Annotated in this window: 184 protein-coding genes, 3 pseudogenes, 1 riboswitch and 1 other annotated feature (1 of these 189 only partly in view); of the genes and pseudogenes, 149 read left to right on the plus strand and 38 right to left on the minus strand. The window is 48.2% G+C overall.

Annotated features, from left to right (window positions below; translation table 11 throughout):
* From CI595_RS15300 to CI595_RS15315, 4 genes are all read left to right on the plus strand, one after another.
* Positions 1-778, plus strand: the 3' portion of a protein-coding gene (locus CI595_RS15300) for a hypothetical protein (RefSeq protein WP_095174502.1). The gene continues 101 nt to the left of window position 1, outside the view; 778 of the gene's 879 nt are visible here — the last part of the coding sequence; its start codon lies beyond the left edge, outside the window; the stop codon is at positions 776-778.
* A gap of 461 nt (positions 779-1239) precedes the next feature.
* Positions 1240-2157 carry an ABC transporter permease subunit gene (locus CI595_RS15305; RefSeq protein ID WP_095174503.1) on the plus strand — a complete coding sequence of 306 codons (918 nt, stop codon included), beginning with the start codon at positions 1240-1242 and terminating at the stop codon, positions 2155-2157.
* Positions 2158-2166: 9 nt separating this feature from the next.
* Entirely contained in the window at positions 2167-3039 is an 873-nt protein-coding gene (locus tag CI595_RS15310) for a carbohydrate ABC transporter permease (protein ID WP_095174504.1), read from the plus strand.
* A gap of 37 nt (positions 3040-3076) precedes the next feature.
* The gene (locus CI595_RS15315; RefSeq protein WP_095174505.1) at positions 3077-4837 is read left to right on the plus strand and encodes a type 2 periplasmic-binding domain-containing protein; all 1761 of its coding nucleotides are present in this window, start codon (positions 3077-3079) and stop codon (positions 4835-4837) included.
* A 129-nt stretch (positions 4838-4966) separates the two neighbouring features.
* Here CI595_RS15315 and CI595_RS15320 read toward each other — a convergent pair whose 3' ends face one another.
* Complete coding sequence (locus CI595_RS15320) at positions 4967-6814, minus strand: cache domain-containing sensor histidine kinase (protein ID WP_095174506.1); 1848 nt, start codon at positions 6812-6814, stop codon at positions 4967-4969.
* 14 nt (positions 6815-6828) lie between these two features.
* Positions 6829-8418, minus strand: a complete 1590-nt coding sequence (locus tag CI595_RS15325) for a response regulator transcription factor (RefSeq protein WP_095174507.1) — start codon at positions 8416-8418, stop codon at positions 6829-6831.
* 179 nt (positions 8419-8597) lie between these two features.
* Here CI595_RS15325 and CI595_RS15330 point away from each other — a divergent pair, with 179 nt between their 5' ends.
* From CI595_RS15330 to CI595_RS27175, 11 genes and pseudogenes are all read left to right on the plus strand, one after another.
* A complete protein-coding gene (locus CI595_RS15330; RefSeq protein WP_095174508.1) occupies positions 8598-9617 on the plus strand; it encodes a Gfo/Idh/MocA family oxidoreductase in 1020 nt (339 codons plus the stop codon).
* Positions 9618-9633: 16 nt separating this feature from the next.
* Positions 9634-10503: a D-psicose 3-epimerase gene (locus tag CI595_RS15335; protein ID WP_095174509.1), complete on the plus strand. Its 870-nt coding sequence runs from the start codon at positions 9634-9636 to the stop codon at positions 10501-10503.
* A 12-nt stretch (positions 10504-10515) separates the two neighbouring features.
* Positions 10516-11943: an L-fucose/L-arabinose isomerase family protein gene (locus CI595_RS15340; protein ID WP_095174510.1), complete on the plus strand. Its 1428-nt coding sequence runs from the start codon at positions 10516-10518 to the stop codon at positions 11941-11943.
* Between the two features lie 2 nt (positions 11944-11945).
* Positions 11946-15113: a hypothetical protein gene (locus CI595_RS15345; protein WP_095174511.1), complete on the plus strand. Its 3168-nt coding sequence runs from the start codon at positions 11946-11948 to the stop codon at positions 15111-15113.
* A gap of 3 nt (positions 15114-15116) precedes the next feature.
* Positions 15117-16622, plus strand: a complete 1506-nt coding sequence (locus CI595_RS15350) for a xylulokinase (RefSeq protein WP_095174512.1) — start codon at positions 15117-15119, stop codon at positions 16620-16622.
* 1 nt (position 16623) lies between these two features.
* On the plus strand, positions 16624-17319 hold the full coding sequence (deoC, locus tag CI595_RS15355) for a deoxyribose-phosphate aldolase (RefSeq protein WP_095174513.1): 696 nt from the start codon (positions 16624-16626) through the stop codon (positions 17317-17319).
* Positions 17320-17333: 14 nt separating this feature from the next.
* Positions 17334-19880: a glycoside hydrolase family 2 protein gene (locus tag CI595_RS15360; RefSeq protein WP_095174514.1), complete on the plus strand. Its 2547-nt coding sequence runs from the start codon at positions 17334-17336 to the stop codon at positions 19878-19880.
* A 17-nt stretch (positions 19881-19897) separates the two neighbouring features.
* A complete protein-coding gene (locus CI595_RS15365) occupies positions 19898-20947 on the plus strand; it encodes an alcohol dehydrogenase catalytic domain-containing protein (RefSeq protein ID WP_095174515.1) in 1050 nt (349 codons plus the stop codon).
* 19 nt (positions 20948-20966) lie between these two features.
* The gene (locus tag CI595_RS15370; RefSeq protein ID WP_095174516.1) at positions 20967-21929 is read left to right on the plus strand and encodes an acetylxylan esterase; all 963 of its coding nucleotides are present in this window, start codon (positions 20967-20969) and stop codon (positions 21927-21929) included.
* Positions 21930-22230: 301 nt separating this feature from the next.
* Entirely contained in the window at positions 22231-24684 is a 2454-nt protein-coding gene (locus tag CI595_RS15375; protein WP_095174737.1) for a beta-mannosidase, read from the plus strand.
* A 108-nt stretch (positions 24685-24792) separates the two neighbouring features.
* Positions 24793-24867: pseudogene (locus CI595_RS27175) on the plus strand (DUF6783 domain-containing protein); the annotation flags it as partial.
* On the opposite strand, the pseudogene CI595_RS27180 reads toward CI595_RS27175, so the two are convergent.
* Positions 24832-24954 (minus strand): annotated as a pseudogene (locus CI595_RS27180) (DUF6783 domain-containing protein); the annotation flags it as partial. The pseudogenes CI595_RS27175 and CI595_RS27180 overlap by 36 nt on opposite strands.
* Positions 24955-25590: 636 nt before the next feature.
* Between CI595_RS27180 and CI595_RS15385 the strand changes: the two are divergent.
* The gene (locus CI595_RS15385; protein WP_162291889.1) at positions 25591-26913 is read left to right on the plus strand and encodes a glycoside hydrolase family 140 protein; all 1323 of its coding nucleotides are present in this window, start codon (positions 25591-25593) and stop codon (positions 26911-26913) included.
* A gap of 69 nt (positions 26914-26982) precedes the next feature.
* Here the strand turns inward: CI595_RS15385 and CI595_RS15390 are convergent, their stop codons facing one another.
* Positions 26983-28896, minus strand: coding sequence for a DUF2961 domain-containing protein (locus CI595_RS15390; protein WP_095174519.1), 1914 nt, complete (start codon positions 28894-28896; stop codon positions 26983-26985).
* 434 nt (positions 28897-29330) lie between these two features.
* Here CI595_RS15390 and CI595_RS15395 point away from each other — a divergent pair, with 434 nt between their 5' ends.
* From CI595_RS15395 to CI595_RS15445, 10 genes are all read left to right on the plus strand, one after another.
* Positions 29331-31688, plus strand: coding sequence for a glycoside hydrolase family 3 protein (locus tag CI595_RS15395; RefSeq protein WP_095174520.1), 2358 nt, complete (start codon positions 29331-29333; stop codon positions 31686-31688).
* A 96-nt stretch (positions 31689-31784) separates the two neighbouring features.
* Positions 31785-32050: a binding site (T-box leader), on the plus strand.
* A gap of 252 nt (positions 32051-32302) precedes the next feature.
* Positions 32303-32656 carry a Cys-every-fifth RiPP peptide CefA gene (locus CI595_RS27365; protein ID WP_408608202.1) on the plus strand — a complete coding sequence of 118 codons (354 nt, stop codon included), beginning with the start codon at positions 32303-32305 and terminating at the stop codon, positions 32654-32656.
* A gap of 222 nt (positions 32657-32878) precedes the next feature.
* Positions 32879-34594, plus strand: coding sequence for a proline--tRNA ligase (locus CI595_RS15405; RefSeq protein ID WP_095174522.1), 1716 nt, complete (start codon positions 32879-32881; stop codon positions 34592-34594).
* A gap of 17 nt (positions 34595-34611) precedes the next feature.
* Entirely contained in the window at positions 34612-36330 is a 1719-nt protein-coding gene (locus tag CI595_RS15410; RefSeq protein WP_243135180.1) for an aminotransferase class I/II-fold pyridoxal phosphate-dependent enzyme, read from the plus strand.
* 12 nt (positions 36331-36342) lie between these two features.
* Positions 36343-36933 (plus strand): nucleoside/nucleotide kinase family protein, encoded by a 591-nt coding sequence (locus CI595_RS15420; RefSeq protein ID WP_095174523.1) that lies wholly within the window; start codon positions 36343-36345, stop codon positions 36931-36933.
* Between the two features lie 511 nt (positions 36934-37444).
* Entirely contained in the window at positions 37445-38434 is a 990-nt protein-coding gene (gene holB, locus CI595_RS15425) for a DNA polymerase III subunit delta' (protein WP_018595388.1), read from the plus strand.
* 1 nt (position 38435) lies between these two features.
* Positions 38436-39314 carry a PSP1 domain-containing protein gene (locus tag CI595_RS15430; RefSeq protein ID WP_095174524.1) on the plus strand — a complete coding sequence of 293 codons (879 nt, stop codon included), beginning with the start codon at positions 38436-38438 and terminating at the stop codon, positions 39312-39314.
* Positions 39315-39348: 34 nt separating this feature from the next.
* The gene (locus tag CI595_RS15435) at positions 39349-40104 is read left to right on the plus strand and encodes a tRNA1(Val) (adenine(37)-N6)-methyltransferase (RefSeq protein ID WP_095174738.1); all 756 of its coding nucleotides are present in this window, start codon (positions 39349-39351) and stop codon (positions 40102-40104) included.
* The gene (rsmI, locus tag CI595_RS15440) at positions 40101-40946 is read left to right on the plus strand and encodes a 16S rRNA (cytidine(1402)-2'-O)-methyltransferase (RefSeq protein ID WP_095174525.1); all 846 of its coding nucleotides are present in this window, start codon (positions 40101-40103) and stop codon (positions 40944-40946) included. Before CI595_RS15435 ends, rsmI begins: the two co-directional genes overlap by 4 nt.
* A 55-nt stretch (positions 40947-41001) precedes the next feature.
* Positions 41002-42219, plus strand: coding sequence for a CapA family protein (locus CI595_RS15445; protein WP_095174526.1), 1218 nt, complete (start codon positions 41002-41004; stop codon positions 42217-42219).
* Positions 42220-42335: 116 nt separating this feature from the next.
* Here the strand turns inward: CI595_RS15445 and CI595_RS15450 are convergent, their stop codons facing one another.
* Positions 42336-43136, minus strand: a complete 801-nt coding sequence (locus CI595_RS15450) for a carbon-nitrogen hydrolase family protein (protein WP_095174527.1) — start codon at positions 43134-43136, stop codon at positions 42336-42338.
* Between the two features lie 352 nt (positions 43137-43488).
* Here CI595_RS15450 and CI595_RS15455 point away from each other — a divergent pair, with 352 nt between their 5' ends.
* Positions 43489-44127 carry a nucleoside recognition protein gene (locus CI595_RS15455; RefSeq protein WP_095174528.1) on the plus strand — a complete coding sequence of 213 codons (639 nt, stop codon included), beginning with the start codon at positions 43489-43491 and terminating at the stop codon, positions 44125-44127.
* Between the two features lie 17 nt (positions 44128-44144).
* Here the strand turns inward: CI595_RS15455 and CI595_RS15460 are convergent, their stop codons facing one another.
* On the minus strand, positions 44145-45176 hold the full coding sequence (locus CI595_RS15460; protein WP_095174529.1) for a LacI family DNA-binding transcriptional regulator: 1032 nt from the start codon (positions 45174-45176) through the stop codon (positions 44145-44147).
* Between the two features lie 504 nt (positions 45177-45680).
* Between CI595_RS15460 and CI595_RS15465 the strand changes: the two genes are divergently transcribed.
* A complete protein-coding gene (locus CI595_RS15465; protein WP_095174530.1) occupies positions 45681-47123 on the plus strand; it encodes a lactate racemase domain-containing protein in 1443 nt (480 codons plus the stop codon).
* Between the two features lie 75 nt (positions 47124-47198).
* Here the strand turns inward: CI595_RS15465 and CI595_RS15470 are convergent, their stop codons facing one another.
* Positions 47199-48224: a substrate-binding domain-containing protein gene (locus CI595_RS15470; RefSeq protein WP_095174531.1), complete on the minus strand. Its 1026-nt coding sequence runs from the start codon at positions 48222-48224 to the stop codon at positions 47199-47201.
* 280 nt (positions 48225-48504) lie between these two features.
* Between CI595_RS15470 and CI595_RS15475 the strand changes: the two genes are divergently transcribed.
* The 17 genes from CI595_RS15475 (at position 48505) to CI595_RS15555 (ending at position 65548) form a co-directional block, all read left to right on the plus strand.
* Positions 48505-49860, plus strand: a complete 1356-nt coding sequence (locus tag CI595_RS15475) for a GH1 family beta-glucosidase (RefSeq protein WP_095174532.1) — start codon at positions 48505-48507, stop codon at positions 49858-49860.
* 51 nt (positions 49861-49911) lie between these two features.
* Complete coding sequence (locus CI595_RS15480; RefSeq protein WP_095174533.1) at positions 49912-51297, plus strand: ABC transporter substrate-binding protein; 1386 nt, start codon at positions 49912-49914, stop codon at positions 51295-51297.
* 75 nt (positions 51298-51372) lie between these two features.
* On the plus strand, positions 51373-52287 hold the full coding sequence (locus tag CI595_RS15485; RefSeq protein ID WP_095174534.1) for a carbohydrate ABC transporter permease: 915 nt from the start codon (positions 51373-51375) through the stop codon (positions 52285-52287).
* Positions 52274-53104, plus strand: coding sequence for a carbohydrate ABC transporter permease (locus tag CI595_RS15490; protein WP_095174535.1), 831 nt, complete (start codon positions 52274-52276; stop codon positions 53102-53104). The genes CI595_RS15485 and CI595_RS15490 overlap by 14 nt, the downstream gene beginning before the upstream one ends.
* Before the next feature lie 43 nt (positions 53105-53147).
* A complete protein-coding gene (locus tag CI595_RS15495; protein WP_095174536.1) occupies positions 53148-53630 on the plus strand; it encodes a VOC family protein in 483 nt (160 codons plus the stop codon).
* Between the two features lie 23 nt (positions 53631-53653).
* Positions 53654-54118, plus strand: coding sequence for a VOC family protein (locus CI595_RS15500; protein WP_095174537.1), 465 nt, complete (start codon positions 53654-53656; stop codon positions 54116-54118).
* A gap of 13 nt (positions 54119-54131) precedes the next feature.
* Positions 54132-54812, plus strand: coding sequence for an SDR family NAD(P)-dependent oxidoreductase (locus tag CI595_RS15505; protein WP_162291890.1), 681 nt, complete (start codon positions 54132-54134; stop codon positions 54810-54812).
* Between the two features lie 42 nt (positions 54813-54854).
* A complete protein-coding gene (locus tag CI595_RS15510; protein ID WP_095174539.1) occupies positions 54855-55793 on the plus strand; it encodes a shikimate dehydrogenase family protein in 939 nt (312 codons plus the stop codon).
* A gap of 25 nt (positions 55794-55818) precedes the next feature.
* Positions 55819-56394, plus strand: coding sequence for a glucose-6-phosphate isomerase family protein (locus CI595_RS15515; RefSeq protein WP_095174540.1), 576 nt, complete (start codon positions 55819-55821; stop codon positions 56392-56394).
* Between the two features lie 9 nt (positions 56395-56403).
* On the plus strand, positions 56404-57354 hold the full coding sequence (locus CI595_RS15520) for a phosphotriesterase family protein (protein ID WP_095174541.1): 951 nt from the start codon (positions 56404-56406) through the stop codon (positions 57352-57354).
* 40 nt (positions 57355-57394) lie between these two features.
* Positions 57395-58384, plus strand: coding sequence for a phosphoglycerate dehydrogenase (locus CI595_RS15525; protein ID WP_243135181.1), 990 nt, complete (start codon positions 57395-57397; stop codon positions 58382-58384).
* 20 nt (positions 58385-58404) lie between these two features.
* Positions 58405-59733 carry a hypothetical protein gene (locus tag CI595_RS15530; protein WP_095174542.1) on the plus strand — a complete coding sequence of 443 codons (1329 nt, stop codon included), beginning with the start codon at positions 58405-58407 and terminating at the stop codon, positions 59731-59733.
* Positions 59734-59748: 15 nt separating this feature from the next.
* Positions 59749-60882 (plus strand): Gfo/Idh/MocA family protein, encoded by a 1134-nt coding sequence (locus CI595_RS15535; protein ID WP_095174543.1) that lies wholly within the window; start codon positions 59749-59751, stop codon positions 60880-60882.
* Between the two features lie 119 nt (positions 60883-61001).
* A complete protein-coding gene (locus tag CI595_RS15540; RefSeq protein WP_095174544.1) occupies positions 61002-61784 on the plus strand; it encodes a DeoR/GlpR family DNA-binding transcription regulator in 783 nt (260 codons plus the stop codon).
* A gap of 141 nt (positions 61785-61925) precedes the next feature.
* Entirely contained in the window at positions 61926-62948 is a 1023-nt protein-coding gene (locus tag CI595_RS15545) for a Gfo/Idh/MocA family oxidoreductase (protein WP_095174740.1), read from the plus strand.
* Positions 62945-63982 (plus strand): alcohol dehydrogenase catalytic domain-containing protein, encoded by a 1038-nt coding sequence (locus tag CI595_RS15550; protein WP_095174545.1) that lies wholly within the window; start codon positions 62945-62947, stop codon positions 63980-63982. Before CI595_RS15545 ends, CI595_RS15550 begins: the two co-directional genes overlap by 4 nt.
* 24 nt (positions 63983-64006) lie before the next feature.
* Positions 64007-65548, plus strand: a complete 1542-nt coding sequence (locus CI595_RS15555) for a xylulokinase (RefSeq protein WP_095174546.1) — start codon at positions 64007-64009, stop codon at positions 65546-65548.
* 66 nt (positions 65549-65614) lie between these two features.
* On the opposite strand, the gene CI595_RS15560 is transcribed toward CI595_RS15555, so the two are convergent.
* Positions 65615-66331, minus strand: a complete 717-nt coding sequence (locus CI595_RS15560; RefSeq protein ID WP_162291891.1) for an SDR family NAD(P)-dependent oxidoreductase — start codon at positions 66329-66331, stop codon at positions 65615-65617.
* A gap of 184 nt (positions 66332-66515) precedes the next feature.
* On the opposite strand from CI595_RS15560, the gene CI595_RS15565 reads away from it, so the two are divergent.
* The 3 genes from CI595_RS15565 to CI595_RS15575 all read left to right on the plus strand — a co-directional run bounded on the left by CI595_RS15565 (position 66516) and on the right by CI595_RS15575 (position 69690).
* Positions 66516-68159 carry a TIM barrel protein gene (locus CI595_RS15565; RefSeq protein WP_095174548.1) on the plus strand — a complete coding sequence of 548 codons (1644 nt, stop codon included), beginning with the start codon at positions 66516-66518 and terminating at the stop codon, positions 68157-68159.
* A gap of 192 nt (positions 68160-68351) precedes the next feature.
* A complete protein-coding gene (locus CI595_RS15570) occupies positions 68352-69335 on the plus strand; it encodes a hypothetical protein (protein ID WP_095174549.1) in 984 nt (327 codons plus the stop codon).
* A gap of 28 nt (positions 69336-69363) precedes the next feature.
* Positions 69364-69690: a hypothetical protein gene (locus CI595_RS15575; RefSeq protein ID WP_095174550.1), complete on the plus strand. Its 327-nt coding sequence runs from the start codon at positions 69364-69366 to the stop codon at positions 69688-69690.
* Here CI595_RS15575 and CI595_RS15580 read toward each other — a convergent pair.
* The 3 genes from CI595_RS15580 to CI595_RS15590 are packed head-to-tail and all read right to left on the minus strand — an operon-like array spanning position 69687 to position 74809.
* The gene (locus CI595_RS15580) at positions 69687-71396 is read right to left on the minus strand and encodes a putative glycosyl hydrolase (RefSeq protein WP_095174551.1); all 1710 of its coding nucleotides are present in this window, start codon (positions 71394-71396) and stop codon (positions 69687-69689) included. The two genes, CI595_RS15575 and CI595_RS15580, sit on opposite strands and share 4 nt — an antisense overlap.
* A 53-nt stretch (positions 71397-71449) precedes the next feature.
* The gene (locus CI595_RS15585; protein ID WP_095174552.1) at positions 71450-72970 is read right to left on the minus strand and encodes a response regulator transcription factor; all 1521 of its coding nucleotides are present in this window, start codon (positions 72968-72970) and stop codon (positions 71450-71452) included.
* A gap of 15 nt (positions 72971-72985) precedes the next feature.
* On the minus strand, positions 72986-74809 hold the full coding sequence (locus tag CI595_RS15590; RefSeq protein WP_095174553.1) for a sensor histidine kinase: 1824 nt from the start codon (positions 74807-74809) through the stop codon (positions 72986-72988).
* 260 nt (positions 74810-75069) lie between these two features.
* Between CI595_RS15590 and CI595_RS15595 the strand changes: the two genes are divergently transcribed.
* The 26 genes from CI595_RS15595 (at position 75070) to CI595_RS15720 (ending at position 105179) form a co-directional block, all read left to right on the plus strand.
* Complete coding sequence (locus CI595_RS15595; protein WP_095174554.1) at positions 75070-76347, plus strand: ABC transporter substrate-binding protein; 1278 nt, start codon at positions 75070-75072, stop codon at positions 76345-76347.
* A 43-nt stretch (positions 76348-76390) separates the two neighbouring features.
* Positions 76391-77566 (plus strand): serine hydrolase domain-containing protein, encoded by a 1176-nt coding sequence (locus CI595_RS15600; RefSeq protein WP_095174555.1) that lies wholly within the window; start codon positions 76391-76393, stop codon positions 77564-77566.
* A 16-nt stretch (positions 77567-77582) separates the two neighbouring features.
* Positions 77583-78242, plus strand: coding sequence for an aspartate/glutamate racemase family protein (locus CI595_RS15605; RefSeq protein ID WP_095174556.1), 660 nt, complete (start codon positions 77583-77585; stop codon positions 78240-78242).
* Positions 78239-79177: a carbohydrate kinase family protein gene (locus CI595_RS15610; RefSeq protein WP_095174557.1), complete on the plus strand. Its 939-nt coding sequence runs from the start codon at positions 78239-78241 to the stop codon at positions 79175-79177. The genes CI595_RS15605 and CI595_RS15610 overlap by 4 nt, the downstream gene beginning before the upstream one ends.
* A gap of 55 nt (positions 79178-79232) precedes the next feature.
* Positions 79233-80081, plus strand: coding sequence for a sugar phosphate isomerase/epimerase family protein (locus CI595_RS15615; RefSeq protein WP_095174558.1), 849 nt, complete (start codon positions 79233-79235; stop codon positions 80079-80081).
* 28 nt (positions 80082-80109) lie between these two features.
* On the plus strand, positions 80110-80964 hold the full coding sequence (locus CI595_RS15620) for a sugar phosphate isomerase/epimerase family protein (RefSeq protein ID WP_095174559.1): 855 nt from the start codon (positions 80110-80112) through the stop codon (positions 80962-80964).
* Positions 80961-81878, plus strand: a complete 918-nt coding sequence (locus CI595_RS15625; RefSeq protein ID WP_243135182.1) for a class II fructose-bisphosphate aldolase — start codon at positions 80961-80963, stop codon at positions 81876-81878. Before CI595_RS15620 ends, CI595_RS15625 begins: the two co-directional genes overlap by 4 nt.
* Before the next feature lie 5 nt (positions 81879-81883).
* On the plus strand, positions 81884-83332 hold the full coding sequence (locus CI595_RS15630) for an L-fucose/L-arabinose isomerase family protein (protein ID WP_095174560.1): 1449 nt from the start codon (positions 81884-81886) through the stop codon (positions 83330-83332).
* Between the two features lie 15 nt (positions 83333-83347).
* Positions 83348-84292, plus strand: coding sequence for an ABC transporter permease (locus CI595_RS15635; protein ID WP_330397304.1), 945 nt, complete (start codon positions 83348-83350; stop codon positions 84290-84292).
* Between the two features lie 15 nt (positions 84293-84307).
* Entirely contained in the window at positions 84308-85210 is a 903-nt protein-coding gene (locus tag CI595_RS15640) for a carbohydrate ABC transporter permease (protein ID WP_095174561.1), read from the plus strand.
* 133 nt (positions 85211-85343) lie between these two features.
* Entirely contained in the window at positions 85344-87080 is a 1737-nt protein-coding gene (locus CI595_RS15645) for an extracellular solute-binding protein (protein ID WP_095174562.1), read from the plus strand.
* 98 nt (positions 87081-87178) lie between these two features.
* Entirely contained in the window at positions 87179-87970 is a 792-nt protein-coding gene (locus tag CI595_RS15650) for a sugar phosphate isomerase/epimerase family protein (RefSeq protein ID WP_095174563.1), read from the plus strand.
* A 19-nt stretch (positions 87971-87989) separates the two neighbouring features.
* Entirely contained in the window at positions 87990-89141 is a 1152-nt protein-coding gene (locus CI595_RS15655) for a Gfo/Idh/MocA family protein (RefSeq protein ID WP_095174564.1), read from the plus strand.
* Between the two features lie 77 nt (positions 89142-89218).
* A complete protein-coding gene (locus CI595_RS15660) occupies positions 89219-90067 on the plus strand; it encodes a sugar phosphate isomerase/epimerase family protein (protein WP_162291892.1) in 849 nt (282 codons plus the stop codon).
* 40 nt (positions 90068-90107) lie between these two features.
* Positions 90108-91301: a Gfo/Idh/MocA family protein gene (locus CI595_RS15665; RefSeq protein WP_095174566.1), complete on the plus strand. Its 1194-nt coding sequence runs from the start codon at positions 90108-90110 to the stop codon at positions 91299-91301.
* A 99-nt stretch (positions 91302-91400) separates the two neighbouring features.
* A complete protein-coding gene (locus CI595_RS15670) occupies positions 91401-92321 on the plus strand; it encodes an aldo/keto reductase (RefSeq protein WP_095174567.1) in 921 nt (306 codons plus the stop codon).
* Between the two features lie 403 nt (positions 92322-92724).
* Positions 92725-93129 (plus strand): DUF4430 domain-containing protein, encoded by a 405-nt coding sequence (locus CI595_RS15675; RefSeq protein ID WP_095174568.1) that lies wholly within the window; start codon positions 92725-92727, stop codon positions 93127-93129.
* Positions 93130-93150: 21 nt separating this feature from the next.
* Complete coding sequence (locus tag CI595_RS15680) at positions 93151-93666, plus strand: hypothetical protein (RefSeq protein ID WP_095174569.1); 516 nt, start codon at positions 93151-93153, stop codon at positions 93664-93666.
* A 139-nt stretch (positions 93667-93805) separates the two neighbouring features.
* A complete protein-coding gene (locus CI595_RS15685) occupies positions 93806-95035 on the plus strand; it encodes an amidohydrolase (RefSeq protein ID WP_095174570.1) in 1230 nt (409 codons plus the stop codon).
* A gap of 91 nt (positions 95036-95126) precedes the next feature.
* Positions 95127-96518 (plus strand): glutamate synthase-related protein, encoded by a 1392-nt coding sequence (locus CI595_RS15690; RefSeq protein ID WP_095174571.1) that lies wholly within the window; start codon positions 95127-95129, stop codon positions 96516-96518.
* A gap of 355 nt (positions 96519-96873) precedes the next feature.
* A complete protein-coding gene (locus CI595_RS15695; protein WP_095174572.1) occupies positions 96874-98616 on the plus strand; it encodes a cache domain-containing sensor histidine kinase in 1743 nt (580 codons plus the stop codon).
* Positions 98609-100054 (plus strand): helix-turn-helix domain-containing protein, encoded by a 1446-nt coding sequence (locus CI595_RS15700; protein ID WP_162291893.1) that lies wholly within the window; start codon positions 98609-98611, stop codon positions 100052-100054. Before CI595_RS15695 ends, CI595_RS15700 begins: the two co-directional genes overlap by 8 nt.
* A 162-nt stretch (positions 100055-100216) precedes the next feature.
* Positions 100217-101620 carry an ABC transporter substrate-binding protein gene (locus CI595_RS15705; RefSeq protein ID WP_095174574.1) on the plus strand — a complete coding sequence of 468 codons (1404 nt, stop codon included), beginning with the start codon at positions 100217-100219 and terminating at the stop codon, positions 101618-101620.
* 78 nt (positions 101621-101698) lie between these two features.
* On the plus strand, positions 101699-102610 hold the full coding sequence (locus tag CI595_RS15710) for a carbohydrate ABC transporter permease (protein WP_167388466.1): 912 nt from the start codon (positions 101699-101701) through the stop codon (positions 102608-102610).
* A gap of 3 nt (positions 102611-102613) precedes the next feature.
* Positions 102614-103447, plus strand: coding sequence for a carbohydrate ABC transporter permease (locus CI595_RS15715; RefSeq protein WP_243135183.1), 834 nt, complete (start codon positions 102614-102616; stop codon positions 103445-103447).
* 19 nt (positions 103448-103466) lie between these two features.
* The gene (locus tag CI595_RS15720; protein WP_095174575.1) at positions 103467-105179 is read left to right on the plus strand and encodes an amylo-alpha-1,6-glucosidase; all 1713 of its coding nucleotides are present in this window, start codon (positions 103467-103469) and stop codon (positions 105177-105179) included.
* Positions 105180-105280: 101 nt separating this feature from the next.
* Here the strand turns inward: CI595_RS15720 and CI595_RS15725 are convergent, their stop codons facing one another.
* On the minus strand, positions 105281-106651 hold the full coding sequence (locus CI595_RS15725; protein ID WP_095174576.1) for an MATE family efflux transporter: 1371 nt from the start codon (positions 106649-106651) through the stop codon (positions 105281-105283).
* A gap of 450 nt (positions 106652-107101) precedes the next feature.
* Here CI595_RS15725 and CI595_RS15730 point away from each other — a divergent pair, with 450 nt between their 5' ends.
* From CI595_RS15730 to CI595_RS15765, 8 genes are all read left to right on the plus strand, one after another.
* A complete protein-coding gene (locus CI595_RS15730) occupies positions 107102-107920 on the plus strand; it encodes a histidine racemase CntK family protein (RefSeq protein ID WP_095174577.1) in 819 nt (272 codons plus the stop codon).
* 51 nt (positions 107921-107971) lie between these two features.
* Complete coding sequence (locus CI595_RS15735; protein WP_095174578.1) at positions 107972-108658, plus strand: hypothetical protein; 687 nt, start codon at positions 107972-107974, stop codon at positions 108656-108658.
* Between the two features lie 205 nt (positions 108659-108863).
* Complete coding sequence (locus CI595_RS15740) at positions 108864-110174, plus strand: ABC transporter substrate-binding protein (protein WP_162291894.1); 1311 nt, start codon at positions 108864-108866, stop codon at positions 110172-110174.
* Between the two features lie 735 nt (positions 110175-110909).
* Entirely contained in the window at positions 110910-111791 is an 882-nt protein-coding gene (locus CI595_RS15745; RefSeq protein WP_095174580.1) for a carbohydrate ABC transporter permease, read from the plus strand.
* A 15-nt stretch (positions 111792-111806) separates the two neighbouring features.
* A complete protein-coding gene (locus CI595_RS15750; protein ID WP_095174581.1) occupies positions 111807-112643 on the plus strand; it encodes a carbohydrate ABC transporter permease in 837 nt (278 codons plus the stop codon).
* 10 nt (positions 112644-112653) lie between these two features.
* Positions 112654-113487 (plus strand): response regulator transcription factor, encoded by an 834-nt coding sequence (locus CI595_RS15755; protein WP_095174582.1) that lies wholly within the window; start codon positions 112654-112656, stop codon positions 113485-113487.
* A 59-nt stretch (positions 113488-113546) separates the two neighbouring features.
* Complete coding sequence (locus CI595_RS15760; RefSeq protein ID WP_162291895.1) at positions 113547-115331, plus strand: cache domain-containing sensor histidine kinase; 1785 nt, start codon at positions 113547-113549, stop codon at positions 115329-115331.
* Positions 115332-115451: 120 nt separating this feature from the next.
* Complete coding sequence (locus tag CI595_RS15765; protein WP_095174584.1) at positions 115452-117509, plus strand: beta-galactosidase; 2058 nt, start codon at positions 115452-115454, stop codon at positions 117507-117509.
* 61 nt (positions 117510-117570) lie between these two features.
* Here the strand turns inward: CI595_RS15765 and CI595_RS15770 are convergent, their stop codons facing one another.
* From CI595_RS15770 to CI595_RS15780, 3 genes are read right to left on the minus strand one after another with little or no spacing between them, the layout of a single operon-like run.
* On the minus strand, positions 117571-119484 hold the full coding sequence (locus CI595_RS15770) for an ATP-binding protein (RefSeq protein ID WP_095174585.1): 1914 nt from the start codon (positions 119482-119484) through the stop codon (positions 117571-117573).
* On the minus strand, positions 119471-121744 hold the full coding sequence (locus CI595_RS15775) for a hypothetical protein (RefSeq protein ID WP_095174586.1): 2274 nt from the start codon (positions 121742-121744) through the stop codon (positions 119471-119473). The genes CI595_RS15770 and CI595_RS15775 overlap by 14 nt, the downstream gene beginning before the upstream one ends.
* Positions 121741-122472, minus strand: coding sequence for a LytR/AlgR family response regulator transcription factor (locus CI595_RS15780; RefSeq protein ID WP_095174587.1), 732 nt, complete (start codon positions 122470-122472; stop codon positions 121741-121743). The genes CI595_RS15775 and CI595_RS15780 overlap by 4 nt, the downstream gene beginning before the upstream one ends.
* Before the next feature lie 381 nt (positions 122473-122853).
* On the opposite strand from CI595_RS15780, the gene CI595_RS15785 reads away from it, so the two are divergent.
* From CI595_RS15785 to CI595_RS15840, 12 genes are all read left to right on the plus strand, one after another.
* The gene (locus CI595_RS15785) at positions 122854-123039 is read left to right on the plus strand and encodes a hypothetical protein (RefSeq protein WP_095174588.1); all 186 of its coding nucleotides are present in this window, start codon (positions 122854-122856) and stop codon (positions 123037-123039) included.
* Between the two features lie 188 nt (positions 123040-123227).
* Positions 123228-124679: a sensor domain-containing diguanylate cyclase gene (locus CI595_RS15790; RefSeq protein ID WP_162291896.1), complete on the plus strand. Its 1452-nt coding sequence runs from the start codon at positions 123228-123230 to the stop codon at positions 124677-124679.
* A 176-nt stretch (positions 124680-124855) separates the two neighbouring features.
* Positions 124856-126196 carry an ABC transporter substrate-binding protein gene (locus CI595_RS15795; RefSeq protein ID WP_095174590.1) on the plus strand — a complete coding sequence of 447 codons (1341 nt, stop codon included), beginning with the start codon at positions 124856-124858 and terminating at the stop codon, positions 126194-126196.
* The gene (locus tag CI595_RS15800; RefSeq protein ID WP_095174591.1) at positions 126162-128045 is read left to right on the plus strand and encodes a cache domain-containing sensor histidine kinase; all 1884 of its coding nucleotides are present in this window, start codon (positions 126162-126164) and stop codon (positions 128043-128045) included. Before CI595_RS15795 ends, CI595_RS15800 begins: the two co-directional genes overlap by 35 nt.
* Positions 128038-129609: a response regulator transcription factor gene (locus CI595_RS15805; RefSeq protein ID WP_095174592.1), complete on the plus strand. Its 1572-nt coding sequence runs from the start codon at positions 128038-128040 to the stop codon at positions 129607-129609. The genes CI595_RS15800 and CI595_RS15805 overlap by 8 nt, the downstream gene beginning before the upstream one ends.
* 174 nt (positions 129610-129783) lie before the next feature.
* Positions 129784-131085, plus strand: coding sequence for an ABC transporter substrate-binding protein (locus CI595_RS15810; protein ID WP_095174593.1), 1302 nt, complete (start codon positions 129784-129786; stop codon positions 131083-131085).
* A 163-nt stretch (positions 131086-131248) separates the two neighbouring features.
* Complete coding sequence (locus CI595_RS15815) at positions 131249-132157, plus strand: carbohydrate ABC transporter permease (RefSeq protein ID WP_095174594.1); 909 nt, start codon at positions 131249-131251, stop codon at positions 132155-132157.
* 17 nt (positions 132158-132174) lie between these two features.
* Positions 132175-133017 carry a carbohydrate ABC transporter permease gene (locus CI595_RS15820; protein ID WP_095174595.1) on the plus strand — a complete coding sequence of 281 codons (843 nt, stop codon included), beginning with the start codon at positions 132175-132177 and terminating at the stop codon, positions 133015-133017.
* A gap of 13 nt (positions 133018-133030) precedes the next feature.
* Complete coding sequence (locus CI595_RS15825; RefSeq protein ID WP_095174596.1) at positions 133031-135139, plus strand: glycoside hydrolase family 36 protein; 2109 nt, start codon at positions 133031-133033, stop codon at positions 135137-135139.
* A 481-nt stretch (positions 135140-135620) separates the two neighbouring features.
* Positions 135621-136508, plus strand: coding sequence for an Rpn family recombination-promoting nuclease/putative transposase (locus CI595_RS15830; protein WP_095174597.1), 888 nt, complete (start codon positions 135621-135623; stop codon positions 136506-136508).
* A gap of 312 nt (positions 136509-136820) precedes the next feature.
* Complete coding sequence (locus CI595_RS15835; RefSeq protein WP_095174598.1) at positions 136821-137720, plus strand: Rpn family recombination-promoting nuclease/putative transposase; 900 nt, start codon at positions 136821-136823, stop codon at positions 137718-137720.
* Positions 137721-138134: 414 nt separating this feature from the next.
* Positions 138135-138362: an HPr family phosphocarrier protein gene (locus CI595_RS15840; RefSeq protein WP_095174599.1), complete on the plus strand. Its 228-nt coding sequence runs from the start codon at positions 138135-138137 to the stop codon at positions 138360-138362.
* Here the strand turns inward: CI595_RS15840 and CI595_RS27370 are convergent.
* Positions 138305-138481 (minus strand): annotated as a pseudogene (locus tag CI595_RS27370) (hypothetical protein); the annotation flags it as partial. The gene CI595_RS15840 and the pseudogene CI595_RS27370 sit on opposite strands and share 58 nt — an antisense overlap.
* Before the next feature lie 14 nt (positions 138482-138495).
* On the minus strand, positions 138496-139353 hold the full coding sequence (locus tag CI595_RS15845) for a helix-turn-helix domain-containing protein (protein ID WP_158661500.1): 858 nt from the start codon (positions 139351-139353) through the stop codon (positions 138496-138498).
* A 285-nt stretch (positions 139354-139638) separates the two neighbouring features.
* Between CI595_RS15845 and CI595_RS15850 the strand changes: the two genes are divergently transcribed.
* The 6 genes from CI595_RS15850 to metG all read left to right on the plus strand — a co-directional run bounded on the left by CI595_RS15850 (position 139639) and on the right by metG (position 147294).
* Positions 139639-140817, plus strand: a complete 1179-nt coding sequence (locus tag CI595_RS15850; protein ID WP_095174601.1) for a Gfo/Idh/MocA family protein — start codon at positions 139639-139641, stop codon at positions 140815-140817.
* Positions 140818-140840: 23 nt separating this feature from the next.
* The gene (locus CI595_RS15855) at positions 140841-141779 is read left to right on the plus strand and encodes a sugar phosphate isomerase/epimerase family protein (RefSeq protein ID WP_095174602.1); all 939 of its coding nucleotides are present in this window, start codon (positions 140841-140843) and stop codon (positions 141777-141779) included.
* Positions 141780-141795: 16 nt separating this feature from the next.
* The gene (locus CI595_RS15860) at positions 141796-142710 is read left to right on the plus strand and encodes a sugar phosphate isomerase/epimerase family protein (protein WP_095174603.1); all 915 of its coding nucleotides are present in this window, start codon (positions 141796-141798) and stop codon (positions 142708-142710) included.
* Positions 142711-142735: 25 nt separating this feature from the next.
* Positions 142736-144133: an MFS transporter gene (locus CI595_RS15865; RefSeq protein WP_095174604.1), complete on the plus strand. Its 1398-nt coding sequence runs from the start codon at positions 142736-142738 to the stop codon at positions 144131-144133.
* Positions 144134-144519: 386 nt separating this feature from the next.
* Positions 144520-144909, plus strand: coding sequence for an HsmA family protein (locus CI595_RS15870; RefSeq protein WP_095174605.1), 390 nt, complete (start codon positions 144520-144522; stop codon positions 144907-144909).
* Positions 144910-145293: 384 nt separating this feature from the next.
* Positions 145294-147294 carry a methionine--tRNA ligase gene (metG, locus tag CI595_RS15875; protein WP_095174606.1) on the plus strand — a complete coding sequence of 667 codons (2001 nt, stop codon included), beginning with the start codon at positions 145294-145296 and terminating at the stop codon, positions 147292-147294.
* A gap of 67 nt (positions 147295-147361) precedes the next feature.
* On the opposite strand, the gene CI595_RS15880 is transcribed toward metG, so the two are convergent.
* A complete protein-coding gene (locus tag CI595_RS15880) occupies positions 147362-147862 on the minus strand; it encodes a DUF2284 domain-containing protein (RefSeq protein WP_243135185.1) in 501 nt (166 codons plus the stop codon).
* A gap of 293 nt (positions 147863-148155) precedes the next feature.
* Here CI595_RS15880 and CI595_RS15885 point away from each other — a divergent pair, with 293 nt between their 5' ends.
* The 7 genes from CI595_RS15885 (at position 148156) to CI595_RS15915 (ending at position 155617) form a co-directional block, all read left to right on the plus strand.
* Positions 148156-149166 (plus strand): LacI family DNA-binding transcriptional regulator, encoded by a 1011-nt coding sequence (locus CI595_RS15885; RefSeq protein WP_162291897.1) that lies wholly within the window; start codon positions 148156-148158, stop codon positions 149164-149166.
* Positions 149167-149312: 146 nt separating this feature from the next.
* Positions 149313-150578, plus strand: coding sequence for a 6-phospho-beta-glucosidase (locus tag CI595_RS15890; RefSeq protein ID WP_095174608.1), 1266 nt, complete (start codon positions 149313-149315; stop codon positions 150576-150578).
* A 15-nt stretch (positions 150579-150593) separates the two neighbouring features.
* Entirely contained in the window at positions 150594-151586 is a 993-nt protein-coding gene (locus CI595_RS15895) for an N-acetylglucosamine kinase (RefSeq protein ID WP_095174609.1), read from the plus strand.
* 19 nt (positions 151587-151605) lie between these two features.
* A complete protein-coding gene (locus CI595_RS15900) occupies positions 151606-152946 on the plus strand; it encodes an extracellular solute-binding protein (protein ID WP_095174610.1) in 1341 nt (446 codons plus the stop codon).
* Positions 152947-152974: 28 nt separating this feature from the next.
* Positions 152975-153853: a carbohydrate ABC transporter permease gene (locus tag CI595_RS15905; protein WP_095174611.1), complete on the plus strand. Its 879-nt coding sequence runs from the start codon at positions 152975-152977 to the stop codon at positions 153851-153853.
* Between the two features lie 11 nt (positions 153854-153864).
* A complete protein-coding gene (locus CI595_RS15910; RefSeq protein ID WP_095174612.1) occupies positions 153865-154701 on the plus strand; it encodes a carbohydrate ABC transporter permease in 837 nt (278 codons plus the stop codon).
* A gap of 25 nt (positions 154702-154726) precedes the next feature.
* Complete coding sequence (locus tag CI595_RS15915) at positions 154727-155617, plus strand: glucosamine-6-phosphate deaminase (RefSeq protein ID WP_095174613.1); 891 nt, start codon at positions 154727-154729, stop codon at positions 155615-155617.
* Between the two features lie 21 nt (positions 155618-155638).
* Here the strand turns inward: CI595_RS15915 and CI595_RS15920 are convergent, their stop codons facing one another.
* Entirely contained in the window at positions 155639-156478 is an 840-nt protein-coding gene (locus tag CI595_RS15920; RefSeq protein WP_095174614.1) for an AraC family transcriptional regulator, read from the minus strand.
* Positions 156479-156691: 213 nt separating this feature from the next.
* On the opposite strand from CI595_RS15920, the gene CI595_RS15925 reads away from it, so the two are divergent.
* The gene (locus CI595_RS15925; protein ID WP_095174615.1) at positions 156692-159778 is read left to right on the plus strand and encodes a glycoside hydrolase family 2 TIM barrel-domain containing protein; all 3087 of its coding nucleotides are present in this window, start codon (positions 156692-156694) and stop codon (positions 159776-159778) included.
* A gap of 189 nt (positions 159779-159967) precedes the next feature.
* The gene (locus CI595_RS15930) at positions 159968-160777 is read left to right on the plus strand and encodes a tyrosine-protein phosphatase (RefSeq protein ID WP_162291898.1); all 810 of its coding nucleotides are present in this window, start codon (positions 159968-159970) and stop codon (positions 160775-160777) included.
* A 140-nt stretch (positions 160778-160917) separates the two neighbouring features.
* Here CI595_RS15930 and CI595_RS15935 read toward each other — a convergent pair whose 3' ends face one another.
* Positions 160918-161754: an alpha/beta fold hydrolase gene (locus CI595_RS15935; protein ID WP_095174617.1), complete on the minus strand. Its 837-nt coding sequence runs from the start codon at positions 161752-161754 to the stop codon at positions 160918-160920.
* An 809-nt stretch (positions 161755-162563) separates the two neighbouring features.
* Between CI595_RS15935 and CI595_RS15940 the strand changes: the two genes are divergently transcribed.
* From CI595_RS15940 to CI595_RS15985, 10 genes are all read left to right on the plus strand, one after another.
* A complete protein-coding gene (locus tag CI595_RS15940) occupies positions 162564-165170 on the plus strand; it encodes a cation-translocating P-type ATPase (protein ID WP_095174618.1) in 2607 nt (868 codons plus the stop codon).
* Positions 165171-165221: 51 nt separating this feature from the next.
* Complete coding sequence (locus CI595_RS15945) at positions 165222-166367, plus strand: AI-2E family transporter (RefSeq protein ID WP_095174619.1); 1146 nt, start codon at positions 165222-165224, stop codon at positions 166365-166367.
* On the plus strand, positions 166357-167121 hold the full coding sequence (locus tag CI595_RS15950; protein ID WP_095174620.1) for a TatD family hydrolase: 765 nt from the start codon (positions 166357-166359) through the stop codon (positions 167119-167121). Before CI595_RS15945 ends, CI595_RS15950 begins: the two co-directional genes overlap by 11 nt.
* A gap of 237 nt (positions 167122-167358) precedes the next feature.
* Positions 167359-168837 (plus strand): UbiD family decarboxylase, encoded by a 1479-nt coding sequence (locus CI595_RS15955; RefSeq protein WP_095174621.1) that lies wholly within the window; start codon positions 167359-167361, stop codon positions 168835-168837.
* Positions 168838-168873: 36 nt separating this feature from the next.
* On the plus strand, positions 168874-169458 hold the full coding sequence (locus CI595_RS15960) for a UbiX family flavin prenyltransferase (protein WP_095174622.1): 585 nt from the start codon (positions 168874-168876) through the stop codon (positions 169456-169458).
* A 6-nt stretch (positions 169459-169464) separates the two neighbouring features.
* Positions 169465-169836, plus strand: coding sequence for a prenylated flavin chaperone LpdD (lpdD, locus tag CI595_RS15965; protein ID WP_095174623.1), 372 nt, complete (start codon positions 169465-169467; stop codon positions 169834-169836).
* Positions 169837-169990: 154 nt separating this feature from the next.
* On the plus strand, positions 169991-170572 hold the full coding sequence (locus tag CI595_RS15970) for a TetR/AcrR family transcriptional regulator (RefSeq protein ID WP_095174746.1): 582 nt from the start codon (positions 169991-169993) through the stop codon (positions 170570-170572).
* Between the two features lie 73 nt (positions 170573-170645).
* Positions 170646-172013, plus strand: a complete 1368-nt coding sequence (locus CI595_RS15975) for an alpha-amylase family glycosyl hydrolase (RefSeq protein WP_095174624.1) — start codon at positions 170646-170648, stop codon at positions 172011-172013.
* Positions 172014-172194: 181 nt separating this feature from the next.
* Positions 172195-174105 (plus strand): 1,4-alpha-glucan branching protein GlgB, encoded by a 1911-nt coding sequence (gene glgB, locus CI595_RS15980; protein WP_095174625.1) that lies wholly within the window; start codon positions 172195-172197, stop codon positions 174103-174105.
* Positions 174106-174294: 189 nt separating this feature from the next.
* Complete coding sequence (locus CI595_RS15985; protein WP_095174626.1) at positions 174295-175293, plus strand: dipeptidase; 999 nt, start codon at positions 174295-174297, stop codon at positions 175291-175293.
* Positions 175294-175311: 18 nt separating this feature from the next.
* On the opposite strand, the gene CI595_RS15990 is transcribed toward CI595_RS15985, so the two are convergent.
* The 9 genes from CI595_RS15990 to CI595_RS16030 form a co-directional block, all read right to left on the minus strand.
* Entirely contained in the window at positions 175312-175953 is a 642-nt protein-coding gene (locus tag CI595_RS15990) for a thiamine phosphate synthase (protein WP_330397305.1), read from the minus strand.
* Positions 175954-176293: 340 nt separating this feature from the next.
* On the minus strand, positions 176294-177454 hold the full coding sequence (gene thiH / locus CI595_RS15995; RefSeq protein ID WP_095174627.1) for a 2-iminoacetate synthase ThiH: 1161 nt from the start codon (positions 177452-177454) through the stop codon (positions 176294-176296).
* A gap of 12 nt (positions 177455-177466) precedes the next feature.
* Positions 177467-178234, minus strand: coding sequence for a thiazole synthase (locus CI595_RS16000; RefSeq protein ID WP_095174628.1), 768 nt, complete (start codon positions 178232-178234; stop codon positions 177467-177469).
* Between the two features lie 19 nt (positions 178235-178253).
* Entirely contained in the window at positions 178254-178904 is a 651-nt protein-coding gene (thiF, locus tag CI595_RS16005) for a sulfur carrier protein ThiS adenylyltransferase ThiF (protein ID WP_095174629.1), read from the minus strand.
* A gap of 1 nt (position 178905) precedes the next feature.
* Positions 178906-179103 (minus strand): sulfur carrier protein ThiS, encoded by a 198-nt coding sequence (thiS, locus tag CI595_RS16010; RefSeq protein ID WP_095174630.1) that lies wholly within the window; start codon positions 179101-179103, stop codon positions 178906-178908.
* Positions 179104-179196: 93 nt separating this feature from the next.
* Positions 179197-180504 carry a phosphomethylpyrimidine synthase ThiC gene (thiC, locus tag CI595_RS16015; protein WP_095174631.1) on the minus strand — a complete coding sequence of 436 codons (1308 nt, stop codon included), beginning with the start codon at positions 180502-180504 and terminating at the stop codon, positions 179197-179199.
* Positions 180505-180622: 118 nt separating this feature from the next.
* A riboswitch (TPP riboswitch) is annotated at positions 180623-180730 on the minus strand.
* Positions 180731-180799: 69 nt separating this feature from the next.
* Positions 180800-182797: a glycoside hydrolase family 31 protein gene (locus CI595_RS16020; RefSeq protein WP_095174632.1), complete on the minus strand. Its 1998-nt coding sequence runs from the start codon at positions 182795-182797 to the stop codon at positions 180800-180802.
* A 128-nt stretch (positions 182798-182925) separates the two neighbouring features.
* Complete coding sequence (locus CI595_RS16025) at positions 182926-183813, minus strand: AraC family transcriptional regulator (protein ID WP_158661495.1); 888 nt, start codon at positions 183811-183813, stop codon at positions 182926-182928.
* Between the two features lie 91 nt (positions 183814-183904).
* Positions 183905-184945, minus strand: coding sequence for a threonine aldolase family protein (locus tag CI595_RS16030; RefSeq protein WP_095174634.1), 1041 nt, complete (start codon positions 184943-184945; stop codon positions 183905-183907).
* 347 nt (positions 184946-185292) lie between these two features.
* Between CI595_RS16030 and CI595_RS16035 the strand changes: the two genes are divergently transcribed.
* Positions 185293-186450, plus strand: a complete 1158-nt coding sequence (locus CI595_RS16035; protein WP_279233388.1) for a MerR family transcriptional regulator — start codon at positions 185293-185295, stop codon at positions 186448-186450.
* Positions 186451-186555: 105 nt separating this feature from the next.
* Here CI595_RS16035 and hisD read toward each other — a convergent pair whose 3' ends face one another.
* From hisD to nhaC, 3 genes are all read right to left on the minus strand, one after another.
* Positions 186556-187821: a histidinol dehydrogenase gene (gene hisD, locus CI595_RS16040; RefSeq protein ID WP_095174636.1), complete on the minus strand. Its 1266-nt coding sequence runs from the start codon at positions 187819-187821 to the stop codon at positions 186556-186558.
* Positions 187822-187924: 103 nt separating this feature from the next.
* Entirely contained in the window at positions 187925-188824 is a 900-nt protein-coding gene (locus tag CI595_RS16045) for an acetamidase/formamidase family protein (RefSeq protein ID WP_095174637.1), read from the minus strand.
* A gap of 27 nt (positions 188825-188851) precedes the next feature.
* The gene (gene nhaC, locus CI595_RS16050) at positions 188852-190297 is read right to left on the minus strand and encodes a Na+/H+ antiporter NhaC (protein ID WP_095174748.1); all 1446 of its coding nucleotides are present in this window, start codon (positions 190295-190297) and stop codon (positions 188852-188854) included.
* A 571-nt stretch (positions 190298-190868) separates the two neighbouring features.
* On the opposite strand from nhaC, the gene CI595_RS16055 reads away from it, so the two are divergent.
* The 7 genes from CI595_RS16055 (at position 190869) to CI595_RS16085 (ending at position 203550) form a co-directional block, all read left to right on the plus strand.
* Positions 190869-192188 (plus strand): ABC transporter substrate-binding protein, encoded by a 1320-nt coding sequence (locus tag CI595_RS16055; protein WP_095174638.1) that lies wholly within the window; start codon positions 190869-190871, stop codon positions 192186-192188.
* An 11-nt stretch (positions 192189-192199) separates the two neighbouring features.
* Entirely contained in the window at positions 192200-195097 is a 2898-nt protein-coding gene (locus tag CI595_RS16060) for a response regulator (RefSeq protein ID WP_095174639.1), read from the plus strand.
* Between the two features lie 264 nt (positions 195098-195361).
* Positions 195362-196732: a GTP-binding protein gene (locus CI595_RS16065; protein WP_095174640.1), complete on the plus strand. Its 1371-nt coding sequence runs from the start codon at positions 195362-195364 to the stop codon at positions 196730-196732.
* A 23-nt stretch (positions 196733-196755) separates the two neighbouring features.
* Positions 196756-197706, plus strand: a complete 951-nt coding sequence (locus tag CI595_RS16070) for a TIGR03943 family putative permease subunit (RefSeq protein WP_095174641.1) — start codon at positions 196756-196758, stop codon at positions 197704-197706.
* A 222-nt stretch (positions 197707-197928) separates the two neighbouring features.
* On the plus strand, positions 197929-198504 hold the full coding sequence (pth, locus tag CI595_RS16075; RefSeq protein ID WP_095174642.1) for an aminoacyl-tRNA hydrolase: 576 nt from the start codon (positions 197929-197931) through the stop codon (positions 198502-198504).
* Between the two features lie 89 nt (positions 198505-198593).
* Positions 198594-202163 carry a transcription-repair coupling factor gene (gene mfd / locus CI595_RS16080; protein WP_095174643.1) on the plus strand — a complete coding sequence of 1190 codons (3570 nt, stop codon included), beginning with the start codon at positions 198594-198596 and terminating at the stop codon, positions 202161-202163.
* Between the two features lie 97 nt (positions 202164-202260).
* Entirely contained in the window at positions 202261-203550 is a 1290-nt protein-coding gene (locus CI595_RS16085; protein WP_243135187.1) for a peptidylprolyl isomerase, read from the plus strand.
* 331 nt (positions 203551-203881) lie between these two features.
* Here CI595_RS16085 and CI595_RS16090 read toward each other — a convergent pair whose 3' ends face one another.
* Positions 203882-204772 carry a LysR family transcriptional regulator gene (locus CI595_RS16090; protein ID WP_095174644.1) on the minus strand — a complete coding sequence of 297 codons (891 nt, stop codon included), beginning with the start codon at positions 204770-204772 and terminating at the stop codon, positions 203882-203884.
* Positions 204773-204880: 108 nt separating this feature from the next.
* Here CI595_RS16090 and CI595_RS16095 point away from each other — a divergent pair, with 108 nt between their 5' ends.
* Positions 204881-205462: a chromate transporter gene (locus CI595_RS16095; RefSeq protein ID WP_334293493.1), complete on the plus strand. Its 582-nt coding sequence runs from the start codon at positions 204881-204883 to the stop codon at positions 205460-205462.
* Positions 205459-206019, plus strand: a complete 561-nt coding sequence (locus CI595_RS16100; protein ID WP_095174646.1) for a chromate transporter — start codon at positions 205459-205461, stop codon at positions 206017-206019. Before CI595_RS16095 ends, CI595_RS16100 begins: the two co-directional genes overlap by 4 nt.
* On the opposite strand, the gene CI595_RS16105 is transcribed toward CI595_RS16100, so the two are convergent.
* The 3 genes from CI595_RS16105 to CI595_RS16115 form a co-directional block, all read right to left on the minus strand.
* Complete coding sequence (locus CI595_RS16105) at positions 206012-206845, minus strand: PocR ligand-binding domain-containing protein (protein ID WP_095174647.1); 834 nt, start codon at positions 206843-206845, stop codon at positions 206012-206014. The two genes, CI595_RS16100 and CI595_RS16105, sit on opposite strands and share 8 nt — an antisense overlap.
* Before the next feature lie 234 nt (positions 206846-207079).
* The gene (locus tag CI595_RS16110) at positions 207080-208183 is read right to left on the minus strand and encodes a phosphotransferase enzyme family protein (RefSeq protein WP_187144032.1); all 1104 of its coding nucleotides are present in this window, start codon (positions 208181-208183) and stop codon (positions 207080-207082) included.
* Positions 208184-208185: 2 nt separating this feature from the next.
* The gene (locus CI595_RS16115; RefSeq protein ID WP_095174649.1) at positions 208186-209106 is read right to left on the minus strand and encodes a nucleotidyltransferase family protein; all 921 of its coding nucleotides are present in this window, start codon (positions 209104-209106) and stop codon (positions 208186-208188) included.
* A gap of 328 nt (positions 209107-209434) precedes the next feature.
* Between CI595_RS16115 and CI595_RS16120 the strand changes: the two genes are divergently transcribed.
* Together CI595_RS16120 and CI595_RS16125 are read left to right on the plus strand one after the other, a co-directional pair.
* Positions 209435-210793, plus strand: a complete 1359-nt coding sequence (locus CI595_RS16120; RefSeq protein WP_095174650.1) for an MATE family efflux transporter — start codon at positions 209435-209437, stop codon at positions 210791-210793.
* A 69-nt stretch (positions 210794-210862) separates the two neighbouring features.
* Entirely contained in the window at positions 210863-211393 is a 531-nt protein-coding gene (locus tag CI595_RS16125) for a spore maturation protein (protein WP_095174651.1), read from the plus strand.
* 37 nt (positions 211394-211430) lie between these two features.
* Here CI595_RS16125 and CI595_RS16130 read toward each other — a convergent pair whose 3' ends face one another.
* Positions 211431-213608, minus strand: coding sequence for a hybrid sensor histidine kinase/response regulator (locus tag CI595_RS16130; RefSeq protein WP_095174652.1), 2178 nt, complete (start codon positions 213606-213608; stop codon positions 211431-211433).
* A gap of 306 nt (positions 213609-213914) precedes the next feature.
* Between CI595_RS16130 and hisZ the strand changes: the two genes are divergently transcribed.
* From hisZ to hisE, 9 genes are all read left to right on the plus strand, one after another.
* Positions 213915-215120 carry an ATP phosphoribosyltransferase regulatory subunit gene (gene hisZ, locus CI595_RS16135; protein WP_242986988.1) on the plus strand — a complete coding sequence of 402 codons (1206 nt, stop codon included), beginning with the start codon at positions 213915-213917 and terminating at the stop codon, positions 215118-215120.
* 121 nt (positions 215121-215241) lie between these two features.
* Positions 215242-215892 carry an ATP phosphoribosyltransferase gene (gene hisG / locus CI595_RS16140; RefSeq protein WP_187144033.1) on the plus strand — a complete coding sequence of 217 codons (651 nt, stop codon included), beginning with the start codon at positions 215242-215244 and terminating at the stop codon, positions 215890-215892.
* 3 nt (positions 215893-215895) lie between these two features.
* A complete protein-coding gene (gene hisC / locus CI595_RS16145) occupies positions 215896-216948 on the plus strand; it encodes a histidinol-phosphate transaminase (protein WP_095174654.1) in 1053 nt (350 codons plus the stop codon).
* 97 nt (positions 216949-217045) lie between these two features.
* Entirely contained in the window at positions 217046-217627 is a 582-nt protein-coding gene (hisB, locus tag CI595_RS16150; RefSeq protein WP_095174655.1) for an imidazoleglycerol-phosphate dehydratase HisB, read from the plus strand.
* The gene (gene hisH, locus CI595_RS16155) at positions 217624-218229 is read left to right on the plus strand and encodes an imidazole glycerol phosphate synthase subunit HisH (RefSeq protein ID WP_095174656.1); all 606 of its coding nucleotides are present in this window, start codon (positions 217624-217626) and stop codon (positions 218227-218229) included. Before hisB ends, hisH begins: the two co-directional genes overlap by 4 nt.
* Complete coding sequence (gene hisA, locus CI595_RS16160; protein WP_095174657.1) at positions 218226-218951, plus strand: 1-(5-phosphoribosyl)-5-[(5-phosphoribosylamino)methylideneamino]imidazole-4-carboxamide isomerase; 726 nt, start codon at positions 218226-218228, stop codon at positions 218949-218951. Before hisH ends, hisA begins: the two co-directional genes overlap by 4 nt.
* Positions 218945-219703, plus strand: a complete 759-nt coding sequence (gene hisF / locus CI595_RS16165) for an imidazole glycerol phosphate synthase subunit HisF (RefSeq protein WP_095174658.1) — start codon at positions 218945-218947, stop codon at positions 219701-219703. Before hisA ends, hisF begins: the two co-directional genes overlap by 7 nt.
* Before the next feature lie 3 nt (positions 219704-219706).
* Positions 219707-220048: a phosphoribosyl-AMP cyclohydrolase gene (gene hisI, locus CI595_RS16170; RefSeq protein ID WP_095174659.1), complete on the plus strand. Its 342-nt coding sequence runs from the start codon at positions 219707-219709 to the stop codon at positions 220046-220048.
* Positions 220045-220371, plus strand: a complete 327-nt coding sequence (hisE, locus tag CI595_RS16175) for a phosphoribosyl-ATP diphosphatase (RefSeq protein ID WP_095174660.1) — start codon at positions 220045-220047, stop codon at positions 220369-220371. The genes hisI and hisE overlap by 4 nt, the downstream gene beginning before the upstream one ends.
* A 276-nt stretch (positions 220372-220647) precedes the next feature.
* On the opposite strand, the gene CI595_RS16180 is transcribed toward hisE, so the two are convergent.
* Entirely contained in the window at positions 220648-221511 is an 864-nt protein-coding gene (locus tag CI595_RS16180) for a helix-turn-helix transcriptional regulator (RefSeq protein ID WP_162291899.1), read from the minus strand.
* A gap of 213 nt (positions 221512-221724) precedes the next feature.
* Here CI595_RS16180 and CI595_RS16185 point away from each other — a divergent pair, with 213 nt between their 5' ends.
* From CI595_RS16185 to CI595_RS16225, 9 genes are all read left to right on the plus strand, one after another.
* Entirely contained in the window at positions 221725-223014 is a 1290-nt protein-coding gene (locus CI595_RS16185) for an ABC transporter substrate-binding protein (RefSeq protein WP_162291900.1), read from the plus strand.
* 27 nt (positions 223015-223041) lie between these two features.
* Complete coding sequence (locus tag CI595_RS16190) at positions 223042-223923, plus strand: carbohydrate ABC transporter permease (protein ID WP_162291901.1); 882 nt, start codon at positions 223042-223044, stop codon at positions 223921-223923.
* Positions 223924-224074: 151 nt separating this feature from the next.
* A complete protein-coding gene (locus CI595_RS16195; protein ID WP_095174664.1) occupies positions 224075-224911 on the plus strand; it encodes a carbohydrate ABC transporter permease in 837 nt (278 codons plus the stop codon).
* Positions 224912-225010: 99 nt separating this feature from the next.
* Entirely contained in the window at positions 225011-226333 is a 1323-nt protein-coding gene (gene melA / locus CI595_RS16200) for an alpha-glucosidase/alpha-galactosidase (RefSeq protein ID WP_095174665.1), read from the plus strand.
* 221 nt (positions 226334-226554) lie between these two features.
* Positions 226555-227556, plus strand: coding sequence for a Gfo/Idh/MocA family protein (locus tag CI595_RS16205; protein WP_095174666.1), 1002 nt, complete (start codon positions 226555-226557; stop codon positions 227554-227556).
* A 221-nt stretch (positions 227557-227777) separates the two neighbouring features.
* On the plus strand, positions 227778-228818 hold the full coding sequence (locus tag CI595_RS16210) for a zinc-dependent alcohol dehydrogenase (RefSeq protein WP_095174667.1): 1041 nt from the start codon (positions 227778-227780) through the stop codon (positions 228816-228818).
* Between the two features lie 114 nt (positions 228819-228932).
* A complete protein-coding gene (locus CI595_RS16215; RefSeq protein WP_095174668.1) occupies positions 228933-229226 on the plus strand; it encodes a hypothetical protein in 294 nt (97 codons plus the stop codon).
* 3 nt (positions 229227-229229) lie between these two features.
* Positions 229230-229850, plus strand: a complete 621-nt coding sequence (locus tag CI595_RS16220) for a hypothetical protein (protein ID WP_095174669.1) — start codon at positions 229230-229232, stop codon at positions 229848-229850.
* 239 nt (positions 229851-230089) lie between these two features.
* On the plus strand, positions 230090-230659 hold the full coding sequence (locus CI595_RS16225) for a phosphate propanoyltransferase (protein WP_095174670.1): 570 nt from the start codon (positions 230090-230092) through the stop codon (positions 230657-230659).
* The last annotated feature ends 27 nt before the right edge of the window (positions 230660-230686 follow it).

Genomic DNA, 230686 nt, shown 5'->3' on the forward strand with positions numbered 1-230686 from the left:
ACTGCATGAGGAAGTCCTGCCGGTGGGAACCAGAGTACAAAAAATCAGGGTAGAAGATGTACTCTATATGAATTTCTACAACGACATATCCTTTGGTATTGAGGACAAAGTTATTGTTTTCGCAGAGCATCAGTCCACTATAAATGAAAATATGCCGCTGAGAGACCTGTTGTATATAGGACGGGCGTTAGAACAGATCGTTCCGGTGCGTGACCGTTACAGGAAAAGGGCGGTGAGGATTCCGAGTCCTGAGTTTTATACGTTTTATAATGGGAAAGAACACTGGGCGAAGGAGAAGATACTGCGTCTCTCCGATGCGTATGCGCAGAAGGATGGAAATCCCATGCTGGAACTCTGTGTAAAAGTCATCAATATTAACCCGGAGAAAGGTCATGAAATTCTGGATAAGTGTGACATACTGAGGGAGTACAGTGAATTTGTAGAGGTTTTGAGAAAACATCAGCTGACGGGCAGTCCTGATGCGTACAAGAGAGCCATAGAGGAATGTATAGAGGCAGGCATATTGGCAGATTATCTGAGGAAGAAAGGCAGTGAGGTGGTGAATATGCTGATAGCAGAATATGATTATGATCTGGACCTGGAAGTACAGCGTGAGGAGGCATATGCGGCTGGGGAACAGGAAGGCCAGCGGAAAAAGCTGCTGGACTTGGTGCAGAAGAAACTGAAAAAGGGAAAATCCATAGAGGCAATCGCTGAAGAGTTAGAGGAAAGCCAGGAGGAGATTGCGAAAATCATAGAGGTATTGAAGAATTCCTGAAACATTATTGATACAGACACATGCTTTCCAGTGAATCCTATTTATTTTTTCTGCGTGTGCGCACATAAATAAGAATAAGCGGCAGAGGGTTTGCCGAAAAATAAGATTTTATGGTGCGGTTTCCCGCCTTTTGACATTTATGTGTGCACGTAGAAAAGGCTGCCCGGCGGATTCAGTTCCCCTTACAGTCAGCACAGGAAATGGCAGACTTACTGTGTCGTTTCGTTTTAACATCAAATCTAAGTATAACAATTCAATAAATTTCCTAAAAATCATAAAATCCCCCTATTTTTTTATTATATCAATAAATCAATTTCTGTTTCCCTAAAATCATCTATTCTAACAGTCGAACATTCTCCCGAAAATCATAATTCTCTCCATTGAGACACCCCCTCCCGGACAATATAATAGAACCATCAACAAGAGATACGAATCCGGAGCGTATAAAAAAGAGAGGAGGAATGAAATTGGGAAAATTTAGGGCTGGAAAGATAAAACCAAAGTACAGGCTTTTTTTCATGGCCCTGCCCTTCATAATCTTTGTATTTGCATTTGCTTATGTACCTATATTTGGCTGGATGTATGGCTTTTTTGACTATAAGCCGGGATTGGCGCTGAGTGATATGGAGTTTGTGGGACTTAAAAATTTTATGAAAATCTTCAGTGATTGGAGAGATTTGTCAAGAGTCCTGCGCAATACGCTGGTTATGAGCGGTCTGGGACTGCTTGCGGCACCGATACCTATGTTTTTTGCTATATTTTTAAATGAGATACGGAGGCCGTTTTTTAAGAAATTCGTACAGACCACAACCACGCTGCCATATTTTATAAGCTGGATCATTGTATTTGCACTGAGTTTTGCGGTGTTTTCCAATGAAGGACTGATCTCCAATGTCCTGAAAATGCTGGGTTCAACAAAGGCTTTTACAAATATCCTGGGAGAGAATGATGCGGTATGGTGGATGCAGTGGATTCTGGGTATCTGGAAATCAGTGGGGTGGAATGGGATCATCTACATAGCGGCGATTGCCGGTATTGACGCCGAACTCTACGAGGCGGCCAGGGTGGATGGGGCTAACAGGTTCCAACTGATCAAAAATATCACGATTCCAAGCCTGTATCCTACCTTCTTTGTACTTTTACTGCTGAGTATCAGTAATCTTCTGAACAACGGGTTTGACCAGTATTTTGTATTCTTCAACCCATTGGTTGCGGACAGGATCGAGGTCCTTGATTATTATGTCTATAAAGTAGGTATCCTGATCAATGACTACTCCTATTCAACGGTGCTGGGTATGCTGAAGACACTCTTCAGTGTGACCATGCTGTTTGGGGCAAACCAGCTTTCTAAAAAAGTCAGAGGCGAGTCAATCGTATAGGAGGAAAAAATGAAACAGAAATTCACAGTATTTGACGCAATCATTTACCTGCTGTTTATCCTGATCATGATTGCCTGTATCTATCCGTTTTACTACGTGGTCATTTATTCCATCAGTAATCCGGAGCTGGCATCCAAGGTGGTTCTGCTGCCAAAGGGCTTTTCCCTCCAGACCTATAAGACGCTTTTTTCTCTGAACAATATCGTGGGAGCCTTTGGGATCTCTGTGGCGAGAACTGTTTTAGGAACTGGGCTGACAGTGGTATGTACGTCCTTTCTGGCGTATCTGGTGACAAAGCAGGAGATGTTTGCAAGAAAATTTGTTTACCGCTTTTTTGTTATCACAATGTATATTAATGCCGGGCTGATACCCTGGTATCTGACCATGCGGGCATATGGGCTGAAGGATAATTTCTTACTGTATATCCTTCCCACAGCAGTTTCCGCATATTATATGATTCTGATCAAGACGTATATGGAGTCTCTGCCCATTTCCATGGAGGAGTCAGCGAGAATTGACGGGGCCGGTTATTTTAGGATATTTTGCTCCATTATCTTCCCGCTGTGTAAGCCCATTGTGGCTACGATTGCCATCTATGCAGCTGTGGCGCAGTGGAACAACTGGACAGATAATTACTTCTTAGTAAATGACGAAAATTTACAGACAATGCAGATGATACTTTACAATTATATCAATCAGGCCCAAAATGTGGCCAACGTATCATCACAGACCATGGCTGACACAGCAAATGCTGTAAAAATCACGCCAATGGCAATTAAAATGTGCATTACGGTGATCGCAACCGTACCGATCATGTGTGTATATCCATTTCTGCAGAAACATTTTGTAAAGGGCATCATGATGGGGGCAGTCAAGGGATGAGTGCAGCGAAAAAAATACAGGATCAAGGAGAATGAGTATGAAAAAAAGAATGAAGAGACTTTCTGCCATATTTTTAAGTACAGCTATGGCAGTGTCCATGCTTGCAGGATGCGGGGGAAAAGACGAGAGTAAAAAAGACACCGGAAAAAATACGGAAAAACAGGAAGAGGGAAAAGAGAGCAGTGCAGACGGTGAAGTGGAAATCACCTTCTGGGATAAAGATGCATTGGAGACAGGGCCTCAGAATACCACCATCGCGGATGCCATTGCGGAAAAGACAGGGGTGCGTCTGAATGTCATTAACGGTGATGCACAGAAGTTTAAGGTGCTGCTGGCAGGCGGTGATCTTCCGGGTATTGTAAACAGTAATTACGGGGATTTGGGCGTGGATGCCCAGGCGCTTTTGCAGAGTGGACAGCTCATTGCACTGGATGACCTGATCGAGGAACATGCGCCGAATATCAAGGAAAAATTTGCAGATGCCATTGAATATTCCAAAGAGTTCCTGAGCAATGACGGGAAACTGTATTATCTTCCCGTTCAGATCAATAAGGCAACAGATACGAAGGTAGTGGACCGTTCCGGTGCCAATCTGGCACTGTATACCAGATATGACTTGTATAAGGAAATCGGTTCGCCGGAGATCAAGAGTACAGACGATTATCTGGAAGCGTTAAAGGCCATGCAGGACGCAGAGCCGGAGACAGAGAACGGAAATAAGACTTATGCTATTTCAGGATGGAGTGACTGGGGACTCTGGATGTGGACCATTCCTTATCAGGCTATGTCAGGGGTTACAAACTGGTCCTACGGCATGTGCTATGACATGGTAAATAAAGAACCATTGGCAACCTACTATTCCGAGCCGTTCTGGAATTGTATGGAATTTTATAATAAGGCATACAACATGGGAATTCTGGATCCTGAAATCTTCACGCAGAAATATGACAACTATATGGATAAACTGAAGAACGGACAGACCTTTGTGACCTATGCCAACTGGCTTTATAACACGGCAAATGACGCTTATGCCGCAGCCGGAACACCGGAAAAAGGATTTGAGATCGTTCCTACGGGCCTGGACTATATGTACGGCGCTTATGACGGCGACAAACCCTTCGGATGGGCACAGGATTATCCTCTGGCTCTGACAAAGAACTGCGAGGACCCGGTAAAGGCTATTGAGATGATTGATTATCTGTTCAGCGAGGAAGGTGCAAGGCTTCTGAACAGCGGTGTTGAGGGCGTGCACTGGGAAGAAGTGGACGGTGTTCCGCAGATGACAAAAGAGTACCGTGACGGTGTGGCTGCCAATGCAACCTATGCGCAGAGCGAAGGCTTTGCCTATACCAAGCTTTCAGGCCTCAGTTCCAGCCAGATCTTATCTGACGGTTATCCGGCCAGCCTGTTAAAGGCAGCAGAGGAAGTTAAGAAGTCAACAACCAAGATTGATGAGATATTCATTGCGGACAGCGGTGTTGCGGATGCGCAGTATCCGGGACAGGTCATTGAATCCAAGATCGCATCCGGTGAATATAAGCTGAGTACAGAAGTGGATCTGACACCCAATCTTATCAAGGAACCCTCTGACGAGACAAAGAATTTGTCCGCCCAGGTAGATGAGTATGTAAAAGTGGGCGTTGCGGATGTGATCATGTCAGACCCTAAAGATTTTGAAGCAAAGAAAGCATCCTTTATACAGTCAGTGGAGGAAAAAGGATATGCAGATGTAGTGGAAGAGATGGAAGGCATCTGGTCCGAAGCACAGAAGACAGCAAAGGAATTTGCGGATAAATAGAAGGCCCTTTGTAACTGTGAGGGTACTGTACGGTTACGGCCCTTTTAAGGCGCTGCCCTGGGGCGTGTCCAGACACGCTTTGGTAGGGCAGTGCCTTTTTACTAGCAGCGGCACGGCCGGGAATTATTTTTACATTCCCTCGGTCACGTTGACAAGCGTCAGTGTGAGGGAAGTGCCGGAACCTTCTTTTGAAGTGACGGTAAGCCCACAGGCATTGCCGTACTGGAGCTTGATGCGGCGGTTGGTGTTCAGGATGCCGATGCCGATCCCCTGGGGCAGGGATGCCCGGTCAAGAGGTTTGGTGCAGTCCTCATTGGAGGCCAAAAGTTCCTGTAGGATCCGCAGTCTGTCAGGGGCAATCCCCAGTCCGTTATCCTTCAGGACCAGGACAATGATATTGTCCTTCCGATACCCGGTAAGGGTAATGGCGTTTTTTACCTCCGGGGAAGGGTTCTGATGGGAAATGGCATTCTCCAGTAAAGGCTGCAGGATAAATTTTGGCATAAGGCAGGGCAGGATGGACGGGTCGATCTCAGATGAAAAATCAATGGGGGTCCCTGTCCGGTAATTCATAATACACAGATAGTTTTTCAGGTAATTCAGTTCGTCCTGTAGAGGCCAGGTAGTCTTGGTATTCCTGAAAAGGGGCTGCAGAAGATTGCCCAGGGCTGTTACACAGTCGGCCACATTTGTAGCTTTGCTCACAATGGCCATCCATTTGATAGTGTTCAGCGTATTGTAAAGAAAATGGGGGCTGAGCTGATTCTGCAGATTCTGCACGGCAAGCTCATGGCGCTCCTCCTGTATGGTCTCATTTTCATCTATCAGATGCCGGATGTTCTGTGACATTTGATTGAACTGGTCTGTAAGAAATTTAAAGTCCGATGCCTCGGGAGCCTCCATTTTAATGCCGATCTGCCCGCTTCCCATGGTCTTCATGGCAGCGATCAGGCTGTTGAGCGGTTTGGTGATGGCATAGATCCAAAACAGGCTGATGATCAGGGCCAGGACAAGAAAGACAGCCAGCAGTGTGATGAGCAGGACCTTTAACTGATGTATATTTTCAAAAAGGATGTCATAGGGCATTTCATAGATAATGGACAATCCGTAATGTTCATAGGGATAATAGATGATCTGGTTGTTTTTATTCAGAAGATCATTGTCCCCCAGAGACAGGGTAAGGTGTACGGTGTTGTCCGTATCCAGCGGACTTGTCAGTGCTTTTGTACCGATAAGCTTCTTGTTTTCGGAGGAGATGACAAGGCTGTGGGCATCCAGCAGCAGGCTTTCCCCTGAGACATTTTTCTTGTCATCATGATATAGGGAGCGGAGGTAAGATTCCCGGATGTTGATGACTACATAGCCCGAGGTCTGTCCGATGGTCTGAAGCCTTCTGCCCAGAGTGATGTAGCGGGTATCCATTTTGCCGGAATAGGTTCCGCCGAAGAAATCACTGTATCTCAGATTGCCGCATACCACGGGGCCTCCATCCTCTTCCAGGTCCTTTTTCAGTGGGGTCCGGTAGAAAAAGTTAGACAGGTTCCTGTCAAAGTTAAAATAATTCTTATTGTCACTGGAACCGATGATCACACCGTCGTCTCCGTAATAGAGAATGGAATGTATGTAGTCATAGCTTGTCATCATTTCGGAAAAATAGTCGTATACGTCGTTGACAAACTGCACATCGTCCGGGGAGTTGATTTGATCCAGCTTCATTTCTTCGGAGAAGTAGGAGGATACCAGGATGTTCCTGCTCACGGTGTTTACTGTGTTCAATACAGTGGTGAGATTGACCTCAAGCTGTGACAGGGAGCTGAGCGTGGCTTTTTCTGACTGCTGCAGGAGCGTGGTGGAGGTATAACGGTAAAAGAACAGGGCAAACAGCAGAAGGATAAACACGCTTGTGAGCATAAACGACAGGATCAGTTTGGATTTCAGTTTCAGGCTGATGGCTTTGTCTTTCAGCAGTCGGAACATGGACAGGTACTCCTTTACTCAGTGGATGTAGTGAAAACACAGGATTTTTTATATTCATTGGGTGTCTTGCCTGTAAACTTCTTAAAGGTCTTTCCGTAATAGCCCTCATCAGAGAATCCGCATGCATAGGCTATTTCGTAGGATTTCATGGAAGTATTCTGCAGAAGTTTCATGGACTTTTCAATACGGTAACGGTTCAGATACTCCAAAAAGGATGTCCCCAGCTCTTTTTTAAAGATACTGCTGAAGTAGTTAGGGCTCAGTCCGACCAGATTGGATACCTCATTCAGAGTGATCTGGCGGTTGTAATTATTTTGAAGGAACTGCAGGGCCTGGAGGATCTCGCGGCTGCAGGACATGCGCTCCCGGGATAATCTTTCCAGCTTCTGTGCATGTGCCACAAACTGTTCCAGCATCTCATAATAGTTTTTACAGGCAGAGAGTGCCTGCAGAAAATCCCGCACCCATATATAAGAGTCGTCATCACTGGGGCATTGGTTGTGCAGGTAGACAATATAACTGTCATAAAAAATATTCAGCACCGCTTTTGGTGAGAGTTCTTCCTTAAGCTGCTTTTCCAGTGGCTGCAGGAGGAAACCGGATGTGAAGCCAGGGTCCATGAAAGTGTTCAGGGTATGTCTGGTACGTGTGAGCAATGCCTGACACAGAGAGGTTTTCCAAGAACTGTCATAATGGTTCACGGAACCCGGGAAAAGGAAGAATTCCTGCTCTTCCAGCAGGTGGCACTGCTGATACAGGATCCGCAGGCGGGAAAGGTCCTGGGTCATTTCACTGATACAGAAATGCGGGGTGACATTGAAATAGTTCTTCAGCACAGTCTGGATCTCATCCAGCACGCCTGTGATCAGATGAAAGGAACGGGTCTCCTTCTCATTGTAAAAGAGAAGAAGATAGCGGGAACCTGACTCATGTACCACAAGTCCTGATCCGGTCTTTGTCAGGATCTCATTCATGATATTCAGAAGAGAGAACTGAATAAGCTGCCCATGGCTGTCCTGGTATAAGTCTTGAAGCTGTTCGTACTGGTCAACCACCATCAGTGCGGTTACCAGATCGTGGGGATGGATGGTGACGGAGTATTCCTGCAGGGTGGACAGGCATTCGGGCAGGGATGGGATATTGTATGTAAGATGGCTCAGCAGGCTGTGTTCCAGAACATCATAGATGTTCACAGGAGCCACGGAACTGCTTTTGGGTTTTGTGACTTTATCCAAGGACCGGCAGGCATTTTTCAGGACCTCTTCCATCTCCTGTGTGGTCATAGTAAGTTTCAGGATATAGCCGCTTACACCCAGCCGGATGGCTTCTCTTGCAAGGGAAAAGTCATCCAGACAGGACAGGATGATGATTTCTGTGTGGCTGCCGGTATCACGGATCTTACGGATAAGTTCGATGCCATCCATAAAAGGCATTTTGATGTCAGTGAGTACCAGATCGGGCTGATGCTGCTCATAAAGCTCCCAGGCAGTCTGCCCGTCGGCTGCCTCATCCACTACATACATATTGAATTTTTCCCAGTCGATGGATGCGCGGATCCCGGTGCGGACCAGCATTTCATCCTCGGCGATCAGTACCTTATACATGTGTAAATCCCCCGTACTTTTCTCAGAAATAATAGGGCAGTTAAGCACAGGCCGGACAGAAAAATGCTTTGGCGGGTCCGGCGCTGTGAACGGTAACTGCGTGATAGATTTAGTATATCAAGAATAGGGAAAATAACAAGCGGTAAAACCAAGGAAATAAAAAGACAGGAGTAAATAAGATGAAGAACAAAAAAGTCAGTTTAGGATTGATAGGAGCGGGCAGGGCAGGAATGATCCATGCCAGGAATTTCCGGGCCGCAGTGCCCCACGCAGTGCTGGCCGCAGTGGCAGACCCCTGCAGGGAGAATGTGCAGGCAGCACTGGAGGAACTGGAGATTGAGAAAGGATATGAGGACTACAGAGAGCTTCTGAAGGATGAGGAGATTGACGCGGTCATCATTGTCACGCCCACCAAGTATCACTGTGAGATCGCAGTGGCGGCCGCCAAGGCGGGGAAGCATATCCTGTGCGAAAAACCCATGGCCATGACAGTGGAAGAGTGTGAGATCATGGAGGCCGCGGCAAAAGAATACCATGTGAAGCTCCAGGTCGCTTTTATGAGGAGGTTTGACCGTGCCTTTACGGAGGCGAAAAATGTTGTGGACGCAGGGGAGATAGGGGATGTGGTCATGGTCAGGTCCAACACCAGAGGACCCAGCATACCAAAGCCATGGATGTATGACATCAGAAAGAGCAACGGCCCACTGGCTGAGGTAAACAGTCATGATATAGACACGCTGCGCTGGTTTACCGGGAGTGAGTTTAAGACTGTATATGCCATGGGAGGCAATTACCGGTGTCCGGATGCAAAGCATGATTTCCCGGATTTCTACGATAATGTCATCCTGGCAGCAGGCTTTGCCAATGGTATGCAGGGGATGATAGACGGAGCCCAGGGTGTTCTGTACGGCTATGATGCCAGAGTGGAGATCCTGGGAACCAAAGGCTGCATTTTCCTTGGGAAGACCCAGGAAAGGCCGATCACCGTGTGCCGCAGTGATATGCGCAGCTATGAAGCCTTCACCAACAGCTGGAAATTCCTGTTTAAGGATGCCTATCTGGAGGAGGATATGGATTTTGTGGACTGTATCCTGACAGATAGGGAACCGAAAGTGACGGGACATGATGGGAAAATGGCAGTGAAGGTGGTAAACGCCGGGAACCTGTCTGTGTCCACCGGACAGATCATTACATTATGACAGGGAGGATGGATGAATGAACAGGATTGGGATTTATTTTGCCTTTTGGGAAAAAGAATGGGAGGCAGATTACTGCAGGTATATTGAAAAAGCAAAACATTTAGGCTTTGACGTGCTGGAATTGGCAGCCGGATGCCTGCCGGATATGTCGTCCGCACAGAGGGAAAAAATCGCGGACAGGGCAAGGGACGTGGGAATTGACCTGACTTATTGTATCGGTCTTCCGCCCCGGTATGATCTGGCAAGTGAAGATGCCGCTGTCAGAAAATCCGGAATCCGTTATGTGGGACAATTACTGAGCTGTATTAAGCAGATGGGAGGGGACACCCTGGGTGGGATCCTATACTCCTGCTGGCCCGGGGGAACGGTCACATATGATTATAAGATGAAGGCAAGAGAGAGAAGTCTTGATTCCCTGAGAGAGCTGTCCCGTATGGCAGAGGAATACGATATCAACTACTGCCTGGAGATTGTGAACCGTTATGAACAATATCTTTTGAACACAGCTAAAGAGGGCGTGGATTTTGCCCGTGAGCTGGACAGTCCGAAAATTAAGCTGCTCCTTGACAGTTTCCATATGAATATAGAGGAGGATTCCTTCCATGAAGCAATAGAGACAGCAGGGGAGCTTTTGGGGCATTTCCATATAGGGGAGTGTAACCGGAAGGTTCCCGGCAGAGGACATATGGACTGGGATGAGATTGTCCGCGGATTAAAGGATATCAATTATCAGGGCAGGATCGTGATGGAACCTTTCGTACGTCCCGGGGGACAGGTAGGAAAGGATATTAAGATATATAGGGACCAGAGTGGAAATGCTTCGGACATGCGGATGGATAGCATGGCAGAAGAGGCACTGAAGTTTATCAGAGAAAAACTGAAGTAGGAGGATATCAGAATGGAAAAAATTAAAGTAGGTCTTTTGACCATGTCAGACGGCAGAGAGTATCTGCATCAGGATTACATACAGTTAAATATGGATTATCAGCAGGAAATCAAGGAGGCGCTGGAGTCTACAGGTCTTTTCCAGGTGACAGCGGGGGATATGCCCCTGCACAGTAATGAGGAGGCAAAAAGGGAAGCCATGAAGCTGCAGAAAGCAGGTGTGGAGGCCACGATCCTCAATTACACAATATGGTGTTATCCCCAGTTTACCGCAGTGGCACAGAATTTTGCTCCCGGCCCGTATCTGCTGTTCTGCAACCTCCATCCCTCCGAATGCGGTATGGTGGGCATGATGGCGGCAGCAGGAACCCTGGAGCAGTTAAATGTAAAATTCCAGAAACTGTGGGGTTCGGTCAAAGAGCCGGAGGTCCTTAATAAGATGGTGGATTTCCTGAGGGCTGCGGCTGCGGTGAAGAGGTTGAAGGGAATGACTTTTGGAAACTTCGGAGGCCGTCCCCTGGGTATGTATACCGCTGTGGCCAACCTGGAACAGTGGCAGAAAGAGTTTGGGATTGACGTGGAAAATGTGGAGCAGGATGACATCATCCGCGCAGGGGAGACCGTGGCGGAGGAAAAGGTGGAGCATGCATTTACATGGTTGGAAGCAAATGTGGGCAGCATCCAGTATGACGGCATTGGCCTGACTCCGGAAAAGCTGAAACTCCAGATCCGTTCCTATTACGGCCTGCGAAAGATCATTGCGGATAAAAGTCTGGACTTTGTGGGGATCAAAGCACACGGGGACCTGACAGACCGCTATGTTACCATGGATATCGCGGAGGCATTTCTCAATGATCCCTATGATTTTGACGGACCCAAGGAGCCGATCGTAGCTGCAACAGAATCCGATATGGACGGTGCCCTGACCATGCAGTTGTTCAAGCTGCTCACCGGAAAACCGGTCCTCTTCGCGGATGTGCGCCACTATGACAAGGAAAATGATGTCTGGTTTTTCTCCAACTCCGGCACCCATGCCACATACTTTGCAGGGGCCTCCATGGACCCCGCAGAAAACCTGAAGCATGTGACCTTCTGCCCGGAGACCCATTACTATCCGGCCGGCGGTGCCAGCGTACATCATTTTGCCCGCGGGGGCAGGGTGACACTTGCCAGACTTGCCAGAAAGAACGGAAAGTATGTGATGACCATCGTTCCGGCAGAGATTGTGGAATTTGAGAAGGAAAAAATGACTGCCATGGGTAATACGACAACACCTGCCTGGCCGGTGGCATTTACAAGGCTACAGGTGAGTGCGGATCAGTTCCTGGAAAAGTTCCCGTGTAATCACATCCATGGTGTATATGGTGACTGTGTGGAGGCCCTGAAACTGACAGCCAATCTTCTGAATATGGATGTGCAGATTCTGCAGCAGGAGGTGTAAACGTGTACTTAGACCACAGACCGGAGAAGATGAGGGAGGAAGATTTCAAAGATCCGCCAGCCCGGTTCAGGGGAACGCCTTTCTGGGCATGGAATTGTACCCTGAAAAAGGAAGATTTGAGGAAACAGATCGGGTATTTCAAGGAAATGGGGATGGGCGGATTTCACATGCACTGCCGTACCGGTATGAATACGGAATACTTAAGTGATGAGTTCATGGAGATGGTGGCAGACTGCAATGAGACGGCAAAGCAGAAGGATATGCTCTGCTGGCTCTATGATGAGGACAGGTACGCGTCAGGATTCGGAGGCGGGTATGTGACCAAGGATATACAGTACAGGGAGAGGTATCTTCTGTTCACCCCTGTCAGACAGAATGGATATGAGGAGGACTGTAAAACTTTTCTGGAGAAATGCGGGCAGGGGGAGGAGCCAAAGGGATATTTTCTCATGGCATACAAGGTGCATCTGGTCCGGGGATATCTGGAAGAGTATGAGATCATAGAACACAGTGACAGCAGCGTTCCATGCGGGGACGGGGAAAAGATCTGGTACGCTTATCTGTCCGTGGATGAGAAAACATCCTGGTGGAACAACCAAACGTATGTGAATACCCTGGATAAAAACGCTCTGGACCGGTTCATTGCGATCACCCATGAGCGGTATTTTGAGAAAGTCGGGGATGATTTCGGTAAGAGTATCCCTGCCATATTTACAGACGAACCGCAGTTCGCGGAGATGGAGAACCTGAATTTTGCGGAGGAAGAGAAATCCGTCCGTCTGCCTTTTACGGATGATCTGGATGAGAGCTTCCGAAGGATATATAAAGATTCCCTTCTTGAACACCTGCCCGAGGTAATCTGGGAAAGAGGAAAAAATGCTGCGGCTACAGTCAGATACCGGTATATCAATCATCTGACAGACCGCTTTGTGGAGGCGTACGCGGCAAATATCGGGAATTGGTGTGAACACCGCGGCCTTGCGCTGACAGGACATATGAAGGGGGAGGAGACGCTCCGCTCCCAGACTGTATTCACAGGGGAGACCATGAGGTCCCTGCGGCATTTCCATCTGCCGGGGCATGATGTGCTGTCGGATCAGAGGGACTATCCCACTGCAAAAATGGCACAGAGCACGGCAAGGCAGTTCGGGCGTTTTGGCGCGCTAAGTGAGACATACGGCGTGACGAACTGGGATTTTGATTTCAGAGGACATAAGATGTCAGGGGATTGGCAGGCTGCCCTGGGTATTGCGGTAAGAGTCCATCATGTGAGCTGGCTCTCCATGGAGGGGGAAGCGAAAAGGGATTACCCCGCTTCTATCAACTATCAGTCACCATGGTATAAAGAATATCCCCTCATTGAAAATTATTTTGGCCGGGTCAATGCTGCTTTGACAAGTGGGAGACCTCAGGTAAAGATCGGTGTCATACATCCCGTGGAATCTTTCTGGATGGCGTTCGGACCGTATGATCAGACATATGAGAGACAGGAGGCTTTGGAAAACCAGTATAGAGATCTGTGTGATTGGCTTACCTTCGGGCAGATGGACTTTGACTATATCAGCGAATCCCTGCTTGCTGAGGAGACAAAGCCTGCCTTTGATGAGCAGGGATTCTGCATGGGTGAGATGCGTTATCCCGTAGTTCTTGTTCCGGGATGCATCACCCTTAGGGAAACTACCGTGGACCGTCTTCTGGATTTTGCCGGAAACAAAGGAAAAGTGGTGATCCTGGGACAGCTTCCTGTCTGCATAGATGGGGTATTCTCGGAAAAAATTAGGGAACTTGCCCAAAAGTGTGAGATCCTCACTTTCGAGAAGGGGGCACTCCTGAAATGCCTGGAACCTTGGCGTGACGTAGATGTACTTCTGGACAGCGGCGGAAGGGCTGACAACCTGGTCTATCAGATGAGACAGGATGAGGACGGGAAATGGTTGTTTCTGGCACACGGATATGAGAAGGTGCGGGACACGTTCTGGAGTATGGTGGACTGTGAGGACTACCCTTATGTGGAGAATATACATCTGCGGATACAGGGAGAATATGACCTGACGGTTTACGATGCCCTGACAGGAGATACCAAAAAGCCGGAATATACACACAGGGATGGCCAGACCAGGGTTGTGTGGGGGCTGAGAGTCCATGACAGCCTGCTTATGAGGCTGATCCCGGCTGTACAGTCCCGGTACGGCAGGGAAACGATAGCAGATAAAAAAGAACCAGCCTGCAGGATCCGGCTTTCGCAGCCTTTGGAGGTCATCCGCGAGGAACCCAATGTGTTGCTTCTTGACAAAGCAGCATACAGGATTGACCGGGAACCATGGCAGCCGGAGGAGGATATCCTGAAGCTGGACAATATCTGCCGCAGACGTTTTGGTTATCCGCCCAAAGAGGAGGCAGGAGCACAGCCCTGGACCATAAAAGAGGAAAAGGGATTTCCGAATGTACTCTCTCTTCGGTTTGACATTGTTTCCGGCATTGACACATCTGCCAGCCTGGCACTGGAAAGCCGGGATGTGACCGAAATATATGTGAATGGCAGTCTGGTGGAAGAAAAAGCCTCCGGCTGGTTTGTGGATGAAGCCATTGAGGTGGTCAGGATTCCTCCGCTTCACAGGGGAAACAACACCATAGAGCTTAAAATTCCATACGGTGAAAAAGCAAATGTGGAAAACTGTTATCTTCTGGGAGATTTCGGGGTGGAGGTGTATGGTAAAGAAAAACGGATAACTGCCGCTTGGGAAAAAATTGTCTTTGGGGATCTGACGCGGCAGGGAATGCCTTTTTACGGGGGCAATCTCACTTACCGATGCAGATTTTGGGCACCGGGCGGCCATATACGGCTGAGAGCCCAGTATTTCAGCGGTCCTCTTCTTGGTGTTGCAATGGATCATGAACGTGTGGGCAGTATTGCGTTTGCCCCCTATGAGGTGGATTTGGGCCATCCGGAGAAAGGGGAGCATCTGCTGGAGATCACAGCATTTGGCAACCGTTACCACACCTTTGGACAGCTTCACAACTGTGACAAGGATTATTCTTGGTTTGCCTCCTGTTCCTGGAGGACAAAAAACGACCGCTGGAGTGATGAGTATATGCTGAAGGAACTGGGAGTCACGGTGACTCCGGAGCTGTTGTGTGAGGAAACATTTCCGGATGCAGAAAGAGGATGACATATGAAATTACAGTATGCAGCCGGAATAGATATCGGAACCCAGGGAACTAAGGCCGCTCTTTTTTCTCTGGATGGAAGGAAAGTGTCCGAGACATTTGAAAGATCTCGTCTCATTTACGGGGGACCGGGAGAGGTGTGCCAGAATGCCGGCGACATTTACGGTTCTGTTTTAAGGACTGTGAGCGGACTGATGAAAAAAGCCAACGTTCCGCCGGAACAGGTGGCAGCCATTGGGATTGATGGGCAGATGGCCGGCATCATGGCTGTGGATTCGTATTTTGAGGCAGTGGGTCCCTATGATTCCTGGCTGGATACCCGGTGTGAACCCCATATCAATAAAATGAAAGATAAGGCGGGAGATGAGGTAGTCCGCCGCACAGGAGGCCAGATCACCTATGCACATGGTCCAAAAATCCTCTGGAGGAAGGCGGAGAGACAGGCGGAATATGAGAAAATTGCCAAATTCGTTCTGCCAGGGGTGTATGTGGCAGGTAAATTATGCGGCCTGAAGGCCGAGGACGCCTGGATCGACTATACCCACCTGCATTTTTCCGGATTTGCGGACAACCGGAGGAAACAATGGGACCAGGGGCTGCTCTCTGAATTCGGCATCGGGAAAGAGAGGATGCCTGAAATCGTAAGCCCGTGGAAGATCGTGGGCAGGCTGACAGAGCAGGCGGCAAAGGCCTGCGGTCTGACCCCGGAGACCAAAGTGGCTGCCGGGTGCGGAGATTCGGCTGCCTCCGCATTGGGAGCGGGAATTGTTGAGAAAGATATGATCTATGATGTGGCAGGGACAGCTTCTATTTTCTCCTGCAGTACAGACCGTTTTACACCGGATCTGGAGTCTGAGACCCTATTGTTTTCCCGTTCTGTGATCGACGGGCTTTACGCACCCCTGGCCTATATCGGGGGCGGCGGGCTGTGTCTGAAATGGTTTCTGGAACAGAACGGAAAGGACTATGCGTATTGGAATGAACAGGCAGAAAAACTGGAGGCAGGCTGCGGGGGATTGTACTTTGTACCACATTTTTCAGGCCGCACCTGTCCCAATGATCCCCGTGTGAGAGGGGCTTACTGGGGGCTTTCCTTTCAGCATACCGCAGCCCATATGTACCGCAGCATTATGGAGAGTATTGCTTGTGAATATGCATACTATTTTTCCATATTGAAGAGGCAGAATCCCGGGATATCCCCCAAATATATTTACGGTGCGGGGGGAGGCGCCAGGAGCAGGATCTTCTGTCAGATAAAAGCAGATGCCCTCGGAGTTCCTTACCGGCCTCTGAGAGAGGCAGATACGGCGGTATATGCCAGCGCCATGCTGGCAGCTTACGGCGTGGGAATCATTGATGACCTGAAAGCTGCCATGAAACCGTCCCTGGGAGAGGAAACGGTTCTTCCGGACAAAGACAGATATGAGATTTACCGGAAAAAGAAAAAAAATTATGTAAATTTATTGGAAACCCTGGGTACTTTCGGGGGAGAGATAAGAAGAGGAGAATAACATGAACAGTAATCTTACACCACAGAAAATTGCGAAAATGATCGACCAGACACTGCTGAAAGCCTATGTGAGCGATGAGGATTTCCGGGCGTTTTGTGAGGAGAGCGCAGCCTATGATTTTAAGATGGTAGCCATCAATTCAGCGCCGGTAAAAAAATGCAGGGAATTCCTGGGCGGCAGTGATGTGCATGTGGGGGCAGCCATAAGCTTTCCTTTGGGGCAGACCACCATCGAGACAAAGGTATTTGAGACAGAGACAGCGATCCGTGAAGGCGCGGACGAGATTGACTATGTGGTAAATATCGTGGAGCTGAAAAACAGAAATCTGGATCATATCCGCAGAGAAATGAAAAGTATTGTGGAGATCTGCCGGAAAGCGGGAGTGATTTCCAAAGTTATCTTTGAGAACTGTTACCTGACCCGGGAGGAGAAAGAGATCCTGTGCGGGATCGCCCTGGAGGTAAAACCGGATTTTATCAAGACTTCTACCGGATTCGGAACAGGTGGGGCTACAGCGGAGGATGTGCGTTTAATGAAATCCCTGGTTGGAGATGAAATCAAGGTAAAAGCAGCAGGGGGAATCCGGGACCTGGACACTGCCCTTGCTATGATCGAAGCGGGAGCAGAGCGGATCGGCACCAGCGCCGGTGTGAAAATTGTGGAGGAGCTCAGAGAACGGCTGGCAGCAGAGAGCTGAGAGGAGGAAATTTTATGACACAGAGGCTGGGAATCAGAAAATCCCTGGACGAGCTGGAGAGAGAAGCATGGGCACCGAAACCTTCCATGCTGGAAACGCCTGCTGTTATGGTAAAACTGGATACAGACGGGAAAATGATCATAAGTGACAGCAGAAGCCGTGTTTCTCTAAACGGCATCTGGCAGATGGTCTGGGATGGGACGGAAGCCGAAAGACTGGATCTGTCTGTGCCTTGGGAAGACAGTATACCGGCAAATGTTCCCTGCAGTGTACATACCGCCCTTTATGAGGCCGGCATCATTCCGGACCCAACGGTTGGCTTGAACGATAAGACCGCCAGGGAGTACAGCTACAAGACATGGTGGCTGAAAAAGGAATTTTTGTGGGAGGACGGCTGCAAGGCAGACCGGTTGTTTTTTGAGGGCATCTGCCATTATGGAAAGGTGTGGTTGAACGGTCATTATCTGGGGGAACACAAGGGGATGTTTGGCCGTCCGGTGTTTGACGCTGCTCCGTATTTGCAGAGGAAAAACACATTGATCGTGAAGATAGAAAATTCTCCGGCCCGTCCCCAGCCCATGTCCGAATATATGGACAATGACGAGGGATGGCATGACGGTGTTGTCATCAACTGCGTGTATGGGTGGCACTATGCCTGCCTTCCAAGCAGGGGCATCTGGGCACCGGCAGGACTGGAGGAAAAGGAACCTGCCTGTTACAGTGAAAAACCTCTGGTGTCCTGTGGGGATACCCATGAGGGGATTGTGGATATCTGCTTGAAAATCCATGGAAAATGTGGAAAAACTATGATATCCGGTGTGGTGGAGGGCAAAAACCATGACGGAAAAGGCGGGAGCTTTTCTTATGAGGCAGAACTTACGCGGGAGGAACAGGTTGTCCATCTGCGGACCCGGATAGAGGAGCCAAAGCTCTGGTGGCCGGTCAATATGGGGGAACAGAATCTCTACACACTTCGTCTGTCTGTGAAAACAGAACAAGGGGATGCGCAGTATTTTGACACCACATTTGGTATGCGGACCATAGAGATGGGGCCGCTTCCGGGAGGCCCTTATGAGGATAAGCATAACTGGACATTTATCGTTAACGGCCGTCCCACATTTATAAAGGGAACCAACTGGTGCACCCTGGATGTGCTTCTGCGGTTTGACAGGAATCTGTATCACAGATTTTTAAGCCTTGCCAAGGACCAGAATATACAGCTTCTCAGGGCATGGGGCGGCGGTATGCCGGAGTCTGATATATTCTATGATTTATGTGATGAGCTGGGGATCATGGTAATGCAGGAATGGCCCACCTGCTGGGACAGCCAGAAAGACCAGCCCTTTGGGGAGCTGGAGGAGACGGTATTGGTACATATGCCCCGCCTGCGCAACCATCCGTCCCTGATCATGTGGTGCGGCGGAAATGAATCGGCCAGGGCTGACGGGGAGGCTATGGATATGATGGCGCGCTATGCGTTTGAACTTGACGGAAGCAGAGGATTTCACAGGACCTCACCCTGGGGCGGCGCACTGCACAACTACTCCACGTACTGGGATATGCAGGATATTGATGTGAGTCTTAATCTGAGATCACATTTTATGGGGGAATTTGGCATGGCCTCTGCACCCAATCACAGGAGCGTGCTGAGATACGTTCCGGCAGAGGAGGCAGAACAGTGGCCGCCCAGCCGTTTTGGCTCCTTCGGGCATCACACACCCCGGTTCAATCAGCTTGAACCTGACGATATGGCACATCTTGGAAAACGTGTCCCTGAGTTCTGTGCAGGGGATACGATGGAGAGTTTTATCTGGGGGACACAGATGGCTCAGGCCACGGCTGTCCGCCACACACTGGAAGCTTACCGATGCAGGTGGCCCGAATCCACGGGTATCTGCTATTACAAACTGACAGATGTGTACCCGGCCTGCTCCTGGTCCACCATCGACTATTACGGTGTGCCTAAGTTATCTTATTATGCCATTAAGGACAGCTATCAGCCGCTTCACGCCTGCATTTTGTTTTCCTCCATGCGGGTGGAGGAAGATGTAAGGCTCCCGGTTTACCTGCTGGACGATGCAGGGAGTCTGGAAGGAAAAACATGGAGTGTAAAAGTGAGAGCCTATAATGAAAACCTGAAGGTTTTCAGGGAGGCCGTATACAGCGGCAGGGACAGCGCCAATGTGACCTGGCTTGGACATTTGCCTGTAAATGCATCAGAGGCCGGGGACGGTCCGGTTTTACTGACTACAGAGGTATATGCGGAGGGGGAAAAGGTGGATGACACCTTCTACTGGCTTAATTATCAGAAGAAACAGGGGTGTCTTCTGACACTCCCAAGGACGGTCATTACCTGCCATACAGAGCCGGGATATGCTGTGATCTCCAACACCGGAAATATGCCGGCAGTGGGAGTTACGGTGGAATGTCCCAAGAAAGATATGGAGTTTGTGACCGGGAGCAGCATGTTCTGGCTGAATCCGGGGGAAGTGAAAAGAGTTGCAGTTTCCCATACGGAAAATCTGGAGATCCGGGCCTGGAATGCGCTTGAAACTATTTAGAAATGAGAGGGATTAAGATGAAAGCAATACAGTTTTACGGAAAAAACGACTATGCGCTGACCGATGTGGCCAGACCGGAAATAAAGGACGGGGAAATCCTGCTGAAAGTGAAGGCAGCGGCTGTCTGCGGAAGTGATCTGCGGATGATACAGAACGGATACCAGGGGGTAACCAGGGAAACACCCCGTATCTATGGGCATGAGATATCCGGGATCATCGAACAGACAGGAAGATCCGTGACAGGTTATAAACCGGGAATGACTGTGGCCATTGCGCCGAATATGGGATGCGGCACCTGTGATGCCTGTGTATCGGGAAATACCCATCTGTGTCGGGAGTACCGTGCCTTCGGCATTAATATGGACGGGGGATTTGCGGAATATGTGGTCATCCCGGAGGCGGCAGTGCGCCAGGGTAATGTGGTGAAAATAGATATTGACGAGGACATGACCTTTGAGAAGGCAGCAGTGCTGGAGCCTTTATCCTGTGTGTACAATGGTTTTGAGCAGGTGGGGATCAAACCCTGTGATACGGTGCTTATCATTGGAGCGGGTCCAATCGGTATTATGCATGGGATGCTGGCGAAAATGGCAGGTGCGGCAAAAGTTATCATCACAGACCTGAACGAGAACCGTGTGTCTATCTGCAAAGAATTTGATCCGTTTTTCATTACCTATGCGGGCGGGGAACTGAAAGGATTTGTCATGGAGCAGACACAGGGACAAGGTGTTTCCGTCTGCATCACCGCGTGTCCATCCCCGCAGGCACAGGCCCAGGCTCTGGAACTGCTGGCAGTGAACGGCAGGGTGAATTTCTTCGGCGGTCTCCCGGCTGACAGAAGCCAGGTTACCATAAACACAAACCAGGTGCACTACAAGCAGCTTGTCCTCACGGGAAGCTGCCGTGCCAGTCTGACCCAGTACAGAAAATGTATGAAGCTGGTGCAGGCGGGCGTCCTGAATATTGATAAGATTGTTTCAGCCACCTATTCCATAGAGGAGTATGAGGAAGCATTTACCGCAGCTAAAGAGGGAAGGAATCTGAAAAATATCTTTGTATTTTCATAAGGGATACAGGAGGACAGGGATGGGATATAGGGAAGACAGGAAAAGAGAACTGGAAAGCTATCTGCCTTTGCTGACCCGGAAACAGGATTTTGATCTGTTCTGGGAAAGGGAATTGGAAGAAAGCCGGAATCTTCCCCTTGGTCTGAGGGCAGAAAGGGTGGAGGATTATCCGTCCAAGTATGTCAAAGTGTATGAGATCAGCTATCAGGGAATGGAAAATACCAGGATCCACGGCTGGTATCTGGCTCCGCAGACAGCCGGAAGGGACAGGGTGCCCTGTGTGGTGCAGTACCACGGATTTTCCGGGAGCAGAGGTCTGCCCTCGGACCATCTTTACTGGACCGCGCTGGGGATGGCAGTCCTGGCTGTGGACTGCCGCGGACAGGGAGGTATAACAGCAGATCATGCCGGGTACCGGGAAGCGTACTTTGACGGGCTTGCGTGCAGGGGGATATTAAATCCCCATGAGTATTATTACCGGCATGTTTATCTGGACAGTATCAGGGCGATTGACGCAGCCTGTGCTATGGAGGAGACGGACCGGGAGAAAATCATACTCCACGGAATCAGCCAGGGCGGGGCACTGGTCATGGCTGCCGCCGCACTGGACGGACGTCCCGCTGCTGCCCTGGCGGATGTGCCGGGAAACAGTGACCTGAGGACAAGGGTGGAGGGGGAATACGGCAGCTTTGGCGCCGTTGCTGCATATCTTCGCAGATTTCCCCAACATACAGACACGGCTTTTGATACGCTGAGTTATTTTGATACCATGAATCTGGCGGACCGTATTACCTGTCCTGTCTTGTGCTCTGTGTCTTTGAAAGATAATACCTGTCCTGCAAAATGCTTTTTTGCCACCTATAACAGGATCCGGGCGGAAAAGCAGATTGAAATTTATCCGTTTTGCGGACATGAGAATGCTTACAGCATACAGATGGAGAAAAAGCTGGTTTTCCTGCAGCGGTGTAATATAATAGAGTAATAGCAGATATAACAGATATAGCAGGTATGCAGAGTATAGCGGGTATGCAGAGTGTAGCAGGTATGTAGAGTATAGCAGATATGCAGAGTATAATATAGCAGATATGCAGAGTATAGCAGGTATGCAGAGTATAGCGAGTATGCAGTGTATTGCCGGTATTGGCTGTGTAACCCGCAGAGTATGTCTGAAAATTACTTTTGGCAAGCTGTGTGCCATACACCGGGCATTTTGGACAGGGTGTAGTGCAGGGGAAAAAGCGAGAGAAAGGCCGGAAAACAAAAAACAAGACTGGAGGAAAAATATGTTAAGGCAGTATATCACACAGGGATGGATGCTTCAGATCCGGGGGGAGGAGGAGCGGATCCCGGCACAGGTTCCGGGATCGGTTTATCATGATCTTCTCTGCAGCAAACGGATGGAAGACCCGTTCTGGCGGGATAATGAGGACAAAGCGCTGAAGCTGATGGAGAATGACTTTATATACGAGACGCATTTTGTACCGGATAAAGGACTTTTTGATACGGACGAGATAAGGCTCTGTTTTGCCGGGCTGGATACGATTGCAGATATTTATCTGAACGGGATCCTGCTTGGCAGGGCAGATAATATGCACCGGGTATGGGAATTTTCCGTCACGGAGGTGCTGCGGCAGGAAGAGAATGTATTAAAAATTTACTTCCACAGCCCGACCGGATATATAAAGGAGCGGTATGCCCAGTGTGTGACAATGGGCTCTGAGCACTGTATGGACGGATTTCCCCAGATCAGGAAAGCGCATTGTATGTTTGGCTGGGACTGGGGGCCAAGGCTTCCTGATGCAGGTATCTGGAAGGATGTTTTCCTGGAGGGCGTGGAGACAGGAAGACTGGAATCCGTGTATGTGACACAGGAGCATGAGACTCATAAGGTCACGCTGCACATCAGTGCCAAGATTGCCCGGGCCGGGAAAGAAAAGGATTCCGCTAAAGATGCGGAAGTGCTTTCCTACAGGGTTACGGTGACGGACCCAAAAGGGAATGTAAGGACAGCGGAGAACTCACCGGAGAGTCTGGTCATTCCACAGCCTCTTCTGTGGTGGCCAAATGGATATGGAGAGCAGAATCTGTACGGAATCTGTGTACAGCTCATGAAGGGCGGCAGGGAGATTGACCGCTGGGAGAAGCGGATTGGGCTTAGGACTATGACCATGCACAGGGAAAAGGATGCATATGGTGAGAGCTTTGCCCATGAGGTAAACGGAGTACAGATATTTGCCATGGGTGCAGACTATATTCCCGAGGATAATATTTTCAGCCGCATCACAGGGGAAAGGACAAGAAGCCTGCTGGAGCAGTGCCGGGCAGCTAATTTTAACTGTATCCGTGTATGGGGAGGCGGATTCTATCCCCATGATGACTTTTATGACATCTGTGATGAACTGGGACTGGTGGTATGGCAGGATTTGATGTTTGCCTGTGCCGTTTATGAACTGACAGAGGAATTTGATAAAAATATCAGAGCGGAGATCAGGGACAATGTGCGCCGTCTCCGTCATCATGCCAGCCTGGGACTCTGGTGTGGAAACAATGAGATGGAGATGTTCGTGGATGAGGGACAGTGGGTAAACACACCGAAACAGAAGGCGGACTACATAAAGATGTATGAGTATATCATTCCCCAGGTGCTTAGGGAGGAGGACCCGCAGACATTTTACTGGCCTGCAAGTCCGTCTTCGGGCGGGAGCTTTGACGCACCCAATGATCCGGACCGGGGAGATGTCCACTACTGGGAGGTGTGGCATGGAGATAAGCCGTTTTCCGAGTACCGCAAATATTATTTCCGGTATGCAAGTGAGTTTGGATTCCAGTCTTTTCCCTGTCTGAAGACAGTGGAGGCATTTACGCTGCCGGAGGATAGAAATATTTTTTCCTATGTTATGGATAAGCATCAGAGGAATGACGCGGCAAATGGAAAGATCATGAAGTATCTGTATCAGACGTTTCTCTATCCTTCGGAATTTGATACGCTGTTGTATGCATCGCAGCTTCTGCAGGGGGAGGCGATCAAGTACGGGGTGGAGCATTTCCGCAGAAACAGGGGAAGATGTATGGGAGCTGTGTACTGGCAGCTTAATGACTGCTGGCCTGTGGCGTCCTGGTCATCCATTGACTACTATGGCAGATGGAAGGCTCTGCATTATTTTGCAAAACGTTTTTTTGCCCCGGTGCTGTTGTCCTGTCAGGAGGAAGGGATGATGACACAGAATACAAATGTAAATGCACAGCCGTTTCAGATGGAGAAAAGTGTCACGTTTAATGTTTCTAATGAGACCATGACAGAGAAGGCGGTCCGGGTAGTATGGGCTGTGCGCGATCGTTTTGGAGAGGTCCTGCGGGAGGTGGAGCAGGAGCTTTTGGTTCCGGCGCTTTCCAGTGTGTGGATGGATAAGGTGGAGATCCCGGAAATGAAGATTGAGGAGGAGTATATCAGTTATGAGCTTTTTGAGGGGGAGAAGTGGGTGTCAGGGTCTACAGTGCTGCTGACGCTGCCTAAGTTTTTCCGGTATGAGGATCCGCGACTTACGGTGGAGGCTTGCGGGGATGAGATTGTTGTCCGGGCGGAGGCGTATGCTGGAAGTGTGGAGATCAGGAATGAGAATGAGGATCTGGTGTTAGAGGATAATTATTTTGATATGAATGGCGGTGAGAAGAGGATTAAGGTGATAAAAGGGGAGGTGGAGAAGATTCGAGTCCGGAGTGTGTATGATATTCGGTAGATGAGAGATGGGGCGGACGGGATAAGCGGAGGTGCTGTGAGGGGCCGTGGGGTGTATATCTGTGGCCGCTCGACGTTACGGGACCTGTGAACTAGAGCGTGGCTGAAAATTGCTTTCGGCAAGCTGTGCGTCACAGTTTGTGGGAGATTTGGGGCCGATGAGGGAGGCGCAGCGGGCTGCGTTGACCGAATTGGAGCCAAATCTCCCGCAAAGTGGGGCGTGCAGATTGTCGGAATGAATTTTTAGACATGCTCTAACCTCTAACTGCAACTAAGACGCTCACCAGTGGGTTCGCGCCTAAGTTTCCGTAAGAGGTGGATTTCACAGAACCCTCCACTTAACCTCGCTGCCACAGATATACACCCCACGGCCCCTCACAGCACCTCCGCTTATCCCTGGTTTTCTCTGCCGGAAATGTGTGTTATTGTTGTGGCTCGTGTTGGATTATGACGACAGTGAGTTGACGGGGGCGTTGGAATATGAAGACGTAGAGTTGAGAAAGCTGGGGAATTATGACCATGGAAAGTTTGTGGGACGTGTTGCTGTACAGGGGAATATATTTTTGAGATGTTGTGGACAGTGACCGGAAGGAAGGCGGCTGAGAGGTGGTACTTAAGGCCTATAGTCTCCTGTGCCGGGAAGTATTTTCCACAAGAGGATGCTCCATGATGTTTAGTAAAATCCAGTGTTGAACAATGGTGAAATGCCAGTCATTGTATCTTGCACGCTGAAGGGAGGAAGTACACTCAAAGGAAGAAGTATACTGAAGGGAAGAAGTACACTGAAAAGCGGAACTATCCTAAAGGGTAGATCTGGGCATCGTGAAGTGAGTTGCTGTACAATAGTATTAGATTAAGTATGCTTGAACAGCAGCGGGTAATGAGTCGGAGGGGGAATGGATTGGGAATGTTGAATGGATTAGAATGGAGGGATAAGATGAAAGGGCTGAAGGTGCATCAGGAGAAACATTATCTTATGTGGGAGGATGGGACTCCGTTTTTTTATTTGGGGGATACGGCTTGGGAATTGTTTCATAGGCTGGATAGGGAGGAGGCGGCTGAGTATCTTGAGAGAAGGGCTGCGCAGGGATTTCATGTGGTTCAGGCTGCGGCGTTGGCGGAGCTGGATGGGATCTATATGGGGAATGCTTATGGGCACAGACCGTTAGTGATGGAAGAGGGGAAGGTTTGTCTGCCGGGAAAGCAGGGGGAATCGTTTTCCGGGGCGGAGGAGTGTGCGGCGTATTGGGAGCATGTGGACTGGGTTGTTCACAGGGCTGCGGAATTGGGACTTTTTATGGGGATTCTGCCCTGCTGGGGGGATAAATGGAATAAAAAGTGGGGATGCGGGCCTGAGATTTTTCTGGATTCGGACAGTGCTTATGAATATGGTGCCTGGATTGGGGAACGGTATCGGGAGGATTGGAATGTTATTTGGATCCTGGGCGGTGACAGGCCGGTGGAAAATGAAGGTCAGGAGAGTGTGCTGGATGCAATGGCAGCGGGGATCAGGAGCAGGGATACGAGGCATTTGATGACGTTTCACCCCAGCGGCGCATCTTGTTCCACGGATTTTTTGAAGTGCAAGCCGTATATTGATTTTAACTGCTGTCAGTCGGGTCATGGGCTGGAGGGATATGAGAGCTGGAAGTTTATCGTGAAGATGCAGGAGGAGGAAGAGAAGCCCTGTCTTGATATGGAACCCAGGTATGAGGGACACCCGGCGTGTTTTCAGCCGGAGTATGGTGTGTTTTGGGGAGAACGTGAGGTAAGGCAGAATGGGTATTGGAATCTTCTTCAGGGGGCCTGTGGCTGTGTTTACGGCCACCATGGGGTATGGTGTTTCTGCAGGGAGAAGGACAGCGGGCATTTGAAGACCTGGTGGGAAGGGCTTGAGGAGAAGGGGGCCGGACAGATGCGGTATATGGAACAACTGCGGCTGTGCAGGCCGTTTTTTGAACTGCGCCCGGCACCGGAGCTTGTGGAACAGGAGGAGTGGTGCGGACAGTATATTGCCGCAGCCAGAGGAGATAAATATGCGTTTCTGTACACACCATATGGGCAGGAGATGAAAGTCCATCTGGAGAAGATAGGGGATGGACCGGTACAGTGCAGCTGGTTTGATCCTGCAGATGGTGTATTTAAGAAAAAAGAAATCTGGCCGCCCTGCCCGGTTGTTCTGAGACCGCCGGATGCAGGGCATGACTGGGTTGCTGTGTTGGATTTTTAAGGGCTGATTGGGACCGATGTATGAAACCTGTTTACAGATAGACCGCTATCATGATCCGGAAGGACAAAATCAGGTGCGGACGTAAATCTGATAACCAAACTCGTTCCAGGTTACGGTATCGGGGGATTCGGGGCCGCCGCATGGCTGAGGTTCGATGGTTACGGTGATGCTTGTCTTGCCCGTTAGATATTTGAGTGGAATGACAAATTCATCCTCCAGCCATCTTTTATATGGATTGTGGTCCGAGAAATACCAGGGATATTCTTCCACTAACGTTTGATCTACATATACGGAAGCTTTTTGACGGCCGTATTTTTGGTCACTGACTCTTCGGAGGAGGACGGCCGTTGTGTTTGGCGGGATCCGGAAAGTAAAGGAACGTGGCTTTCTGCTGTAGTGTCCGTAAAGGGTAACAGGTATATGGTCATCATCCCCCTCAAAATAGGAGGTGAGAGGTACGAGAACAAGATCATCTTCACATGTATAGTGGAATTGTTCCAGCGTGTGGGGATCTTGAAATTGTATTTCTCCTGTTTTTTTCAGTTTCATGTCATCTCTTCCGTAGTAAAAGACCATACCGGAGTGTTCCATGTACAAATCATTGCATCCGCCCGATTCGATTCCGAAGCGGAAACCGGAGTAGAAGGGATACCAGTCCCCTAAAAGGGAGCGGTGCATGGACCAGTCTTTGTGCTCATGCCCGTCATAACCGCTTGCGGGATTGCATTCCTGGGGTGTTTCAAATCCCCAGCCATAGCAGGAATAGCTTTCAGAACCGTCACTCTCGATCTGCGGTGTACGCAGTCCGTCAAAATGGATGCGCACATCACCTTCGCAGTCAGCTCTGGATTCAGGGGAGGCTCCGAATGCAGTGATGGTGGAGGAAACGATATGACCGTATCCGGATACCTGCGCAAGCAGACTGTCAGCGCCCTCGGTATGTTTTCTTTTGAAGTAAGGAGCACCTCTGAAATATAGAAATCCGTTTTCCTGGTAGTATTGGTTCCATTCGCTGGTCCAGAGAATCTCGGCAAAGGGGATCTCAATAACAGAATCTCCATTGTTTTTTAGGACCAGGCTGGCACTTTCAGAGAAGGGCATGGGATAAAAATTATAATAGTACCCGTCTGTATTCATACCGGACAACAGATATCGTACACTGTGATATCCCAGCTCATTGGAGAAGAGGCATCCAAAAGGTGCATCAAGATCAGGAGTGCTGTGTCCGTCCCAACACGCACGGAGGGATAGGGCGTGAAGATGCATAGGTAAATACTGTCCGGTCAGAAAGCGGATGCCGGCTATACAGGCATTTTCATTGCAGGTGAAAAGAGGAAATTCTTCTCCTGGTCTTATAGTGAGATTTGTAAGCCGGTGGCGCTTTGGCGACTGCAGGGGGTGTATGCAGCTTCCGGTTTGTTTCCATAGGGCCGTCAGCTTCTGCAGTGCAGGATTTTCTGCGGGGGAGAAGGTTTCTATGCCGTCCCGGTTTTCAAAGGAATGATAGATGACATGGCCCCAGCCGCCCTCATTTTTTTCCCTGTCACAGCCTTCCAGACGGATGCTGCTGGTGATCTTACAGCTTTTCTTGTATGGCATGGGTACAAAACTGCGTACCACTCGGATAGGACCTCTGCCGTTATCGTAAGGTCCTATATAGCGGGAGGCCAGCGGCTCTGTGAAAGGGTATTTTTCGCCGAATTGGGAGTGGCGGATGGTAAAGCGCGGCGTTTCCTCCCCGTCAAAGTAAAAACGAAAAACAGGCTCCTCGCAGCTTGGATAGCGGTGCTGGACAAAATTATAGATACATCCCGGGCCCAGGTGTTCAAAAAGGACCCATTCTTTGTTGGCATCCCGGTAGAGGACCCAGTCCCAGTCGGCATTTCCGCCTGCTTTGTCGATGCTTCCCTCATAGTGCGCCCTGCAGTCTGCCTTGGGGACAGGGAGAGATTTGGGATCTGTCATGGTTTCGTAAATATTCATATAGGAATCTCCTGTCTTTTTGTGTTTGAGGTTATTATAAAAAACAGAGGGATTATCTCAATGGATGATATTATGATTTTTTGGAAAAAAGAAGGAAATAGGTAACAGTTCAGACAGGTCTGCACATTTACTGCGCCGACTGTATGAAGAAGTAGTGCCAGCAGGCATCCAGCACATCGCGAAGTGATTTTTAATGGCTGGATGCGTAACGGTTCAGCTTGTCTGAACTGTTACGAAAATGGGGATCATGAGGCAGAAGAATATGGGCGAGATCCCGAGGTGGATCGTAAGGGGAAGAGAATGTCAATATCAGGAACATATAAGTCAATATAAGCTCTTGCTGTATGGGGGAAGGCGGGATAAGATGAAAAAAAGTAACGTGGATGTCCTGTCCGGATGGGCGGGGCAGGAAGCAAAATAGGAGGATATTTATTATGAAGAGATGGGCGCGGGCGCTGTATCAGCCATGCCTGCCTTTAGGCAGAAACGGACAAAGGGTTACAGGATGTGAGGAGCATATAGATTTGTCCAGGAGGGCAGCCGCAGAAGGAATGGTGCTGCTGAAAAATGAAAGGGGCATACTGCCGCTGGAGAGAGGCACCAGGTTGGCTCTGTTCGGTAAGGGGTGTGTGGATTATGTGAAAGGCGGCGGAGGCAGCGGAGATGTGACCACAGCCTATGTGCGCAGCCTGCAGGATGGTTTGGAAATGAAGGAAAAAGAGGGGAAGGTACAGGTCTTTGCACCTCTGGGTGAATTTTACAGGGAAAATGTAAAAAATCAGTATGACCGGGGCGTACTGCCGGGCATGACTGCGGAACCGGAGATTCCGGATGAACTCCTGGAAAAGGCAAAGGCATGGGCAGATGCAGCTGTGATATCTATCTGCAGATTTTCCGGCGAAGGCTGGGACAGAAAAGGGGTTTTGGGGGACGGAGATTTTTATCTCACAAAGGAAGAGCAGAAGATGGTGGAGACTGTGACAGCCAGCTTTGACAAAGTTGTGGTCGTGCTGAATGTGGGCGGTATGGTAGATACCTCCTGGTTCTGCAGTTCAGAAGAGATTCCGGGTGTTCTGTTGGCCTGGCAGGGTGGTATGGAAGGCGGTCTGGCGGCTGCAGACCTTTTGTGCGGAGATGAGAATCCGTCCGGAAAATTGACAGATACCTTTGCCCGGACCTTTGATGACTACCCATCATCTGCCGGTTTTAACGAGTCTGAGGAGTATGTGGATTATACAGAAGATATTTATGTGGGATATCGGTATTTTGAAACCATTCCGGATGCTGCGGGTAAGGTGAATTATCCTTTCGGGTTCGGGCTTTCTTACACGGAATTCGAGATTGAGCCTATTAGGGCAGGGGAAGTAAGCGGCATCATACGTGTGGATGTAAGAGTCACAAATATGGGAAACAGGGCCGGGAAAGAGGTGGTGCAGCTTTATTACCGTGCTCCCCAGGGTCTTTTGGGAAAACCGCTGGAAGTGTTGGGCGCTTTTGGCAAGACGGACCTTCTGGCTGCCGGACAGTCCCAGGTCCTTAGACTGGAGCTGCCCATTACGGATATGGCTTCCTATGATGATTTGGGCAAGATACAGGCATCCGCTTATGTACTGGAGGCGGGAACCTACTGTTTCAGGGTCGGTAATTCTGTGAGAAATACAGTAAAATTGGATTACGAATACCGGGCAGAAGAGAACGCAGTGATAGAGCAGCTTACCGGGAAATGTGCCCCCACAGCACTGAGGACGCGTCTTCTGGCAGATGGAACCTATGAGGAACTGACTCAGTACGAGAACGGATATGAAAAGAACCAGCTTGTTCCCCAGGATATCGAAACCCTGGAGGGTGTGGAGCCTGATGTGCAGGGAATTGCCTTTGGGGAGAAAAAAGAGTGGGCAGATGCAGACAGGATCACTTTGGAGGACGCAGCGGAAGGAAAGGCAGGCTTGGACCAGCTCCTGGCACAGCTCAGTGACAGGGAAGTGGCCGGACTGCTGGGCGGACAGGCTAATGCAGGTGTTGCAAATACATTTGGAATGGGGAATCTGCCCGCATTTGGAATTCCCAATATTATGACTGCAGATGGGCCTGCGGGCCTGAGGATCAGGGAGGAATGCGGCGTTTACACCACGGCATGGCCTTGTGCCACATTGCTGGCCTGCACCTGGAATCCGGGACTCGTATTTGAAGTGGGAGCGGCAGGTGCGGCAGAAGTAAAGGAGAATAACATAGGGATCTGGCTTACGCCTGCTATGAATATCCACAGGAGTCCTCTGTGCGGAAGGAACTTTGAATATTATTCTGAGGATCCCCTGGTATCGGGAAGGATGGGGGCAGCTATGATCAGGGGAATCCAGTCCCAGCATGTGGGAGCGTCCATGAAGCATTTTTGTTGTAATAATAAGGAAACCAATAGAAAGGACAGCGATTCCAGGGTATCGGAGAGAGCACTGAGAGAGATTTATCTGAAAGGCTTTGAGATCGCCGTAAAGGAAGCCCAGCCATGGACAGTGATGACATCATACAATCTTATGAATGGATATCCCACATCCTGTAACCCGGAACTGCTTCAGGGGATCCTCAGGGATGAATGGGGATTTGAGGGGATGGTGACCACGGACTGGTGGAATCACGCGGAGCATTATTTAGAGGTGAAGGCAGGCGGAGATATCAAGATGGGATGCGGTTATCCTGATAGAATTATGGAGGCGAAGGAGAAGGGATTGGTGAGCCGGGAAGAGATGGAGAGATGTGCAAAAAGGATATTGCAGATGATACTGAAATTGGATTAGAGTGTTTGAAAGTTGCTTTTCATAAGCGCTGTGTCACACTTTAGTCTCGGATACCGTTGACATGGCTAAAATTTTGTGATAAGATTCGGAATCATGAGAAAGGCGTTGAGAAGAGATAGTAAGCGTGTCCGAATGTTCCAGAGAGAAGCCGGGTGGTGTGAGGCTTTATTTAGGGGCGCTGAACCGGTCTTTGAGCTGCGGGCTGAAAGGTGACGAGTAGGTTTTGACGGGTATCCTCCGTTATGGGGATGGAGTATCGGATGGCTATGATCTATGAGGATTGGTGTCCCGTACTTGTGGAGTGCAGAATGAGGATTCTGAAATCAGGTGGTAACACGGATATTTGTTTATTCGCCCTGAACTGGCTAGAGTGTGTTGGAATGAATTATCAAACACACTCTAATCTGGTTCAGGGTTTTTGTTTTTTCTGCCGCTCGCTGTCCCATCCGTCCGGGCAACGTGGTGTGTTGCGTTTGTATGCAGCCGAATTCTACACCGAGGGTATTTCGTCCGCCTGAGACGAACAAGGGGTTGTACGGCTCAGACGGACGAAATACCCTCGGTGTAGCTTCGGAATGCATACGGCACTGCAACACACCACGTTGCCCGGACGGATGGGACAGCGGCGGCAGAAAAAAGCACTTCGTGCGTGTGAGGGCGGAAGGTTATTGGAGACGGTGGGGGTATACTTGCAGAGTAGAGAGGGGCCGCGCGAAGTGGAACTGTGCAAAGTGGAGACGTGCTTGGTAGAGCTGTGCAGAGTGGAACTGTGCAAAGTGGAGACGTGCTTGGTAGAGCTGTGCAGAGTGGAACTGTGCAAAGTGGAGACGTGCTTGGTAGAGCTGTGCAGAGTGGAACTGTGTAAAGAGGAGCCACGCAAAGTAGAATTATGCAAAGTAAAACTGTGTAAAAAGGAGCCGCATAAAGTAGAACTATGCCAAGTAGAACTATGCCAAGTAGAACTATGAAAAATAGAACTATGAAAAATGGAGCCGTGCAAGGTAGAGCCGTGTAGAGTAGAGCCGGATAGAGTAGTGTATGACAGAAATTTGATGTTGTTATCATGATAGGCTGGGAATGTATGGGTTGTGTATGGATGAGTGGGAATTGTGAAGAGCTGCATGGGATATCTTGGGATGTAAATAGAGAAAAAGGTTTTAATATAAAAATGAAAATGGAGGAAATGTGTAATGAAGATGGAAAAAGTTGTAGGAGAGAGGTTTCGGGAAAGGCCGGCGGATTGTGTGATTGATAGTCATGCTTTGATGGTGAGAGGCGGGTATATGAAGTATGTGGGGAATGGGATTTATTCGCAGTTTGGGCCGCTTAGGAGGATTTGCAGGAAGATTGAGGGGATCATCAGGGAAGAGATGGATCGAATCGAGGGACAGGAAGTGCAGTTTCCGGTGGCTATGCCGGCTTCGCTTTGGGAAGAGTCGGGGCGGTATGAGAGTGTGGGGAGTGAATTGCTTCGGTTTACAGATAGGAATGGGAGTAAGATGGTGCTGGGGATGACACATGAGGAGGCTTCGGTGCAGCTTGTGCGGGAGTATGGAAAGAGTTATGCGAAGTATCCGTTTATGATCTATCAGATCCAGACTAAGTTTCGGGATGAGGCAAGACCAAGGGCAGGGCTTATCCGAGTGCGGGAATTTACTATGAAGGATGCTTACTCGTTCCATACTTCCCAGGAGGACCTGGAGGAATATTATCAGAAGTGTTATCATGCTTATGAGAGGATTTTTGCAAGGGCTGGGATTCCGGAGACCATTGCTGTGGCTTCGGATTCCGGGATGATGGGCGGCAGTCTGTCTCATGAATTTATGCTACTGACTCCTGTTGGGGAGGATTCTATTGCGGTATGCCCGGAATGTGGGTTTAGGGCAAATGTGGAGATGGCTGAGAGTATCACCCAAAATGTACAGGATGATGTGCAGAAGGAGCTGGAACTTGTGTATACACCGGATATGCATACGATTGAGGATGTCTGCGGATATTTGGATATGCCCAAGGAAAGGTCCTGTAAGGCGGTGGTTTATCAGAAGAATTCGGATGATGGGTTTGTGGTGTTGTTTATCCGCGGGGATTTGGATGTGAATGAGACGAAGGTCACTAATTTTCTGAAAAGTGAAATACGTCCCGCTGAGATCACACAGGAATCCGGCCTGCATCCGGGATTTATTGGGCCTTTTGGTCTGAAGGGGGATTTCACAGTCCTTTATGATAACTCTTTGAAGGGTGGAATGAATCTTTCCTGCGGCGGGAATGTTGAGGAACATCATTATACGGGGCTTTGTATGGAGAGGGACTGCCCGGAGGCAGAGTATCATGATTTTGCCAAGATCACAGAGGGCGGCGTGTGCCCGGAATGCGGCAGGCATACCATCCGGGTATCCAGAGGCATTGAAGTGGGTAATATTTTTCAGCTTGGTACAAAGTATACGGAGAGTATGGGGATGCAGTACCTGGATAAGGATGGGAAGGAGAAGTATCCTCTCATGGGTTGTTATGGGATCGGTATTGGAAGACTGGCAGCGTCTGTCTGTGAGGCGCATCATGATGAGTATGGACCCATCTGGCCTATGGCTATTGCTCCCTGGCAGGTGCATTTGTGCTGTGTAAGACCGGATAATAAGGAAGTAAAGGAGTTTGCAGATAAGCTTTATGAGGAACTCCAGGAACGCGGCGTGGAGGTGCTTTATGATGACAGAAAGGTGAGTGCCGGGGTTATGTTCTCAGATGCGGACCTGATGGGAGTGCCCATACGTGTGATTGCAAGTCCGAGAAATATGAAGGAAGGATGCTGTGAGATTGTGACCAGGGATAAGCAGGTTCAGAAAAAGACGGTACTCACGGATGTTGTAAGTGAGATTATGAAGATGATCTTATGCGCAGATAAGGAATGACAGGGATAGGAGGAAGGATGGGAGAAGAGATGTGGCTGGATGAAGCGTTATATGAATATAGCGAAAAGGATTATTATCCGTTCCATATGCCCGGACATAAGCGGGAGTTTTGCCCGGAGGCGCTTAAAAATCCTTATAAAGTTGACATAACTGAGATTGATGGGTTTGATAATCTGCATCATGCGGAGGGGATTTTGCTGGAAGCGCAGAGGAGGGCCGCGTCTCTTTATGGAGCCTCGGAATCCTGGTATCTGGTAAATGGCAGCACGGCGGGGATTTTGTCTGCAGTCTCTGCGTGTACTTCCAGAGGCGGAGAAATCCTGATGGCCAGAAACTGCCATAAGGCGGCCTATCACGCCGCTTATCTGAGGGGACTGAAAACGCATTATCTTTTTCCGCAGGCGGACAGGATTGTGGGTTTGAATGGGGGAATCTCCCCGGAGGACGTGACAGACATGCTGGAAATGAACTCCGGAATCCAGGCTGTTCTTATTACGTCACCCACTTATGACGGTGTGGTTTCAGATGTGAAAAAGATTGCTGAGGCGGCTCATGCATACCATGTTCCTTTGATCGTGGACGAGGCTCATGGGGCTCATTTTCCGTTTTCAGAGGCATTTCCTGTGTCAGCGATTGCCTGCGGGGCAGATGTGGTGATCCATAGTTTACATAAAACGCTGCCGTCCCTGACACAGACAGCCCTTCTGCACAGGAACAGTGAGCGGGTGAGTGCAGATAAGCTCAGGCGTTTTTTAGGGATTTATCAGAGCAGCAGTCCTTCCTATCTGTTTATGGCGGGGATGGATGCTTGTTTGAGGCTGATGCAGGGGGAGGGAAGAGAGCTTTTTGATGAATATACAGTACGGCTGGGGTGCTGCAGGGAGAGACTGGCAGGTCTTAAAAATCTGCATTTGCTTGAAAAAGGTGAGATAACAGGGCTGGGCTTTGTGTATGACCTGGATGAGTCAAAAATGGTGGTATCTACGGCCAATACTTCCATAGACGGGGCAAAGCTTCATGAGATCCTGTTGGAGCGGTATCATTTGCAGATGGAAATGGCGGCAAGCCAGTACGTGATCGCACTTACCAGTGTCATGGATACAGAGGAAGGCTTTGCCAGGCTGGAGAAGGCGCTTCTGGAAATTGACAAAGAGCTGGAAGGAGCGAGAGGCCCAGAGGCCCGGCAATGCCTGAAGGGCAGTAAGGAAAGCGTATCAGGTGAGGCAGAACAATGTCTGAAGGGCAGTAAGGAAAGTGCATCAGGTGAGGCCAGGCAATGTCTGAAGAGCAGTAAGGAAAGCACGTCAGGTGAGGCCTTGCAATGTCTGAAGAGCAGTAAGGAAAACGTATCAGGTGAGGCCAGGCAATGTCTGAAGAGCAGTAGGGAAAGTGCGTCAGGTAATGCCTGGCAATCCCTGCAAATCGGTAGGGAGAGTACGCCTGGGAAGGCCGACCTGTACTTTGAGAATATGAGGGATTATATCTCCGGGGAGGCCTGCACTGCCATAGCGGAAGCTGTGGAGGGCGTGCAGGAGGAGATTGATCTGGAGGGCAGTGAAGGCAGGATTTCCTCCGAATACGCATATTTGTATCCCCCGGGAATCCCGTTTCTGGTGCCCGGAGAGAGGATCAGCAGCCACATTTTGGATCAGCTTCGCGTCTGGAAACAACAGGGGCTGGACATTCAGGGGCTAAGTGACTATACTCTAAAGAAGATTCACGTACTCAAGAGATAGGGGAACAGAAAGATGGGCAGGATTTTTTATATTATGGGCAAGAGCTCTTCCGGTAAAGATACGATCTACAGCAGGCTCCTCCATGACGGGGAGCTGGAGCTTTTTCATATTTTGTTATATACTACGCGTCCTATCCGCCAGGGTGAGGCGGATGGGCGGGAGTATCATTTTGTGGACCAAAACCGCTTCGGGCAGTTTAAAAATGAGGGAAAAGTGATTGAATACAGGACTTATGAGACTGTGCACGGACCATGGACTTATTTTACAGCGGATGACGGGCAGGTGGATTTGAGAACCCATAATTATCTGGCGATCGGAACACTGGAGTCCTATGAAAATATGAAGAGATACTATGGGGAGGAAAATGTGTGCCCCATTTATGTGGAAGTTGAGGATGGGGAGCGTTTAAAACGTGCCCTTGCAAGGGAAGAATTACAGGAGAAGCCCCGCTATGCGGAAATGTGCAGGCGTTTTCTGGCCGACACAGAGGATTTCTCTGAGGAGAATCTGGAGAGGGCAGGAATTGGAAGGCGTTTTCATAACGTGGAGCTGGAAAGCTGTATGAAGGAGATCCGGGATTATATCCGCAGCCGGAACGCTTAACATATTATCCGATTATTTAACAGAGTTACTGTTACTCCGTGTCCAGTAACACGCTTCGCGATGCACAGATATGGAGCAGTCTGCCCCATATCGCGCTGGCTGCCTCGGGATTTTCATGCTTCCGGCATGAAAACGCCTCCCGGTACAGTGGCCTGTGAACAGTAATTTAACAGAACCTTAATAGAAAAGTAAGCGTACCAAACGTTGCAGGACTCGGAAAACCTGTGCTATAATGATAGAAACGAGCCGGTGCAGACCAGCTCTGAACATAAATGTTACTGTTCGCAGTATATTTAAAGCGCAGTTTTTTGAACAGTAACACGCTTCGCGATGCACAGTTCTGCCCTTTAGGGCACAAAATGCAGTTAACTGCATTTTGGCGCTGGCCAACTCGGGATTTTGCTCTGCATAGCGCAGCATCCCCTTGGAGAAAACGCCTCCCGGAACAGTGGCTGCGAATAGTATTATATAAATGCCCTTATTGCAGGGCGGAAGGATAGAGGTGATTGCAATGCAGGAAGTTGAAAAGGTATTAGGACATGAGGAGGTTATCCGTCATTTACAAAATGCGGTTGCCATGGATCAGGTTTCCCATTCCTACATTTTTGCAGGAGAGAAAGGGAGCGGAAAAAAACTTCTGGCAAAGCTGTTTGCCATGACATTGCAATGCGAGAAGCACGGAAAAGAGCCGTGTCTGCAGTGCGGCTCATGTAAAAAGGCCATGAACAGGAATCATCCGGACATTATCTATGTCAGTCATCTGAAGCCAAATTCCATTGGTATTGAGGATATCAGGGAACAGCTCATTGCAGATGTGGAGATCAAACCCTATACAGGGCCTTATAAAATATATATTGTGGACGAGGCGGAGAAGATGACCGTCCAGGCGCAGAATGCTCTTCTGAAAACCATTGAGGAGCCGCCCGCTTATGCGGTGATCCTGCTACTGGCTAACAACAACACGAGTCTGCTTCCTACCATCACATCCAGATGTGTGACCCTGAACTTCAAACCGGTCAGGGATGATCTGATCAAGAGTTATCTTATGGAGGAACTGCATGTGCCCGATTACCAGGCAGAGGTCAGCGTGGCATTTGCCCAGGGAAATGTAGGGAAGGCAAAGCAGATCGCGACCGCAGAGGATTTTGCCGATATGATGGATGCTGCCCTTAAGATCCTGAAAAAGGGAGACGGCATGGAAGTTTATGAGATGGTGGATGCCATCAAAACACTTTCAGAGGAAAAGCATACCGTGTATGAATATCTGGACCTGTTTTTAGTGTGGTTCCGGGATGTGCTGATGTTCAAAGCTACAAAAGAGGTGGACGGGCTGGTGTTCCGTCAGGAATATAATGCGATCAAGGATCGTGCAGACAAGAGTTCCTACGAGGGGCTGGAGAAGATCATCCAGGCCATTGAGACTGCTAAGACACGTCTGCAGGCAAACGTTAATTTTGACTTAACAATGGAACTTCTGTTCCTTACTATCAGGGAGAACTAAAATGACAAGAGTGATTGGAGTCAGATTCCGGAATGTGGGAAAGATCTATTATTTTTCCCCTAAGGATCTGGAAATAAAATCCGGTGACCATGTGATCGTGGAAACCGCCAGGGGCGTAGAGTACGGCAGTGTGGTTCTGCCCCCCAGGGATGTGGAGGATGAGAAGGTGGTCCAGCCTCTGAAAGAGGTTATCCGTATCGCAGGCCCACAGGACGACAAAAAAGAGGAGAGCAACAGAAAAAAGGAAAAAGAAGCTTATCAGATCTGTCTGAAGAAGATCAAAGAGCACGGGCTGGAAATGAAGCTCATAGACGTGGAATATACATTTGACAACAATAAGGTCCTTTTTTACTTTACTGCTGACGGAAGGATTGATTTCCGTGAACTGGTGAAGGATTTGGCGGCTATCTTCAAGACACGAATCGAGCTGCGCCAGATTGGTGTCAGGGACGAGACAAAGATTTTGGGAGGCATTGGAATCTGCGGGCGGGCATTGTGCTGTCATACTTACCTGTCAGAATTCGCTCCTGTCTCCATAAAAATGGCGAAAGAACAGAATCTCTCTCTGAATCCAACCAAGATATCAGGGGTGTGCGGAAGACTTATGTGCTGTCTGAAGAACGAGGAGGAGACCTATGAGGAGCTGAACCGGAAACTGCCTGTGGTCGGAGACAGAGTGAACACACCGGAGGGACTCAGAGGCGAGGTGCAGAGTGTAAATGTGCTGCGTCAGCTTGTGAAGGTCATCGTGGATGTGGATGACGAGAAAGAGATCAGAGAATATGCTGTGGAGGATCTGAAATTCAAACCGCGGCAGAAAAAAGAAAAAATAAAATTGTCTGACGAGGAATTGAAGGCATTAAAGGAACTGGAGAAATAGGAAGGACGGTCAAGTGGCAGAGAAATCTCTAATTATGGAAAATGAACGTCTGGATGATCTGCAGAACGGCTATATGCTGATTCAGAACCCCAAACAGTTTTGTTTTGGAATAGATGCAGTGCTTCTTGCCTGGTTTGCCAGAGTAAAACCAGGTGAGAAGGTGCTGGATATGGGGACGGGGACGGGTATCGTCCCTATTTTGCTGAAAGCCAGGTATCCCGGAGGCCGTTTTACCGGCCTGGAGATCCAGGAAGAGAGCGCTGCGCTGGCCAGACGAAGCGTAGCTTACAATAGCCTGGAGGACGATATTGTAATTCAGACAGGGGACATCAAGAGGGCTTCTGAGATTTTCAGCCCGTCTTCTTTTGATGCGGTTACTACCAACCCTCCTTATATGATCGGGAGTCATGGTTTGGTGGGGGAAAACACGGCGAAGACCATTGCCCGCCATGAAACCCTATGCACCCTGGATGACGTTATATCTCAGGCAGCTTCCGTTTTGGTCCCAAAAGGGAGATTTTATATGGTGCACAGGCCATTTCGGCTGGCGGAAATTATGTCAACCATGGTGAAGTATAAGCTGGAGCCTAAAAGGATGCGTCTGGTCTATCCTTATGTGGATAAGGAGCCAAATCTTGTGCTTATTGAGGGGATGAGAGGCGGAAATTCCCGGATAACCGTGGAGAAGCCGCTGATCGTCTACGAGAAACCGGGAGTGTATACAGACGAGATCTTGGAGATTTATGGTCGAGAACGGCAGGAAAGAGCTGCAGGAGAAGAGGAAACATGAGCGGAACATTATATTTGTGCGCCACACCCATCGGCAATCTTGAGGACATGACTTACCGGGTGGTGCGTATTTTAAAAGAGGCGGATCTGATCGCGGCGGAGGACACCCGAAACAGTATTAAGCTGCTGAATCATTTTGATATTAAGACGCCCATGACCAGTTATCATGAATATAATAAGATGGATAAGGGAAGATATCTGGTGGAACAGATGCAGGCAGGGAAAAATATTGCACTGGTCACAGATGCAGGGACACCCGGAATTTCCGATCCCGGTGAGGAACTGGTGGCTATGTGCTGGGATGCGGGAGTTACGGTGACAGCTCTTCCCGGTGCAGCGGCGTGTATCACGGCCTTGACTTTATCAGGACTATCCACAAGACGTTTTGCATTTGAAGCTTTTCTGCCCTCAGATAAAAAAGAGAAAAGAAAAGTGCTTGAGGAGCTGAAAAACGAGACCAGGACCATTGTGCTGTATGAGGCACCCCATCGGCTTGTCAGGACACTCCAGGAACTGTTGGAGACATTGGGCGAACGCAGGATCTCTGTGTGCAGAGAACTTACCAAGAGACATGAGACCATATTCAGGACTACGCTTACCGAGGCTGTTTCCTATTATGGGTCGAATGATCCTAAGGGTGAATGTGTATTAGTCCTGGAGGGACGGAGCCGCAGTGAAATGGAGGCTGAGGAACAGCAGCGCTGGAGTGAGATGCCTTTAAAGGAACATATGGATTATTATGTAAACCAGGGGATGGATAGAAAAGAAGCCATGAAAGCAGTGGCAAAGGACAGAGGGGTCAGTAAAAGAGATATCTATCAGGCCCTCCTGGAAGAGGAATAGAGGGATACAAAGGTACTGGGCAGTCTTCTGCTGTCCGAAAGAGAAGGGGATATAAATGGCGTACCATTACAGGAAAAAAGAACAGGAAAGAAGAAAGAGAGAAAGAGAGCGGAAAGTCAGAAGGATTAAGATTATTTTCGGAGTGGATGCAGCTCTGGTGCTGATTCTTCTCCTTATTTTCGTTGTGGGAAAAGGCATGTCTGCCGGATCTTCGGAAAAGGAGACCAGCGCGGAGGCCAAGACAGCCAAAACAGAGACTGCTCAGGATAAATCGGAGAAAAAGGACAGCGCCGGAAAAGCTGAGGATAGTCCGGATACGGACAAGGCGTCAGATGCGGCAGAGAAGAAGAAAGATGAACCTGTGACGATCACCGTCAGCGCAGCAGGTGACTGTACGCTGGGAACCGATGAGTTTTTTGACTGGAGTGACAGCCTCCCTGCAAAATATGAGGAGGTGGGCGACCCGGCCTATTTTTTCCGGAATGTTCAGCCTATTTTTTCGCAGGATGATCTGACGATCGTGAATTTTGAGGGAACCCTTACCAACAGTGAGGCGCGTGAGGACAAGCAGTTTGCATTCAAGGCAGACCCGGCTTACGCCAAAATACTTACCGCCGGCAGCGTGGAGGCTGCAAACATGGCCAACAACCACAGCAAGGATTATGGTGAGCAGAGCTACACAGACACCATTAAGGCACTGGAGGATGAGGGGATCACCACATTTGGTTATGACCGGATCGCTGTGATGGATGTGAAGGGAGTCAAGGTGGGACTGCTGGGTACTTATGTGCTGAGAGAGGGACTTGGAATAAAAGATTCTATGATCGCCAATCTGCAGTCTTTGAAAGAGCAGGGGGCGCAGATCATTATTGCCAGCTTCCATTGGGGTTCAGAGAAGGCATATGAACCGGACTCCACACAGATAGAACTCGCCCATGCGGCTGTAGATAACGGGGCAGACTTAGTCCTTGGGCACCATCCGCATGTGCTGGAAGGGATTGAGGAGTACCAGGGGAAGAATATTGTGTACAGCCTGGGTAATTTCTGCTTTGGCGGCAACGCGTATCCGTCTGATATGAATACCATGATATTTCAGCAGACATTTACCATAAAGGACGGGGAACTGCAGGAGGATAATGTAAAGAATATAATTCCGTGCAGGATTTCCTCTGAGGATGGATATAATAATTATCAGCCTACGCCTGCGGAGGGTGAGCAGAAGGATGATATATTGCAGAAAATTGAAGAGTATAGTTCCTGGGTGCAGGGATGAGCGTGTGGAGGGATACCCCGGAGGCTGTGGCTTCCGGGGTATTTTCGTTATAAAGGTACATTATGCGCAGGAGGAAAATGGATGCAGGCGGTGCTTAGGGGTGTGAACCCTGCATTCTAATACAGATCATTCCGCATATTTTTTAGAGAGGGAACTAAGTGCCGGGCCCTGAGGCTGTCTTTCGGGGTGACAGGGACGAGAATCAGCTGGGAAGATTCATCTGCGTCTGCCAGTACCCTGCCGAAGGGGTCACAGGCGAAACTCTGCCCAATAAAGGTGTCTTTTATGTACTGGCTGCATCCAAGGACAGTCATGCCGTTCTCAATAGCTCTTGCCGCCAGGAGGGTTTTCCATTGAACTGCTTTCATATCCCCTTGTACCCAGGCGGAGGGATAAATGAAAATTTCAGCACCCTGTAATGCGGCACTGCGTGCCAGCTCCGGAAAGCGCAGGTCATAGCAGGTGCCTAACCCCAGCTTGCCAAAGGGTGTTTCCAACGGGGAAAAAAGAACGTCCCCGGCAGCAGTGTGGTCTGACTCATGCCAGTCAAAGGCATCAAACAGATGTGTCTTTCTGTAAGTTCCCTGCAGGATACCGCTGTCATCCAGAAGAATCAGGGTGTTGAAGCACTTATCTTGGCGGAGCTTCGGGGCAGCTTCATTCATGCCGAAAAGAATCCAGATACCGAACTTTTCTGCAAGCCCACTCATGCAGGAGACAAAAGGGCCTTCTATGCTCTGGGAGTGGTTTACATAAAGAGTTGGATCGCCAATACAGGGATACATGAAATATTCCGGGAACACGATAAGGGCTGCCCCGGCATTGGCAGCCTGGTGAATAAAATATTCTGCTGTTTTCAGATTTTTTGTTGTGTCCGGAAGGGAACCGCACTGGGCAAGCGCAATGGTATGGGGCATAATAATTACCTCCTGAAGAAGTTTTTTGCTATTGTAGCAGATGTACAGAGAAAGTCAAGAGCCGGGGAGAAACAGAAGGAGAAAATTGTTACTATTCAGCCTTCCGGCTTCATAGCAACAAAAGCATGCACAGTTCTGCCCTTCAGGGTACAGACTGCATAAACCACAGTCTGGCGCGTGGCTGTCTCTGGATTGCCTTGCAATTGCAAGGCAACACCTCGCGGGATAAAGGAAGGCTGAACTGTTACAGAAAATCCCATCGCAGAAGCTGATATGATAACAGAAGCGGCTCATTAGAATAAAATATCCTGCACAAACATATAGTAGAGAAAAAGCTTCCGGAGGCGTGAACATGCTGAATATTCTCTGGGGAGCAATGATGCTCATAGGAATTACATACGGCGCCATGACAGGGCGTATGGGGGAGATCACGGATGCGGCGCTCTCGTCTGCAAAGGAGGCAGTTGTGCTCTGCATTACCATGGCGGGTATTGTTGCCATGTGGATGGGTGTCATGGAGATAGCCAGGTCTTCCGGCATGATAGAGAAGATGACGGAGAAAATGCAGCCTCTGCTGCGTTTTTTATTTCCTAATCTGCCGAAGGATCATCCTGCAATGGAGTATATTTCTGCCAATATTATAGCGAATTTCCTGGGACTGGGCTGGGGGGCGACTCCGTTTGGGCTGAAGGCCATGGAAAAGCTGGCGGAGCTGGAGGATGAAAGGCGGCTGGGACAGGTGGCAGATAGAAATTCCGGGAAAAAACTGCATATATTGCCACGGGGGACAGCCAGCAATGAGATGTGTACTTTTTTGATTCTGAATATTTCTTCCCTGCAGTTGATTCCGGTAAATATCATAGCTTACAGAAGCCAGTACGGCAGTACGAATCCTGCCGGCATTGTAGGTCCGGGAATTGTGGCTACCTTGATCAGTACAGTGGTGGCAATTGCTTTCTGTAAGCTGAAAGACAGAAAGCGGAGGGGATAAGCGAAGGCTGTGGAGAACTACCTGCTTAATCTGGCACAACTGTTCCTTTTGGCAATGTAATGGGGCAGTTCCACTTTTAATTCCAGTTTATGTCCGCCCTGAATCCGGTCCAGCAGGACCTTCAGGGCGATATTTGCCAGTTCTTCTATCGGGACATGAATGGTAGTCAGCATAGGGGCAGTGCGCTGGGCATGGGGGATATCACCGATTCCGATAACAGATATATCCTTTGGGATCTTTTGTTTATATTCCCGGTAACACTGCATTGCGCCTATAGCAGTCAGATCGTCAGCACAGAGAATGGCTGTAATGTCAACCCCGCGCTCCATAAGAAGCCTTGTGCCATGATATCCTCCCTCGATGGTCTGCTTAACATTTACAGTGTTGGTTATATGAAAGGGCAGATTCAGTTCCTTCAATGCCTGCTTATATCCCTGAAAGCAGGAATTTTCTTTTTGTTCCCCAAGATATCCGATTTTTTTATGCTTCAGCCGATACAGATATTTTACCGCAGTCACAGATGCGTGATAGCCATTACAGATAACCTGGTCGCATTTGAGGTCCAGAGGGTTGATCCCAATGTATACAAGGTGCCTGTAGGTGGCTTCAAGAAGCTCAAGCTGCCGCTGTGTCAGGCATCGTTTTCCGAACAGAACAGCGCCGTCAGCGTTGTTTTTTTGCGTTTTAGGGGGAGTTGGCGGAAAGGAAAATTCTTCCAGAAAAAAAGAGCGGCGTACAGTACATTTTTGGCGAAGAGCGATTTGTTCAATAGCCCGTTCTAATTCCTGGTAAAGTGGGCTGACATCTGTTCTGGAATGATCACCGTAAATACAGTCAATAGAATAAGACGGGGCGGATTGATCCGGAACAGGGCTGCCATTCTTTAAAATCCGGGCGGCAGCGTTTGGGATGTATCCGTTTTTTCGGACAATAGACCAGATTTTGTCCTGCGTATGTTTACTGGCTGCATTGCTGCCTTTATTATTTATAACTCTTGAGACTGTGGAGATGGAAACCCCAGCCTCCTTTGCAATATCCTTCAGTGTCATTTAAGTTCCTCCTGTGATGTTTATTATAAGCCAATACAGAGAATCCATACTATCATAGAAATCCCCAAAGAGTACAGGGTATATATAAAAATGTCAGGTGAGGGGGATATGTATTGGCTGGGAGTTTCTATTCGTACGGGTTATATTTCATAATCTATTCCTTTTTAAGAACGTGTTCTATGTCGCTATAAATGTGATTTTGGTTACACTATGCAGCCATATTTTCATTATATTGAAAATATAAAATATTAAAACGCTAAAAAGTACAAACGTTTGCGTATAAATTTGTTTATAAAAGTAAAGAAAAAAGAGAAGACAATAATAATTAAATTAACGGTAAAAATACAGGTGCAAGGAAAAACGTTTGTGTAAAATGTGGTTGAAAAGGAAGAAAAAACCATATAAATTGTAAGTAATGACAAAAATATGTGATAAATGATATTGGGAGGTGGAAAAAGTACATGGAATAAAACAGAGATAAAGAATTTGGGGAGGGTAAGCAGTATGAAACTGAACTTTGAATATGGTACAGGCATGATGTCGGCCGAGCTGCCGGATCATCTGACCGATGTTTTTATCCCGGGAATAACAACTTCTGACCCTGTGTGTATTTCACGGAACCGGCTGGTAAAAAGAACAAGAGAATCTATTTTACATCCTGTGGGAATGCCGCCGCTCTCTGAACTGGCCGACAGGGAAAGTACCGTGACAATCATAATATCTGATATCATAACGGGAGGATGCCATCCCACCTCACACAGGAAGCTGGCGGTTAAGCTGATACTTGAAGAATTATATAAGGCTGGTGTTGAGAAGAAGAATATTCTTCTGATATTCTCAAACGGCCTGCATCCCAGAACCAGTAAAAAAGAAATGCAGCAAATCCTTGGTGATGAAATCTTTCATGCATTTTATAGCACTCATCAGATTATCAGCCATGACAGCGAGGATCATGAGCATATGGTGGATTTAGGCTGTACGGAGCGTGGTGACAGAGTTCTGATGAATAAGTATGTCTATGATTCAGATATAGCTGTTATGATCGGACATACACAGGGGATTCCCTATGGAGGGTATACCGGCGGGTATAAGCACTGCGCAGCAGGAATCACACACTGGAGAAGCCTTGCGGCCCATTGCATTCCCAAATCGGTGCTTGAGGGGGTTCATGCGCCTGCCATGGATCGGTCTCCGCTTATATCTAAGTTTGATGAGATTGGAATGCACATGGAGAAATGTATGGGAAAAAAGTTTTTCTGCTGTGATGCTGTTTTGGATTCCATTTGCCGGCAGATAGAGATCAACAGCGGTTATGCAAAGGAAATGCAGCCGGTCTCATGGTGCACAGCAGACAAGAGGACATATGTACACTGGGCGGAGAAGAAATATGATGTTATGGTGTTTGGTATGCCTCAGAATTTTTACTATGGGGATGGCATGGGGACCAATCCAATCCAGATGATGCAGGCACTATCTGCACAGATCGTTCTTCATAAGAGGGTAATGAGCGACATTTGTGTGATCTTATGCTCCTCCATATGCAATGGGTATTTCCATGACCAGCGCTGGCCATATCTGCGGGAAATTTATGAATTGTACCAGCACGACCACATGAATATACTCCCTGATATGGAGAAGTATGAAGAGTATTTTGCAACAAATGAGGAGTATGTGAGAAAATACCGGTTTGCCGGTGCGTTTCACCCTTATCATGGTTTTTCCATGATGCAATGCGGCCATATTGCAGAAATGAATACATCAGCCATATACATAGTCGGCGCACAGGAGCCGGGGATAGCCAGGGGGATGGGATTAAAGACCAGAGCCACGTTCGAGGAGGCGTTAGAGGATGCTATGAAGAAATATGTGGGAAGAGAGCCGAATATCCTGGCGCTGCCGCTGGCTTTTAAGAGGGAACCGGTGCGTCTTTGTATGAAAGAGGCGTAGGGAGATTGACTGAAAACCATTTTCGGAGGTATACAGATGCTCTGTATACCTCCGAGAGCAGTTAGAACCCCATAATTATAGATCAGTGGAATCCCTCAGTACAATATCTGACTGGCAGAGCAGAAATTCATATGGATTTTCCGGGTGGTTGATGCGTTCTATTAATTTTTGTGCACTTATTCTGCCGAGATAGTCAGAATGTGCATCAACAGTAGTGATCGTGGGAAGCTGGCGCATTGTCTCAGAAGTATTATCAAATCCGACTACAGAGACGTCGGCGGGAATCCGGAATCCTAATTCCTGTAAAGCTCTGGATACCTGAATGGCATAAATATCGCTGGAACAGAAGAAAACTTCCGGGGGTTTGTGCATTTTTGCAATGGTGTCCTTAAAGTAGGCATAGAGATCAAAATTCTCGTTCATCTGATTAAACAGGATACAGTTATCGTCTTTAAGTACCAGCTTATATTCTTCCAAAACATTTTTCAGTGTACTCCATCTCTGGTAAGTGGAATAACAAAATTCCCTGTCACCCACATATCCAAAGGAAGTTTTCCCTCTTTCTATAAAACGCGCTGCAAGTCTATAGATCGGACCTGAACTCTCTGCAGTGATGATATCAGTTCTTCCGGCAAAATAATACGGATTACAAAAAGTATCAATAAAAACTGCAGGGATCTTCAGGGATATGATTTCTTCCCAATAACGCTTATCGAAAACATTAAAGGAAATGATCCCGCATACCGAACCTTCATATATGCTGATGGGAATTGGTATATCGCTGTGATAATCGTTTCGTATAATGTTCAGGAAAAGTGTATAGCCATTTGATTTCAGCACTTTTTCAATATTAGCGACAATGTTATTAAGATATTCTGTATTTTCAAGGTGATATGACAAAACAATACTTCCTTTGACCGATTCCTTGATCGGAGCGGTGGATTCGGTTTCCTTAGTCACTTCATTGGCGGAAAGATAATCCATGACCATATTGTAAGTTTTGGCAGAAACACCAGGCTTGTTACGCAATACTTTAGAGACTGTATTCCTGGACAGGTTTAGTGCAAGCGAAATCTCCTTGATTGTATATCCGTTTTTCATAAATCAGCACCTCTGGTACATTTGTAAGATGGGATTATTATAACAGGTGTTAGAAGAAAAAACAACAGAAATGCAAAAAAATGTGCATTGTAAAACTGCATAAAATAAAAAGCGTAAAAATGTGCACAAAAGCCGAGCGCAATATTTGTGAAATACAGAAAAATGCACAAAAATAGTTGCGCAAGCCATGAAAGCATGTTAATATTTGTGCATAGACGAAAGTAAGCGATAAAAATGTGCAAAAACTAATGCATAAAAATGTGCAAAGAAAGGAGAAAGAATGAAAACAATAAAATTTCCGAATAGTTTTGAATTTGGAACTGCCACGGCATCCTATCAGATTGAAGGTGCTGCCCGGGAAGACGGGAAGGGGGAGGATATCTGGCAGAGATTCAGCCATATCCCAGGCAACATTACAGACGGGACTAATGGGGATACAGCATGTGATTTTTATCACAATTACAAAGAGGATATCCGGCTTGCAAAAGAACTGGGACTGGAGGTTTTTCGCTTTTCCGTTAACTGGGCCCGTATATATCCCGATGGGGTGGGAAGGATCAATGAAGCGGGAATCGAATTTTACAGAAGTGTTCTCAGAGAACTGAAAGAAAACGGGATAAAAGCCTGCCTGACTATTTACCACTGGGATTTACCCCAGAAGCTGCAGGATAAAGGCGGATGGGCGAACCGGGAGATTGTCGGCTGGTTTACTGAGTATGCAAAAACTCTTTTTAGTGAATACGGCGACCTGGTTGACTATTGGATAACTTTGAATGAACCATGGTGTGTATCCATGCTGGGTTATTGGACCGGTGAACACGCTCCGGGTTATCATGATTATTCCATGGCCCTTGAGGCAGTACATAACCTGCTGCTTTCCCACGGAAGTGCTGTTAAAGAATTCAGAAAACTAGGAATCAAATCGGAGATAGGTATTACCCTCAATATGAATCTTGCCTATCCATCAGATAAGGATGATCCGAAGGATGTAGAAGCTGCAAAAAGAATACAACTTCAGCAGAATAATCTGTTCGGTGACCCCGTATGGAAGGGATGTTATCCGGAAGAACTGTTTGCTTATCTGAGAGAACAGGATGTTATGCTTCCAAAAATCCTGGACGGCGATATGGAACTGATCAGTCAGCCTTTGGACTTTTTCGGGCTGAATACATACTACGCGGAATTTGTAAAGGCAGATGAAGAACAGTGGCCTCTCCATGGAAAAGCTGTAAAAAGCGGTAAACCGCGCACAGATGCCGACTGGGAGGTCTGTCCTGATGAGGCTTATGAACTCTTATGCTGGATCCGCGATACCTATAAACCGGAGAAACTGATCATCACGGAAAACGGAGCCGCATTTAATGACTGGGTGGATTCAGAAGGAAAGGTACAGGATACAGACCGTATTGAATATTTGAAACAATATCTTGAAGCCATAAGCCGTGCCATAGAAGATGGGGTTCCCGTGATGGGGTATTATGTGTGGTGCTTTACAGATAACTTTGAGTGGGCATGGGGGCTCTCAAGAAGATTCGGGATTATTTATGTGGATTACGATTCCCAGAAAAGGATCACAAAGGAAAGTGCAAAGTGGCTTTCAAAAGTGATTGAAGAGAAAGGTTACAATATGGCCTGAAAGTTAAAAAAGGTAACTATTGTAAAATAAAATATAAAAAGGAGGAGCAACATGAAAGCAAAGAACGTGAAAAAGGTATTGGCAATTACAGCGGCTGCTGCTATGGCGGGGAGCATGCTGGGAGGGTGCGGCAGTTCAGGCAGCGATGACGCATCAGGAACCGAGAAAGCTGAGACAGGCGCTTCAGAAGATCCCGGAACATCTGATACTGAGAAAAATGATCCGGAAGAGGATACAGCTTCAAAAGACAGCGCAGAGAGCAGTGATAAAGAAGTAGTGACGGCTTGGATGGGAAGCTGGTGGGAGGACGAGATTCCCAGAATTGAAAAAGGATTTGAGGAAGAATATCCACAGTATGACCTTCAGGTAGAATGTCTGCCGATCAACAACTACATAGAAACTGCAGTCAGCGCTATCCTGGGAGGTAATGCGCCGGACGCACTGGCTCTTGATACGCTGATGCTTGGAACACCCATCGGGCAGGGACTTCTGCAGCCTATGGATGATTTCATGAAGGAATATGAGTGGAGTGCGGATGATTTCTCGGAAGGTGTTATGAATGCAGGCGTACAGGATGGAGTGACTTATGCAGTTCCATACCGTACAGGCCCCACTGCCCTGTTTTATAATAAGACATTATTTGACGCGGCAGGGATAGATTATCCCACGGATAACATGCCATACGATCAGTTCTTTGAAGTCTGTAAAAAACTCACGGATAAGGACAAAGGCGTCTATGGGTTCGGTATTGCCGCTACAAAGAATGATCCGGCAAACTGCATGAGTTCGTTTGGAATGTTCTTTGGATCAACAGGCGGCGCAATATTAAATGAGGACAACAGTGAGGTGACTATTGATTCTCCGGAATCTATCAAAGGCATACAGCAATGGGTAGATTTGTATACCGAAGGAGTTGTTCCAGAGGGATGTATTAACTATGCATGGTCTGCAGATTTATATCCCATGGCACAAAACGGCCAGTTGGCAATGATCCCCATGGATCCTGTTACCGCAAGCAGTATTGATGAATATGCACAGGCAAATGGATTTGAATATGGATTCTGTGTAAACCCGGGAAGTACAGACCGTGTCGGCGGATGGCACTGGACAATTCCTACCGGGATCAAGAATCCGGAAGGTGCAAAGGCATTTATTGATTATTTCCTGACACCGGAGGTTTTGAGTGCACAGGATATAGTCCAGCCGGCAGTTATCGAATCCCAGAGCATGGGTGCATGGGGGGAAGAAAGGTATGAAGTATACTGGAAAGCTGACGCCAATGCAACTTATGTGCTGCCGGTGGTTCCGGAGTATACAGAGATACAGAACATAATCATTACAGAGCTCCAGAATATTTTACAGGGAAAGGAAGATGTGGAAACCGGCTGCAGTGTGATGGCTGATAATATCAAGGCATTGCGGTCAGAGTGGCAGTAAGATGGCGATATTGATACCGAGGGCTGTTCGTTTTGGACAGCCTGCGGTGGTAAAAAGGATAAGGAGCGTGTGATCATGAAAAATAGAAAATGGGTTGGGCTGTTGTTCGTTGCTCCTGCAGCAGTGTCAATTATTTTAATGATGGTATATCCAATCTTACAGGTGACTCAATTCAGTTTCTCAAAATTAACACTGCCGTACTTTGATACAGAGTTTATAGGGCTTGGCAATTTTAAGAATATATTTTCAAAGCCGGAACTGGTGGAGATCGCCAGGAATACACTGGTGTGGACCATCGCCAGTCTGGCACTGAGAATGCTTCTGGGATTTGGCGCCGCACTTATCATGGAAAGTAAACTGCGCGGCATGAAGGCGCTTCGTACCTTTGCGCTTATTCCATGGGTCATCCCTTCTATTGTTGCGGCAAATACATGGCGTTGGATCTATGTGGCTGATAATGGGCTGCTCAATGCTGTACTGAAAACATTTTCCCCATCCCTGGCAGCTAACTGGCTGGGAAATGCCGGGACTGCACTGACCTCCGTCATTGTAGCGTATTCCTGGGCAGGATTTCCCTTCAATATGCTGATGCTTGTGGCTGCGCTGCAGGGTATTCCCGAAGACTATAAAGAGGCAGCCAGGATTGATGGCGCCAGTACCTTGCAGGTATTCCGCTACATAACCATACCATCCCTGAAAAATATCCTGACGATACTTATTGTTCTGGAATTTATCAATGGAATCAATTCCTTCGATATGCTCTATACCATGACCGGAGGCGGTCCGGGCATATCATCAGAGGTTATAGGATTGACTATATGGCGGTATGCGTTCAGGAATCTGGACTTCTCATCAGCATCAACATTGAGCTTTATTGTGATATTGCTGATGATCGTATGCTTCCTGTTCTATGTTCCTGTCAGTGCAAAGGGCAGGGATGTGAGTGCAAGGAGAAAAAGAAGAAGGAGGGAGTCAATTGAAGAAGATTAAACCGGTCAATGTGATCATTTATATTTTAGCGTTTCTGGTGGTGGCGTTTTCGGTGCTCCCTTTCCTGTGGACGGTCTCTACATCTTTGAAAACAGGTGTAGAAGTATATTCCGCACACCCCACCTTTTTGCCGCACCCTGTGACGCTGGAAAACTATATAGCTGTATTTAATGATGCGAATATGATGAAAAGCTTTGCCAATACAGTCAAGATCGCCGCAATTTCCACTATTATATCAACAGTCGTCTCGGTGCTGTCCGCATACGGATTTTCCAGATACCGGTTCCCCGGGAATAAGACGTTGTTGACATCGATCTTGTTTACAAGGCTGCTGCCCCGTGTTACCTTGCTGGTTCCGTTTTATGTAACACTTTCTAGGCTGAAACTGGTCAATACCTATACCGGGCTGACCCTGCTGTACCTTGTAGTTGGAATACCAACCACGATCTGGCTTATGAAAGGTTTTATAGATGGACTTCCTTATGAAGTGGAGGAAGCTGCTGTTGTAGACGGCTGCAATCCGCTGCAGGTGCTGACAAAAGTAGTTGTGCCTATGGTGAAGCCGGCGATCGCTACGGTAGCTATGTTTTCCTTTATTCTTTCCTGGAATGAATTTCTTTTCCCGCTTTTGATGGCAAAGGACAGGTCCATCAGGCCAATTGCAGTATCACTGGCGTTTTATATTGATGAATCCGGAATTCGGTGGGGGCCTCTTATGGCTGCATCCGTAATCATGAGTGTTCCTGCTATTATATTCTTTTCCGTTGCCCAAAAGCATCTGGTTGCAGGTTTGAGTGAAGGGGCAGTAAAAGGTTAGGCAGTCATTTAATAGATATAATGAAAAATCAGGAGGAAAAATAATGTCTATCGGAACAAACAGAGTATGCCACATGGCATTTGTCACAAAAGATATCCACAAGGTCACGGAAAATTGGGCTCGTTTTCTCGGAATAGAGAAACCGGCTGTTTGGGCAATTCCCCCCAAAGAGGAGGCACCTGCCCTTACCTTCGGTAAACTGGAAGATTATAAAGGATGTCTGATATCAGTTATCGAGTTCGATAATGTGAAAATGGAAATCGTACAGCCGGGAGAAGAACCGAATCCATGGAAACTTTGCATGGAGAAAAACGGAGAAGGTTTCCAGCATATCAGCTTTATTGTACCAGAAAAAGAAAAAGCAGAAGAGACATTAAAAGAGATGGGAGCGGCCCCTTATTATCATATTGGCTACTATCCGGATGGCACCTACTCTTTCTATGATACAAAAGAGTTACTGGGTCTGGAAGTTAACATAAAGTATGATGCGGATAACAGGGAGATCATTCAGAACTTATTAAAATGATCATTGCATAAAGGAGAAGAAAAATGAGTGTATTAGATTTAAATAAACTTGCCCAGGTGGGTTTTATTGTAAAGGACGTGGAACAGACCAAGCAGAAATTTGCCGAATTATTTGGAATGCCGGTACCGCCTACGGTTGACTGCGGCAAATATGAGGTGACACAGACGGAATACAAAGGCAAAGCGGCGCCAAAGGCGGAGTGCCTGATGGCTTTCTTCAATCTTGATAATGGCTTTCAGATTGAATTGATCCAGCCAAATGAAGCACCGTCCACATGGCGGGAATTTCTGGAGGAGCACGGGGAGGGAATCCATCACATTGCATTTCATGTGAAAGGGATGGCCGAGACGATTGCCGGTTGTGAGAGCCTGGGCATGCAGCTTCAGCAAAAAGGCGAGTATGGAAGTGCTGACGGAAGATACGCTTACCTGGCTGCTTATGAGGACTTCAAATGCTTAGTTGAACTGCTGGAAAGTGATAATGACTGAATGGGAGGAAAATATGAATGTATTGGTGATCGGTGCAGATCGGGGACTGGGAAAGGTATTGTGTGAGGATCTGGCAAAGTGCGGCCATCAGGTCAATGCCGGTGTCCTGAAGGAATCCAATCTGGGAAACTGTCTGTTTCAGGATAAAAATATATCTGCATACCTTATGGATGTCTCGGATGAAAGTTCTGTTAAAAGGGCAGCGGACGAGATTGGGTTAAAAGGGGAGAGATTGGATGCTGTAGTCCATGTGGCAGGTGTACTGATGCCAAGCGACAGGGAAAACTCACTTCTGACGGCAGATATAGAAGATTTGATGACTGCTTTTAGGATCAATGCGGCAGGCATTATTATGGGATTCAGACAGTTCTATCCTCTGATGGTAAAAGGCGGACGGTATATTGCAGTCACCTCAGAGGGAGGCAGTTTTTCCTGCGAAGGGGATATGTTCCCGGGTTATGGGATCACGAAGACAGCAGCCAATAAAGTGATCCAGACTTTAAGGTGTACGGTAGACGATGTGGAGATTCTGGCTATGCATCCGGGAAGAATGAATACTGTTATGGGACGGACCACTGCACAGATTGAGCCGGAGGAGTCAGCGGATGGTATCTGCAGGATTCTTGAAAAGGAAACGGTAATCAGTGATGGTGAATGGTTTATCGATTATAAAGGTATGCCAATGCCCCTTTAAATGCGGATGATCGGACAGGGGAATAAGAAGGAGTATGTAACAATGAATGATTACAAAGCCGCAACGCAGCCCACCATCTATTTTATTGGGGTCACTACCGGGAACTCCTCTATCATGAAGGTTTTTCCAAAGTGGGCAAAGGAGTTAGGGCTGAAAGATACGGTTATAAAAGGAATGGATTTTCCTCTGCATGCGCCTGCCGGGTGCTATAGGGAAGCAGTTGAATTTATCAGGAGAGATCCTCTTTCCCTGGGAGCACTGGTAACAACACATAAGATAGATTTGTATCATGCATGCCGGGATTTGTTTGATCACGCCGATGCTTATGCGGAAAAACTGGGTGAGGTATCATCCATATCAAAAAGAGACGGCATGCTCTGCGCTCATGCAAAGGATCCGATTTCCAGCGGCCTGACACTTGCGTCATTTGTGCCTCGGGGATATTGGGAACGTTATGATGGGGATGTACTGATACTGGGAGCAGGGGGAAGCTGCCTGGCTATGAGCTTATATCTCACACAGCAGGAATTTGGGGCAGATGTTCCTAAAAAGATAATAATTGCGAACCGCAGCATACCGAGGCTTGCGTCAGCAAAGAAGATTTTAGACGGAATCAATGACAGAACAAGGTTTGAGTTTATGCATAATCCCACGCCTGCGGATAATGATATTGCCCTGGCAGCTTTAAAACCCCACTCTTTAGTTGTAAATGCCACTGGTCTGGGAAAGGATGCACCGGGATCTCCCCTTACAGATCATTGCCTGTTTCCGTGTGACAGTCTGGTTTGGGAATTGAATTACCGGGGAAATCTGATTTTTCAGGAACAGGCAATGAGGCAGGCTGAGGAAAGGAACCTGAAAGTGTATGGGGGATGGACTTATTTTATACACGGATGGACACAGGTGATGGCAGAAGTATTCCATATAGAAATAAAGGGAAGCCAGCTGGAAAGATTAAGTGATATTGCCAGAGAAACATGAGCATAAATGACAGGGAGAGCAGGAGATGAACAAATTTGATTGGGATAGAAGTTTTCTTGTAGACTTTGATCTGAAAACCGGATTCTCTAAGACTGCAGAAACAACAAAACGCAGCCTTTCACAGATGAAGGATATGTTTCAGGATTCTGACGCGGCAAAAAAAATCCTGACAGAAAAAGATCCGCTTATCTATGAATTCTATGAACTGGGATGTCCGGAGAGGGCAGGTGATCTGGCCTTCGGCACAACGGTTGTATATCCGGGAAAAATAGGCAGCGAGTATTATATGACAAAGGGGCATTTTCACACGGTTTTGGAGACGGCAGAGGTCTATTATACTCTGAGTGGTGAGGGATATATGGTAATGGAAAACCCGGAGGGAGATGCGATAGAACAGCGTCTGTGTACAGGTCAGGCAGTATATGTGCCGAGGAGATATGCACATAGAACAGTCAATACCGGGAATGTTCCGCTGGTTTTATTTTATACTTTTGCAGCAGATGCCGGACATGATTACGGAACCATTGAAAGCAGAGGATATCACAAAGTGGTCTTGGAGAGAGAGGGAAAAGCTGTGATTGAAGATAATCCTAACTGGTAGGTGGGTGCCGTGGGAAAAGTCATGACAGTAAAGGGATGGATAAAGACGGAAGAATTGGGGTTTTGTCAGTGCCATGAGCATCTTATGATAAGAAAAGGCGCTTCCTGCAGAAGTAACGGAGCTTTGTGTATAGATGATTTTTCCAAAAGTAAGAGAGAAGTTCTGAGATATAAAGAAAAGGGCGGGCAGTCAATCATTGATGCGCAGCCGTGCGGATGTAACCGGATGGCTGCTGGGCTGTATGGCATTTCGGAGCAGACAGGTGTCAACATCATTGCGTCTACAGGATTTCATAAGCTGGTCTTTTACAGTGATAACCACTGGATCCATTTCCTAGGGGAGGACAAGCTGACAGATATTTTTATAAGCGAATTAGTCTGCGGTATGTTTGAAAACCTGGATGATGGCATGAACTCCAGACAGATACCGGCCCGGGCTGGGATTATAAAGGCTGCCTTGGACAGGGAGAATCTCAGCATGCGCTATGAAAGGTTATTCTATTCTGTCTGCTGCGCCGCCAAGGAAACTAACGTGCCGCTTATGATACATATAGAACCCGGTTCCGATCCGCTCGGTCTCCTTGCCTATATCCTGTGCCAGGGCATAGAGCCCGGTAAGATTATCTTTTGTCACATGGACCGTGCGGAACCTGACCTGGTGATCCATGAGAAACTGCTGGAACAGGGTATTTTTCTTGAATATGACACCATTGGACGTTTTAAATATCACAGTGACCTGGAAGAAGTAAAAATAATCAGAAAAATGCTGGATGCCGGATTTGAAGATCAGCTTTTGTTTTCTCTGGATACCACACGGGAAAGATTAAAAACCTATACTGCAGATGCAGTAGGTCTTGACTATATTTTAAGCTCATTTATTCCTGTTATGAAGGAAAATGGGATTTCTCCCAGGCAGATTGAAAAGATATCATACAGCAATCCAGTACGTCTCCTTGAATAGTTGTATATCCGTCTGCAGTTCTGGGCAAGTGGAAGGACAGATGCAGCAGTATTTGAAAGAAAGGGCTATCTACATGAAGATATTAGTTACGCCGACCTCTTTGCAGCCAGGAAGCGATCAGAAAGCATTGAACATATTGAAGGAGTTTTCAGAAGATCTAGTATTTAACCCGCTGGGCAGGCCGCTGCGGGAGGAAGAACTGATTCCGCTGCTCTCTGACTGTGACGGGTATATAGCCGGACTTGATTATATAACGGAAAACGTGCTGGATTCCTGCGGGAAGCTTAAGGTGATCTCCAGGTACGGTGCTGGCTGTGACAGGGTAGATATAGAGGCGGCAAAAAAGCATCATATCGTTGTGACAAATACGCCGGGGGCAAATGCCCAGGCTGTGGGGGAACTGGCTTTTGGACTTATACTCTGCACAGCACGTAAGATTGCGTATCTTGACAGCCAGCTTCGCATAGGCAGATGGGTCCGCGCCACAGGGGTAGAGCTGGCCGGAAAAACACTGGGTATTATAGGGCTTGGGGCAATTGGCAGAGTGGTAGCTAAATGTGCAGGGGGATTTGATATGAGAGTGCTGGCATATGATCCCTATATCGATCATCCATACTGTCAGACGAACGGAATTGCCCCGGTCTCTTTTGAGGAGCTAATAAGAAAGGCAGATATTGTAAGCCTGCATCTGCCGCTGAACAGTAAGACAAGGTGTATGATCAATGCGTCTGTGATGGAAGAGATGAAGCAAGGCGTGATCATAGTCAATGCTTCCCGGGGGGGAATCATAGATGAGGAATCAGCTTATGAATATTTGAAAAAAGGGAAACTTGGGGGCCTTGGATTAGATGCCTTTGAGGTAGAACCGCCAAAGGTGTCCCCTTTGTTTGAGCTCCCAAACGTCATAGTGACTCCCCATACCGGTGCACATACGGGGGAGGCTGCGGAAAATATGGCGAATATGGCTGTTAAAAACCTGATTGACGTGTTATCAGGGAAGGATTGTGCCTATATAGTGGCCCGGAAGTGAATGGAAGAAAGAGGATGCCAATGAAAGCAAGATTAGTACCTTTGATTTTTGAAGAGGCAAATGAACGGGAACGAAGAGAATATACTGAACAGATGGTCCGTTTGCAGGAATATTACGGGGATGTAGCTGATTTTACAGAGGTTGTCACTGTGGGAAGGCCTCTGCCGGAGGCGGATGCAATTGTTTTTCCTCAGCTTCTGGGAGCAGCATTCCGGCATCGGAAAGAGCTGTATGCTTATGATGTTCCGATGATCGTGCTTACATCACGTTTTGGAACCGTGGAGATGTGGGACTGGGAAATTGTTACCTTTCTGCGCGGAGAGGGAATGAATGTCTTTTCTCCCTATAACGTCCAATTGGCTAAGACTGTGATCCGGGCGCTGGCGGTAAAACAGAGACTGAAAAACGGCGCAAGATTTTTGATGTTCCAGGATACGCCCGGGGAGGGGATGCAGGCAAATATTTTTAAGCGTTTTTATTGGTGGGAACAGGAATGTACTGAAAAAATGCAGGATATTTTTGGGATCACCATGATATACCGCAGCTGGAAAGCTGTGGGGGACAGAGCAAAGGAATTCAAGGATGAAGATGCGAAGGCCCTGTATGAAAGCTGGAATATCAACGAGGAAGGTGTATGTCAGAAAGCGAGGCTGTCTGCTGCAAAGCTATATATGGCAGTAAAAGAAGTGATCGGGGAAATTGGAGGGGTTGACGGAGTAGGCAGCAACTGTCTGAATGAGTCATTTCATTGTGACAGCACCCCTTGCCTTGCCTGGAATATGCTGTTTGAACAGGATGATATCATATGGGCATGTGAGGGAGATACACTGACTATGCTCAGTACCTTTATCTTATACAGGAGCCTTGAAGCCCCCATGATGATGACGAACTTATATCCGTTTCTTGTGGGTATGGCGGCCCTTGCCCATGAAAAAATTGACAGGTTTCCGGATATCGATGATTCGGACAACCATGCCCTTGGAGTGCACTGTGGATATTTTGGTTTTATTCCGCGCCGGTTTTGCAGCAACTGGGTATTAAGACCAAAAGTCCTGGAGATAGTGGATGACAATGCAATTGTTGTAGACGCGGAGCTTCCGGCAGGTCCTGTGACAATCGCAAAAATTTATCCTGACTTCGGAAGGCTGAGTTTGATTGAAGCAGAGATTGAACGCTATGTGCAGTATCCTGGCAGCGACTGCAGAAACGGCGCACTGATAAGATACAGGGATGGTGAACGGGTAATGGAAGAGTTGTGTTCACACCACGCTTTGATAATTGCAGGTAAACAGAAAGCCAGGCTGCGGCAGATCGCCAAGGTATTCAGTTGGGAGATGACGCTAATCTGAAAGAGGGGATAAAACATGAAAGCATTGAAGACAGCAGTGATTGGGTGTGGAGGCATCAGTGATATCTATCTGAAAAATATGACACAGCGGTTTTCTGTACTGGATGTGATGTGCTGCTGTTCAAAAGGCGGCAGATCTGCTGAGATAAAGTCGGAGAAATACGGAATAAGGGCAGCCGGGTTTCAGGAAATTTTGGAAGACGAGGAAATTGATCTGATCGTGAATCTGACGCCGCCTGCGGCGCATTATGACATTATAAAAAAATCTTTGCTGGCGGGGAAGCATGTCTATACGGAAAAGGTAATTGTCAATGAATATGCAAAAGCAAAAGAACTGCAGATGCTGGCAGAGGAGAGAGGACTTAGGATAGGAGCTGCGCCGGATACCTTTTTAGGGGCAGGGATCCAGACTGTCCGGGCTGCAGTTGACAAGGGCCTGATCGGGCAGATCACATCCTGTCATGCGTCGATCAACAGAGATATGGGTATGATTTACCGTCCCGGTTCTTTTGTAGTGGAACCGGGAGGGGGAATGGGATTTGATCTGGGCATTTATTACCTGACAGCGCTTTTATCTATATTGGGGCCGGTAAAGCAAGCAGCAGGAATCGTGCAGACGAACAGGCCCGGAAGGACAGTGGCGGATGCAGCCTCGCAATATTTCGGAGAATCTTATACTATTGAGAATGAAAATATTATGGCAGGCCTATTAGTTTTTGAGAATGGTACGGTGGGTACTTTAAATTTTAACGGGGATTCCATTTTCCCTGAAGTTCCTTATGTTGCGCTGTATGGAACGGAAGGCATACTGACGATACCGAACGCAAATGAATTTGGGGGTGCCGTTACCCTGCAGAAAAAAGGCTGGACCGAACCCATCATACTGCCAGCAGCCCATGGATTTTCCCAGAACTCCAGAGGGATTGGCGCAGCGGAGCTGGCTTGGTCTGTGCTTAAAAAACGTCCGCACCGGGCGAGCGGGGACATGGCCTGTCATGCAGTGGAGATTTTAGAGGGCATGGAGAAAAGCTGGAGGGACGGCTGTTTTAAGAATATAACCTCAAGGTTTCAGCGGCCGCGGGCGCTTCCGGAAAGCTATCCCTCATCCTATTCGGATATGCGGAGTGAGGAGAGTGTTCTGGCTATATAGCCTGGCCAGGTGAGCAGGTATATAAACCGAATAGACGTTCATGATTTAGTTGTGATATAATGGCTGAAAAGAGTTCATAAATAAAAATAAACTAAATCAGTAAAGAGGGAAGGGTCTATATGCCAAATCGGGATAACAGTATGTTTGCAGAGGAAAGGAAAAAATCAATAGTAGATTACGTAAACAGGAATATCAAGGCTACAGTGGAGGAGCTCTGCGATCTATTTTCCGTATCTCCGGCTACGATCAGGAATGACCTGAGAGAATTGGAAGAAAAGAAATATGTAAAAAGGACCCACGGAGGAGTAATATCCGTTAAAAGCGGAAATTACGAGCTTAATTCCAACGAGAAAGCGGTTGAATGTATTGCAGAAAAAGAGAGGATTGCCCAGGCTGCGGTTTCACATGTTTCCGAAGGTGATATTATAGCGATTGATTCGGGAACAACAACTTATGAGTTCGCAAAACGACTGGTAACATTCCGGAATCTGACGGTTGTGACAAATGACCTCCATATATCTGAATACCTGGAGAGGAACAGCAAAGCAGAAATCATCCTGGCAGGCGGTAAAGTGCGGAGGGGTTATAACTGTACCACTGGGCAGAAGGCGGCGGTGACTTTGGCCGGATTGAATGTGGATAAGGCTTTTATAGGCGGAAACGGAATCAGTATGCAGAAAGGTCTGACAACACCTAATATGGATATGGCCGTTGTAAAGGAAACTTTGATCCATATTGCCGATGAGATATATTTTCTGGCGGATAGTACGAAAATAGAGCATACGGCATTTATCAGTTTTGCGGGCATATCCCAGGTGGATTGTTTTATCACGGATAAGGGTGCTGATAGGAAGTTTCTGAAGGAGCTTGAAGCAGTTGAAGTAAAGGTGGAACTGGTATAAGGTTCATCCTGCTGTATTTGTGATAGAGAGACTGTTTGTACAAGAAATTTGTTGGAAGGTAAGGAGAATGCGATGGGATTCCTGACGCAGGCTCCTTTTTTTATTAAGAGCCGGCTTGTTTATCATAAGAGAGGAGAGAATATGAATAATGTAGGTGTATGTTTGATCGGCGCGGGAAGAGCAGGCATGATTCATGCCAGGAATTATGTCAATAAGGTTCCGGGAGCGCATATGGAAGCTGTTGCAGATGCTGTGGAGGAAACTGCAAAGGCAGCAGCAGCGGAACTGGGGATAAAGAAATATTATACGGATTACAGAGATGCGGTAATGGATGATGCAGTGGATGCTGTAGTGGTAGTTTCACCCACAAATCTGCATAAGGATATTGTTGTATACTGTGCCAATGCGGGGAAACACATTTTCTGTGAAAAGCCGATGGCAATGAATACGGAAGAATGCAGAACTATGGTTGAGGCCTGTGAGAGGAATAAAGTGAAACTGCAGATCGGTTTTATGAGGCGCTTTGATACAAATTACAGGAGGGCAAAGGAAAGGCTGGACGCTGGGGAGATAGGCGAGCTTGTCATGATACGTTCCTGTACTAGAGGGCCTTCCAGGCCGCGGGAGTGGATGTATGATATCAGGAAGTCGAACGGTATCCTGGCGGAAGTCAACAGCCACGATATAGATACTGTCCGGTGGATGGCCGGCAGCAATATAAAGACAATGCATGTAGAGGCGGGGAATTACCGTAATAAGCAGGCAGAAGAGGGGTTCCCGGATTATTATGATAACGTTATTATGATGGGACAGTTGGAGAATGGGGTGCAGTATATAATTGACGGAGCTGTTTACGTCAAATACGGTTATGACGCGCAGGTGGAGCTGCTGGGTACAAGAGGATGTATCCGCATTGGCAGAGCGGAAGCGAACAGTGTTGTAACGGTCAGCGATACTGCCGGTATGTCACGCCCCTTCGTCAGCAGTTGGACGGAGTTGTTTAAAGATGCATATCTGGAAGAGGATAAAAGTTTTATAAAAGCAATAATAGAAGACAGTGAGACACTTGTTACGGGATTTGACGGGATGATGGCCGTTTGTGCCGTGGAAGAGGGCAATTCCATTATCACAAAAAATATGAACCACAGGAGGAATGCAGAGTGAAAGCACTGAGACTTTATGGGAAAAATGATATCAGACTGGTTGATATACCTGTGCCGGAAATTACAGAGGAAGAGATTTTGCTAAAGACGGATGCAGCGGCTATTTGTGGGACAGATATCCGTATGTGGAGAAATGGAGTACGGGGTGTAGATGAGGAACATCCTCTGACCTTAGGGCATGAACTGTCCGGTACCGTTGTAAGAGCAGGGAAAAAGGTTCCTTTTTATAAGGAGGGCATGCAGCTTGCAATGCAGCCGAATATTGGATGCGGATTATGTGATATGTGTGTAAACGGAAAACCACATTTATGCGCGGAATATAAAGCATTTGGCATTAATATGGACGGAGCATTTGCCGAATACATAAGAATTCCTTCAAAGGCAATACGTCAGGGCAATCTGATGGTTCTGCCAAAAGGAGTATCACCGGAAGAAGCTGCTGTGACGGAACCATTATCCTGTGCATACAACGGATTTACCAAATGCAGTGTCAGGCCAGGAGATTTTGCGCTGGTGGTTGGGGCAGGGCCCATTGGTGTTATGCATGCAAAATTACTTCATATGGCAGGTGCGGTTGTCTTTATGAATGACCTGTCAGAAGACAGACTGGCTGCGTGTAAAAAGCTGATGCCTTATATTACGGTATATCATGGCAATGCGCTTCAGGATTTTGTCAGAGAACATACTTACGGAAGAGGCCTGGATGTGGCGGTCACTGCCTGCCCCGTTCCTCAGGTGCAGGCGTCTGTACTGCCGCTTATGGCTTATGGCGGAAGGGTTTTGTTCTTTGGAGGGACTCCGGAGGATAAGCAGCCGGTGGCAGTGAACACCAATCTGATCCATTATAAGGAGTTATATATTACCGGGTCCACACGCTCAAGCATCGGACAGTTCAGAAAGGTTCTGGAGTTTGTATCCCAGGGGGTCATTGAAATTAAAAGTATTATAACGCATACATATTCCCTGGATCAGGTACTGGAGGGGTTTGAAAATGCCGGAAGTGCAAAGGGAATGAAACATGTAGTTCTGTTTTAGTGACTAAGGTAAAGGGGGAGGGTTATGAATGATATTCTTTTTATGGCAGTGGATCTGGGGACCAGTTTTATAAAGGCCGGTATCTATAATGACGCCGGCGTATGCCTTGCGGGCAGCAGCGAGCCTGTCAGGGACAGCAGGCCGGTGCCGGGGGTTTTTCTGCAAAATGGTATTGATATATATAATGCTGTTCTCAGATGTATAAAAGAATCCGTTGACAGAGCCGGAAAAGATTCAGAGAGAGTATCAGCACTTGTATTTACAGGACAGATGGCGGGCTTTATGGGAGTCGACAGAGATTGGAAGGATATTACCACGTGGTCCTGTTCTCTGGATACCCGGTATACAAAGTATGTACAGCGCCAGATGAAAGACTATGGAGATAAATTTTTGAATATCAGTGGGACAAATGCCCCCTTAATGTGTGCAAAGTACGAATGGTTCAAAAAGGAATATCCGGAAAAGGCCAAGTGTATCCGGAAATATCTGCTGATCAGCGGATATATTATAGGAAAGCTGGGGGAACTGCCGGTTGAGGATGCTGTAACAGATGCTTCTTTTATTGCATGGACAGGGCTTGCAGATATCAGGAACAGGGAATGGTCAGAGGAATTATGCAGTCTGATAGGAATAGACAGGGAGCTTCTGCCTCATATCGTACAGGCGGATACGGTCTGCGGCTCACTTTCAAAGAAGAATGCCTGTTTACTGGGATTGAAATCGGGTATCCCTTTGATCGCGGGGGCAGGGGATAAAGCAGCAGGATGTGTAGGAAGCGGTATCAACAGAAATGGGGATATGATTTTTGAAGCTGCTTCCTACGGCGGGTTTAGCTGTAAGGTGGAAGAAGTACGGGCAGATGAGGAAAAGCATTGTTTTGATATTATACCAGGGGCTGATAAAGATACGTTCTTTGCTCACAAATATATTCCGGGGTCAGGTATCACGCTGGAATGGTTTACAGAGCAGTTTATGGAAAAAGACAGTGCTGACAGAAAAGCCTGGAGAAAAGTCCTGGAAGAAAAGGCTGCAAAAATCATGCCGGGAAGTGAGGGAGTATTCGCTGTAGGCCTTCTTGGAGGAAGTGCAATGCCATTTAACGACAGTCTCCGCGGACTGTTTATGGGGTATACATGGTCTCACAGAATGGAGCATTTTTATCGCTCTTTACTGGAATGTTATGCATATGATCTGGCTGTAACGGTAAGCCAGGTGGAAAAACGATTCCCGGAATATTGTATGAACAGCGTGAAACTTATCGGGGGCGGTGCAGACTCTGCAGTCTGGCCTCAGATTCTTGCAGATGTGACGGGAAAAAAATTTGAGATTCTGGACCGCGCGGATACTGCACTCTGGGGGGCGTGTTTATTGGCCGGTAAGGGAATTGGATATTTTAAGGATATTGGGGAAAAGGCAGCGCAGACTGTTTCTGTCCGGTCAGTCGCTGAACCGGATCAGGATAACCATGTAAAGTATAAAGGATTTATAGAATTCTATGAGAGACTGACAGCAGAGACGGGTGTATATTTCAGACAACTGCAGTGTATTATGAAGCAGGAAAAATAAGATGACAGCCCCGGTAAATTATTATATTGATCAACCGGGGCTGTCTGGTTTGGCAGATATGTATGTTTACCATTTAAGAGGTGTCTGTTTGTAATCCATATACATGATTTCTTTCGGGAATGTATTGATATTTTCAGCGATTTCTTTGATACATCCGGCACTGTCTTCGGGAGCGACACTTTGTTCTGTATTTAGGAAGGCATCTTTACCGCCCATTTTTGTTCTGAGCCAGCCTGGGTGCAGACACATGATCCGTGATCCGTTTCCGAGTTCATCAAAATGATGCTGTGCGATAGCGGCGGCCATATTCTCAGCACATTTTGACATACAGTATCCATATTCCCAGCTCCTGAAGTTGTTTCCGATACTTCCGGCTTCGGAGGTAATACAGATGATAGCTGTTTGGTGGAATTTGGTCCACAGAGCCTTGAGCACTCTCAGGAATCCCACGGCATTAATGTTGAACATAGAACCTATGGAGTCCAAATCGGTTTCCGGGAGATATACTTTATCCTGAAAACGGTAGATTCCTACGGTGTGATACAGGATATCAATTCGCTCTGCAGATGAAAAACTGTCAGCAATTGCATTCATGACATCTGGCGTTGAGGAGATATCACATGGAAGAAAGGAAAGGTTCCGGTATTGTTCCATCAATGAAGTTATTTCAGGAGTTATTTTTAAATCAATCGCAGTAACATGATCCCCCTGGGTAAGGTGTGCTCGAACCAGTTCATTACCTAACCCTCCGCAGCCGCCGGTAACTATAATTTGCTTGCTCATTTTAATTCCTCCTTTTAAGTATTTGATGAGTTGAGTATAATACAAAATAGCATAAAAATCAATATATGACAATAATAAATAATAAAAAACAATAATAAAAAATATGCATATTAAAACGGAATGCGGTGGTATATGTAAAAAAATATGCATTATAATAAAAAAATCAAAGAATAGGAGATAACGTATGAGATTTGGAATTCAATTATATGGAGTGGACAAGAAGAGTAAAGAATATCCGGAAGATTTTTTCGGATTTTTATCGGAATCAGGCTACAGAACAGTAGAGCCGTGTATTTTGTTGAGAGACCATGGTGCATTCAGCGGCAAGGGCTGGACAGAGGAGGATATGTCCCGATATATGCCGATCTTAAAAAATGCGGGTTTAGAGGTACTGTCATGTCATGTGCTGACAAAAGAGCCGGAAGCAGTGACAGAAGAAATGGCTGTCCTGGCAGTTAGATACGGCATCCGCCAGTTTGTATGGAATTGTCCGGATACCGTTGAGGAGCAGGCTTTTAAAAAGTTTGCGGGGATATGCATGGCTGCAGCAGACCGGCTGAAAGAATGCAAAGCACAACTGCTTCTGCATAATGGAGCGAAAGAAATAGCTGAGAATATAAATGGAAAACCTGCATATGAATGGCTTCTCGAAGAATGTGGGGGAAAAGTCGGCGCACAGCCTGATGTGGGATGGATATTTGCCGGGGGAACAGAGCCGGAGGCATTTTTGTGGAGGAATGCAGAGTATATAAAATCGATTCATTATAAAGATTTTAAGAAAGATGTAAACACCGGGATGTTTTATGAGACAGCCATAGGCAGAGGGGAGGTTGATATAAAATCCTGTTTTCAATTTGCAAGGGCTATGGAGATTCCTCAGTTTGCAGACCAGGATTCCAGCAGAGAAGATATAACAAAGGATATTAAGGAGACTGCAGTTTTTTTATCCGGGTTAACGCAGTACCGCGAGAACAGCAGAAGCATATTATGCATTTTGGACACGCTGACAGGGGAGGTTCAAAAAGTACATGAATATGATAAGGTTATAGAAGCTCCTAACTGGCTGTCGGACGGTGATACGATCCTGTATAATTCAGAGGGCAGGATATGGCGTTATAGTATATCCGGGGATACAGAGACAATGATAGATACCGGTATCTGCAACAACTGCAATAATGACCATGTACTCTCTCCGGATGAAAAGTATATTGCAGTGAGCCACAGCACGGAGGAGTCAGGATTATCCAGAATATACAGAGTGCCTTTAGATGGAGGGGAAGCTGCTTTGATCACACCGGAGGCACCGAGTTATCTGCATGGCTGGTCACCGGACGGAGAGGAGCTTGCATACTGCGCGTTCCGAAAGATCAAAGGGAAAAATGAGGTGGATATTTATGTGATACCCGCAGGGGGAGGGGAAGAGATACGCCTGACAAGCAATGCCGGATTTAATGACGGACCGGAATACTCACCTGACGGAAGGTATATCTGGTTTAACAGTACCCGTACCGGCCTGATGCAGATATGGAGAATGAGACGTGACGGAAGTGAACAGACCCAGATGACTTTTGAAGAGCAGAATAACTGGTTTGGCCATATATCACCTGATGGCAGGAAGGTTATCAATCTGTCCTATGGAAAGGATGCCTTGGATGCAAATGAACATCTGCCCAATATGAACGTGGAACTCTGGATCATGGATGAGGAGGGGAAAAACAGGAAAAAGATCATGACTTTCTTTGGGGGACAGGGATCCATAAATGTAAATTCCTGGTCAAAAGACAGTAGACATGCGGCGTTTGTTATGTACGAACTAATACATAAATAAATCCTGTATTATAAACTATTAGAGTAACGAAAGATAAAATCGTGTAAGGAAATTTTTAATGATTTTTGCAATCTGGTTATTATTTGTATTGTCTTGTGTTATACTTTTATTTAAAACATGGGTACTTGTTCAAGTATGAAATTTGTTTATGATACTCAAAAAAGTATATGACACTAAAAGGTGAAAACAACTATGAAAGTACAGGAATTGCGGATATTATTGAGCTCCTCCGACAGGGGGAATCTGGAGAAAGCGTTTGCTGAATGTTACAAGCAGCTCTGTAAGGGACAGAAGGAAGAAATGGACCCTGTTTTAGTTGATATTCTGGAAGGAAAGGATATTGATAAGAAGAAAAGGGAAAGTACAGTAAATTTCGAGGAACTGGAACAACAGATTGCGGAATTTATTGAGAATGCTTATGCACAGAATTACTTTGTGCCTAATCGTTCTGTCCCCAAAAGCCAGCGCCCTAAATGGCGTTTTATGGTTAAAAACTTTATTAAAAGTCTGGAAAAGGTTCCTTTAGAGAGTGAGTATTATTCCAGGGCGGTCAAGCTTTTGGCGGATTTGTACCATTTGATGTGTGCGGCATGCAACTGCTATTTGTTTTCTACGGATGATCCTTTTCGCTCTATCGGATGGGCGCAATCAGGTTTATTTGAATTACTGGTTAAAATGACCTTTGCGTCCGGGTATACCCGGGAAAATATTGAGCAATTGCTGATAACCGCATGCAGCGGAGGCCTGAGCGTAGAATCTCTACATATTGGGCAGGAACTGGTGCTCCTTGGCGGATTAAGGACAACCGATGTAAAACTTATGGCCATGGAAGAGGCGAAAAAGCTGGTAGAAGGCAGAATGAGTAAGCTGGGGAATTTGGGCAGAAATTCAAATGGTGCATATGACTTAATGGACTCGGTAAACGAACTTTGCGGTATGATCCTGCTTATATCAATTGAACTGGCGGAAGCCGATGCTGGAATAGAATATTACTTCACACATGCCAGGAACCACGACAAAGAGGTTACTCTTTATTGTATCCTTGATTTGATACACATCATGGAAGATGATGATTTATGGATAAGGGTATATGAATATGGGATTAGAAAAAAAATTAAACCGCGGGATTATTTGAAGGATAAATATGAAAAACTAAAAAGAGAGAGGAAGGGATAGATATTTAATACGGAAGACGGATTTGACGATGCAGATGAAGACGAGGGAAAAGGATGGTGAAAGTTATAATCCATACAATCCTAAATTGATACGTGTGGATACAAAGCCCTTTTCAATTCGACAGATGAATGAGATGATTGAAATTGGAGATGTCGACCTTTCGCCTGATTTTCAGAGAGGATTTGTTGGGAACGATATTACCAGAAAGTCCAGATTGATTGAGTCATTACTATTAAGAATCCCTATTCCGGTTTTTTATTTTTGTAAATATACAAGAGAACTTTTACTTATTAAGGAGTTCCCCCGCTTATGCCTCTGTGGCATTGAAGCGGGGGACTTTTTTGATGAAGGTTAGATTAACCGGAAGAACCGATAAGTTCCATTACACATTGGCACATAAACCATACGGTCTGACTTGTGGTTAGCTACCGGTTTGAATATTTCCCCGGATTCAAGATCCTGTATCCCTGTATACTCCTGCCGGTTGAGTATTACCTGGGCAGGTGTGGGATATTCATGATAGGAGAAGATACCGAAGGTATCATTGTCATACAGCAGAAGGCTGCATTTGGGCCGTGCCGCAAGGCAGACAGGCAGGTGGGGGGAGAACAGTTTGTGGATGATGGTATTCACCTCTTTGGGCAGGCGGTACAGGTCTGCAAAGTCATCCGGAATGTTCAGGATATACAGATGTCCCTTTCCGTAGAAATCATGTGTGAGCAGAGGAAAGTTACTGTCAGATGATATAAAAGCCAGTTCGCACCAGGTGGCGTTGGTCTTATACTGCAGCACATCGGCAAAGATAGGGGAATTTCCCTCCAGACATACAGGAGGACCGCTTTGAAATACATCGGCCCAGTATTTGCTGCCTGTGGCCTTGCGCCCCGTGTGCTTCACGGATGTCATTTCCCCAATACCCTGTTCCTCTGCAGCCTTCAAAAATCCGCTGGTCACAGCGGCACTTTTCCCGGATCGCACAAAGGCCTTTAACTTCTCCACTACGCCAGTATCCCAGGCGGCGCTTGCCGTGAAAAGCTGGAAGGGCGCGTCTTGGTCGAAATAGGGTGATGGCTCCAGAGGCAGGCCTATCATACCCAGATAATTCATAAGCTGGTCTTCCCCGTCCGCGTCAAAAGGTTCATAGACGGGGATTCCAACCGGCTCTCCAATCTGATTGAGAATACTGTCTATCCGCGATAACTGCTGCTCCAAGGGGGGCAGAGAAGGAGTGTTTATCAACTCGGAGAAACTAAACAGCGTCAGCTCCCTGGCACCTGCAAATAAAGTAAGGCAGGCCTGTTCCAGCCAGATGTTCAGGTTGGCTTCAGAGTCTCCCTGGTCGATCCAGCCCCCGCCGTTTTTGCCCGGCGCCGTATTTTCCATCAGGCGGATCATACTATAACTTAAATACCTCTGCAGATGCTGCTGGCTGTAAGTGGGATGGCGGGACTCTGTTCCTGTATATATACCGTCGAAGATATCTTTTTGAACGCCCGGGTTATAACCTGTCTCCTGGTAGGATTCGTACCAGTTGGGATATTTGATGACAAATTTACAGTTGGGGTTTACGGATTTTGCCAGGGCTGTGATCTCGCGGGAAACCTCCTCCATCTGTTTCAGACGGAACCCGGACCAGTCCCCGGTTCCCTTGGCTTCAATACAACTGTCACACCGGCAGGAAGTATAGAAAAAGTCATCCAGTATGATCTCATCAAACAGGGAGGCAGTGTATTTTACAATGTCATAATATTTCTCACGGTATACCGGGTCCGTGAAACAAAAGGCATCAAAAATACGGAACTTATCATCCCCATCAAACCGAATGGTGGATGTGATGGCACCTGCCGTCCGGATACCCGCGGACTCAAACAACTCTTTTACCTTCTTCATTTTTTCCACAGGCACATCAAAGGTTTCCCTGTGAGTGTCCAGATAAACCTTATCCAGAGGGAGATACCTGGAAAAATACCGGATACCTTCCTCGATTTCAGAAATTTCTGCCTGTGCCAGAAATTCCCCGCGCACGTAAGATGCAATTTGAAAATTCTTGTAATGCTGCATAATGACCTCCTTAAACTTGTGTATGGTATCCTAGGGAAAATCCTATGGAGGGATTATCCCTGTACTGCTTTCTTAATATAATCAGTGGGTGTCATACCGGTATACTTTCTGAACAACTGGCTGAAATACTGAGGATTGTTGCCGCATCCCACAGCTTCAGCCACCATATATATCTTTTCTGAGTTTTTGCCGGCATCGTAGTGAAGGAGCAGTTCCTGGGCTTTTTGGATCCTCAAACGGTTCAGATATGCCGAAAACTTTTCTCCGGTCTGCTTATAAAACTGTTTGCTCACGTAATCCACATTCATGTACAGATAGTTTTCAGAGAGCCATTTCAGTGACAGATAGGAATCTGACAGGTGCTCCCTTGTATAGGCGAGGAGCTTTTCTATGAATGGTTTATAGCTGGGGGAACTGGCAGTGGGAAAAAGCCTGGAAAAATGTGACCGGAAGGTGGCGAGGAGTTCACCAAAACCCTCCGACTCGTTCATCAGGCGGAAAAGCTCCGTTCCGGCCGCATTTACACCCCCGTCTCCGGAGGAATGGCGGGACTCCTGAAGTACCATGTTGGTGATCAGAAGATTAAGAAAATCCCTGTCCTCCACGGTATCCAGAAGGGCGAAAACCTCATCGTGAAACTGTTCATAAGACAGGTTTCCTGCATTGTAGTCTTCCACAAGGGATTTGGCTCTCAATAGACAGCCGTTGTAATTGTATATGGGTATCCTGCTGCTTTCATCCAGGTAATAAATTCTGTCATAACGTGCCAGCTTTTCCATGATCCGTGCAGACAGCAGATATAAATTTTCAAGGTGTTCCTTTTCGTGTTTCAGGGAAACCGTCTCTTTCGGAAAGTGCAGTCTCTCCAGAAAAGCACTGCAGTCAGGGGCTTCTCCGTGAAAGTCCCTGAGGATAAAGAGCAGGGTATTCTTCACGTACAGAAGATGAAATAAAAATCCGGGATAGTTTTCCTGCATATGACGGCTGATCTCCAGGGCACATTCCTGTACATGGGATTCTTCCAGGAAAAACAGATAGTGCATGTCATAGGCAGTCCCGGTAAAATCAAGGTAACACTGGTAAGATTCCGCGATCCTTAAAGAATCCACGCCTCCGGCAATCCCGTCTGTCACCAGGTTGCGGAACAGGGCTTTCTCGAATTGTACCGTTTGTTCCTCCACCACAGCGGACTCCTGACGCATCATACAGTCTTTCTTTACATCCTCTATGGCGTCAATGATCTGCTGTTCATTACACGGCTTTAACAGATAATGCCGTATCCCAAACCGCATAGCCTGTTTTGCGTACTCAAACTCCCCGTAACCGGACAGGATAATAAACTGTATATGTTCCCTCGTTCCGCTGAGTTTTTCAATCAATTCAAGGCCGGATAGTCCCGGCATCTTAATATCAGTAAGCACAATGTCCGGATATTCGTCCAGAATGGCATCATAGGCTTCCAGCCCGTTTTTACAAACATCCACAACCTCGATCCCCAGGCTCTCCCAGTCAATAAGACGGCGTATGGATTCCCGTATGATCTTCTCATCATCCACAATAATCAAACGTAACATCTGATTTCCTCCTCTCTACTGTGTGCTCTCGTCCAAAACGGCGCTTTGCTTCAGCTCATTTTCCGTCTGTCTGACATACGGAAGACGTATCTGTGCCACGGCGAAGTCATTTTGGTTGAATAGAAAAAGGCCGTAATTTTTTCCATAGGTGAGCTGGATCCTCTGATGGATATTAGTGAGTCCGATGCCAAAACCATGGGGCTGGATACTGCCCCTTTCCAGTTTTTCCAGCAGGTTATCCGGGAAGGCAGAACCGCTGTTTTCCACCTGAATGTATATCCGCGTGCTGTCGTGGTATACCCGGATATGGATACTGCAGGTTTCCACCATCTCCTCCAGCGCATGGCGTATGGCATTCTCCACAAGGGGCTGGATCAGCAGTTTAGGTACAGGAACATCGTATAAATCTTTATCTGCTTCAAGGGTGCAGATAAGCTGGTCATCATACCGTGTCTGCTGGATGGTCAGATAACAGCGGACAAAGTCAAGCTCCTGCTGGAGAGAAACCGTCTTGGAAGAATGGGACAGAGCCGCTCGGAGAAGGTATCCCAAAGCCTCAACCATCCTCGATATCTCTACTTCCCCGGAGGCTTTGGCGCGCCAGTTTATGGATTCCAGAGTGTTATAGAGAAAATGAGGGTTGATCTGTGTCTCCAGAGCCTTTAACTGGGCATCTTTTACCAGCAGTTCATTTTTATAGTTTACATTGATCAGATCCTGGATCTGCAGGGCCATCTGGTCAAACTGCTGATGAAGGATTCCCAGCTCATCTTTTCTGTCCCGGTAATCAAAGTGAAACGCTGAGGGGGAGAACGTTCCGTCATCCCTGGCAAAGGATTTGATCTTATAGACCAGATTATCAATATGTCTGGTGAGGGAACGGATTAAATGGCGGGAAAGCAGGATGCAGAGCACAATGCTGGCAAATACTACAGCGAAAAACATAATTCTTGTAATAAGAATGGAATTATAAACACTGCTGTAGGGGACCAGACAGAAAAAGTCCCAGTTTACATCAGGAATGGTGTTTTTTACCACAAAGTATTTCTGTCCCGACAGATTCTGGATCCTGTAGGGCTTGTCAAAGGGGGTAAGAAGTATATGGGAATCCTCCGCCGTGATGGTGATACTGCTTTGGATCACAGAGGAATCATAGGCAAGCAGATAGGAGGCCTGACCGTATTGGTTGGCAAAGTGGCTGCAGTCTTCCAGCATCCTCCTGGTATCCACCCGGATGATCAGATAACCCAGTGAATCCAGCTGTGCGTTGGATATACGCCGAATCTCCCGGACGAGAAAAAGCCCGTATTTTTGGCTGTACTTAGTGACCCACACAGCACGTCCCATGTATCCGTCCGCGCAGGCAGTCAGATCCGGCAGTGATTCTTCGGGAAAACGTTCCGACAGAGGAATATAGGTTTTCGCCGTCATATCCGTACCTGCCAGCATGATATAAGAAAGGCTGCTTCTCTGGTTTTGCTGCAGGTAAGATTCCAGGGTGGTACAGAGCCTGGTGTAGGAGCGGGAGTCCGGTTTTTTGCCGGAGTCCTTCTGTGCTGTCAGAATGTCCTGAACGGTGCTGTCTGCAATAATGGCTGTGGACAGGGATTCGATATCATCAAGGTGTCCTGTCAGGTTGGAGGCGGAATAGGAAAGGTTGTCAGCCGTACTGTTATAGAGAAGCTGATTGTTGGATTTGATCGTAAAGTAATAAGCAGTCATGGAAAAACAACTGATCAGCAAAATACTGGTCAGTACGATCAGCATTATCTTGCGCTCCATGTTCAGATTGGAGATCTGTTTTCGTATATGAGATATTGATTCTTTCCCCATTGCCATATCCGGTGCCTCCTGTCAGATGAAATCCGGTTGTCAAAGCATAGTTAACAACTGAAGTTATGAGTATTCACATGTATTCTGGCTAAATTATATAAGAAACCGGGATAGAAAACAACAAATTAGCGCACAAAGCCGGTTTTTTCACATCACACCACGGTTTTTTTATTAAATTCTGAAAACCCCAATGCTATAATGGCCTCAGAAAACAGGAGAGAGACCAAAGCAGCCGGATAAGGCTGCAGGCAGACAGGAGGCTTGATTTGAAAAGACGGATATACATGCTGGTATCTCTGATCACGGCTGTGACTATGGCAGTCGCCGGGTGTACAAAAAATAAAGGATACACCACCGTGAGCGATACAAAGACAGAATTGACAATCGCCTGGTGGGGGGATGAGACAAGAAATCAGTATACCCAGGAACTTCTGGAACTGTATGAGCAGCTCCACCCGGATATCAGCTTCACCCCCATTCCAATGTTAAAAGAAGAGTATAGTGAAAATCTGGCAAAAGCCACAGCAATGGGCGAATGTCCGGATATCATGCAGATGGATGCTTCCCTGCTGTCTGTATATGAGGAGAATAAGACACTGGCTGATCTGACAGGGTTTGTGGAGAGCAAAACCATTTATACAGATTCCCTGGATCCTGAATTAAGGAATACGGGTATACGCGGCGGCATACTGGCAGGGATTCCGGTATCGGTATCCATACCGGCCCTGGGATATGACAGGGAGATATTGAAGGAAGCAGGCGTAGAGATACCTGCAAACGGATGGGATTGGGACACCTTTTTCCAGGCGTGCAGCAAAGTAAAAGAACAGACCGGCAGACCGGGGCTTGTAAGCGACTTTTCGGACAGTACCATGTTAAGCTGCTGGCTGCAGCAGCGAAACGAGACGCTTTTTGATGAGTCCGGTCAGGAGGTAAACGTTACGGAGGACACTTTGACAGCGTATTTTCAATACTGCAGCGCTCTCATGGAATCAGAAACCCTGGTAAGCGTGTGGGGGGAGGACATCCTTCCTGTATCTGATCAGGGGGGATACGAGGATGCAGCAGCCGGCGCATTTTCTTTCGGAACCAAAGGAATTGTGGAACAGGGAAGAACAGGGGATATAGAAGTGACAGATCCCCCTTCTGATGGGGACGACAATCGGTTCATTATCAGGCCGGAACTGTTTCTGTCAGTATCCACCTCTTTGCCGCCGGAAAAACAGACTGCGGCAGCAGGATTTATCAACTGGTTTATCAACGATCCAAATGCAGTCAGAAGCGCGGGGACAGAGAGAGGGATACCGGCATTCTTGGCAGCGCGCAGTCTGCTTTGTGAGGATGAGCGAATGACCAGCGGGGAGCGTAGTCTGCTTCAGTTTTATGGGACAAAGGAAACCGGAAAAAAAGAGTATGAAAACATCGCTTCTCCCCATATGGAGACTGTCAACCGGGCTTACAGCCATGCTATGAGGCGCCTGTTTAAGGGAGAGATAACCCCACAAGAGGCAGCCGGGGAATTTCTGTATCAGATAGACAGGTAGAAGAGCTGCTTAAAAGGCAGGGGCAGAAAGGACGGGAGGAAAAATGGAAAACAGAGACAGGCTGGATGGATTACTGCAGCATTTTACGGATATGGAGAGGGGCCCTGCGGGTTGTGCACTTTTGGTAACCCGGGGGGAGGACATTTTATATGAAGGATACAAGGGATTTGCAGATGAGGCCGCAAAAAAAGTGACAGAAAAAAATACTGTATACCGCATGTATTCTTGTACCAAAGTTGTGACAGCGGCGGCGGCCATGCTTCTGCTTGAGAGGGGGAAGGTACTGCTGGACGATCCTGTGTGGCAATATCTGCCCGAGTATAAGGATCTGACCTGCTGCTGCCTGGCGGGAAACAATATGGAGACGGTCAGTCAGGCAAGGACCATGACCATCAAACATCTCCTCACCATGACATCGGGATTCACCTATGACGGCTTATGCAATACAACACAGCGGGTAACAAAAGAAACCCTTGATCAGATCAACCGTGAAGGCGGGGTGACGACCAGGGAATTCGCCAGACGGCTTGCCCGGATCCCTCTGGCATTCCAGCCGGGAACACACTGGAATTATGGGTTAGGGCTTGATGTGATGGGGGCTGTGATCGAGGCGGCGGCAGGGATGCGGTTTGGAGAGTTTCTGAAAAAGGAATTCTTTGAACCTCTGGATATGCCCCACACAGGATTCTTTGCGGAGGAGATTCCGGCAAAGCAGCTTGCAGTGATGTACCAATACATAGACGGCAGGAGAGTTCCCAACGTATCGGAAGAGTTTAAGTTTCGCGCTTCCTACCGGCATGAAAGCGGAGGCGGAGGACTTCTCTCCACAGTCAGGGATATGTCCCATTTTGCAGGGATGCTGGCCTGCGGGGGAGAGTGGAAGGGAAGGCGGATTCTCAGTGCCCGGTCAGTGGAGCTGATGAGCAGGAATCACCTGCAGGGAGACGCTCTGACTGATTTTCAGGAAACCCATCAAAGGGGCTGGAATTTTATGGCCGGTTACGGGTATGGCTTGGGAGTGAAAACGCTGCTCAGTCTGGCAGAGAGCAATTGCCTGGGAAGCCCGGGAGAATTTAGCTGGGCAGGGGCAGCGGGAACGCTTATGTCCATAGACCCTGCAAATAAGCTGTCCGTGGTATATGCCCATCAGCTTATGCCCGAAAACAGAGAGGGTTACTGCCATCCCCGGATATTGAATACCGTGTATGGCGTGATATAGACCAGGAGGAAGAGAAATGAGTAAATCAATCGCTATCGTGGAAACAAGCGCAGTCTCCTTTGGTGAACTGAAAGAGCTGTGCAGGGAAATCATTCCCCATGTGAAAGTGTACCAGATAATTGATGAGAGCCTGATCCAGGAGGTAAACCAGAATAAAGGCCCCACACCGTTTGTTAAGCGGCGTATGTTTGAATATTACAGAAATGCCCAGGAACTGGGTGTGGATCTGATCATAAACCAGTGCTCCAGTGTGGGGGAGGCGGCAGACGCCATAGCGCCGTTTTTGGATGTCCCCATTCTGAAAATAGATGAGCCTATGGCAGAGAAGGCTGTGCAACTGGGTAAAAAGATTGCGGTGATCACCACAGTAGAATCCACAACCGGTCCCAGTGTCCGCCTTATAGAGAATACAGCGAAAAGATTGGGAAAAGAGGTGGAGGTGGACCTTCACCTGGTGGAAGGGGCCATGATGGTCCTGATTGAGCAAAATGATGCCATAACCCACAATGAGATGGTTCTGGGCGAGGTGAAAAAGGCTGCCATGGATAACGATGTGGTGGTGCTGGCTCAGGGCAGTATGACTGTACTTCTGCCTTTGGTAAAAGATATGGAAACACCGGTGCTTACCAGTCCCCGGTTATGTATTGAGAGAGTAAAGGAGATTCTGGGAGAGTGAAAAAGGCAGAGGCAAGACCCCGGGAAAAAACCATTGACTGTCTGTTTATCGGGGGGAGTACACAGGATCTGCTTATGCGGACAGAGGAAATTCCCAAAAGCGACCAGCGGGTGCAGGCACTTGAATATACACAGTGCTGCGGAGGCGTGTCGGCGACAGCGGCAGCAGCCCATCAGGAGGCAGGCGGTGTTACGGGCCTGATCACCATTGTGGGGGAGGACGCGGCGGGAGAATTTATCACACAGGATTTGCAGAGCCGGAAGTTCTCCAGGACACAGATCATAAAGACGTCAAGATCCAGATCCTCTGTCAGCATGATTCAGATTGACAAAAAAGGCAGCCGGAGTATCACACATTACGGAGGGTGCATCTATGACCTGGAATTCGGAATGCTGGATGGGGAGCTGCTGGAAAGCGCCGGAATCATTCATCTGGGGGTTATGGATGAGAAACTGATGCTGGAAATCGCCGGGTTCTGCCGGGACAGAGGGATTCTGCTCTCCGTGGACGGGGGAAACCTGTCAGGCAGTCTGGCTGAGAAGCTTCTTCCCTTCACAGATATCTGGATACTGGACGAGGGGACAGTGAAGAAAACTCTGGGGATGAGCCCCGAGGATGCCTGCCGGTATTACTGCGGCAAAGGACATGAGGGTATCTTTACAGCAGTGACCATGGGGGGAGACGGAGCTGTGGGATACGATGGCAAGGATTTTATACATATGGGCTCCATACAAGTGCCGGTGGTGGACACCACAGGTGCGGGAGATAATTATCACGGGGCATTTCTGTATGGTATGGGGAGAGGCTGGAGCATGGAAAGGTGTATGGGATTTGCAGGGATCTTTGCCAGTCTGACCTGCCGTGAGATCGGGGGGAGAAAAGGGATTCCCTCCCTGGGCGAAGTGATGAAATACATGGAACCATCCGATATATAGTTTGAGAGAGGAGCAGTAACTATGAGGACAATGCATAGTTACAGGGTGTGAAGAAATGGAACTTGGAATGTATTCAATAGAGTTAGAACGGCCTGGCGTGGAAGCACTGTTTGAGGCAGTGGGGGAATATGGATTTTCCCGGATGCAGTTTGACTTTAGCTCCGTGTGTGAAGAACAGATGCCGGAGGTTCTGGATGAGGAACTGCTTCAGAATATCCGGGCAGCAGCAGATGCAAACGGGATTGAAATTACAGCGGTGAACGGCACCTTCAATATGATTCACCCCGAAAGATCAGTCAGGGAAGAAGGACTTAAAAGGCTGGAGGTGATCGCAAAGGCATGCAGTACACTGGGATGCGGCATCATCACCCTGTGTACCGGAAGCAGAAATGCCGACAATATGTGGAGAGGCCACAGAGATAACGGAAAACCCGAAGCCATGGCAGACTTGAAGGAGACAATGAGCAGGGCGCTTGAGATTGCGGGACAGTATGATATAACTCTGGGAGTGGAATGTGAGCCTAACAACTGTATAGATTCTGCGGCAAAAGCCCGTGAGCTTCTGGATTACTTCAGCGACAGCCATCTGAAGATCATTATGGATGCAGCCAATCTGTTTCAGGAGGGAGAGGCAAGGCCGGAAAATGTGAAGGCTGTCATAGATGAGGCATTTAAACAACTGGAAGAACATATCTGTCTGGCCCATGGAAAGGATATCCAGGGCAAAGAAGGACTTCATTATACCTATGCGGGGGATGGAATCATTGATTTTCCGTATTTTGACAGAAAACTGAAGGAGGCCGGGTATGAGGGCAGCATGATCCTCCATGGGATCAAGTCTGAGGCGGATTTTCCAAAGGCAGTCAGCTTCATGAGAAAACAGTCACAGACAATGCGAGAATGATGATAACAGGAGAAAGAGAGGAAGAAAAATGTATAAGGTATTGGATGTTCGTTTGCTGAAGATCCCGGGAACCGTGGAGGAACTGGCTCCTCTGGCGAAAAAACATGGTTTCGACGCCCTGGATGTGCCGGCAGCGATTCTGGATGACCCGGCGCTCGTTAAGTCAGCGATGGAGACCATGAAAAGATACGATATGAAGTGGGGGCTTCTTCCCACACCGGTGGATTTCTTTGACTACAGTATGGATGAGGAAGGGCTTGAAAAAGCCATAGAAATTCAAAAGAGATGGTCCGAGACCGGGGAAAAAATGGGCGTAAAATATGCTTATAATCATATCTGGCCCAGCAGTGTACGGCCTTTTGATGAAAACTTTGCGTGGCATGTAAAGCGGCTTGAAAAGCTTCAGAAAGCATTTTCCGACTATGGCATCCATTATGGATTTGAATGTCTGGGGCCTTGGGAGCTGCAGGTGCGCCATCCCCATCCTTTTGTACATACCATAAGCGGGGTTCTGGCAATCGCAGACGCCGCCGGAGGGGAGACGGGATTTTTGTTTGATACCTTCCATTGGTACTGCGGAAGCGGCAGGGAGGATGACTTGTATTTTGCCGCAGAGAACTGTCACCGCATGGTGAATTTCCATCTGAATGACGGTGTGGCAGGGAAAGGTCCAAAGGAACAGGCGGATCAGGTGCGGGCCATGCCCATGACAACCGGAGTGATCAATGCGGCCAGGATATACAGGCTCTTTGAGAACCATGGATATGAGGGACCTGCCATGCTGGAGCCAATGATCCCCTCCACGGACAGATTTGCGAAACAGGATCCGGAGACAAGTATCATAGAAGTGATGGATGGGTTTAGGAGGTGTGAGAAAGGATGAGAGCTACAGATAAAATCAGTGTCAGAGCTATGTGCCTGAAGGCTATGGACAACGGCTTTGCGGTAGGTTCCTTTTCCCCCAGATATCTGACCAATATAGGTCCGGTGCTCCGGGCAGCACAGAACCAGGAATCTCCCGTGATCGTACAGATCTCTCAGAATGAACTGAATCGTTTTGGCTGCAGTTGTGATGCCTTTGCAAAGGAATACAGGAGATGTAAACAAGAACTGGGAATCCGGGTTCCGGCAGCCCTTCACCTGGACCATACAAAGGATCTGGGAGTGATCAGGGAGGCTGTGGCAGCAGGGTTTGACAGTGTGATGATAGATGCCTCGGAATATGAACTGGAGAAAAATATCTCTATTGTCCGGGAGGCAGTGGCTTACGCCCACAGATATGGTGTGGAGGTGGAAGCGGAGATTGGAAAGATATCATCCAACGACAGGATAGAGACGGATTCCACCAGTGAACTGTACACAGACCCCGATGAGGCAGCAAGATTCGTGGATGAGACGGATGTGGACCTGCTGGCAGTTTCTGTGGGCACTGTCCACGGGGCGTATCTTGCCAGAAAACCCCATATTGAACTGAAGCGTATCGCGGAGATACGGGAGAGAGTACAGCTTCCTCTGGTACTTCATGGAGCCTCCGGCGTACCGGCCGACCTTGTCAATGCAGCCATCACACTGCCCGGCGGGGGTGTGAGCAAGATCAATATTGCCACGGATTTAGAGCAGGCATTTTTGAAGGCTCTGGGACGCGGGGAATCCACTACGAATCAAGGGGTGGAGGACATAGGGCAGGAGGAGCTTAAAAAGGCCCGCCAGGCAGTGATGCTGGTGGCTGAGGATAAGATGAGACATTACCTGCTGAGCAGAGGACAGGCTTCGGTGTTTGGGAAGGGAGGGAACTAGAACGCATGGGAATTATTGAGCGATACAAAGAGAAGTATCAGATCAAACTAGGATTCGTCCCTACCAGGAGGGAGACTTTCAGCGACACAGCTTTTCGTCTGGATAAAGCAGCCGAGACGAAAAAGATGACAGAAGCATGTCTGACCAAGATGGGTGTGGATTTTGTCAATATTGATTTCCTGAACGAGGAGGGACTGCTCTACAGAAGCCGGGACGCCGAGTCTGTGGCAGAGTATCTCAGACAGGAAAAAGTGGACGCGCTGTTCATTGCCCACATGAATTTCGGATGTGAGGAAGCGGTATGCCGCCTGGCCTCCATGATAAAAAAACCTGTTCTTCTCTGGGCAGTGCGGGATGATGCGCCGGAATCGGAGGGATACCGCTTCCGGGATGCCCAGTGCGGTGTGTTCGCCAGCAGCAAGGTTCTGATGCGCTTTGGAGTGCCCTTTACCTACATAGAGAACTGCTGGGTGACAGAGGATACCTTTACACAGGGGGTGAGAGATTTCCTCTCAGCGGCGGGGGTGGCTAAAGCCATGCATGCTCCCAGGATTGGACAGATCAGTGTCAGGCCGGCAGCTTTCTGGTCCGTGAAAAGCAATGAGGCGGAACTGCTGGAGCGCTTCGGGGTGGAAGTTGTGCCCATAACCCTTGTGGAGATGCAGAAAAGATTTCAGGGGATCCTGGAGAAAAAAGACGGATGCTTCCAGGAAGAGCTTGCCAATCTCCTGGGAAAGGCAAAACAGGAGATCGTGGGCCGTGATGCGGTGGAAAGGATATGTGCCATGAAGCTGGCTGTCCGTGAGTGGGCAGAGGAGGAAAACTTAAGTGCTGCCGCCACTCAGTGCTGGGCGCCGTTTACGGATATATCGGGAATTGCTCCCTGCTATCTCATGGGTGACAGTACAGACGAGGGATTTCCTATTGCCTGTGAGAATGATATACACGGCGCACTTACCTCCATTATGGCGCTGGGAGCCAACAAAGCGTCAGAACCGCCCTTCTTTGCGGATTTGACAGGACGGCATCCCACCAATGACAATGCGGAGCTGTTATGGCACTGCGGCGTATTCCCGCCAAGCCTGGCCGGAGACAAGGGAGTGACCATCGGATGCCATCAGGGGAAAGGCTTTAAGGGAGCCGGACAGTTCGAGATGCGCAGAGGGGATATCACATTACTGCGTTTTGATGCTCTGAGAGGGGAATACAGGCTGTTGTTTGGAGAGGGGAGAACCACGGAGGGACCCTACAGCAAAGGTACTTATGTGTGGGCAGAATTCCATGACTGGCCTGCATGGGAGAGAAAGTTTGTCTGTGGTCCATACATTCACCACTGCACCGGTATCTATGGAAAATACGCCCATGTTTTTATGGAGGCTGTAAAGTATCTGGACGGTGTAGACCCGGATCCGGTATATCCGGACCGGGAGCAGCTTGAAAGACGGCTGCGTTAGAGAGGAGGAATAAATGTGTATGGGGCAAAGGTAAAAACGAAAAAAAAGGTTCCGTTTAACAAACAGAGTAAAAATGTGCGTATGTTTTTGATGATCCTTCCGTTTCTGGTGCTGCTGTTTTTATTCAGCTATCTTCCTCTCTACGGATGGACCTACGCGTTCTTTGACTACAGGCCGCCCAAAAGCCTTTCGGACTGCGCGTTTGTAGGGCTGGACTGGTTTAAAAGCATGGTGGGTACACCGGAAAAACGGCAGCAGTTGTGGGAAGTGCTCAGGAATACCTTTGTGATGAGCGGATTGGGGCTTCTCACTGCCTGGCTCCCCATGGCATTCGCCATCCTGCTCTCCGAATTGGGAAGCAAGCGGTTTAAAAAGCTTGTTCAGACACTGACGACGATACCTAATTTCATAAGCTGGGTGCTGGTCTTTTCCATAGCGTTCTCTTTGTTTTCTTCCAGCGGAATGGCCAATAACCTGCTTCAGGCGCTGGGGGTCACCGAAAAGCCCATCCAGTTTCTACAGGACAACTCCCATACATGGCTGAGTATGTGGCTGTGGGGACAGTGGAAAGGACTGGGCTGGGGCGCCATCATGTATCTGGCCGCCATCTCCGGAATTGACCAGGAGCTGTATGAGGCGGCAAAGGTGGATGGAGCGGGGAGGTTCAGGCTTATCTGGCATATCACGGTACCCTGCCTGCTGCCAACATTCTTTGTACTGCTGATCATGAATGTGGCGAATTTCCTGAACAATGGAATGGACCAGTATCTCGTGTTCCAGAACGCGTTTAACACAAACAAAATTCAGGTATTAGACCTGTATGTCTATAACCTGGGTATCAAAGCAGGCAACTATTCCCTTGCCACGGCCATCAGTATGCTGAAGAGTATTATCAGTATTTCCCTGCTGTTCTGTGTCAATGGGATTTCAAAAATAACCCGCGGCGAGTCCATTGTGTAGAAAGGGGGATAACAGATGAATAAAAAAGTAAAAAAGACGACCGGAGACAGGATCTTTGATCTTTGCCTGGTGCTGTTTTTCACGGTGTTCACGATCGTATGTATTTATCCTTTTTACTACCTGATCATCAATACACTGAGTGCCAATGATCTAAGTGCCAACGGTGATATTATATTCTGGCCGAAAGGGATCCATTTCCAGAACTATATAGATGTGTTTAAGATTCCTGATCTGATCAACGCGGCTGTTGTGACAGTGGCCCGTACTGTGATCGGTACAGGCGCCGCAGTTTTGGGTTCCGCTTTTCTGGGATTTATGTTCTCCCAGCAGAAGATGTGGGGGAGAAAATTCTGGTACCGATTCACGGTGATCACCATGTATTTTAACGCCGGACTGATCCCCTGGTATATCACCATGCGGAACCTGCATCTGACGAATAACTTTTTGGCCTATATACTGCCTGCCATTGTTCAGCCCTTTAATATCATTCTGGTTAAGACTTATATGGAATCTATCCCTGCTGCGCTGCAGGAGGCGGCGGAGATTGACGGTGCCAGTGTGTTCAAGATATTTTATAAAATCATGCTGCCGCTGGCGAAACCGATCCTGGCCACCATCGCTATATTCTCCGCGGTGGGACAGTGGAATAATTTCCAGGATACACTGATTCTGATGACGGAACCGAAGCTTTATACCCTGCAGTTCCTGCTGTACCAGTACATTAACCAGGCAGATTCCCTGGCGGCCATGGTCAAGAACGGCACTGTGATGAGTACCGCTTCCCTGGCGACTATGCAGACGCCTACCTCTATCAGGATGACAGTGTCCGTGGTAGTGATCCTGCCCATACTGCTGGTGTATCCGTTCTTCCAGAAATATTTTGTCAAAGGCATCATGATCGGCTCAGTCAAAGGGTAACCGTAAGTGCAGTTTTTTGCACATCAAATCGGATTTGGAGGTGGCGGACAGAATAAAACAGAGAGTATAGTAGAAATTAGAAGAAAGCGGCGAATAACAGCAAAGGAAAATCCAAAAAGAAAGGAAGAAAAAAATGAGAAAAAGAATGAGAAGAGTGACGGCGTTAATGCTCTGCGCAGCTATGGCAGCATCGTTTGCAGGATGCGGATCGGATAAAGATTCCGGGTCATCCGAATCAAAGGGAGGGGATACGAAGGACGCAAAGGAGAAAACCCTGACAATCGACGTATTTGCACGAAATGCAAACTATCAGGGACTTCAGAGCGGCTGGTTTGCCAAAGTCATCAAGGAGAAATTCAACATTGAGCTGAACATTATCTCACAGAACATTTCAGGTGACTCTATCTACCAGACACGTTCCGCTGCAGGAGAACTGGGGGATATTGTCTGCCTGGATGCGGATAAGATGAAGGACTGTGTGGATGCGGGACTGATCTATGATCTGTCAGAGCTGGCCAAGGACAGTGAAGTGCTGAAGCCTTTTGAGGAAGGCGCTGTGGCGTTATCTGAGTATTTTGGCACAGAAGACAAGATTTATGCCTATCCCACCAACGCTTCAGGTGTTGCCAAGAATACGGACGCAGCACAGGTGAGAAACGGCGCACCGGAAAACGGATTCTATACCAGATGGGACTATTATTATGAGCTGGGCGCACCGGAGATTAAGGATATGGACGATATCCTGGCTGTGTGCAAGCAGATGCAGGATGCCCACCCTACCAGTGATTCCGGGAAAACAGCGTATGCCTTTTCCCTGTTCCCTGACTGGGACGGCGACTGGATGACCTGTGCCATGAAATACGCCATTATGTATGGATATGGGCAGAACTGCGGATTCGTAAATTATAAGGCAAACGGGGAAGACTACTTTGTACTGGACGATGATGACGGAATTTACTACAAAGCTTTGGACATGTATTTTAAGGCAAATCAGATGGGGATGATGGACCCCGATTCCAGTACGCAGTCTTTTGATGACCTGAATGCAAAAGTGGCCGACGGCGCAGCTTTCAATTCCCCGTTCCCTATCTATCAGTACAATACACCGGAGCACGTGACGGAAGGAAAGGGTCAGGTATTTGTACCGGTGGGAGATATGGACTATGCGCCTCTGGGACATTCCGTTCACGGACAGGGCGGCACCATGGCTCTGGGTTCCACGGTGAAAGAGCCTGAGCGTGTGTTTGAATTCTTTGAGTGGCTGAATTCCGAAGAAGGAATGATGCTTACCTTCGCAGGGCCGGAAGGACTGACCTGGGAGGAGAAGGACGGCAAACCATACCTGACAGAGTATGGAAAAGAAGCGCTGCAGGGCGGTGACCCCCAGAATATTCCCGTACCGGAAGAGTGGGGAGGCGGAAATTTCTCCGACGGCGGAAACCGTATTGTGTCCTCCATTGTCTACAAGATGGATACCAACCCGGCTTACAATGAACCTTACGACCCGTCTATGTGGTCTACCACTATGGAGGAAAACAGAACAAAGATTGATGAGCAGTGGACCGAGACTTTCGGCACCCAGTGGCCCCTTGATTATGTAAAAGAAAAGAATGCGCTTCATCCCATGCCCGGCAACTCCTTCAGGAAACCCCAGGATCCGGGAGACATCAAGACAAAACGTTCCGAATGTGGTGAGGTGATCAAAGAATACTCCTGGCGTATGGTATTTGCACAGGATGAAAGTGAGTTTGATTCCCTGTGGCAGGAGATGAAAGGAAAGATCAAAGGATTCGGCTATGAGGATGTAGTGGCTTACGACATGGAGAACTTTAAGACAGCAGCCGCTGCAATAAAGGAAGCGACAAAATAAAAGTATACGCCTTAGCGTGTAGGAAAGCGGGCGGCGCGGACTACTGAGCCGCCTGCAAAACAGGACAGACAAGAATAAGCAAAGAGGAGACAAACGAGATGAAAAAAGGAATTATACTGGCTATCCTCCAGAAATACATGGGGGACAAAGAAAAACTGGATGAGGTACTGGGCAGGGCAAAAGAGATGGGATATGAAGCAGTACAGTATATTATCCCCGATTATGTAACACCTGAGGAATACAAGGAGCTGCTGGATAAACACGGAATGAAATATCTCTGCTGCGGGGCAAAATTCGAGGCAATGGATGAGGACCCCCAGGCGATCCTGGATGCCATGGAACTGTCCGATCTTTTTGGGACAGACTACATTGATGTGAACACCATGCCCTCAAAGTACAGGGAGACAGAGGAGGGATTCCGGGAATATGCCCGCAGACTCAATGCCATTGCCGAAGTGACGAAGAAAGCCGGCAAAAAGATACTTTACCATCCCCATGCCCTGGAATACGCTTCTTTTGGAGATGGGAAGATCGGTATGGATATCCTGATCCGGGAGACAGATCCGGAAGGCGTGAACTTCATCCTGGACACACACTGGATGGCCTGCGGCGGCGTAGTCCTGGCTGACTGGATCCGCAAAGTAAAAGGAAGAATGAAGATCATCCACTTTAAAGATTATGCCATCGTACCGGGAGTGGAGAGCTGTGAACAGGTAGATAAACGTTTCGCGGAAGTGGGACAGGGAAATATTGACTGGCCGTCCGTAGTGGCTGCCTGTAAGGAGATTGGCGTGGAGTATGCTGTTGTGGAGCAGGATTCCTGCTATGACAAGGAGCCTTACGGATGCGCAAAACGCAGCATGGAGGGAATGATCAAGTTCGGAGTCTGAGAGGACCTGGGAGGTTGAGATGAAAGACGTATTTAAGATAGGTGTTATCGGCTGCGGCGATATCAGCACCAGAAATTATGTGCCTAATATCACAAGCCGCTTCCGGAATATGGAAATTTATGCATTGTGTGATCTGGACAGGGAACGGGCTATGGCCCTGGCAGCAAAACATGGGATCCCCCATGTGCTGACCCTGGATGAAATATATGAGGACCCCGAGATTGACGTGATCTTGAATCTGACCAATCCACAGGCTCACTATGATGTGAACATGAGAGTGCTGCGCTCCGGAAAGCATGTCTACTCCGAGAAGCCCCTGGGACTGACTCTGCAGGAGGCCTCCGATATTGTGAGACTGGCAGAGGAGAAGGATCTCTATGTGGGATGCGCTCCTGATGTGTTTCTGGGAGCCGGGGTACAGACCTGCAGGAAGGTCATTGAGGATGGTTTGATCGGTGAGGTACTGAGTGCCAAAGTGGCCAATATGTACCACGGCCCGGAGAACATCCATCCGGCGCCGGACTTCTTTTACAGAAAAGGCGCAGGCCCTATGCTGGATATAGGACCGTACGGAATTTCAGAGATGCTGTACTTTATGGGACCTGCCGTGGAACTGTGCTGTTACGGAGGGATTGGAATCCCCCACAGACCTGTCAAGGACCACTTTGTAGATGTGGAAGTCAATACCAACTATAACGGCATTGTCAAATTCGCCAATGGAAAAAGCGCCAGCGTGAACTTCAGTTGGGATACCTGGGGAGCGGAAAATGGCCCCTGTGTACAGATATATGGCACCAAAGGCTCCCTGTTTTTGTCAGATCCTGATAATTATGGGGAAGGGAGCAGGGTACATGTGCTTCTGGAGGAGGATCTTTACGGGGAAGACGGGAAGATCTCCAGGGATAAAACCAGCAACTCCAACGCCTATAAAAAGGAAATCCCGCTGCTCTTTGCGTCTCCTGCCGAAAACAGGGGACTGGGCCTGTGCGAGATGATAGAGGCGATCCGGGAGGGCAGACCGGCAAGGGCAAACGGGGAGTTTGCCTGCCATGTAACAGAGCTGCTGGACGGATTCAACATTGCCATTGCCACAGGAAAGCCCTATGAGATACAGACAACATTTGACATGATGGAACGGCTCCCGGAGGACTTTTTAGAGAAAATGGAATAAGGGCTGTTTTGGCAGGCCGGCAGTGGAACGCAGGAAACTGCCGGAGTGCCGCACAGTGAAAACTAGGAGGAATTAAATTGATAAAAGGTGGACTACAGGCGTGCTCCGTGACAGATGCATTTTTAAATGATACTTATGGAACATTAAAAAAACTGGCTGACTTTGGATATAAGTATCTGGAGTCTGCGGGAACCATGTTTACATCAGAACTTAAGGTAGAACTGACTGAACTGAAAAAAATGATGGATGAATTGGGTATCTGCCACCCATCCAAGCATTTTAATGTGAGTGATGATGTTCACAGAGAAATTGACAGACTTCATATAATAGGAGGGGAATATCTGGCGCTGGCATCCGATTTCTTCAAAAGCAGAGATGACGTGTTGAAACGCTGTGAGGCGTACAATGAGACCGGAAAGCTCTGCAAGGAAAACGGCATCCGGTACATTTACCACAACCATGCCCATGAGTTCCAGAAGTTTGAGGGAAGATCCGCGCTGGAGCTTTTAGTGGAGAATACAGACCCGGAATATGTAAATTTTGAGATTGACACCATGTGGGTGTACAGGGGCGGCGAGGAGCCTGTGGAGATACTGAAGCAGTTTGGAGACAGAGTGAAAATGCTGCACGTGGATGATTTCCATCCCAAGTATATGGAACACAGGAGTTTCTTTGACGGCCTCCCCCAAAACCCGGTGATAGACGGGGCGTTCATGGGAAAATACAACATTGACGTGGCTACAGATATCGGCACCGGTGTGATGGATATCCAGTCTGTTCTGGATGCTGCAGCCCGGTACTGTGATGTGGAATACGGATTTATCGAACTGAGCAGCGCCAACAGTGCTTACAGAGAAGATATGATGAAAGCTGCAGAGTTTGGAATCAAGGCTTTGAAGGAATATAAAGGCGTTGTCTTTGAATGATAAGTGACAGACGCATACAGAGAAAGAAGGGAGACTGACAATGGTCGATAGAGTAAAAATCGGTGTGATCGGCGCCGGTGGGATCAGTTATACATATCTAAAAAATATGACGGAAACATTTCACATCACAGAGGTGGTTGGGATTGCTGATGTGGTGGAGGAGAGGAGCAAAAGACGCGCGGAGCAGTTCCACATCCGCCAGATGACAGTGGACGAGATCATGGAGGATCCGGACATTGAGATCGTAGTGAACCTGACGTATCCCCTGTCTCATTATGAGATCACCAAAAAGGCGCTGGAAGCAGGAAAGCATGTATTTTCGGAAAAAATGATGTCCACAGATTTTGTCTCGGCAAAGGAGCTTTACGACCTGGCAAAGAAGAAAGGGCTGAGGATCGGACAGGCCCCGGACACTTTCCTGGGAGGCGGTCTTCAGACAGCCAGGAATCTGATCGACAAGGGATTGATCGGGGAGCCGGTGAACGCCCAGGCTATGGTGGCAAGGTGCTATAATCTGACCCAGGATGAGAACCATCCTAACCTGCCCTTTGTGTTCACAGCAGGGGGAAGCCTGCCCTATGATATGGGGTGCTATTACCTCCATGCACTGATCCACCTGCTGGGGCCTGTAGCCAGGGTAAACGGATTATCAAAGGCCTTCCATGAGCAGGATATGCAGCGCAATCCAAGAAATCCGGGATACAACAAGCCTTTTGATATGAAATTCCCCACCTCCTTGACCGGAGCGCTGGACTTTTATAATGGCTGTTATGGCACTTTTACTGCCATCAGTGACAGCCACAGAGAGCAGACTGCCCGGCTGGAGATTTACGGAACGGAAGGGACACTGATCCTCCAGGACCCCAACTACTTCTACGGCCCGGTGCTCCTGGCCAGAGGACAGAGGGGTGAGGAGACAGCATCCATGCCTCTGACCCATGGATACGGACAGTTTACCCCAGAGACGGCTGACATGTCAGGGGAAGAGAGGACCTGGAGAGACAGTTTCCGTGGAATTGGTGTGGCGGACATGGCATGGGCCATCCGGAATAACAGGGCGCACCGCTGCAGTGCGGAGCTGGGGCTTCATGCCATTGAGATCATTGATGGGATCGGCATAAGCTGTAAAGAGGAGAAAATGTATCACATGACTACAAAACCGGAACAGCCGGCAATGATTCCCCAGGGATTTATTTACGGGACAGCGGCTGAGGCGTGTCTTGATACCTATTAAACGAGAGAAGAGAAAGAGGCGTGGAACCGGACGGGACCTGCCTCTTTTTAAACGGGGCATTTTTATGCCCGGGCATTGGGAAGACAGGAGGAAGATGCAATGAAAACAGTAAAACTGGGAAATAGCGGGATATCTATACCGGTGATCGCATCAGGCTGTATGCGCCTAAATGGTCTTGACCATAAACAGGCAGCAGTTTATCTGCATAAATGTCTTGATCTGGGTATCCATTTTTTTGACCATTCAGATATCTATGGCGGCGGGTCCTGCGAGGAGATCTTTGCCAAGGCGCTGCCGCTGACAGCATCCGTCAGAGAAAAGATCATGATCCAGTCAAAATGCGGAATACGTCCCAATATTGGGTATGATTTTTCAAAGGATCATATCCTGTCATCTGTGGATGGTATTTTAAAGAGACTGGGTACGGAATATCTGGATGTACTTTTGCTTCACCGTCCGGATGCGCTGATGGAACCGGAGGAAATAGCAGAGGCCTTTGATGAGCTGGAAAAGGCGGGAAAAGTAAGATACTTTGGTGTATCAAACCACAGGACATCCCAGATATGTCTGCTGAAAAAATGTGTCAGACAGGCTCTTGTGGTGAACCAGCTTCAGTTCAGCATTACATTTTCCGGTATGATCACAGAGGGGATGGAAGTAAATATGGATACCCGGGGTGCTGCAGACAGAGATGGAGGGATCCTGGATCACTGCAGACTGAATGACATTACCATACAGGCCTGGTCGCCTTTTCAGGCTGGCAGCGGACCGGGAAGCTTTATCGGAAATGAGGAGTACGGGGAACTGAACCGGGTACTGAGGGAGACAGGGGAGAGGTACGGAGTCAGCGAAACTGCCATAGCGGCTGCCTGGATTTTGAGACACCCGGCCTGTATGCAGGTATTAGCAGGAACTACGAACCCAGACAGACTGGAGGAAATCGCCAAAGGTGCGGATATTGTGCTGTCAAGGGAGGAATGGTACAGGCTATATCTGGCAGCAGGCCACAGACTGCCATAGTGTATCTGTCTGCGGCCGCTTTCCGATCACAACGCAGCGATTGGGCGAAAGTGATTTGACACCCTATCCTTCGTGTGCTAATATGAAATTAGTTCAAGCAGCAGTCAGGACGCAGATGACGCTGCGAAATAAAATAACGAAATCTGCCGTAAGGGGAATCAGGTGTGAATCCTGAGCGATGTGGTCACTGTAATTAGGAGCAATGTCCTATAAGCCAGAATACCTTGCGCCGGATGGAATGAAGCTTCCGTACAAAGCCATGCATTCCGGACTCTCTATAAGCACATATATAGATTCGGAAACAGGTCAGCAGACGAAAGCCGGCCTGTTTTTTATTGTGAAACTCGCTTCGGTGCGGAAATCCCGAAACCGGGAATTATTTTTACAAAGGAAGGAGTAGGACATGAAGGAGAAAAGCAGCAATAAAAAAGTGATCATAGGAGCAGCCGCGCTTGTCTTGGTATGCGTAGCTCTGCTCCTGGTTTACAAGAACTTTATGCCGAAAGGTACAGAGGGTGCAAAGACGATCACCGTAAAAGTAGTACATGGGGACAGCAGTGAAAAAGATTTTGAGTATAAGACCGACGAGGCATATTTAGGAGCTGTGATCCAGGACAACAAGCTGGTGGAAGGGGAAGAAGGAGAGTACGGGCTTTTCATGACCTCCGTGGACGGCGAGAAAGCAGATGAATCCAAACAGCAGTGGTGGTGTCTTACAAAAGGCGGGGAACAGGTGAATACATCGGCAGATCAGACGCCCATAGAGGACGGGGACACTTTTGAACTGACCTTAACTGAAGGTTATTGATTGAAAGGATGCGAGGTACCAATGAAAACAAGGTCTCTGGTTATTATGGCAATGCTGACAGCCATATTGTTCGCAGGCCAGGTGTGTATGGCTGCGCTTCCCAATATTGAAATCGTCACATTGCTGGTGATCCTGTATACACAGGTGTACAGGAAAAGGGTTTTCTTTATTATTTATGCATTTGCGCTGCTGGAAGGTGTTTTTTACGGCTTTGGCATCTGGTGGTTCAACTATCTGTACATCTGGAGCATCCTGGCTTTGATCGTGATGTTTGTACGCAGTGAGTCTCCGGTTGTGTGGAGCATTATATCCGGTGCGTATGGGCTGGCATTTGGCCTTTTGTGTTCCCTGCCGTATTTCGTGTCAGGCGGCTTAGGCGGAGGCATGGCTTACTGGGTATCGGGCATGTACCTTGACGTGGTGCACTGTGTGGCCAATGTGATCATATGCCTGGCATTATATAAACCGCTGCACTTTATTTTAAGGAAGCTTGAGCATGTGCCGGCAAATGTATCAGCAGGCGCGCAGATGAGATAGGAAATGAAAAACGGAAACAGGATGTACCCTCCACTTTTTTGGTGGATATGGAGACATCCTGTTTTTTTTATCACGAAGAATATGAAAAGCGTCCTCTGCGGATACTAAAAAAATCAGATATCTGCAAAGGAGGCAAAATATGCTTATTATAAACGGGAAAATACTGACAATGACCGGAAAACCGGTGGAATGCGGATATGTACGGACAGAGGGAAAAGTTATCACAGAGGTGGGAACCATGTCTGCTCTGGATAAAAGACATAAGGGAGAAGAGGTCCTGGACGTAGACGGCGCCTGGGTAATGCCCGGACTGATCGAGGCTCACGCCCACATTGGGATCTCTGAGGAAAAGTGGGGTGCCATAGGGGATGACTGCAATGAGCAGACAGACCCCGTGACTCCGGCTCTGCGCGCTGTGGATGCGGTAAATGCCATGGACCCGGCCTTTCATGACGCCATCAAAGCAGGTATCACCTCTGTCATGACCGGACCGGGCAGTGCCAATGTAGTGGGCGGACAGTTTGTGTTTATGAAAACACAGGGCAGATGTGTGGACAATATGACAGTCCTTTTTCCGGCAGCCATGAAGGCGGCATTGGGGGAAAATCCCAAGACCATTTACGGTGACCAGGGAAAATGTCCGGCTACCAGAATGGGGGCAGCAGCATTGCTCCGCAGGACATTGCAGGAAGCCGTACAATACCGGAAAGATAAAGAGAGGGGCAGGCTGGACAGGGAAGATTTTGATAAGGAGCCATGGATGCCTGTGCTCCAGCGGGTGATTCCTATGAAGGTACATGCACACCGGGCAGATGATATACTGACAGCTATCCGTATAGCAAAAGAATTCAATATAGATATAACGATAGACCACGGTACAGAGGCACATTTGGTGGTGGATGAGGTAAAAGCGTCGGGATTCCCGGTGATCGTAGGGACTGATCTGACCTCACGCTCAAAACTGGAAGTACAGAACATGAATTTTAAGACCAATAAGATCCTGGCTGAGGCAGGGGTGCTCATTGCGGTGACCACAGACCATCCGGTGGCACTGATCCAATATCTCCCCCTGTGTGCCGGGCTGGCTGTGAAGGAAGGACTCCCCATGGAGGAGGGACTGAAAGCGATTACCATAAATCCGGCAAAAATATGCCGTGTGGATCAGAGAGTGGGCACCCTGGAAGCCGGTAAGGATGCTGATATTGCCATTTTCACAGGAAACCCCATGGAAGTTTTCACCAAAACGCTCTATACCATTATTGATGGGCAGATTATATATAACGGTATGAAGGACGATGATGAATTTACACTTCCCCCGGTAAGCGCAGGAAACGATATTCCCAAAGCCGTACATGCAGAGAATGAGTAGAATTATGCAGGCCGCTGTGGTAAGATGAAGTTATAAACCACGGGCCGCAGGTTCTGCCTGCAGGGCCGCAGGTACAAAGGAGGATGTAAGTGTGGCAAGATACAAATGCAGTGTGTGCGGGTATATTTTTGAAGAGACAGAAAGCAAAAAGTTTGAAGATCTAAAGCAGTGTCCTGTATGCAAACAGCCGGCGTCCGTATTTGAGCGTATTGAGGAGGAAACGGAGGCGCAGGCACCGGAAGATATCGAAGAAGAGAATTCCCTTGATTATCCAGCAGAATATGTGCGCCGTGATCCCTCCTGCCGCTATATGGCAGAGATCCACCGGATGGCAGTCACAGGTAAACCGATTATTGAGGCCATGGGTACACAGATGAAGATGCCGTGCTGGGATGAGATCCTGATATTGGGCGCCCAGCTGAATCCCCCGCCTCTTATGGAGCACGAACCGGTGAGTACCACTACCGTGATCGGAAAACATGCCAAAAAACCAATGGTTCTGGACATGCCGGTCTACATCTCCCATATGTCATTCGGAGCCATGTCAAAGGAGATGAAGACAGCCTTGGCAAAAGGCAGCGCCATGGCCAAGACTGCCATGTGCAGCGGTGAGGGAGGTATCCTGCCGGAGGAAAAAGCGGCTGCATACAAGTACATATTTGAATATGTTCCAAATCGTTACAGTGTCACACCTGAAAATCTCTCCACAGCGGATGCCATTGAAATAAAGATCGGACAGGGCACAAAGCCGGGAATGGGCGGTCACCTGCCGGGAGAGAAAGTGACACCTGAGATCGCGGCCATCAGAAACAAACCTCTAGGCAGGGATGTGATCAGTCCATCTAAATTTCCTGATGTGAATTCAAAGGAAGATTTAAGAGAACTGGTAGACCAGTTAAGGATGGCTTCCGGCGGACGTCCCATAGGGATAAAAATTGCGGCGGGCAGGATTGAGAAGGATTTAGAGTACTGTGTGTTCGCGGCGCCTGACTTTATAACAATTGACGGGCGGGGCGGCGCCACAGGAGCCAGCCCCAAACTGGTCCGGGATTCTACCAGCGTACCCACTATTTATGCCCTCCACAGAGCCAGAAAATATCTGGACAGCGTGGGAGCAGAGATTGACCTTGTGATCACAGGGGGTCTGCGCGTCTCTTCGGACTTTGCCAAGGCCATTGCCATGGGAGCGGATGCGGTTGCGGTTGCATCGGCAGCTCTTATTGCAGCTGCGTGCCAGCAGTACCGCATTTGCGGATCCGGCCAGTGTCCCGTTGGTGCAGCCACACAGGATCCGGAGCTGAGGGAACGTTTGAAAGTGGATGCAGCAGCAAAAAGGACTGCCAATTTCCTGAACTGCAGCAAGGAGGAACTGAAAACCTTTGCAAGGATCACAGGGCATAAAGACGTGCATGATATGCAGGTGGATGATCTATGTACCATCAGCCGGGAGATATCAGAATTTACCTATATCCCTCATGCATGATATGCCCTCTGAAGTCTTTCGGAAAATCATAACATTTTTTGAGGGAAGGGCGCAGGGAAAATATAGTAAGTATAACAATAAAGAACATACATAGGTACTGGTGATTATGTGTTTTAAATCATCCGTATCAAGACCTTAATGGGAGAAAGCAGGAAACCAAGACTTTAATGGGAGAAAGCAGGAAACTGCATTCTCCCATTTTTGCGCACACCCGAGAAGTATGGACAGTAACACACTGCAAAAGCAGTAAATAGTTCCAGGATTATTAGGATTGTAAATCGCATTGGTTTGGTTATATAATTCATATAACATCGAAAAATGTCGAAATAGAGCGGAAAAGAACCGGGGGGATCATATGAGGAGCAGGAAAAAGTTAAAGTACAGGATCATGGATATGGGGTTGAGACAGAAGACGGTGGCACTGGCTATGGCATTTTTTATGGTTGTGGTCATATTGTCCGGTGTCACCTTCTTTACGATTTATGAAAACATGAGGATAGAGACTACAAAAAAGGCGGTGGACAGCCTCATGTCGCAGAAAAAGGAGGATATGGAGACTTATTTTGACAATCTGGAAGGCCTGGCTTACAGCATAGGATTTTCCTCCTGGATGCAGACCCTGTTCCAGCAGAAGAGCCTAGATACACGTACCATGCAGGAGGTATCAGAGAATATTGAATACTTTCTTGGCAGCATATCCGATATGAATGAAGGGGTACGGCTGGCAGCTATCATGGACAGTGGGGCGCGGCTCCGGGGAACCGGGCATCTGCATCTTGATTATTCTGAACATCTGGAGAGAAAAAGCTGGTATCCGGTCTTTCTCATGAACGGAAAATATATAGAGGAAGGTGAGGGGAAGGGCATATATACCAAGGGCCAGGGATGGTATATGAATATCTATTATCCCATCAACAATCAGTATACCCTTGAGCAGGAGGGCATCCTGGTCATGACGCTGCCGCTTCAGAATATCGCCCATTTTACCGATATTGGAGCAGAAGGCGAGTACATGACTATAAAAAACCAAAACGGTAAAGTCATAACGTCCAGTCTCCCGGACAAAACGGCGGAGGAGGTAAAAAGAAAACCGGACTATTTCAGTACCAGGACAGCACAAATAGACATAGGAGGTGAATACTGGACTGCCGAGGTAGTCCTTGATACATCAGGTCTTGCGGTGGACAGCAGGAATATCTGGCTGGGATTTGCAGCCGTACTCCTGCTTGCGGCAGTATTGTTCCTATTGGCAGCGGTCATGTTTTCCAGATACCTGACAGTACCCATTTTGGAGTGCAGGGATGCGATGAAAAAAATACGCAACAATCAGATGGGTATTACCATGGAAAACCATTACCACGATGAGATTGGAGAATTGATAGACGGATTCAATGACATGTCCGGATCCATACACGAACTCATAGAGAAGAACAGGATGATCAGTACCCTTCAGAAGGAAACGGAGTATCAGATGCTGCAGCAGCAGATAAATCCGCATTTTTTATATAATACATTGGAGATCATAAACGGTCTGATCCTGAATCATGAGGAGGAATCAGCAGTCAGCATCTGCGAGAATCTGGGGAGTATGTTCCACTACAACCTGAAGCAGGAAAAATGGATCAGTGTAAAAGAGGAGATGGCGTATATCCGCCAATATCTCCTGATCATGAAGTATAAGATACCCGGACTGTCGGTTTTCTGTCAGGTGGAACCGGAGGTGGAAAAGAAAAAGATCCTGAAGGCACTCCTGCAGCCATTGGTGGAAAACTGTATCAGACACGGATTTGCCCAAAAGACAGACGAATGCTGTATATCCATATCCATTGAAGAGAAGGATAAAAAGATCTGTATTTCGATCATGGACAACGGTAAAGGAATCACCAGGGAGAAATATATTTGGCTTTTAAAGGAGCTTCAGGATATCAGGGATAATCCAAATCAAAAGAAAGAGTCATCGGTACATATTGGCATCTGGAACGTATTCCACAGACTTTATCTGGAGTATGGAGCCTCCATGGAGTTCCAGATCATATCAAAGGAAAATGCAGGGACCAGAATTCAGATCACACTGCCGGGGGAGGGAGAAGATGATTAAGATTTGTATAGCTGATGATGAAGAATATGTATTAAAGAGTATACGACGCAGGATAGAGCAGTCAGGACTTGACGTGGTGATCTCCGGTACGGCGATGAATGGGGTAGAGGCATATGAATTATATGAAAAAGTAAATCCTGACATTTACTATGTGGATATCAATATGCCCTTATGCAGCGGCCTTGACTTTGTAGAACGAGTGCGCACTCTGGATAAGGACAGTCAGACAAAATTCATAATCGTCAGTGGATACGATGATTTTGCCTATATGAAAAAGGCGATCAGGACGGGTGTAGTAAATTATATCATGAAACCAATATCACAGCAGGAATTCATGGATACACTGGTGGAAGCCTGTGAGGGTATTAAGGAGATCAGGGAAAAACAGATAGAGGAATATGGAAGGCAGTGGGACTATTTTCAGGATTACAAAAATGCACATGAGGATTTTTCCGGCACAGCTCTTTTATTTTGCGGGGAAGATATGCCTGCGCACATCAAAGAGGCTGGGGAGGGGCTGGGAGAGATGTTTGCCGAGAGATTCCCCCATGATTCCTGGGACTATATCCGATTTCACGGAAATGAGCAGCTAGTCCTGTTACTGGGAGCAGACCAGTGGCTCAGTGAAAAGGAAATTTGCGCCTTGTGGGAGGAAGCAGGAAAATATATGGAGGTCTCTCTGGCATATAAAGAGGGCAGGGACCTGAAGCTGAAGGCGCTGATCGACACCCTGGAATATGCCATGCTGAGGAGATTTTTTCCGGGAGCTATCCACATGATGGAGGGAGAGATTCCGGGGAAACAGGATAAGGAGATTGACCTGGAGGAGCTTGACAGAGCTATAGAAAATACTAGGGAGGACAAGTGGCAGGAAGAGGTAGAGAACGCTTTTAGAGAAATATTTTCTGACAGGAACAACAGGGGACTTCTGAAATCTTTTTACCATTCTGTTTTGATTCTTGCAGCCAATAAATATACACAGCACAATTTCGGGATTCCTGAGAAACTGAAGACAGAACTTTACCCATTTTCCCTCCTGAACTGTGCAGACCAGCAGGAGATACGTGATAAAGTGAATGGATATGTTAGGATGATACACGAGAAAATTGCCGGGCAAGCCGAAAGATCAGGACTTGTACAGCAGGTCGTCCGGTATCTGGAAACCCATTATACGGAGGATATCAGCCTCACAGATGTGGCAAATGAATTCTTTGTTGTTCCTAACTACCTGGCAAAGAAATTCAAGGAAAAGAAGAATGTGACAGCCATGCAGTATTTGGAAAATTACAGGATGGAGAGGGCAGCGGATTATTTAAGGAATACAAAACAGAGTGTCACGGAGATAGCCGGAAAGGTTGGCTATAATGATGCCAATTATTTTGCCCGCACGTTCAGGAAGCGGTATGGAGTGTCTCCCAGAGAATTCAGGAATCGTTAAAGATTTGATTTGTGCTAGTTATTGGGCGGAAATGTACTAGTTTGGAACCTCCCGTTTTTATAGAATGAACTTATCAAACAGAGAAACAGTGAAGTTACTGTTGACAGACCTGGTGTTTGCAGGTTGTAAACAGTAACACAGGGAAAAGAAGGAGGATACAAAATGTTTAAGAAAAGTCTGGCTGTTTTACTTGGCACCTGTATGGTTTGTTCATTGGCAGGATGCGGCGGTTCATCTGATGCTGCTTCAGGAAGTTCCGGAGGAGAAAGTAAGAAGGAGGCATCAGCCGGGGGGAAGAAAGTGGTGAGCTTCTATTCCTGGTCCGAGAGTGCGGAGCAGGATTTCGACAAAGCTGTGGTAGCCCAGTATGAAAAAGAACACCCGGAGGTGGATATAGAGGAGAATTTCATTCCCTACAATGAATATCTGAGCAAAATGAACACCATGGCAGCGGCTGACAGCCTGCCGGATGTATTCAAGATGCCGGAGGGCAGTGTGTTGGAATGGGGTTCAAAAGGTGTGCTTTTGGACTTGAAGCCCTTATACGACAAGGCAGGCGTTAAACCGGAAGATATCATGCTGGAGTCAACGATCTTCAAGACTGGTGAAAAGATATGGGGCAGTGGGTGTAATGTGGCCACAATTGCCTTGTATTATAACAAGGACCTTTTGAAGGAGGCCGGTGTGGAATTTCCCTCCACGGATGCGGACAACCCCTGGACCTGGAAAGAGTTTGTGGATAACGCGAAAAAACTTACAAAGGATACAAGCGGGAAAACAGCAGATGAGGATGGATTTGACGCTGAAAATATCAGTACATACGGTACTATGATGCCCACGGACTGGGTTGTCTTCACACCGCTTCTGTACAGCAACGGTGCGGGAATCGCAAATGAGGACGGGACCAAGTTGGAAATTAATTCAGATAAGGGACTTGAGGTGATCCAGGGGATTGCGGATCTGTCTCTGAAAGAGAACTGTGCACCGTCTGTGGCAATGGCGAAGGGGGCTTTTGCGGACAAGAGTACCATGCTCATGAATGGACAGGTAGCCATGCTGATTGATGGATCCTGGGCACTCAGCAACTACTCCAACGAGGGATTTGATGTGGGAGTTGCGCAGATCCCGGTCTTTTCCCAGGCGGCAAATATGAGCTGGACAGCGGGTATCTGTATGTCGCCTAAGGCTGAAGAGAATGAGGAGGCATTTGACTTCTTCAGATATTACACAGACTTTAATGAGGCTATCCATGCGGCTCAGGAAAACAAGGTAGCTCTGGGCGGACTTCCCCATACCCTTAATGTTTTTGACGGCGGAGAAAACGAAGGAGCATGGAAGGCAACGTACACGAATATAGACGAAAGCAGTAACTGTGATGCTTTTAAGAATATTCTGAACCAGGAAGGCACTCGTGTGGGAGAGAATATAACATTAAAGAATTTCCCGGTTATTGTAGACAATACGATCATTCCAATCCTGGACAATGTCTGGCTGGGGGAGGAGACAGCAGCAGATGCCCTTGGCTCTCTGGACGTGTCCTCTGACCTTCAGGGGACATGGAACTGATGCAGATCTTTATGTCTCAGGAACGTTTTGTTCCTGAGATATTTCTGAAAAGCAGGCAGACCATGTCAGGAGGAAAATATGAATAGTAGAACCGCTAAAAAGAAAATGAACCTTAAAGAAAAAAGTCAGCTGAAATGGGGATATTTCTTTATCGCCCCAGCTATCATCGGACTTATCTGTTTCAGCTTTGGTCCCATGTTGTTCAGCCTGGGTATCAGCTTTACGAAATGGGATGTGATAACAGCAAAAGAGTTTATAGGACTTGACAATTATAAGGCATTGTTCCACGATCCGTTGTTTTTTAAATCTCTAAAGGTAACTTTATATTATACCTTGTTAAGTGTTCCTCTTATTACATGTGTTCCGCTGCTGATCGCCATGCTGCTGAACACCAAAGTAAAAGGGATATCCATATTCAGAGCTATCTTTTATGTGCCGTCCATTGTTCCTATCGTTGCCAGCGCAGCGGTCTGGATGTATATCTACAACCCCATGTACGGATTGCTCAATAGTATATTGAAGGCCCTGGGGCTTCATACTCATAATTTTATATTCAGCGAGACTGGCGCGGTCCCTTCCCTTGCGGTGATGGCTCTTTGGGCAGCCGGGAATACGGTAGTCATATATTTGGCAGGCCTTCAGGGAGTATCCCGGCAGCTGTACGAGGCAGCGGAGATTGACGGAGCGGGGGCGGCTGCAAGGTTCTTCCATATAACTGTGCCAATGATGACGCCAATCATATTCTATAACTTTGTAATGGCGATCATCAATTCCATGCAGATATTTACACAGGCATATATTATGACAGACGGCGGACCGGCAAATGCTACTTTCTTCTATTCCCTGATGGTGTACAGGACCGCGTTCAAGCAGTCGCGGATGGGATATTCCGCTGCGATGTCATGGATCTTCTTTATTATAATTGCGGTCCTAACATTGCTTGTATTCAAATCGCAGAAGAAGTGGGTCGTTTATGAGAATGGAGATTGACATATGAAGAGTAAAAAGCAGAAAAGGGTCAGGATTACCTGTTATATATTATTGATCGTAATTTCAATTACCATGTTGTTTCCATTTTTCTGGATGGTGCGGAGTGCGTTCATGACGAACAGAGAGATAACAACAGTACCAATAAAGTGGATCCCTTCCAGCTTTAATTTTGATAATTTTGTGGAGGCGTTTACGAAAGACTCCTTTGGGAGATATTTTCTGAACTCCGCTATCATAGTGATGGTGAATATGGTTGGTTCTATTTTAAGCTCCAGCTTTATCGCATTCGGTTTTTCCAGGCTTAAATTTAAAGGGCGTAATATCTGGTTCGCGCTTCTTTTGTCCACTATGATGATACCCTACACAGTTTTAATGATACCGCAGTTCCTAATATGGCAGTCCGTTGGAGGGTATAATACTTTTCTTCCGCTGACGGTCCCCTGCTTTTTCGGGACAGCCTTTAATGTATTCCTGGTGAAACAGTTCTACAGCGGGATCCCCAAGGAGTATGACGAGGCGGCACTTGTGGATGGGGCCAATTACTTTACGATCTATCTGAAGATCATTATGCCCATGGCAAAGCCTGCACTGTGTACAGTGGGAGTCTTTACATTCATGAACACATGGAATGACTTCATGGGACCGCTGCTTTATCTGGATGATCAGAAACTGAAGACAGTTTCCCTGGCACTTCAAAATTTTATGGGGCAGCATAACAGCCAGTGGAACCTGCTCATGGCAGTTGCGACGGTCATAACCATACCCATGATCGCAGTGTATTTTGCGGCGCAGAAGTATTTTATTGAAGGAATCACATTTTCAGGATTAAAAGGATAATAGCAGGAGGTATGAGAAAATGAGGCTTAACTTAACGGAGGTGCCCTTCAGTACAAGAGGGTCCTATATGGCAGTGTCATATTTGGAAGGCGGATTTCAAGGAAGAGAGATGGAGACAGGCCTGTATCTTAGGACCGTCCATGGTTCTGCCCGTTCTTCTTTTCTGGCCCGGATCACTCCGGTGCATGAGGGAAAATACGCAGAGTATACATATGAGGCAGAACCGCAGGAGGTACGGATTCTTACAGAACACGGAAAAGCGGGAATCACCTTTGCAGATGACAAGACCATAGTACTCCATGGCGACGTGGAACTGGAACTGGATTTTATGGCAAAAGGGACAATGTTCACTTTTGCGCAGCCATGGAAGGCGGGAGACAGAGAGTTTTATCTGATAAACTGCTTTAATGGCAATTCACGTTATATGCTCCGGGCAGGAGAAGGACAGATCCAAATGGAACAGAAGTGGAGTGTGAGCACAGCAGAGTATTGCCGGATGAGACTTGAAAAGGGAAATGCAAAGACATATACGGTGACACTTGAGGAGAATTTTGAGGATTGGCTGGATCGTGGCATAGACTATGATTATGCGAAAGCGGTGGGAGACAACAGGGAGAAGTTTCTTGAATTCTACCATTCCATGCCATCAGTTCCGGTGGAATATAAAGAGGCTGCGCAAGTTGCTGCTTACGTGAATTGGGCAAGCATCGTGTCGCCCTGCGGCGTACTCAAAAGAGAGTCCGTGTTAATGTCAAAAAACTGGATGTGCAATGTGTGGAGCTGGGACCACTGCTTTAACGCCATGGCCCTTGCCTATAATAACCCCACGGAGGCATGGGACCAGTTCATGGTGATGTTCGATTTCCAGAAGGAATCAGGGAATATACCGGACAGTGTGAATGATGCGGTGATCGTAAACAATTACTGCAAACCACCGATCCATGGCTGGACTCTGAGGAAACTCATGCAGATTATGGAACTGAGCGAAGCGCAGCTTCTTGAGGCATATGATAAAATCGGCAGATGGACCAACTGGTGGTTAAACTGCAGAGATGAGAACGGGGACGGACTTTGTGAATATACGCATGGAAACGACTCCGGCTGGGATAACGCAACAGCTTTTTCAGAACTCCCCCCGGTCACGCTGCCGGACTTGAACGCATTTCTTGTCCTGCAGATGGATGTTCTCGCAGACGTGGCAGCAAAGCTGGGATATAAGGCTGATTCTGCCATGTGGAGGACACGCGCAGATGATCTGATGGGAAAAATGCTGGATGTGCTGTTCCTTAATGATAGTCCGGCTGCTTGGGCGGGATTCGGAATGGAACAGGTAGAGACGGACAGCTTAATATTATATCTGCCCATCCTTCTGGGAAATAAGCTGCCGGAAAAAATCCGTAGGAATATGATAGAAGTTATTAAAGGTGAAAAATTCAACACAGAGTATGGGCTGGCCACAGAAAGTCCAAAAAGCAGCGCGTACGAAGCGGATGGTTACTGGAGAGGTCCAATCTGGGCACCCAGCACCATGATCATTCTTGACGGTATGATGGAATGCGGGGAAAAGGAATTTGTACAGGAAACCACACGCAAATTTTGCCGTATGATACAAAAGAGCGGCTGTGCGGAGAATTTCGATGCTTTAACGGGCAGTGGCTTGCGGGACAGAGCCTATACATGGACTGCCAGTGTCATGTTGGTCATGGCACATGAATATCTGGAATGTAAATAGTGGAATAGGTTAACCGGATTCATAAAAGCGGGTTATCTCCATTTAAGGAGATGGCCCGCTTCTTTTAAATTTGTCCAAACGCAAGGATATTTTAGTTTTTATTATTCAGCTTCGCTGGGAAGAGAACGGTAAAACTTCTTCTGCCGTATAAAATAATAGATGATAAACAGTACAGCCGTAAGCGCCCAGGAGATGGGATAACTCATGAGTATGCTCTGGATCCCCGGAATATGGGGCACAACCGCAAAAATCCAGAAGATCCGCAGCAGGCAGACACCTCCGCATGTCATGATCATTGGAATCAGCACATCTCCGATGCCGCGGAGGGCACTGGAGAGGATCTCAATGAAGATAAACAGCACATAACTGGGTGCGATCACCTGGATGATCTTCATGCCCACCTTGATAACCTCAGGGTCCTGGGTGAACATGCGGAATATATAACTGCCAAATAGCAGGAACAGGGCACTTACCAGTATGGATGCAATAAAGTCCATAAACAGACACACAAATACACTTCTCTTCATACGTGAGTATTTTCCGGCCCCGTAATTCTGCCCCACGAATGTGGTGATAGCAATGGAAAAGGCACCCGATATCATCCAGTAAATGGCGTCCATTTTGCCAAAAGCCGTGTAAGCAGCCATGGTATCTGTCCCCAGATTGTTCAGGGAAGTCTGTATAATGATATTTGAGATATTATACATAACAGACTGGATGCCCGCAGGAAGACCGATGGTGATAATGGATTTGAGCAGGAACTTGTGGAAGCGGATGCTCTTGGCCTCCAGCAGATACATGTCTCCGGGCTGCATCAGGGCCCGCACGACCAGGATGGCGCTGACGGCCTGAGCGATCAAAGTGGCAATGGCAGCACCCTCTACACCCAGATCAAGTCCCACAACCAGCAGGACATCAAGAAAAATATTAATAAAACAGCATACGATCAGATAGTAAAGGGGGCGTTTGGAATCCCCAACAGCTCTCAGGATCGCAGAACCCACATTGTAAATAAATACAAAGACGATCCCTCCGAAATATATACGCAGATAAGAGGCAGAACCGGCCATTACATTTTCCGGTGTGTGCATCAGCCGCAGCATAAAAGGAGTCAGGATCAGTCCTAGGACTGTGATGATGACACTGCCCACTATGGAGAGGGCCGCCGCTGTGTGCAGGGTGGCATTCAGGTCCTTTTTGTTTCTGGCCCCAAAGTATCGGGCAATGATAACTGTGGCACCAGAGGAAAGCCCCACAAAAAATCCCACAACCAGGTTGATGATCTGGCCGGAGGAACCGCCCACGCAGGCTAGGGCTTCCTTGCCCACAAACCGGCCTACCACGATGGCATCGGCTGTGTTGTATAGCTGCTGGAATAAGGTGCCCAGCATAATGGGAAAGAAAAACAGGAGGATCTGTTTCCAGATGACTCCCTCTGTGATCTGATTTTGGCCGGATTGCTTTGTACTCATGATGTTCCCCCCTGTTTATCGTGTGTTCATATCGAAAAAAAAGCACATAAGATATGCTGCCTTATGCCCTATATATACATATATAACACAGTTTTCCAAGAAAGTCGATAAGATAAAATGGTTTTTATATTTTGATGGATCGTAAGTTACTGTACACAGGCCACTGTACCGGGAGGCGTTTTCATGCCGAAAGCATGAAAATCCCGAGGCAGCCAGCGCGATATAGGGCAGAATGCTCCATATCTGTGCATCGCGATGCGTGTTACTGGACACGGAGTGTACAGTAACGATCGTAGCGGTTTGGTACCTCACAGTCACAGGGTTTAGGAAGGCGCCTTCCAGGGTGTGCTGCTATACAAAAAATACACTTTAAATGTACTGTGAACAGTTACCGTTTTGTGGTATGATAAAGGCAGAAAAATTTTGTTTGGGGTAAGACTGGAGGAACTTATGAAAGTAAAAATACGTGTAGCTGACCCTGCAGGGAATATCACAATTTTTGTCATGACACCCCTTGACAGAAGCCGGTATGCGGAAGCTGCCAATCAGCTTTTAGAACAGAGGGAATATAAGGCGGAGCAGGTAGGGTTCATGGAGGAGATGAGTAACGGTACCTGTCGGATGCAGATGATGGGCGGAGAATTCTGCGGAAATGCCACAAGGAGTTTCGGATATCTGAAAAGCCTTTTGGACCCGGACCATCCCAAACTTGTAGAGGTGGACGTGAGCGGCTCGGATTCCCCCTTAAAGGTTGAGGTGGATTTGGAGGCGGGCACCAGCCGCACCGCCATGCCGCTTCCGCGGAAGATGGTGAGTCTTTTGGTGCCTGGCTATGGAAGTTGTCCCATGGTCTGCTTTGACGGCATCAGCCATATTATCGTGAAGGGACCTAGAAGAAGTGATGCGTTTGTGCAGACTGTGCTGAAGGCAGCTAAGGAACAGGAAACATGCGATGCATACGGTATCATGTTTCTGGAACCCAGCGGGGACGGTATGGAGAAATGTTACCGGATGACACCGGTGGTATATGTGGCCAAGACCGATTCCCTGGTATGGGAATCAAGCTGTGGAAGCGGGAGTATGGCATGCGCGGCTTATTTGGCGGATAAAAAGGATGACGGGACTTATATTTATATTTTAAAACAGCCGGACGGCCTGATTGAGGCATCCGTGATCCGCCGGGAGGGGAAAACAGCAGAGTGCAGAATGGGCGGTAAGGTTTCCATTTCTGATGAACTGGAAGCAGAGATCCTGTGCCGTGCAGAATAATACGGTGCGACAGAAGTTTATGTAAAAGGAAGAAGAAAGGTTGACATAAATATGCAGAGAAGCAGTTTACATAATCCATATCCAGTGATTGAAAAAGACGGCACCCTTTCCTTTGGCGGCAATCAGGCCTGGTCAGATTCTGCTGTTATGAGGAAATGTGGATGCGGTGTGATAGGCGGGACAGATTTATTGTTGTATTTAAGTTTACATAAAGATATCTGCCGGACGGAATTATTTCAGGAAGCCTATTTGGAAAACGGTATTCTTGAACTGCCGGAGTATTTGAATTATGTAAACTATATGAGGAAAAGGTATCTGCCGGTCATCCCTTATTTCGGTATGGCAGGGTGGATGCTGGTGCTGGGGCTGAATCGGTATTTCAGGCATGAACGGATCAGGCTCAGGGCAGCATTCGGGGTATTTCCAAGGAATCTGTGGGTGCGGATCAGTGCCATGCTGGCGCATGATATCCCGGTCATTCTTTTGGTGGGGCCTAATTTTCCTTTCGTATGGGGAAAACACAGGCTGAATATGTACCATCGGTCAGCTGGGGGAGAGTATTCCCCTTCCTGCCAGATAAAGGCACATTTTGTCACTGTGACAGGTATGGATGAGACCTGGATGCGGGTTTCCTCCTGGGGAAAGGAATATTATATCAACAGGCAGGAGTATTACAATTATGTGAGGAAACACAGTAGTTTTCTGATCAGTAATATCTGTTATATTAAGAGCAGGTAGTAGTGGGACTCATGAAATAGTTCATCATATTTGGGAATTATCCCGGGCGGCGGATGTGCCGCTTGGTGATAATTCCCTTTTGTTTTATGTGCTGCGGGTTGATGATGGTCAAAATATCAAACATTTTTGGTAGAAAAGGCACCTGTTCCGTCATAATGACATGGGTTACAATGGATTCATCAAAAAGATCACGGAGGTAATAAAAATGAGAAAGAAAACAGTGGCTATGCTGCTTACAGCGGCAATGACCTGCGGCATGCTGGCAGGGTGCGGCAGCCAGGGGGACAGCAGTAAAGAGGCTTCCGGCTCAGGCAGCAAAAAGGGGGACGGCGATACCTTGACCGTTATGTGTGTGGGGACAGAGGCAGATACTTATATTGATGCCTACAACTCCATTGCTGAGAAGTTTTCAGAGGATAATGAGTATGGCGTAAAGGTAAAGATGGATTTCTATGAAAATGAACAGTATAAGACAAAGCTGACTACGCTGATGGCCTCAAATGCAGTGCCGGACGTGTTTTTTACCTGGGAATTGTCCTATCTGCAGCCGTTTGTGGAGGGAGGTAAGGTAACGGATATCACCTCATATCTGGAGAAGGATGCAGAGTGGAAGGACAGTTTTGCGGACGGAACCCTGGATCTGCTGTCATATGACGGTAAGAATTATGGGGTCCCTACTCAGAAATCACTGTGCGTTATGTTTTATAACAAAAAGATATTTGAGGAAAACAAAGTTCAGGTGCCTTCCACGTATGATGAGTTTCTGAGTGTGTGTGACACCCTGAAAAGTAACGGGGTGACTCCTATGGCCATGTGCGGGACCGATGCCTGGATCCCTGCGCAGTTTGTGCAGCAGATAGCAGGTGGGATGGCGGGGGACAAGCTATTCCAGGATATTTGTGACGGAAGTGAAAAATGGAATAATGAAACCCATGTAAAGGCGGCCGAGGAAGTGAAGAAAATGGCAGATGCAGGGTATTTTCAGGATGGATATATCGGTATGGGGCCGGAGGAGTCAACAGATTTATTTACCAATGGAAAATCCGCCATGTATTTTATGGGAGCGTGGGATGCGGATAAGATCCAGAAGAGCGGTATAGGTGAAGATGCAGGGGCGTTTGTGCTGCCGGCTTATGATGCGCAGTATAATAATATTTCCGTGGGGTCTGTGGATACCAGCTTTGCCGTTTCAGAGACTTGCGAAAATAAAGATGCGGCTGTGGCGTTTTTGAAATTCTGGACTTCCCAAGAAATGGAGGAAATGCTGTTGTATGAAAATGGCAGGATTCCGGCAGATAATTTTGAACTGGATACCAGTAAGCTGACACCGCTTATGGGGGAGGTGCTGACGATCTCCAATGAGCAGGTAGGGTTGACTCCCTGGTGGGATAGACAGTTTGGAGCTGGAGAAGGGGTTGAGTTTAATAATACTTGTGTTTCTGTGCTTGGGGGGGAGGATGCGAAAGCGGCGTTTGATGGGCTGCAGCAATTTGCGGAGGATAATGCTGATAGGTAGTTAGTTGATGGATGGCTAAGAGGGACGGGGAAGGAGGAGGGACAGAGCAGGACCGGAGGGGGAGGGGAACCGGAAAACGATGCACTCCGCTGGTCAGAAGCTAACCTGCTCCCAGTCACTAAGTTCATCGCCAGTGGGCTCTTCACTAAGTGTCTGGGGCAGGTGGATCTTCTGACCGCTCCGCGAAACATCGTTTTCCGGTTCCCCTCCCCCTCCGGCCCTGCTCTGCCCCTCCTCCTTCCCCTGATTTTGGCAGCGGTAGGATGGCAGCGGTAGGATGCGACGGTAGGATATAGCGGTAGGATGCGACGGTAGGATATAGCGGTAGGATGCGACGGTAGGATATAGCGGTAGGATGCGACGGCAGGATATAGCAGTAGGATGTGACGGCAGAATATAGCAGTAGGATGTGACGGTAGGATATAGCGGTAGGATGCGACGGCAGGATATAGCGGTAGGATGCGACGGCAGGATATAGCGGTAGGATGCGACGGCAGGATACAGCGGTAGGATGCGGCGGTAGGATACACCGGTGGGATGTAGCGGTAGGCTGCTGCATAGGATGCGGCGGTAGGATGTAGCGGTAGGAATCAGCGTAGGATGCGGTGGTAGGATATAGCGGTAGGATACAGTGGTAGAATACAGCGGTATGATACAGCGTAGGATACAGTGGTAGGAAAGGGATTTAGTGGTAGGATGTGGATGGATTGAGTTTGGGTTGGCGAGGTAGATGGGATGAATAAGGTTTTAGGGAATAAGAGGAGTATTGCGGTGTTTGTGCTGCCGGCTTTTTTGATTTATGCGGTTTTTGTGTTGGTGCCGATTGGGTATAATGTGTATGTTAGTTTCCTGCAGACGGATTTGATGAGTCCTAGTAAGTTTGTGGGGTTGAAGAATTATGTAAACTTGTTTCGGGACTCTACTTTTACGGGGGCTTTGAGGAATAATATTTTGATGGTGGTGGGGTCGCTGATCGCGCATTTGCCGTTGGCGCTGTTGTTTGGGAATATTTTGTTTCAGAAGATTAAGGGGAGCCATTTTTTTCAGACGGTGTTTTTTTTGCCGAGTGTTATCTGTGGGGTGGCTGTGGGGCTGACCTGGACGTTTGTGTATAACTCGGAGTTTGGGCTGCTCAATAAGTTTTTGGAAGTGATCGGGCTGGAGAGTCTGCAGCATGTGTGGCTGTCGGATAAAGATCTGGCACTGTTTTGTATCATTGTGGTTGTTATGTGGCAGTTTGTCGGGTATCACATGATCATTCAGCTTGCGGCTATGAAAAATATCCCGGCCTCTTATTATGAGGCTGCGGAGATTGACGGGGCCAGTAAATGGGTGCAGTTTAAGAGTATTACCTTTCCTTTGATCAAGCCTATCTTGAAGGTGGATGCGGTACTGATCATTACAGGTTCCCTGAAATATTATGATCTGATCGCGGTTATGACCGGAGGCGGGCCAAATCATGCTACGGAACTTATGTCAACCTATATGTTTTATCAGGGGTTCAGGACGCTGAAGTATGGGTATTCCGCAGGGATTGGTGTGATCCTGCTGATCTTATGTATGTGTTCTGTGCTGCTGTCAAATCTGGTGTTCCGTTCGGAACCTGTTGAATTTTAGGAGGAGGGCGGAAAGATGAAAGTATCGGCAAAGGATAAGGTTTTTCTTGTACTGAAATATGTTGTGCTGGGGATTTTTACCGTTCTGTGTCTTTATCCTCTTTTGTGGCTGTTTTTGAGTTCTTTTAAGACGAATACGGAACTGTACGCCAATCCTTGGGGGCTGCCGGAGCAGTTTAGGCTGGATAATTATATCCAGGCCATAACAGAGGGGCACATTTTGCAATATTTCGGCAACTCTGTTATTATTGCAGTATCGGCCGTTTTGGTGGCAGTTGTGTTGAGCAGTATGGTGTCTTACGCCATCACAAGGATGCAGTGGAAACTGTCTAAGCTGACGCTGAATGTATTTTTGCTGGGGATGATGATTCCGGTGTATGCCATGGTGGTTCCCTTGTTTTCCATGTTTAACAGGATGGGGCTTTTGAATACACATTTGGCGGTAATCATACCGCATATTGCGATCGCTTTTCCAATGGCTATTTTTATAATGACAGGATTTATGGGGTCTCTTCCCAAGGAGATGGAGGAGGCAGCGGTTATGGATGGGTGTAATATCTACCAGATATTTTTTAAGATCATTATGCCTATTTCAAAATCGTCGGTTGTGACGGTGGCGGTTGTGACTTTTATTAATATATGGAATGACTTGCTGCTTCCGCAGATTTTCCTGACGGATTCGTCCAAGATGACGCTCCCGGTGGGGCTGACAGAATTCCAGGGTCAGTATGCAACGAATTATGTGGCAGAGATCGCAGCAGTGATCATAACCATAATACCCAGTATCATTGTGTACATATGGCTTCATAAGCACATTATGGAGGGCATGGTAGCCGGGGCAGTCAAGGGGTAGAGGAGGAGACATGAATTTACTGGTTGCGGATGATGAGATGGCGATTCGGAGGGGGATGTTGTCCCTTCCATGGACAAGTATTGGCATTGAGGAAGTCTATGAGGCGGAAAATGGACTGCAGGCAAAGGATATCCTGCGGCAAAAACGGGTGGACATTATAATCAGCGATATTAAGATGCCCGGACTTACGGGATTAGAGCTGGCTGAGTATGTGAAGGAGTATGACCTGGACACGGCAGTGATACTCCTGACAGGATTTTCTGACTTTTCCTATGCCCAGAAGGCAATCAGAAATGAAGTTTTTGACTATATGCTAAAGCCGCTGCGGCCTAAGGATATTCTGGAAACCGTGTCAGGTGTTATGAAGCGGCTGGAGCAGAGACGCTATCAGAAAAATGTAGTGCGCAGGTATGAGACCGACGCGGACAGCGTGGATCTGGGTGACCAGATACGGCATCATTTCAGAGGCATCAATACACAGTGTATGGATATCCTGCAGGATATGGCCCAGAGCTTTACGCAGGATATCACATTGAATTCCATTGCGGATACCTATCATTTTTCACCTGCGTATCTCTCCAGAATGATCAAGAAGGAGACAGGGTACTCTTTCAGCGAGATCTTAAACAGTATGCGTCTTGCGGAGGCAGTGTGGCTGCTCAGGGAAGACCATGTGAAAATCGGGCTGCTGTGTGAAAAATCAGGGTTCCGGGATGCCAGATATTTCAGCCAGGTGTTCAAAAAAGCGTTTGGATGCAGTCCCGGCGAATTTAGGAAAAATGCCGGACAGCAGAAAAACTACAGTATTAAGAGTATACTGGAGCTGATTCAGGAGAAGAAATGAGATTACTCTTTGGCAGATCTGCGCAGCTTGGAAGCAGCAGAGGTATCCGGAGGCATGTGATGACAGAAAAAAGAAAGCGGAAGCTGAGGATCACGGGGATCAGAAAAAAGATGCTGTTTGTATTTGCTGTCCTTATTACAATAACAGGTGCGGGCATCTCTGTTTTTTCCGCGGCAGTTTTCAAGCAGGGATACGGCAAGATTTCCAAAGTGTATCTCCAGGATGTAACACAGCAGACTACCAACAATCTTGAAAATATGATTCAGACCATAGAGGACATTAATATTCAGATCCTCTCCAGCGCTGTGATCCAGGAGCAGCTGGAGATTGTAAACGGGCAGGAGATGGAGCCTTACAGCATCCGGAACATCAGCAAGATCGTGGAGCGGGAGCTGGAGACAAACGCCCTGTTCAGTTCCGATGTGGTTTCACTGAGTGTTATCTCAAAGAGCGGACTGGAGTTTTCCGTAAAAAAGATCACAGGGCGCGGGACTGACCTTGCCTTTTTGGAGGGAGATATCTATAAGGCCAATGGGACCACCCTTTGGGGACTGGTGGGACCTGACAAGGATATCTGTATTGCCAAGGCGATTCTGGATCTGACCACTATGAAGCCCATCGGATATATTAATATTGTTTACGAGAGGGAATATTTCGGTGACATTGTAAAGGATAATTCCACGGAATACTCGGGCGCGTCATATGTGGTGGACCGGGATGGGACCATAGTTGTCACCAACCATGAAAAATATCTGGGCACCCGTTTCCCCGTGGCCATCGAGGCACTGAGGGAAACGGACACATCCAGATATGATATATTAAATGATACAAATTCCTTCTATTATGTAGGAAACGAGATGCCAAATGGCTGGACCCTTGTGGAAGCGGTATCGGTAAAGGAGTTCTATAAAAATACATACAGAGTCATAGGGCTGACAGGCATTTTTCTTCTGGGGATCTTGATCCTGAGTTTTTTCTCAATCAATATGGCTACAAAGCATATTGCCAGGCCCACCCAGGACCTGCTGGAGAGTATGAAGCTGTTCGGAAAAGGAAACCTTTCCCACAGGGTGGAGGTAAAGTCCACGGACGAGATTGGTCAGATAGGAAGCGAATACAACCGTATGGCCGAAAATATAGAGACTCTGATCGAAAAGGTCTACAAGATGGAGATCACCCAGAAGCAGGCGGAGATAGATTTTTTATGTATGCAGATCAATCCCCACTTTCTCTACAATACACTGGATACCATCAGCTGGATGGCTATTATGCAGGGAAACCTGGATATTTCGGAGATGACCATATCCCTGGCAGATTTACTCAGAGCCATGATCAAGAAGGACAGGTTTGTCACAGTGGAGGAGGAGATGAAGACCGTGAAGGATTATCTTCTGATACAGGGGCAGCGGTTCGGGGATAAGATATCTGTCCTTTATGATGTGGATGAACAGGCTTACCCCTGTCAGGTCCCCAATTTCATTCTTCAGCCGCTGATCGAAAACGCCATCATCCATGGGCTGGAACCAAAGCTGGGAAAAGGGATGCTCTGTGTGCGGATCAAACTGGAAAAGGACACAGTAGTGTTCTGCATAGCGGATGACGGTGTGGGCATGAGCCGGGAAGAAATACGGGAACTCTATGAAAAATGTGAGATGAATGAGACAAATCAAAATATAGGGCTTAAAAATGTTTACCGCAGACTTATCCTGTGTTATGGTGAAAGCAGCAGGCTTCATATAGAGAGTGAGAAGCACAGGGGAACGAAAATTAATTTTATCCTGCCCATGATGATCAAGGGTAACAGTTCAGGCGAGCCTGAACTGTTACATGCATCCAGCCATTAGAAATCGCCTCGCGATGGGCTGGATGCTTGCTGGCACTACCTGTTCTTACGGTCAGCGCAGTAAATGCGCAGACCTGTCTGAACTGTTACGATCAAGGGGCAGCAGGAGGAGGAAAACTGAATGAGAAATACGCAGAATTTCAAATGGGACGGTTTGTCCCTTGGAACTTGTTATTATCCGGAGCACTGGGACGAAAGCCTGTGGAGGGAAGACCTTCAGAGAATGAAGGCAAATGGTATTTTTACCATACGGATCGCGGAGTTCGCGTGGAGTAAGATTGAACCCCGAGAAGGGGAATTTACCTTTGGTTTTTTTGATTCATTCCTTGATGTGGTTGAGGAGGAAGGGATGAAAGTCATATTCGGCACCCCCACAGCCACACCCCCGGCCTGGCTGACCCGAAAGTATCCGGAAGTCCTGAACTGCCGTCTGGACGGTACGCCTTTCAGGCATGGGATGAGAAGACATTATAATTATAACTCTCCGGTCTATCAGAAGCTGTGTGCCGTTATTGTGGAAAAAGCGGCAGAACATTATGGACAGCGCCCCTGTATTGTGGGATGGCAGATCGACAATGAGATCAACTGCGAGGTGGATGTCTTCTATTCAGAGAGTGATACGGCAGCGTTTCGGATATTCCTGAAGGAAAAATATCAGACCCTTGATGCCCTCAACCGGGCCTGGGGGACGGTGTTCTGGAATCAGACGTATACAGAGTGGGAGGAGATTTATGTGCCGCGGCCTACGGTACATGACTCCACCAACCCCCATCAGGTGTTGGACTACACACGCTTTGTATCGGAAAGCGCAGTCCGGTTCTGCAGACTGCAGAGCGACATTATCAGGAAATATAAAAAACCGCAGGATTTTATCACCACAAACGGCATGTTTGGGAATCTGGATAATCATAAGATGCAGGATGAATGTCTGGATGTATATACTTATGACTCCTATCCTAATTTTGCGTTCTGTCTGTGTGAGGACCCAAAACATTCCGATGACCTGAACGACAGGAAATGGAGCAGAAATCTGGCGGAGGTGCGGTCCATCTGCCCCCATTTCGGCATTATGGAACAGCAGTCCGGGGCAAACGGATGGAATACCCGCATGGAGGCCCCGGCTCCCAAGCCGGGACAGATGATGCTCTGGGCTATGCAGAGTATTGCCCATGGGGCAGATTATGTGAGCTTTTTCCGCTGGAGGACCGCTGTCATGGGAACCGAGATCTACTGGCACGGAATCCTGGATTATGACAACAGGGACAACCGGAAGCTGTCTGAACTGAACAGGATATGGAAACGAACAGAGGCCATAAATGAGATGGCAGGGGCCAAGTATCAGGCGGCTTTTGGACTGGTGCGGGATTACGACAATATCTGGGATGCACAGCTGGATGCCTGGCATATGCGGTTTGCCAAGAAAAGTGAGAAGGAGATATTCACGGCATCACAGATAAACCATACGCCTATGGATATGGTCTATCTCCTGGAAGGGACAGATGTGGAAGAGCTGCTTGCATATCCGGTACTTATTTACCCTCATCCCCTGATCCTTACAGAGAGAAGAGCAGAGGTTCTGAAACAGTATGTGGAGGCAGGCGGATGCCTGATCCTGGGATGCAGGACAGGGCAGAAGGATGAGACAGGAAAATGTGTGATGCAGCCAATGCCCGGTCTGCTCCGGTCCCTGACACAGACGGATGTGAAAGAATACACGTTTGTGGGTCCGGCGGATGATGCCGTTTACATGGAGTGGGAAGACAAACAGGTGGAAACAGGGCTGTTTAACGATATCCTGGCAGTCACGGGTCCGGATGCCAGGGTGCTGGCAAAATACAGCTCCAACTATTACGAAGGCCGCCCCGCATTGGTGGAGACAGCCTGCGGCAAGGGGAAGGTCCTGCATTTTGGCGGTACTTTTACCCGGGATAATGTAAAAGGATTTTTGGACCATACAGGGGCGCTGGAACCCTTTGAGGAACTGGCAGAAGTACCAAAAGCTTGTGAGATCGCCATGAGGGTGAAAGAGGGAAGAAAATATCTCTTTGTTCTGAATTATGACAAGGAACCTCAGAAAATCGTACTCAAAGTACCAGTCATGGACATGGACACAAAAGATGAAGTACAGGGAAGCGTAATGCTGAATGCATACGGGACCAAGGTTTACCGCATCTTTTAACAGACAGAACGCAGAAGGCTTCCGGGATACGTGGAGCGCCTTCTGCGTTTTCTGTTATGTTTCAGTGTTCTAAAGGAATCAGCACGGAAACTTGAAAAATATTGTCTTTCTCCTCAAAACTGACCAGTCCTCCATGGCGCTCCACCACGGCCTGTACGGATTGGATGCCAAGACCGATGCCATTTCTTTTGGCGGAATAGAAATGCCCGTCTTTTTTGTGTATGGTCCCGTCGAAGCTGTTGTCCGCCACAAGGCGGAGCTGATGGCTGCTGGTCTTCCCTTTTAAGATAATGAACCGTTTTCCTGTATGCTGGCGGGAACAGGCCTCCACCGCATTTTCCATGAGGTTTCCAAGGAGGATACAGAGGTCCGCGTCAGTGAAATCCAAGGTTTCCGGAAGAAGGAGCACAGCGTCAAATGCGGCATTGACTTGTGCGGCTGCGGAAGCATAGTAATGCAGAATGGCGTCTGCAGCAGGATTGTTGGAGTAGGTCACTACATCCTGTATCTCCTGGCTGGGTTCATATTCTGCCAGGTACCGGCGGATATCATCCAGGGAATCCTTATCCGCCATTCCCCGCAGTGCGCGCATATGATGCCGAAGGTCATGGGACGCAGTCCTTGCGGCACTGATCTGGTCCGTGAGCTGCCTGTAATGGTCCTTCTGCATGGCGAGCTGGCGTTCCATCTGCCGGTGCTCCTCCGCCATGGTAAGGCTGTGCCGGTAGGCTTCAGCAAGATTTCCGCATAACACGCAGAAAAGTGCAAGCATAATGGCAGCCCCGCCGATCTCTATAAAACGGGCTCCATACACCGGTTCATACAGCGGCAGGGTCCTGTCCGCCAAAAGTGAGGCGGAGAATACCACAGAGGCGTAGAACAGCAGGAGGGTATATTTTTTGTGCATAAAAAAGGCCGCTGCTGAGGTGATGAGCAGATAAATGCCGGTCCCGTATTTTAATATGGCAGACACAGCGGAAAATCCCATGAGCATGTTGAGGTTCAGGCTGGATGCGGATATTCCGGTGCCAATAGAGAGAATGACCCCTGCGGCACAGACCACTGTCCACAAGATCGAATATTTTTCCTTTACATGACACAGGCTGTTCTGAAGTATGACCACCAGCAGCAGAACGATATAGAAGCAGGAAAGGTTAAGCGTATACCAGGGCTGAATCTTAATTGTGAAAAATCCGGTGAGCAGGGGAAACGCGGTATATCCTATATGACACAGGCAGAGCAGGGCATACAGAAACCCTTTTTTCCAGCGGGCCCGGAATCCCATATACAGTGAAAGGAAAACACCGAAAGAAGCCAGGAGTAGACTGGCGATCCGGAGCATATACCTGATTTCCCTGGCATTGCTTACAGCCTCCACGGTTCCAAAAGCCGGAGGATAGACCATTCCGCTGTAGATCCAGGAATGATCAGTAACTGCAAGAAGGAGACTGACCGTTCCCCCGCCCTGGAAGATGGCCATGCGGCAGCTTACCTCTGGGGTGTATGATTCCGGGTTCGGATCCCCGGACTGCAGGAGCAGTTCGCCGTCCAGGTAAAGACGATAGGACGAATAGATTTCAGGCAGTTCCAACGCATAGGAATTAACACCTGCAGGCAGCTGCAGAGTCAGACGGTATGTGCCGCACCCATGAGGGGAATGCAGTGTGTTTCCCGTTTCCATTCCCCCGTACTGCCCTACAGAGACATACTGCCGATAGGTATCCGCTGGTTTTTTAGAAAAGGTTTCAGGGGTAAAAGTAACATTGGGATAAAATTCCCATTCACGGATAAGATAACGCAGGGGGCACTGTTCCAGGTCTTCATCCGAGAGTGACAGGAGTCCGCAGATGGGCTGTGTACCCTTCCATGTGTATTTATTATCAATGTAATACAGCTGGCGGAACAGCAGGGAGGATAAGATCAGGATAAGGAGCGGGATCACACACAGGAATACCAGCTTTTTAGTATTTTTCATGGTATAGTCTCCTTTTGCGCAGAAGCAAAACAGCAGCAGCGGCTGTACACAGGATAACTGCAGTCAAAAGCAGAAGTATGCAGACGGTCTCTTGTTTTGTCAGTCTGCCGGGCAATTGGCCGTTGGGTTCCTGCAGGGTATATGTGCCGGTTTCATAAATGTTTGAGGACACCCTGCCCTGTACGGACATATATTGTACTGCGTTTTTGTTTCCGGTATCTGTATGGATCAGGGTAAGCTGCTTTTCCTTCCAGTCACCGGAGGGGGAAAAGGGCATGGTGATCGTGGTTTCTTCCAGTTCATGCAGTTCCCTGCCGTCCACGTTGACAGACAGGGAGAAGGATGTGGGATCTGTCCTTCGTATGGAAATTTTCAAAAACGCATCGTCCGGCAGATTCAGGGAAGCCAGGAAGGCGGAGGGGATCTCTACCGTGATGCCGTCTTTTTCAAATAAAACAGTGTCAGGATTGGTCTGGAGCAGAAGCCGCAGGCGGATCCCGGAGATTGTAGTTGAAGTTTCTGAGACCTGTTCCAGCAAAGGCTCCGAAGTCTGGTCTGAGGTGGCGGTTTCCTGATCCGATCCGGTGTCTTTCGGGGAATCTTTCTCTGCGCCGGAGGATGTATTTCCGGGAGCGGTTAACCCGGCACCGGAGGCAGATGTTTCCGGGTAGCGGGTTCCCGCGCCGGGACCAGAGGTTTCCGGGGAGCGGATTCCCGTGTCGGGGTCAGAGTCTTCCGGGGAGCGGGTTCCCGCGTCGGGGTCAGAGCTTTCCGGTGCAGTTGTTCCCGCGCCGGGGTCAGAGCCTTCCGGGGACAGTTTTTCCGCGTCAGAGGCTGAATTTTTAGGTGGAATGGTATTAGCTTCTGTGGACGGGTTTTCCGGAAGATGTGAACCATTTTCGGGATCCGGTGTGTTTGTGCCCGGTTCGGGACCGGAATCCGGGGGATTTTGTTCATAAGGGGGAAGATCCTGGTCTGTGCGGTCGCCCCCGTCATTGTCACCGCCTCCGTCAATATCAATCCTTCCGTAAGAAAAGCGCAGGATGTTTGATACACCCTCCATGCTCCCGCCCTGTACATCAAGGTAAAAAAGGTAATCCTTGTCTTGGGGCAGCCCGATTATCTGGGCGCCCAGGGAATAGGTGTAACTTCCCGGCAGTCCCATGATGTCCTGCCAGGTTTTTCCGTTATCAGCTGAATAATACAGAGAAAGACTGTGTGCATCGGTGATCTCGGAGAAAAACTGTATACCAATGCTGTCCATCAGCTCATATGCGGCAGTTAGATACGGCTGGTCCGGTGCTATAATATGAATGGACAATTCCAGGGGAGGAAGGCTGACCGGAAACCAATCCGGTACGATAGGGGTGGAAGTCAGGGAATATTCTCCTGCTTCAGTGTATAAATCTGCGACACCGTCAAAAGAAACCGGAATGTCATATGTAAATTCAAGACCATTATCGGATGTAAAATAATATGCCAGGCTTGAACGGTTTATTGCACCGCCTGCGGTTCCGATAGGGTAGGAAAAACCGTAATTTTCCAGTATCCTGTCATATAGGCTGACGTTACAGTCATAGATCAGATACTCCGGTGACTGGGGAGTGACCCGGCAGCCGGTGATGGTAATGGGGGTTGTGCCGGATGCGGCGCTGCCGCCCTCGCTGGTGATACTGCAGAGTACGGCTTCAAGAGGACGCTCTGTATAAAGACTCTGTGCCCCTAATCCCTGGGATGTGATCTGAGCAAGGGATAACACGGTGTCAGGGCCGTCGTCATAAATTACCGTGATGGCATTTTCTCCGCAGGCAGTGACCGTTGTCAGATCAGAGTCCCATTTACCCTTCCCGGTGATCTGCACAGCAGTACAACCCTCCCCGGATGCCGTGATCGTAGTCTCAGGGGAGGTGGACAGATAGCCTTCCACCAAAAACAGAGGCATACGGCTTCCGCTGCCATAGAACGAGACGGGTCCATCCATTTCAAGATAACCATTTTCCTGAACGCAGATCCCATACTCCCCCATTTGGATCACAGTGGCAGCCGGGACCGTAATGGTGTTGACTGAAAAATTCCACTCAATGATATCTGTGAGGAAAATTGTGCCTCCGGGATGGAGGGTCAGTGTCTCATAGAGCTCCTCTGCGGTAGAACAGTAATAGGTCTCGTCATTTTCTGAGGCATATGCAGGGCAGGAGGAAACCGTGAGCAGGAAAAGCAGAAATGGAATGGTAAAAAAAAGCGCTTTTTCGGTTTTCATAGGGTTTCCTCCCTTCTGAGGCCTTTCAAGGTATATTCCAGAAATGTCTTTTTAACGGTTTTTCTTCCCCTCTGCCGTATGGGGACACGCTCCTGATTTTTCAGCAGAAATTCATCGGAGGGTACACTCTCTATCCAGTCCATATTGACCATCACATTACGGTTGCAGGATAAAAACCGGGGGTCACGTGAGAGACTATCCAGGACAGAGGCAATGGACTCATAGACAATAAGCTGTTTTTCCGGCAAATGTATATAGGTTCGTCTGGAGATACAGTCTACATACATAATATCTTTCAGCAGGATTTCTGTTTTAATATTTCCTTTTACAGTCAGGGTAATATACTGGTTATCTTTTTCTAAGGGGGTACAGACAATATCCAGTGCTCTTGCCAGTGCTGTCTCCTTCAGGGGTTTGGTCAGATAATAAGAGGCATTCACCTCATAGCTCTCCACAGCGTGGGCATAGCTTGTGGTGAAGAAGATAAGAGAACAAGAGGTATCGGCCTGTCTTATCTGCCGCGCAGTATCCATACCGTTTAATTCAGACATATAAATATCCAGAAAGATCAGATCATACTGCCCGGGAGAGAATGTTGTAAGAAAACGCAGGCCTGAGGTATAACAATCCCAGGTTCCTGCCAAGCCCTTATTATGGAAATACGTTTTGAGCATATTTATCAGCTCCTGCCGGTCCTGTTCTCTGTCCTCCACGATCGCTATCCGCATAAAGCTTTCCCCTCTCTTTTTTCGCAATTGTTACAAATATTTGTAACTATTCAGTAGGTCTGCGCATTCACTGCGCTGACCGTAAGAAAGTGTACCACGGCCAAGCAAAAATCCCATGGCCAAAGACGATTCTGCATGGATCTTTGCCTGTAACTGTAAGGGTACTGAATAGTTACAAATATTTTAACATATCACGTTTGGTTGTACACTGAAGAAAACGGATTTTGGGTAAAAAAAATGGAGTTTCCGTGTGATCAAAATGTCTTTCCGTTTGGAAAACAGAGTTTGGGTGAAAGGTTCTGTTTATTATTCAGACAGTATGGTATATTTTCTATATATTTAATGGGTTGATAGAGAAAAAAATTGTTTGGAGGGAAAAGCATGACTGAAAAAAAGGAATTTTCTATTATCATTACAGGATATGAGCACAATACATGGCAGGGGGTATTTACATGCGGGGAATTTTCTGCCTCCTTTTTAAGTGAACTGGATCTGCTTCACCTGATAGAACATGAATTAAGTGCATCCCAAACAGAAGACGGGGCGGAGCAGATACCCGAAACATGATACAAGAGCAAAATAGATACCGGCAGCGGGAATGATATGCTACCTCTTGAGCAGATAAGGTAAATAGCCGAAATCTGCTTAGGGGGTATTTTTTTGTCCGGTTTTACTAATAAGATTGAATCTTAATCTGCAAAAAGCTATAATGGTAATAAATACAAAGGATGTCAGCAGATTCGGGGGATGGGTGTATGGAATTATCGGACAGGCATTATGAAAGGAAAAAGAAATACAAATATCCCGCGAAAAGCCGCAGGATCTGGATCATTATTTCTATACTTTTGATATCCTGCTGTGCCCTGGATATGTTCTATTATAAAAAAATACAGGACGGACTTCTGGAACAGACCTACAGTGACCTGGAAAAGGAGAGTAATGTTGCCCGGAGTAATCTGGAGAGCCGTCTGCAGGCAAAGCAGGAATGGCTGGAGATGATCGCGGCATTCTGTGATGTGCCTGACGGTTCCGGGAATGAGAACTGGTGGAACAAGACAAAGCAGTTCTGTACAGAGGATTACAGACTGGAGATCGGAGACACAGAGGGCAATCTTTATTATGGAGACCATCAGTCCGGTTATGTAGGGGACAAGCCATATTATCAGGAGCTCATAGCAGGAAAAAGAAGCATATCAGGCATCCAGTCCATGGGATATGAGGGGCAGGACAGCATTGTCGTTGGTGTTCCCATTCTGCGGGACGGAAAAGTACAGGGTGCGGTATGTGCGGAATATACGGTAAACAGTCTCGGAAAGCTGATAAACAGTTCAGAAATGAGCCAATACGGCGCCAATCTGGCGTTTACCGCGGAAGGTATCATGGTGGCCTCCTATCCCGGCATGGAAAAATTCGGGACCGTCTATGAGATGCTGGAAACCATGGAATATAAAAAGCAGGGGGAGGTAGGCCGGCTAAAGAAAAGTATTGCGTCGGGGGAATCCGGATATCTGGTCTATCATAACGGAGGCAGGATGCGGCTGTTCTATTACCAGCCGGTGGGGATCAGGGACTGGTATATTGCTTCCCTTGTTGTGACGGACAGTTATGAGAAGATCTTTAATGAGCTGAGGAGCATGTCCATTATTATTCTGCTGGCCACTACAGTCCTGATCATGGCGGCTGCTGTGCTTACCGCCTATGCCCTGAAGGTGAGGCGGAAGGAGATAGAAACAGTCAAAAAGGATGCCCTGACCGGAGTTTTCACCAGAGAAGCTGCACTTCAGGTGATACAGAGAGAGTTTGCAAAAAAAGGGGGCGGAAGCTACAGGGTATGCATGTTTCTGGACATAGACCACTTCAAAGAGATTAATGACACCTATGGACATGATGCGGGGGACAGAGTTCTGATCGAAACAGGGGCCATACTGAAAAAGTGTTTGAGAAATACGGATATTGTCAGCAGATATGGCGGTGACGAGTTCTGCATTTGGGTTTACGGAGATGTGGACAGTACAGTCCTGGTCAACATTGCAAACAGGATCCTGGGAGAATACCGGCAGGCCGGCTCCGTGAGTGTCAGTATCGGGATCGCGGCGGCAAAACAAGGTGACACAGACTATCAAACCGTCATAAAACGGGCAGACCAGGCTTTGTACAAAGCCAAGAGACAGGGCAGGAATCAATTTGTTTTGGACTATTCAAAGTAACCATAAAAACAGTAAGAAAGCATGAGACCAGCAGTTTTGGTTTCATGCTTTTTTTGACGATTGGGAAAATTTGCCTAACTTGTCCGCTTTACAAGAAAAGGTTGTTATGATACTTTGGGTAGAGATGAAGCGCAGGGGAAAAACGCTGGCTTAAGGAGTATACAGAGGTGAAAAGTATGAGAAAGAAACAGGGATTGTTTGTTCTGCTGACCGTTCTTTTGTCTCTTGCAGGATGCGGAGGCAGGGTAGAGAAGGGCGGGGGACTGGTGCCGTCAAAGGAACAGACAACAGAAGAGAAGACGGAGCTTGCCGTATTTTATTCGGGGGAGGATGCCAGGAGGATCTCCGTAATGGAAGAGTTGTGCGAGAAATTTATGGAGGAGAACCCGGATATCAGGCTTATAAGTGAGCACTCCGGAAGCGGTATATACTCAGAGACACTGAAAGCAAAAGAGGCTGCAGGGGAGTTTCCCGACATTTTTGAGATCCAGGACCCCTATACCTTCGCGGAGGCAGGAAAGCTGGGGGTCATTTCAGAGGATGTGGGAAAACTGGTGGAACAGCCATTTACCATTGAGGGGGAAATCTTTGCCGTACCTTTTTACAAGACATCATTTGGTATCATCTATAACCAAGTGATATTCAAGGAACTGGGACTTCAGGTGCCGGGAACATACGGAGAGTTTCTGGAAACCTGCAGAGCTCTGAAAGAGAGCGGCATCGCCCCTCTGGCCGCAGGCGGAAATCCTACAGAGACGGGGAAATACTGGCTGAACTATTATTTTCAGGTGAATCTGGCAAAAGGGGACCCGGACTGGCAGAGGGAGAGAAATCAGGGCCAGGTGTCTTTTCAGGATGAAAATGTGAAAGAGATGCTCACAGAATATCAGGACATGATGAACGGAGAATACATGTTGGAGGATTCCGTAAATATGAACGAGAATCAGGTGATCCAAGCCCTGCTTAACCAGGACGCCGCAATGGTCCTCACAGAGCCGTCCATGGTGTCAAAAATATGGGAGGCATACCCATTGGCGGTGGAATCCGGGAAGAACACACTGGGGGAGGAACTGGAAGAGGACCCTTGTATGTTCCGGCTGGGCTGGTTCTTTCTCCAGGATACGGAGGGGGAACCTGTGGTTGTCAGCGAAAAAGGCGCCCAGTGGGCCATATCAGATACCTGCGGCAATGACCGGGAAAAGAACAGGGCGGCCATGAAATTCCTGGAATTTTGTTTCCGGAAGGAGAACTACAGGAAGGTACTCCAGACCGTATACGCCATCCCTGCCACAAAGGAGAAGATCCTGTATCCGGCTCCGGCTGTGCAGCAGAGTTTTCTTGTGGATTACCGTTATGCAGACAAAAGTGACGTCTACCTTGGGAACGAGGATACACCGGAGAATTTCAAACGCAGTATGTACGATGTGTTTTATTCTGTGGCCACCGGCACCATGAGCGTGGATACTGCTGCGGAAAAACTGGATGAATATTGGGACAATGTGCCGGGAAGCTGGTGAGGAGAATATGAGAAGAAGAGAAAAAGGACAGCATTATCAGAGTCTTTTTGTGAAATCCGTTGCAGCGCTGATCTTGATCGGGATCGTACCCCTGCTGATCATGGGTATCTCTATCTACAGTGCATACATGGATTCTCTGAGAGAGACGCTCCTGTCCAATATGTACCGCAGTGCCCTTTATGTGGGGAAAAACGCGGCAGACTTGTTTCAGGAGATGGAGGAGACGACCAAATATCTCTATAACTATAATATCACAGAATACGATTATCTCTACGAGCTGATGGAAGATGAAACGATCACACAGTCGCGCAGGGAGGCCCTGGTGAATGATGTGCTCAGGGATATCTTATACATGAACCAGCACATTGACCATGTGTTTTTTATAACCCCTGACCGGGAAAGGTATTCCGTCATGCGTCCCCCGGAAGTGATGGTGAAAGAGAAGGAGATGGAAGCGTTCCATAGGAAAAACTTTCAGGAAGGGGATAAGCAGATGCGTCTGCTGCCCACCCATGACACCGGCTACTATTCGGATTCCAGTGATTTTACTGTGTCAAGAAATATTATGAACACCAGGACCATACAGTCTGCGGATGAGCAGGTGCTGGGCACGCTGTACATTGATGTGAGTGCTGCTTATTTTGACGGCATCATCAACGAGACAGACCTGGAAGAAGGCTGCCGGATGTATGTGATCGACCGAAAAGAGAAGGTCTTTGTCTACAGCCAAGAGAAGGAAAACACGGGAGAAAGCATTGGGAAGCTGGAGGAGTACCTGCCGGATATGGATGAGGATAAACAGTACATAAAGGCGGACGGCAATTACTTTATTTACAGACTCATACCGAATACGGACTGGGTTGTAGTGGAGGAAATCCCTGCATTTAATCTGGAAAACAGCTATCAGGAGATACAGACAAATATTTTGATCATAATCGGGTTCAGTGTTATCCTTCTGATGATCATTTATTTCTTCTATTCCAAGATGATGAACAAGCCTATACGCACGCTGAAGGATGCCATGGAGCAGATCCAGGACGGCGATCTGGACACCAGAGTGACTATAAAGTCCAACGATGAAGTAGGATTTCTTGCAAAGGGTTTGAATCAAATGACGGAAAACCTTCAAAATCATATCCAGCAGGTCTATATAGCGGAGATCAGGCAGCGGGACGCAGAGATTGAGGCCTTGAAAACACAGATACAGCCCCATTATCTGTACAATACCCTGGATGTTATCCGCATGACTGCCATCACCAACGATGACAATGTGACAGCAGAGATGATCGACAGTCTGTCAGGACAGCTCAAATACCTCATAGGAAATGCCAGGGATATGGTGACCCTTCAGGCAGAGATTGACAGCATACGCAATTATTTTAAGATCATCCGGATCCGTTATGACAACCGTTTTGAGCTGGAGATAAATATTGAGGAAAATCTTCTGGGTTTGGAGGTCCCCCAGCTTATTATCCAGCCGGTAGTGGAAAACGCGGTAAAGTATGGACTGAAACCCAAAAGCGGAACAGGGGTCATAGCAATTAATGCAAAAGAGGAGGACGGCTGTCTGGAGATCACAGTGATGGACAACGGTGTGGGCATGGAGCCGGAGCGTATGAAAACCGTGCAGGAGCGGCTGCAAAGCACGGAGACGGTCAAACACCCCAGAAGCAAGCGGGCAAGTCTGGGACTGAAGAATGTGTATGACCGCATTAAGCTGATGTTCGGGGATACTTATGGGCTTGAGATAAGCAGCTTTGAAAATATAGGAACTATGGTAAAATACCGGCTTCCCATCATAGACGGAAACACGCCGGCCAAGGAAGATCCAGGAGGAGAAAATGTTTAAGATCATAATTGCAGACGATGAGCCGGTCATTATCAGAGGGCTGAAGAAAATGATAAACTGGGAGCGCCTGAGTGCAGAGGTGATTGGGGAGGCTGCCAACGGGGAGGAGCTGCTGAAAAAAACAGAGGAGCTGAAGCCTGATATTATCATCTCTGATGTGGCTATGCCAAGAAAGACAGGTCTGGATGTTATCCGCCGGATCCGGGAGAACGGATGGAAGATAAAGGTGATCTTTCTGAGCGGATATCAGGAGTTTGACTATGTGAAAAAGGCGATCAGCTACGAGGCTGTTGATTATCTTTTGAAGCCAGTAGGACAGGAGGAGCTGGAACAGTCTATTCTCCGCGCTGAAAAAATGCTGCGCACAGACAGCCCTATGGAATACTGGGAGGAAGAGAAGGACGATATGCAGACAGTATTCAAGAAAATCAATTCAGAATATGAATGCAGGGATTTGTACGGACATTTTCAGGAGATGGGTATAGAGACAGAGGGCAAAGAGTTCATTGGCGTATGTTTTGCAATCTCCCCTGAACTGAACCGGAGAGTCACAGACCAGAATATGAGGGAGCTGCTGCGTTTCTCCATTTTTAAACGGATCCAGGAATACCTTCGGGAAAAGAAAAGCGGATTTGTCATCAAGCGGGAGCCAAACAGCAGTAATGTGATCCTTCTCTTGGAGAAGGGACAGGATGATGCCTGGGTGCAGGGGGAGATCGGGCGTATCAGGGAGCATATTTACGGGGAATATAAGGTATGGCTCATAACCGGCATCGGAAAGCGTGTGGAGCAGGCTTCTGACCTAAAGTATGCGTATAAGACGGCAAAGTTCTCCTGTGAACTCTATTATTTCTGCGAGGAAGAAGTGGTTTGGTATCAGGATATAGCCAGAGAATTCCACTCATCTTTTGAAGACTACAATTCCTGCTATAAAGAATTGCTGGACCGGATCTTTAACAGGAGAGGTGAGTGGACAAGATCCCTTGCAAAAATTTTGGACATTATTGAAAACCTGCATTACGGAAACCGGTATGCAGCCGAGAACCGCTGTATTGCCATGACCATGGACCTGTACCGGGATTTACAGGAGTACCGTGTGCTGACAGAAGATTCCAGGGAGGAGTACGACAGGTTTACAGCAAAAATACGGGCGCAGAGTACCTTCCGTGACATGAAAAAACTGGTTGTGGGGTATCTGGGGAAACTTATGGGTGAGAGGGTATTAAGCGGTGCAGATAATGAGCGGGAGACTATCACCCTGGTAAAAAATTATATCCAGGAGCATTATGCTGAGGATATCAGTCTTGGAACCATGGCGAAAATGGTGTATATGAACCAGTATTATTTCAGCACATTCTTTAAAAAAGAGACAGGGCAGAACTTTAAAAACTATCTGGTGGAGGTGCGCATGAGGGAAGCCATGAAGCTGCTTATGTGCTCTGAAATGAAGACGTATGAGCTGGCGGAAGCTGTAGGGTATCATGATGTCCGTACGTTTACAGATAAATTCAGGGAGGTTTTCGGGGACAGCCCCTCTGCCTATAAAAAGCGCAGAAAGAATTAAAAAGGGTGGTGTTTTTAATATTATTCCGTGGGGTTTTTTAGATGAGCGTCCCATTTTATTGTCCGCATTTTGAAAGTATGATACTCTTTCGTCAGTACAGAAGGTACGGCAGTTGTAACTGTAAAGGGATTAACAGTTACCAAAGATCAAATAAAGGAAAGAGGGAAAACAATCATGAAGAAAAAGGCAGTAGCAGCATTAATGTGTCTCACAATGGCTATCTCACTGGCAGCCTGCGGCGGCGGTTCAGACAGTTCAGGCGGTGGATCAGCATCCAAGGGTGACGGCAAGGAAGAGGAAAGAGTAGTGGAACTGTGGACCTGCTGGACAGACGGGGCGGACACACAGATTGCGGGAACGGAGCAGATCAAGAAGTTTGAGGAGGAGACGGGAGTTAAAGTCAATCAGACCAACTTCACATATGACATGCTTCATGAAAAGATCCTGACAGCGGCAGCAGGCGGAAATGTGCCGGATTTGATCTGGGGGCTTCCGGAATATGTAGGTGAGTTCTACAACATGGGGATCGTGGAGGACCTGACAGACCGTTTTGACCAGTGGGAGGACAAAGACGCCCTGTCCGATGCGGTGGTGAAGGCAATGACCATTGACGGCAAAATTGTGGGAATCCCATACGAGATGACCGTGCGTGCTTACCTGACACATGAAAAAGATATTACGGCAGCCGGAATTGAAGTTCCCCAGACATGGGAAGATCTGCTGGCACAGACAGACTACAAAGAGAAAAACGGAAAATATCTGACAGAGCTGGCCTGTACCGGTGTCCGCTCCGCACAGGAGCTGCTGGTATATCTGGCACAGTATGACCTGGAAATTGCATCTGCCCAGGAGGACGGAAAATATAAGAACACCTGGAAGGATAATAAAGATGAGCTGGAGAAAGCCACAAAGGTATTCCAGTTCTATAAAGACCTTGTAGACAAGGGTATCATTGATCCCAACTGTAAGAACTGGGGATGGGAGGAGACGGACGAGAACTTCGCCACAGGGATCACCTCCACATATGTTTCCGGAAACTGGCTGGCAGAGCGTGAGTCCTCCAATCCGGACACGATGGATGACGTGGCGGTATCAGCAATCCCTTATCCCTCAGACGGACACGAGGCAACTTACATGGAATGTAAACCACTGTTCATCATGGCGGACAGCAAAAATAAAGATGATGCATTTGATCTGGCTGCTGCGTTCTGCAGCAAAGAATGGCAGGAAGCAGGATTTGCGGACCGCTCCCCACGCTCCGATGTATCCACAGACAGCAAATGGAGCAAAGATTTCCAGGCATTATCTGACACAGGTATCACCTTCCCGCCTGTGACTCTGGGCGGAATCACACAGGCGATGCAGGATGCCATGGCAAAGGTACTCCAGGAAGGTGAGACCCCGGAGGCAACAGCAGAATGGTTATGCGACGCAGTCAATGCTTCCTTATCCGATTCCGGAGAATTGAGCGAATAATAAAATGATATGCCGGAATGTTTAGGCAGCCGGGATGTGTCTGAAAATGCTTTCAGACACACTCTGACATAAGTGTTTCGGTGCGGGAGTCCGGCCTGCCGGGCTCCTTGTTCGTCTCAGGCAGGGGCCCGGCCCCGGAAAATTCTTATAGGAGGGATTTGACTTGAATAAATTTAAGAAACTTACCAGAGACCAGCGGAAGTGGAGGACCGCCATCATCATGCTGCTGCCCGCGCTTGTTTTCCTGGCTCTGCTGATCGCATATCCGCTTGGAAAAGTGATACACGACGCTTTTTACCATGTACATCTGATCAATAAATCTTTGACCGGTTTTGCCGGAGCAGCTAATTTCCAGAAGGTTCTGGCTGATGAACATTTCGGGCAGGCTGTAAAGAATACGGCATACTGGACTATTTTCTCCGTGTTGGGTGAATACCTTGTGGGTATGGTGACGGCTGTGCTGCTGAACCAGAAGTTTAGAGGCAGGGCCATATTCAGAACCTGTATCTTTATCCCATGGCTTGTACCCATCATTGTTGCGGGCATGACCTGGGACTGGATGCTGAACCCGGAGTTTGGCATTATCAATTATATGCTGACCAATATGCATATCATCAGTGAACCCATTAATTTTCTCGGGGACTCCAAGTATGCCATGGCAACCGTTATTTTTGTAAATATATGGAGAAGCTTTCCGTACTATACCATCTCCTTTTTGTCTGCCATGCAGTCCATTCCCGGAGATCTATCGGAGGCGGCAGCCATTGACGGGGCGGGTGTGTTCAAACGGTTTTTCAGGGTTACCCTGCCTCAGCTTCGCAGTGTTTCTCTTGTGATCGTATTTATACATATTATCTGGACTGCCATCAACTTTGATTTTATCTGGGTCATGACAGAGGGCGGGCCAAATTATGCGACAGAGACGCTGCCGCTTATGATTTACCGCTACTCAATGAAGAAGTTTGATGTGGGAGCCGCTTCGGCGCTTTCAACTATGATGTTTACCGTTATGGTGGTGCTGTTCATTTTCTATTACAGAAAACGTTCCAGTCTCAGCGACGATATGGCATAAGAAGGGAGGAGAAAGAGATGTTAAATAAAAGAAACCGTATTATCGGCAAGATCGTTACCTATATATCCCTGGTGTTTTTTTCGGCTATCTGTATTTTCCCCTTTTTGTGGATGCTGTTGTCAGCGCTGAAACCCAAAACAGAAATTCGTACGGCGGCCCCGTCCTTTCTGATCCATGCGCCTACTCTGGAAAATTTTAAAAGAGTACTGGTGGATGTGGGATTTTTGCAGTATATTAAAAATAGCTTTTTTGTTTCTATAGTGGCCTGTATCCTCTCCATGGTCATTGCGGTCATGGCGGGATATGCCCTGAGCCGGTATTATAAGATGAGGCTGGTAAAGACCTCCAATCTGGCTATGATGCTCTCTCAGATGATCCCGGGTGTGCTGCTTTTAGTGCCCCTGTATCTGATCATGCAGAAAATGCAGATTCTGGAGTCCTATACTTCTTTGATCCTGGCTTATACAACTTTTGTAATACCCTTGTGCACCTTTATGATGAGCAGCTTTTTTGATACAGTGCCTCTGGCCCTTGAGGAAGCTGCGGAGATTGACGGGTGCAACAAGGCGCAGACAATTTTTAAGATCATATTGCCCTTATCTCTGCCCAGTTTGGTGTCCACAGGACTTTACGCCTTTATCAACGCATGGAATGAGTTCATGTTCGGGTATATATTTATCTCTACAGATAAATACCGGACACTGACCCCGGCTATCATGCTGTTTAAAGGGGTAAATACGGTTGACTGGGGCGGCCTTATGGCCGGTTCCGTGGTTGCCGTGATCCCTGTCACCTTTATTTTCCTGTTCCTGCAAAGGTATTTCCTGGCAGGACTTATGAGTGGCTCCGTGAAGGGCTGACGGGAGGAATGAAATGAAAAGAATCGAATTATATGAGAACAAGATCCACATGCTGTGGGAAGTGACAGATGCGGGGGAGATCAAACTCCTGCATTTTGCCGCACTGCCTTTTGAGGAGGACACCTTAACTTCCGAGACGGGGACCCAGTCCTTTTATCCGGTGGAGATCCTGGTTTCCGGACAGGACCGTGTGGGTGAACGGCATGGACATAAGTATATCCAGACGTCCCCCGGATACAGAATGAAATACAGGGAGTTCCGGGACTTCAGAAATGAGAGGGGAAGGAAACTGGAGGTTGTGACAGAGGACCATATCACCGGTCTGGATGTTACCGGCCATTATCAGTTTTATGATGGGATTTCCGTGGTGCGTGCCTGGACAGAGGTGAGGAACCGGGGAACAGAGCCTCAGGGTCTGGAATATGTATCCTCTTTTGCGCTCAACGGTATTGAGAAGGAAGGGCTGCGTGAGTTTGACGAGAAGCTGGAGCTTAGGATCCCTCACAACGCATGGCAGAAGGAGCTGGACTGGGCCTCTTATACTTTACGTGAACTGGGGCTTTCCTCTACTCAGCCGCACTCCATGCACCGATCTTCCAAGACGATTGGCATAGGGAATACCGGTAACTGGTCCGCAAAGGAATACATACCTATGGGATACCTGGAGAATCAGGAGACAAGAAGTTCTCTGTTCTGGCAGATTGAACATAACGGTTCCTGGTATTGGGAGATCAGTGACCAGGATGGGCATGTGTACCTGAAACTGAGCGGTCCCACAGAGCACCATAACCATTGGTGGAAGAACCTGCAGCCCGGGGAAACTTTTCTGACGGTCCCTGTGTCTGTAGGTACAGCAGCGGGTGGCTTCGACGAAGCCATGGGAGAGCTGACAAAATACCGCCGCGCCATCCGCCGGGTGAATGACGACAATGAGAATCTAAAGGTTATCTTTAATGATTATATGAACTGCCTGTTTGGGGACCCTACCACTGAGAAGGAAATACCGCTGATCGACAAGGCTGCCGAGGCGGGATGCGAGTATTTTTGTATTGACGCAGGCTGGTATTCCGCGGGATACTGGTGGGACGGTGTGGGGGAATGGCTGCCATCCAAGGAGCGTTTCCCGGGCGGTATTAAGGAAGTTACCGATTACATACGGGCCAAGGGAATGATACCCGGTGTATGGCTGGAGCTGGAGGTCATGGGGATCAAATGCCCTAAGGCAGACCGGGTAAAGGATGACTGGTATTTTATGCGCCATGGAAAACGCGTCTATGACAGAAGCCGTTATCAGCTGGACTTCCGCAATCCTCAGGTGCGTGCCCATGCCACGGAGGTCATAGACCGGGTAGTAAATGAGTATGGTGTGGGTTATATCAAAATGGACTACAACATTGAACCGGGGATTGGCACAGAGGTGGATGCGGACAGTTATGGGGATGGGCTTCTGGGGCATAACAGGGCATATCTGGAATGGCTGGACGGTATTTTTGAAAAGTATCCGGACCTTATTATTGAAAACTGTTCCTCCGGCGGCCTGCGTATGGATTACGCTATGCTGTCCAGGTATAGTATCCAGTCTACCAGTGACCAGGAGGATTATGTGAGATATGCGACCATCACTGCAAATGCGCCTTCGGCAGTGACACCTGAGCAGGCAGCGGTCTGGTCTTATCCTCTGACAGACGGGGACTGTGAGGAGGTTATCTTTAATATGGTGAACGCCCTGCTTCTGCGGATCCACCAGAGCGGGCATTTAGTGAATCTGAGTCCTGAACGGTTTAATTATGTGAAAGAGGCGATTACTTATTATAAAACCATTCGTCCTCTGACAAAAAAAGCACTGCCCTACTGGCCTCTGGGATTATCCGCCTATGGGGACCCGTGGGTGAGCCTTGGGCTGGAAGCGGAAGCAAAAGATTTCCTGGCTGTGTGGAGACGGGACAGCCAATCGCCGGTACAGGAAATTCCTGTGAAACATCTGAAAGGAAAAGATGTGCAGGCAGTGTGCGCCTACCCGGAGAATGCGGAGTGCGCGTACCACTGGAATAAAGAGGCAGGTACCCTGACCATTGAACTGCCGGCAAGGGTAAGTGCCAGGATTTTTGAGCTTAGATATTGATAGTGAGAGGTGAGCAGCGCTTTGTGCAGAGCCGGGTGACAGTGTGCAGAGGCGGTTGGCAGTGTACAGAGGCGGATGACAGTGTACAGGGGCGGTTGGCAGTGTACAGAGGCGGATGACAGTGTACAGAGGCGGTTGGCAGTGTGCAGAGCCGGTTGGCAGAGTGCAGAGCCAGATGACAGAGTGCAGAGCCGGATGACATTGTGCGGCCCGGATGTTTTATTTGCGGCATCCGGGCTGTGCGCTGTTTGATGGTGGATTTTGCTTGACATGGCTGTGTAGGCGTGATAAAGTATTTACATCGTTATGGAATATTTTCTATATATTTTCTGATTATCCCTGTTCAGGGATTGACTACCCATAAATACCTAATTAAATAAACTGCCATCTGAAAGATATTGAGGTATCGGTCTGTAAAGGTTATAATATGGATATAGATAACCGATTTTTCTTTATCCTTCAGATTCAGAGAGGAGGAAGGATGAAGAGATATACAAATGACGGATTCATCATGAGGCCCAAGGTGGATTTCTGTTTTAAGGAGCTGATGGAGGAAGCGGAGGTACGAAGAGGGTTTATAGCGGCAGTTATGCATATTCCGCCGGAGGAGATTGTGGAGACAACCCTGCTTCCAACACATTTGCGGACCAGACATGAGGAAGATAAACTGGGGATCTTGGATGTACGTGTGCTTTTAGCCGATGGGACACAGATAGACATAGAGATTCAGGTCAGTCCGTTTCTGCTGTGGCCGGAGCGTTCTCTGTTTTATCTAGCTAAAATGTTTACGGACCAGATAGAAAAAGGTGAAAGCTATGAGAGGCTGGAGAAGTGCGTACATATTGGGATACTGGATTTTATTTTGTTTGACGCAGAGGAATCATTCTATTCCTGTTATCATATGAGGGAGGATGTCAGCCAAAATCTTTATTCGGACAAGCTGGAAGTCCATATCCTTGAACTTCCGAAGCTTTCCGAGAATAACTACCCTGAAACAGAGCTTCTGAACTGGGCAAAATTCATGAATGCCGAGAGGCAGGAGGAGTTTGAAGCGATGGCGGAGAAAGATCAATATATTGAGAAGGCGTATGAAGCTTTGAAGAACATCAGCGCAGACGAGGAAAAGAGATTGGAATATGAAGCCAGAGAGAAGGCACTGCGGGACCATGATTATCTTATGAAAAGCAATTGGGAAGCCGGGCTGGAGGCCGGAGAGAAGATTGGTATAAATAAAGGGATTGAACAGGGGGAAGGCAGAGTAAACCGGCTGATACAGCTTCTTATTGTAAACTCGCGTACAGACGAAATTGAAAAGGCAGTCACTGACAAAGAATATCAGAGTAAATTATTTATTGAGTTTAAATTATAAATCTGATCATAGGTCAGAACTGCGTATTGCAAAGCAGTAACGGATTATTCTGATGATTAAAAGATAGGAAATAGGCAAATCTATTCTTTTCGGTAGAAGCTGAATTCCGGTAGAGAGCATATTGATCCTATACCGGAATTCAGACTATACCGATATATTTCTAATTTCCCTATTCAGGGAATGGATATCCATAAAAATAATAATTGAATAAAGAGCCGTCTGAAAGTTGTTGAGGAATCTGTCTTTTATGGTTATACTATTCTTATAGATAACCGATATCTTTTCATCTTTCAGAAGCGGAGAGGGGCGGAGATGGAGAGATATGCAGACGAAGATTTCATCATGAAGCCAAAGGTGGACTTCTGTTTCAAGGAGCTGATGGAGGAGGCGGAGGTGCGGAAAGGTTTTTCAGCCGCTGTACTTCATATTCCTCCGGAAGATATAGCAGAGACTTTGCTGCTTCCAACTAATCTGAGAAAAAAATATGAGGAAGACAAACTTGGAATCCTGGATGTACGTGTATTATTAAACAACAGCACACAGATAGATATCGAGATTCAGGTGAGTCCGTTTTTACTGTGGCCGGAGCGTTCCCTGTTTTATCTTGCTAAAATGTTTACGGACCAGATAGAAAAAGGTGAAGGCTATGAGAAGCTGGAGAAGTGCGTACACGTTGGGATTTTGGATTTTATCTTGTTTGGTGAGGACAAGGAGTATTACTCCTGCTTCCATATAAGAGAGGATGTCAGAAACTGTCTCTACACAGATAAGCTGGAAGTACATATCCTGGAACTGCCGAAGCTTAAAAAGCATGACTACCCTGAAACAGAACTTCTGAACTGGGCAAAATTCATGAATGCCGAGAGGCAGGAGGAGTTTGAAGAGATGGCGGAGAAAGATCAATATATTGAGAAGGCATATGAAGCTTTGAAGAACATCAGCGCAGACCAGGAAAAGAGATTAGAATATGAAGCCAGAGAGAAGGCGCTGCGGGACCATGATTATCTTATGAAAAGCAATTGGGAGGCCGGGCTGGAAGCCGGAAAGAAGGCCGGAGAGAAGATTGGTATAAATAAAGGAATTGAACAGGGCGAAGGCAGAGTAAACCGGCTGATACAGCTTCTTATTGTAAATTCGCGCACAGACGAAATTGAAAAGGCAGTCAGCGACAAAGAATACCAGCAGGCTTTGTTCCGGGAATTACATTTATAAACCGGGCCGGTTCTGATACGGATGATCTTAGTAAACCGGTTCCGTTTTTTGTACAATGACTTTGGTTAGTTTACAAGGAACTATACACAGACCAGGAAACGGGCCGCTGACAAGATGAACGACGCATGGAATGCACCGTTCAATCCTGCCACAAACCCAAGAGCGTGGAAATATCTTTCCCTGAATGGGTAACCAGGTTATCGTTCACAAACACCGTTTTGGAAACAGGAACCGTATCGGATAGAAAATCTAAAAAAAATACACATTGCTATTTTTTCGACTTTGTTATATTCTTATAATTACCGCCAAAGACAATCCACTCCGGAGTCGTAAGCGGCAATTAAGATACCAGGCAGAGCCGCACAAGACCCTGCAGGGGAGGAGAATAAGACAGAGGATAAAGGAGGAACCGGCATGTGTGAGAGAACCGTTCGCTTCAGTGAGATCAATGAAATTAAGGAGTTTGTGAGCGCGGCATGCCGATGTAAATTTGACATCGACGTTGTCAGCGGCAGAATCGTGATTGACGCCAAATCCATTCTGGGTATGCTGAGCCTGAACTGGGATGAGGAACTCCGTGTGGTTTATGAAGAACCGGACCCGCATTTTGAGAACGTTTTACAAAAATATATGACCAGTTGAACAACAAACCCGTCTTTGGATGCCATGGCATTTGAACAGACGGGTTTTTGCACGGCTCTTTGTCCGGAAGGTGTTTGCAAATCCATTCCGGCAATCTGCACGCCCCACGTTACGGTATATTTGCCCTAACCTGCTATTCACCCACGCTTACGCGATGCTGTACCAGTTTCCGGTATTCCTTTGGGGAGAACCCCAGTTTCTGGTTAAACAGGTTGATCAGGCTGTTGCTGCTCTGGTACCCCACCTCATAGGCAATCTCTTCCACGGTCATAAAAGTGCGGGCCAGCAGTATTTTGGCCTGGTCAAGCCGTGTATTGATCACATAGTCGATGGGAGACAACCCGGTCTCCTCTTTAAAACGGTGGGAAAAATAATAAGTGCTCAGATTGGCTATGTCCGCCAGTTCCTCCAGCGTGATCTTTTCTCCCACATGCCCTCTGATATATCGGATGGTCTTTTCTATAGAAGTATCTTCTTTCTGATTATGCAATTCCCTCTCACTCAGCAGTTGAAGCAGTTTGTAGATCCGCATGGAACTGTCAAACATATTTTCAACCCCATCCTGTTCATAAAACTTCACCATATTGTAAATTAAATTTCCAACCAGCGCATTGTTCTGATTGCGTATCAGCGGTCCGAATAATTTGAGGATATGCCCGCAGATCTCATGGGAATTGGAACCGTCAAAATGGATATACACAAACTCCAGCCCATCCATAGCCTGGTAATAGTGGGGTTTGGCACAGTCCAGCAGCACCACGTCCCCTTTCTTCGCGTCAAAGGATTCCCCCTCATACTCCACGTGCAGGATTCCTTCCCTGATATAAGCCACAAGAAGCGGCGGGAAATACTCTCTTTTCATAAAATATCTGCCTGTACAAAAATAGTGACCGCACCAGGTAGGATAAAAATAAAGCTGCCTGGCTGTATCGGAAGGTGTAAAAGAGAAGCATACAGAACGGGCAAGGACACCGGTATCCACACTTTTCATATCTTCTTTTCTCCCTGTCTTTTTTATCTCATTATAATCCCCCTGACTAATAAAAGCAATATCCATGAACTTTTTGGCAAAAACCCATATTTAAAAGCACGCCGTATATGCGTATAATACAAGTATCAAAACAAACAAAGCAAAATCAAACTCAAAAAATCACCGTTATATCAAAGAAAATGGCCGTTTTCATGGTGGGATAACTGCGTGCAGTTTAAAAGCATCAAAAGAATAAACAATTTATAAAAAAGCAAATTAATGTGAATTTATCAGGAGGAAAGTAAAATGTTAAACGGAGAAAAGAGAATTGAAAGACCGCTTCGCTGGGGAATGATTGGCGGAGGAAGAACAGGAAATGTCGGTTACAAACACAGACTGGGAGCATTGAGGGACAACACGGCATATGAACTGGTGGCAGGCGCTTTTGACCTTGACTTTGAACGCTGTAAAGATTTTGGTATGAACCTGGGCGTTGCCAAAGACCGTTTATACCCGGATTACAAGACCATGTTTGAGGAGGAGGCAAAGCGTGCGGACGGTGTGGAAGTGGTTTCCATCGCAACACCAAATTTTACGCACTATGAGATCACAAAGGCAGCCCTTAATGCAGGACTTCATGTGATCTGTGAAAAACCTCTGTTCTTCAAAGTGGAGCAGGGTGAGGAAATCAAAGCCCTGGCAGAGAAGATGAATAAAATCGTAGGTGTTACATACGGATTCTCAGGAAGCCAGCTCCTGCTTCAGATGCGCCAGATGGTGCAGAACGGAGATTTGGGAGACATTCACATGGTAGAGCTGCAGTACACACACGGTTTCGCCTGTGATGAGATCGGTGATAAAGTTTCAGAAGGGCAGAAATGGCGTGTTGACCCGGAAAAATCAGGCCCATCCTTTGTACTGGGCGACCTGTCCACACATACCTTTTATATGTCAGAATTAATCTGCCCGGAACTGAAGCTGAAACAAGTTCTCTGTGACCGCCAGAGTTTTGTAAGATCACGGGAACCCCTGGAGGATAATGCTTACGTTCTGATGCGCTACGAGAATGGTGCCGTGGGCCGTATGTGGGCTTCCGCTGTTAATGCAGGCTGTATGGACGGACATAGGATCCGCATTGTGGGATCAAAAGCTTCCGTTGAATTCTCCGACAATCAGCCAAACGAACTGCTCTATCAGGTCCAAGGTGAGCCGATCCGCAAAATGATCCGTTCCATGCCCTACCTTTATGATGCGTGCAACGCTGATGAGCGACTGGGTGCCCTGCATGCAGAGGGGCTTCCGGAGAGCTGGGCAAATATTTATCTGAAATTTGCCATTGCCATTGACGCTAAAAACAGAGGCGATGAGGAAACTTTGAAAAATCTTGTTTACCCGGGGATCGACGCTGGTATCGAAGGTATCCGCTGGGTGACAAAATGTGTGGAATCCGCTGACAAAGGCGGCGTTTGGGTAGATTATAAATAATCGGATATGAGGAGGAAAGAAAAATGCAGTTAGCCATATGTACAGATGTTTTTGCAGATTTATCCTACACAGAGATGCTGGACAAAGTAAAATCTCTGGGGATTGACGCAGTGGAGATGACAGCGGGAGGATGGGGTGCCCGCAAACACTGTGACACAGCCAGACTTCTGGAGAACCCGGCAGAGCTTAAAGCCTTTCAGGAGGAATTGGAGAAAAGGGGCATGCGCATTGCGGCCCTGAATACCTCCTGCAACCCTCTCTGGCCTTCCGAGACAGGGGAAGAGTATAAAAAATCCATGTATGCCTGTGTGGACCTGGCAGAGAAACTAGGTGTTACAAAAATCGTAGCCATGGCAGGACTGCCGGCAGGAAACGAGACGGACACTACACCAAACTGGATCACTTCAACCGTATCATGGCCGGACTTCATGGCGCCTGCCTATGAATACCAGTGGAAAGTCACCATTGCTTTCTGGAAAGAATTCGCAGAGTATGCAAAGAATCATAAGATTGAACAGATTGCTATTGAGGAATTTCCGGGGACCATGGTATGGTCGGCAGAGACTATGCTGAAGCTGAGAGAGGCCACAGACCCCATCATCGGCATCAATCTCGACCCATCTCACATGATGATCCTGGGAGCAGACCCCATTGCGGCAGCCCGTGCCCTGAAAGGCTGTATCTTCCACGTGCACGGCAAAGATGCCCGCATCGAGCGGGGCCTGGCAGACAGAAACGGTATCCTGGAACCAAAGCCTGTGACAGCATCCGCTGACCGGGTATGGAATTACGTCGCTGTGGGATGCGGAAAAGATCTGCAGTGGTGGAAGGAATTCTTCTCTGTTCTCAGTATGATGGGTTATCATGGGGATGTATCCCTGGAAATGGAAGATTTAACTATGTCTGTGGAGGCAGGGGTAAATACCTCGATCGATGCGCTCCGCCAGACCATCAGCCGGTAAAACAGGAGGAATCAACATGAAGATAGCATTTGACGTTGATGTCCTGGCAAAGCAGATGGACATCAACCGGATGGTGCATCAGGTGGCGGACTGGGGATATAAGTATATCGAACAGTCCCCCCATCCCCGCATCAATCCTTTTTACAAACATCCCCTCTTTTCAAAAGAATGTGAGGCTGAATACCGCAAAGCCCTGAGGGAGACAGGTGTGGAGATATCTTCCTTCATTGTGGTATACCGCTGGTCAGGCCCCACAGAGGAGGAGCGCCAGTTTGCAGTGCGAAACTGGAAGCGTATGATCCGGATCGCCGCAGATATGGGTGTGAGAGTCATCAACACAGAGCTGTCCGGTGACCCCAACAGGCAGGAGATCTGCAATGGTATGTGGTTCAAGTCCATGGAGGAACTGCTTCCCATAATGGAAAAAGAAGATATCCGGGTGGAGATCCAGTCTCATCCCTATGATTTCTGTGAACTGAACAATGAGACCTGTGACATGGTCAAATCCTTCCGCTCCAAACATTTGGGATATGTGTATTCTTCCCCTCACGGTTTTTTCTATGATGAGGGAAAAGGGGATGTCCGTTCCATGCTGCGCTACGCCGGAGATGAACTGACCCACGTACTTTTTGCGGATACCTTTAACCAGACCCTGGACTGCCGTTATATTGCCAACCCTCCATGGCTGAATGGCCGGGGAAGGGCTGACGTGACCATTCATCAGCACCTGGCTATGGGAGAGGGCGATGTGGATTTTGACGGCATTTTTGAGACCCTGCGGGAGATGGATTTTGCCAATAAGCAGCTGCGTGAAGGTGCGCCCAAGACAGGCGGAGACAACATTGCCTGTGTATCCATGTTTGGATTTCCGGAAAAAATGGAACGGCAGGCTCCGGAAGCACGTGAGAGGATAGAAAAAGAACTTCTCTGAGAAGAGAGAGGAATGGAGAAGCGGTATGAAAAATGAAAACACTACAGGAATACAGCAGTCAGGCGGGAAACTGAGCTGGGGGACACGTGTAGCTTACGGATGCGGCGATACGGCCTGCAATGTGGTTTTCGGTATGATCAGTACGCTGCTCACACTGTTTTATACGGATTACGTGGGTATCAATGCAGCAACCGTAGGATTAGTTATGCTCTTATCCCGTATTTTCGATGGTGTATCAGATGCCATAATGGGGATCATTGTGGAAAAAACCAATACCAGGTGGGGAAAATCCAGGCCCTGGCTGCTGTGGATGTGCGTACCTTTTGCAATTTCGGCAGTGTTGCTGTTTGCAGTTCCCCAGTCTAAGGTGAGCATTCAATTTTTATATATGTTTGTCACTTATAACTTCTGCAATACAGTCTGTTATACGGCTATCAACCTTCCCTACAGCAGTCTTTCCGCTATGATGACAAGGGTTTCATCCGAGAGGGATATGCTGAGTATCGTCAGGATGGGGCTGTCCCCCTTTGGCCGTATATTGGCTGTGACCTGTACTATGCCGGTAGTGAAACTGTTTGGAGACGATCAGGCAGCCTGGGTGAAAACAATGGCAATGTGGGCAGCCATAGCTCTTGTGCTCCTGCTGATCTGCTTTTTCAAATGTGAGGAAAAAGTGGAGATTGAAGCAAAGAAAAACCAGAAAAAGGTTCCAGTAAAAAGTGCATTAAAAGCACTTGTATGTAACCAGTATTTTTGGGCGGTTGTGGTTTTATGGACTATGCAGAACGGAATTTACTGCATTACCGGAACCATACTCCCATATTACTGCAAATACATATTTGGTAATGATACCTGGATGTACAGTACCCTGTATCTGACAGAGACCCTATTGATCGTAGCAGTGACATTCTGTTGTCCTGTTCTGCTGAAAAAGTTTGGAAAGAGAAATATGTCCCTGGCCGGCATCTGGCTTGCGCTTATCGGTCAGCTTGTTTTCTTCCTGAACCCAACCAGTTTTCCCTGGATGGTCATGAGCTGCATCGTCCGTGCGGTTGGGCTTGCGCCTTTGAATGCGGTAGTATTTGGTTTCCTTGGAGATGTGGTTGAATTTGGTCAGTGGAAGACACATATTCGACAGGAGAGCTTGATCTTTGCAGGAAGTTCCGTGGGAATGAAACTGGGAGCCGGATTGTCTTCGGCAATAATCACAGGACTTTTATCGGCAGCCGGTTATATCAGTTCTTCCGCCGGTTCTGCCATGCAGCCCCAGTCGGCGGTGGATATGATCATTAATATCTATAAATTCGGCCCTCTTGTTGTCTGGGTGACAGTTCTTATAACCCTGACCCTCTACAAGCTGGATAAAAAATATCCGGCTATTATGCAGGAGCTTATTGAACGTGAATCCCGCGGAGAATTATAATAATACGACAAATATATGGGAACCATAAAGAATATGGATAACAGGAATGCCATAACATCGGCAGCGCATATGCCGGATTTGTTTATGGGATTATAAGTCAGGAGGGATTTCGATGCAGGAAAAGACCATCATCACGATCAGCCGCCAGTACGGAAGTGATCCTTGGTTATATCGAAAAGAGAGACCCGAAATGACGGGATATATAAGAGCCGGAGGACAGAGCAATGGAAAATTGCCCTGTCCTCCGGTTTTTCTCTTGTGCTTCCGGGCAGGCGTGCTATAATAGGGTAATGCTTGTAATTGTGCAGCATTTTCTGCCCTGCCGGGCGGCTGCTGCAGGACACGGGATAGCTGGCAATATATAAAAATAAAGGGGGCATATTTCTATGGACATGAAACTGATCATGGCTATAATAACCATTACACTGGCGCTTGTTTTCTATACCATAGGTGTTTTCTCAGAGCGAAGGGCGCATACCCTGAAAAAGCAGCATGTTTTCATTTTCTGGCTTGGCCTTGTTTTTGACACCACCGGTACTACGATCATGAGCTTTATCACAAAAGAAGGCGGCGGGGCACAGAACGGCATGGGTCTTCACGGCATAACAGGTGCGCTGGCCATTGTTCTGATGCTTTTTCACGCATTATGGGCAACTCTTGTGCTTGTGAAGAAAGATAAGAAGAAACAGGAAAGCTTTCACAAATTCAGTATTTTTGTCTGGCTTGTCTGGCTGGTACCTTATATTCTGGGCATGGTAATAGGTATGAGCCACTGACGTAACAGTTCAGCTTGTCTGAACTGTTACCCACTGACCGTAAAGACAAAATTTCCGGCTTTACAAAAAACAGGAAATGTGCTAGCATGAAATTTATAGTGGAAACACGAGGACGGAGAGAGTATGTACAGATTTTCTTTTACAGAGAAGTTCCGGGTGCTGAGAGGAACAAAGAGGACTGTGCGGAAGATGGCTCCTGAGAGGCGCACCGAACTGTAACCTGACATAAGCGGCAGGGGCAGCAAGGCTGCGACAGGTTCCGCCTGTTACAGCGGGAAGGTATGTAGGTACCTGATGAGGTCTGTGCTGTGAGGCGCGGATAAAAAGAAGTGGTAACACGGGTTAGGATGCTCGTCTTCTCATAATGAGGGGACGGGTGTTTTTTTGTTCCACAAGAAAGTAAAGGAGATACAAATGGACAGGAAAAAATATTATATCACCACAGCGATTGCCTACACTTCAGGCAAACCGCACATTGGCAACACTTATGAAGCAGTGCTGGCTGACAGTATCGCCAGATTTAAAAGACAGCAGGGTTATGACGTGTTCTTCCAGACAGGAACAGATGAGCACGGTCAGAAGATCGAGATGAAGGCAGAGGAAGCCGGTGTGACCTGCAAGGAATTTGTAGACCGGGTATCAGGGGAAATTAAAAATATCTGGGATATGATGAACACCTCCTATGACAAGTTCATCCGCACCACAGATGATCATCATGAAAAACAGGTACAGAAGATCTTCAAAAAACTGTACGACCAGGGTGACATCTACAAGGGGCATTATGAGGGGATGTACTGTACTCCCTGTGAATCCTTTTTCACAGAGTCCCAGCTTGTGGACGGCAAATGTCCGGACTGCGGACGCCCTGTAACTCCGGCCAAAGAGGAGGCATATTTCTTTAAGATGAGCAAATATGCAAAGCGCCTGATTGACCACATCAATGAACATCCGGAATTTATCCAGCCGGTTTCCAGAAAAAATGAGATGATGAACAATTTCCTGCTTCCGGGACTCCAGGACCTGTGTGTGTCCAGGACCTCATTTAAATGGGGAATCCCGGTTGATTTTGACCCGAAACACGTGGTGTATGTGTGGCTGGATGCCCTGACAAACTACATTACCGGAATCGGATACGACTGTGACGGGGAGAGTACAGAGCAGTTTAAGAAAGACTGGCCTGCAGATCTGCACTTGATCGGTAAAGACATTATCCGTTTCCATACTATTTACTGGCCCATTTTCCTGATGGCCCTTGATCTGCCCCTTCCGAAACAGGTATTCGGACATCCCTGGCTCTTACAGGGGGACGGCAAGATGAGCAAATCCAAAGGGAATGTCATCTATGCAGACCAGCTTGTAGACTTTTTCGGGGTAGATGCTGTGCGTTACTTCGTGCTGCATGAAATGCCCTTTGAGAATGATGGTGTCATTACCTGGGAACTGATGGTGGAGCGCTTGAATTCCGAGTTGGCCAACACCCTTGGAAATCTGGTAAACCGTACGATCTCCATGTCCAACAAATATTTTGACGGCATTGTGACCGGTACGGGTGTGACCGAGCCGGTTGACCAGGACTTAAAGGCAGTTGTCCTTGGAACAAAGAAAAAAGTGGAGGACAAAATGGAAGAGCTTCGTGTGGCGGACGCCATCACGGAAATATTCTCCCTGTTCAAACGCTGCAACAAATATATAGATGAGACAATGCCGTGGGCACTTGCAAAAGACGAGAGCAAGAAAGACCGTCTGGCAGAGGTGCTTTACAATCTGGTTGAGGGCATCTGTATGGGTGCATCCCTGCTGGAATCCTTTATGCCGGAGACCACAGAGAAAATCTTGTCCCAGTTAAATGCGGCAAAGAGGTCCTATGAGGAACTGGATCACTTCGGTTTATATCCGTCAGGCAGCAAAGTGACAGAGAAGCCGGAAATTCTCTTTGCACGTCTTGATGTGAAAGAAATCATAGAAAAAGTTGAAGCTATGCGTGCAGCCGAGGCGGCAGATAACGCACCGGAAGAAGAGAATAAGGAAGAGGAGCCTGTTGTGGATATAGAGGCTAAACCGGAAGTGACATTTGATGATTTTATGAAAATGCAGTTCCAGGTGGGTGAGATCATTTCCTGCGAGGAAGTGAAAAAATCCAAAAAACTTCTTTGCTCCCAGGTGAAGATTGGAAGTCAGGTAAAACAGATCGTCTCCGGTATCAAGGCAAGCTACAGGCCGGAAGATATGGTAGGCAAAAAAGTAATGGTCCTGGTGAATCTAAAGCCTGCAAAACTGGCAGGGATCTTATCTGAAGGAATGATCTTGTGTGCAGAGGGGCTGGACGGAGAACTGGCTCTTATGACACCGGATAAGGATATGCCGGCGGGTGCCGAGATTTGTTAAGCGGAAAATAAAGAGAAAATGCCGCGGGGATGTGCTGCATCATGGCACATTTCCCGCGGCATTTATTTTACTCAACAAGCAGTAGTCCAAAATGATTTTGCACTTGTCCCTTTTCACGTAAAGTATGAATTTCAATTCCATTATTACGAACAGTTCCGAAAACATCTATTCCGCAAGCCTCCATAGCGGGGACCGTCTTATCCGGGAAATTGCAGTTGTTTGGGTTGCATTTCTGGCATTTTTTACATGGTCCGCTGCCAAAAGCGATGACCTTGTAGTAATCATCTAAAAACAATTCTCTTGCCACTTTAACAGCCAGCGGCGTTACTATGCTCATCTCATGACAACGAAATAAGATTCCGTATTGAAAGCAGTTTATCATCTCTTGTGTCTCATTCCATGTTGGACAATTTGGCGGACAACAATGACTTTTGCCGTAGGTATTACATCCATACTTACAACGATAAATCGTCCATGCCGCTGTTTGTATGGTATCTGTTTTAATCGTTAAAGTTAGATCTGCACCACCTTCCTTTAAGAGGGCAAAGTATTTATCCATATTATCCATAATGTATTCCCCTATTAAATCTGCATTTATATTATTGTACCAATTGGCCAAAGTGCGTCTGCATAACTTTTTTTTGCTCCGAATCTGTTGTTTCTTTAAAGAATTATAACATGAGGGTAAAGAGCATGTCTATAAATGCAGGCAGCAGATTAAAGTCTTTATTTTCAGTAAATATTACAGAAAATACCGACATATTTTTGTGTAATAGGTAGGAATTAGATATAATGCACAAAAAGATATTGACGTGGAACGATACACATGATAGGATTGTACATGAAAAGAGGAGATACAATATGGTGACAATATATGATGTGGCAAAGAGAGCAGGTGTGTCAAAGACACTGGTATCCAGGGTCCTTAACAACCAGTCAGGTGTAAGCCCGGAGTCAAGGAGCCGCATTCGGGAGGCCATGAAAGAGCTTCATTACAAGCCAAATACACTGGCCAGGTCCCTGGTACTGCAGAGGACAAATGTTGTGGGGGTTATCCTGGACTCGTTGACAGAACAGTATTTCTTTGATGTGATCAAAGGGGTGGAAGATACCGTGAAAGAAAACCATTTCCGTGTTATCTTCTGCAGTGGGAGAAATGACAGAGGAGAGAAGGAAAACTATATAGATTTTTTCAGCAACGGGGCCACAGACGGAGCTATCATCTATGGAAGTGATCTGGATGATGCGGACCTGATCCGCAAACGCGCCGAGATGGAATTTCCTTTTGTAGTAGTGGAGAATGAGGTGGAGGACGCCAATGTAAACAACGTCCTGGTGGACAATACTTATGGCTCCAAGCTGGCTGTTGACCATTTAGTGGAAAAGGGATGCAGACGCATTATGCATGTCACAGGCGCTAAAGGAACAAAAGCGGGGCTGCGCAGATGGCAGGGATATCTGGCAGCCATGGAGCAGCAGGGCCTGGCACAATACATATCCGTTGTGGAGTGCGAGGAGTTTGGTGTTGACCAGGGCTATGATGCTGTGAAGAACTGGCTTATGGGGCATGGCAGGGAGGAACTGCCGGATGCCATATACTTTGGTGCGGACAATACAGCCTTTGGAGGCATGATAGCGCTTGAGGAGGCAGGGATCCGCATACCGGAAGGGATTAAGATTGTAGGGTTTGATGATGACAAGCCCTGGGGTGTGGAGAAGAGACTGAAGAAGCTGACAACGATCCGCCAGCCCTTGTATGAGGTGGGCGCAAAAGCAGTGCAGGTGCTTCTCGGGCAGATACAGAACCCGGAGACACCGAGACAGAAGATCATCATAAAACCGGAACTGGTCATCCGTGAGACAACAGAATGAATGATTAGGACAACAAGGAATATTCCTTGTTTGTTCTTTCAGATAAATGTGGAACGATACACAACAGAAACAGGCACATGTGAAGGATGTGTTTTTTCTATCGGGAAATGTGGAGCGCTACACAAACAATAAAGGAGGTCAATCATATGGAGGGAATGAAATTTACAATTGTGGGAGCAGGAAGCTCCTATACCCCGGAACTGCTGGACGAAATGGCGATGAGAAAGGAACAGCTTCCGGTAAAAGAGGTCATGCTTTATGACATTGATGAAAAACGACTGGGGATCATGGAGGGATTCTGCAGAAGATTTTCCAAAAAGCTTGGGCTGGATGTGGAGATCCGTGCAACTACCAGCCTGGACAAAGCGTTGTATGGTGCGGATTTCGTGGATACCCAGATAAGAGTGGGAGGCAACAAACAGAGAGTAAGGGATGAAAAGATCCCTCTGCAGTACAATCTGGTAGGCCAGGAAACCACTGGGGCAGGGGGAATGATGAAGGCCTTCCGGACGATTCCGGTCATGCTCGAGGTGGCCGAAAAAATGGAGGAACTGTCTCCTAATGGCTGGCTTATCAATTATACCAATCCCACAGGTCTTGTGACGGAGGCTGTTACCCGTTACACCAACGCCAATATCGCGGGATTTTGTTCCGGAGGTATTTTCCCCAAAATGTGGGCTAAACGGGCCCTGGGCATCCCCTATGAACAGGTACAGTATGATTACATGGGACTGAACCATATGAATTTCATCAGCAATATCACCATTGACGGACGCCCTGTCACAGAGGCAGAGTTTGAAAAGATCGCAGCACAGAACGATGATGTGGATTTGGAACTGATCAAGCTTTTAGGCGTGATCCCAAGTCCGTATCTGCAGTGGTATTACCATACCAATGAAAAAGTTGCCAAATTCAAGGCAGCGCCAAAAACACGCGGTGAGTATGTGCAGGACTTGGAAAAGGATGTATATGCCGCGTATGCGGATGAAACAAACTGCGAGAAGCCAGAAGCCCTGGCAAAACGAGGGGGCGGCGGTTATTCTGAGGTGGCTATGGGCTTCGTGAATGCAGTCTATAATAATGTGGATACTAAGATGGTGGTAAATGTACCAAACAAAGGTGCTGTCTCCTTCCTGCCTGACAGCGCAGTGGTGGAAGTGGGGTGCCTTGTAAACAAGACAGGGATGCAGCCGCTGCATGTGACGGAAGTTCCATCCATGTGCTGGGGCCTGGTGGCAGCGGTCAAGAACTATGAGCAGCTTGCCGTGGAAGCGGCAGTGGAGGGCGACGTGAGAAAGATGAAGCTGGCACTCCTGGCACATCCCCTTGTCCGCCAATGGGAATATGTGGAGAAGCTGGTACCTGAGCTTCTGGAAGCCAACAAAGAATATCTGCCCCAATTTCATTTATAAGCCAGGAGGCACAGTATGAAATATGTATTGGGTATTGATCAGGGCGGCAGTAAAACCCATGCCGTCTTAGCCGACCAGGAGGGAAATCTTCTGGGGATGGGAAAAAGCTACGGGGCATGCCATTCCAGCACCAGCCTGGAATATGCGGTGCAGGCAATCCTCCGGGCTGCTGACCAGGCTCTTTGCGGGTACGGCCTGGAAAGAGAGGATGTGACAGCAGTTCTGGGAGGCCTCACAGGAATCGACTGGGATTACGAGGCAGAACTATTGGAAAATGAGTTACAGAAACATTTTCCGAAATCGGATGTGAAAATTGTAAATGACTGTATCATTGCCATGCGTGCCGCAACCAGAAAACAGCAGTGCGGAATCCTGTGCGCAGGTTCAGGTCTGAACTGCGCGGTACAGAACGGGGAGGACTGTTTTGTGTATGGATTTTATATTCCGGATGAGTATCAGGGAGGCTGGAGTCTGGGAAAAAAGGCGGTCCAGGCAGTGTTTGACGCTCATATGGGGCTTCTGGAAAAGACATCGCTGACACCGCGTCTGCTGGAACATTTTCAGGCACGTACCGTGGATGAACTGCTCTATATGCAGGTCACAGGAAAGATCAAGAGCAGCGACTATCTGAGCCTGCCGATCATACTTGAGGAAGCTGCCCGGGAGGGTGACAGGACGGCAGGGGACATCTGGATAGAATATGGAAAAAAAATAGTGTCCTTCCTGGAAGCGCGCATGAACAAAATGGGAATTTTGGGGTGCGACACGGATATTGTACTCTCAGGAAGTATCTTTAAGTGTAAATTCCGGGGATTTCAGGAAGCAGTGGAGGAAGAAATATTAAAAAGGATACCCGGAGCCAATGTGATCGCAGCCGAATATGAGCCGGTCATAGGAGCAGTGCTGATGGGGCTGAAAAGAACGAACAAAATCATGACGGGTAAGGTTTATGGGAACATTGAAGAAGGAGCAGGCAGATTTCCGGTGAGAAGGCTGGAAAATATCTAGTGGGAAAAGGAGAAAAAATATGAGAGCAAAAAAAGTATTGGGGTTTGTACTGGCAGGAACTATGGCGGTGGCATTGATGGGATGCGGCGGAAACGGAGGCAGTTCAGAGGAAAAGAAAGAATCGGGGAAAAGTGAGAGCAGCCAGGCATCAGAGGATGAGATCAACCTGACCTTCTGGCATATATGGCCGGATGCGGAGATGAGTGAGATCGTAGACAGCTATGTGGATCAGTTTGAGGAAGAGCATCCCAATGTGCATATTGAGGCTGTTGCAACACAGGAGGTTGAATATCAAAATAATAAACTGAAAGTTGCAGCCGCAACAGGTTCCCAGGGAGATGTGTTTGTGTGCTGGGGCGGGGGTTACGCGAAGAATTATGTGGATGCAGGGAATGTGCTCCAGCTTGATGAACTGATGGAGAAAAATAATACAAAGGACGAGCTGCTGGACGGTACGCTTACATATGGCACATATGATGATAAAGTGTACGGTCTGCCGCTGAAACAGTGGGCAGGCGCCCTGTTCTGCAATAAAGAACTGTTTGAGGAGTACAACGTAAAGATACCGGAGACATACGAAGACCTGCTTCAGGCAGTGAAGGCCTTCCGTGCCGAGGATGTGACACCCATGGCTTTGGGGGCAAAGGACGGGTGGCATATCGGAATGATCCAGAATGCCCTTGCAGTGCGGACAGAAGGCGCGGACTACATGAACCGTGCGCTGCAGGGTGAGGAGACCCTGGATACCGAGGGAATCGTAAAATCCGCCCAACTGCTGTGCGAGTTAAATGAAGCAGGTGCTTTTCCGGATGGAACGCTGGGACTTGGGGCGGAAGAAGCTCAGGAGGAGTTCTATATGGGAATGGTTCCCATGTACTATGGCGGAAGCTGGGTGGCATCAGGCTGCGACAGCGATGAGAATGATATCCAGGGAAAGATCAAGGCAGTGCCAATGCCAACAGTGGATGGAGGAAAAGGCGGTGTCAACAGTTTCTCAGGGGGTGCCATTGATATGATCATGCTGAACGCAAACACGAAATATCCGGATATGGCATATGAATTTGCGGTAGGGATCACAAAATATATGTCTGAGGAGGCATACAAAATCGGGGACAGCCTTCCGGCATGGAAGGTAGATGTAGATGAGTCCGAGGTAAGCCCCACTTTAAAGCAGATTGAAAACCTGATCAAAGATGCGGACGGTTATGTGCTGGCTTGGGATACTTTCCTGGAAGGAACCGCAATAGAGAAACATTACGAACTGCTCCAGGGACTGATCGCCGGTACAACAACACCGGAAGAATTTGCAGCGGGAATGCAGGAGGCGCAGGTTCAGGTGAAAAAAGGGGATACGGAGTAAGTACAGAGAGGGAAAGTGAGGCAGTAGTATGGAACGAGCATTGAGGGATAAAAAAGCAATATGTATTTTTGTACTGCCGGCACTTATATGGTTTTGCGCGATTGCGTTGTTCCCGGTGTTTCAGTCAGCAGGCTACAGCCTGCTGGACTGGGACGGGGTGACTGAGGCAAAATTTATCGGTGCGGCAAATTATATTAAAATGTTCCAGGACCCTCTGTTTTTTAAATCCATCTGGAATTCAATCTTACTGGCCGCTGCTTCTGTGTTTATCCAGCTCCCCATCTCCATGATATTGGCGCTGGTGCTTGCCGGCGGCGTCCGGGGTGAGAACTTTTACAGAAATGCATTTTTTGTCCCGGTCATTATTTCAGGCACGATCATTGCACATCTGTGGCTGAAGATTTATCACCCTTCTTATGGCCTTTTAAACATGGGATTGGGAGCTGTGGGACTGGATGCTCTGCAGAGGGAATGGCTGGGCGATAAGGGGACAGCGCTTCTGGCCTGCTTTGTTCCCATGGTATGGCAGTATATCGGATATCATATGCTGCTGCTGTATTCTGCAGCCAAGTCCATTTCACCGGAGATCATCGAGGCGGCTCATGTGGACGGTGCCAACAGATTCCAGACTGCTGTGAGGGTCATCATACCGATGATCGTGCCAATGATAAAAGCCTGTGTGATCTTTGCCATCATCGGTTCCCTGAAATCCTTTGATCTGATATATATTCTGACCAACGGCGGACCTGTCCACGCCTCAGAAGTGCCATCGCTTCTGATGTACAAGAAGATATTTGTGACAAATGAATATGGGTATGCCAGTGCCATAGCAATCTTCATTATTTTGGAATGCCTGGTATTTACGTTTGTGGTTCAGAAAATATTTAATCATATCCAGAAAGATTAGGAGGAACCGGTATGAAAAGGAGAAATTCAAAACTAAAGAAGACCGGTACGGTTAAAACGATTATTTTACTCTTTATTACAGTGATCCAGTTGTTTCCGCTTTACTGGATGTTTACGTTTTCCCTGAAAAGCAACCGTGAGATCTTTGGGGGAAATATTGTGGGGCTGCCGGAAAACTGGGAGTGGGAAAACTATTCTAAGGTTTTTGAAAAGGCCCATCTGGGCAGATATTTGTTTAACAGTACAGTGGTTACCGGGCTTACCATTGCATTTACTCTGATACTGTCCGCTATGGCTACTTACGCCATTGTGCGGCTGAAATGGAAACTGAGCAAATTGGTTTATTTCATTTTCCTGACAGGGATGATGCTCTCCATCCATGCGGTGCTGCTTCCATTGTTTGTAAATATGAAACCCGTGCTGGACACTTACTGGGCGCTTATTATCCCCTATGTGGCATTTGCCATGCCCACGGCTATTTTGCTGATGGTGGGGACATTGGAGTCGCTGCCAAAAGAGCTGGAGGAAGCCGCATTTATCGACGGGGCAAATATTTACAGGGTTTTCTGGCAGATCATTATGCCGCTGTTAAAGCCCATACTGTCTACGGTTGCTATCCTTACCTTTTTGTCTGCATGGAATGAGATGATGCTTGCCATTGCGTTTGTAAGCGGAGAAAAGTATAAGACCATCACCGTGGGCGTCAACGATATGGTGGGAAAATATTCTACCAAATGGGGACTTATCGGTGCAGGGCTGACCATTGCCACTATTCCGACGCTGTTTTTATATGTATTTCTGAGCAAGAACATTCAGAAGAGTCTTGCTATGGGTGCAGTGAAGGGCTAAGAGCAGATAATAAAGAGGTGAGAGCATGAAAAAAATATGCAGATGTCCGTACATTCCCTGCAAATACAGGAATCACTGTACGGCTTGTATTATACAGAACAAGGAGGATAAAACATTGCCTAACTGCATGGAAGAGATCGCGGAAAATATGGGAGCATGTCTTCCCATTAAGATTCCGGCAACAGAAGTTATGCCGGATATGGAAGGTATGTCCAGACGGTGCGCAGAGCTTGTGAAAGCGTGTCTGGATGAGAAGCGGGACGCGCTGCTGTGTTTTCCGGCAGGCAGCACGGTGGTAAGGACCTGTGAGATCCTGAAGGAAATGAAAGAACAGGGACTTATTGATTTTTCCCAGGCGGAATTTGTTGCGCTGGATGAGTGGCTGGATTTGGAGGACGAGAGCGAAAACTGTACAAACTTTTTGAAGCAGCACCTGTATGGCCCGCTGGGGATCCGGCCGGAGAAGATGCATCTGTTTCAGATCCATGCAGAGGATCTGGAGGAAGAGTGCAGGCGGATAGATGGGATCATATCCAGCCGCGGGGGCATCGATCTTATGCTGCTGGGGCTGGGTATGAACGGCCATCTGGGACTGAACGAGCCGGGAGGAGATTTTGAGGATTATGCCAAGGTGGTAAACCTGTCGAAGACCACCATGAATGTAGGGCAGAAATATTTCTCCGGCCCTATGAAACTGACCAGGGGAATCACACTTGGAGTACATCACATGTTTGAGGCAAAGAAGGTGATCCTGCAGGTTTCGGGAAAGGCAAAGCAGGATATTGTAAAGAAAATGTATTATACACAGCCCACACAAGAACTGCCGGGTACTGTCCTGAAGCTTCTTCCGGGAGGCCTGGTGGTCCTGGATGAGGATGCCGCCAAGGGGATTCGGGAGCTGTTGGCAGAATCATAGAAAACATCTGTGCAGACAGGGTCATGTTTTCCGGTATCCCGCCGGAGACACCCCTGTCTGCTTTTTGAAGATCCTGCTGAAATACAGGGGATTGTCATATCCCACCAATGTTCCGATCTCACTGACCGTATAGTCCGTAGTCTCCAAAAGCTCCCTGGCCCTGCGGATTCGGACGGAGGTGAGATACTTAAGAGGCGGCACATTCATGTACTGCTTAAAGCTGCGGATAAACCAGCATGTGCTCATGTGCTGCTGTCTGGCATACTCTTCAATTTTTATGTCCCGGTAATAATTTTCATTAAAGTAATGGATTGCTTTTTCCATCTCTTTTTGAATCCTGTGTCTCTCCCCCGGCCCCTCCATGCAGTGGCGGCGCACCAGCAGAAGAAGCTGCTCTAAAAGCAGAGGAAGCAGGTCCTCATAGGCAGGGCGGAACACCTGAAGTTCCCGTATCATCTGGAAGAAAAGATCCCTGTATTCAGAGAACACACCTGCATAGAGAATTTGATTTTGTGTAAACCCGGCTTCCTCTAGGAGAGATTCTGCCCGGTATCCGGTAAAGTGGACCCAGAAGGCCTCCGGCTTGTCTTTTCCGTAATACACATATTCCTGGCGGACGAAGGGCCGCAAAAGGACCATATTCCCCTCACTCACTTCCACTTTTTCCTGGCCTATGGTAAACCAGGCACTCCCGGAAGCAATATAGATAAGCTGGTAATCGGCCCGGCCTTTGGGTCTTAATGTGGACATGGAAGGGCGGGAGATAACTCTATATACTCCGCTGCTGTTAATGCGCAGGGGAACCTGCATATTTTCCAAATCTGTTTCCGCGTGGTTCAGATATCCGGTGTTTACATACATAGGGCGGTGCTCCTTCTTTGCTTTTGCAGTTTTGTTCTTTCTTTTCTTGATTGTATCATTTTGTGCATGTTTTGTCTAATACAGGATATGGATTTTGCTGTTCTGTCTTTTATAATAGGCAGTATGAGGCGGCTTTTCGGCAGGTCCGCATATTTACTGCGCCGGTCCGGAAAAGTCACAGTATAAAATACATTTTCAGGAGGGCTATGACCAATGATTGTACCCAGATATTATGAAAACCTTCACATGCTGCACGAGAACACCATGCCGAACAGGGCCTATTATATACCTGCCGGCACACAGAGAGACGACCTGTGTGAGAACAGAGAGAATTCCGACAGATTCCAGCTTCTGAACGGTAACTGGAAATTCAAATATTTTGACAGTATCTATGACCTAAAAGAAGAATTCTTCAGAGAGGGATACGATACAGGAAGTTTTGAGGAGATCCCTGTACCGGGATGCTGGCAGAATTTTGGATATGACAAGCACCAGTACACCAATACACGTTATCCATTCCCTATGGACCCGCCGTATGTGCCCCAGGAGAACCCCTGCGGTGCTTATGTACATACCTTCAATTATGCACAAAATGAAAGTGCTCCAAAAGCTTATCTTAATTTTGAAGGCGTGGATTCCTGCTTTTATGTATGGGTAAACGGCAGCTATGCGGGCTACAGTCAGGTATCACATTCCACAAGTGAATTTGACGTGAGCAGCTTTTTGAGAGAGGGCGAGAACACCCTGGCGGTGCTGGTCCTGAAATGGTGCGACGGCAGTTATCTGGAGGACCAGGACAAATTCCGCATGAGCGGCATTTTCAGGGATGTATATCTGCTCAAACGTCCTGCACAGGGAATTTTTGACTATTTCCTGACAACAGATATTGCGCCGGATGGAAAGAGCGCGGCAGTGGACGTAGCAGTGACGTATTTCAATGAAGCGGTGCCTGTAAAAATCTCTGTCTATGATGCAGAGGGAAGTCTGGCAGCCGAGAGCAGCCAGGTTACAGAGGACGGCAGGATCAGTATAACCCTTCAGGACCCGGTTCTCTGGAACGCGGAGGAACCATACCTGTACACCGTAGTTTTGGAAGCAGGGGGAGAGGTCATCACGGACCGCATGGGTATCCGTGAAATCTGCAGCAAAGACGGAGTGGTTTACATAAATGGAATAAAAGTGAAATTCCACGGCACCAACCGTCACGACAGTGACCCTGTCACAGGATTTACCATCAGCCTGGAACAGATGAAAAAAGATTTACAGCTCATGAAAGAGCACAATATCAACTGTATCCGTACCAGCCACTACCCAAATGCGCCGCAGTTCTATCAGCTCTGTGACGAATATGGTTTCTTTGTCATAGATGAGGCGGATAATGAGAGCCATGGAACCGCGGATATCTATATGGAGGATGATTCCTGGGAGGAGAGGGCATCCAGATGGAACCATGCCATTGCGGATAACCCTGCCTTTACAGAATCCACTGTGGACAGGACACAGCGCTGCGTGCACAGAGACAAGAACCGTCCCTGCGTGGTGATCTGGTCCATGGGAAATGAATGTGCATATGGATGCACCTTTGAGGCAGCGCTTGCCTGGACAAAGGAATTTGACCATACAAGACTGACCCATTTTGAGAGCGCCCGCTATACAGCAAAGGATAAAAAGTATGATTATTCCAACATAGACCTGCACAGCCGGATGTACCCTGCCATTGAGGAGATCCATCAGTATTTTGCGGAGAATCCCGACAAACCGTATGTTATGTGCGAATATTGCCACGCAATGGGCAACGGCCCCGGTGACTTTGAGGATTATTTCCAGGTTATCCAGCAGTATGACGGCGCCTGCGGCGGTTTTGTATGGGAGTGGTGTGACCATGCCATTTACATGGGCAAGACCATTGAGGGCAAAAAGAAATACGCCTACGGCGGGGACCATATGGAATATCCCCAGGACGGCAATTTCTGTATGGACGGACTGGTGTACCCTGACCGTACACCCCATACCGGACTTCGGGAGTTTAAGAATGTCCACCGCCCGGCCAGAGTGGTTTCTTTTGACCAGGAGAAAAAAGAGGCAGTTCTTCACAATTACATGGATTATGTAAACTTAAAGGACTATCTCTATATCACTTATACTGTAAACTGTGACGGGACCATTATTGGAGAAGGAGAGATCTGCCCGGACAATATGCCGGATATCAGTGCGCACAATGAGGGGATCCTTGCACTTTCTTATGAGGTGCCCAAAGCCGGCAAATGCTATCTGAAACTGGAATACCATCTGCAGAATGCAACAAAATTCCTGCCGGAAGGCTTTAAACTGGGCTTTGATGAAATGCAGCTTCAGACAGAGGATATGAGAAACCAGAAAGCTGTCAAGATTCTGGAAGTGACAGAGGAATCAGGAGAAACAGGCAAAGTGGCTGGGCAGCCGCCTGTATTCAGTGTGGCTCAGGATGACAGAAACCTGTTTGTGAGCACAGATAAATTCTCCTACACCTACGACAAGCTTACCGGGTTATTCTCCGAACTTAGTTATGTAAACTGTAAAGTACTGGAACGCCCAATGGAATACAACGTTTGGAGAGCACCCACAGACAACGACAGAAACATAAAGAATATCTGGAGAAAAGCAAAATACGACAAGATCGTGACCAGAGCTTACCGCACAGACTATACCGTTTTGGAGGATGAGGTGCAGATCCACACGGTTCTGTCGGTTTCAGCGATCATCATCCAGAGGATTCTGGATATTGATGCCACATGGACCATTCATGCCAACGGAAGGATTGACGTGAAGCTGGATGTGAAGAAAGATCCGGAATTCCCGGAACTTCCAAGATTTGGTCTTCGTCTGTTCCTGCCCCGTGATATGGCTGAGATCAGATATTATGGATTAGGCCCTGTGGAAAGCTATCAGGACAAACGGAAAGCAAGCTATCATGATGAGTTCCATGCCAGTGTAAAAGACCTGCATGAAGATTATATCCGTCCTCAGGAGAACGGCAGTCACGATGACTGTGATTATGTGAAGGCGGAGGGTAGCAGAATCAGCCTTGCAGCAGTCAGCGCCGGTACATTCTCCTTTAATGCATCAGTATATACCCAGGAGGAGCTTACCGAAAAGGCTCATAATTATGAGCTGAACGCTTCACCTTATACCGTGCTCTGTCTGGATTACCGCCAGAACGGTATCGGTTCCAACAGCTGCGGTCCCAGACTTCTGGAGCAGTACCGCTTTGTTGAAAATGAATTTACCTTTGCAATCAGCCTCCTTCCGGTGGTAAAATAATAGCATAACTGAAAATATGAAATGGGGATGCGGACGGCCTACTCTGCGGGACAGCAGACGCGGCAGGCGGCAGCCCCATTTTCGTACGCGGAATCTTTGGCCCGGAGGCGGTTTTGCATGGACTTTTGCCTGTAACTGCGAGGGCACAAAACAGTTACACATTACAGTTTATTTATGGAGGAGGATACTATGTGCAGCAGGATTGAAATGGAAGGCCCTGTTTATAATACACGGGATTTGGGAGGATATACAGGAAAGGACGGCAGGAGCATCAGACCTCACCGCCTGATAAGGAGCGGTGCCCTTGGAAAATGTACAGAGTCTGATATCAGGCGTCTGACAGAGGAATATGGACTGAAAACAGTCGTGGACTTAAGAACGAACGGCGAGAGAACTGAGTTGCCGGACCCCGAGATAAAGGGAATAGAATTCATACATGATCCCCTTTTAAGTGACACCATGCTGGGAATCACCAGGGAAGGCCAGGAGCAGGCGGACAGTCTTTCTGCCATGATCCAGGATCTGCTGAAAGAGGCAGAAAACCATCCTAAAGAAAAAATGGAAGCCATCTATCTGGCGCTTGCCTCAGACACCTTTTCCGTCACAGGGCTGAAACATTTCTTTGAGATCCTCTTAGCTCAAAAAGAAGGGGCTGTCCTCTGGCACTGCTCTGCAGGAAAAGACCGGGTGGGCACAGCCACAGCACTTCTTCTGACCGCGCTGGGCGTGGACCGGGAAGTGATCATCCGGGATTATCTCCTGACGAACGGATATCTGGAGCCGGAGACAGAGGCCATGATCGCAAAGGTGGCTGAAAAGGTTCAGAACGAACGCATTCTAAATGGAATCCGTATTTTAAACGGAACGGAGAGAAGTTACATAGAGGCTATGTTTGCGGAGACAGAGAGACAGTGTGGGAGTACAGATGCATTTCTGAGGGAGCGGCTGGGGCTTACGGATGAGAAAACAGAGAGATTGAGGGATATGTATCTGGAGTAGAGGAGAAAAAGCAGATGTGTGTTACCTCTTATGTTTACGCCTGTCGGGAGAGGTATCACTAATACAGAATTTTGAATGTTGTCACCTTATAGGCTGTTAGCCGCATGGGAAAATTGGTAACTGTTCTGCCGGCTGAACAGTTACCAAAATTGAATTATTGATTCAGCGATTATATCAGGGGATTCCCGGTGAACATAATGGCCGCATGTTAAATCAATGAAATGGGCGTTCTCATTAGAGAAAAAATAATCCCTTTGTATTTGGCCCCATGCAGGAACTCTTTTCAGATTTGCCTTATCATTTGATAAAAAGCACAACAAGGGAACCTGAGGGCATTTCCCTCTTTCAACTTTAGCAGCATTTTCTTTTACATGGTCTATTTCATCCATCATATTTTTACTTAGCAATTGTTTGGAAGTAATAAATTCCATTGCCGCCCGTTCCGTTTTATCCAAAATATTATCTTTCACAGCAGGATGATTTTTAACCATAACTGTTGCAAGCGGTCTGCGCAGAAGGTGTCCAAACCGAGCCAGAAGAGAAAAGTATTTTGGCGTTTCCATAAACCGATATACCTGTGGGACAGCCATGTCAAGTCCTATGATGGCAGCAACTTCGGCGGGATATTTTTGTGCCCAGTATATGGCTTCCAGGCCGGAAAGGGAATGGGCTGCCGGAATAAATGGGCCAGTTATATCTGCCTGCCTTAAGGCTTCTCTTGTTTCTTCCAGGATGGTGTTAATATCCCGCGGATGATTGCTCTGTCCACTCCATCCATACCCTGGGCGCTCAACTACTATGATATGGAACTGTTCTTTCAGCAGATTCCATAATGGTTTAAAATCATATGTAGGACATTCCGTGCCGGAACCGGCCAAAAATACAATAGGGGTATGTATTGCCTTGATTGAAGGGGATATAGAGAAAACGTGCATATATGTATCATTTACTTTTACCATTTTGCCTGGAGCTTTCATGTTTTCCTCCTAAATTGATATTACAATTTTCCCGTATTACACTGCAGAGGCTTCCCACAGCAATATAGTTGTCAGAAATAGATTATGTCTCAACACTTCCCGCGTCGATGACTGCATTGCTGCCAATGGTCACACCCGGCGGAATAAAAGCGCTGCCGCCAATCTACATTTTGCCGCCGATAATGACAGGCGCAGAAATCCACTGTGCTATTTCAACAGGACGGTGATAGTTTTCCGTGTTTTTTTCATTATAAGTCTTCCGGAGACTTTATTCAAGAAAAAGGCAAAAGAGTCAATACACATCGGCTGGCAGGAATATTTTCCAAATTTGTCATTGACAGTTGAAAGCCAATCGGTTATAGTATCCATTAATAAGAGGGAGTAGCTGGCGCCGCAGGCGTTTGCGATATCGTCAATCTCGATGGGAGAAATCCCGTCCGTATCGTGATGAAACAGCGAGACTTTTATTGCATGCTTGTTGTGCAGTAAAAGCCTCGCTTTTTTGCGTTACAGGCCATAAGAGACCACTGGTCTTTACAGAGCCTGTAACGCAAAACGGTATGAAAGAGGTTTTTATAAAGCACACTAGAGATAAGTAGTATGTGTCCGTAACTGTTCAGTACCTTCACAGTTGCAAGCAAAAATCCATGCAGAAGCGCCATTGGCGATGGGATCTTTGCCTGGCTGCTGAATATTTTCTTACGGTCGGCGCAGTAAATGCGCAGACCTGCTGAATAGTTAGATGTATCCGCACATGGAACTATGGCAGCAGTGCATAGGTTCCGCAAAAAACGTTTGGAGGAGAGCGAATGAAAGAATTTTATCAAATGTCGAGGACAGAGGCGCAGAAAACCATCAATGGAAGTACGCAGCCTTTGACAAACCAACAGATTAAGGCCAATCAGGAAAAATACGGCCCTAATGCTCTGGTGGAAGAAAAGAAAAAATCCATTCCGCAGATTTTCCTTGAGCAGTACAAGGATTTCCTTGTTATCATCCTGATCGTAGCTGCCATTGTTTCCGGTGTCCTGGGAGAAATGGAAAGTGCCATTGTCATCCTGGTGGTGATCACCATGAATGCCATTCTGGGCACCGTGCAGACCGTGAAGGCAGAGCAGTCTCTTGACAGCCTGAAAGCCATGTCAGGACCTGAGGCAAAAGTGCTGCGAAACGGAGATGTGGCAAAGATACCGTCTGACCAGGTCACAGTAGGCGATATTGTCATGCTGGAGGCCGGGGACTATGTACCGGCTGACGGACGCATTCTGGAAAATGCCAGCCTCAAAGTAGATGAAAGCGCACTGACAGGTGAGAGTCTGGGTGTGGATAAGACAGAAGACCCCATCGAAGGCCAGGTGCCTCTTGGTGACAGAACCAATATGGTGTTCTCCGGAAGCTTTGTCTCCTACGGGCGGGGTTCCTTCCTTGTAACCTCCATCGGCATGGAGACAGAGGTGGGAAAAATTGCGAAGCTGCTGAAAACCACATCGGAGAAAAAGACACCCCTGCAGATGAACCTGGACCAGTTTGGACAGAAGCTGTCCATCATAATCCTGGTTTTCTGCGGCATTCTGTTTGGAGTTAGTGTTTTCAGGGGAGAATCCTGGGGAGAGGCATTCCTGTTTGCCGTGGCCCTTGCTGTAGCAGCCATCCCGGAGGCGCTCAGTTCTATTGTCACCATTGTGCTTTCTTTTGGAACACAGAAGATGGCAAGGGAACATGCCATCATTAGAAAACTGCAGGCGGTAGAAGGTCTTGGAAGTGTATCTATCATCTGCTCAGACAAAACAGGCACCCTGACCCAGAACAAAATGACTGTGGAATATTACTATGTGGAGGGCCGTGAGATTCCGGCAAAGGATATTGACTTGGATGACCCGGCACAGAAACAGCTCCTCCGTCACAGCATCCTCTGCAATGACTCCACCAATAAAAACGGCGAGGAGATTGGAGACCCCACAGAGACGGCCCTCATCAATCAGGGGGATAAACTGGGACGCCCCGCAGAGGTAGTACGTGACAAATACCCCAGATGCAGTGAGGTACCTTTTGACAGTGACCGTAAAATGATGTCCACCCTTCATAATTTAAGAGAGGGTGCAACCATGATCACAAAAGGCGCGGTGGATGTTCTTTTAAACCGTGTCTGTTCCATCCAGAAAAATGGTGAGATCGTGCCCATTACAGAGGAGGACCGCATTGCCATTGAAAACCAGAACCAGAATTTCTCCAGAAATGGCCTCCGTGTTCTGGCATTTGCCTATAAAAGAGTGGAAAATGGTAAACAGCTCTGTGTGGAAGATGAAAAGGACCTGGTATTTTTGGGACTCATCGCTATGATGGACCCGCCGCGTGAGGAGTCAAAGGACGCGGTTGCGGAATGTATCAGTGCGGGAATCAAACCCATCATGATCACAGGTGACCACAAGGTGACTGCAGCGGCTATCGCAAAACGTATCGGTATTCTGAAGGACGAATCAGAAGCCTGTGAGGGCGCTGTGATCGAGAACATGTCGGATGAGGAGCTGCAGGACTTTGTGGAAGGCATTTCCGTCTACGCGCGTGTTTCACCGGAACATAAGATCCGTATTGTCAGGGCATGGCAGGAAAAGGGAAATATTGTGTCCATGACAGGGGACGGCGTCAATGACGCTCCGGCTCTAAAACAGGCCAACATCGGTGTGGCGATGGGGATAACGGGAACTGAGGTCTCCAAGGATGCTGCATCCATGGTGCTGACGGATGACAACTTTGCAACCATCGTCAAAGCCGTGGAAAACGGCAGAAATGTTTATAAGAACATTAAAAGTGCCATCCAGTTCCTGCTCTCAGGAAATTTTGCGGGAATTCTGGCAGTATTATATGCATCCCTTGCAAATCTGCCCGTACCGTTTGCGCCGGTGCATCTGCTGTTTATCAACCTGCTGACAGACAGCCTTCCGGCTATCGCCCTGGGACTGGAACCTCATACGAAAGATGTCATGAAGGAAAAACCCCGTCCCATGAATGAGTCCATACTGACCAGAGATTTTCTCTCCTATATCGGGACAGAAGGCCTTGTGATCGGTATTATGACTATGATCGGTTTTTACATTGGATATCAGCAGAGTCCGCTGCTGGCTATGACTATGGCATTCGGTACCCTGTGTACCTCCAGACTTGTCCATGGATTTAACTGCAAATCCGTAAGACCTGTTTTATTTACTAAGAAATTCTTTAATAATATTTACCTCATCGGTGCATTTGTGTTAGGATTAGTATTGATCACCTCTGTGTTGATGATACCGGGTCTGCATAAGATCTTCAGCGTGCAGACATTGAACATGGCACAGCTTTTCACAGTGTATGGCTTGTCCATTGCCAATCTGCCGGTTATCCAGGCACTTAAATGGGTCCGTGCCAAACTGAAAAAGTAAAGAGAAGGTTACTGTTCACGGTTGACGAGAGGGGAGAAGGAGAGGAGTAGAATGAACCTGAATAAAAAAGATATAAAAAATCTGATGTTTCTGATTCTGTTTGCTGTGGTAGTCTACGTGGGAATACAGAAGGCGGATGTGCTGTTGGTTTTTGCCCGTTTCCTGGTTGGGATCGCCTATCCTTTCCTTCTGGGTGCCGCGTTTGCCTTTGTGCTGAATGTACCCATGAGTTTTTTGGAGAAGAAGCTTTTCGGTATTGCTGAGAGCAAAGGGAAGTTGAAAAAACTTGGAAGACCGTTAAGCCTGGTCATGTCCCTTATATTGGTGGTGGGCGTAGTCCTTGTTGTGATCCTTGTGGTGGTTCCGGAGATGGGGCAGACCTTTATGAGCGTCAGTGCCAGCGTAGAAGCTGCCATTCCAAAGCTTCAGACCTGGGCTGTGGAAACTTTCCATGACAACAAGCAGATTGCGGAGTGGATACAGAATCTGGAATTTGACTGGAATTCCCTGATTGGAGCAGCGGTTGACTTCCTGAAGAACGGTGCCGGAAATGTACTCAATTCCACTGTGGCAATGGCCCGTACGGTAGTCAATGTACTTATGAATTTCTTCATCGCCCTTGTGTTTGCGGTGTATATCCTTCTGCAGAAGGAAAAACTGACAGTGCAGATCCGGAAAGTTTTCTATGCATTTCTGTCAGAGAAAATTGTGAAGAAAGTTCTGGATGTGTGTTCCCTCAGTTACAGAACCTTTGCCAATTTTGTGACAGGTCAGTGTCTGGAGGCAGTGATCCTGGGCACCATGTTTTTCGTGTTCATGACACTGCTGCGGTTCCCTTATGCCATGCTGATCGGGATCCTGATCGCATTTACGGCCCTGATCCCTATTTTCGGAGCGTTTATCGGCTGTGCTGTTGGTACTTTTCTGATTTTGGTGGTAGACCCCATGAGAGGGTTGGCATTTATTGTACTGTTTCTGGTGCTGCAGCAGATTGAGGGCAACCTGATCTATCCTCATGTGGTGGGAAACTCTGTGGGGCTTCCTTCTATCTGGGTGCTGGTGGCAGTCACCGTGGGCGGCAGTCTGATGGGTGTTGTGGGTATGCTGGTTTTCATACCGCTTACATCGGTTGTCTATGCGCTGTTCCGCCAGACTGTTTACAAGAAGTTGAAGGAGCGGAAGATCCATGATATTTGAGACACATGCACATTACGATGACGAGGCCTTTGACGGGGATCGGGACAGCCTGCTTCTCTCCCTGGCAGAGCACGGCATCGAAAAGATCATCAATGTGGGTGCCAGCCTGCAGGGTGTGGAGGATACGGTTAAGCTGACTGAGAAATATCCTTTTGTCTACGGCGCTGTGGGCGTTCATCCTGACGAGGTAGGTAACCTTGACGAAGAAAAAATAAAATGGCTCAGAGGCCTGTGTGACCTGCCGAAAGTGGTGGCCATCGGTGAGATCGGCTTGGATTATTACTGGGATAAGGAACACCATGACATTCAGAAAAAATGGTTTATCCGCCAGATGGATCTGGCAAAGGAGACAAAGCTTCCTATTATTGTCCACAGCCGTGACGCGGCTAAAGATACTTTGGATCTTATGAAGGCCGAGAGGGCAGATAATCTGAAGGGTGTGATCCACTGCTATTCCTACTCTGTAGAGCAGGCAAAGGAATACATGAATATGGGATATTATCTGGGTGTGGGCGGAGTTGTCACCTTCAAGAACGGGAAACGGCTGAAGGACGTGGTAGCGTACGCACCACTGGAATATCTGCTGCTGGAGACAGATGCCCCGTATCTGGCTCCGGAGCCGTACAGGAGACATAGAAACTGCTCTGCGTATCTGACTTATGTGGCGGAGGAGATCGCAGCGATCAAAGGTGTCTCCTATGAGACGGTGGTGGATGTCACCAGGGAAAATGCAGGAAAACTGTTTGGTATATGATCGTTTGAAAGGTTCTTGGGAGGAAATCCCGGGGACCTTTTTCTGTATCCCGGAGGTTTCTTCATTTTATGCCCTGTATTTGATTCCTGTTTGGAATGAATGATCCGGGAAATCGAATTGATTCCGTGCGCTGAAATTGATAGACTCATAAGCGGATCAGGCAATAAAAGATTTTACGGCCAGGCAATACACTCAGCCGTTTTTGCGATAGGAAAAGGAATACAGGAGGAAACTAAGATGCCGAATAAAGTAACAGATTTGAGAAGTGCGCTGGATTTACTGAGGACCATGCCGGGACAGCTTATGGAGACGGATGTGGAAGTGGAGCCAATGGCAGAATTGTCAGGGGTATACAGGTATGTAGGTGCAGGCGGAACGGTCATGCGTCCTACAAAAGAGGGACCGGCTATGATATTTGGCAATGTGTTGGGACATCCCGGTGCCAGAGTGGCTGTCGGGGTGCTTGCCAGCAGAAAAAGAGCTGCCGTTTTGCTGGACTGCAGGCCCGAAGACCTGGGAAAAGTGCTCTGCAAAAGCGCGGAAAATCCCATCCCCCCAGTGCTGATACAGGAACCGGCACCATGCCAGCAGGTGGTGCACCGTGCCTCTGACCCGGATTTTGATCTATATAAACTGGTTCCCGCGCCGACCAATACGCCGGATGACGGGGGACCGTACATAACAATGGGAATGTGTTACGCTACACATCCGGACACCGGTTTCAGTGATGTGACGATCCACAGGCTCTGTATCCAGAGCAGGGATGAACTCTCCATATTCTTTACACCGGGTGCCCGCCATATCGGAGCCATGGCGGAGCGGGCGGAAGAACTGGGGCAGAAACTGCCCATATCCATCAGCATAGGCGTGGACCCGGCCATTGAAATAGGCTCCTGTTTTGAGCCGCCCACAACGCCCATGGGCTATGATGAACTGGCAGTGGCCGGAGCCCTCAGAGGAGAACCGGTAAAACTCTGCCGGTGCCTGACTGTAGAGGAGCGGGCCATTGCCAATGCGGAGTATGTGATCGAGGGTGAGATCCTGCCGCATGTGCGGGTGAGGGAAGACCAGAATACGGATACAGGATATGCCATGCCAGAATTTCCAGGCTACACAGGACCTGCCAGTGACCAGTGCTGGATGATCAAGGTGACGGCAGTGACACACAGGGAAAACCCTATTATGCAGACTTGTATCGGTCCGAGCGAGGAGCATGTATCTATGGCAGGTATCCCCACCGAGGCAAGTATATATGGGATGGTGGAAAGAGCCATGCCCGGGAAGCTGCAGAATGTATACTGTGCATCTTCAGGCGGAGGAAAATATATGGCGGTACTGCAGATCAAAAAGTCCGTGCCCAGCGATGAAGGCCGCCAGCGCCAGGCGGCACTGCTGGCGTTTTCCGCGTTCAGTGAGCTGAAACATGTATTTCTGGTGGATGAGGATGTGGACTGTTTTGACATGAATGACGTACTCTGGGCTATGAATACACGTTTTCAGGGGGACGCGGATATTATCACCATTCCCGGTGTCAGATGCCATCCCTTAGACCCCTCCAATGACCCTTCCTGCTCTGCCGGAATCCGTGATCATGGAATTGCCTGCAAGACTATTTTTGACTGTACGGTACCGTTTGACCAGAAGGAAAGGTTTGTCCGTGCGCGGTTTATGGAGGCAGACCCTCTGAAATGGAAAGGAGTCCTTCCAAATGAGTGAAACAGCAGATATCATAAGAAATGAGGCGGCAGACATATGAGGATCGTGGTAGGTGTCACAGGAGCCAGCGGTGTGATCATGAGCAGGTATCTTTTAAAGGCATTGAAAAGCGTGGATAACTGTGAGGTGCATCTGGTAGTGTCGGAGGGAGCCAGAAAAACATGGGAGCTGGAAACCGGCCTGCCCCTTTCAACGCTTTTAAATCTGGCTGATCATGTACATGACAACAAAAATCAGGCTGCCTCTATAGCAAGCGGTTCTTTTGTTACAGATGGGATGATCATCATGCCCTGCAGTATGAAATCCCTGGCCGGGATCGTCTGCGGGTATGCGGATGATCTCATTCAGAGGTCCGCGGATGTGTGCCTGAAAGAGGGAAGGAAAGTGGTACTTGTGCCGAGGGAGATGCCTTTTGGAAAAGTGCACCTGAGAAATTTGCTGCATGCATCCGATCTGGGATGTGTCATCGTGCCTCCGGTCCTGACCTTTTACAACCATCCGGAGACAATAGAGGATCAGATCAGCCATATAACGGGAAAGATCCTGCTGCAGTTTGGGCTTAGGCAGGAAGGGTTCCGGCCATGGGATGGTACCGGAGGAAAAAAAGATGAGCAGAGGTAAATAAAGATGCATAAAGTATATAGAACACAAGTATGCGGCATCACCATAAGGTGTGATGTGATCCGGATGGGCAGGGACTATGCGGTGACACTGCAGGATGAGGAGGCAGGGCATATTGGCTGCACTACTTTGTCGGCAGCCAGGCCCAGTCTTACAGGCCGGGGGATCAGTGCCACCACGTCGGTGCTCAGCTGTATGGGGCATAAGGATGAGGAGATCGCCCGGAGGTTTTCGGAGGCGGCTGCCGTAAAAGCTAAGGCGTCTGCAGTATGCACCTGCGGGATCCATATTGACGGGATCACAGGAGAGCAGATCAAGGAGATCCTTGCAGCGTGTGAGAGGCTGAAAGAGGATGTACTGGAAGGGATAACAGAATAAATGCCATCTGTTCACAGGAGGGTATTGTAAAATATGGATTTTACAACACCCTCTTGATTTTTTGTATACCGATTGGTATAATAATAGGCAGAACAAATGATGGAAAATAAAAAAACAAAAGATAGATACAATGCAGGACAGCCGGGAGGCAGTTATGGATAATAAAGAATTGATCTTAAAGTCAGCGCTTGATCTGTTTTATGCCAAGGGATATGACGCGGTAGGCGTTCAGGAAATCGTGGATAAGGCAGGGATATCAAAGCCAACTTTATATTACTATTTTGGAAGCAAGCTGGGACTTTTGCAGAATCTGCTGGAGGCGGGATACCAGGAGTTTGAGAGCAGGCTCCTTGATATTGCAAAGCCGGGGGAGAGTCTGCCGGGGGTGCTTTATCAGGCAGCACGTACCTTTTTTGACTATGCTGCGTCCAACCAGAAATTCTATTTATTCATGCTGTCTCTGTTTTATTCCGGCAGGGAAAATGAAGCCTATAAAACGGTTTCACCTCTTATTGAGCGGTATTATAAGATCATTGTTAAGATTTTTGAGGATGCGTCCTCCCAATTGGGAAACATGCGGGGGCGGCAGGAATTATTTGCCGTGGGATTTACAGGTGTGCTCAACCATCATATTATGACAGTGAGCTACGGACTTTCCGAGGATGAAAGGTTTGAAATTTCTGATGAGACCACATATGAGATCGTGCATCAGTTTATGTATGGAATATATTCGTAGTAAGGAAATGGCGTTCCTGCATGGTTTGTCTGGGCCTGCAGCATGAAGCAGAGCCGGAAAAGGAGGAAACAAAATGGCAAAATGGTATGAAGAGGCAGTATTTTACCATATGTACCCTATCGGGATGACGGGCGCCCCCAGGGTGAATAAAGAGGAAGGCGTTGTACACCGTTTCGAGGAGCTGGAAAAATGGCTGCCGCATCTTGCGGATATCAAAGCAACAGCTATCTATATCGGACCGCTTTTTGAGTCAACCACCCATGGGTATGACACCAAGGATTATAAGTCCGTGGACCAGAGGCTTGGGGACAACGGGGATTTTGCCCGGTTCGTGGAGAAGGCCCACGCTATGGGGATCAAAGTTGTGGTGGACGGTGTGTTCAACCACACGGGAAGAGAATTTTTTGCCTTCCGGGATATTCAACAGAACCGGGAAGGTTCCCCCTACTGCGGATGGTATAAGGGCATCAATTTTGGAGGAAACAATCCCTATAACGACGGATTTTCCTATGAGGCATGGAGAAACTGTTTTGAGCTGGTGAACTTGAACCTGCAGAATCCTGAGGTGAAGGGATACCTTCTGGATGTGATCGATCACTGGATCGATACGTTTGATATAGACGGCATCCGGCTGGACTGTGCGGACTGTCTGGACTTTGGCTTCATGGAGGATATGCGAAGACGCACAGGGGAGAAAAAAGAGGACTTCTGGCTTATGGGGGAAGTCATTCACGGAGATTACAGCCGCTACATCCAGAATGGGCAGAACATGCTGCACAGTGTCACGAACTATGAACTGCACAAAGGTATTTATTCGGGTCACAATGACCATAACTATTTTGAGATTGCCCATACCATAAGAAGGGAATTTGAGGAAAACGGCGGTATCTACAGGGGGATGAAGCTTTATTCCTTTGTTGACAATCACGATGTGGACCGTATTTACAGTAAGATTAACGTGAAGGAGCACATTTTCCCTATTTATACGCTTCTGTATATGCTTCCAGGGATCCCCTCCGTCTATTATGGTTCCGAATGGGGAATTGAGGGCAGCAAGAATAATGGCGGGGACGACGCGCTCAGACCTGCTGTAGATATTGAGGAAGCCCTGAACGAGCAGAAAGATTCCAAGATCATGTTGTGGGTCAAGACACTTGGGGAAATACACGAGAAATATAAAACCTGCCTTGCAGAAGGCAGATACAGGGAGCTGCTGCTTACCAATAGACAGTTTTCCTTTGCCAGATTTACGGAGGAGGAAGGGCTTATCATTGCCGTGAACAATGATGAGAACCCGGCACAGATCAGTGTTCCGGTGCCAATGGATAATAAAACTTATGTAAACCTTTTAACGCAGGAGGAAGCAGTGCCGGAGAACGGCAGACTGAATTTTACAATAGAAGCAGCAGGCAGTGTCCTGCTTGAAATCCGTAACAGTTAGGCAAGCTGAACCGTTACGCATCCAGCCATTAAAAATCGCTTCGCGATGGGCTGGATAAAGCCGGCACTACTTTTTCATACGGTCAGCGCAGTAAATGCGCAGACCTGTCTGAACTGTTACGGAAATCCTACAGCGGGATTAAAGTGCTGTAAAATCAGAGGAAAACAAAGGGGAAGGACTTATGGCTAAAAGAAAAACAATGAAATTCTCGGAGATGGACCGCTATTTATTCGGAGAAGGAACACATTATGAAATCTATAAGCTGATGGGTGCACATCCCACAACACAGCGGGGCAAAGACGGCGTATATTTCGCCGTCTGGGCACCTCACGCCGAATCGGTATCGGTTGTGGGAGATTTCAACAAATGGGACCCCGACAAAAATGTGATGAAATGTGACAATGATATGGGTATTTACCAGCTCTTTGTACCAAAAGTGCGGGAGGGTGACCTGTACAAATTCTGCATTACCACATACAAGGGCAAGCTGCTCTTCAAGGCGGACCCTTATGCCAACTATGCGGAGCACCGCCCCGGTACAGCCTCCTGTGTATATGACATTTCCAAATTCAAATGGGGTGATTCCGTCTGGATGAAAAAACGCCTGGAATTCAATGAGAAGAAGGATGCCATGTCTATCTATGAGCTGCATCCGGGTTCCTGGAAGAAACATCCGATCAATGACCGGGATGAGGACGGATTCTATAACTACAGGGAGCTGGCCCATTCTCTGGCAGACTATATCAAAGAGATGGGGTACACCCATGTGGAGCTGATGGGCATAGCGGAACATCCCTATGACGGTTCCTGGGGATACCAGGTAACAGGGTATTATGCCCCTACGTCCCGGTACGGAACGCCTGAAGATTTCCAGTATTTTGTAAATTACATGCATAAGAATAAAATCGGTGTGATCCTTGACTGGGTGCCGGCCCATTTCCCAAAGGACGCCCATGGGCTGGCTGACTTTGACGGAACCCCCACATATGAGTATGCAGACCCCAGAAAAGGCGAGCATCCGGACTGGGGGACAAAAGTTTTTGATTACGGCAAAAATGAAGTGAAGAATTTCCTGATCGCCAACGCGCTGTTCTGGATCCAGGAATACCACATTGACGGACTCCGTGTGGACGCTGTAGCCTCCATGCTGTACCTGGACTACGGAAGAGATGCAGGGCAGTGGATACCAAACAAATACGGGGAAAACAAGAACCTGGAGGCGATTGAGTTTTTCAAACATTTGAACTCTGTGGTCCTTGGGAAAAACAAAGGCACAGTCATGATCGCGGAGGAATCCACAGCCTGGCCTATGGTAACCGGAAAGGCTGAGGAAGGCGGATTGGGATTCAGCTTAAAATGGAATATGGGATGGATGCACGATTTCCTGGAATATATGAAACTCGACCCATATTTCCGCAAATATAATCACCATAAGATGACGTTCTCCATGAGTTACGCCTACAGTGAGAACTACGTCCTTGTATTGTCTCATGATGAAGTCGTGCATCTGAAATGTTCCATGATCAACAAGATGCCTGGGCTTGGGCAGGACAAGTTTGAGAACCTGAAGGCCGGATACAGCTATATGTTCGGTCATCCGGGCAAAAAACTGCTGTTCATGGGACAGGAATTCGGCCAGTTCCAGGAGTGGAGCGAGGCCAGGGAGCTTGACTGGTTCCTGCTGGCAGAGCCGGAACACCAGCAGCTTCAGGCTTATGTGAAAGAATTGCTTACCTTATATAAGAAATACCCTGCTCTTTACGCAAATGATGATAACCAGGAAGGGTTCGAGTGGATCAACGCGGATGATGCGGCGAGAAGCATCTTCAGCTTTGTGAGAAAGTCTCCTACCGGAAGGAATAATCTGCTGTTTGTCATCAACTACACACCGGTTGCCAGAGAGGATTACCGGGTTGGGGTGCCGAAGAGGAAACAGTATAAACTGATCCTGAACAGCAAAGACCCCAGATTCGGCGGAGATACGCCGGTGGAGCAGACTGTTTATAAGGCAGTGAAGAAGGAATGCGATGGAAGGGACTTTTCCTTTGCTTATCCGCTGCCGGCTTATGGGGTGGCGGTGTTCCTGTATTAATGTAAAATAGCCTGTTCATTAAATGCACAGACCTGCTGTAATTTAAAAATCAAACAGTATAACAAAGTAAAGGGAAGTGTGTTTCCAATCAATGGAGGCGCACTTTCTTACTATATCGTTCAGTTTCATAATATATTGGTAACAAAAGATATTTATATTTTTATAATACAATAGAAACGGAGTTTTTTTATGCAGATCATAGACATGCACTGCGACACCATCAGCAAAATTCGTCATTTAGAAAATGAGGGACAACACACTTCCCTCCGCCGTAATTCACTGAGTGTGGACCTGGAAAAAATGAAAAAGAGCGGTTATACCATGCAGACCTTTGCCATCTACGTCAACTGGGAGGAAGAACCGGACGCAGCAGGGGCAGCAAAAGAAATCCTGAAAGTCTTTCAGCGGGAGATGGACCAAAATCCGGACCTGATCTCTCAGATCACAAGTTACAGCGAGCTGGAAGCCAACGAAAAGGCGGGCAGGATGTCAGCACTGCTTTCCCTTGAAGAAGGGGCCATATACCAGGAATCCACAGATACCCTCAAGTGGTTTCACGAACAGGGCGTCAGAATGGCTACACTTACCTGGAACTATGAGAATGATTTTGGCTTTCCAAACTGCATGGGCAACCCCTTTACCCAGGAAATTTGGAGCTGGGGTGACAACCGCGGACTAAAGGAAAAAGGCATTCAGTTCCTGGAAGAACTGGAACACTTACACATACTGGTGGATGTATCCCACCTGTCAGACGGCGGATTTTGGGATGTGGTAAAATACTCCACCCGTCCTTTCCTTGCCAGCCACTCCAACGCAAGAGGTCTGGTAAAAGCCTCTGCCAGAAACCTGACAGACGATATGATCCGCACCCTGTCCAACCGGGGCGGCGTCATGGGTCTGAACTATGCCGTCTCCTTCATGCGCCCCGGCTGGAAGCCGGGCGAGGCCGGCACTACAGTGGAAGAAATCATACAGATGGCAGACTACATCACTAACATCGGCGGAATAGATTGCCTTGGCCTGGGAAGCGATTTCGACGGCATCTTAGAACTGCCTGAAATCTCCGACTGTAGCCGGATACCGCTTCTGGCAGAACAGATGGAAAAACACGGCTTTACATACACCCAAACAGAAAAAATCCTGGGCGGTAATGTAAAAAGATTTCTAAAAGAAAACCTGAACGGATAAAACCTCAGACTGCGCGGCTCACTTTTCGGAAAACCCCCAAAGTGAGCCGTGCATGATCCCGGACATAACACAAAACCCGGCTGCCCCCGCATCAAGCACATCATTCACACGATTAGGAGTGATCCCGCCAATAGCATAAACAGGTATTCGGACAGATTCACAGACACTCCTCAAAAAAGGAAGTCCTCTTGCAGGAAGTCCCTTTTTACACTCCGTCAAAAACACATGTCCTGCCGTCACATAACCGGCCCCCATCCTTTCCGCCATAACAGCTTCCTCTGCAGAATGGACCGACACGCCGATCATCCCAAAGCCCTCCAATAAATTTCCCTCCTCAACCTCCTTAAGGAATTGTCCAAAAGACAGATGGATCCCCGAACACCCCAGCTCCCGTGCAGCCTCCGGCCAGGAATGCAAAATACAGGCAGTCCCATACCTCCTGCAAATTTCCAAAACCCTCCTTGCCAGCTCCACATATTCCCCGGCATCCAAATCCTTCTCCCTCAGCAAAATTCCTCTCGGCCCTTTCGCCGCAATCTTCTCAACCCTCTCCAAAAAGTCCCCCTCACAAAGCCCCCGACTCGTCACCGCAAGCATTTTCCCATACGGAACCCCACTATATAACCGCCCCATCATCTTATTCCCATATTTTTCCATCATCTCATCCCCAAAACCCGAACTAAACAAAATTCCCAACACTAATATTTGACCTTCAAAAGCACCTATCTATACGCCAGCCAATCCTCCCTATCAAAACTTACCGGCAGAGAAAACCAGGAAGCAGTGGAGGCGGCGGGCAGGGGGGAGGTGTATGTTTGGGGCAGCGAGGTTAAGTGGAAGGTTCTGTGAAATCCACCTCTTACGGAAACTTAGGCGCGAACCCGCTGGTGAGCGTCTTAGTTGCAGTTAGAGGTTAGTTCACAGGTTCTGGAACGTCGAGCGGCCCCAAACATACACCTCCCCCCTGCCCGCCGCCTCCACTGCTTCCGTCCCCCCCCTTCTAAACAAACACATAATCATTCATCACCGGCTGCATCCCCTGTTCCAGAACCGACTGATAAACCTCCCGAACGCCTCTGTCATCAGAAATCTCAAACTGATCGTCCCCTTTATCTTCCAGCTCCTCCACATGGCTTCCCACACCTGTGCTGACACCTGCGGAAATCTTCGTGGCCGCTATGGTGATAACCTTATCACGGAACCCAGCCCGCTCCCTTGTGGATATGGTGATCCCTGCAAAGGGCATAAAAAGCCTGTAAGCCATGATCACCTGAAGTAACTGAGGTTCATGTACATCTTTTGGGTTGATCTTATCATTATTTATGATGGGCCGGAGTCTGGGACATGAAAACGCAATCTCAGCCTGAGGGTACTTCCTCTGCAGATACCACGCATGCATCCCTGTGGCAAACGCATCCTTTCTGAAATCATCTAGCCCCAGAAGGGCTCCAAAGGCAACGCCCCTCATACCGCCTTTTAATGCACGCTCCTGTGCGTGGAAACGATAGGGGAAGATCCGTTTATGCCCGGCCAGATGCAGAGTCTCGTATTTATCAGAATTGTAGGTTTCCTGGAATACCGTCACATAATCTGCGCCGCATTTGTGAAGATAGGCATACTCATGGCTATTCATGGGATAAACCTCCAGCCCAACCATTTTAAAGTGTTTTCTTGCTATCCTGCAAGCTTCCCCCAGATACTCCACATCACTTTTGGCACGGCTTTCGCCTACCAGTATAAGGATCTCTTCCAGTCCTGTTTTGGCAATGGCCGCCATTTCCATCTCGATTTCTTCCGCGTTCAGTCTTGCCCTGCGGATATGGTTATGGCAGTTAAACCCGCAGTAAATACAGTGATTTTCACAGTGATTAGAAATATAAAGGGGTGTAAACAGATTCACACAGTTACCAAAATGCTTCCTTGTCTCAGCCTGCGCAGCCTGTGCCATCTCCTCCAGCAAAGGTTCAGCGGCAGGGGCCAAAAGCGCAGCGAAATCGCTGGGTGTACGGATATCATGAGACAGGGCAGCCAGCACATGGGATTTTGAAAAAGCATTGTAGTCATAGCAGTTCATGTCCCGGATAACCTTGTCCATCACATCAGAATCCAGAGCTTCCATGCCCTCCATATATTCCATATGATTCGTTCTTTTTGCAGTCATTTTGAATCCTCCCTATTGTTCCAGAAATCCTGTAAGCGGAGAGGAGGCACTGGCTCTGCCGTTTACAATGCGCCCAAGGCCCGAGAGATAAGCCGTGCGTCCTGCTTCAACCGCCTTTTTAAAAGCCTCCGCCATATCCGGTATATCGCCAGCCGTTGCAATGGCCGTATTTGCCATAACCGCGGCAGCGCCCATTTCCATAGCCTCACATGCCTGGGAGGGGCGGCCGATCCCTGCGTCCACAATAATGGGAAGGTCAATCTCCTGAATCAATATTTTGATAAATTCCTTTGTGCACAAGCCCTTGTTGGTGCCGATGGGCGCACCCAGAGGCATAATACAGGAGGCTCCCGCATTTGCCAGGTCTCTGGCAGCGTTTAGATCGGGATACATATAAGGCATGACGATAAAGCCCTCTTTTGCAAGTATCTCTGTGGCCCGAATGGTTTCCTGGTTGTCAGGAAGCAGATATTTGGAGTCACGGATGACTTCAACCTTAACAAAATCCCCGCAGCCCAGTTCCCTGGCCAGACGTGCGATCCTCACTGCTTCCTGGGCGGTTCTGGCCCCGGAGGTATTGGGGAGGAGGGTTACACCTTCCGGGATATGTTCCAGTATACTGTCAGTACCGCTGTTGGCTCTGCGCACGGCCAGAGTGATGATCTCGGCCCCGGCATTTTCTATGGCTGCGCGAATCAGTTCCGGGTTGTATTTACCGGAACCCAGGATAAAACGGGAGTGGAATTCGTGTCCTCCCAATATCAATTTGTCATCTTTCATGGTGTTATTAACCTCTTTTCTATACGTCCTTTTCTCCAAGAATAAGTCTCAGTATCATATTTGCCTGATGTGCTGCGCAGAGTGCGACTCTGGGCGCCATCAGGCCTATACCGGAGGCGATATCGCTGGTGCCGTCCCCGCAGAGATACAGGTTCTTCATTCTTTGCTGCGTGTGTATGGCATTGCTGCTTCCATAACCGGCCATGCCGGAGCCGGATACTATGGCAGCATCCGGACGGTGTTCCAGCAGATGATTGATCAGCATGGCTTTGCTTTCCGCCCTGTCAAATGCTTCGCAGATGATCCTGTCATCTGCAAGTATGACACCTGTATTGTCAGGCGTCAGTTTCACCGTATCTGTGCGGACGGAAATGTAGGGATTGATCTCTGAGATCTCTTCCCTCAATGCGTCTGTTTTGTAGTCTCCCAGGTGCTTCATTTTGTAAATCTGGCGGTTTAGGTTGCTCGGTTCTACTCTGTCAAAATCAATCAGATGAAGACTTCCGATCCCGGCCCGCGCCAGCATGACAGCCACATTGGAGCCCAGTCCCCCAAGGCCCGCAATGGCAGCCCCGGCCTGCCTGATCTTCTTATGTACAGGAAGGGTGTGGCGTTTTATCAAAACCTGATCGATCTCAGATTTTGTCAGTATGGTATGTTTGTCTTCCAATTCAGCCGCCTCCTACAAAACTGACGATTTCATACGCATCGCCGTCCTGCACAGGGGTGTCAGCATAACGGCTTTTGGGAAGGATTTCGCCGTTTCGCTCCACGGCGATGCGCTGCAGGGAATATCCCTGTTCCAAAAGAAGTGTTTCTACTGTACAGGGGTCAGAAGGGTGTATTGCATTTCCGTTAATCTTTATCATTTCATATACCTCTTTTATGTATGTGCTGCTTTTACTTCAAAAAGCACCCAATGGTCAGCGGACATGGAATCCTTGTGTGCATTTCCGGGCTTGTCATTCATCATAAATATTCACGATCTCACCTTCCAGGATCCGGTTCATGTTCTTCACAGCACAGAAATTGCCGCACATGCTGCAGGTATCCTCTTTTTCCGGTTTGGCCTCCGCCCGGTAGCGTCTGGCTTTTTCCGGGGCCAGACAGAGCCGGAACATCTCTTCCCAGTCCAGTCTCTTGCGGGCAGCGCTCATCTTATTGTCCCAGTCGGCAGCACCTTTCACTCCCTTTGCAATATCGGCTGCGTGGGCTGCTATGCGGGAAGCGATAATGCCCTCCTTAACATCATCCAGGTTAGGCAGGCGCAGATGTTCCGCCGGGGTCACATAGCACAGAAAGGAAGCTCCATAAGTGGCCGCGATGGCGCCGCCGATGGCAGCAGTGATATGGTCATAGCCAGGGGCAATGTCTGTTACCAAAGGCCCCAGAACATAGAAGGGGGCGCCCTGACAGAGTGTCTGCTGAATCTTCATGTTTGCCGCAATCTGATCCAGAGGCATATGTCCGGGACCTTCCACCATAACCTGAACGTCCTTTTCCCAGGCGCGTTTTGTCAGTTCCCCTAAGGTGATCAGCTCCTCGATCTGAGAGATATCAGAGGCATCCTGTATGCATCCTGGGCGGCAGGCATCCCCCAGACTCATGGTGATGTCGTATTCCCGGCAGATATCCAGGATTTCATCATAGTGTTCGTAGAAAGGGTTTTCCTGGCCTGTCATTTCCATCCAGGCAAAGATAATGGAACCGCCTCGGGAGACGATATTGGTGAGACGTTTATTGCGTTTGAATCTGCCTGCAGTTTCTTTGTTGATGCCGCAGTGGATGGTCATAAAGTCTACGCCGTCCTCCGCATGCATGCGCACAATATCCAGCCACTGCTGTGATGTGATCTCCTTTAAGGGTTTGTGATAGTAGACCACAGCATCATAGATGGGGACTGTTCCAATGATGGCGGGACATTCTGTTGTCAGCCGTCTGCGGAAGGTGCGGGTGTCACCGTAGGAGCTGAGGTCCATGATGGATTCTGCCCCCATTTTTACCGCGTTATTGACTTTTTCAATCTCCATATCCATGTCCTTGCAGTCCCTGGAAATGCCCAGGTTTACATTGATCTTTGTTCTGAGCATGGAGCCGATGGCGTTTGGCTCCAGGGAAGTGTGTCTTTTGTTGCAGGGAATGATGGCCTGGCCTTTGGCCATGAGGGCCATAAGTTCATGTACATCCATCTGTTCCTTTTTTGCCGCTGCTTCCATCTCACTGGTGATGATTCCTTTTCTGGCAGCGTCCATCTGTGTTGTGTACTGCATGAAACTCTCCTTTCTGTGAATGATACGGGGATAAGCGGCCGGTTATGGGCTTTAGATGTTTATAGAGGGGGCTTTTTAGAAAAAAAGTGCACCCCGGATGGGATGCACCAAATATACATAAACTTCTGGTTCGCTTCCTACGCCGGCATTATCCGTATCAGGTTCCAGGGTCGAAATCCGTTCGTATTTCCTCTCAGCCGACGCGTCAGCTCCCCTTGCGTATTCAATTGTTTTCAGGTATTTCCTGCCATAATCATATAGCGGCAGGAAAGAAATGTCAACATTTAATTTTCTGTCAAATAGTATGGATCAGATATTCCTGTCTGCCGTCCCTTAAAAATACAGGCATGGAGTCAATAGGAGCCTCTGCTTCTGTCCACTGTCCGCCGTTTAAGATCTGACCGGTATGGACATTGGTCCAGGTGCTTCCCTCAGGCAGATAAACCTTTCTTTTGAAGGTATGTGGTTCCACAATAGGGGCTGCCAGGATGTCAGGTCCGTACATATACTGGGTATCCAGTTCCCAGGTATTTAAGTCCTCCGGGAATTCGTAGAACATAGTGCGCATAACAGGAGCACCTGTTTTGTGTGTTTCCTCCATAAGGCTTCTGGTATAATCCCGCATCATCTCACGGATTTCAATGAACTTCTTCATGATCTGATAATTTTCTTCCCCATAGCTCCAGATCTCATTGTCAGCGCCTGTGCCTTCTGTCTCCTCCCCGTCTGCTTTGTAGAGGGGCGTGCGCGGAAGGCGGCTGCCGTGAAGACGCATCACAGGACAAAAAGCACCGAACTGGAACCAGCGGATCAGCAGTTCCTGGAAGTCCTTGTCATAAATATTGCCGCCATGGAAGCCTCCGATATCTGTGGTCCACCAGGGGATTCCGGAAAGACCCATCTGCAGGCCTGCCACGATCTGGTTGCGGAAATCCTGATAAGTGGAGTGAATGTCCCCTGACCAGATCAAAGCCCCGTACTGCTGGCTTCCTGCCCAGGCACAGCGCACCAGGTTCAGAACATCCTCCTGCCCGTTTTCTTTTTGTCCTTCATAGAAACCGCGGGCGTATTCCCGGGGATAGATATTTCCCTGCTGCATAACGCTTCCGGCATAATAACGGTAGTTTTCGTAATCATAGGTGGTGAACTCCGGTTCCGCTTCATCCAGCCAGAAAAGCTTGATCCCATTTTCCCCGTAATTCTTTTTGCATTTATTCCAGACATATTCTCTGGCTTCCGGGTTGGTGGCATCATAGAAGACATTGTTGCCATGGAAATCCATCTGTACGTTCAGGCCGTGTTCTGTCTGTACCAGAAGTCCTTTCTGGTGCATCTCATTAAAGTTCTCACTGCGCCAGTCAATCTGGGGCCATACGGACACCATGAGTTCCATGCCATAAGAGCGCAGTTCCTCTGCCATCGCCTTGGGGTCAGGGAAGAAATGCTCATCAAAGCGGTAATCCCCGCAGCGCGGCCAGTGATAATAATCCACCACAAAAACGTCCACGGGAATGCCGCGGCGGTGGTACTCTCTGGCAACGGACAACACCTGTTCCTGGTTGTAGTAGCGCAGCTTGCACTGCCAGAAGCCCAGCCCGTATTCCGGCATCATGGGAGCCCTTCCCGTTACCTGGCTGTACTGAGATTCAATCTGGGCAGGTGTGTCGCCCGCTGTGATCCAGTAGTCCATTTTTTTCGTGCTGTCAGCTCTCCACTCTGTCACATTTTTGCCGAAGGATACGCTTCCGATGGCAGGATTGTGCCAGAAAAATCCGTAGCCTTTGCTGGATACATAGAAGGGGATGGACGCCTGGGAGTTTCTGTGTGCCAGCTCTATGTTGCAGCCTTTCAGATCCAGGATGTCCTGCTGATACTGGCCCATGCCGTAGATCTTCTCGTCCTTGTTGGCTTCAAAGGAGACTTTCAGACGGAAATCACCGCCGATATAAGGGGAGAACTTCCGGGCTTTGCGGTTCAGGGCGCCGCCGCCGTCCATTTCCTTGAGCAGTATTTCTTTCTTGTCATTGAAGAAGGTCACAACCGCTGCGCTGTTCCAGCCCCTGGTATCAATGAGCGCTGAGATCCTGCCGTTTGTGATCGTGGCGGTCTCCTCATCTGCCTGAATCTGAGTATCTGACGGTGCCTGTTCTTTCAGGGCACTGCAGGCCAGGTCAAGAGGGCCTGAGGGGACAGACACCACTCGGAGGCTGTTCCGGCCCCATGCCATAATGCGGAGGGTTTCACCTGCATTGTGGTATTCAATATAGTTTTCGCCTTGGGTAAAGAATGACATAATTTTCCTCCTGTAAATAGATGAATAAAAGTCTGGGAGCCGGACACTGCCGGCCGCCGTGCATTTTCCAGTATTATAAGATTATCAGAGGAAAAAAACATCTAGGATGATGTCAGATCATATTAAAATCATGTCATGTTTCTGAATTGGCTGGGCGTCATTCCCGTGGCCTTTCTGAAAGAGATGGCAAAGTAGTTGCTGCTGTCAAATCCCACAGCAATGGCAATATCAATGACCGGAAGACTGGTTTCCCTTAACAGTGCCATGGAGCGGTTCAGGCGGTAGCGGTTTAAGTAGGAAATGGGGGTGGAGCGGAAGGACTTCTTGAAAAAACGGCAGAACTGCTCCCGGCTCAGGGAGACGGAACCGGCAAGTGCGTCAAGGTTTAAGGGATTCTGGTAGTTTTCGTCAATGTATCTTAAAATCTTCTTTTTCCGTTCCTCATTTATGTAGTCAGAGGTGGATTTGACATTATGTTTTTCTTCTTTGATCAGAAGGTGGAACAAAATCTGGTAAAGATATCCCTTGATCAATAGCTCACGGTAAGGGTGGGAGGCAAAATAGCTTTTTGTCAGTTCTCTGAGGAGATGCTGTACAGCTTCACATTTTAAATCTGTGCCATACATGACATAGGAGGAGACAAAACTGTTCTCAAAGAAAGGACTTAACTGTTCGGCCTGGATAATGTCCTGATTTTTGCTGGAAATAAAGTCAGGATGGAACACGATGGAGGAAAAACGGCATTTTTGGTTCCTGTACTGATAGGCAACGTGAAGCTGATTTGGCGGTATGAGGACAACCGTATCTTTTCCCGCAAGAATTGAAATCCCGTCTACCACCAGTTCCATTATGCCGTCCGTCACAAAAAGAATTTCGGCCTCCTCATGCCAGTGATTGTAGAGGATCAGGCCGTTCTCGCAGTATTCCATGTCCTGGTATACCTGAATGGGAAATTCATGGCTTCCGTGAGCGGCCCGCTCTTTTAAGTTATCATTAACCGCTGGATGGATCTTCATAGTGGATCTCCTGTACAAAGAAAAGGCATTCTGGATGAAAATCTTCCGGAATGCCTTTACATGAAGTTTCAAACACATTATGGTTCGGATATTACCTGTTGAATTTGGCCGCCAAATCCTCAAATTCCGAAGCAAAATCTCTGACAGCCTCCTCGCTGGTCGCCCAGGAAGTACAGAATCTGAGGCAGGTATGTTCCGCGTCAGGCTTACACTGGAAGGTGGTCAGGAATCTTTCATTTACGGCTTCCGCCAAGGCATCCGGGAAGATAGGAAATACCTGGTTGGTAGGTGCAGGTGCCAGAAGCGGAATGTCCGCTTTTTCAAACACGTCCTTCAGGACCTGAGCCATGGCAACACCCTTTCGTCCAAGTTCCAGATACAGCCCGTCCTTAAACAGTTCTTCAAACTGTACGCCCATCATCCAGCCTTTTGCCAGGATGGCTCCGTGCTGTTTCATATTAAAACGGAAATGATCCTTAAATTCCTCTTTTACGATCACCAGAGCTTCTCCGAACATGGCCCCCACCTTTGTTCCGCCAATGTAAAAAGCATCACATAGATCCGGCAGGTCCGGGAAGGTCAGGTGTGTCTCCTCCACAGCCATAGCCATGGAAAGGCGCGCACCGTCCATGTACAGATACAGGTCGTGGCGTTTGCAGAAGGCGTACAGGGTTTCCAGTTCTTCTTTGGTGTAAACAGTACCCACTTCTGTGGGATTTGATATATAAACCAGGCGAGGTTCCACCCAGTGTTCATTCTCATGTAGTTTTAAGACTGGGCGGATGAGGTCCGGTGTCAGTTTTCCATCATCTGTGGGAATGGAAAAAACCTTATGTCCCGTAGATTCAATGGCTCCGGTCTCGTGAGTGTTGATATGACCGGTATCAGCACTTAAAACAGCTTCATAAGGCCGCAGGATGTGGGAGATAAAAGTCAGGTTTGTGAGAGTCCCGCCGGCGATGAAGTGAATGTCCACGCTGTAATCCTCAAGTGCTTCCTGAATCAATTCCCTTGCATTGTCACTGTGTTCATCCAGCCCGTATGAATTGTTCTGGTGATAATTGATGGTTTCCAGCGCCCTGAGTATGTTTGGATGCGCTCCTTCACTGTAATCATTCTGAAAACTATACATGGTAAAAATCCCCTTTTTTCCGTAATTCAATCGCATTCAGAGTTCATACATAAACTCAAAATGACATGCTGCTGTTTCAAGCTACATTCTATCACACTTTCCCGGAAAAACAAATCATTTCGTTGAAAATGTCCGTTTTTGTTGATATAATGGGCGCAACGAGCCAAGTGGGAGCTCGCTCACATTTGGCGACTGCAGGAGATTGGGAACGTAGTTTCCAATATAATGGGCGCAACGAGCCAAGTGGGAGCTCGCTCACATTTGGCGACTGCAAGAGATTGGGAACGCAGTTTCCAATATAATGGGCGCAACGAGCCAAATGGGAAGAGAGGTGAGGTTGTATCAAAATAGGTGAAGTTTCAAGATTACTGCATATATCTCAGGATACAATCCGCTATTACATGGAGCTGGGCCTCTTAGTTCCCGGAAGGCATGGGAATCTGTATGATTTCAGTGAGGACAGCATTGAAGATATCCGCTGGATACACAAGCTGAAGGAAATGGGATTCCTGTTAAAAGAGATCCAGAAAGTTTTGTCCCTCAGGCGTACCTCCAACTGGGTAGAACCCCAGGAGATTGCCGAGTACCTGATCCTTCTGGATAAAAAGAAGAAATCTCTGCGTGAGGACATAGAGAACATAAAGGATGAAATTGCCCGTATAGAGGAGGAAGAAAAATCCTTCACCATTGAGACTGCGGGGGACAAGGTTCTGGTAGGGGTTCCGTTGAAGGCTCTGGAATATCTGCGCTGTCCTTTCTGCGGGGAGGCGTTTGCTGTGGAGCAGGTGCAGATGAACAGCAGATATATTTATAACGGAAAACTGGCCTGCGCCTGCGGATATGCGCTGGAAATCAGGGATGGGATCGTTCTTTCTCCCGGTGCGGCGGATGAAGCGGACGGGGGTGCGGACTTGGAACGTGAAAAATACAAGGATCTTCCCGCATCCGTGGTGACCATGCTGCAGAGGAGCTATAACTTTCTCCTGCACCGTGTTTCCGGGCTGCAGCTCTATGACAGGGTGGTTATGGAGACGGATATCAACGAATTTTTCTATTTATATACACATTTCAGAAAGATAGAGAACCATGTGCTGTTTATTATCACAGACCGTTACCCCCAGGTACTCAGGATGTATAAGGAGAGGATCGAGTATCTGAAACTGGACCTGGATATCCTTTATCTGGCAGATGGCAGCGGAGATTACCCCCTGAAAAAGGAAAGCGTGGATTTGCTGATCGACTATTTCAGCTCTAATTACAGGGAGAAGGCAAGGGGAGAATCTATGCATAGGCAGATATTCAAATACCTGAAGAGAGACGCAGAGATAACAGGCTGCTATTTTTCCGGAAAAGCCGGGGAAAGGCAGTTTGATAAGATGCAGTTTCTTGAGGAAATGAAAGAAAACGGATATGCACTGATAAAGGAGCGGATCATTGACTGCCCGGTGGAAGTGGGAAAAGAAAACCGGCTTTTGATGTACGAGAGCAGAAAAGAAGACGCATAGACGGACAGAACAATATTGCAGCATTGCGCAAATAACGTAACAGGGCAATACACGGAAGCAAATCATCCGGGTATTGCCCTTTCAAAACGCATTCTGCTGCTCCTCTCATGTCTTCATCCGGATAGATGCCGCATTTGCATGACCGGGAAATCCTTCGCCTTCTGCCAGATGGGAGGCCAGACCCGAAATCTGCTGCGCCGCCTCTTTTGTAAGGCGCTGTGTTGTGCAGACTCTGGAAAATGTGCCGATCCAGACTCCCCCACTGTAACGGGCTGCTTTTCCCGTGGGAAGGGTATGGTTGATGCCGTTTACATAGTCGCTGTACACAACCGCCGAGTATTTCCCGATAAACAGGGAGCCATAATTTTTAAAATGATCCGTATATGCCAAAGCGTCATCGAACTGCAGCACCAGATGTTCCGGTGCAAAAGCATTGGCAAGCCTGCAGGCATCCTCCAGGGAATCCGCCAGTATGACTTCGCCGCACGCATTCCAGGAGGCGGATGCGATGTCCTCTGTCTCCAGCTCGGGAAGCTGTTTTTCCACCTGACGGATAACCTCAAGACCAAGCTCCCTGTCCGTGGTGATCAGGCGGGCGATGGCCTGGGGATCGTGTTCCGATTCGGAGAGAAGGTCTGCAGCGATACAGGATGGGTCGGCGTTTCTGTCAGCGATCACCAGGATCTCGCTGGGACCGGCCAGAAAATCAATGCCGATACGCCCGTAACACTGGCGTTTGGCTTCAGTCACATACTGGTTGCCCGGGCCTACGATCATATCAACAGGCTGGATCTGCTTGGTTCCGCATGCAAACGCCGCAATGGCATGGGCACCGCTCAGAGCATATATTTCATGGATCCCGGCAATATCCATGGCTACCAGGGTGGAAGGATGAACACTGTCAGTGCCGTTGACGGCAGGCGTGCACATGGCAATCCTTCTCACGCCGGCTGTCCGGGCAGTAATGCCCATCATAAGGGCAGTGGAATACAAAGGATATCCGCCGCCGGGGACATAACAGCAGCAGGAATCAACAGGAATGATATTCTGCCCAAGAAAAATGCCGGGTGATATCTCATAGTCAGTAAACCCGTGCAGGGAAGCTTTCTGCTTTACTGCAAAATCCTCCAGCCGCTGTGCTGCGGTTTTCAGGTCCTCGATCAGTGCAGGGGAAGTAAGTTCATAGGCACGCCTGATCTCTTCAGGGGAAATACGCAGACCGGTGCGGGTATTTCCGTCAAACTGCGTATTATATTCGATCAAAGCCTCGTCTCCCCGCACAGCTACATCGCTGATAATGGCGTGTACTTCAGCCTCCAGATCCTGCTGTCTCCGGCCATCCACAGGCTTTGCTTTCTTCAGATACTCCAAAAAAATCCCTCCCTTGCAAATGCTGATATACCGTAACCGTGAAAGCACTGAAAAGTTACGTTACATCTAGTATACAAGAGAGGGAAATGCTTTGGCAAGCAGATTATTTCTGTCGGTAGCCGTATGCCTCCAGATACTTCAGAGGAATGGACATGCGTACCGTTTTGTTGGGATTTACGGTTTGGCAGATGGACAGGTCTGCAGCGATAGACTGCAGCATAATGGCCTCATCGGAGGTCAGCTCCGTCTCAGTCACCATATAATCATGCAGGTATTCCACTGCTTTTTCCCAGGCCTGGTCCACTGTTTTGCAGGATGCCACAGCCATGACCAGGCTGTCCGTGACAACAACCGGATAGGGCTTCCTGCAGCCGGGAATGACGGTGAGTTTTAAGGTCACTTCACCTGCGATCTCCACACCGCACCCGCCAATCTCCCCATCGCCCATGCAGGCGTGCAGGTCTCCCAGGGATAAAAGCGCACCCTTGGCACATACGGGAAAATACACACTGGCACCCTCCCCAATCTGGGTGCAGTCCATGTTGCCCCCGTGGGTGTCCGGTGTATCCGTGGGGATTTCCCCATCGGCGGGGGCCACACCGATGACTCCGATCATAGGCTTTTGGTCCAGGGAAAGCCGGGAGCTGAAGCGGATCTTTCCGTCTTCTACGGGGAGACGCTTGAAGGCAGGAGCTTTTACCAGGCGGGCAAGGCAGCCAAAGTCGGGATCGATTTCCGTGACGCCCATATCAGCCAGGGAAATCTTCAGGATCTCCGCCTTCAGGGTATCCCCCGGCTCCGCCCCGTCCACGAAAATGGGGCCGGTGGCAGGATTCAGTTCGTCGAAGCGCAGTGAATCAAAGGAACTGTCCTCCGGGACCAGTCTGTCCCTGAAACAGTCGTAAGTATGTACAGTGACGGTTTCCCCGTCTTTTATGGTGAGAACAGGAGCATGCTGTCCGCTCATTGTATAGATCACATGGTCCCGGTTAAGCTTTTTCATAAGGTTCCTCCAGAAAACAAACTATTTTTATTCTTTTACAAGGTGTTTCTTTTTTTCCACATACCGGTCTGAGGACGGGTCATCTTCCAGTTTCATGATGGTCAGCCCTGTAAAGCCGAAGATGGCTGAGACAATGGGACAAAGGATATTAAAGAAGCAGTACGGCAGATAAGCCAGCGTGGGTACCCCTAAAAATCCGGACATGGTGGCACCGCAGGTGTTCCAGGGAATAAGAGGAGAAGTCACGGTTCCTGCATCCTCCAGTACACGGGAAAGATTTCTGGGGGCCAGTCCCCGCTTTCTGTATTCGTCCTTGAACATTCTGCCGGGAATGGCAATGGCGATACAGTGGTCGCCCAAAAGAACATTGCAGAACAGGGCGGATATAATGGTCACCAGCACCAGTGATCCGGTGTTCTTGGCAAATTCCAGCAGCTTGTTGGCAATGACGCTCATCATGCCTGTGCACTCCAGGATCCCGCCGAAGGACAGGGCGCAGATGATCAGGGAAACCGTCCACATCATGCTCATCAGACCGCCTCTTGTGAGAAGCTCATCTACCATGGCATGACCTGTCTCAACCACGACACCGTTCTGTACTGCATTGAAAACAATGGATAAGTCCTGGTGCTGGAAAACAACACCGCAGATTATCCCAAGCACGGTCCCCGCAAAGAGGCCGGGAATGGCCGGGACTTTCAGGGCAATGAGTACGATTACAATGACCGGGACCAAAAGCAGCCAGGGGGTGATGTTATAGTTGGAAGCCAGGGCATCTAAAATGCCGTTGATCTGACCATGGTCCAGTTCCTGTCCGGCAAAGCGGAAGCCGATGACACCGAAGCCCACAATGGAGATGCCATAGGCAAGAACGGTGGTGTACATCATATGTTTGATGTGGTCCGTGAGTTTGGCGCCGGCAATGGCAGCAGCCAGGTTCGTGGTGTCAGAGAGGGGAGACATTTTATCACCGAAGTAGGCGCCTGAGATGATGGCACCCCCTGCCAGACCTACGGGGATATCCAGACCCTTGGCGATTCCCACAAGCGCAATGCCGATGGTTCCCACAGTTGCCCAGGAACCCCCTGCAGCCAGGGAGACAATACTGCACAGGATCATGCAGGCCACCAGGAAGAAGGCAGGGGTGAGGATCTGCAGTCCATAGTATACAAGGGCAGGGACAATACCGCCTACGATCCAGGTTCCGATGGTAGCGCCGATGATGATCAGCAGCAGGACGGCCTGCATGATACTCTTCAGGGATTCAATAGCCCCGTCCTCCAGGTCCTGCCAGGTGTAACCCATAAATACGATAGCGATAAAGGCTGTGATGCAGGTACCGAGAATAAGCGGAACCTGTACATCCACCTTCAGCACAGACACGGAAAAGATCAGGATGATGACAGTCAGCACCACCGGGGTCAGAGCCAGAAACAAGGTAGGCTCTTTCTTTACTTTCTTTTTTGCGTTCATAAATCTTTTTCCTCCATTCTTACTGAAAATCCGTAACGCTTTCATTCCTTTATCGTCACAGAATGTTTCAGCTTTTGATGAATTAAGACTATCATAGCCTGTAAAACCAATGTCAACAAGCAAAAAGAAGGATTTCATGGAGTATACTCCATGTTACTGTACACAGGCCACTGTACCGGGAGGCGTTTTCATGCCGAAAGCATGAAAATCCCGAGGCAGTTAGCGCGATATGGTATCCTCCGTGCAGAAGGTTTACCTTTTTGTCCTGCCTGAGGAGGAGGTATCGGTGTGGCTTATTTTGGGGCTTACGGCGGTGAATATCCTGCTTAGTATGGCGGCAGTGGCAATGCCGGTTAGAGCGGTTTTGAAAGATTCAGTTGTGGAGGAGATCAGGCGTTGACAGAGATGCCTGTAAGATAAGGAGGACAGTGACGGGTTTATGCCTGCACTGTCCTCCTTATCTTTGACGGCAGTCAGGTAGATTTCGTTTGTATAGTAAATGAGTTAGCTGTATAATAAACACATACATATACTGGAATTTAAGAAAAGTACCATTTTAGGGGGAACATACATGAGGAAGTGTAAACGGGTTTCACTCTATGCTGCCGCATTTCTGTGTGCCGGGTTTTTGAGCGGATGCCAGGCCGGTTCCGATAATTTAGGAAACCAGGTTACGGTGCAGGATGATGCGGGCCAAGTGCGGGAGGAGAGGATACTGACGTTTTTTGCTCCTGTAGAAGGTAAATCAAGCGGCGCGGTATCTTATAGAGAGATGATCGACCGTTACAATGGGGAGCATAGTTCCAAATTAGTATTTGAAGGGATTGCCACAGCAGACGGCTATGACAGATATCTGGAAGAGCGTCTGGACGCAGGAGCCGGAGATGATGTGTTTATTGTGAATGAAGACAGTGTGAAGCCTCTCTACTCTAAGGATCATTTTTACGATCTGTCCGCTCTGCCGGCGTTTGAAAAATTAAACGCCAACGCGAAATCCGAAGCAGTGATCGGAGACATAGCGTATTGTATCCCCATGAATATGACAGCCTATGCCTTGTATGTAAACTTAGACGTGCTGGAAAAGTATGGGCTGACACCCCCAAAGGATCTGGAGGATTTTAACACCTGCTGTGAGACCATGAAAGAGCAGGGCCAAACCCCCATAAGCCTCAGCCGCTGGCATGCCACAGCCGTTCCAACCATAGCCAACGGACTGTATAAACTTTACAACGCATCAGATCATCCGGAACAGATAGAGAAGCTGAATACTGGAGAACTGCAGATCGGAGACTATATGCTGGAGGGGTTTGGGATGTTCCGGGAAGCAGTCCAGAAAGGCTGGTATGGGGATGGCGTGAACGGAAAAGCGGTGGATGCGCTTCGGGCGGGAGAACAGGATATCCCTGATTTTGCTTCAGGCAGGACCGCATTCTATTTCGGCCCTCTGGAATATATCCCCTGGGTGGAGGAGACGAATCCTAAGCTTGATTACCAGGTTCAGGGAGTGCCGGTCCCCGGGGGAACGGTATTATTGACCTCTGTAGTATCCAGGCTCTGCGTGAACCCGGAAAGTGAATACCTGGAGGATGCCCTGGATTTTGTGACCTATTTATCCGATGACTACTACCGGGAAAGCGTAAAGAACGGGGATGTGCTGCTGCCTGTATATGAGAATGTTGAGTTTGAGCTTGGGAACGAACGGATGCGGCCTGCGTATGAGACATATTTGTCAGGCGTTCAGATCCCGGCAGAAGATATGCAGTTGAAGTTCGGGTGTTGGGATACGGTTCGTGAGTTGTGTCTTTCTATAGCGGACGGTATGACAGACCAGGAGGCTGCGGACCAATACAACAGGATTCAGAAAGAACAGCTTGAGAAATATAAGCAATAGGAGGAAGCATTTTGAAAAGGAAAGCGGAGCAACGGATATCCAAAGCTTTGATCCTGCTTATCTGCACCGGCCTTATTCTGGTAATTGCTGTTACAGTGTGGGTGAACATGAATAGTGTGCGCTCTATCAGAAATCTGGTGCGAAGTACCACAACAGAGAATATCACGGAGCTGACAGTGAGCAAAGCGCAGTACTTGGATGAGAAGATCCACTCTGAAATGCTGGCACTGCAGTCCTTGTCATCCAGTCTCGGAGAAGGAAAAGACGTGCTTTCCTGTCAGAACCTTCTGAAAGAATATAAGGACAGGCGGAAAGCTTCCTGTATTTGGGTTTCGGACATGGAGGGGAATTATTTAAACACGGGATGTCACGAGGATATATTACAGGAAAAAAGAGAGTTGTTTGAAGGGGCACTGCGGGGAGAAGAGGGGATATCCGATGTGTTTCTGGGGGAACTGGGCAGGCGGCAAGTGCTGTTTCAGACTCCGGTCTATCAAAACGGACAGGTCGTGGGAGGTGTGTATGAAGCCTACCCGGTGGAATCACTGCAGAATGCATATGGCGGTTCCACTTACAGCGACGCGGGCTACAGCTATGTGCTGGATTCCAGCGGCTCGATCGTACTGGCGCCCCTGAGATTCAGTTATCTTCAGATATACGATAATATCAGGGATGTCTTAAAGGACGGAGGCAATAAAACAGAGGCAGTCAATCAGTTCATAGAAGCGCTGCAGTCCGGCGCAAAAGGCTCGGCTGTCTTTGACTTTGAGGAGGAACCCCAGTTTCTTTCCTTTATCCCGCTTCAGGAAAAGGAAGGATGGTATTTTGTGACGGTTATCCCTTTGAGTATGGTGGAAAAGGATGGGACAGCCATTGTGGGTATGACTGCGCATATGGGGGCTGCCATTGTCATAGCAGTTGTATTTTCACTGTCCGTTTTGTTTGCCTTTGTCCTTTACCGGAATAAAAAAGCCAGGGATTATGACGATTATATACGGAATATCTATCAGGCTATTGCACAGAACATTGATACCGTCATTTTTATTGTTGACGCCCGGACCCTCCGTGTGGAATATGCATTTGAGAACGTTGAAACCGTATTGGGTATTATGCCTCAGGCTTTTTCAGAGCCTGACAGGAAAAATGAGAGTGAATTTTATAAAGCGTTTTCCAATATTCTTACAGAGCGTCTCACGGACAAGCTTATGAAAGTGTTTCCCATATACAATGATCTGCTTGATAAACAGATGTGGTTAAAAATTACGGCTCTGCCTGTAAACCTTATGGGAGATACGAAATATATCTTTGCGGCCACAGATGTTACCCAGGAACAGGAGATACAGGAAAACCTTAATGCAGCCGTAGCTGCGGCTGAAAACGCGAATGCGTCAAAGAGTATGTTCCTCTCTAATATGTCCCATGATATCCGCACCCCTATGAATGCAATCGTGGGAATGACAAAGCTGGCAGAGGCTAATATGGAAGACAGGGTCAAGGTGGAGGATTGCCTGCATAAAATAGATATTTCATCAAAGCATCTTTTGAATTTAATCAATGATGTGCTGGATATGTCTAAGATCGAGAGCGGCAAGATGACGCTTACCTCGGAACCGTTTTCACTGGCGGAACTTATACAGGGGGATTGTGCCATTTTGCAGCCCCAGTGCCGTTCCAGACAGCAGACATTTGAGGTGGAGACAAGAAATGTCCGGCATGAGTATCTTGTTGGGGATGCCATGCGCCTCAATCAGGTATTTTTAAATCTCTTGTCTAATGCAAGTAAATTTACGCCTGCCAGCGGAAAGATCTTATTTACGATCCGTGAGCTGCCTCAGAGAGACTCCCGTTATGCTGCGTTTCGGTTTGAGGTTGCAGATACAGGGGTGGGTATTTCCGAAGAATTTCTGACCAGGATTTTTGTGCCCTTTGAACGGGAGAGCAACAGCAGACAGAATCAGATAGAGGGAACGGGCCTTGGCCTGGTCATCGCTAAAAATATAATAGAAGCAATGGGCGGACAGATATCTGTAAAAAGCAATATTGGGCAGGGAACTGTTTTTACCATAGAGGCAGAGATTCAGATCGCACAGGAGGATGCAGAGGGGAGCTGTGATCTGGAAGTATTGGAAGGTCTGAAAGTTCTGGCAGTGGACAGCCGCCCTGAGGAGGGTGCATTTATCTTAAACAATCTGAAGGGTTACGGCATGTCAGCGGAGCACGTGTTGACCGGTGAGGATGCGGTGAAGTATGCGCAGAACAAGCCCTGTGATTTGATCGTTATGGAAAGGGATATTCCGGGAATGGGAGGCATGGAGGCGGTACGGCAGATACGGGATGTTGCCGGGAATGCGCCTAAGATCCTTTTTGTTGTGCCCAGTGACTGCGCGGACAGCAGTTCCTTTGATGGTGAGGGAAAGCCGGATGCTGTCATCCAGAGGCCTATTTTTAAAAGTACCTTATATCAAAAGATCGCATCGCTTTTTGGGAAGCAGGATGGGGATAAGCGGAAGCATGCTTCTCAGAAAATTTTTTCGGGCAGACGTTTTCTTTTGGTGGAAGACAATGAGCTGAACCGGGAGATCGCATCCCAGCTTTTGGAGCTGGCCGGGGCTGCAGTTGAATGTGCAATGGACGGGAAGGCCGGAGCTGAGGCCTTTGAAGAAAAGGAAGAGAACTATTATGATGCCATTTTTATGGATATTCAGATGCCTGTGATGAATGGCTATGAAGCAGCAAAACACATCCGTGCCTCCGCCCATCCGCAGGCAAAGAGCATACCAATTGTGGCCATGTCTGCCAATGCATTTTCAGAGGACGTGCGTACTGCTCTGGAGTCAGGTATGAATGCCCATGTGGGAAAACCGATTGATATGGATACTCTTGCAAATGTACTGGCAGGGCTTTTGTAAAACGTATTTTCTACCCTAAGGGCAGAAATGTCCCGGAGAGCAGAGTAATAAAATTCTTGCCAATTTCTATTCATATATGATAATATGATAAAAGCGCAAAAGCGTTTCGGACAAATTCATGCACAGCAGGGGCGGAAGTGGTACTTTCGTCCCCTTTTACCGTGTTATAGCTAATCAGGGAGACACCGGATGGTTATCCGGACTTTACGGCGGTTATACTGACAGAATATAAATAAAAATTTGATTTGAAAGGATGAGACAAAGATGACAAAAATTGACATTTTCTCAGGTTTTTTGGGAGCAGGCAAGACCACATTGATCAAAAAGCTTCTGAAAGAGGCATACAGCGGTGAGCAGGTGGTGCTCATTGAAAACGAGTTTGGTGAGATCGGCATTGACGGCGGATTTTTGAAAGAGGCAGGGATTGAGATTCGTGAGATGAATTCCGGCTGTATCTGCTGTTCCCTGGTGGGGGATTTCGGTGAGGCATTAAAAGAGGTGATCCAGAAATACCAGCCGGACCGCATTATTATTGAGCCTTCAGGCGTGGGAAAACTTTCCGACGTGATCAAGGCAGTGAAAAAAGTGGAGGGAGAGGTTGACATAAAACTTAACAGCTTCACAACACTTGTGGATGTTATGAAGTGCAAAATGTATATGAAGAATTTCGGTGAATTTTTCAGCAACCAGATTGAATACGCGGGAACCATTATCTTGAGCAGAACAGACAAGTCCACGGAGGAAAAGGTGATCGCTGCCCTGCAGTTGATCCGCGGCCTGAATAAGTCCGCAGCAGTTATCACAACCCCTATAGAAAAGCTTTCCGGTGCGAAGATTCTGGATACTATGGAAAATAACCGTTCTCTGGAGAAAGAACTGCTGGAGGAGGAGGTTTGCCCCGTATGCGGCGGGCACCACGACCATGAGCACCACCATGACGGGGAATGCGGCTGTGAGCATCACCATGGAGACGAGAGCAGCCATGAGCACCACCACGGAGAAGTGTGCGGCTGTGAACATCATGACGGGGAAACGTGCGGCTGTGAGCATCACCATGACGGAGAAGGCGGCCATGAGCACCATCATGACGGAGAAGGCGGCCATGAGCATCATCATGGAGACGAGAGCAGCCATGAGCACCTCCACGGAGCAGAAAGCGCCCATGGACATCACCATGACGAAGCATGCGGTTGTGAGCATCACCACGGGGAAGAAGGCGGCCATGAGCATCATCATGACGGAGAATGTAGCTGTGAACATCACCACGGGGAAGAAGACGGCCATGAGCACCATCATGACGGAGAATGCGGCTGTGGCCACGACCATGCTCATCATGACCACCATCACCATCACGCGGACGAAGTCTTCACAAGCTGGGGCCGTGAGACTGCCAAAACTTATACGGAAGAGGAAATCCGCACGATCCTGGAGGCCCTTTCCGATGATGAGGAGTACGGCATGATCCTCAGGGCAAAAGGAATGGTGGAAGGCAAAAACGGAGGCTGGGTTTATTTTGACATGGTGCCGGGTGAGGCGGATGTGCGTGAAGGCTCACCGGAATACACGGGAAGGATCTGTGTCATAGGCTCCAAGTTGAAAGAAAGCAGCCTGGAAAAACTTTTTAAACTGGCATAAAGCCCGGGAAAGGATGTGGAGATATGGATGAAATAACAGTACCTATTTACCTCATGGCAGGATTTTTGGAGAGCGGCAAGACCTCTTTCCTGAATTTTACCATTAAGCAGGATTATTTTCAGATAGACGGCCCCACACTTCTCATTCTCTGTGAGGAAGGGGAGGAAGAATTTGATGAAAAAGCCATGAAAAAGAGCAGGACATCCGTGGAGATCCTGGAAAACCCGGAGGATTTGACCCCGGAACGGCTGGTGGCATACGATGCGTTTTACAATCCTGCCCGCATCATTATTGAATACAACGGCATGTGGCAGTTGAGCAAACTGGAAGAAATGGATATGCCCAAGGGCTGGGGAATCGTCCAGCACATTGTGACTGTGGATGCCGGCACCTTCCAGGTGTATATGAATAACATGAAATCCCTCTTTGTGGAGATGATAAGAAATGCGGACATGGTCCTTTTCAACCGCTGTGAACAGGGAATGCCTCTGGCAGCCTTCCGCAGAAGTGTTAAAGTAGTGAACCAGGCGGCAGAGATCATCTTCGAGGACGAGGAAGGCGAGATTGAAAATATCTTTGAGGATGAAATGCCTTTTGACGTAAATGCCGATATTATCGAGATCATGGATGAGGACTACGGTATCTGGTTTATTGATGCCATGGACCACCCTGAAACGTATAAAGGGAAAAAAGTATCCTTCACCGGCATGGTTTTAAAATCCAGGGAATTTGAAAAAGATATGTTTGTACCTGGCCGTATGGCAATGACCTGCTGCGCGGATGACACCACATTTATCGGTTATGTATGCAAAAGTCCCGAAGCCCGGGCCCTGAGAACGGGAAAATGGGTGAAGGTTGTGGCAGCAATAGATTATAAGTACATGGATTTTTACAACAAAGTGGGACCTGTGCTCACAGCCGTTTCTGTGGAGCGCACAGACCCCCTGAAAGATGAGCTGGTATATTTCAACTAAAAACCAGGATTCTTCCATCACTGCAGGCGGAAAACGTTACTATTTACAGCCCTGCAAAAAACGCAGTTCTGTAAACAGTAACACGCTTCGCGATGCACAGATATGGAGCATTTTGCCCCATATCGCGCTGGCTGCCTCGGGATTTTCATGCGCAAGCGCATAAAAACACCTCGCGGGATAACAGCCGTGAATAGTAACCGGAAAACACCTAAGGAGAACCATATGTATTTAATAGCAGGACTTGGAAACCCCGGAAAACAGTACGAGAGAACCCGTCACAATATGGGATTTGATACCATAGACGAGCTGGTTGACCGGCACAGGATCCCCGGATCGGGTATTCAGCACAAGGCTATGTACGGTAAAGGGATGATCGCCGGGGAAAAAGTGATCCTGGCCAAACCCCTTACTTATATGAATCTGAGCGGAGATTCTGTCCGGGAATTTATCAACTACTATAAAATGGACCCGGAAACAGAACTGATCGTCATTTACGATGATATAGATCTGGAGCCGGGCCAGATACGCATCAGAAAAAAGGGCAGTGCCGGCGGCCACAACGGAATGAAAAGCATTATCTCCCAGATCGGCACACAGAATTTTTACCGCGTCAAGGTAGGTGTGGGTGCAAAACCGGCAGGCTGGGATCTGGCTGATTATGTGCTGGGCCGTTTTTCCACCAAGGAGAGGGAAGAGGTGGATAAAGCCATAGAGGAGGCCGCAGATGCGGTGGAAGTAATCCTCGGGGAAGGCATAGACGCTGCCATGAACAAATATAATGCAAAGAAGAAGCAGTGATAAAAACATACAGTAACTACCTGGCAGGTCTGCGCATTTACGGCGCTGACCGTATGAAAATATTGAACGGCAGGTGACAGGAGAGGGATATGCAAGCAGTCATACAGCCACTTTTAAATCTAAATGAATACCAGGAGATCAGGAGCCGTCTCCCTAAAAACAGGGGCGTTCTGCAGTTGTCCGGCTGCATTGAGTCCCAGAAAGCCCATGTGATGTACGGCCTGTTTGAGGGAATGAGGCAGGATGAAAAGCAAAAGAATGCCAACTGTCTTATTATTGCGGAGAATGACCTGAAAGCAAAAGAACTTTACGAGGATTACCGTTTCTATGACAGGGATGTGCTTCTTTATCCTGCAAAGGATCTTATTTTCTTCCAGGCAGATATTCACGGCAATCTGCTGACAAAGCAGAGGATGCAGGTGATCGCGTCCCTACTGCAGAAAAAGGGCGTGACAGTCATCACCAGCATGGGCGGCTGTATGGACTATCTGCTTCCGCTGTCAGTCATTGAACAGCATGTGCTGCATTTCAAAAATGACAGTGTGCTGGATTTGGGCAGACTGAAAAAAGATTTGATCAACATGGGATTTGAGTATAGTGCACAGGTGGAGGCGCCGGGGCAGTTTGCCATCCGGGGCGGCATTGTGGACCTCTTTCTTCTCACGGAGGAGAATCCCATTCGTATAGAGCTTTGGGGAGATGAGATTGATTCTATCCGAAGCTTTGAGACAGAGAGCCAGCGCTCCATAGAAAATCTGGAGGAGATCACCATCTATCCCGCAGCGGAGATGGTACTGACCAAAGAGGTCCTGGAAAAAGGATTAAAGGCCATAGAGAAGGAAAAGAATACTTCTGTGAAAAAGCTGCGGGAGGCATTTCTCACAGAGGAGGCAGGCAGGCTGAAAAATACGGTGGAGGAAGCTGTAAATGCCATGAAGGAGTTTGAAGATTTTGCGGCCGCAGAACACTTCATCCGGTATTTTTATAAAGAACCTGTGACCTTTCTGGATTATTTTGATGAGGACAGCACCCTGGTATTTCTGGATGAGACAAACCGTCTTCTGGAAAAAGGGGAGGCTGTGGAGGCTGAATTCCGGGAAAGCATGAAGAACCGTCTGGAAAAGGGATATCTCCTGGCAGGACAGACCGACCTTTTGTGCGGCTGTAAGAAGGTTGTTTACCGTCTGAACCGGAAGAACTGCGTGTCCCTCTGCACTATGGAACAGCAGAAAGCGGACTGGGAGGTCAACGGGCAGTACCGCACAGTCACAAAGTCCGTGAATTCCTATAACAACAGCTTCGAGCTACTGGTAAAAGATCTGCAGTACTGGAAGAAAAACGGATACCAAGTACTTCTCCTGTCCGGCTCCAGGACAAGGGCACAGAGGCTGGCCCAGGACCTTCAGGAGGAAGGACTCAGCAGTTTTTACACGGAGGACATGGACAGGACCATATCCCCCGGTGAGATCATGACTTCCTACGGTCATGCAAAACGCGGTTTTGAATACCCCCTGATCAAATTTGTGCTGATCACCGAGACCGATATCTTCGGACAGGAGAAGAAAAAGCGCAGAAAGAAAACCGAGTACAGCGGAAAGAAGATCCAGAGTTTTTCCGAACTGAATGTGGGGGACTATGTAGTCCATGAAAACCACGGCCTGGGTATATACCGCGGCATCGAGAAAGTTACGGTTGATAAGATAGTCAAGGATTATATCAAGATCGAGTATTCAGGCAGAAGCAACCTTTACATCCTGGCAACCCAGCTTGATATGCTGCAGAAATACGCGGGGGCGGATGCAAAGGCGCCCAAACTCAACAAACTGGGCGGGCAGGAGTGGAAGAAGACAAAGACGAGGGTAAGGGGGGCAGTCAAGAATATTGCCAAGGATCTGGTGGCACTCTACGCTGCCAGGCAATCCCACAGCGGCTATCAGTACGGTCCTGACACGGTCTGGCAGAAGGAGTTCGAGGAAATGTTCCCCTTTGAAGAGACAGAGGACCAGTTAAGTGCCATAGAGGCTGCAAAACACGACATGGAGAGCCGCAAGATCATGGACCGCCTTGTCTGCGGGGATGTGGGATACGGCAAGACAGAGATTGCCATCCGGGCCGCGTTCAAAGCAGTTCAGGAGAGCAAACAGGTGGTGTACCTTGTCCCAACCACCATCCTGGCACAGCAGCACTATAACACCTTTATCCAGAGAATGAAGGATTTCCCCGTTCGTGTAGACCTGCTCTGCCGTTTTAAAACCCCGGCGGAGCAAAAGAAGACCATAACAGATCTGCAGAAGGGACTGGTGGACATTGTCATCGGCACCCACCGCCTCCTCTCAAAAGATGTAAAATACAAAGATTTGGGCCTTCTCATTGTGGATGAGGAACAGCGCTTTGGTGTGACACACAAGGAGAAGATCAAGAGTCTGAAAGAGAACGTGGATGTGCTCACCCTGACGGCAACCCCCATTCCAAGGACCCTTCACATGAGCCTGATCGGAATCCGTGACATGAGCGTCTTAGAGGAGGCGCCTATGGACAGAACCCCCATTCAGACCTATGTTATGGAGTACAATGAGGAGATGGTCCGGGAGGCAGTCAGCCGGGAAATCGCCAGAGGCGGTCAGGTCTATTACGTCTACAACCGGGTCAACGATATAGATGAGATCACCAACCGCGTGGCAAAACTGGTCCCGGAGGCCAACGTAGCGTTTGCCCACGGCCAGATGCACGAGCATCAGCTGGAAAAGATCATGTATGGCTTCATCAACGGTGAAATTGATGTACTTGTCTCCACCACCATCATTGAGACAGGTCTGGATATTTCCAACGCCAACACCATGATCATCCACGACGCGGACCAGATGGGTCTGTCCCAGCTCTACCAGCTCAGAGGACGTGTGGGCCGTTCCAACCGGACTGCCTATGCATTCCTTATGTACAAGCGGAACAAAATGCTCAAGGAAGTGGCAGAGAAGCGCCTTCATGCCATCCGTGAGTTTACGGAACTGGGCAGCGGCTTCAAGATAGCCATGCGGGACCTGGAGATCCGCGGCGCCGGAAACCTTCTGGGCGCGGAGCAGCACGGCCACATGGAAGCCGTGGGATATGACCTCTACTGCAAAATGCTCAACGAGGCGGTAAAAGAGGCAAAAGGCATCAAACAGCAGGAGGAGTTCGAGACAACCATCGACCTGGATATGGATGCTTTCATTCCACCCCGGTACATTCCCAACGAATACCAGAAACTGGACATTTACAAACGCATTGCCGGCATAGAGAACCAGGAAGAATACGAGGATATGCTGGAAGAACTTATGGACCGATTCGGGGAACCCCAAAAATCCGTTCAGAACCTGCTTGCGATCGCCAACTTAAAGGCACTTGCCCACAAAGTCTATGTGCGTGAGATCAAGCAGAACGGTGCAGAAGTGAAGATTTCCATGTTTGAGCGGGCGAAACTGGACGCGTCAGGTTTCCCTGCTGTTCTGGAAAAATACAAAAACACCATGACTATGCGCATGGAGGGACAGCCTTATTTCCTGGTTTCCCTGAAAGGCCGCAGGCCAAAAGAAATCCTGGATGCCATGGATATCGTGTCCGGTATTCTTCACGAATTTGAGGGGATTTTACAGGAAAAAGAGGAAAATCCCTTGCCCTGAACGCAAAAAAAGAATATACTATAAAGCATCGGTGCCCCTATTTGCCGATGCTTTATTTCAGACCCCTTGGGGGTATAGGAAAACACAGGAGGACTTTATGAATAAATTTACAAAAACTCTGGCCTGCGCAGGACTTGTGGTGGCTCTGGGAACCACAAGCCTTGCAGGCTGCGGAAAATCTCTGGACGGAACCAAGATAGCTGCCACCTGCGGTGACGACAAGATAACCCTGGGCACAGCCAACATGATGCTTCGTATGACACAGGCGCAGATGGCCTCATACTATTCCATGTTCGGCGGTTCCACAGCCGGCATCTGGGACCAGGAAGGTGAGGGCGGCAAAACTTACGGTGAGAACACCAAAGATGACATGATGGATCAGATACATAACATGGTGCTCTTAAAACAACATGCCAAAGATTACGATGTGTCCATCACAGAGGACGAGCAGAAGAAGATCGAAGAGGCAGCCAAAAAATTCATGGAAGACAACGATGCAGAGACCATTGCCAAACTGGCTGTCAGCCAGTCTGACATTGAAACCATTCTGGAGTTCTACACCTACCAGGAAAAGATGTACGACCCCATGACTGCGGATGTTGACACCAACGTGGAAGATTCCGAAGCGGCACAGAGCAAGATCACCATCTGCCAGATTTCCACAGCCGGAACCCAGGACGAGGAAGGCAACACCGTGGACCTGACAGACGAAGAAAAACAGGCTAAAAAAGACCAGGCCCAGGCAGTTTTGGATAAATTAAACGCCCAGGAAGACCCGGCATCAGCCGACATGGATGCTCTTGCAAAAGAAGTAGACGAGAACCTGAGCGCATCCGCCAAAACCTTCGGAAGCGACGACACCACCCTGGATGACAAACTCAAAGAAGCCGTTAAATCCCTGACCGACGGCCAGGTAGCCCCTGAAGTCATCGAAGGCGAATCCGCCTACTATGTAGCCCGCATGGACGCCACCTTCGATGAAACATCCACTCAGACCAAAAAAGAGAGCATTGTCACAGAGCGCAAACAGGAGGCCTACAACAAACTCCTGGAAGATTGGGGCAAAGACACCAAAATAGAAGTAGACAAAAAAGTCTGGAAAAAAGTAACCCTCACCGATGCCGACTCCTACACCTTCAAACAAGTCGAAGCCGCCGATACCGGAGACACTAACACCGGAGATACCGACGCTGCCGACACGGGAGACACCAACAACGGAGATACCGACACTGCCGACACGGGAGACACCAACACCGGAGAAACCGACACTGCCGACACGGGAGACACCAACACCGGAGAAACCGACACTGCCGACACGGGAGACACCAACACCGGAGAAACCGACACCGCTGACACCGGAAACGCCAACACCGAGGCTGCCGAGTAACTCCACCATACCTATAAATTCCCAAACCTGCTGAAGCCCAGTCAAGAACTGACCCCAGCAGGTTTTTTCTTTTAAAACGCCCGCAGCCAAAGTCAGGTGAAAGAGGAGCCGGGGAGGGGGAGGCAGGTCATTCCAGGCAGGCGAGGTTAAGCGGAGAGGGGCGAAGATCCACCGTCAGCAGTCACTTAATGAGGAGGCCGCTGCCGACGAATTTAGTGAATGCTAGGCGGTTAGCTGAGCCACTCGGAGCCTCGAGCAGGCCTGGAATGACCTGCCTCCCCCTCCCCGGCTCCTCTTTGGCCGTCCCCCTTTCACTGCCGCCGTCCCCCTTTCACTGCCCCTCTCGCCGTCCTCGTTCCACCGCCATCTCTATAAACCCCACCGCCCCCTCCGTCAAAAACTTATTCCTATGCCAAACCACATAATGCACCCTCCGAAACCCCTCATCCTCCACCTCCCTGCTGCATATCCTCCCTTCCGAAATCTCCCTCTCCACCAGCATCTCCGGCAGAATGGACACCCCTATCCCCTCCTGCACCCCTTTAATGATCGCCTGCGTACTCGCACTTTCCCAAAGCGGTTCCAAAGTGATCCCTCTCACCGCAAACACATGATCCAGCAGACTCCTCCCCACACTGCCCTTCTCCCTGGCGAGGAGATCACACCCCTTCAAATCCTCCAGAAATACCTTTTCCTTAGCTGCCAGTTCATGTCCCACAGGAAGAATCAGCACCAGCCTGTCCTCTGAGAATGCCCGTGTTTCAAGTTCTGCCTCTGAGATCCCTCCTTCGATCAAGGCCAGATCCAGCTCATTATTCAGAAGCCCCCTCTGCAGATTTCCCGCATTAGATATGGTCACCTTAACCTTCATGTCCGGCCAATCCCTGCAAAATCCACTTACCAGCCCGGGCAGAAAAAAATTTCCCAAAGAAATACTTGCCCCCACCCTCAGTACCCCAAAAGCATCCCCGTTGAGCAGACCTTTTTCCATCTTGTCAAAGGATTCCACAATATGAAGTGCCTGGGCGTAGAAACGCCGCCCTGCCTCTGTCACGAACAATCTTCTGTTCATCCGGTCAAACAGCCTGACTCCGTAATGCCGCTCAATCTCTTGGATGGCCCTTGTAACCGCAGGCTGTGTCATGTGGAGTTTCTTTGCCGCCTGTGTGATATTTTCCATCCGGTAAACCTCCAGATAAATCCTCATATGCCGTATTGTCATTACTTTTCTCCTATCCATAACAAAAAAGATATCATATCAATAAAATAATAGCATTTTACATATTGATACACAAGGGATATGATGGAGAAAAGGAGGCAGTATATGGAAATGGAAGAAAAAAGAAGTAAGAAAAACGCTCTGCTGCTAAAATTGTTTCTCAGTACACTTTACATCAGCAGCCTTACTTTTGGCGGAGGGTTTGTGATCGTTACATTTATGAAGAGAAAATTTGTGGATGAACTCCACTGGATAGATGAGGAGGAGATGCTGGATCTGGTTGCGCTGGCCCAGTCTTCACCCGGTGCTATTGCCGTTAATGCCGCCATTTTGGTGGGCTGGCGGATATGCGGGTTTGCAGGAATGGTAACAGCAGTACTGGGAACGGTTCTTCCGCCACTGGTCATTTTGTCAGTCATTTCATTCTTTTACACCGCATTCGCTTCCAATATATATGTGGCGCTTGTGCTTAACGGAATGCAGGCAGGTGTCGCGGCCGTTATCATGGATGTAGTATGTGATCTGGGGAACAATGTGGTAAAAGAAAAGAGTCCGCTTGGTATAGGGATTATGGCAGTGTCCTTTGCAGCTGTATTCTTATTTAACGTGAATGTCATTTATATTATTTTGATCGCAGGCGTTATTGGAGCTGTGAAAGCATTCCGCATATACAGGAAGGGGAAAAAGGCATGATTTATATCAAACTGTTTTTAAGTTTTTTTCAGGTGGGAATGTTCAGTATGGGCGGCGGATATGCGGCAATGCCGTTGATCCAGAATCAGGTAGTGGGGGTTCATAAATGGCTGGACATGAAAGAATTTACTGATTTGATCACCATATCAGGAATGACGCCGGGACCCATAGCCGTAAACTCCGCCACGTTCGTTGGGATCCGCATAGCGGGCTGGCAGGGGGCCGTAATCGCCACCTTTGGCTGCATTCTGCCTTCCTGTCTGCTGGTATCACTGCTGGCCTGGGTTTATTACAAATATAAAGGGGTATCTGCTATGCAGTCTGTGCTTGCCTGTCTCAGGCCGGCTGTGGTTGCCCTGATCGCTGCGGCGGGTATTTCCATACTGCGGGTCGTGCTTTTTGCAGACGCCCCGATAAGCCTCCACGCGGTCAGCTGGATTGGCGCGGGATTGTTCGCAGCCGCGTTTGTGGTGCTGCGGAAATGGAAATGGAATCCCATTTTAGTCATGAGCCTGTGCGGAGTTGTCAATCTGTGCATTGGAATCCTGATCAAATAGGAGACGGGGTTTCCTTTTTCCTATACTGCATAGGCGTCAACCCGTAAGTCCTGCAAAATGCCCGCGTAAAATAATTCTGGTCACCGTAGCCGCAGGAAAATGCGATCTCCCCAATACTTAGGGTGGTAGTCCGAAGCAGCCTGCATCCGTTTTCCAGCCGTACCTTACAGATGTGGTCATGGATGGAAATGTGATAAGTTTCTCTGAATTTCCTGGTAAGGGAGGCGCGGCTGCAGAAAAACTGGCGGCAAAGGTCATCAATGGTGAGTTTCTGGTCATAATGTTTCTGAATATAACGGTGGACCTCGCTGACCAGTTGATTTTTGGACAGGTTCATGCGGTTGCTGAGTGTGATATACTGGGCACAGACCTCCATTATGGTTACCAGGGAGTCTATGGTACTCTGTCCGCGGACCGGAATACGGGAAATGGCCTCTTCCAGGGCAGCCGGATCAGATACCAGGGGAAGGGCTTTTTCATATGGTGTCCTGCCCGCGTCAGGCCCGGCCTCCAGGGTCTGTCCCATCATCAGATAACCTGTGAGGGCGCCGAAGCTGTACAGAGGGGCAACCGCCTCGTACAGCCCGAAATGGCATTTATAGATATGGAGCTTTTCCTGTTCCCTTACACGTCCAAAGGCCATGGTGTCGTGTTCCACACAGAGACGCTTTCCCTCCGGATGCTTCTGGATCAATCCGCAGAAACATCCCAGTTCATGTGGATAAGCGGCAATTTCGTGAAAATCGGTGTCATAAATGCAGATGCGGAAACCGGATATATGATAGAGTTCTTTCAGTATTCGCTCAATAGACAGGGACTGTTCCATTGGTTTCTCCTTCTCATAAAAAAAACTGGTGTAAGACCAGATTTGCTTACTGTTCACAGGCCATTATTCCGCCAGGTGTTTTCATGCAGAATGCATGAAAATTCCGAAGCCTGTCAGCGCGATATGAAGCAGGATGCTTCATATCTGTGCATCGCGAAGCGTGTTGCTGAGAACGGAGTGAACAGTAACCGGATTTGTCCGTATCTTACGCCAGTTTTTTGTATAAGTCAAGATTTATACATATTTTCCCACGATTTTATGCATATCCTCCATCTTATGTTCCATATCAGCCACAAGCTTCATCTGTGTCCTGCAGCGGTCCAGATTGTGATGTTCCCTGTGGATACGGAAATATGTATCGCCGTTCAGGTAATCTGTCAGGAATCGCATGCCGCACTCTAGAGTCAGGAGCTTTGCGGAGAATGGGAGAAGGCGGATCTCTTCCGCTGTGAGGGAGCTGCCTGCTTCAGACAGGAAACCTGCCGTATAAGCCTCAAAAAGTTCCAGGTCCATGGAGACCAGGGAGAGATCCTGTTCATCCTCATCAGCGGTGCTGGCGCCGAAACGTATACTGTCTCCAAAATCATAGAGCACAGAACCCGGCATGACCGTATCCAGATCAATGACGCAGATACCCTCGTCCGTTTCATTGTCCATCATTATATTGTTCAGCTTGGTATCATTGTGGGTAACACGCAGGGGAAGCTGTCCCTTGGCAATGGCATCCACCACAACGGTACCGTCAGCCTTCCGGTCCAGGAAGAACTGTATTTCTTTTTCCACCAAAGCAGCTCTGCCTGCTTTATCTTCAGCCACCGCCTTCTCAAACAGAGCATATCGGTCCACGGTGTTATGAAAGCCGGCAATGGTCTCATGCAGCGTATCTGCCGGGTAGTCCGCCAGAAGTTTCTGAAAATGGCCGAATGCCTTGGCTGCGTTGGTAAAAAGTACCGGGCGGTCCACGGACTGGTGGCAGGTGGCATTTTCGATGAAGTGATAACTTCTCCAGAATCCGCCCTCACTGTCCTCATAGAGTAATTTCCCGTCCCGTGTGGGGATGAGTGTGAGGGTTTCCCGCTGGGGGTCTCCGCCCTGTTCCAGAATCTTTTTCCTGAGATGGGAGGTAACGCCCTGTATATTTTCGATCAAGCCCTGTGGGTCTGTAAAAATGGTGGTGTTGACTGCCTGCAGAATATAGCGCACAGGCGGTTTTGTCTCTCTTCGGAAGTAGACGGCATAGGTGGCGTTTATATGGCCGCACCCAAAAGGTTCTGCGTAGATAAAATCGCCGTCAAAGAGGAAGGCATTTACAATTTCATTTTTGATCATCTCCAGCATTTTCATTCTCCTTTTTCATTCCAGAGGTTTTCCGGGTATACGCCCTCCTCGATCATCTGCTCAATGAAAGCTACAATCTTTTCTTTATCCTCATGGTAGGTTACGCCGTACCATTTGGCAGGGGTATCCATAACCTTTACATCACATTTCCGGGAATCCATAAGCTCTTGTACCACGGAGGGCAGGAAAAATTCTTTTTTGGCAAGGCCGACTGTGCTGTCTGCGAAAAACGCCTGCATCTGCTGCTCGATCTCCCGGAATAGATCAGGGGTGAATCCCCAGCAGTTCATGGACACAATGCTGTTTTCGTCAATATCCGTCCAGTCCCGGCCTTCCTCGTAAAACTGCGTCTGTCCGTGGTTTCTCTGTATTTTCGTCCGTTCTGTAACGGAGGTCAGATATCCGTGGTCAGCAGTGCAGACACCTCTTGCCACATGTCCGTTTTCCGTCAGTGTATTTTTCAGGAGATAGCCGGCCATGCAGAAATGGTATCGGGAGGTATCATCAGGTATATGCAGGAAGAAATCATGAAGCAGTGTAAATGCTTCCCTGCCATAAAAATCATCTGCGTTGATGACGGCAAAAGGACCGTCCACCAGATTCCGGCAGCTCCACACAGCGTGTGCGGTACCCCATGGTTTGGTGCGCCCCTCCGGGACCTGCACACCTTCCGGAACCTGGTCGATCTCCTGAAATGCGTACGCCACAGGGATGACTTTTTCCAAACGTTTTCCCACGGTTTCCCGGAATACATCCAGATTTTCTTTTTTGATAATAAATACCACTTTTTCAAATCCTGCCTTGACTGCATCGTAAACGGAATAATCCAGAATAAATTCCCCGTGTCTTCCCACCGGGTCGATCTGTTTCAGTCCGCCATATCTGCTCCCCATACCGGCCGCCATAATTACCAATGTCATCATATCTGCCCTCTCCCTTTTCTTATATATATTTGGCATTTCCTCAGTTACTCGTGTATGCTGCTTTGTCAATCCCTATTATATCCAAAACAGATTTGGTTTCTATGGAATTTTGTATCAAAATTAGCAATATCGGATAAAAAGAGTATTTATGCTAAATCATAAGAAATAACAGAGGATTGCGAAAAAGGAATATATGGTTCATAATAAAAAGGAACTGTACGCTCCAAAGAGAGGATAAAGGTAAATACCAGGCGGCCGGGCAGCCGTGCAGTATGGACAGACAGATCCGGGGTGGAGCCAGTGATATACAAAAGAGGAGTTGTGATATATGAGCAGTTTTGAAAAAGATTTATCAAAGGGAAATGTGGTCAAGCAGCTGATCCTGTTTGCAGTCCCCTTTCTGGTGTCCAACATTATCCAGTCTTGTTATAATGTGGCGGACATGCTGATCGTGGGGAATTTCAGCGGTACGGTCAGTATGTCGGGAGTGAATATCGGAGGCCAGGTGACATTTATCCTGACCAACATAGTGGTAGGACTTTGTACCGGAGGAACCGTACTCATTGCCCAGTATCTGGGCGCACAGAAGAGGGAGGAGATGTGCAGGGCAGTAGCTACACTGATGACCACCCTGATCTGTGCCGCTGTGATCATCACCGTGATTTCCCTTCTTCTGAAGAACCAGATATTGGGGTGGATCCGGACACCGGAGGAATCCTTTGAGGAGGCCAGCCGTTATCTGACGGTGACACTGACCGGCATTATCTTTATTTTCGGCTATAATGTTTTGTCAGCCGTGATGAGGGGAATGGGGGACAGCAAGAGGCCCTTTTATTTTGTCCTGATCGCCTGCGTGACAAATATTGTACTGGACCTGGTGCTGGTCGCAGGATTTGGCTGGGGAGCTTTCGGCGCTGCGGCAGCCACCGTGATCTCCCAGGCGCTCAGTATGATCCTGTGTATTATTTATATGGTAAAGAACGGATTTGTGTTTGATTTCCGTCCTTCATCCTTCCGTATCTATAAACACGAGCTGAAGATGATCTTTAAGATTGGCACGCCCGCTGCCATCCAGAACGGTGTGACCAGTTTCTCTTTCCTGATCATAACCACCCTGGTAAATTCCATTGGCGGTGTGAATGCGTCGGCGGCTGTGGGTGTGGTAGGAAAATTCAACGGGTTTGCCATCATGCCGGCTGTGGCTATGGGAAGCTCCATATCCACCATGTGTGCCCAGAATGTAGGGGCAGGGCAGTGGGACAGGGTAAAGAAGACCTGCACGGTGGGAACCCTGACGGCGGTCATCTGCAGTTATCTTATATTTATCCTGGTGAGGATTTTTCCGGAGGACATCCTGCGCCTGTTTGACAGCAGCAATGCGGAGATGATACGGATTGGGGTGGAGTATTTCAGCACCTTCAGTTTTGACTACCTTCTGGTTCCCCTGTGCTTCTGCCTGAACGGGCTGTTTGTTGCAACTGGGCACACAACATTTACACTGATGAACTCCATGCTCTCCGCGCTGCTTTTGCGGATTCCGGCCAGCGTGCTGTTCGGCAGCATTATGGGAATGGGGATCATGGGCGTGGGGATCGGTGCTCCGGCTGCGTCGGCGGGAAGCCTGATCCTGATCATATGGTTTTTGCTCTCAGGAAAATGGAAGACAAATGTTGTAAGGGGCAGCTGATGCAATCCGGGTACTTTTTCCGGCAGTCCGGGCGTAAACTAATAGAAAGACAGGACAGCCGGTGAGTGTATGAGAGTATTGCTCTTTTTGTCGGAAGTGATCATTCCGCTTATTCTGTTTTACATAGTGGGTTTTGGTATTCTGATGAAGTGCGATGTGTATGAAGATTTTGTAAAAGGTGCAAAGGATGGTCTGAAGACAGTGGTGCAGATCCTGCCCACCCTCATAGGACTTATGGTGGCAGTGGGCGTCCTGCGGGCATCCGGTTTCCTGGATATGCTGGGCGGACAGCTTGGGAGACTGACCGGTGCGGTGGGATTTCCGGCGCAGCTGGTCCCACTGACCATTGTAAAAATGTTTTCCTCCAGTGCGGCTACAGGGCTTGTGCTGGATATTTTCAAGGAATTCGGGACAGATTCCAGGATTGGGCTGATCGCCTCTGTGATGATGTCCTGTACAGAGACTATTTTTTACACGGTTTCTGTCTACTTTATTGCCGCAAAGGTAAAAAACACCCGCTATACCATACCTGGCGCTCTGCTGGCAACACTTGCAGGAATCGCGGCCAGTGTATGGCTGGCGGGAATGATGGCAGTTTAAAGCCAGTTTTTGGGTCCGGTTTTCCGGGCTCATTTTTTTATGACAGATACTTTCTAAGGATATTATAAAGCTCACGCAGGTCAATGGGCTTTGCTATATGTCCGTTCATTCCGGCGTCAAGAGCACGCTGTTTGTCCTCCGTGAAGGCATCGGCTGTCATGGCGATGATGGGCAGCTGCCGAAGATCCGGTCTGTCAATGCTGCGTATTTTCCGGGAGGCCTCATATCCTCCCATAACGGGCATTCTGATATCCATCAGGACCAGGCTGTAATATCCGGGGGAGGAGGCGGTAACTTTCTCCAGGGCTTCCTGCCCGTTTACTGCAGTGTCGATCCGGACATTTGTGACGGAAATAAGCTCTTTGGCAATTTCCAGATTCAGTTCATTGTCCTCCACCAAAAGGAGACGGCGGTTAGAATAATCGGTATCGGTTCCCGCATCCCCCGCTTTGGAGGCATCCGGGAGGGTCTGCTGGGGATGTGGTGCGCCTTTTTTGAAGGGCAGCTCAATATAGAAGACAGTCCCCTCTCCTTCGGTACTTTCAACACGGATACTCCCCTGCATCATTTCTGTAATGTTTTTTGTGATCGCCATGCCGAGGCCCGTTCCCTCTGCGTGGGAGGCACGGGGGGAATCGGAACGCTCAAAGGGCTGGAAAAGCCGCTGCAGAAATTCCGGTGACATGCCTATGCCTGTGTCCCGGAAAGTAAAACGATACCGGGCCGTATCTTCTGAACCGGAAGGGATCTCCTGCACTTTCACGCAGATTTTGCCGCCCGGGTCTGTGAATTTTATGGAGTTTCCTACGATATTCAGAAAAAGCTGCTTGAAACGGAGGGGATCTCCTATCAGGTCTTCATGCTCCAGTTCTTCCATATCTACCGTAAAATCAAAATGACCGCTGATGATCTGCGGCTGTATGATGCCCTCCAATGTATGAAACAGCTCTCTCAGGTTAAAGTTCTCACTGTTCAGCGTCAGCTTGCCGCTTTCGATCCTGGACATATCCAGCACATCGTTGATCAGGGAGAGCAGGTGTGCGGAGGCCGTGGAGATCTTATTCAGGCAGTCCTTTACTTTTTCCTTCCTGTCTATATGTGAGAGGGCGATTCCCGTCATTCCTATGATGGCATTCATAGGTGTACGGATATCGTGGGACATGTTGGAGAGAAAAATGGATTTTGCCCGGTTGGCCTGTCTGGCTTCCTCCAGAGCATCCGCCAGCTGCTTTTTGCTTATCTGTTCTTTGGCCAGGATCTCCCTGTTTTTCTTATCAATAATATGCTGTCTTCCCGTAAAATAAATAGTACAGAAACACAGCAGCAGGACAACAGTGACCAGCAGGGCCGCGATCATAAAGTTACGGAAAGAGCGGGTGGTGGTCTCCAGCACATTTGCAGGTACGGTGACCAGCAGGTACCAGGAGCTTCTGCCCACAGGCATGTACACCAGATAGTTGCGTTTGCCCATCCAGGAAAAAATAAGGGAGCCGGACGCGGAGGCGGCCATATCATTTCTAAGCTGCTCATCCGGTTCCCGGCCGTACAGGTCAGAGTGTTCCAGGCTGTCCAGGTAATTGTTTGTGATCATCATGGAGTAGTCATAGTGGGGCTTGAGCAGGATATCGCCTTCTTTGTCAATGATGGTGGCATACCCCTCTTCTGTGTACACGTTCAGGGCCAGAAGGTATTCCAGCTCATCAAAGGCAGGTGTCACGAAAATGCCCCCTATCTCAGCCGCATCCCAAATACTCTCCTCTAACGAGGCGTAATACAGCAGTTCATCTCCAACACCTAAATTGACAATGCTCATACTGTCATTATCAATGTATCCCGCTTTTTCCTCCTGAAAGCTCAGGTCCTTCAGCGTCCCGGTCTCCCCTTCAATGGTGACATATCCGCCGTTTTTATCCATGATTCCGGCTGTGCGGTACTGCCAGATATCCTGCTTGTCTCTGAAAAAGTCCAGAATCTCCTCCCGGCTGTGGTATGCACCGCTGCGGGAAGCTTCCAGGCAGCTTTTCAAAACAGAGAAATATTTGCCGTTCATCTCATCGAAATGGGCATCCAGCTGGGTGCCGAACGCGGACAGGTTACTCAGATTGTCTTTCTGAACGCCCAGGCGTATCTGAGTAAAAAAATATACGGCTATGGTCATAACCAGGACAGCCGCCAGCGTTGTGCCGAAGATGAAGGTTTTTCGCTTCTTGTACATAGGCCCCCCATTGATTTTTAAGTGTGGTGTTACCGCAATATTCTGATGTGTTCAGTATACCATATGGGGGAGGCGGGAAGCAATGTCATAAGTGGCGGGGTGTATTTTTTATGAAACATGTATAATTTCGTGAAAACCGTGTTGACAACTTTATAGTCGCGTGATAATATGGTAGCACGCTAAAGCGGACGGGACACAAAATATATATACTTATAAGGCAGAGCATAAATGGCATTTTACAGATTAAAGCGCAGCAAATGTGCAGCATACAGTATGAAAAATAACGCAGAAAGGCAGGGTCAGCAAATGAGATATTATGATAAAGTAACACCGGACGGAACAAAAGATTTGCTGTTTGGAGAGTGCGACCAGCGTTCCCAGGTGACAAAAACCCTGAAGGACCTGTTTGGCGCCCAGGGGTATCGGCGGGTGATGACACCTGCATTGGAATTTTATGATGTGTTTGGAAAGGCGGCAAAATATCTGCCCAAGGAGACCATGTACAAACTCACAGACCATAAAGGGAGACTTATGGTACTGCGCCCGGATTGTACGGTGCCTGCGGCCAGATTGGCGGCTACCCGGTTAAAAGGGATGCCGATGCCGCTCCGTTTATTTTACAACCAAAATATTTACCGCATGTTTCCGGAGCTGAAAGGAAAGAGCACCGAAATTAACCAGGTGGGCATTGAACTCATCGGCGGTGTACCGCTGAGAAGTGACCTGGAGGTGGTGGAGCTGGCATCCAGGAGCCTGGATGTCATAAGCGGGGGCAAATACCGCCTGGAGCTGTGCCACATCGGATATTTCAAGGCGATCATGGACAGTCTGGATGTGGATGAGGATACAAAAGAGGATATACGTTTCCAGATCGAGCAGAAAAATTATGCCTCCCTCACCGATATGCTGGGTAAATACCAGGACAGCCGGGCAGCACAGGCGCTTTTGAAGCTGCCCAGACTCTTCGGCGGAGCAGAGGTCTTTGAAAAGGCGTATGAGCTTTTCGATGAGAACGGCGCAAGAGAGAGCCTTGACTACCTGAAGGGTATTTATGAATATCTGCAGACCCTTGGGCTTGGGGATAAAGTGATCATTGACCTGGGCCTTGTGAATCTGGCAGAGTATTACACAGACCTTATTTTCCGGGGATATTTCCGGGGGATAGGGGAACAAGTCTTGTCAGGAGGCCGTTACGATACACTCCTAAACGAGTTTGGGGAGGACCACTGCTCTGTGGGCTTCTGCATCAATGTGGACCTGGCCAGCCAGAAGGTCCAGCCCATGCCGGAAGCCATACCGGAGATTCTGGTGTTTGCGCCGGATATGAAGTACTTATCAAAAGCAGTCCACCATCGCAGGACACTGGAGGACCAGGGCGTGCTGACGGAGAACTGTGTGTTTGATACCATGGAAGAAGCATTTGATTATGCAAAAATGAGAGGGATACCGAAAGTACACCTGGTGGGAGAAGATATCACAGTTTGTTTGACCCGTACAACTCCCGGTAAATAACCTGATGTTTCGCTGGTCTGATCTTCCGACAGCACAGCAAACCCTCCGGTTATTTATCTTGAGTTATACTGAAAAAACTGATACGGCTGTAGGCCGGAATCTTTCACTGGGAGGCAGAATAATGAAACCAATTAGAATCGCTCTTACAAAAGGGCGTTTGGAGAGTAAAACAATAGATATGCTGGAACGTCTTGGATATGATTGTACCAATGCGAGAAAAAAAGGCAGAAAACTGATCATGCCCATAGGAGACGGTGAGATTGAGGTAGTGCTTGCAAAAGCTGCCGATGTGGTCACCTATGTGGAGAGCGGCGTCTGTGACATGGGCGTTGTGGGAAAAGACACCATCATGGAAAAGGGCGGTACCTTTTATGAAGTGGCAGATCTGGGATTCGGAAAATGCAAATTTGCCCTTGCGGTGGTAAAAGGTAAGAATCTGTACGAGGGCTACCACAATCTGACCATTGCCAGTAAATATGTGAATGTGGCTAAGAATTATTTTGAACAGAAGAGTATGGACGTAGATATTGTGAAGATTGAGGGCAGTGTGGAACTGGCACCTGTCCTGGGTCTTGCGGATGCCATTGTGGATATTGTGGAGACAGGGACCACTCTGAAGGAAAATGGGCTGGTAGTGGCTGAGGATGTGTGTCCGGTGAGTGCCAGACTGATCGTGAACATTGCCAGCATGAAGCTCAGAAAAAAAGAGATTGAGAACTTAATAGACAAAATGGAAAACGATGTGCAGAAGCGCAGGGCAAAGGAGGCGTAGGTCATGGCGTATACAATCCCGGAGAAGTTAAAGAAACTGGAGATATATGAGCCGGTGACAGAGGCCTATGATATCCGCCTGGATGCCAATGAGAGTTTCCAGAACCTCCCGGATGATATCCGCAGGGATGTGCTGAAAGCTGTGGAACAGGTGGAATTCAACCGTTATCCGGATCCCTTTGCAGTAAAACTCTGTGAAAAATTCGGCCATTTCTTTCAGGTAAAGCCTGAACTGCTCACTGCGGGAAACGGTTCTGATGAATTGATCTCCCTTATTGTGCCTAATTTTCTGGAGAGCGGGGACACCATGCTGGTAGCCCTTCCTGATTTCTCCATGTACACCTTCTATGCGCAGATGAATCATATCCGTGTGGAGGCGCTGCAGAAAGCCGAAGATATGGTGACAAGCGCGGAGGATATATTAAAGCGGGCAGAGGAGAAAAATGCCAGGCTGCTTATTTTTTCCAACCCCTGCAATCCCACATCCCTGAAGCTTTCCAGGGATGATATTATAAAGATCATTGAAGGTACCGATGCCCTGGTGATCGTGGATGAAGCGTATATGGATTTTGCCGAAGGCTCTGTCCTGGATGTGATAGAGAAATACAACAACCTCATTGTGCTGAAAACATGTTCCAAGGCCCTGGGCCTGGCAGCCATCCGTCTGGGATTTGCCGCGGCGGGCAGAGAGCTGACAGATATCTTGCACGCATTAAAGTCCCCGTATAACGTGAACTCCCTGACACAGGCGGTAGGCTGTGCGATCCTGGACCATCCGGATTATATTAAGAACTGTATCCGTTCTATCCGGAAATCCAGAGATGAACTGTATCAGGAGCTTTTGGAGCTGAAAGACAGAAAAGCGGATATCCTGAACTTATATCCAACTACCACAAACTTTATTTTCATGAAGGTAAAGGATGCGGCTTTGGTGTTTGAAGAGATGAAAAAGAAAAGCATTTCCATCCGGTACATGAACGGCTATCTGCGGGTGACAGCCGGCAGGAAAATGGAAAACGATGCGGTGATACGGGTGTTGGATGAACTGCTGCGTTGAAAGAATGCGGTTTGAAGATTTTTGATTTTTTCCTGTTACGGTGAAAAGACTGAGCAGTTAAATGCAAATATAGAAAATGGGAAAGGAGGAAGCTGATTTGAGGATCGGAGAGATAACAAGGACAACAAAGGAGACGAATATCAGGCTGAGATGGAATCTGGACGGCAGCGGCCGTTATATGGGAAGCTGCGGGGTGGGGTTTTTTGACCACATGATGCAGGCATTCTGTGTACACGGCGGGTTTGATATGGATTTGGATATGAAAGGTGACCTGGAGGTTGACTGCCATCACAGCATAGAAGATTTGGGCATTGTCATGGGGCAGGCGTTTTCAAAGGCTCTGGGTGACAAAGGCAGTATCCGGCGATATGGAAGCTTCTATATTCCCATGGATGAAGCGCTGGGATTCTGTTCCTTAGATATCAGCGGGCGGCCTTATCTGGTATTCGACGCGGAGTTTGCCAATCAGAGCGTGGGAACCCTGGACTGCTGTATGGTGAAAGAGTTTTTCCGGGCATTTGCATTTAATGGCGGAATCACCCTGCATCTGCGGTGTCCCTATGGGGAAAACGACCACCATAAGATTGAGGCCCTTTTTAAGGCGGCGGCACATGCCCTGAAAGAGGCTTTGGAACCAAATGGAGGAAAAATACTTTCGTCAAAGGGGATGCTGGCATGATAGCGATCATTGATTACGGGGCGGGTAATCTTTTCAGTGTAAAGAATGCCCTTGATTTTTTAGAAGAGAAGAGTGTCATCACAGCAGACTGTGAAGAGATTTGCTGTGCAGATGCCATGATACTGCCGGGAGTGGGGGCTTTTCCTGATGCCATGCGTATGCTCAAGGAGCAGGGGCTTGCTAAAGTCATAAAGGAGGAGGCACAGAAAAAGCCTCTTCTGGGCATATGTCTGGGGATGCAGATGCTTTTTGAAAAGAGTTATGAATTCGGGGAGACAGAAGGCCTCGGACTGATACCGGGCTGTGTGCAGCTTATTGACGGCAATGGCCTTAAGATCCCCCATATGGGATGGAATGACCTGACAGTTTTAAATCCCTGTGCCATGACAGAGAATATGTCAAAGGATGCATATGTATATTTTGTCCATTCCTTCCGGGCAGAGACCGGGGAGGAGAATATTTCCTGTTATACGGTATATAACGAGCGGATCCCCGCTCTGGTACACCGGGGATATGTATACGGCGCCCAGTTCCATCCTGAGAAAAGCGGTGCTGTGGGGCTGGAACTTCTGAAAAATTTTGCAAGGCTGGTGAGAGAATGATTATATTACCTGCAATTGATATAAAAGACAAAACGTGTGTGAGGCTGGTCAAAGGCGATTATGCAACCGCCCATCAGGTGGCGGAAAGTCCCTATAATACGGCAGCTTCCTTCTGGGCGGCAGGCGCTTCCTGGATACATATGGTGGACCTGGATGGTGCCAAAGACGGCAGGCCTGTAAACGAAGAGATTTTTGAGAGAGTGGCCAGAGAGTCCGGCCTTAAAGTGGAAGTGGGCGGGGGGATCCGCAGCATGGAAACCATAGAGCGGTTTCTGGAAAAAGGCATTTCGAGAGTCATTTTGGGTTCCGTGGCGGTAAAAGATCCGTCTCTTGTAAAAGAGGCAGTCCGGGAATTCGGTGAGAAAATAGCTGTGGGCATAGACGCGAAAAACGGTATGGTGGCCACAGAGGGCTGGCTCAAAAAAAGTGATGTTACCTATTTGGATTTGGCACAGGCCATGGAAGAGGCCGGAGTCAGAACCATTATCTATACAGACATTTCCAGGGACGGCACCCTTACGGGGGTCAATACGGAACAGCTGGGAAAGCTGAATGAAAGGGTATCCTGCAGGATCATTGCCAGCGGAGGAGTAAGCTCCATAAAGGATATTACGGACTGCAAAAAGCTTGATCTATACGGATGTATCTGCGGGAAAGCCGTTTACACAGGCGCTCTTGACCTGTGTGAGGCGGTAGAGAAAGCAGGTGAGCAGTCATGTTAGCAAAGAGAATAATACCCTGCCTGGACGTAAGAGACGGCAAAGTGGTTAAGGGCGTGAATTTTGTGGGAATCAAAGAGGTGGGAGATCCGGTGGAATGCGCCATTATGTACGACAGGCAGGGAGCAGATGAAATCTGCTTTCTGGATATCACAGCAACCCATGAGGGAAGAGCGACTATGGCAGATGTGGTGTCCAGGACGGCAAAACATGTATTTGTACCTCTTACAGTAGGGGGAGGCATCCGTACAGTGGAGGATTTCCGGGAAATCCTCCGGGCCGGAGCCGACAAGGTTTCCGTCAATTCGGCAGCGGTGAAAAACCCTGAGCTTATCAGGGAGGCGGCAGCAGTATTCGGGAGCCAGTGTGTGGTGGTCGCCATTGATGCAAAGAGGGATGAGAAGGGCAGATTCAAAGTCGTGGTGAACGGCGGAAGGATTGATACAGGCCTGGATGCCATAGAATGGGCGCAGAAGTGCCAGCAGCTTGGGGCAGGTGAGATTCTGCTCACCTCCATGGATACAGACGGATGCCGTGACGGTTTCGATCTGGAGCTTACCAATGCGGTCTGTGACGTGGTATCCATACCGGTCATTGCCAGCGGCGGATGTGGTAAGCTGGAACATTTTTCAGAGGTTTTCAAGGAGAGTAAAGCGGATGCAGCGCTGGCAGCTTCCCTGTTTCATTTTCGGGAACTGACGGTGGAACAGGTAAAGGAACATCTGGAAGAAGAACGGATTCCGGTCAGGAGGTAGAGGATGGATTTAGAATGTTATTTTGAAAAGAGCGATTTGATACCTGCCGTTGTACAGGAAGCGGGCACAGGGGAGGTGCTCATGCTGGCCTATATGAACCGGGAGAGTCTTCAGAAAACTTTTGAAACCGGATATACCTGGTTTTACAGCCGCTCCAGACAGGAGCTGTGGAACAAAGGCGCCACTTCCGGACATGTTCAGAAGGTGATTGATATAAAAGCAGACTGTGATAATGATACCTTGCTCGTAACAGTAGTACAGACAGGCGCTGCCTGTCATACAGGGGCACATAGCTGCTTTTTTAAAGATATATGGAAAAAAGAAAAAGGAGGGCGGCCTTTATGATGGATGTGATTAAGGGATTGTATGATGTGGCTTTGGAACGCAAGGCTGTAAAACAGGAAGGTTCTTATACCTGCTATCTTTTTGAGCAGGGGCTTGATAAAATTTTGAAAAAGTGCGGTGAGGAGTGCAGCGAGGTGATCATTGCTGCAAAGAATGGGGAGAATGGGGATACAGCTAATGAGATCTGTGATCTTCTTTATCATTTGGTGGTTATGATGGTGGAGAGTGGGATTTCCATTGATGAAGTGGAAGGGATACTGGAAGAGAGACGGCAGAAGATTGGGAATCTTAAGAAGTTTCATGAAAGTGATCATGAGTCCTGAATAGGTTGTGGATCTTGAATAGGTTGTGGATAAGAATGAACTGGGCGGCTGGTCCGGGAACTTTGCATGTTAGGTGCAAGGTGTCCGGGGCAGCCGCTTTTTATGGTGGAATAAATGATTGCGTTGCCCCGGAGCCCTTCCCTTTCCTTCGGCATATTCCTGGGTTTCGATGAGCCATAGGGATTATTTGGAAAATGTAAAACATTTAATAAACGTGGTAAAGCTATTGCTGCTGTTCACAGAGAATTCAGCAAAAAGTAATGCTGCATGCCTATTTTAAGTGGATGCGGCGGGGGAAGATGCAGTGTCCTGCCGGACGTTCTGGCGGTATTGGGTGGGGGAGAGACCCACGGAACGTTTGAAAGCCCTGGAAAAGTAGTATTCGTCTTTCATGCCCACATAGGAACAGATCTCACGGACGGTGTAGTCTGTACGCTCCAGTAGAAGTTTGGAGCGCTGGATGCGGACGTTCAGGAGATAGTTTTGGGCTGTGGTGCCTGTGAATCTGTGGAATATTTTGGAGAAATAGCTGCGTTCCAGACCTACGTGATCCACAATGTCCTGGACGGTGATGGGGTAAATGTAGTTGCATTTGATGTAGGATTTTGCTTTTCCAATGTGCTCAAATAGGATGGTCTGACTCTCTTTCTGGTAATTGCCGGAGAGACTGTAGGACTGGGCAATGTTGGAGAAGATGGTGTACATGAGGGACTGGATGGTGAAGTCGTTGCAGAAGCCTACGGAGGACAGGTGCTCCGCCAGGGTACGGATATGTTCATCTATGGAGTATTGGGGGTGAAGCTTGCGTACAGGGGAGCTGTGGGAAAACCCCAGTTGGTCTGTGAGGGTGTCGGCGTTTTCTCCGATAAAAGCAAGCCAGCAAAAATGCAGCGGGTCTTCCGGGGAGGTGTGGTAGCTGACAAGCTGAGACGGATATATGATAAAGAGTTCTCCCTGCCGAATGGGATAGGTGTGCCCCTCACAGATGTAGCTTCCCTGGCCCTGGGTAATGTAGTGTATTAGGTATTCGGAACGGGTGTGGGGCGGCATGCGGAAATCGGGTGCGCATTCTTCATATCCGCAGTATCTTAAATTTACATCTCTTTTTGTTTTCGATGCGTAATATTCCTCAATTTTCATAATGAATCCCCCTTTTTCTCTCAGTATAATATTAATATGCACAAAAAACAACATGAATCCATCATAAGGACAAGAGAAGGTATTCTGTTTTGAAGGGAATCTTTTATAATTAAAACCATAGTAACTGTTAAGGTGCGAAGCAGTTATCAGCCGGTAAGAAATGCTGATGGAAACATGGAAAACAGAGAAGGTATTGCCAAGGAGGTAAAAAGTATGTTGAGAAGAAAAATGTTAGCGGCAGCATTGGTGACAGGATTGACGGGGACTTTAGTGCTAGGGGGCTGCCAGAGCGGTGGAGACAAAGGGAAGACTGCTGATGGAAAGGACAACGTTCGGTTCATGGTCGGGGGTTCGGCGGCGGAGCTGGAGCAGTATAAGAAGGCAGTGGATGCGTTTAATGAGCAGAGTGAGGATGTTGAGGTGACCTTTGTAGGTGTGCCGGGGGACAATTATAACGAGAAGATCATGACACAGCTCAAGTCAAAGGAGGCCCCTGACTGTTTTTACTCGGAGGAGGCGTCGTACGGGGAACTGAATAAGTCGGACATGCTGCTGGATGTTTCCAAGTACCTGGACGATGGGGACTCTAACCTGAAACGGGCAGATGTGCCGGAGAATCTACTGGAAAACTATACGTTTGAGGATAAGGTAACAGGGGTTCCGGTAGATTGTAACCCTATGGTGATCTATTATAATGCTGATTTGTTTAAGGGTCTGGATATTAAGACACCTCAGGAATATGTGGATGAGGGCCAATGGAATTTTGAGGCATTGCAGCAGGTATCAGAACAGCTCAGGGACGCATCCAAGGTGGGATTTGTGTATGAAAACTGGTGGGGGCCGCTTTACTCCTTCCTTTTCTCGGCAGAGGATCCAATCTATTCAGATGACATGTCAAAATCTGAATTTGGTTCTGAGCGGGCGAAAGCGGGGCTGACTTATCTGGACAGCAATATTAAATCAAAAGCCTTTACTTTTGCAGGCTCCCTTACCAGCGGAGAGTCACCGGATACCCTGTTTGTCTCAGGGCAGGCGGGAATGCTGTATGCAGGGCGCTGGTATGTGGCGGACTTTACAGATTTGAGTTTTACATATGATGTGGTTCCCTTCCCTTATTATGAGGAGCCTTCACAGGCAGTCTGCGCTATGCCGGCAACACCGCTGGTGATCAACAAGAAGACAGCAAATCCTGACGCGGTGTGGGAATTCGTATCCTTCTACTGTGGTGAACAGGGACAGAAGATCAGGATGGAAGGGCAGGGCAATGCGGTTCCCACAGTTGACGGACTGGATGAGATTGTACTGACAGGAACACCGGAACATGCGCAGAACTTCCTGGATGCTGTTGATATTGCACTGGTATATCCAAAGGCAGAGGCACTTCACCCGGGTATGACGGATTCTGTCACAGGCGAGGTGGAGAAACTGCTCGTGGGAGAGCAGGATGTGGAGCAGACCCTGGCAAATATCATTCAGACAGTTGATGATGAACTTCAGAAGTGATCAGGTATGTGGGGAAGGGATGGACATATGAAGAAAAGTAAACTGGAAAGATCCAGAAACAGATGGGGAATCGTGTTTATCCTTCCTCAGCTCATCAGTCTGGTCTGCCTTGGCATGATACCCATTGTGATTGCCTTTGTACTGAGTTTTTTTGATTGGAATGGATTCAGTTCTCCGGTATTTACGGGATTTCAGAATTTTAAGGCAGTGTTTACAGACCCGGATACGGCGATCGCTATTAAGAACACGCTTCTCTATTCCGTGATCTATGTGCCATGTTCCATTGTATTGTCTATGGGGCTTGCCATGCTGCTGAATAAGGCGTGGGGAAAAATGTTTTACCGCGCGGTTTTTTTCCTGCCGCAGATTGTCACCTCTGTGGGGATTGCTGTGGTATGGTCCTGGATTTACCAGCCCCAGTTTGGAATCCTGAACATGATACTTAAATTTTTCGGGATCCAGGGGAAAGAATGGCTGCGCGACCCCTCCACAGCCATGGGGGCGGTGATCGTCATGAGTATCTGGTGGGGGCTGGGATATAATATTGTGCTGTTTCTGGCGGGCCTGCAGAATGTACCCAGAACTTATGTGGACGCGGCGAAGATAGACGGCGCCAATGAGAGGCAGGTGTTTTTCAACATTACGGTGCCTCTTATCTCGCCAACCACACTGCTGGTGACGATCACTACCATGATCAATGCATTCCAGGTCTTTGACCAGATGTTCCTGCTGACTTCGGGAGGACCGGCCAAGAAGACGTATACCATGGCAATTCACATTTATCAGACGGCATTTAAAAGCTATGAGCTGGGCAAGGCATCCACAGCGGCACTGATCCTGTTCTTTGTGGTGGTGACTGTGTCTGTGATACAATTTAAACTTTCTGACAAATGGGTTCATTACGGGTAACAGTTCAGATAGGTCTGCGCATTTACTGCGCTGACCGTATGAAAAAGTAGTGCTAGCTTTATCCAGCCCATCGCGAAGCGATTTTTAATGGCTGGATGCGTAACGGTTCAGTTTGTCTGAACTGTTACCATTACGGAGAGTAGGTGAGAGGATGACAAATAAAAAGAATAAACGGTTTTATACCCTGCTGGTCCAGGTGATACTCATAGTCATGGCTGTACTTGCGCTGTTCCCGTTTCTATGGATGATATCCACGTCTTTGAAGGGCTCTGAGGAGGCATTTGCATACCCGCCCAAATTGATACCGGAAGTCTTCCATTGGGATAATTACAAAAAGGCCATGACAGCACTACCCTTTGGGACAGCGTATCTGAACAGCTTAAAGCTGGCTGTCATCAATGTGACAGGGCAGGTGCTCACCTCCGCGATGGCAGGTTATGCGCTGGGAAAACTAAAGTTCAGGGGGTCCCATGTGGTGTTTGGAGGATTTATTGCGGTCATGATGGTTCCTTATACCGTGATCTCCATTCCGCTGTTCCTGATCTTCAGCCAGCTTAACCTGATTGACACACATTTGTCCATTATTTTGATGACAGCTGCCTATATGCCCATGGGAGTATTCCTATGCAGACAGTTTATTATGGCACTGCCTGATGAGCTGATGGAGGCGGGGATCATTGATGGGGCAAATTATGGTTCCATGTTCTTCAGGATCGTACTTCCTCTTGTGAAGCCCGCACTGGCTTCCCTGGGAATCTTCTCCTTTATGTGGAACTGGAACAGTTTTTATACACCCCTGATATTTTTAAATTCCCAGGAAAAATATACGGTGCCCCTGCTTCTAAATATGTTTAAGGGAAAATATACGGTGGACTGGTCGCTGATCATGGCTGCCTCCACCATTGCGGTGATACCTGTGCTGATGGTCTATCTGTTTGCGCAGAAATATATCATTGAGGGAATTACGATCACAGGAATGAAGAGCTGAGGGATTTCCGTAACATGACTTTCTTACGGCCGGCGCAGTAAATGCCCAGGCCTGCTGAGAGATTAACAGAAGATATAATAATTACAACAGGAGGGACATATGCCAAGAATAGCTTTTATGGGGGCAGGCAGCACGATCTTTGCCAAGAGCGTGCTGGGGGACTGTATCCTGACACCCGAAATACAGGATTTAGAAATCGCGCTACACGACATTGACCCGGTGCGGCTGGAAGATTCCAGAAAAATGCTGGAGAATATCGCCTCCAATGCGGGGCGTAAAGTGAGGATTGAGGCTTACGCAGACAGGAAACAGGCCCTGAGAGGGGCGAAATATGTGGTAAACGCCATTCAGGTAGGCGGATACGATCCCTGTACTATCACGGATTTTGAGATTCCAAAAAAATACGGTCTGCGTCAGACCATAGCAGATACTTTGGGCATAGGCGGTATATTCCGGGCACTGCGCACCATACCGGTGCTGGAGGAATTTGCAGAAGATATGCAGGAAGTCTGCCCGGATGCTCTGTTCATCAACTATTCCAACCCTATGGCTATGCTGACAGGGTATCTGCAGACCTACACGAAAATACAAACCATTGGACTGTGCCACAGCGTTCAGGTCTGCATTCCCCAGCTCTTCAAGGCCCTTGATATGGAAGAACTGGTGCCGGAGACCAGGTGGGAGATTGCGGGCATCAACCATCAGGCGTGGCTTTTAAAGGTACAGGACGGTAAAGGGAAGGATTTGTATCCGGAGATCAAAAAGCGGGCGGCCGCCTTTTTGAATGGTGAGGCTGCATACGACGCAGACTGGGATAAAGTCCGTTACGAGATGATGCTGAGATTCGGATACTACATAACAGAGTCATCAGAACACAATGCGGAATACACACCATGGTTCATAAAAGACAGATATCCGGAACTGATCGAGAGGTATAATATCCCCTTGGACGAATATCCAAAGCGCTGTATCAAACAGATCGGTGACTGGAAGCAGATGCGCGGGGAACTGGTGCAGAATGCGGAGATCAAGCATGAAAAGAGCCGTGAGTTTGCATCTTTTATCATAAATTCCATGGAGAATGATGTTCCCTACCGTGTTCACGGCAACGTACAGAATACAGGCCTGATACCAAATCTCCCTCCAAATGCCTGCGTGGAGGTTCCCTGCCTGGTGGACCGGGACGGAATCCATCCCTGCTATGTGGGAAATCTCCCGGAACAGTGCGCTGCTATAAACCGTACCAATATCAATGTCCAGCTGCTTACCATGCAGGCTGCAAGATCCAGGCGAAAAGAGGATATCTATATGGCAGCCATGATGGATCCCCATACGGCGGCAGAGCTGTCCATGGATGACATCAGGGCCATGTGCGATGAGATGCTGGAGGCCCACGGCTCATGGATGCCGATATACAGATGACATTAGGATAAGATGTGATGAGATGCTGGAGGCTCACGGCTCATGGATGCCGAAATATAGATGACATTAGGATAAAGTGTGATGAGATGCCGCAGGTCCAAGGTTCATGGATGCCGAAATACAGATGACATTAGGATAAAGTGTGATGTGATGCCGGAGTCCCACGACTTTTGGAAGCCCTCCAATAGGGCATATACGGAAATGATAAGGAGAACAGTTACATGGAGAAAGTGTTGAGAGTAGGCGTGCTGGGCATGGGAAACATGGGAAAAGCCCATGCGCGCAGCATGATGAAAATGGAAAATGTTAAGATTGCAGGACTCTGTTCCTCCCCCGCAGATGATGCCAGGGCCTTTGCCTGCGAAAATCATCTGGACTGCGGGATCTATGATGACGGATACCGTATGATAGAGGATGCAGGGCTTGACGCACTGTATATCTGCCTGCCGCCCTTCGCCCACAGCGGACAGCTGGAAGCAGCCGCAGATAGGGGGATTCATGTATTTATCGAAAAGCCTATTGCCCTTAATGTGGAGCGGGGAAAGTCCATGGCAGACGCGGTAGAGCGCAATCATATTGTTTCCCAGGTGGGGTACCATATGAGATTCGGAAGCGCCGTCAGAAAATGGAAAGAATATATGGACAGCGGAAAAGCCGGGAGGCCCACCCTGTATATGGCAGATTATGAGTGCAACAGCCTTCACGGCCCCTGGTGGCGGGATGTCACAAAATGTGGCGGGCAGGTCTTTGAGCAAGTCATTCACCTGTATGATATGGGCTTGTATCTCATGGGGGATGCGGACTGCGTGAATGGACATATCGCCAACCTCTGCCATCAGGATGTGGAGGGATATACCATTGAGGACACCAGTGTCTGCAGTATACATTTTAAAAACGGTTCCCTGGGTTCCATATGCGGCTCCAATTGTTCTGTGAAAGAACAGTGGAACGGCAGATTCCGGGTAATATGCCAGCATATGACCGCTGATTTCATGGACCATAACCATGCGGTCTTCACCTTTACAGATGAGGAAACTCCCCATACAGAGACGGTTGCAGAGGATGTGGATGCCACATACCTGGAAGACTGCTGTTTTATAGAAACGATACGCGGCAGAAGAGAAAATATGGCCGGTGTGCCTGAGGGACTGAAAGGTCTGCAGCTGGTAAGTGCGGTGGTGGAGTCCTCCGCAAAAAACGGGGCATGTGTGGTGCCGGAATAAAAAATAAATGTTTCGTAACTGTTCAGTACCCTCACAGTAACAAGCAAAAATCCATGCAGAATCGCCTTTGGCGATGGGATTTTTGCTAGAGTGTGTTTGAAAACTGCTTTCGGCAAGCTGTACGTCACACTCTAGGCTGCAGAATGCTTTCTTACGGTCAGCGCAGTGAATGCGCAGACCTACTGAATAGTTACAATGATTCACATAAAGGAGAAGATAAAATGACAGGAAAAGAGATTGTTTCAACAGAACCGAGAAAGGCATTCCTCAGAGAATACGAAGATAGTCCGGTAAAAGAGAACGAGATCCGTGCCAAAGTGGATTTCGCCGCCGCAAAACACGGAACAGAGTTTACCCATTTCCGGGGAGAGGACCCGTTCCTGGAAAATATATTTGATGAGGAGTATCTTCTTTTCAGAGAGAGCCAAGAGGCTGCGGAAAAACCGTTTTTCATGCGGCCGGGAAATATGTGGATTGGACATATCACCGAGATGGGGAGTGAAGTACAGGGATTTGAAATAGGAGAGCGCATTGCAGGCTACGGCCCGCTCAAAAGCACCCACACCCTGAAAGCCCGGGAAGCCTTTAAAATGCCGGAGCGCATGACCTGGAAAGAGGCTGTGTGCTACGACCCGGCCCAGTTTGCCTTGGGAGGGATCCGTGACGGTCAGGTGAGAGTGGGAGATAACGTGGTGGTCTCCGGCCTGGGAGCCATCGGTCTGCTTGCGGCCCAGTTCGCAAAACTGGCAGGGGCAGCAAAAGTCATTGTCTGCGACCCTATCGAAAAACGGCGGGCAGTGGCCTTGGATAACGGTGCGGACCTTGCCCTTGATTCCTCATCCGTGGACGTGGGCTTGGAGATCAAGATGGCTACAGGCAAACGCGGCGCGGATGTAGTGATAGAGACCAGCGGAAACTATTATGCCCTCCAGCAGGCAATCCGGGGCGTAGCCTATAATGGAAATGTGGCAGTTGTTGGGTGGTATCACGAATGCCAGGGCGGCCTGAATCTTGGAAGAGAAGCCCATTTCAATCAGCCAAATATCATCATTTCCAGAGCCTGCAGTGAGCCGAACCGGGAATACCCCAGATGGAGCTTTGAAAGGATCTGTGATACCTGCTGGGATATGCTCGCAAAAGGTCTTCTAAAATGCGAGAATATCGTTGATCCGGTTGTATCCATAGACGAGGCGGCAGATACCTACATGAGCATTGACCAGAACCCGGCCAGCAGCGTAAAGATGGGGGTGCAGTTCCAGTGAAATAAAGAATAGACTTTTATTTACGGCCTTAGGGGGAAATCCTCAGAGGCCGTTATTTTTTATGTTTCCCTTCCCTCTCATGGAAGATTGTGTTAAACTAAACAAGGAAAAAGAATGAGAAATGGTAACTGTTCAGTACCCTCACAGTTACAGGCAAAAATCCATGCAGAATCGCCTTTGGCGATGGGATTTTTGCTTGGCCGTGGTACACTTTCTTACGGTCAGCGCAGTGAATGCGCAGACCTGCTGAATAATTACGAGAAATGTAACTATTCGGCAGCCGGACAAAAAGTCCATCCCCAAGTTGAGGCGTCACGGAGTTTGTTCATAATTGTGAAGAGGCTGACAGTTACTGAGGAATTAGAGATACCGGGCAGTGTCCGGTATAAGGAAAACGATAAGGGATAAAAGATGAAGTTTTTGAAAACAGCAGGGAAAGTGATCGCGGCACCTGTACTTTTCTGCGTATTTTTACTGGCAAGGTGTTTTCAGTTTTTTTTAAAAGTCTGCGGAGCATTGGTAACGTTTGTGTGCATTCTGGCAGCAGTGGTTCTGACGATAGGAGTCGTTGCGCAGATAGCACTGCAGATTCAGGGACGCGGTCCGGGAATCGCTGCAATTATAATCAGCGTTCTGATAGCAGCCGTTCTGGCATATGTGCCGGGAGCCGGCGTAGGCGCCGTGATGGTGGTGCTGGAGGGAATCTGCAGCTGGATCATGAAGTTCTACAAAACAGCTCTGGAGAGCGTAAATATCGTACATAAAAAGACCGGATATAAATGGGCGGATTATGACTGGGACAGCAATAAAGTCTATAACAGCGTGAGAAATTCCACCATTGGAGAGAGTGAACGTAAGATACATTACTTTAAGGGCATCCGTTCACAGGAGGAACTAAAACGGCGTGCCTGGGCACTCCTAAAGATCTACCAGCCGGACAACCGGTTTGGGGAGGATGAGATAACCAGAAGCATTATGGCGGAATATGACTATCTGAAGAAGAAACTTCCAAAAAGCACCGGCGAGGAGTGACAACAGCTCCCGTACTTTGTGATACTGTACCATGTCCTTCTGTTACATGAGCTTTTCGAGCCTGAAGGGATAGCTCTCACTTTCGAGCCATGTACGGTGAAAAATGCAAAAAGTTCCAAAAGAATCCTCCCAGATGCGTTGACAAGCCCCCCAAAAAAGTTATAATTAAGAATAGATAACGTTCTGAAAAAGATGTCAATTCAGAATGAGAATTGAAATCATTGTGTGGAGGATATGAAATGAAAGTATTAGTTGAAACATCTGCAAGACATTTACATTTATCCCAGGAACATCTGGAGATCCTGTTTGGTAAAGGCCATGAGCTGACTGTTAAAAAAATGCTGAGCCAGCCGGGACAGTTTGCATGTGAAGAGAAAGTTGAAGTGATCGGTTCTAAAGGCAGCCTGAAAATGTCCGTTTTAGGACCAGTCAGAAAAGATACACAGATTGAGGTATCCCTGACAGATGCAAGAAGCCTCGGCGTAGCTGCTCCAATCCGTGAGTCCGGCGATATCGCAGGTACAGGTGCATGTAAGTTAGTTGGACCGGAAGGTGAAGTAGAACTGACAGAGGGCGTGATCGCTGCAAAACGCCACGTACATATGACTCCGGAAGATGCTGAAAAGGCAGGCGTGAAAGACAAAGATATCGTTAAACTGGACATTGAATCTCCTAACGGAAGATCCCTGACTTTCGGTGATGTAGTAGTACGCGTAAGCGCATCCTACGCAACAGCAGCACACATTGACACAGATGAAGCTAACGCTTTAGCTCCTGGAAAAGAGTGCTACGGAGAAATGACAAAATAATCAAAAAAGCGTGACTGTTCAGTACCC

The organism is Blautia hominis (assembly GCA_002270465.1).
Classification (GTDB): domain Bacteria; phylum Bacillota; class Clostridia; order Lachnospirales; family Lachnospiraceae; genus Blautia; species Blautia hominis.

Coding starts and splice junctions, on each gene's coding strand:
- CI595_RS15385 (WP_162291889.1), top strand. CDS start 25,591: ATGTTGAATGGATTAGAATGGAGGGATAAGATGAAAGGGCTGAAGGTG.
- CI595_RS15865 (WP_095174604.1), top strand. CDS start 142,736: ATGAAAAATGAAAACACTACAGGAATACAGCAGTCAGGCGGGAAACTG.
- thiH (WP_095174627.1), bottom strand. CDS start 177,454: ATGACTGCAAAAAGAACGAATCATATGGAATATATGGAGGGCATGGAA.
- CI595_RS16085 (WP_243135187.1), top strand. CDS start 202,261: ATGAATAAATTTACAAAAACTCTGGCCTGCGCAGGACTTGTGGTGGCT.
- CI595_RS15410 (WP_243135180.1), top strand. CDS start 34,612: ATGGGAGAAGAGATGTGGCTGGATGAAGCGTTATATGAATATAGCGAA.
- CI595_RS15620 (WP_095174559.1), top strand. CDS start 80,110: ATGTATAAGGTATTGGATGTTCGTTTGCTGAAGATCCCGGGAACCGTG.
- hisG (WP_187144033.1), top strand. CDS start 215,242: ATGAAACCAATTAGAATCGCTCTTACAAAAGGGCGTTTGGAGAGTAAA.
- CI595_RS16180 (WP_162291899.1), bottom strand. CDS start 221,511: ATGAAAATTGAGGAATATTACGCATCGAAAACAAAAAGAGATGTAAAT.
- CI595_RS16055 (WP_095174638.1), top strand. CDS start 190,869: ATGAGGAAGTGTAAACGGGTTTCACTCTATGCTGCCGCATTTCTGTGT.
- CI595_RS15510 (WP_095174539.1), top strand. CDS start 54,855: ATGAATGATTACAAAGCCGCAACGCAGCCCACCATCTATTTTATTGGG.
- CI595_RS15825 (WP_095174596.1), top strand. CDS start 133,031: ATGAAAAGAATCGAATTATATGAGAACAAGATCCACATGCTGTGGGAA.
- CI595_RS15305 (WP_095174503.1), top strand. CDS start 1,240: ATGAAATTGGGAAAATTTAGGGCTGGAAAGATAAAACCAAAGTACAGG.
- CI595_RS15390 (WP_095174519.1), bottom strand. CDS start 28,896: ATGAATATTTACGAAACCATGACAGATCCCAAATCTCTCCCTGTCCCC.
- CI595_RS15725 (WP_095174576.1), bottom strand. CDS start 106,651: ATGAGTACAAAGCAATCCGGCCAAAATCAGATCACAGAGGGAGTCATC.
- CI595_RS15395 (WP_095174520.1), top strand. CDS start 29,331: ATGAAGAGATGGGCGCGGGCGCTGTATCAGCCATGCCTGCCTTTAGGC.
- CI595_RS15920 (WP_095174614.1), bottom strand. CDS start 156,478: ATGTATGTAAACACCGGATATCTGAACCACGCGGAAACAGATTTGGAA.
- CI595_RS15895 (WP_095174609.1), top strand. CDS start 150,594: ATGAAATATGTATTGGGTATTGATCAGGGCGGCAGTAAAACCCATGCC.
- CI595_RS15350 (WP_095174512.1), top strand. CDS start 15,117: ATGAAATTACAGTATGCAGCCGGAATAGATATCGGAACCCAGGGAACT.
- CI595_RS16070 (WP_095174641.1), top strand. CDS start 196,756: ATGGATGAAATAACAGTACCTATTTACCTCATGGCAGGATTTTTGGAG.
- CI595_RS16095 (WP_334293493.1), top strand. CDS start 204,881: ATGGAAGAAAAAAGAAGTAAGAAAAACGCTCTGCTGCTAAAATTGTTT.
- CI595_RS15740 (WP_162291894.1), top strand. CDS start 108,864: ATGAGAAAGAAAACAGTGGCTATGCTGCTTACAGCGGCAATGACCTGC.
- glgB (WP_095174625.1), top strand. CDS start 172,195: ATGGCTAAAAGAAAAACAATGAAATTCTCGGAGATGGACCGCTATTTA.
- CI595_RS15545 (WP_095174740.1), top strand. CDS start 61,926: ATGAATAATGTAGGTGTATGTTTGATCGGCGCGGGAAGAGCAGGCATG.
- CI595_RS15860 (WP_095174603.1), top strand. CDS start 141,796: ATGAAGATAGCATTTGACGTTGATGTCCTGGCAAAGCAGATGGACATC.
- CI595_RS15590 (WP_095174553.1), bottom strand. CDS start 74,809: ATGGCAATGGGGAAAGAATCAATATCTCATATACGAAAACAGATCTCC.
- CI595_RS15830 (WP_095174597.1), top strand. CDS start 135,621: ATGAAGAGATATACAAATGACGGATTCATCATGAGGCCCAAGGTGGAT.
- CI595_RS15470 (WP_095174531.1), bottom strand. CDS start 48,224: ATGAAAAACGGATATACAATCAAGGAGATTTCGCTTGCACTAAACCTG.
- hisA (WP_095174657.1), top strand. CDS start 218,226: ATGATTATATTACCTGCAATTGATATAAAAGACAAAACGTGTGTGAGG.
- CI595_RS15940 (WP_095174618.1), top strand. CDS start 162,564: ATGAAAGAATTTTATCAAATGTCGAGGACAGAGGCGCAGAAAACCATC.
- CI595_RS15630 (WP_095174560.1), top strand. CDS start 81,884: ATGGGAATTATTGAGCGATACAAAGAGAAGTATCAGATCAAACTAGGA.
- CI595_RS15645 (WP_095174562.1), top strand. CDS start 85,344: ATGAGAAAAAGAATGAGAAGAGTGACGGCGTTAATGCTCTGCGCAGCT.
- CI595_RS15685 (WP_095174570.1), top strand. CDS start 93,806: ATGCTTATTATAAACGGGAAAATACTGACAATGACCGGAAAACCGGTG.
- CI595_RS15585 (WP_095174552.1), bottom strand. CDS start 72,970: ATGTTACGTTTGATTATTGTGGATGATGAGAAGATCATACGGGAATCC.
- CI595_RS15370 (WP_095174516.1), top strand. CDS start 20,967: ATGGGATATAGGGAAGACAGGAAAAGAGAACTGGAAAGCTATCTGCCT.
- CI595_RS15670 (WP_095174567.1), top strand. CDS start 91,401: ATGAAAACAGTAAAACTGGGAAATAGCGGGATATCTATACCGGTGATC.
- CI595_RS15405 (WP_095174522.1), top strand. CDS start 32,879: ATGAAGATGGAAAAAGTTGTAGGAGAGAGGTTTCGGGAAAGGCCGGCG.
- CI595_RS16120 (WP_095174650.1), top strand. CDS start 209,435: ATGAGCAGTTTTGAAAAAGATTTATCAAAGGGAAATGTGGTCAAGCAG.
- CI595_RS15930 (WP_162291898.1), top strand. CDS start 159,968: ATGTGCAGCAGGATTGAAATGGAAGGCCCTGTTTATAATACACGGGAT.
- thiC (WP_095174631.1), bottom strand. CDS start 180,504: ATGCAGTACACAACACAGATGGACGCTGCCAGAAAAGGAATCATCACC.
- CI595_RS16205 (WP_095174666.1), top strand. CDS start 226,555: ATGGAGAAAGTGTTGAGAGTAGGCGTGCTGGGCATGGGAAACATGGGA.
- CI595_RS16210 (WP_095174667.1), top strand. CDS start 227,778: ATGACAGGAAAAGAGATTGTTTCAACAGAACCGAGAAAGGCATTCCTC.
- CI595_RS15750 (WP_095174581.1), top strand. CDS start 111,807: ATGAAAGTATCGGCAAAGGATAAGGTTTTTCTTGTACTGAAATATGTT.
- CI595_RS15925 (WP_095174615.1), top strand. CDS start 156,692: ATGATTGTACCCAGATATTATGAAAACCTTCACATGCTGCACGAGAAC.
- CI595_RS15705 (WP_095174574.1), top strand. CDS start 100,217: ATGTTTAAGAAAAGTCTGGCTGTTTTACTTGGCACCTGTATGGTTTGT.
- CI595_RS15890 (WP_095174608.1), top strand. CDS start 149,313: ATGGAGGGAATGAAATTTACAATTGTGGGAGCAGGAAGCTCCTATACC.
- CI595_RS16225 (WP_095174670.1), top strand. CDS start 230,090: ATGAAAGTATTAGTTGAAACATCTGCAAGACATTTACATTTATCCCAG.
- CI595_RS15970 (WP_095174746.1), top strand. CDS start 169,991: ATGGATAATAAAGAATTGATCTTAAAGTCAGCGCTTGATCTGTTTTAT.
- CI595_RS16115 (WP_095174649.1), bottom strand. CDS start 209,106: ATGATGACATTGGTAATTATGGCGGCCGGTATGGGGAGCAGATATGGC.
- lpdD (WP_095174623.1), top strand. CDS start 169,465: ATGCATAAAGTATATAGAACACAAGTATGCGGCATCACCATAAGGTGT.
- CI595_RS15515 (WP_095174540.1), top strand. CDS start 55,819: ATGAACAAATTTGATTGGGATAGAAGTTTTCTTGTAGACTTTGATCTG.
- CI595_RS15500 (WP_095174537.1), top strand. CDS start 53,654: ATGAGTGTATTAGATTTAAATAAACTTGCCCAGGTGGGTTTTATTGTA.
- CI595_RS15735 (WP_095174578.1), top strand. CDS start 107,972: ATGCAGAGAAGCAGTTTACATAATCCATATCCAGTGATTGAAAAAGAC.
- CI595_RS15800 (WP_095174591.1), top strand. CDS start 126,162: ATGAATATTGGGACAATGTGCCGGGAAGCTGGTGAGGAGAATATGAGA.
- CI595_RS16000 (WP_095174628.1), bottom strand. CDS start 178,234: ATGAAAGATGACAAATTGATATTGGGAGGACACGAATTCCACTCCCGT.
- CI595_RS15790 (WP_162291896.1), top strand. CDS start 123,228: ATGGAATTATCGGACAGGCATTATGAAAGGAAAAAGAAATACAAATAT.
- CI595_RS27365 (WP_408608202.1), top strand. CDS start 32,303: ATGGGACAGCGGCGGCAGAAAAAAGCACTTCGTGCGTGTGAGGGCGGA.
- CI595_RS15770 (WP_095174585.1), bottom strand. CDS start 119,484: ATGAAAAATACTAAAAAGCTGGTATTCCTGTGTGTGATCCCGCTCCTT.
- thiS (WP_095174630.1), bottom strand. CDS start 179,103: ATGATAAAGATTAACGGAAATGCAATACACCCTTCTGACCCCTGTACA.
- CI595_RS15485 (WP_095174534.1), top strand. CDS start 51,373: ATGAAAAATAGAAAATGGGTTGGGCTGTTGTTCGTTGCTCCTGCAGCA.
- hisZ (WP_242986988.1), top strand. CDS start 213,915: ATGAGATATTATGATAAAGTAACACCGGACGGAACAAAAGATTTGCTG.
- CI595_RS15795 (WP_095174590.1), top strand. CDS start 124,856: ATGAGAAAGAAACAGGGATTGTTTGTTCTGCTGACCGTTCTTTTGTCT.
- CI595_RS15985 (WP_095174626.1), top strand. CDS start 174,295: ATGCAGATCATAGACATGCACTGCGACACCATCAGCAAAATTCGTCAT.
- CI595_RS15340 (WP_095174510.1), top strand. CDS start 10,516: ATGGAAAAAATTAAAGTAGGTCTTTTGACCATGTCAGACGGCAGAGAG.
- CI595_RS15640 (WP_095174561.1), top strand. CDS start 84,308: ATGAATAAAAAAGTAAAAAAGACGACCGGAGACAGGATCTTTGATCTT.
- CI595_RS16190 (WP_162291901.1), top strand. CDS start 223,042: ATGAAGAAAAGTAAACTGGAAAGATCCAGAAACAGATGGGGAATCGTG.
- CI595_RS15455 (WP_095174528.1), top strand. CDS start 43,489: ATGCTGAATATTCTCTGGGGAGCAATGATGCTCATAGGAATTACATAC.
- holB (WP_018595388.1), top strand. CDS start 37,445: ATGCAGGAAGTTGAAAAGGTATTAGGACATGAGGAGGTTATCCGTCAT.
- CI595_RS15910 (WP_095174612.1), top strand. CDS start 153,865: ATGAAAAGGAGAAATTCAAAACTAAAGAAGACCGGTACGGTTAAAACG.
- CI595_RS15570 (WP_095174549.1), top strand. CDS start 68,352: ATGAAAGTACAGGAATTGCGGATATTATTGAGCTCCTCCGACAGGGGG.
- CI595_RS15780 (WP_095174587.1), bottom strand. CDS start 122,472: ATGCGGATAGCGATCGTGGAGGACAGAGAACAGGACCGGCAGGAGCTG.
- CI595_RS15420 (WP_095174523.1), top strand. CDS start 36,343: ATGGGCAGGATTTTTTATATTATGGGCAAGAGCTCTTCCGGTAAAGAT.
- hisE (WP_095174660.1), top strand. CDS start 220,045: ATGATGGATGTGATTAAGGGATTGTATGATGTGGCTTTGGAACGCAAG.
- CI595_RS15625 (WP_243135182.1), top strand. CDS start 80,961: ATGAGAGCTACAGATAAAATCAGTGTCAGAGCTATGTGCCTGAAGGCT.
- hisC (WP_095174654.1), top strand. CDS start 215,896: ATGGCGTATACAATCCCGGAGAAGTTAAAGAAACTGGAGATATATGAG.
- CI595_RS16185 (WP_162291900.1), top strand. CDS start 221,725: ATGTTGAGAAGAAAAATGTTAGCGGCAGCATTGGTGACAGGATTGACG.
- CI595_RS15870 (WP_095174605.1), top strand. CDS start 144,520: ATGGACATGAAACTGATCATGGCTATAATAACCATTACACTGGCGCTT.
- CI595_RS15755 (WP_095174582.1), top strand. CDS start 112,654: ATGAATTTACTGGTTGCGGATGATGAGATGGCGATTCGGAGGGGGATG.
- CI595_RS15320 (WP_095174506.1), bottom strand. CDS start 6,814: ATGTTCCGACTGCTGAAAGACAAAGCCATCAGCCTGAAACTGAAATCC.
- CI595_RS15360 (WP_095174514.1), top strand. CDS start 17,334: ATGACACAGAGGCTGGGAATCAGAAAATCCCTGGACGAGCTGGAGAGA.
- rsmI (WP_095174525.1), top strand. CDS start 40,101: ATGAGCGGAACATTATATTTGTGCGCCACACCCATCGGCAATCTTGAG.
- CI595_RS15840 (WP_095174599.1), top strand. CDS start 138,135: ATGTGTGAGAGAACCGTTCGCTTCAGTGAGATCAATGAAATTAAGGAG.
- CI595_RS16220 (WP_095174669.1), top strand. CDS start 229,230: ATGAAGTTTTTGAAAACAGCAGGGAAAGTGATCGCGGCACCTGTACTT.
- CI595_RS15450 (WP_095174527.1), bottom strand. CDS start 43,136: ATGCCCCATACCATTGCGCTTGCCCAGTGCGGTTCCCTTCCGGACACA.
- CI595_RS15760 (WP_162291895.1), top strand. CDS start 113,547: ATGACAGAAAAAAGAAAGCGGAAGCTGAGGATCACGGGGATCAGAAAA.
- CI595_RS16195 (WP_095174664.1), top strand. CDS start 224,075: ATGACAAATAAAAAGAATAAACGGTTTTATACCCTGCTGGTCCAGGTG.
- CI595_RS15900 (WP_095174610.1), top strand. CDS start 151,606: ATGAGAGCAAAAAAAGTATTGGGGTTTGTACTGGCAGGAACTATGGCG.
- CI595_RS15675 (WP_095174568.1), top strand. CDS start 92,725: ATGAAGGAGAAAAGCAGCAATAAAAAAGTGATCATAGGAGCAGCCGCG.
- CI595_RS15375 (WP_095174737.1), top strand. CDS start 22,231: ATGTTAAGGCAGTATATCACACAGGGATGGATGCTTCAGATCCGGGGG.
- pth (WP_095174642.1), top strand. CDS start 197,929: ATGTATTTAATAGCAGGACTTGGAAACCCCGGAAAACAGTACGAGAGA.
- CI595_RS16105 (WP_095174647.1), bottom strand. CDS start 206,845: ATGGAACAGTCCCTGTCTATTGAGCGAATACTGAAAGAACTCTATCAT.
- CI595_RS15580 (WP_095174551.1), bottom strand. CDS start 71,396: ATGCAGCATTACAAGAATTTTCAAATTGCATCTTACGTGCGCGGGGAA.
- CI595_RS15960 (WP_095174622.1), top strand. CDS start 168,874: ATGAGGATCGTGGTAGGTGTCACAGGAGCCAGCGGTGTGATCATGAGC.
- CI595_RS15665 (WP_095174566.1), top strand. CDS start 90,108: ATGGTCGATAGAGTAAAAATCGGTGTGATCGGCGCCGGTGGGATCAGT.
- CI595_RS15680 (WP_095174569.1), top strand. CDS start 93,151: ATGAAAACAAGGTCTCTGGTTATTATGGCAATGCTGACAGCCATATTG.
- CI595_RS15565 (WP_095174548.1), top strand. CDS start 66,516: ATGAGATTTGGAATTCAATTATATGGAGTGGACAAGAAGAGTAAAGAA.
- CI595_RS15615 (WP_095174558.1), top strand. CDS start 79,233: ATGGAACTTGGAATGTATTCAATAGAGTTAGAACGGCCTGGCGTGGAA.
- CI595_RS15555 (WP_095174546.1), top strand. CDS start 64,007: ATGAATGATATTCTTTTTATGGCAGTGGATCTGGGGACCAGTTTTATA.
- CI595_RS15475 (WP_095174532.1), top strand. CDS start 48,505: ATGAAAACAATAAAATTTCCGAATAGTTTTGAATTTGGAACTGCCACG.
- CI595_RS16110 (WP_187144032.1), bottom strand. CDS start 208,183: ATGCTGGAGATGATCAAAAATGAAATTGTAAATGCCTTCCTCTTTGAC.
- CI595_RS15365 (WP_095174515.1), top strand. CDS start 19,898: ATGAAAGCAATACAGTTTTACGGAAAAAACGACTATGCGCTGACCGAT.
- CI595_RS15445 (WP_095174526.1), top strand. CDS start 41,002: ATGGCGTACCATTACAGGAAAAAAGAACAGGAAAGAAGAAAGAGAGAA.
- CI595_RS15715 (WP_243135183.1), top strand. CDS start 102,614: ATGAAGAGTAAAAAGCAGAAAAGGGTCAGGATTACCTGTTATATATTA.
- CI595_RS15605 (WP_095174556.1), top strand. CDS start 77,583: ATGAGTAAATCAATCGCTATCGTGGAAACAAGCGCAGTCTCCTTTGGT.
- CI595_RS16030 (WP_095174634.1), bottom strand. CDS start 184,945: ATGTATAGTTTTCAGAATGATTACAGTGAAGGAGCGCATCCAAACATA.
- CI595_RS15310 (WP_095174504.1), top strand. CDS start 2,167: ATGAAACAGAAATTCACAGTATTTGACGCAATCATTTACCTGCTGTTT.
- CI595_RS15765 (WP_095174584.1), top strand. CDS start 115,452: ATGAGAAATACGCAGAATTTCAAATGGGACGGTTTGTCCCTTGGAACT.
- mfd (WP_095174643.1), top strand. CDS start 198,594: ATGCAAGCAGTCATACAGCCACTTTTAAATCTAAATGAATACCAGGAG.
- CI595_RS15880 (WP_243135185.1), bottom strand. CDS start 147,862: ATGGATAATATGGATAAATACTTTGCCCTCTTAAAGGAAGGTGGTGCA.
- CI595_RS15315 (WP_095174505.1), top strand. CDS start 3,077: ATGAAAAAAAGAATGAAGAGACTTTCTGCCATATTTTTAAGTACAGCT.
- deoC (WP_095174513.1), top strand. CDS start 16,624: ATGAACAGTAATCTTACACCACAGAAAATTGCGAAAATGATCGACCAG.
- hisH (WP_095174656.1), top strand. CDS start 217,624: ATGATAGCGATCATTGATTACGGGGCGGGTAATCTTTTCAGTGTAAAG.
- CI595_RS15710 (WP_167388466.1), top strand. CDS start 101,699: ATGAATAGTAGAACCGCTAAAAAGAAAATGAACCTTAAAGAAAAAAGT.
- CI595_RS16090 (WP_095174644.1), bottom strand. CDS start 204,772: ATGACAATACGGCATATGAGGATTTATCTGGAGGTTTACCGGATGGAA.
- CI595_RS15530 (WP_095174542.1), top strand. CDS start 58,405: ATGAAAGCAAGATTAGTACCTTTGATTTTTGAAGAGGCAAATGAACGG.
- CI595_RS15575 (WP_095174550.1), top strand. CDS start 69,364: ATGCAGATGAAGACGAGGGAAAAGGATGGTGAAAGTTATAATCCATAC.
- CI595_RS15990 (WP_330397305.1), bottom strand. CDS start 175,953: ATGATGGAAAAATATGGGAATAAGATGATGGGGCGGTTATATAGTGGG.
- CI595_RS15695 (WP_095174572.1), top strand. CDS start 96,874: ATGAGGAGCAGGAAAAAGTTAAAGTACAGGATCATGGATATGGGGTTG.
- CI595_RS15845 (WP_158661500.1), bottom strand. CDS start 139,353: ATGAAAAGTGTGGATACCGGTGTCCTTGCCCGTTCTGTATGCTTCTCT.
- CI595_RS15720 (WP_095174575.1), top strand. CDS start 103,467: ATGAGGCTTAACTTAACGGAGGTGCCCTTCAGTACAAGAGGGTCCTAT.
- CI595_RS15855 (WP_095174602.1), top strand. CDS start 140,841: ATGCAGTTAGCCATATGTACAGATGTTTTTGCAGATTTATCCTACACA.
- CI595_RS15805 (WP_095174592.1), top strand. CDS start 128,038: ATGTTTAAGATCATAATTGCAGACGATGAGCCGGTCATTATCAGAGGG.
- CI595_RS15835 (WP_095174598.1), top strand. CDS start 136,821: ATGGAGAGATATGCAGACGAAGATTTCATCATGAAGCCAAAGGTGGAC.
- CI595_RS16215 (WP_095174668.1), top strand. CDS start 228,933: ATGAGAAATGGTAACTGTTCAGTACCCTCACAGTTACAGGCAAAAATC.
- CI595_RS15820 (WP_095174595.1), top strand. CDS start 132,175: ATGTTAAATAAAAGAAACCGTATTATCGGCAAGATCGTTACCTATATA.
- CI595_RS15650 (WP_095174563.1), top strand. CDS start 87,179: ATGAAAAAAGGAATTATACTGGCTATCCTCCAGAAATACATGGGGGAC.
- CI595_RS16025 (WP_158661495.1), bottom strand. CDS start 183,813: ATGAAGATCCATCCAGCGGTTAATGATAACTTAAAAGAGCGGGCCGCT.
- CI595_RS15600 (WP_095174555.1), top strand. CDS start 76,391: ATGGAAAACAGAGACAGGCTGGATGGATTACTGCAGCATTTTACGGAT.
- CI595_RS15945 (WP_095174619.1), top strand. CDS start 165,222: ATGAACCTGAATAAAAAAGATATAAAAAATCTGATGTTTCTGATTCTG.
- CI595_RS15480 (WP_095174533.1), top strand. CDS start 49,912: ATGAAAGCAAAGAACGTGAAAAAGGTATTGGCAATTACAGCGGCTGCT.
- CI595_RS16045 (WP_095174637.1), bottom strand. CDS start 188,824: ATGAAAAAGCTTAACCGGGACCATGTGATCTATACAATGAGCGGACAG.
- CI595_RS15935 (WP_095174617.1), bottom strand. CDS start 161,754: ATGAAAGCTCCAGGCAAAATGGTAAAAGTAAATGATACATATATGCAC.
- CI595_RS15465 (WP_095174530.1), top strand. CDS start 45,681: ATGAAACTGAACTTTGAATATGGTACAGGCATGATGTCGGCCGAGCTG.
- CI595_RS16065 (WP_095174640.1), top strand. CDS start 195,362: ATGACAAAAATTGACATTTTCTCAGGTTTTTTGGGAGCAGGCAAGACC.
- CI595_RS15460 (WP_095174529.1), bottom strand. CDS start 45,176: ATGACACTGAAGGATATTGCAAAGGAGGCTGGGGTTTCCATCTCCACA.
- CI595_RS15905 (WP_095174611.1), top strand. CDS start 152,975: ATGGAACGAGCATTGAGGGATAAAAAAGCAATATGTATTTTTGTACTG.
- CI595_RS15885 (WP_162291897.1), top strand. CDS start 148,156: ATGGTGACAATATATGATGTGGCAAAGAGAGCAGGTGTGTCAAAGACA.
- CI595_RS15745 (WP_095174580.1), top strand. CDS start 110,910: ATGAATAAGGTTTTAGGGAATAAGAGGAGTATTGCGGTGTTTGTGCTG.
- CI595_RS15535 (WP_095174543.1), top strand. CDS start 59,749: ATGAAAGCATTGAAGACAGCAGTGATTGGGTGTGGAGGCATCAGTGAT.
- CI595_RS15525 (WP_243135181.1), top strand. CDS start 57,395: ATGCAGCAGTATTTGAAAGAAAGGGCTATCTACATGAAGATATTAGTT.
- CI595_RS15730 (WP_095174577.1), top strand. CDS start 107,102: ATGAAAGTAAAAATACGTGTAGCTGACCCTGCAGGGAATATCACAATT.
- CI595_RS15955 (WP_095174621.1), top strand. CDS start 167,359: ATGCCGAATAAAGTAACAGATTTGAGAAGTGCGCTGGATTTACTGAGG.
- CI595_RS15975 (WP_095174624.1), top strand. CDS start 170,646: ATGGCAAAATGGTATGAAGAGGCAGTATTTTACCATATGTACCCTATC.
- CI595_RS15540 (WP_095174544.1), top strand. CDS start 61,002: ATGCCAAATCGGGATAACAGTATGTTTGCAGAGGAAAGGAAAAAATCA.
- CI595_RS15335 (WP_095174509.1), top strand. CDS start 9,634: ATGAACAGGATTGGGATTTATTTTGCCTTTTGGGAAAAAGAATGGGAG.
- CI595_RS15325 (WP_095174507.1), bottom strand. CDS start 8,418: ATGTATAAGGTACTGATCGCCGAGGATGAAATGCTGGTCCGCACCGGG.
- CI595_RS15505 (WP_162291890.1), top strand. CDS start 54,132: ATGAATGTATTGGTGATCGGTGCAGATCGGGGACTGGGAAAGGTATTG.
- CI595_RS15810 (WP_095174593.1), top strand. CDS start 129,784: ATGAAGAAAAAGGCAGTAGCAGCATTAATGTGTCTCACAATGGCTATC.
- CI595_RS15950 (WP_095174620.1), top strand. CDS start 166,357: ATGATATTTGAGACACATGCACATTACGATGACGAGGCCTTTGACGGG.
- melA (WP_095174665.1), top strand. CDS start 225,011: ATGCCAAGAATAGCTTTTATGGGGGCAGGCAGCACGATCTTTGCCAAG.
- hisI (WP_095174659.1), top strand. CDS start 219,707: ATGGATTTAGAATGTTATTTTGAAAAGAGCGATTTGATACCTGCCGTT.
- CI595_RS15850 (WP_095174601.1), top strand. CDS start 139,639: ATGTTAAACGGAGAAAAGAGAATTGAAAGACCGCTTCGCTGGGGAATG.
- CI595_RS15655 (WP_095174564.1), top strand. CDS start 87,990: ATGAAAGACGTATTTAAGATAGGTGTTATCGGCTGCGGCGATATCAGC.
- CI595_RS15495 (WP_095174536.1), top strand. CDS start 53,148: ATGTCTATCGGAACAAACAGAGTATGCCACATGGCATTTGTCACAAAA.
- CI595_RS15775 (WP_095174586.1), bottom strand. CDS start 121,744: ATGAAAACCGAAAAAGCGCTTTTTTTTACCATTCCATTTCTGCTTTTC.
- CI595_RS15560 (WP_162291891.1), bottom strand. CDS start 66,331: ATGAGCAAGCAAATTATAGTTACCGGCGGCTGCGGAGGGTTAGGTAAT.
- CI595_RS16020 (WP_095174632.1), bottom strand. CDS start 182,797: ATGTCATTCTTTACCCAAGGCGAAAACTATATTGAATACCACAATGCA.
- CI595_RS15915 (WP_095174613.1), top strand. CDS start 154,727: ATGAAAAAAATATGCAGATGTCCGTACATTCCCTGCAAATACAGGAAT.
- CI595_RS16125 (WP_095174651.1), top strand. CDS start 210,863: ATGAGAGTATTGCTCTTTTTGTCGGAAGTGATCATTCCGCTTATTCTG.
- CI595_RS16100 (WP_095174646.1), top strand. CDS start 205,459: ATGATTTATATCAAACTGTTTTTAAGTTTTTTTCAGGTGGGAATGTTC.
- CI595_RS15430 (WP_095174524.1), top strand. CDS start 38,436: ATGACAAGAGTGATTGGAGTCAGATTCCGGAATGTGGGAAAGATCTAT.
- CI595_RS15330 (WP_095174508.1), top strand. CDS start 8,598: ATGAAGAACAAAAAAGTCAGTTTAGGATTGATAGGAGCGGGCAGGGCA.
- CI595_RS16130 (WP_095174652.1), bottom strand. CDS start 213,608: ATGTACAAGAAGCGAAAAACCTTCATCTTCGGCACAACGCTGGCGGCT.
- CI595_RS15785 (WP_095174588.1), top strand. CDS start 122,854: ATGACTGAAAAAAAGGAATTTTCTATTATCATTACAGGATATGAGCAC.
- CI595_RS15700 (WP_162291893.1), top strand. CDS start 98,609: ATGATTAAGATTTGTATAGCTGATGATGAAGAATATGTATTAAAGAGT.
- nhaC (WP_095174748.1), bottom strand. CDS start 190,297: ATGAACGCAAAAAAGAAAGTAAAGAAAGAGCCTACCTTGTTTCTGGCT.
- CI595_RS15435 (WP_095174738.1), top strand. CDS start 39,349: ATGGAAAATGAACGTCTGGATGATCTGCAGAACGGCTATATGCTGATT.
- hisF (WP_095174658.1), top strand. CDS start 218,945: ATGTTAGCAAAGAGAATAATACCCTGCCTGGACGTAAGAGACGGCAAA.